The organism is Haloferax sulfurifontis, assembly GCF_014635105.1.
GTDB classification, from domain to species: Archaea; Halobacteriota; Halobacteria; order Halobacteriales; family Haloferacaceae; genus Haloferax; species Haloferax denitrificans.
Map to the genome: position 1 here is coordinate 272026 of NZ_BMCI01000001.1, position 218200 is coordinate 490225.

Sequence of the window (218200 nt, forward strand, 5' to 3'; positions counted from 1 at the left end):
CATCGCGTGGGCGGCGTCGCCCGGCCGCGAGACGAGCACGAGGATGCGCCGCCAGCGGTAGGTCTCGCCGGTCGAGCGGAACGCCACGGTGTCGTACGACCCGCCGAACAGCCCGCGGATGTAGTCCGAAAGCAGGCCGCGGTCCTCCTCGTAGGGCGTCACCACGAGGTCGGAGTTGGTGTTCGCCGCGGCCTCGGTGGTCGCCGTCAGCGGGTCGCCGCGCGCGACGGCGATTTCGACCGGGACGCCCAACTGGGTCCGAAGTTTGTGGGCGCAGGATTCGAGGCGCTCGACCGACGCGTCGGTCTCGGCGTCGAGGTCGGCGTCGGCCTCGCCCTCGGCGCCCGAGTTCGCGTCGCTCTCGTCGGCCGGCGTCGGCGGGAGCACGTCGAGGAGGACGACTTTCCCGGCGCTGTGGGCGGCGGCGAGTCGGGCGGCGAAAAAGGCCGTCTGGGTCGCCGTCTCGCCGCGCATCGGCACGAGGACGTGGTCGTCGCCGCGGACGGTTCCGTAGAGGTACTCCGCGCGGCGCTCGTAGAACTGCTCGCGCCAGACGGTGAAGGCGATAGCGATGACGAAGCTGGCGAAGAAGATGCTCACCACGTACTCCTCGGGGTTCACGTCGCCCGTCACGAGCGTCAACAGCGCCGTCGAAAACGCGGAGGGCGCCTCCACGTCCAGCGCCCACGTCGTGACCCCCGCGAGGAAGATGGCGAGCGCCGCCGCCGACGGATGGACGACGGCGGTCCCGGTCGGGCCGTAGGCCCACCCGGCGAAGCCGACCGCGACGAGGCCGCAGAGCGCGCCGACCGTGAGGGCGACGACGAACTTCACGGGCGAGGCGTACCGCCCTTCGGGGTCCGAAAACAGCGTGTACGACCCCGACGCGAGCGGCGGGAAAAGCAGGAACGACAGCGTGCTGACCGAGTTGGAGATGAGCGTCACCCCCGCGATGAGCACGGGGGTGATGAGCAGAATCGAGAGGTGAAGCAGGTTGTTCGTGTTCTCTATCCAGCGGCCGAACGCCACCTTCTCGCGCCGCTCTATCCGGCGGATTCGGGTGCGAAGCGCCCCGACGCGTGCGACCGCTCGGGCCGCGAGGTGGCGGACGTCCACGGTGCTCGTCTACGCGAGGTCGGCGACCGCGTCGAGCGTGATGGAGATGGCGCGCTCGACGTTGTTCTTCGCCTTCTCGGGGAGTTCCTCGTCGGAGTCGGCTCCCTTCTGGGTGCCGGCGACGAGGTTGCCGTCGACCGTGCAGATAGCGCCGGCGCGGAGGCCCCGGCGGCGGGCGAGCGAGAACACCGTCGCGGCCTCCATCTCGATGGCGAGCAGGCCGGCGGCGTTCCAGTCTTCGACGTACTCGTCGGACTCGTTGTAGAACGCGTCGTCGGAGACGATGGGGCCGACGTGGACGTCTTCGTCGTTCGCCTCGGCCGACTCGACGAGCGAGGTGAGCACGTCGTAGTCGGGGACCGCCGGGTAGACTTCGGACTCGTAGCGCTTCGAGGTGCCCTCCTCTTTGGCCGCGCCCGTGGCGACTATCATGTCGCCGATTTCGATGTCCGCTTGGAGCGCGCCGATGGTGCCGACGCGGATGAACGTCTCCACGCCGACGCGGGCGAGCTCCTCGATGGCGATGGCGGCGGAGGGACAGCCGATGCCGGTCGAGGAGATGGTGAGCGGGACGCCCTCGTACTCGGCGTTGACGACCTTGTACTCGCGGTTCTGCGCGACTTCCTCGACGTTGTCGCACTGCGTTGCGATGCGGTCGACCCGCCCGGGGTCGCCCGGGATGAGCGCGATGTCGTTCACGTCGCCTTCTTCGACGAGGAGGTGGGGCTGTTTCGCCATGTACCGACCCACTCGGGTCGCGGGCAAAAACGACGCGGTTCGACCGGGGGGCGGCGTCGACCCGGCCGACCATCGCCGCGCGCTCGCGCTCGTCACGCCCCGACGCCGACACCCTCGACTGCCAGACAGTCAGCCCCGACCGAACTCGCGATTATCGTTCTCGGGGTCGTATCGTGTGTATGGTCGAACACGTCCTCGTTCCCTTCGACGGGTCGCCGCTGTCCGAGAGCGCGCTCGAATTCGCCTGCGCGGAGTTCGGCTCGCGGACCATAACGGTGCTGTACGTCGTCGACAGCCACACAGACGACACCGCCGCAATCGGGTGGGGCGACCACCCAAGCGAGTGGGACGACTGGCTCGAAGACCGACGGGAGCACGCCGAGGAGCTCTTTTCGCGGGCGCAGGCGGGAATCGCCGACGAGTACGGCGTCTCGCTACAGACGGGGGTCGCGGTCGGCCGAGTCGCGGAGATGGTCCTGCGCGCGGCCGCCGAGTACGGCGCGGACCTCATCGTCGTCGGAACCCACGGCCGCCCGCACCTCGAGGAGTTCGTGCTCGGGAGCGTCGCGGAGTCGCTCGTCCGGCAGTCGGAGCTCCCGGTGGTGACGATTCGATAGCCGTCGGTCTCACGTGAGCCCGGTGAAGACCACCGGCGCGAGGACAAGAAGCGTCGCGCCGAAGACGAGCGAGGAGCGGAGCCACTGCCCGCGGACCGCCGTCGCGCGCTCCTCGTAGATGCGCCGGCCGGCGCGCGGGAGGACGAACCGGGCGAACGCGACGTAGATGAACGCCACGACGACCGCGGTCGCGACGAGGTGCGAGGGGAGGTCGACGCCGGCGACGCCGAGGTCCGGCGCGACGGCGTCGGTCGCGAGGTAGACGACCGCGTAGAGGACGCCCGCGAGCCCGCCGGCGGCGTGGTGGGCGACGTTCGCGTCGCCGAAGCTCACCTCGTCGGGCGTCGTCCGGCGGACGACCGCCGCGGCGACGTACGCCGGGGTGAAGCCGTCGTCTTGTCGCCACATCGGGATGGCCATCACGACCGCGGCCGCGACGCCGACGACCGCGCCGAGAAGCAGTCGCCCGGCGACCGCGCCGAGGCTCGACGCGGCGTCGAGGGCGGCGACGGTGGCCGGGAGGAGGTCCAACATCGTCCCGACGAATGGCTGGTGAGGATAAAACTGGTCGGGTCGTCGCCGAGCGGCGTGGCGGGCGGCGGCTCAGCCCTCGACGAGGTCGTCCAGCCGCCGCCAACTGAGTCGCGTCCGCGCTCCCGGTTCGGCCGCGGTGAGCGCGCCGCAGGCGTTGGCGACTGCCAACGCCCGCTCGTAGGTTGCCTCGTCGAGGCGGGCCGCGATGAACCCCGAGGCGAAGGCGTCGCCCGCGCCGGTCGTGTCCACCGCGTCGATGGGGTAGCCGGGGTGGACGTGTCGCTCGTCGCCGTCTCTGACCTCCGCGCCCCGCGGGCCGTGTTTGAGGACGAGCGTCGCCCGCGCGAGCGCCTCGGCCACGTCGGACACGGGTTCGGCGTCGGCGCTCCGGCCGCGTTCGACCGCCGCCTCGCCGAGCGCGGTGGCGGCCTCGCGGTCGTTGAGAAAGACGTAGTCCACCTCGCGGAGCGCGTCGGCGTAGCCCCGGTCGCCGACCCGCCGGCCGGGGTCGAAACTGACCGTCGTGTCGACCTCGTGGGCCCGTCTGGCGAGCGTCGCGGCCGTCTCGGGCGACTGGCTCGTCAGGTGGAGGTGGTCGGCCGACGCGAGCGGGTCGGTCGGGAGGTCGGTCGCCTCGAACGCCTCGTTGACGCCGGGCGAGCCGAGGACGAACACCTCGCCCGCGGCGTCGACGACGATGTACTTGACCGTGGTCGGGCCGCGGTCGACGCTGACGACGTGGCGGCAGTCGACGCCCTTCGAGGCGAGTTCGGCGACGGCGGCGTGGCCGTGTTCGTCGTCGCCGACGCTCCCGAGGAGCGCGGCGGGCACGTCGAGGCCGACGAGGCCGCTGGCGACGTTGGCGGCGCTCCCGCCGCCCGCGCCGACCCGCGACTCGACGGTCGCCTCGCCGTCCGGCTCCGGCAGGGCGTCCACGCGGAGGGTGACGTCCCAGTTCACGTGGCCGGCGCAGATGACACGGGACATGCGTCCGCGTAGGTCGGTTCGCCTGTGGGATAACTCCCTCGGGTCGGGCGACTACGGAGCGCGGGGAAAGAGCGTGAACGCGGAGGCGGGCGGCCCCCCAGCCGAATCCCGGCCTCAGCCGGCGATGGCGAACAACAGGAGGTTGTGGACGCCGGGGCCGAGGCCGACGGCGGCGACGAGGCCCAACAGGAGCGACCCCTCGGTCGGGTCCTCGCGGACGTAGTCGGCGAGGAGGGCGACCACGAAGCCGGCCACGGCGAGTTTCACGAGGACGAACAGCCAGCCGACGCCGAGGGCCTCGGCGGTCGGGAGCGCCGCGGCGGCGTCGAGGATGACGCGCGACAGCGGCGTCCGCTCGCCGAACCCGAGCACGTCGACGCCGACGGCGGTCGACAGCGCGTCGAGGGCGTGCCCGAAGATTGCGAGGAGGCCGAGCGACCCCGCGGCGGCCGCCTCGGGCGCGAGTCGCGTCACGACCCGCCACGTCAGCGGGCTGACGACGAGCGCCGCGACGAGCGCGACGCCGGGCCAGACGACCGAGAGCGTCCCGGCGGCGAGGCCGATGAACAGCGCGAAGCCGGCGAGCCCGGCGGCGACGAGCGCGCCGGGGGCCGCGAGCGCCGGCGGCGAGGCGAGGTCGGTCGCGTCGAGCGCGAGCCACGTCGCGCCGGCGACGACGGCCACGGAGAGATAGACCGCGGGCGTGCCGGCGAGCGGTTCGACCGCGGGCGGGAGCGCGTCGACGACGTAGAGCACGTGGAGCGCCGACCCCGCAACCATCCACGGGACGAGCGCGAGGACGTGCGCGGGCGTGACCGTCGGGCGCGTGCGAGTCAGTCCGACGCCGACGCCGACGAGCCCCGCGGCGAGGGCGACGAGGTAGGGAAGCGGCGGGAGCGCGAACCCCTCGGGGAGGATGGCCATGCAGGAGGCGCGGCGGGGCGGCGTGAAAGCCTTACGTTCTTTAGCCTCGGGTCGCCTCCACCGGGTATGAACCGAGCCGACCTCGCCCCCCGAATCGACCACACGGTCCTCGGACCCGAGACGACGATTGCCGACGTGGAGGCCGTCCTCGACGACGCCGACGAGTGGGGGCTGAACGCCTGCATCCCGCCGTGCTACGTCGCCGAGGCGAGCGAGTACGCCCCGGACGTGTTGCTGGCGACGGTCGTCGGCTTCCCCCACGGCCAACACACGACGACGGCCAAGCGCGAGGAGGCCGTCGACGCGTGGCAGGCCGGCGCGGACGAACTGGACATGGTCATCAACGTCGGTCGGCTCAAGGCCGGCGAGGACGACCTCGTGACCGAGGACATCTCCGAGGTCGTCGCGGCCGTCCCGATTCCGGTGAAAGTCATCATCGAGACGGCGCTTCTCACCGAAGAAGAGAAACGCCGCGCCTGCGAGGCGGCCGTCGAGGCCGACGCCGCCTTCGTCAAGACCTCCACCGGCTTCGCCGACGGCGGCGCGACGGTCGAGGACGTGGCGCTCATGGCCGAGTACCTGCCCGTCAAGGCCTCCGGCGGCGTCGGCTCCTACGACGAGGCGGTCGCCATGTTCGAGGCCGGCGCAGAGCGCATCGGCGCGTCGTCCGGCGTCGACATCGTCTCCGGCGCGCCCGAGAAGTAGGTCGGCAGTCAAGCGGTCTCGCAGTCTCGCGGTTTCGCGGTCATCGATATATCCCGAACGTCGCGGGCCCAACATTGATTGTTCGACTCCCGAGAACCCAGTACCATGCTCCGAGGCGAACAGGCCGTTCAAATCGTCGTGATTCTCGTGTCAGTGCTTGGGCTCTGGGTCGGCGCGCGGCTGTTGGTCGACGCCGCCGTCCGGTCGGCTCGGAGATTCGGGCTCTCGGAGCTCACTATCGGACTGACAATCGTCGCAATCGGAACCTCGACGCCGGAGCTCTCTGTCGCGGTCGACGCCGCGTACAAAGGGCTGGGCGATATCGCGGTCGCCAACGTTCTCGGCTCGAACATCTACAACCTGGCGTTCGTGCTGGGCGTCATCTCGCTGGTTCGGGTGATTCCGGTCGCGGAGTCGCTCGTCTCCCGCGACGGCGTCGCCCTGTTGGCGAGCACGCTCCTCGGCGGGGTGGTCCTGTTCGACCTCCGGGTCACGAGGCTCGAAGGAGTCCTCTTAGTCGGGGCGTTCGTCGCCTACACGGCGTACTTGCTTCGGAGTTCTCAGACGGAGACGAACGGAACTGACGACCAGTCGCTCGGCGACGACAGCGTGACCCGTTCGATAACCGAACGAATCGAGTTCCCCGGGCGGGACGCCGTGTTCCTCGCGGGCGGGTTGGCGCTGGTGTTGGTGAGCGGCGACTACATGGTGCTCGCCGCCTCGGAGTTGGCCCGCGGTGCCGGCGTCTCCGAGTGGGTCATCGGCGGCACAATCGTCGCGGCGGGGACGTCGACGCCGGAGTTCGCCGTCTCGCTGGTCGCGCTCCGACGGCGGAGTCTCGGGGTCTCCGTGGGCAACGTCGTCGGGAGCAACATCCTCAACATCACCGGCATCGTCGGCGTCGCGGCGGTCGCTCGCCCGCTCGCGGTGAGCGCCTCGGCGCTCGGGACGCTCTCGTGGCTGGTCGCGGTCACCCTCCTGATTGTCGCCGCGCTCTGGACCGGGAGAGTCCTCTCCCGTTTGGAAGGTGCCTTCTTTGCGACCTCCGAGGTCACGCGGTGGATACTGGGGCTCATCTGAGGGCCGCAGTCTCCCGAGACGGTCCTGTCGAGCGCCCCCTAAATCGCTCTCCTACTCGGCCCGCAACGCGACGAGCCGTCGCGGTCCGTCGTCGCCGCCGGATTCGACGACGAACAGCGCGTCACCCGCCGGCGTCGGGCCGGTCAGCGCGCGCCCCGCGAGGTCGTATCGCCAGCGCTCGGCTCCGACGCGAGTGTCACCGAGGCCGACGCCGCCCCCGGCGTCGTAGGCGACGACGCCGCCGTCGTCGCTCGTGTCCGAGACGAAGACGGTGTCGCCGGCACCGGCGGGCGGGGCGAAGAAATCGTCACCGCCCGCCCACGAGGGAGAGCCGGCACGCTTGTCGAAGGCGTCGATTCCCGTCCCGTCGGTCGAAAAGACGCGCCGGGGACCGACGACGAGCGAGCCGTGCGGCGAGGGCTCCTCGCGGTGCCAGTCCACGGCACCGGCGCGGAGGCCGCCTCTGAGGCGGGCGACGCCCGCGCCGAAGAAGCCCGCGAACACGTCGTTCGACTCGGCGATTGCGAGCGCCTGCACGCCCCCGGGGTGTTTAGTTCGCCACCGCCCGGTCGCGCCGCGTTCGACGCCCTCGTCGCGGAGCGCGACTACTTCGCCGCCCTCCGTGCCCGCGACGACGGTGTCGTACCGGGCCGCGAGAGACCGAACCGGACCGAACACCTCCTCGCGCCACTCGACGGCACCGTCGCTGGCGCGGACGCGATAGAGGTTCCCCGCGGTGTCGGAGGCGTAGAGGCGGTCGCGGTCCGGTTCGGGTCGGACGACGGGTGCCCAGACGCTCGACTCGGTCGGCGCGTGCCACGCCTCCTCGCCGTCGTGGGTGTACGCGAGCACGCCGGTTCTGGCCCCGACGTGGCCGACGTAGACGCGCTCCGAATCGACCGTCACCGACGAGCGGAACCCGCTCTGAGAGTCGCTTTCGACCGACCACTGCTCGGTGCCGTCGGCGACCGAGAACGCCCGGAGACGGTCGCTGGTGGCGAGGTACACCGTCTCGTCGAACACGACCGGGCGCGCCAGTTCGAGGCCGTTCACGTCGATGCCCCACGACTCGCTCGGCTTCGACGCCGGGCCGGTCGCGCGGGGGTTGTAGCCCGCCCCCTCCGGCGAGAAGTAGGGGTGTGGCCAGTCGGCGCGGCCGTCGCCCGTGGAACCTTCGTCGCCGCCGACACAGCCCGCGAGACCGGCGACTGCGCCGGCTCCGAGGGCTCCGAGGAACGCCCGCCTCGATGGCCCCGCGTCGGGTCGCGTCACGACTCCGACCCTCCAGCGTCCGCGGCTGTCCCCGCGGTCGCGGTCGTGCCCGCACTAGATGAATCGGCGGCGTCGCCGACGACAGTCAGGCTGAACAGGCCGTCGTCGCGGACGAGCGGGCAGAACACCCGGCGGTCGGTCGCGGCGAGCGAGTGGCCGACGTAGCGACCGAGCGGAATCGACCAGCGCTCGCGGTCGCCGAAGGGGCCGCCGCCGTCGGTTCGATTCAGGGCGACGAGTTCGCCGTGTCCCGTACCGACGTAGACCGTGTCGCCGACGATGCTCGCGGCGGAGACAGTCTCTCGCGGGTCGTATTTCCATCGCTCCTCACCGGTCGCGCTATCGAGCGCCCGGAGCGACCCACGGGCGGCGTAGAGGCGCTCGCCGTCGAACGCGAGTCGCTCGTGGACGCCGCCGGCGTCCTCCCAGACCACGTCGCCGTTCCGCCGTTCGAGCGCGGCGATGCGGTCCCAGCCCGCGATGTACACCCGCTCGTCGCCGACGACCGGCGCGACGGCTTCGACCGTCTTGGTCGGGACCTGCCAGCGGGCGCCGCCGTTCGTACCGAGACAGTAGAGCCGCTGGCCCTCGGTGACGACGAACACCGAGTGGAGGTTGACCGCGAGGGGACGCCGGACCGCGCCGAACAGCGACCGCGTCCACGTGACCTCGGCGGCGTCGATGTCGACCGCGCAGACGCGTTCGTCGTCGAGGCCGAGAAACAGCGTCTCGCGGTCGTTGGAGAACGCCGGCGGCGTCCGCGGGCGACCGGGGAGCTCGATAGTCCGGAACTCCCGGCCGGTGCGGGCGCGGTAGAGCGCGAGCCGGTTCGGGCCGTGGACCGTCACACCGAGCGAGTAGACGACGCCGTCGAGGACGACCGGCGCGGTCCACCCCTCGCCCTGTGCGGTCCACAACTCCTCGCCGGCGGCCGGGTCGATTGCTCGCATCGGGTCGCCGGGCGTGTAGCCCACCCCGTCGGCGGCGACGGGCTCGGTGGAGTCCATCCCGAAGTCGGGTTCGTACTCGATAGTCGGCTCAGCGATGGCGGTGCCTTCGCGGAGAAACGCGGTGTTGGCGTCGTCGTGGGCGTAAGTCGGCCAGCCGCGGTCGAAGCGGACCCCCTCGGGGAAGTCGTCGTCCGTCGGTTCGTCGCCGCCGACACAGCCCGCGAGACCGACGGCCGCACCCGCCCCGAGAAGGCGAAGTACGTCTCGGCGGGTGCTGGTGTCGGTGGCGGGCGGAAGTGAACTGCGGACGGCGGACGAAGCGGCGCTGTCGGTCGCGGCCGAGTCGCGGGCGGAGGGAGAATCGGGTTGTGTCCTGCGGGAGCGCATCTATCACAACTGTACAACACCGTGACAAGTAACTTTTCGCCGAGACGGGAGCGACGGAGCGTTCGTGACTCGAAAAAGGGATTCGCCGACTCCGTGGCTCAGGCCGCGGGTCTGGTGCGGCGGGCGGCCGAGCGGTCGTGGAGCATGCTTCCGAGTGCGCCGCCGATAGCGCCGGGGATGCCCGCGAGGGCGATGATGACGACGGCCGCGGCGAACACGGTCAGGCCGAAGAACACGCCCGCGAACAGGACGTTCATGATGACGAGACCGATGGCGACGATAATCCCGCCGAGCGTCGTGCCGACGAGCCCGTTGAGCGCACCGTCGGCCGCGCCGGTCGTGACGATGTAGCCGGCGACGAGGCCGCCGATGATGCCCGTGAGGACGTAGCCGACCGTGGGGAGCGTGACGTTCGTGAACGGAAGCGCGAAGCCGCTGAGGATGCCGACGACCACGGTCGCGATGAACCCGTAGGCGATGGCGCGCGTGTTGAACTTCATAGCGACTCTAAATACAACGTATGAGATAATGAATTATTTTCGTCGTTCGACGGATAATACGGCCGATGCGAGACTCGCGGGGGGCTGAGCGTCCGGCCGGCGCGATGCTCCGTGGGGCGTGCTCGTCGGTGTTCGTCGGACCGTTGCCGTCCGCGTCACGGGAGAGGCGCTCGCGGGGCGCTATCACGCCCCGCGGACGCCGGCAGTCTCGGGGGAGACCGCGGCGTTTTTGCCCGCTGACCCGGTACGTGGGGTAACCGAATGGCCCGATACCACATCGAGACATACGGCTGTACCTCGAACCGCGGCGAGAGCCGCGCCATCGAGAGCGCGCTCCGCGACGCCGGACACTACCGCGTCGACGGGCCCGAGGAGGCCGATGTCGCCATCATGAACACCTGTACGGTCGTGGAGAAGACGGAGCGGAACATGCTCCGTCGGGCCAAAGAGCTGGAGGCGGAGACGGCGGACCTCATCATCACGGGCTGTATGGCGCTCGCGCAGGGCAACGACTTCCGCGAGGAGGGCATCGACGCCCAGATTCTCCACTGGGACGACGTGCCGACCGCCGTCACCAACGGCGAGTGTCCGACCCCCGGCCCCGGCGTCGAGCCCGTCTTGGACGGCGTCGTCGGCATCCTGCCAATCGCCCGCGGCTGTATGTCGAACTGCTCGTACTGCATCACGAAGTTCGCCACCGGCCGGGTCGATTCGCCCTCGGTCGACGAGAACGTCGAGAAGGCGCGGGCGCTCGTCCACGCCGGCGCGAAGGAGCTCCGCATCACGGGACAGGACACCGGCGTCTACGGCTGGGACAAGGGCGACCGGAAGCTCCCCGAGCTACTGGACCGCATCTGCACCGAAATCGACGGCGAGTTCCGCGTCCGCGTCGGCATGGCCAACCCCGGCGGCGTCCACGGCATCCGCGAGGAACTCGCCGACGTGTTCGCCCGCCACGACAAGCTCTACAACTTCATCCACGCGCCCGTGCAGTCCGGCTCCGACGAGGTGCTCGAACACATGCGTCGCCAGCACCGCGTCGACAAGTTCCGCGACATCGTCGAGACGTTCGACCGGGAACTCGACTACTGGACGCTCTCGACGGACTTCATCGTCGGCTATCCGACCGAGACCGACGAGGACCACGAGCGGTCGATGGAACTGCTCCGCGAGATTCGCCCCGAGAAGGTCAACGTCACGCGCTTCTCGAAGCGCCCCGGCACCGACGCCGCCGACCTGAAGGGCCTCGGCGGGACGCTCAAGAAGGAGCGCTCGAAGGAGATGTCCGAGGCGAAGATGGACATCGTCGCCGCCGCCTACGACGAGATGGTCGGCACGGAGCGCGACGTGCTCGTCGTCGAGGAGGGCACCGGCGACTCCGTGAAGTGCCGCGACGAGGCCTACCGGCAGATTATCGTCCAGAACGCCACCGAACACGGCCTCGAACCCGGCGACTTCGCCCGCGTGACGGTGACCGCCCACCAGACCGTCTACGCCTTCGCCGAGCCGGTCGACGCACGGCCCGAACCGCGAGAGCCGACGGTCGCCTGAGCGGTCGGGGCCGCGCCGGTACGGTCGGTTCGTATCCCTGTTTTTCGCCGACGCCGGCAACAAGATTGATAGCGACGCGACGGCTGACAGCACCCGTGTCCGACGACAGCCCATCGGAGGCCCGAGCGTTCGCCAGAGACGCGCTGGAGACGGTCGCTCTCGTCGTCGCGGTCGGCGCGGTGCTGTTCGCGGTCAGCGGCGTGTGGCCGCCGATGGTCGCCGTCGAAAGCGGGAGCATGCAACCGACCCTCGAACGCGGCGACCTCGTCGTCGTGACTTCGGAGGGTCGCTACGTGGGCCCCGCGGCCGACGACCACGGCGTGGTCACGGCGAACGCGAGCGAGGGCTACGGGCGACTCGGCGGCCCCGGCGACGTCGTCGTCTACGCCCCGCCGTCGCGCGCCGGGTCGCCCATCATCCACCGCGCGGTCTTCCGGGTCGAGGACGGCGAGAACTGGTACGACCGGGCCGACGACTCGTACGTGGACGGCGCGGACTCCTGTGCCGAACTCCTGAACTGTCCCGCGCCGCACGCCGGCTACGTCACCCGCGGCGACGACAACGACTACTACGACCAGGCGCGGGGCATCGCCTCGCCCGTCCGGCCCGACTGGGTGCGGGCGAAAGGCCAGTTCCACGTGCCGTATCTCGGGGAACTGCGGTTAGAACTGCAGAAACTGCTGTGAAGCGTCGCCGACGCGTCAGCGACCGTCGCCGCCGTCGGGCGAGAACATGGTGTAACGCTCCGTCTCGTCGTCTTCCTTCCACTCGCCGAGCTCCCGCGGGTCGATGTGGACGAACACGTCGTCCACCTCGTCGATGTTCCGAATCGCCTGCACCACCCACGTCTCGATGTCGTGGGCCTCGGTAATCGTCATGTCGCCTTCGACCTCGATGTGGAGGCTCACGTCGATTTCGGGGCCGACGTAGTGGGCGACCACGTCGTGTGCGCCGTAGACGTCGGGGTGCGACAGCGCCGTCTGGACGATGAGCGCCCGGAGGTACTCCGGCGGGGCGGCCCCGACGAGGTAGTTCACGTTGTCGCGGACGATTTCGTAGCCGGTGTAGACGATGCCGATGGAGACGACCATCGCGGCCAGCGGGTCCAAGATGGGGTAGCCGAACTGGCCGCCGACCACGCCGACGAGCGCCGCGCCCGCGGTGAGGATGTCGTTTCGGTTGTCGACGCCGGCGGCGACGAGCGCGGGCGAGTTCTGCTCGCGGCCGACCGAGTAGCAGTAGCGGTAGAGGACGTACTTGAACACCGCCGCGACGACGAGGACGACGACGCCGAGCGTCCCCGCGGACCCGCCGTAGGTCCCCGCGAGAATACTGGACGTGCTCCGCCAGAGAATCGCTCCGCCGGCGGCGAAGATGCCGACCGCGACGAAAAGCGAGATGAACGGCTCGATGCGCTCGTGGCCGTGGGGGTGTTCCCAGTCCGGTGGCTTCGTCGTCAGATAAAGCCCGCCGAGGATGATGGTGCTGTAGACCGCGTCCGCGAGGCTGTTGACCGCCTCGGACCCGAGGGCCAGACTCCCGCTCGTCCACCACACGCCGCCCTTCCCGACGACGAGAAGCACGTTCGCCGCGAGGACGACGAATCCGACCCGCCGGATGGCCCGTCTGCGCTCCATTACCGTGGCTTTCGGGAGTGGGGTTCAAATGCGCTTCGGGGCGGAGCGGGCTATTAGACGCACTCGACGTGAGTTTTAGAGTCAGTCTAATTCGAAGCGAACCGCGTCGTCGTCGCCGTCGACGACCGCGCCGTCGAGGCCGGCGAACGCCTCGTGAAGCTGGTCGTAGGAGTCGTCGAGGGCCTGCACGAGCACCTTCGTGTCGGAGATGACCGGCATGAAGTTCGTGTCGCCGCTCCACCGCGGGACGACGTGGGTGTGGAGGTGGTCGTCGATGGAGCCGCCGGCGGCCGACCCGCCGAGGTTCTCCCCCGCGTTACAGCCGTCGGGGTCGAAGGCGGCGTCTAACGCGGCGAGCGTCTTCGATTTGAGCCGGGCGTGGTCGAGGAGTTCCGCGTCCGAGAGGTCGCCGAACTCGCCGGTGTGGCGGGACGGGATGACCATGACGTGGCCCGGCGCGTAGGGGTAGTTGTTCAGGAGGACGAACGAGTGCGGCGAGCGGGCGACGATTTTGGCCTCTCGGTCGTCGTCGCGCTCGGGGAGTGCACAGAAGGGACAGCGGTCGTCGTCCGGGTCGTCGGCGTCGGCGTCTTGGTCGTCGTCGCGGGCGACCCACTCGATGCGCCACGGGGCGAACAGTTGGTCCATGGCGGCTCAATGGAACCGGACGGGCAAGCCGTTTCGGTCTCGGGGCGACCGGTGCCGCCCGGCGTCACCCGACTACCGCGTGAGGTTCTCGTAGCCGTCTTCGGTGACGATGATGGTGTCTTCGGCCTGTCCGACCAGCGCGCCGTCTTCCTCTTTCAGGACGGGGTAGCCGCGGAGGATGCCCTGCTGTTCGAGCCGACGGATGGCCATCTCGGAGCGGCCGCCCTCGAACCAGCGGGCCGCGAAGGGGAGCAGTTTGTACTTCTCGCGCACCTCGTCGAGCAGTTTGCGCGACATGCGGTCGCGGACCGACCGGTCGTTGACGAGGCTGTAAATCTCGTTTTTCGAGCCCTCGGTGACCTTGCCGGTGCCGTCGGTGGCGAACGGCTCGATGGCGACCACGTCGCCGACTTCGAGTTCGACGCCGCGCTCTGCGCCGCGGTTCGGGATGGTCGGGTCGGTGTGGGCGTCCCACTGCTCGACGCCGTGGCCCGAGAGGTTGAGGACGGGCGTGTAGCCGTAACCGCGAATCACGTCCTCGATTTCCGCGCCGATTTTCCCGGTGTGCGCGCCCGCTTCGACCATGTCGAGGGCGGCGTCGAGCGCCTCCTCGGCGGACTCGACGAGTTCGTCGTTGCCCGAGAGGTCGACGGTCACGGCGGAGTCGGCGATGTAGCCGTCGACGTGGACGCCGACGTCGAGACACACCATGTCCTCGCCGAACACGGTGTCGTCGTCGCGGCCGGGGCTGGCGTGCGACGCCTCCTCGTTGATGCTGATGTTGACCGGAAAGGCACAGCCGTCGGCGAGTTCGCGGATGCGCGCTTCGGCGTGTTCGGCGACTTCGAGGTGGGTGACCCCGGGTTCGACCATCTCGGCCGACTCGTCCAACACCGTGCGGAGGACCTCCCCTGCCTCTCGATACTTCTCGACCGTCTCGTCGTCGAGGGGTCCGATGCTCATGGGCGCGACTTCGCGGCCGCGCCGGAAAGCGATTGCGGGATGGCCGGCGACCGGAATCGGACCATCGCCCCCGCCCGGCGAGGTATGCCTGATAGTCTCTGCCACGTCTATATAGCACAACATTCCGAAACTAGCAACCCTTTCTTAGCCTGGGACGTTCTGAAATAGGAGAGAACGTTTCCAATGAGTGTCCCATCCTTCCACCCCGACGTCGCCGAGCAACACCTTCGAGTCGACATCGACGACTGGGACGACGTGTACGTCGTCGGCGACGTACACGGGTGTCTGCCGGCGCTCGAACGCCTCGTCGACCGGCTCGACCCCTCCGAGGACGACCTCGTCGTCTTCGTCGGCGACCTCGTGCGGAAAGGTCCCGACAGCAAGGGCGTCGTGGACTACGTCCGCGAGCGCGACAACTTCCTGACCGTCCGCGGCAACAACGAGGAGAAGCTCATCCGCGGCACGAAGGAGCTAGACGCGCTGACCGACGACGACCTCGAGTGGATTTCGAACCTCCCGGTCGCTATCTCGTGGGACGGGACCATCGTCGTCCACGGCGGCGTCCACCCCGAAAAGCCGCTCGACGAACACGACGTGGACGAACTCGAAAACACCCGGGCGATGAACCCCGGCGACAGCTACGACGGTCCCTTCTGGTTCGAGTACTACGAGGGCCCCGAACGCGTCTTCTTCGGCCACACCGTGATGGCCCACCCCGCCGTCTTCGAGCACGCGATGGGCCTCGACACGGGCGCGGTCTACGGCGGCGCGCTGACGGCGTACGACCTCCACGCCGACGAACTCGTCGCCGTCGACTCCGAGGTCACCCACGAGTCCCGCAAGGACTCGAAGATTCTCGAACCCCGCCAGCCCGCGCTGGTCTGAGCCGCGCCGCGGCGACGGTGGGAGCGACGGCCGAGGCGGCGAACTAAAGGTCGCCGCCGAACCATCTCCTCTCAAGTACATGTCCGACGACGAGCCTCGCGGCGGCGACTCGCAGGGCCGACGCGCCGGTCAGGAGCAGACGACCGCGCCGGTCCGCGCCCGCGAGCGCGGCGAAGACGCGACGGAGCCGGCCGACGCCGACCTCGCAGACCCCGCGCTGTATCTCAACCGCGAACTCAGCGAACTCGCCTTCCACGAGCGCGTCCTCAACGAGGCGATAGACGACCGCAACCCGCTTTTCGAGCGTGTCAAGTTCCTCTCGATTCTCACCTCGAACCTCGACGAGTTCTTCATGAAGCGCGTCGGCGGCCTGAAACAGCAGATGGCCGCGGGCGTGAGCGAACTCTCGCCCGACGGGCGGACGCCGAGCGGGCAGTGGTCGCTCGTCCTCGACCGCGCCCGCGACCTGCTCGACCGGCAGTCCGCCTGCTTTCACGACCTCGTCCGGCCCGCGCTCGCCGACGCGGGCATCGAAATCGTCGGCTACGACGACCTCGCGCCCGACGAGCGGGCGGCCCTCCGCGACTACTTCGAGGCGTCGGTCCTGCCGACGCTCACGCCCCTGACGTTCGACCCGTCGAACCCCTTCCCGTTCATCTCGAACCTCTCGCTTTCGCTCGCGGTCCGCACGACCGAGGGCGCAGAGGAGCCGACGAAGTTCTCGCGGGTCAAAGTCCCCGGCAACCGCCCGCGACTCGTCAACGTGGACGAGCGCGTCGCCGACGCGGATGGGGCAAGCGACTCCGACACCGTTTCATCGGCCGCCGCCTCCGCGCCAGTCAGATTCGTCCCGCTCGTGGCCGTCATCGAGCGCAACATCGACCTGCTGTTCCCGAACGTCGAGATAATCGACACCTCGGCGTTCAGGGTGACGCGGAACGCCGAGGTCCGCCGGAACGAGGAGGTCGCCGAGGGCCTCATCGCCACGATAGAGGACGTGCTCCGCCAGCGTCGGTTCGCCACGGTCGTTCGGCTGGAAGTCCAGTCGGGCACGCCCGAGGCGGTCCGCGACCTGCTCGCGGAACAGCTCGACGTGGACGACCCCGAGGTGTTCGAGCGCGACCTACCGCTGGACTACGGGGCGCTCGCGTCGCTTTTCGACCTCGACCGCCCGGAACTCGAAATCGCGCCGTGGACGCCCCAGCCCCACCCGCGGTTCGCCGGCCGCTCCGCCGACGACCCCGAGTCGGTGTTCGCCGAAATCGCCCGGAAAGACGTGCTCGTCCACCATCCGTACCACTCGTTTACGGGCACCGTCGGCACGTTCCTCGCGGCCGCCGCGGCCGACCCCGACGTGCTGGCAATCAAGGCCACCATCTACCGCACCGCCCCCGACTCCGAGGTCATCGAGACGCTCATCGAGGCCGCCAACAACGGCAAACAGGTCGCGGTGATGGTCGAGCTCAAAGCGCGGTTCGACGAGGAGAACAACCTCCGGTGGGTCCGCCGGCTCGAAGAGGAGGGCATCCACGTCGCCTACGGCACCATCGGCCTCAAGACCCACTCGAAGACGGCGCTCGTCGTCCGCGAGGAGGGCAACGAGGTGCGGCTGTACTCCCACGTCGCCACCGGCAACTACCACTCCCAGACCGCGAAGCTCTACACCGACCTCGGGCTGTTCACCGCCGACCCGGACATCGGCCACGACCTCGTGCGCCTGTTCAACTTCTTCACCGGCCACTCGCGGGCCGAGACGTACCGGAAACTGCTGGTCGCGCCGACGAACCTCCGCGAGGAGATGACGCGATTCGTCCGCCGAGAGGCCGACCACGCCCGCGCCGGCCGCGAGGCCCGCATCGTCGCCAAGATGAACGCCCTCGAAGACCCCGCGATGGTCCGCGAACTGTACGAGGCGTCGATGGCCGGCGTCGACATCGACCTCGTGGTCCGCGGCATCTGTCGGCTCAGACCCGGTATCGAGGGGCTCTCGGAGAACGTCTCGGTGTCGAGCGTCGTCGGTCGGTTCCTCGAACACTCGCGTATCTTCTACTTCGAAAACGACGGCGACCCGGAGTACTACGTCGGCTCCGCCGACTGGATGACCCGCAACCTCGACCGCCGGGTCGAGGCCGTCGCGCCGGTCGAGGACCCCGAACACCGCGCCGAACTCGACGCCGTGCTCGACGCGCTCCTGTCGGACAACCGCCGGCGCTGGGTGATGGACGCCGACGGTCGGTACGAACAGCGTCGCCCCGGCGACGGCGAGCGGGTCCGAGAGGCTCACCGAGAGCTGATGGACCGGGCGCTCGGCGAGGCGTACCGGGCGGGCGACGACTGACGAAAAATCGAATCCGAGTCAGGCGCTCGGTTGCACCCGCGCGAGCACGTCGCCGCGAGCGAAGTCGTCGCCCTCGCCGACGCGTATCTCCGTGACCGTCCCCGCCGTCGGCGCGGCCACGTCGATGCTCACCTTCTCGACCTGTATCTCGCAGAGCGTCTCGCCCTCGTCGACCGCCGACCCCTCGCGGACGAACCAGTTGGCGAGGTAGCCCTCGTCTACGTCGTCCGCGTCGTCGGGCCACGAGTCCGCCGAGTTCACGTCGACGGCGTCCGTCATGCGCGACCCCCGTTCGGTTCCGACGCTCCCGTCATTCGTGGAGTTCGCGGACGGCCGCCGCGATGTCGTCGGTGTCGGGGTTGACTTCGTCTTCGAGCGAGCGGGCGTAGGGAATCGGCACGTCGGGGATGGCGAGGCGCTTGACCGCCGAGAGGTCGTCCAGCGCGCCCTCCGCCGCCCGCGCGACGATTTCACCCGTCACGCCGAACGACTGGTAGTCCTCGTCGACGACGAGGAGTTTCCCGGTCTTACGGACCGAGTCGAGCACCGTCTCGGTGTCGAGCGGCACGAGCGTCCGGAGGTCGATGACCTCGGCGTCGATGCCGTCTTCGTCGAGGTGTTCCGCGGCCTCCATCGCCCGGTGGACGTGCAGGCCGAGGGTGACGACGGTCACGTCGTCGCCGGGCCGTTTCACGTCGGCCTCGCCGAACGGAATCGTGTAGTCCTCTTTGGGGACGCCGGTCTTCGGGCCCGATGGCGACGGCATCCAGCCGAGACCCATGAGGCGCTTGTGGAACATGTAGACGACCGGGTCGTCGTCGCGGATGGCGCTGTGCATCAGGCCCTTGGCGTCGTAGGCCGTCGAGGGGACGACGACCTTCATCCCCGGCAGGTGGGCGAAGGTCCCGTAGAGCGTCTGGGAGTGCTGGCCGGCGTCGTTGTAAGTGCCGCCGACGGCCGTGGTCAGCACCATCGGCACCGAAACGGCCCCGCCGCTCATGTAGGTGTTCTTCGCCATGTTGTTGTAGATCTGGTCCATGGCGACGCCGAAGAAGTCGACGAACATCAGCTCGGCAATCGGGCGCATTCCGGCCTGTGCGGCCCCGACCGCCGCGCCGAGGTAGGCCGTCTCGCTGATGGGAACGTCCATCACGCGGTCGCGGCCGAACTCGTCCAAGAGGCCGGTCGTACTGGAGAAGATGCCGCCGTAGTCGGCGACGTCCTCGCCCATGTAGAACACCTCCTCGTTCTCGCGCATCTCCCACGCGATGGCCTCGACCATCGCCCGGCTCATGGTCAGTTCGCGGTCCGTCTCGGTCGCTTCGGTGTAGTCTCGTGATTCGGTCGCCATCAGTTGTCACCTCCCGTCTCGCCGGCGTCGCCCGGCGCGTCTGCCGCGGCCCCGCCGTCCGTCGCCGCCTGCGCCGGCGGGTTCGTGAACACGTTCTCGTACGCCTCCTCCGGGTCGGGCTCGGGCTGTTCTTTCGCCCACGAAATCGCCTCCTCAACCCGCTCGTGGGCGCGCTCTCGAATCTCGTCGATGTCGTCGTCGGTCACGCCGTGCGAGCGGAGGTCCTCGGCGAGTCGCTCGATGGAGTCGCGCTGTTCCGCGCGGTCGATGTCGGCCTCGGGGCGATACCCCTCCGCGTCGCCCATGAAGTGACCCATCCGGCGGTGGACCTGCACCTCGATGAGCGTCGGCCCGTTGCCGTCGCGGGCGCGCATCACGGCCTCGTCCGCGGCCTCGTAGACGGCCACCGCGTCGTCGGAGTCGATACGGACGCCCGGCATGTCGAAGCCGTCGGCGCGCTGTGCGCCGTTCTGTACGTCCGTCACGCGGTCTTTGGGCATGCTGATGGCCCAGTCGTTGTCCTCGACGACGAAGACGACCGGGAGGTCGTGGACCGCCGCGAGGTTCAGCGATTCGAGGAAGCCGCCCTGGTCGATAGCGCCCTCGCCGAGGAAGGCGACGGCGACGGCGTCGGTGTTCCGCTTTTTCGCGGCCATCGCCGCGCCGACCGCCGGCGGACAGCCCTGCGCGATGATGCCCGAACACGCGAAGTTCACGTCGGGGTCGAACAGGTGCATGTGGCCGCCCTTCCCGCGGCACAGCCCCGTCTTCCGCCCGAAAATCTCGGCCGTCATGCGCTTGAGGTCGACGCCCTTCGCGATGGCGATGTGGTGCGGTCGGTGCGGCGCGGTCACCGTGTCGTCGTCGCGGAGGTGGATGCAGACGCCCGCGCCGGACGCCTCGTGCCCCGCCGCGAGGTGCAGTTCGCCGGGAATCGGTCCCGCCGAGATGTCGAACGCCGGCTGTTTCCCCACGAGGTACTCGTCTACCAGCCGCTCCTCGTAGTGCCGAGCGGTCACCATCTGCTCGTACATCGTCCGTAGGTCGGTAACACTCACCATGGTTGGCGTTCGGGTGTACTCCCGATTGTATATTAACATTAATTGTGTAAGTCATGACCATCAGAACGAGCGGACTCCGCGTTCACGGGAGCCGACGGGTCGAGACAGGCCTAAGCCGCAGTCCGTCGTATCGTCTCGTATGAGCGACACGACGCCGAATCTCGTTTCGATACCCGTCGGCGACGCGGTGCTGGAGGGCGACCTTCGGATTCCGGCGGGCGCGGCGGGGCTCGTGGTGTTCGCCCACGGGAGCGGCAGCAGTCGGAAGAGCCCGCGGAACAACTTCGTCGCCGAGGTCATCCGCGACCGCGGGGTCGGGACGCTCCTTTTCGACCTGCTCACGGAGGCGGAAGACGAGGAGTACGGGACGCGGTTCGACATCCCGCTTCTGAGGGAGCGACTGCTCGGCGCGACGGAGTGGCTCCGCGGCCGCGACGACACCGCCGACCTCGATTACGGCTACTTCGGGTCGAGCACCGGCGCGGCGGCGGCGGTCCTCGCGGCGGCCGACCTCGGTGACGACGCCGGCGCGGTCGTCTCTCGGGGCGGCCGCGTCGACCTCGCGGAGTCGCGGCTCGGCGACGTGACGGCTCCGACGCTGTTCGTCGTCGGCGGTGCCGACGAACCGGTGTTGAGTCTGAACCGCGACGCGTTCGCGGAACTCGACTGCGAGAAGTCGCTGGAGGTCGTCGAGGGCGCAGGCCACCTGTTCGAGGGGCCGGGCGAGCTGGACGCGGTGGCCGACCTCGCCGCCGACTGGTTCGAGACGCACCTCGGCTGAGGGCGTCGCTCGCGGAGCCGACCGCGGGGCGACTGCGGGGCGACCGCGAGGCGACCGCGGAGTCAAGTGCGGGGCGACCGGGATGGGTCGGGACGCTCAGCGCGAGAACTTGAGGTCTTTCGCGGGGTCTTCGACGACGACCCACCAGCGAACGTCCTCCTTGGGGTGGCGGCGCTCGACGTGCTCGTCGAGTCGCTCGCCGCTGTCGAAATCGCGGCCGCAGAGGTTGCAACGGTGGTGTCTGTTGGCCATGTACATAGCTACGGCCGCTTACAAAATGAAGGTACCTCGCGCGGGCTTCGCCCGGCGAACGCGGGTTCAGACCCCGTCGACGAGGCGTTCGAGCTGTTCCGGCGGGACCGCGCCGCGGGCCGCGTAGCCGTCGTAGGCGAAGGTGGGCACGCCGGTCACGCCGTGGCGCTGGGCCTCGGCGAACTGCTCGCGCACCTCCGCGAACAGCGCGTCGTCCGACAGCGCAGAGCGGACTTCGTCGCCCTCGACGCCCGCGTCCTCGGCGAGTTCGACGAGAAGGTCCTCGTTGCCGATGTCCTCGCCCCCCTGCCAGAGCGCGTCGAAGATTGCCACGTCGAATTCGAGCCACGTGTCGTTGTCGTAGTGCTGTTTCACGTGAAACGAGGCGACCTGCGCCGGCAGGGAGTCGATGTCGGTCGCGATGTCGAGGTCCATCTCGACGCCGTACTTGTCCTGCAGGCGGCGGACGCCCTCCTTGGCCTGCTCGTAGTAGTCGTCGTCTTTCCCGTCGTCGACGGAGAAGTCGATGCTCCCGTCGGGGCGGCGCTTGTGGCTCCGGAGGTCGAAGGGGTGCCAGTCGATGTCGAGTTCCTCGTCGCGGGTCGCCTGATACTGCCGCAGGGACTCGCGGCCGAGGTAACAGAACGGACAGACGTAGTCCGAGTAGACGGTGATGTGCTCCGGGTCCGCGTCGGGTTCGCTCATACACACTCGTATCCCTCCCGATTACAAAAGCGGATTGCTCTGTCGTGTGCGGTCGACGCGACGACGCGGCGACGGCTCGGACCGGGACTCACACGCCGGGGGTCGATTCGAGCATCCGGCGGAGCGCGACTTCCATCTCCTCGAACTCCGAGAGTTCGAGTTCGTCGGTGGTGACGATGACGCCGCGGTCGCCGCCCACGACGCGGCCGACGAAGCCGTCCGAGAAGACGCGGAGGGTGAACTCGTACTCGCCGAAGTCGGGGGTCGCGCCGGTCGTGCCGGCGCTGTAGGTCTCTCGCGGGCCGAACCCGGTGCGCTCGTTCTCGACGAGTTCTGACTTGGCGGCGCGCGCCGCGGCCTCGTCGCCGTCGTAGAGGTCCCGTCGGACGTACAGCACGTCGAAGTCGTCGCGGGTGAAGTGGACGACGCTCCGTAGGGAGTCCCCGAGCGTCGTTCGGCAGGTGGAGACGATGGCGTCGGCGACGCTCTGAGTGATTGTCGGCGTTGATTCGGTCACGGGGGTAGATAGCACGCCGCAGTATTTGGCCGTCTCGCCTCCCGGCGCTCGTCCGAGACAGGTGGTGAATCAGGCCAGTCGGAACCGCGTGTCGGTGAGTTCCTCCGACACGTCCCAGAGCCGCGCGGCGGTCTCGGGGTCTCTGGCGCGGTCGCTCGGCTCCGCGATGCCGGGATGGCCGCGCATGCCGAACAGCCCCTGCGGGCCGACGTACTCCCCGCTTTCGACGGCCGGCGAGGTCACGGCGTACAGGAGGGGGAGCGCGCCCATCTCGGCGGACTGGGCGAATATCGCGTTGCCGAGCTTGCTCATCCAGTACCGGAGCGTCGACCCGGACGCCTCGGGGCCGCGGAACTGGAGGTTGGTGGCGGCGTAACCGGGGTGTGCGCCCACGCTCAGCACGTCGTCGATGCCCGCGGCGGTCAGCCGGCGGTCGAGTTCGAACGCGAAAAGCAGGTTCGAGAGCTTGCTCTGGGCGTAGGCGTCCCACTCGTCGTAGTCGCGTTCGCCCTGCAGGTCGTCGAAGTCCATCCGGCCGCGCTCGTGGAGGCCGCTCGACATCGTGACGAGCCGCGTCTCGCCGGGCGTGTCGCGGAGCGTCGGGAACAGGCGGGCGCTCAGGGCGAAATGGCCGAGGTGGTTCACGCCGAACTGCGTCTCGAAGCCCTGTGCGGTCTCGCGCCGGGGAATCGCCATCACGCCGGCGTTGTTGCAGAGGACGTGTAGCGACCCGTGTTCGGCGGCGAACTCGTCGGCGAACCGCCGGACCGAGTCGAGGTCGGCGAGGTCGAGTTCCGAGAGGGTCAACGAGGCCGCCGACACCGACTCGCGGATGTCGGCCATCGCGTCCGCGCCGCGGTCGAGGCTCCGGCAGGCCATGACGACGTGCGCGCCCTTCTCGGCGAACACGCGCGTCGCCTCGAAGCCGAGGCCGCTGTTCGCGCCGGTGACGACGACGGTCTTCCCGGAGAGGTCGGGAACGTCGGCCGCGGTCCAGTCGCTCATGGGGGATTCAACGGCCCGAACCGAGTAAACCGTGGCGGCGGGGCCGGCGCGACCGGAAGGCGGCCGCGACCGGCCACGAGGACCTCAGTTCGACGCGGTGCTGGTCTGCATCCCGTCGGAGTTGAACGCCGAGCCGAAGCCCTCGTCGTCGAGGAGGATGATGCCCGCCGACGACCCGGTGAGTTCGCCGAACTCCTCGATGGCGAGGTCGGCCGCGGTCTGGGCGTCACAGCCGCGTTCGAGGTGGCCGACGGCGCGGCGCGCGAGCGTCACGCGCGCGATGTCTTCGCCCGCCCCCGTGGTCGACGCGCCGCCGGCCGGGGAGGCGTAGAAGCCCGAGCCGACCTGCGGCACGTCGCCGACGCGGCCGGCGAGGGCGAACCAGCGGCCGCCGGTCGAAGTCGCGGAGGCGAACGTCTCGCCGTCGGTGGCGACCGCCCCGACCGTGTCGTGGCCGGGAAGGCGAACATCGTGAGCCGAGCGGCCACTGCTTGCCGAGGTCTCCTCGGAATTGTCGAGCGCCGGCAGGAAGCCGTCACCGGCCTCGGCCGTCGGGTCGCTCGTACTCCCGCCGAACCGGTCGGCGAGCCACGCGAGGTGTTCGCTGGGTGAGCCATCGGGAGCGTCCGCGTTCTCCCAGCGCTCGCGGGTCTCGTCGGTAAAGAGGTCGACGCCGGTCTCGACGCCCGCGTCGGCGGCGAACTCGACCGCCGGGTCGCCCGTCAGGAGGACGTGCGGCGTCTCTTCGAGGACCGCCCGCGCGACGGAGACGGCGTGTTCGACGCCCTCCATGCCGGCGGCCGCGCCGACTTGGCGGTCGCTGAGCATGACGCCCGCGTCGGTGCGGACGACGCCGTCGGACTGGACCGCGCCGCCGACGCCGGCGTTGAACCGGCGGTCGGATTCGAGGACGCGGACCGCGGTTTCGACCGCCGAAAGCGGGTCGGACTCGCTCGCGCCCGCGTCGGCCGCGTCGTCCATGACGGCCTGTCTGGGCGCCGGTTCGCCGGGGATGCCGCCGGCACCGCCGTGGAGGATAATTCGCATACGCGAGTGTCTCCCGACTGCGAGTGTAAACGTATCGACCCCGCACAGAGCGATACTTGCCCTTCGCCGTCGATAACGGCAGGACTTTTACACCGCACTAGAAAGCTCTGATTGTTCATGAGCTACGACCAGATTGAGGTTCCGGACGACGGCGAGAAAATCACGGTCGACGAGGAGACGGGAGAGCTCTCCGTCCCCGACAACCCGATTATTCCGATCATCCACGGCGACGGAATCGGAACGGACGTCGGCCCCGCCGCGCAGAAGGTCCTCGACGCCGCCGCCGAAGCGACCGGCCGCTCGGTCTCTTGGATGCGCGTCTACGCCGGTTCGTCCGCCCGCGACAAGTACGACGAGAACCTCCCGGAAGACACGGTAAGTGCCATCCGCGACCACCGCGTCGCCATCAAGGGCCCGCTCACGACGCCCGTCGGTGCGGGCTTCCGCTCGCTCAACGTCGCGCTCCGCAAGAAGCTCGACCTCTACGCGAACGTCCGCCCGACCTACCACCTCGACGGCGTCCCGTCGCCCGTCAAGAACCCCTCGGCGATGGACATGGTCACGTTCCGCGAGAACACCGAGGACGTGTACGCCGGCATCGAGTGGGAAGCCGGCACCGACGAGGTCCAGAAGGTCAAGGAGTTCGTCGAAGACGAGATGGGCGCCACGGGCGTCATCCACGACGGCCCTGTCGGCATCGGCATCAAGCCCATCACCGAGTTCGGGACGAAGCGCCTCGTCCGCGAGGCCATCGAGTACGCCCTCGAAAACGACCGCCCGTCGGTCACGCTCGTCCACAAGGGCAACATCATGAAGTTCACCGAGGGTGCCTTCCGTGACTGGGGCTACGAACTCGCAGAAGAGGAGTTCGGCGACGTCACCATCACCGAAGACGAACTGTGGGAAGAGTACGACGGCGAGCGTCCCGAGGACAAGGTCGTCGTCAAGGACCGCATCGCCGACAACATGCTCCAGCAGCTTCTCACCCGCACCGCCGACTACGACGTCATCGCCACGATGAACCTCAACGGCGACTACATGTCCGACGCCGCCGGCGCGCAGATCGGTGGTCTCGGCATCGCCCCCGGCGCGAACTTCGGCGAGGGTCTCTGCCTCGCAGAGCCCGTCCACGGCTCCGCGCCCAAGTACGCCGGCCAGGACAAGGTCAACCCGACCGCGATGATTCTCTCCGGCCGCCTCATGTTCGAGTACATGGGCTGGAAGGACGCCGGCAAGCTCATCCGCGACGCCGTCGAGAAGACCATCTCGGACGGCGACGTCACCTACGACCTCGAACGCCAGATCGAGGGCGGTAACAAGCTCGCCACGAGCGAGTACGCCGACAAGGTCGTCGAGAATATTCAGGAACTCGCGTAAGCGACCACACCACTTCTCTCTCGCGGCACGGACGCCGCATCTCTTTCGCGCCGACTACAGTCGATTCGGGTCTCGCCAGCGCCGAATCCGGTTCCACAGCGGTCTGACGACGCCGAAGACCACCGCGCCGGCGGTGTCGGCGACGATGTCGACGGCCGTGTCTTCCAAGTAGACCGAGCGGGGCCACCCGACCCAGAAGCCGGTGAAGAGTCGCTCGTACACCTCGAACCACGTGCCGATTGCGGCGACGGCCATCGGGAGGACGACGAGGAGCGCGAGCCGCGAGTGGAGCAGGCGGGGATTGAGGACGTAGAGAATCGCCGCGACGCCGAACCCGGAGGCGGCGTGGACGAAGATGTCCCACCACCAGATGCGCGTGTAGAGAAACAGCGCCATGCTCGTGAAGTGCGTCACGGTGACGACGCTCCCGAACACGGCGACGACGGCCATCTCTCGGGGGCGTTCTTCCCACCCGGCCAACACCGTCTCGTTCCAGGTTCGTCTCAGCATGCGCGGGTCGAACGGTGAACCGCGTCGGCTGGGGTGGCGGGGAGGTGTGTGCGGTTGCCTGCGAGCGGAAGCATAGACGAGAGATAGGCCATCATCGGTATGTAACTTTTCCCGACGAAACGACACGTCCGGGGTGAAATTAACCTCGTCGACGGCCGTGCCGACGCCGGAGTCAGCGGTTCGCCGGGCAGTCGTCGCCCGACTGCTCGCCGCCGTCCGAGCGGAGGTGGCCGATTCGGCGCGACGACTCGCCGGGAGTCGCGTCGGCCGGCGTCCGCGACCGGAGGATGCCTTCGACGAAGGCGAAAAATCCGAGGCCGCCGACCACGTCGACCACGAGGTCTATCGCGGTGTCCTCGGCGTAGTAGGCCATCGACCAGCCCCACCAGAAGTCCTTGAACAGGTACTCGTACACCTCGAACCCCGCGCCGATGGCGAGGAGGGCGGTCGCGACGACCACGGGGGCGCGAGCGCCGCGGAACGTCTGCGGGAACACGAGGAACAACACGCCCGCGACGCCGAAGCCCGAAAGCGAGTGGGTGAGCACGTCCCACCACCAGATGCGCGTGTAGACGTTGTACGCGAGCCCGCCGAAGTGGAGCGCGCTGACGACTGCCGCCCAGACGCCGACGAACGCCCACAGCCACGGCTCGCGCGCGAGCTTCGAGTGACTCATCGTCGGCCGTCGCTCGTCGCGGTGACCGGGGTGTTCGGCGCGCCGGGCGTTGTCCATGGAGGAAGTACGCGGGGGGAGGGCATAGTTAGGGACTACCGTCTATCGGATTGTGACACCGGGTTGATAAATGCTTTCTCCTCATATGTTTCGACTGAAACGTATCACGGCCTCGTTCGAGAGGGGCCCGCGGCGGCTCGCGCTCCCGAACGTTCAAATCCGCCGCCGCGGAACAACGGCGTATGTACGCGGTCGTGGGGTGTACGGACTGCGCGAACATGTGGTTGCTTTCGGACCCCGACGGGTCGAAGACGGCGACGTGTCCGCGGTGCGGCAGGCGACACCAGACGAAGAAGCTCCGGCGCTTCTTCGAGTCCGACGACAGGGACGCCGCGCGGCAGGCGCGGTCGGCGCTGTTGGCGAAGAAACACGGCGACAGCGAGGCGTTCGCGCAGGTCGAACACGTCTCGGAACTCGACCGGCGGGTCGAGGAGTCGGGCGTCGACGACCGCGAGTACCTCGAAGGCTCGGGACTCGACGCCGACGAGGTGTTCGAGGCGGGCGAGGCCGCCGCGCGGGGTCGGAACTCGTCGTCGGGGTCGCCCGACCGCCTGACGGTCGTCCGCGAGGCGGTTCGGGACGGCGACCGGCCGACCGAGGCGGAAATCGTCGCGGCGGCGGTCGAGCGGGGCGTCCCCGAGGACCGCGCCCGCGACCTGCTCGATAAGCTCCGGCGGCGCGGCGAGGTGTCGGAGTCGCGGGGCCGACACCGGCTGGTCTGAGCGCCGGGGTCGCCCTCGCGGACTCACCAGAGCGCGCCGAGCAACCTTCGCCACTCTCAGAGCGCGCCGAGCAACTTCGCCACGGTCAGCGCGGAGGCGACGACGCCGAGCGCCAACTTCACCAGCCTGAGCGCGAGCGCCACCCGCCGCGCGTCGTCGTACTCGTCGGTCGATTCGGGGTCGGTACCGCGTGTGGAGACGGGCATGGGAGGGGATGGGGTGTGGACACGCCCGCGGGTGCTCCCCGACGGACGCGTTTTCATCGTTTTCACGGGAACGGAATAAACGCGAGCCACGGGTGCGGAGTGAAAGTGAAAGTGGACGTCGAGGTTCGAATCAGGAGGGACAGGTCCGAAAAGCGCGAAGAAAAGCGGTTCAGTCGTTTCTGGAGCTAGTGAAACTGAAACGGCCCGGTTACCGGCCGAGTTCGGCGTGTGCGCTGGAGAGGTGCCGCGAGGCGAGCGCGGAGAGAAGCGAGAGTTCGCCCGCGAGGGAGCCGACGGCGATGCACTCGGCGAGGGCGTCGGCGTTGGAGCCGGCGGGGTCGCCGCCGCCGCTGACGCCGAGGACGTCGAGGCCCTCGGACTGCGTCGGGAGCTTCGTGCCGCCGCCGACGGTGCCGACTTCGAGGGAGGCGATGGAGACCGAGACGTAGAGGTCGCCGTCCTGCACCTCGGCGGTCGTGATGGCGTTCGCCCCCTCGACGACCTGCGCCTCGTCCTGCCCGGTGGCGAGGAACATCGCGGCGACGACGTTGGCGACGTGGGCGTTGAAGCCGAGGCTCGCGGCCTTCGCGGAGCCGACGAGGTTCTTGCGGGTGTTGAGTTCCGCGACCGCTTCGGGCGTGGTGTGCAGGCGCTCCTCGACGACTTCGCGCGGGATTCGAACGTCGGCGGCGACGCTCCGCCCGCGGCCCTCGACGGCGTTGATGGCGGCGGGCTTCTTGTCGGAACAGAGGTTGCCCGAGAGGGCGACGAGCGAGGCGGTCGTCTCGTCTTCGACGACGCCGCAGGCGGCCTCGGTGGCGATAGTGGCCATGTTCATCCCCATCGCGTCCTTGGTGTCGTAGCGGAACCGCAGGTACACGGAGTTACCGACGACGTACGGCGTCACGTCGAGGAGTTCGCCGTGGTTCGTCGTCTCTTCCGCGGCCTCCTTCAGCGCCGCGAAGTTGTCGCGGGTCCACGAGACGAGCGCCTCGGCCTCGGCCACGTCGGCGACGCGGAACACCGGCGCGCGGGTCATCCCGGACTTGAGGACGCGAGCGGTCGCGCCGCCGGCGCTGTTGATGACCGAACAGCCGCGGTTGACCGACGCGAGGAGCGCGCCCTCGGTGGTCGCGAGCGGGAGGTACTTCTCGCCGGCAACGGAGCCGCCGTCGACCGAGACGGGGCCGGCGACGCCCATCGGCACCTGAATCGCGCCGACCATGTTCTCGATGGCCGACTCGGCGGCCTCCGCGGGGAAGCCGTAGTTCCCGACCGCGTCGAGCGACGCGCCGGACTGCTCTTCGACGAGCGAGCGGCGCGCCTCGGCGGCGGTGTCGGCGTCGGCGTGCGCTTCGAGTTCGTGGAGGCGGAGTTCGCCCTCCCGAACGCGGTCTGCGAGGGACGCGGCGTCTGTCATGCCCCGACGTTTCCCGCGCCGGCCCTAACGCGTTCCGGTTCTTCCAACGCCCGCGGTCCGTCCCCGTTCAAGGCCGCCCCGTCGTCCGACCACCGCCCGACCGCTCCGCCGCCTCCCGAACCGTTTTGCCCTCCCGCGTCGGGGTCGAACGTATGACTGCGGCAGCGGACCTCGTACTGACGAACGCGGAGGTACACACTCTCGGGTCGCCCGACGAGACGCACGAAGCCGTCGCCGTCCGCGACGGCGAGGTCGTCCGGGTCGGCCGCACGTTCGACGTGGAACTGCTCGCCGGCGTCGAGACGCGGGTCGTCGACTGCGGCGGCCGCGTCGTCCTCCCCGGCTTCATCGACGCCCACACGCACCTCCCGATGGTCGGCCGGTCTATCGTCCACGCCGACCTCTCGGAGGCCGGCTCCGCGGCCGAGGCGGTCGAACTGCTCCGCGAGCGCGCCGCCGAGGTCGAACGCGAAACCGAGGGAGGCGATGGGGGGACTGGCGACGGAATCGGCGACGGCGGGACCGACTGGGTGCTCGGCTACGGCTACGACGAGAGCAGGTGGGACGAATCGAGATACCTCACCCGCGACGACCTCGACGCCGTCTCCGAGTCGCGTCCCGTGGTCGCCTTCCGCGAGGACCTCCACACCGCCGGCGTCAACTCGGTCGTCCTCGACCGCTACGCCGACGAACTGCCCGACGAGGGCGTGCGGACCGCCGGAGACGACGGTGACGGCGACGATGCCGGCGACCCGACGGGCGTCGTGGTCGAGGGCGCGGTCGACGTGCTCCGCGAGGCGACCGAGCCGGGCCGCGAGGAGATGACCGAACTCGTCCGCGCGGCGCAGTCGTACGCGACCGCCCGCGGCGTCACCGGCGTCCACGACATGGTCCGCGGCTCCCGCGCGCCCGAGGTCTACCGCGACCTCGCCGACGCCGGCGAACTGGCCCTCCGCGTCCGAATCAACTACTGGTCCGACCACCTCGACGCGCTCCGCGAGGTCGGCCTGCGGACGAACCACGGCGGCGGGAGTCGCGGCGACCTCGTCACCGTCGGCGCGATAAAGACGTTCACCGACGGGAGCTTCGGCGGGCGGACCGCGAAGCTCACAGAACCCTACGCCGACGCCGCGGCGGACCCCGACGCGGCCGACGACGAGACGGGCCAGTGGGTCGTCGCCCCCGAGGAACTCCGCGACCTCGTCGCCGACGCGGACGAGTCGGGCTACCAACTCACCGCCCACGCCATCGGCGACGCGGCCGTCGACGCGGTGCTCGACGCGTACGAGGAGACCGACGACCCCGGCGCGGCCCGCCACCGGGTCGAACACGTCGAACTCGCGTCCGACGAAGCTATCGAGCGCTTCGCCGACTCGGGCGTCGTCGCTTCGGTCCAGCCGAACTTCCTGAAGTGGGCCGACGAGGGCGGCCTCTACGACGCCCGGCTCGGCGAGCGACGCCTGCGGACCAACCGCTACCGCGACCTGCTCGATGCGGGCGTGGACCTCGCGTTCGGGAGCGACTGCATGCCGCTCGGACCGCTTCTCGGCGTCGACCTCGCCACCGACCACCCGAACCCCGACCAGTCGCTCACCGTCACCGAGGCGCTTCGGGCGTACACCTCCGGCGCGGCCTACGCCGGGTTCGACGAGGGCCGACTGGGAACCGTCGCGGTCGGCACCGCCGCCGACCTCGTCGTCCTCGACGAGTCGCCGTGGGAGACCGACTCGATTCGCGATGTCCCGGTCTCGATGACCGTCGTGGACGGTCGCGTCGTCTTCGAACGCGACTGAGCAGAGAACAACTATCGATGTCGTTACTCTTTTGAAGAAAATTATTCTTCGACCGAGTAGAGACTGTGCTCGACTTCGAACGACTAATCGAGTGCATGTACCACCGGCCAATCGTCTGTGTAGAGAATATTTACGGGTGAGCCACGAGTATTGAAGAAAAATATTTTTCAATAAGGGCCGATGATTGGACTTCCACCGTGGTGACCAATCGTGGTTGAATTACAGTCGGTCGGGTTCGAGTCGGAGCTCAGCCTGTTCAAATACGACACGCTCGAACAGCTTCCGGAGAGCCACCGCGACCTCGACGAGGCCGCCCGCTCCCGGCGAATCGCCGCCGCCCGCGAGGAGCTCGGCGACCGCGTCGTCGTCCTCGGGCACAACTACCAGCGCCGGGAAATCGTCGAGCACGCGGACTTCATCGGCGACTCCTACGAACTCTCGAAGCGCGCCGCCGAGTCGGACGCCGACTACGTCGTCTTCGCCGGCGTGACGTTCATGGCCGAGAGCGCGGACGTCATCACCGACGACGACCAGACGGTGATTCTCCCGTCGATGGAGGCGTCGTGTCCGATGGCCGGGATGGCCGAGGCCGTGCAGGTCGACTCCGCGTGGGAGACGCTCGTCGAAGAAAGCGGCGGCAAGGACATCGTCCCCGTGACGTACATGAACTCCTACGCCGACCTGAAGGCCTTTTGCGCCTCCCACGGCGGGCTCATCTGCACCTCCTCGAACGCCGCCGACGCCTTCGAGTGGGCCTTCGAGCGCGGCGACGCCGTGCTGTTCCTTCCCGACAAGCACCTCGGGCGCAACACGGCCGACGACCTCGGCATCGACGGCGTGGTCGAGTGGGACCCGTGGGCCGGCGACGTGGCCGAGTCGATGGGTGCCGCCGGCGAGGTGGAACCCGACATTCCGGACCTCGGCGACGCAGAAGTCATCCTCTGGGACGGCTACTGTCAGGTCCACGAGCGCTTCCGCGTCGACCACGTCGAGGCGGCGCAGGCCGACGGCGCGAAGGTCGTCGCCCATCCCGAGTGCCGCCCGAGCGTCGTCGCGGCCGCCGACGAGGTCGGCTCCACGAGCCACATCTGCGACGTCGTCGCGAACGCCGACCCCGGCGAGACGTGGGCCATCGGCACCGAGGTCCACCTCGCGCGACACCTCGCGCGCTGGCACCCCGAGGTCGACGTGCGCCCCCTCTGCGGCGACGCCTGCATGGACTGCAACGCCATGCGGCAGGTCGACCCCAACTACCTGACGTGGGTGCTCGAAGAACTCGCCGCGGGCCGCGAACCCAACGTCGTCGAGGTCGCGCCCGAGGAGAAGGAACTCGCCGCGGTCGCGCTCGACCGCATGCTCGAACTATGAAGGCCGACGTGCTCGTCGTCGGCTCCGGCATCGCCGGCTGTGCCGCGGCCCTCGCCGCCGCCCGCGAGGGGGCCGACGTGCTCGTCGTCACGAAGGCGACCGAACCCGAGGACGCCGCGTCAGACTGGGCGCAGGGCGGCATCGCCGTCACCCGGTCCGCGCCCGCGGAGTTCGCCGCCGACATCCGCCGGGCGAGCGACGACACCGCCGACCCCGAGGCCGTCGAGACGCTCGTCTCCGAGTCCCGCGCCGTCGTCGAGGACGTGCTGTTGGACACGCTCGGCGTCGAGTTCGACGCGGCGGGCGACGGCGACGCCGGCGACCCGGATTCTGGCGACGCCGCCGGCACCGACGCCGCCGACTTCGACCTCGCCCGCGAGGCGGGGCACTCCAGCCGCCGAATCCTCCACGTCGACGCCAGCACCGGCGCGCACGTCCTCCGGCCGTTCCTGAAGCACCTCTCGGCCCGCGACGGCGTGCGCATCGTCGAGGACGCGATGGCGCTCGACCTCCTGACCGAGGAGGGGACCGTCCGCGGCGCGACCGTCCTCGCGGACGGCGAGGTCGAACCCGTGTTCGCCGGGGCGACCGTCCTCGCCACCGGCGGCATCGGCGACTGTTACGCCCGGTCGACCAACCCCGCGGGCGCGGCCGGCGACGGCGTGGCGATGGCCGCGCTCGCCGGCGCGACCGTCTCTGACATGCAGTACGTCCAGTTCCATCCGACGGCGTACGACCCCCGGACTGACCCACGGGCCGACGACGACGCGCGACCGTTTCTCGTCAGCGAGGCCGTTCGCGGCGAGGGCGCGGTCCTGCGCGACGCCGACGGCCGCCGCTTCATGCCTGACGTGCACGAAGACGCCGAACTCGCCCCCCGAGACGTGGTCGCCCGCGCCGTCTCCCGCGCCCGCGACCGGACCGGCCGCGTCGTCCTCGACGTGGCCGACCTCGCCTTCCGCGGGGAGTTCCCCGACCTCGCGGCGCTCTGCGACGACCGCGGCGTCGACCTCGACGCCGGCATCCCGGTCGCCCCGAGCGAGCACTTCCTCTGCGGCGGCGTCGCCGTCGACGACCGCGGCAGGACTTCGCTGTCACGGCTGTTCGCCGTCGGCGAGTGCGCCCGCACCGGCGTCCACGGCGCGAACCGACTCGCCTCGACCAGCCTGCTCGAAGGCCTCGTCTGGGGCGTCCGCGCCGGCGAGACCGCGTCCGACCGGGGCCGCGGCGAGGCCGAGACCGTCGAGTACGCGCCGCCGCGCGACTCCGACCCGGCGCTCCCCGACGCCTTCGCCGACACGAAGTTCGACCGCCTCGGGCGGACGATGGACGAGTTCGTCGGCATCGAGCGCACGCCCGACGGCCTCGACACCGCGCGGGCGCGGCTCCGCCGCCTGAAAGGCGAGGTCGACGCCTACGCCCGCACCCGCGTCTCGCGGGCCGTCTACGAACTCCGGAACGCCTGCGTCGCGTCGCTCCTCGTCGCCCGCGCGGCCGCCGACGCGCCGTCGGCCGGTTGTCACTCGCTCGTCGACCCCGACGGGCGCGAGGGAAGCGAGGGAGGCGACGGAGGCGAGCGTGGCGACGACGCCGGACAGGGGGTGACCCCGAGTGCTGACGACTGAGACGGTCGAGCGCTGGCTGGCCGAGGACGTCGGCCACCGCGACGTGACGAACGACGTGCCCGGCGACACCACCGGCCGGCTCGTCGCCAAGGAACCGGCGGTCGCCGCCGGTCTCGACGCCGCCGTCGCCGTCTTCGGCTCCCTCGGCGTCGAGGCCGAGCGAGCGGTCGAAGTCGGCGACGCGGTCGAAGCGGGCGACGAAGTCCTCCGCGTCGAGGGCGACGCCCGGAACGTCCTCCGCGGCGAGCGCGTCGCCGCCAACGTCGTCGGCCACGCCTCCGGGGTCGCCACGACGACCCGCGAGGCGGTCGACGCCGCCCGCGAAGTCTCGGATTCGGTTCGGGTCGCCGCGACCCGCAAAACCACTCCCGGCCTCCGCGGCGTCGAAAAGCGCGCCGTCGTCGCCGGCGGCGGCGACACCCACCGCCTCACGCTCTCCGGGATGGTGATGGTCAAGGACAACCACGTCGCCGAACTCGGTCTGGAGGAGGCGGTCCGCCGCTTCGCCGAGCGCAAGTCGTTCGCGACCAAGCTCGAAGTCGAAGTCGAGACGCCCGCGATGGGCGAGCGCGCCGCGGCCGCCGGGGCCGACATCGTCCTGTTCGACAACCTCCCGCCCGAGGCGGTCCGCGAGGGCGTCTCCCGACTCCCCGAGGGCGTCCTCTCGGAGGCCAGCGGCGGCATCACCCCGGAGACGCTCCCCGACTACGCCGACACCGGCGTCGACGTGGTGTCGATGGGCTGGCTCACCCACAGCGCGCCGAGTTCGGACTTCTCCTTCCGGACCGGGTGAGGGGCCGGTCCACCCGGAGCGAAGGGAAAACCCCTTACTTTCGGTCGTCGCACTCGCGGGCAATGGGCTTCTTCGACGACCTCCGCGACCGCATCGAGGCGACAGACAGCGTCGTCTCGGTCGGCCTCGACGCCGATATCGACCGCATCCCCGAGCACCTGATCGACGAGGACCTCCCGCGCTGGGCGTTCAACCGCCGCATCATCGACGCGACCCACGAGCACGCCGCGGCGTTCAAGCCGAACGCGGCGTTCTACGAGGACGAAGACGGCTGGCGCGCCCTGCGGGAGACCATCGCCTACGCCCACGGCAAGGGCGTGCCGGTCCTCTTGGACGCCAAGCGCGCCGACATCGGCAACACGACCCGCAAGTACGCCGACCTGCTCGACGACGCCGACGCCATCACGGTCAACCCCTACATGGGCCGCGACTCCATCCAGCCGTTCCTCGCCCGCGAGGACAAGGGCGTGTTCGTCCTCTGCCGCACCTCGAATCCCGGCGGCTCCGACCTCCAGTCGCTCGAACTCGACTCGGGCGAACCCCTCTACGAGCGCGTCGCGGCGCTCTGCGCCCTCTGGAACGAACACGGGAACGTCGGCCTCGTCGTCGGCGCGACCGGCCCCGACGAACTGGAGCACCTCCGCGAGCAGGTGCCCGACCTGCCGTTTCTCGTCCCCGGCGTGGGCGCGCAGGGCGGCGACGCCGAGGCCGCCGTCGAGTTCGGCCTCGCGGACGGCGTCGGCCTCGTGAACTCCTCTCGCGGCATCATCTTCGCCGGCGAAGACCGCGGCGAGGACTTCGACAAGGCCGCCGGGCAGGCGGCCAAGCGCCTCAAAAAGCGACTGAATCAGTACCGCTGAGGCGACGCGTGGGCGGGTTTCTCGGCCGCCTCGTCCGGCGGTCGCGCCCCGGCGAGACGTTTACCACCGTGCGACCCTAACTGCGCCCGTGGACCGAGACCGACTCGTCATGGGGCTCGCGGCGGTGTTCGCGGGCATCACCATGCTCCTCGTCGTGTTGGCGTTCGCCTACCGACAGCTCCTGTTGCTGTTCGTCGCCCTCCCCTTCGGCGCGACGACCTACTTCATGTACGCCCACGTCAGCGGCCGCCTCCACGAGCGGTTCCGCCGGACGCGCGTCCGCGCCGACGCCGGACGCGGCGGGTTCGGCTTCCGGTCGGAGCGACGGCGGAGCGACCGCCGGGAGACCGGCGGGTTCGGCGCTGGGCCCCGCGGCGACCCACAAGAGGGACCGCGCGCCGGGCGGTTCGGTCCAGACGGCGGATTCGGCGGCGAACGCCGCCGCCGACAGCGAACTCGCGGCGACGGGCCGAACGTCCGCCCGCCGCGACGCGGTATGAGCCGACGGCAAGCCCTCGACACGCTCGACCTCGACGACGACGCCTCCGCGGACGAGGTGAAAGCCGCCTACCGGAGGCGCGTCAAGGAGACGCACCCGGACTCGAAGACCGGCGACGAGGAGGCGTTCAAGCGCGTCAACCGGGCATACGAGCGACTGAGCGACTGAGCGCGTCTCGTTTCCTCTCGCATTCGACCGCCACACGTCTCGTCGGGCGCGTTCGCGTCGCTTCCGTCTCGATTGTGTTACAGTCTCATGGCAATCGCTACCGCGGAAAGCGTTTTCACGGTCGGTTTCCTACCCGAGTCCATGAGCGCGGATCGGGCTCTCTTGGACGAGGCCCTTGAGCGCGGTGAGGAAGAAGGCGGGAACGTCGAGTTCAAAGAACGCCTCACCCGCGCCGTTCACCTGTCCGACGGCCGGATGGAGTCGCTCGCGGCGCAACTCAGACACCGAGTGCTCTCCGGCGACGGCGTGGCGACCTACGTGGTCGGCGTCACCGACGACGGCGGCATCGCCGGCATCCCGCCGGACGACTTCTCCGAGACCATGGACGTGCTGTCGCTTCTGGCCGAGGAGGCCGGGGCGCACATCGAGGACGTGGAGACGTGGGGCGTCGGCGACTCGGCCGAGCGCGGCCTCGTCGGCGTCGCGACCATCCGCGAGGGCGCGATGCTCGACGTGGACGACGACCACATCGTCGTCGGCACCGCGGGCCACGTCGACCACGGCAAATCGACGCTCGTCGGCTCGCTCGTGACCGGACAGGCCGACAACGGCAACGGCGGCACGCGGTCGTTCCTCGACGTGCAACCCCACGAGGTCGAACGCGGCCTGTCCGCGGACCTCTCGTACGCCGTCTACGGTTTTGCCGACGACGGCCCGGTCCACATGCGCAACCCCCACCGGAAGTCCGACCGAGCGCAGGTCGTCCAGGAGGCCGACCGACTGGTCTCGTTCGTCGACACCGTCGGCCACGAGCCGTGGCTCCGAACGACGATTCGCGGCCTCGTCGGCCAACGCCTCGACTACGGCCTGCTCGTCGTCGCCGCCGACGACGGCCCGACGCGGACGACCCGCGAACACCTCGGCATCCTGCTCGCCATGGAGCTTCCGACGGTCGTCGCCATCACGAAGGTCGACGCCGTCTCCGAGGAGCGCGCCGCCGAGGTCGAACGCGAGGTCGAGCGACTCCTCCGCGACGTGGGCCGGACGCCTCTGAGCGTCGAACGCCACGGCGTCGACGCCGCCGTCGAGGAGATAAGCGAGTCGGTCGTCCCGCTGTTCCTGACGAGCGCGGTCACGATGGACGGCCTCGACGACCTCGACCGGCTGTTCGAGGCGCTCCCGAAGCGGAGCGCCGCCGAGGGCGAGTTCAAGATGTACATCGACCGGACCTACTCGGTCACGGGCGTCGGCGCGGTCGCCTCGGGCACGGTCAACTCCGGGGCGGTCGAGGCCGGCGACACACTGCTCTTGGGACCGATGTCCGACGGCGAGTTCCGCGAGGTCGAGGTCCGCTCCATCGAGATGCACTACCACCGGGTCGACCGGGCCAACGCCGGCCGCATCGTCGGCATCGCCCTGAAGGGCGTCCGCGAGTCCGAAATCGAACGCGGTATGGTGCTCCTCCCCGCCGACTCGGAGCCAACCGCCGTCCGCGAGTTCGAAGCCGACGTGATGGTGCTCAACCACCCGACGCGGATTCAGGAGGGCTACGAGCCGGTCGTCCACCTCGAAACCATCTCCGAGGCGGCAATCTTCCACCCCGACGGCGGGCGGCTCCTGCCGGGCGACACCGGCACGACCCGCGTGGAGTTCAAGTTCCGCTCGTACTTCGTCGAGGTGGGCCAGCGGTTCGTCTTCCGCGAGGGGCGGTCCAAGGGCGTCGGCACCGTGACGAAGGTCGACTAGAATAGCACGGACGGCGACGCAGATTCGCCTCGCCGACGGTCAGGCCGCGTCTTCGACCGCGACGTAGCCGTCCGGTCGGTTTTCCGCCGCGTCGAACAGCACCGCCCAGTCGAGGAGCCGCGCGACTCTGTCGCGCCAGCGCGACTCCCACCCCTCGGGGTCGCGGTGGCGCTCCCAGTTCGGCACGGTCGGCTCGAACGCCTCGAACACCGCGTCCGCGGACGTCGGCTCGTCGCCGAGGGCGTCGAGCGCCTCGCGCGCGCCGAAGACGTTCTCTTCGAACGCGCTCCGCAGGTCGTCGGCGTCGGGGTCGTCGCGGACGCGCTCGAAGCCGCGGCTCACCTCGCGGGCGAGGCCGAGCGACTGGCAGAACACGAGCCAGTCGCGGCCCTCGTCGGGCGTCACGTCGAGTCGGGTCGCCACTCGGCCACAGCAGTCGTCTTCGGACCCCGGAATCAGGGGGACGGCGCGGTGGGCGTCCCACAGTCGGTCGAGGGAGTCAGGCGCGGGCGGGACCGGCTTGCGCCTCACAGTCCGAACGACTCGGCGAGCACGTCCTCGTCGGTCTCGCCGAGGGTGTACGTCGGCCCGTCGACCACGTCGACCGTGACCTGCGCGGGGCCGAACACGTCGGGGTCGACCTCGCCGAAGTCCCAGTCGGCGTCCTCGAACAGCTGTTCGAACGGAACGCCGTAGTCAGCCCCGGCCGTGGATATCGCGCGGTCGAAGTCGTCGAAGTCCTCGCTAACGGTGACGTGGACGCGCCCGCCGTAGGCGACGGCGTCGTTCGTCCGGCCCATGGCGACGCTCTCGTCGTAGCTGACGGGGGCGAGCGGGGCGGAGCCGTTGATAGAGAGGACGTTCGTCGGGTCGTACCCCGCCTCGAAGAGGTTGAAGACGGCGAGTTCGGCGGCGCGGGCCGCGCCCGTGACGCTCCCGACGAGCGAGCCGGTCGCGTAGGTCGGCAGGAAGACGGCGCTCGGTTCGAGGCCGGTCGTCTCCGCGACGTGTTCGGCCACCTCGTCGGTCGGAAGGTCGATGCTCTCGACGGCGAGGACCGTCAGGTCGAACTCGTCGTAGTAGCCGAGGTGGTGGAACTCCTCTTCCTCGCCGACCAGCGCGCGGGCCGGGCCGGAGCCGAGACCGTCGAAGCCGTCGAAGGTGAGCTCCCAACCGGCCTTCTGCGAGCAGAGGAGCGCGAGCGCCGGGCGGTCGGTGGAGAGTTCGACGTGCGGACGGGGCGTGCCGGCGACCTCGCCCATCCGCGTCTGTACCGTGGCGAGACCCGCGGTCTGAATCTCCGCGAGGAGCATCCCCGCTTCGACACCGCCGTCGGCGTCGACGCCGAAGTCGATGACCGTCGCGCCCGAGTCGAGTTCGTAGCCCTCGATGCCGAGCTCTCCGGCGAAGTCGAGCGCCTCGTCGACCAGTTCGATGGCCATCCGATTGATGCTGTCCATGCGAGGCGATTGCGCGCCTTCGGCTAAAGGGTTTGTCAGTCACCCACCGCTCCGGGTCGCGTGGACGTGTCTCGTGTCTCGTGTCTCGCACGGCGGACCCGCGTGGCGGGTCGCCGCGGCCCGCGAAGCTACTCGCGGTCGCGTCTCGCTTCCCGCCCGAGGTGGGCTTCGACGGCGTCGACCTTGTCGGCGGCCGTCTGGTCTTTCGTGCGCTTGTCGTCTATCTTCAGGAACGAGCTCACGCGGTCGCCGTCGACCGCCTTGTGAGCCGCGCCGACCGCCGCGAGCAGTTCGTCGATGTCGTCGGCCTCGATGACCGTTCCCATCGGGTTCGTCTCGTAGGCCACGTCGAAGTCGTCGAGGGCCGCGACGGCCTTTGCGACCTCGCCCGACATGCTCCCTTCGACGACCGGTGCGACGCTCAACATGGCGATGACTGTCATGGCCGTACCAACGCGGCACGCGGTAGTAAAACGGGGTGGGCCGAGCCAGCCGGGCCGGCGACCGAACCGACGAGGCTATGACCTCGAACAGCCACAGATTCCGATATGTTCCAGAGCCAACTCACTCGGCTGGCGCTCGTGTTGGGGGCGAACGTCGTCGGCGGGGTCACCCTCGGTTCGGCCATCGGCGGGGCCGTCGGCTACGCGGCGGAGTGGACCGTGACGGGTGCCGTCTTGGGACTGGCAGTCGCCGTCTTCGCCGTCCGTCGGTAGTCGCTCTCACCGAGAGCCGCCGCCGACCGGGCGCGCATCGCGCTTTTCTCGTCAGCCGACGTATCAGCGCCCATGAATCCGCGCGTCGAGAGAGCGCTCACGCTGGGCCGGGCCATCGCCTACGAGGTCCGGACCGAGCGGCTCACCTTCATGGCGGGCAGTATCGCCTACGGAGCGTTCGTCTCGCTGTTACCGCTGTTCCTGCTCGTCCTCGCGGCCGTCTCCGCCACCGGTAACAGCGGCCTCCGCGAGAGCGTCATCGCCGTCATCCAGTCCGTCTTGACCCCCGGCGCGGGCGACGTCATCGTCGCCGAACTGGAGTCGTCGACCCAACTGGCGAGCCTCTCCGTCGTCGGGGTGCTCGTGTTGGTGTGGGGGACGCTCCGCATCTTTCGCGGCCTCGACACCGCCTTCTCAGACATCTACGAGTCGGAAGCGGCCAACACCTTCGCCGACCAACTCTCCGACGGCATCGTCGTGCTCGTCACCGTCGCGGTCGCCGTCGTCGCCGGCGCGCTCATCGAGTCCGCGCTCCCGGCGCTCGACGGGGCGCTCGGGTGGGCCGTCTACCGCGGCCTCCTCGTCGGCGTCCTGTTCGTGACGTTCTACCCGATGTACTACATCTTCCCCGACGAGGACGTGACCTATCTGGAGGTCGTCCCCGGCACGCTCGTCGCCGCCGTCGGCCTGACGACCTTCGAGTCGCTGTTCCGGCTCTACGTCGAGTTCAGCAGTCGCGCCCCCGAATCGAGCGTCGTCGCCGGCATCCTCGTCCTCCTGACGTGGCTCTACTTCAGCGGGCTCGTCATCCTCCTCGGCGCGGCCGTCAACGCGGTGTTGTCGAACCGCTCGCGCGACGTGAACGTTCGCCCGCTGTTCGGCGGCGTCCCCCTCGACTCGCAGGTCGACACCGTGACTCGCGGGGAAGTGACCGCGGCCATCGAGCGACTCGACCGCCTCGTTGCGGCCGCGCCCGACGAGGACCTGACGCTTCGCGTCGGCGACGAGTCGGTCACACTTCCCCGGCCAGAGCGGGTCGTCACGGACACCGAAACCAGTCGGTTCCTGCCGGAGGGCCCCGTCAGACTGGAACTCAGATGGTCCTCGTGGCCTGACAGTCACGAGGAATGACGACGGGCGTTATGGGACTGGCGTGCGTATGCGACACTATGGCAATAAAGACACCAGCCCGCCCGACCCAGCCGGCGCGACCACTCGAAGAGGACCGAACGAAGTGGGAGGCCACCGAGACGACCGCCGAAACTGCCTCGCGAGCGGTCCGACCCCCGACCGTCGTCGAACACCGGCGACTGCCCGAGAAGAACTTCGGCGAGGCGCAACTCGTCTGGCGGTGTGACGACTGCGGCGAACTCGGCTCGCTGACCGCGTTCCCGTCGTCGTGTCCCGACTGCGGCGCGGGCCGCGAGGCGCTGTTCTACTTCACTGAGGACTGACCCCCTCGGTCGAGCGCGGTCCGCCACCGGCCGACCGCGACCGTTTTCCCGCCGGCCGACGATCCACGGATATGTACCTCTCTCACCCCGTCCGTCGCATGCGCGACGACCCTCTGGACGGCGAGGTCGTGGCGCTCCGCGTCGAACCAGCGGACGACGCCCGCGAGGCGCTCGAAACCCGCGTCGAGTCGCTCGGCGGAAGCCTCGAACGTGAACTCCGATTCGGCGGCGTCGTTGTCTCGCTCGCGGAGTCGGCCGTCTCCGACCTGTGCGAACTCGACGGCATCGAGCGAATCGAGACGGCCGACACGCTCGGCTACTGATTCTTCGCCCGCGCGTGCGAGAACGGGACGGTCCGCTCGGGCATTAGTGTCAACTACTTAGTAGACTCCCTGCGGACGTGGCGTATGGTCCGTCTGCCCTCCCGAATTGCGCGAGTGACCGGTGTCGTCGCCGCCGCACTCATCGCCCTCGTGACGTTCCCGACCGTATCATGAGCCCCCTCACCGACCTCGGGGGGCTCCCCCTGCTCGTCGCGTACCTGTTGCTCCTCGCGGGCACGGCCGTGCAGTATCGGCGCGAGAAGCTCTCCGGCACGCGGGCGGTTCTCCTCGTCGGGATGTGTCTCACGTGGCTCTCGTACGCCCTCTTGCAGGTGACGCAAGGCGGGGTCGTGCCGACGGGCACGCCGCTCAACTACGCCCTCGACGCGCTCGCCGTCGTCGTCCTCGTCGCCGGCGTGGCCGCGATGGCCTGGTGGTGGCGGACGCGGGACGAAACGTGAGAGTTTCCGGGGGCGCGTCGCTGACGGGGTTGCGTTCGGAGACGTGCGTCGGCCGGGTGTTCACCGAGCACCGTGAGATGAACGCAGGCGCACCGGCGAGACCGGCGGTCGAGTCGGTGAGACGGGGTTTGAGCCGAGCCGAGACGATTTCCTCGCGATGCTCGGAACTGCGTCTCGTCGGGTTCGAAATCCCAGCGTCCCGCATTCACAACTCACAGTCCGAGCGACACGCACAGCGGTCGCTCGGAAGGTAGATTCGTTGTAGAAGTGCGTCGGCTGGGATTTGAACCCAGGTTGTGACCATGGCAAGGTCACGTGATACCACTACACTACCGACGCATGTGGTGGAAGTGCGCTGGCTGGGATTTGAACCCAGGTTGTGACCATGGCAAGGTCACGTGATACCACTACACTACCAGCGCATTCCGCGTGTATCGTGGCGTGCTACTGCGTTACTCGATAGTGTCGGGTTGATAAATAAGGCTTGCGAAACGGGGGAGAAATCGGGCGACGGCGCGCCACCTGCTACCACGTGAGATTCGCCCTCGGCGACCTGTCGCCGACCGTGTAATTATGTACCACGCGACATTCGCCAATCTCCCGCAAACTGGGTCGTGGGACGCTCTATCACCCCAGAACGGATTCGCTACTCTTTTAGGTAGGCCCCCGGTACAAACGCCACAGTCTAGACGAGACGAGGATGAACCCGGCATGAAACTCAGCGTACTCGTGCCGTCCTCACTCGTCCGGGAAGCCGAAGACAAACGCGAGGCAACTCGCAAACTCGGCTACGTCGCCCGCGCGGCGGCGGTCTTCCGGGCGAACGAACTCGTCGTCTTCCCCGACGAAGACGGCGAGAACAAGTGGGGCGGCGAGTTCGTCGAAACCGTACTTCGGTACGCCGCGACGCCCCCCTACCTCCGCAAGGAGGTCTGGGGCAAGCGCGACGAACTCCGCTACGCTGGAATCTTGCCGCCCGTTCTCGTCGCGTCTACGACCGCGGACGACTCCGACGAGTCGCCCGCGTTGCGAGAAGGAATCGTGACCGAGGTCGGACCTGACGACCGCGTTCGGGTCAATTGCGGAATGCAACACCCGATCTCCCTGTTCGTCCCTCCCGGGATGGACCTCACAGAGGGAGAGCGCGTCGCTGTCAGGATCTCTTCGCGAGAACCGGTCCGTGCGCGGATCGTCGACGAGCCCCGTCCGGGCTTCGACGTATCCCGCATGGACCTCACGGAAGCACTCGGCAGGCCGGATGCGGGCGTGCGAATCGCCACGTCTCGCTATGGCGAACCGCTGTCGGTCCCCACATTGGGTGACTTGACGGCCCGCATCACCGATGCCGGCGGCATGACCGTCGTCTTCGGGTCGCCGGGCCGTGGGCTTCCGGACATGCTCGGGATGCCTCCCGAGGATGTTGCAGACGTCGAACCTTCCGTTGGTCCGGGGTTCGACCTCTGGCTCAATACGATTCCGCGACAGGGCAGTGAGGTCGTGCGAACAGAAGAAGCGATGTTCGCCTCCCTCGCCTCCCTGACACTCACGGAGTGAATCCATGCCACAACCAAGCAGACCACGAAAAGGCTCGATGGGCTTCAGCCCGCGCAAGCGAGCAGTCAAGGAGGTTCCACGCATCAAGTCGTGGCCGTCCGACGACGGCTCTCCCGCGCTGCAGGGCTTCGCCGGTTACAAGGCCGGTATGACCCACGTGATGATGGTCAACGACGAGGCAGACTCCCCCCGCGAAGGAATGGAGGAGTCCGTCCCGGTGACCGTCGTCGAGACGCCGCCGATGCGCGCCGTCGCCCTTCGCGCCTACGAGCAGACGCCGTACGGTATGAAGCCGCAGACCGAGGTCTGGGCGGGCGAGTTCCACGACGAACTCGACCGCGTCCTCGACCTGCCGGCAGAAGACACGTTCGACTCGGACGCCGACGCGCTTCGCGAGGCCGTCGAGGCCGGCGAAGTCGATGACCTCCGCGTCATCACGCACACGGTGCCCTCCGAGCTCGCGAACGTGCCCAAGAAGAAGCCCGACGTGATGGAGACTCGCGTCGGCGGCGGCTCCATGGTGGAGCGCGCCGACTTCGCCCTCGACCTCGTTGCCGAGGGCGGCGAACACGAGATGTCCGACGTGTTCCGCGCCGGCGAGTACCTCGACGCCGCGGGTGTCACGAAGGGTAAGGGTACGCAGGGTCCCGTCAAGCGATGGGGCGTCCAGAAGCGTAAGGGCAAGCACGCCCGCCAGGGCTGGAGACGCCGTATTGGCAACCTCGGCCCCTGGAACCCGTCCCGTGTCCGCTCTACGGTTCCGCAACTCGGTCAGACTGGCTACCACCAGCGCACCGAGCTCAACAAGCGCCTCATCGACCTCGGTGAGGGCGACGACGCCTCCGTCGACGGTGGCTTCGTCAACTACGGCGAGGTCGACGGCTCCTACGCGCTCATCAAGGGCTCGCTCCCGGGCCCCAACAAGCGCCTCCTGCGGTTCCGCCCGGCCATCCGGCCGAACGACCAGCCGCGCCTCGACCCCGAGGTGCGCTACGTCTCTACCGCATCGAACCAGGGTTAAACCATGCAGGCAACTATCCGAGACCTGAACGGCGACGACGCGGGCAGTATCGACCTGCCCGAGGTCTTCGAGACGGCTTACCGTCCGGACCTCATCAAGCGTGCCGTCATCGCCGCGCAGGCAAACCGAAAACAGCCGTACGGTGCCGACCCCTACGCCGGACTTCGAACCCCGGCAGAGTCCATGGGCAGTGGCCGTGGGATGTCCCACGACCCACGCCAGAACGGCGTCGCCCGACGCGTCCCGCACGCCGTCTCCGGCCGCCGCGCTCACCCGCCGAAGGCCGAAAAGGACCAGGGGAAGGAGATCAACACGAAGGAGCGTAAGCTCGCCGTCCGCTCGGCGCTCGCCGCCACGACGGACCCCGAGCTGGTCGCCGAGCGCGGTCACCGCTTCGACGACGACGTCGAGCTCCCCCTCGTCGTCTCCGACGACTTCGAGGACCTCGTCAAGACGAAGGAGGTCGTCGACCTCCTGCAGTCCCTCGGCGTCTACGACGACATCGAGCGCTCCGAGGAGAACAAGAAGGTCAAGGGCGGCCAGGGCAAGCTCCGCGGTCGCAAGTACACCCGTCCGAAGTCCGTCCTCTTCGTGACGGCCGACGAGCCCTCGAAGGCGGCTCGCAACCTCGCGGGCGTCGACGTCGCCACCGCGGCGAACGTCTCCGCCGAGGACCTCGCGCCCGGCACCCACGCCGGCCGCCTCACGCTGTTCACCGAGAGCGCGCTCGAGGAGGTCGCAGAACGATGAGCATCATCGAACACCCGCTGGTCACGGAGAAGGCGATGAACCAGATGGACTTCGACAACAAGCTCCAGTTCATCGTCCACATCGACTCGACGAAGTCCGACGTCAAGTCGGAAGTCGAGTCGCGCTACGACGTGACCGTCGAGAAGGTCAACACGCAGGTCACGATGAAAGGCAAAAAGAAAGCAACAGTTCGTCTCTCTGAAGACGACGACGCGCAGGAAGTCGCGTCGCGTATCGGGGTGTTCTAACCATGGGACGCCGAATTCAGGGCCAGCGTCGCGGTCGCGGTACGTCCACGTTCCGGGCGCCGTCGCACCGCTACAAGGCCGAGCTGTCGCACAAGAAGTCCGAAGACAAAGACACCATCTCGGGTACGGTCGTCGGCATCGAGCACGACCCCGCACGCAGTGCGCCCATCGCCCTCGTCGAGTTCGAGGACGAACAGCGCATGATTCTCGCACCCGAGGGTATCTCCGTCGGCGAAGAGCTTCAGATCGGCGTCTCCGCCGAGATCAAGCCCGGCAACACCCTGCCGCTCGCCGAGATTCCCGAAGGTGTCCCCGTCTGTAACGTCGAGCACCAGCCCGGCGACGGCGGGAAGTTCGCCCGCGCCTCCGGCGTGAGCGCGCAGCTTCTCTCGCACGACCGCAAGGTCGCTATCGTGAAGCTCCCGTCGGGCGAGGTCAAGCGCCTCAACCCCAACTGCCGAGCCACCATCGGCGTCGTCGCCGGTGGCGGCCGCACGGAGAAGCCGTTCGTCAAGGCAGGCAAGAAGTACCACAAGATGAAAGCGCGCGGTATCAAGTGGCCGCGCGTGCGTGGTGTTGCTATGAACGCCGTCGACCACCCGTTCGGTGGCGGCGGCCGGCAGCACCCCGGTCAGCCGAAGTCCGTCTCGCGGAACGCTCCGCCGGGCCGGAAGGTCGGTGACATCGCCTCCAAACGCACCGGTCGCGGTGGCAAGGGAGGTAAGTAACCATGAGTACGCAATACCGCACCGGCCGCGAAGGTGAGTTCACCTACCGCGGCTACACGCTCGACGAGCTGCAGGATATGGAGCTCGACGAGGTCGCGGAACTGCTCCCCGCTCGTCAGCGGCGAACCATCACCCGAGGCCTGTCGGCCGAGCACGAGAAACTGCTCGCGAAGGCTCAGGACAAGACGGAAGAGGAGACGGCTAACACGCCCATTCGAACGCACCTGCGCGACATGCCGATTCTCCCCGAATTCGTCGGTCTCACCTTCGCCGTCTACACCGGTCAGGAGTTCGAGCGCACCCAGATTCAGCCCGAGATGATCGGTCACTACCTGGGCGAGTTCCAGCTGACCCGTAGCTCGGTCGAGCACGGTCAGGCCGGTATCGGCGCGACCCGGTCTTCGAAGTTCGTGCCCCTCAAGTAAACCATGGGAATCAACTACAGCGTCGAGGCCGACCCGGACACCACGGCCAAGGGTATGCTCCGGGACCGGCCCATCAGCATCAAGCACAGCAAGGCCATCTCCCGCGCCATCAAGGGGATGCCCGTCGCCGACGCAGAGGAGTACCTCGAAGCCGTCATCGACGGCGAGCGGTCGGTTCCGTTCAAGCAGCACAACTCCGGCGTCGGTCACCGAAGCGACATCGACGGCTGGGACGCGGGACGGTACCCCGAGAAGGCGTCCAAGGCGTTCCTCGAACTCCTCGAAAACGTTCGCAACAACGCGACCGAACAGGGCTTCGACGGACCGGCCATGGAGATCAAGCACGTCGCCGCCCACAAGGTCGGCGAACGTCAGGGTCGCAAGCCCCGCGCCTTCGGTCGGGCGGACCCGTGGAACACCCCAATCTGTGACGTCGAACTCATCATCGAAGAGGTCGAGGAATAATGGCTGACGAACACCAATTCATCGAGAACGGACTGCAGCGGTCCCAGATCGACGAGTTCTTCGCAGAAGAGCTCGGTCGAGCGGGCTACGGCGGCATGGACGTCGCCAAGACGCCGATGGGCACCCAGATCGTGCTCAAGGCCGAAAAGCCCGGGATGGTCATCGGGAAAGGCGGGAAGAACATCCGTAAGGTCACCCGCGAACTCGAAGAGCGATTCAACCTCGACGACCCCCAGATCGACGTGCAGGAAGTCGACGAGCCGGACCTCAACGCCCGGATCGTCGCCGACCGCCTCGCCAACGCGCTCGAACGCGGCTGGTACTTCCGTAAGGCGGGTCACACGACCATCGACCGCATCATGGACGCCGGCGCCCTCGGTGCCGAGATCGTCCTCTCCGGAAAGGTCACGGGCGCTCGCTCCCGCGTGGAGAAGTTCAACCGCGGCTACATCAAGCACAACGGCGAGCCCGCACAGGAGATCGTCGACGAGGGCCAGGGCGTCGCAGTCATGAAGCTCGGCACCATCGGCGTGACGGTCAAGATCATCCCGCCGGGTGCGCGACTCCCCGACGACTTCGAAGTCGAGGAAGACGCCAACCCCGAGGCGGTCGAACAGATCGAAGAGACCGAAAGCGTCGAGGACCTCCTCGAAGAGGAGCCGGAGGAAGTTCCGGACGTCTCCGAGGAGGACGACGACGAGACGGACGCCATCGACGAAGACGTCGTCGAGGAAGCGGCCGTCGAAGCGGTCGAAGAGGAAGTCGTCGACGACGAAGCCGACGACGAGGACGAAGCGGTCGAGGAAGTCGTCGACGACGACGAGGAACTCGACGAAGACGTCGCCGAAGAGGCGGCCGACCTCGTCTCGGAGATGGAAGACGAAGACGACGAAACGGAGGAAGAATAAATGGCGATCCTCTACACCGAAGAGATTCGCGACATGACGCCCGCAGAGCGCACCGCCGAGCTCGAAGAGCTCGAGACGGAACTGCTCAACGCGAAGGCCGTTCAGGCCGCGGGCGGCGCGCCGGAGAACCCCGGCCGCGTCTCTGAACTGAAAAAGACCATCGCCCGAATCAAGACGATTCAGGGCGAAGAAGGCGACCTCGACGAAGAATAATGCCACTCACACCCGAGACTCTCACGCGACACGAACTCAACGGCCTCCACGTGGAGGTCGTCGACGCGGCGAACCCCGACCTCGTCGGGATAGCCGGTCGCATCGTCGTCGAGACGATGCACACGTTCATGCTCGACGACGGGTCTCGGGTGCGGCAGGTGCCGAAACGAGGGGCGACCTTCGAATTTGAGATTCCGCGTACAGATGAAGCCGCCGGCGCCGCGAAGGCGTCGGGGACCGCGTCCAAACTTCGGTCGGATACTACTGGCGGATTTGATGCCAGTCAGTCTGGCCGGCTCGCCGACTCATCATCGGCGGCTTCCCGTTCCGGGAATTGCGAGGGTGTGGCCTACGTTACGGTGGATGGCGCACAACTGCTCTCACGACCCGCCCTGCGCACCGAAACTACAGGTGACTCGAAATGGCGATAGGACTTGACGTTCCAATGCCTCCGGAACCTGACGATTCCGAGGCTTACGACTACGAAAAATGTCCGTTCTACGGCTCGCTCTCCGTCCGGGGTCAGACCCTGGAGGGGACGGTCGTCTCGACGGACATGGCAAAGACCGTCATCGTCGAGCGGGAGTACGACGTATTCGTTCCGAAGTACGACCGCTACATGAAGCGACGTTCCCGCATCCCGGCACACGTGCCGGGCGTGCTCGACGACGTCGCTGTCGGTGACGAAGTAACGATTGCGGAGACCCGACCTCTCTCGAAGACGAAATCCCACGTCGTCGTCGAGATTATCGGAGGTGACGAGTGATGGAAGCGCTCAAAGCGGACATCACCAAGGGTGTCGCCCGTGGCTCGCTGGTCACGTGCGCCGACAACACCGGCGCTCGTGAACTGAAGATTATCAGCGTCGCGGGTTACTCCGGTACGAAGAACCGCCACCCCAAGGCAGGCATCGGGGACAAGGTGACCGTTTCTGTCACCAAAGGTACCCCCGAGATGCGCCGCCAGGTGCTCGAAGCTGTCATCGTCCGCCAGCGGAAATCCATCCGCCGGCCCGATGGCACGCGTGTGAAGTTCGAGGACAACGCCGCCGTCATCATCGACGAGATGGAAGAGCCTCGCGGGACCGAAATCAAGGGTCCCGTCGCACGCGAAGTCGCCGAGCGCTTCGGGAGTATCGCATCGACGGCTACGATGATCGTATAGTATGACTCGACAACCGCGCAAACAGCGAACCCAGATTCGCGACGCGCCGCTCCACGAGCGGCAAAAGCAGGTCCGCGCACCGCTGTCGGCCGACCTCCGCGAGGAGTACGGCAACCGTAACGTCCGCGTCAACGCGGGCGACACGGTCGAGGTGCTCCGCGGCGACTTCGCCGGCGACGAAGGCGAAGTCACCGAGGTCGACCTCACGGACGCCGTCATCTACGTCGACGGCGTCACCGTTGAGAAAGCCGACGGCGAGGAGGCCCCACGCCCCCTTCAGGCCAGTAACGTCCGCGTGACGGAACTGGACCTCGAAGACGACGTGCGCGAGGCCCGACTCAAGGAGGATAACGAATGACTCGACACCAGAAGCGACTGTCCGTACCGAAGTCCTGGCCGGTCGAGCGCAAGACAGGCACGTTCACGGTCAAGGCCGGGGCGGGTCCGCACGGCGAGGCGGGGGTTCCCCTCATCATCGTCCTGCGCGACGTGCTCGGCTACGTTGACTCGAAGAAGGAGGCCCAGTACGCCCTCAACCACCAGAGTATTCTGGTCAACGGCGACGTGGCCTCCGACGTCCGCCGTCCCATCGGGATGTTCGACATCCTGGCGTTCGTCCAGCGAGAGGAGTACTACCGCGTCTTCCCCGACGAGGGAGGCCGCCTGGCGCTGACGCCCATCGACGCCGACTCGGCATCCAGCCGTCTCGGCAAGATCGTGAACAAGACGCAGGTCTCCGGTGGCGACTTCCAGCTGACGCTCCACGACGGGGCGACCCTCGTCGTCGAGGACGCCTCGGAGTACAGCGGCAAGGACTCCATCGTCGTCGACAACGAGACGAAGGACGTCGTCGCGCACTTCCCCTACGAGGAAGGCGCGCTCGTCACAGCTGTCAACGGGCAGCATGCTGGCGAAATCGGCGAGGTCACAGAGATAATCGTCACGCCCGGCAGCGGGAACAACTCCGTTGTCGTCGAGACCGAAGACGGCGAGTTCGAGACGGTCGAACAGTACGTCGTCGTCATCGACGAGAACTTCACGGGTGATGACGAATGAGCGAGGCTGACTTCCACGCGATGCGCGACCCGCGCATCGAGAAGGTCGTCGTCCACATGGGCGTCGGCGAAGGCGGTCGCGAACTCGCCAAGGCCGAGGACATCCTCGAGGAGATTACCGGTCAGGAGAGCGTTCGCACGATCTCCGGCCGAGCCTCGCAGGACTTCGGCGTTCGCCGCGGCGAACCCGTCGGCGCGAAGGTCACCCTCCGCGGTGACACCGCCGTCGAGTTCCTCGAAACCGCACTCCCCATCGCGGACCTCTCGGTCTCGTCGTTCGACGAGACTGGCAACTTCGGCTTCGGCGTCGAAGAGCACACGGAGTTCCCGAGCCAGGAGTACGACCCGCAGATCGGTATCTACGGGCTGGACGTGACGGTCAACCTCGTCCGCCCCGGCTACCGAGTGAAAAAGCGCGACAAGCGTTCCCGACAGATTCCGTCGTCCCACCGGATGACCGTCGAGGACGCCGTCGCGTTCATCGAGTCCACGTTCGACGTGGAGGTTGAAGAATGAGCGATAGCGAAACAGAACAGACGGGCGAGCACGCGTCCCGCCGCACCGGCCAGGAGAACGAGTGCCGGCGCTGCGGTCGAAAACAGGGACTTGTCAGCAAGTACGACATCAACCTGTGCCGCCAGTGCTTCCGAGAGATCGCCCGCGAGATGGGATTCAAGAAGTACCGATAAGAATGGCTGACAACGACCCACTCAGTAGCGCGCTTTCCGGTGTGGACAACGCCGAGAGCGTCGGACACCTGTCCCACGAGATCCAGCCCGCCTCCAACATCATCGGCTCCGTCCTCGAGGTCTTCTACGACCGCGGGTACATCGACGGCTTCGAGTTCGTCGACGACGGCAAGGCCGGTCTGTTCGAGGTTGAACTGAAAGGCGCAATCAACGATTGTGGCGTCGTCAAGCCCCGGTATTCCGCCGGAGCCGACGACTTCGAGAAATGGGAGAAGCGATTCCTCCCCGCCCGTGACTACGGCGCGCTCATCGTCACGACGAGCCACGGCGTCATGAGCCACTACGAGGCCCGCGAGAAGGGCATCGGTGGCCAGATCATCGCCTACGTCTACTAGAACAATGAGCCGAATAGAAATCGAAATCCCGGACGAGGTATCCGCCGAGGTCAAGAACCTCGAGCTCACCATCGAGGGCCCCAACGGAAGCGTCACAAAGCGCCTCTGGTACCCGAACGTCACGGTCTCCGCCGAAGACGCCGCTGTCGTCATCGAGAGCGACGTCGAGAACGCGAAGACCAACGCGACCATCGGTACCTTCGAGAGCCACGTGAACAACATGCTTCACGGCGCGACCGAAGGGTGGGAGTACAAGATGGAAGTCCACTACGCTCACTTCCCGATGCAGGTTAGTGTCGAAGGGAGCGACGTGGTCATCAAGAACTTCCTCGGCGAGAAGTCCCCGCGACGAGCGCAGATTCGCGGCGACACGGACGTACAGGTCGACGGCGAAGAACTCACCCTGACGGGCTCCAACAAGGAGGACGTCGGGCAGACCGCCGCCGACATCGAACAACTCACCCGCGTCAAGGACAAGGACACTCGCGTGTTCACCGACGGCGTGTACATCACCCAGAAACCGCAGACTGGTGATGCCTAATGTCGGAAGAAATCACCGAACTCGAAGACATCAGCGGCGTCGGCCCGTCGAAGGCCGACGCGCTCCGCGAAGCCGGCTTCGAGAGCGTCGACGACGTACAGGCCGCGAGCCAGTCCGAACTGGCCGAGGTCGACGGCATCGGGAACGCGCTCGCCGCGCGTATCAAAGCCGACGTCGGTGGCCTCGAGGTCTCCGACGAGTCCGAGGCCGAAGTCGAAGACGAGTCCGAAGCCGAGCCTGAGGAAGAGGAAGCCGAAGAAGTCGAGACGGAGCTTCAGCCCCGCGGTCACGCGGACAAGAAGCCCCAGCTCGACGGCGAAACCGCGGAAGCCCTGGCGCAGAAGCGCCGCGAGGGCAAGCCGCAGTTCAACCGGCAGGACCACCACAAGAAGAAGCGCACGCCCAAGTCGTGGCGTCGCCCCCGTGGCGGTCTCTCCAAACAGCGTATCGGCATCAAGGGCAAGGGCCCCAAGGTCGAGGCGGGCTACCGCACGCCGAAGGCCGCCCGCGGCCTTCACCCGTCGGGCTTCGAGGAGGTCCGCGTGTTCAACACGGACGATCTCGAAGGCATCGACGGTGATACGCAGGCAGTTCGCATCGCCTCCTCGGTCGGCGCGCGCAAGCGCGAGCGCATCGAGGAAGCGTGTGAGGACCGCGAGATTCGCGTCCTCAACCCCACCTACGTCGAAGTCGAGGTGGACAACTGATGACGGACCTCAAAGCGCAGAAGCGAATGGCGGCCGACGTCCTCGACGTCGGCAAGGGTCGAGTTTGGTTCGACCCCGAGGAACAGTCCGAAATCGCGGAGGCTATCACGCGCGAAGACATCCGTGAACTCGTCGACGAGGGCACGATTCGCGCCAAGGACGCCAAGGGCAACTCGAAGGGTCGCGCACGCGAGCGCGCCGCCAAGCGTTCCTACGGTCACCGCAAGGGTGCCGGCTCCCGCAAGGGCCGTTCCGGCGCTCGACAGAACAAGAAAGACGCATGGGTCAGCCGAATCCGCGCCCAGCGCCGTCGCCTGAAGGAGCTTCGCGAGGACGGAACGCTCGACCGTTCCCAGTACCGCTCGCTCTACAACAAGGCGTCCGGTGGCGAATTCGATAGCGTGGACCGGCTCGAAGCGTACATTCAGAACAACTACCAGGTGGAGATTCAATAATGGCGACCGGACCACGATACAAGGTTCCGATGCGGCGTCGCCGCGAAGTCCGGACCGATTACCATCAAAGGTTGCGCCTGCTGAAATCGGGCAAGCCCCGCCTCGTTGCTCGCGTGAGCAACAAGCACGTCAGGGCGCAGCTGGTCACTCCGGGCCCGCAGGGCGACGAGACCCACGCTGCAGCGACCTCTGCCGACCTCGACGAGTACGGCTGGGAAGCCCCCACGGGCAACCTCCCGAGCGCGTACCTCACGGGGTATCTGGCAGGTAAGCGGGCGCTGGCCGCCGGCGTCGAGGAAGCGGTCCTCGACATCGGCCTCAACACGGCCACGCCCGGGAACAAGGTCTTCGCGGTGCAGGAGGGTGCTATCGACGCTGGCCTCGAAATCCCCCACAACGACGCAGTGCTCGCTGACTGGGACCGCAACCGCGGTGTCCACATCGCCGAGTACGCAGAGCAGCTCGACGAGCCGCTCTACAGTGGAGACTTCGATGCCACGAACCTCCCCGACCACTTCGACGAAGTGCTCGGGAACCTTCAGGAGGACGAATGAGCAGAAATAACAACGGCTGGGAGCCGCGAACGCGGCTCGGCCGCATGGTGCAGAACGGCGACGTCACGTCGATGGACCAGGCGCTCGAGACGGGACTTCCGCTCAAGGAACCCCAGCTCGTCGACCAGCTCCTTCCCGGACTGGACGACGAGGTGCTCGACATCAACATGGTCCAGCGCATGACCGACTCCGGCCGCCGGGTGAAGTTCCGGTGTGTCGTCGCAGTCGGGAACCGTGACGGCTACCTCGGCTACGCTGAGGCCCGCGACGACCAGGTCGGCGGTGCCATCCAGAAAGCCATCGAGGTGGCGAAACTGAACATCATCAAGGTGGACCGCGGCTCGGGGTCGTGGGAAGACCGCGCAGGCGGCCTCAACTCCCTCTCGCGCAAGGCGGAGGGGAAGGCCGGCTCCGTGACGGTCCGCATCATCCCCGCTCCGCAGGGCCTCGGCCTCGCGGCCGCAGAGACCGTCCGCAACATCCTCGAACTCGCCGGCATCCAGGACGCCTGGACCAAGAGCGACGGGAACACCCGGACCACGGTCAACCTCGCGAAGGCGACCTACAACGCGCTCAAGAACGCGTCGCAGTCCCGCACGCCGCGGCGCGCTCGCGAAGTCCGTCAGGAGGTGCGCGAATAATGCAGGCTATCGTTCAGCTTCGCGGTGAGGTCAACATCGCACAGGACGTCCGCGACACGCTCACGATGCTCAACATCCACCGCGTGAACCACGCGACGTTCGTGCCGGAAACCGACGCCTACCGCGGAATGATCTCGAAGGTCAATGACTTCGTCGCGCACGGGGAACCGAGCGTCGACGTCGTCGAGACCCTCATCAGCACGCGCGCCGAGCCCGAGTCGGGCGACGGCGACATCACCGATGAGTGGGTCTCCGAGAACACCGACTACGACGATGTGGCCGCGCTCGCGCAGGCCATCGTCGACGAGGAGACGACCCTGCGAAAGCAAGGCGTCTCCCCCGTGCTCCGTCTGCACCCGCCGCGCGGCGGTCACCGCGGACAGAAGCACGTCACCAAGGAAGGTGGCCAGCTCGGTAAGCACAGCACCGAACAGATCGACGAACTCCTGGAGGACATGCGATGACGTCCAAGAAGCGACGCCAACGCGGCTCCCGCACGCACAGCGGCGGTACCCACAAGAACCGGCGTGGCGCCGGTCACCGTGGCGGCCGCGGCCGCGCCGGACGCGACAAACACGAGTTCCACAACTACGAGCCGCTCGGCAAGCACGGCTTCAAGCGACCCGACGTCCTACAGGACGACGTCGCCGAAGTCAAGATCCAGAAGCTCGACGAGGACGCGGCGCTCCTCGCGGCCGACGGAGTCGCCGAGAAAGACGGCGACACCTACGTCGTCGACGCTCGCGACGTGGCCGAAGACGGCTGGGAAGCCGACGTCGTGAAGGTGCTCGGTGGCGGGCAGGTCCGCAACGAACTGCACGTCGTCGCCGACGCCTTCACGGCCGGTGCCGTCGAACTCATCGAAGAGGCAGGCGGCGACGCCGAACTCTCCGAACGCGCTGAAGAAGCGGCCGAGGCCGAGGAATCGGCCGACGCCGACGAAGACGACGAGGAATAAATCATGGGATGGAAGGACGCCGCCGAACCAGTGCTTTCGCGGATGCCCGCAGTCGCCCGACCGGAGGGACACGTCCCGTTCCGCCGGAAGCTCGGGTGGACCGGCGGCATCCTCGTCTTGTACTTCTTCCTGACGAACGTGACGCTGTTCGGCCTCGACGCCGCGACCGCGAACGACCTGTTCGGTCAGTTCCGGTCTATCTTGGCCGGCCAGCAGGGCTCGGTGCTCCAACTGGGCATCGGTCCCATCGTTACGGCGAGCATCGTCCTGCAACTGCTCGGCGGTGCTGACCTGCTCGGACTCGACACGGACAACAACCCGCGCGATCAGGTCCTCTATCAGGGCCTCCAGAAACTGCTCGTCGGGGCTATGATCGTCCTGACGGGGGTGCCGATGGTGTTCGCAGGGAACTTCCTGCCGGCCGACCAGGCCGTCGCGACGTCGCTCGGCATCGGGACGTTCGGCGTTCGGAGTCTCATCTTCGCGCAGATCGCCGTCGGCGGCGTCCTCATCCTGTTCATGGACGAAATCGTCAGCAAGTGGGGCGTCGGCTCCGGCGTCGGCCTGTTCATCATCGCCGGCGTCAGCCAACAGCTCGTCGGCGGGCTGTTCAGCTGGCAGGGCCTCGGCGGCGCGTCCGGGTTCTTCCCGACGTGGATCGGCATCGTCACCGGTGCCATCGAACTGCCGGCCTCGCCGACCGACCTGCTGTCGACGATCTTCCTCGGTCAGGGCCAACTGCTCGCGCTCATCACGACGGTGCTCATCTTCGGCATCGTCGTCTACGCCGAGAGCGTCCGCGTCGAGATTCCCCTCTCGCACGCTCGCGTCAAGGGCGCTCGCGGTCGCTTCCCCGTGAAGCTCATCTACGCGAGCGTCCTGCCGATGATCCTCGTTCGCGCCCTGCAGGCGAACATCCAGTTCCTCGGGCGCATCCTCAACAGCCAGTGGGTCGGCATGCCAACGTGGCTCGGCCAGTACACGGGCGGACAGGTCACCGGTGGCCTGTTCTACTATCTCGCGCCAATCCAGTCGCGCTCCGACTGGATGTGGTTCCTCGGTCTCACGTCGGCCGACCCGCTCGACATCGCCATCCGCGTGCTCATCGACCTGATCTTCATGATCGTCGGTGGCGCGGTGTTCGCGATCTTCTGGGTCGAGACGACGGGCATGGGTCCGGAATCGACCGCGCGACAGATTCAGAACTCCGGGATGCAGATTCCCGGCTTCCGCCGCAACCCGCAGGTCATCGAGAAGGTCATGGAGCGGTACATCCCGCAGGTGACCGTCATCGGTGGCGCGCTCGTCGGCCTGCTCGCCGTCATGGCGAACATGCTCGGCACCATCGGTGCAGTCTCCGGGACGGGACTGCTCCTCACGGTCTCCATCACGTACAAGCTGTACGAGGAGATCGCGGAGGAACAGCTCATGGAGATGCACCCGATGATGCGCAACATGTTCGGCTCAGAGTAGCGAGCACCGACGCGCTCGACGGCCGCCGCGCGACGCGGCGAACGTCACTTCCACTTCACTTCATTTCTACCGCGCTCGACCGGATAGCGGCGCGGCCATCTCGACGGACGCCGCGCGCGCCGTCGGCAATCCGGCCACTTTTGACTCCCGGCAGGGGAAGACCGGAGTATGCACGAGGGGCGACTCGCGGTCGATATCGAGACGGCCAGCCCGAACGGCCCGCCGAGCGACTTCCGCAACACCGACGACTTCGAGTTGGTCGCGGTCGGTCTGGGCCACCGCGTCGGCGGCGCCACCGACGCCGACACCGAGGTCGAAGTCGAGGTGCTCCTCCGCGACGGCGACTGGTCGCTGGAACACACGTCCGACCTCCTTCGGCGGGTCGTCGAGTGGTGCGAGGCCCGCGGGGGGCGCGTCGTCACGTACAACGGCGAGTACTTCGACGAACACCACCTCCGCGCGTGGGCCGACCGCGTCGCCGACGCCGGCGTCTGGGCGGACGCGCCGCGCCGAGTCGACGCGCTGTTCGCCGACCACGTCGACCTCGGGGAGCTCGCCGCCGAGGCGTACCCGGAGGCGGTCCGTCCGAACCGCGACATCCCGGCGCTGTGGAAGGCGTGCAAGGAAGCCGGCGTCGACCAGCCGACCGTCTGGTACGACGACTACGACCTCCCGGCGGGCTATCTCGAACGCCTCGGCGTCGAGGACGCCCACGTCAAGGGGGCGCACGTCGGCGAGGCGCTGGGCGAGGCGTACGTCGAGGGCGTCGTCGCGGGGCTCGACCACACGCGGACGCACGCCGAGCTCACTCGACTCCTCGTCGACTACGCCGCCGGCGACATCGAGCCGCTGTTTTCGCTCCACGACGCGCTCCGCCGGGCCGGCGCGAGCGCGGACTGAGTCGTCTCACCCTCGCCGACCCGGGTCGAGGCCGTCGATTACCCACGGGGGCGTGTCCTGTCTCGCGGCAAACGTTTAGCCGCCGGCAGTCGTAGCCCGTGGTATGAACGACCTCGAACCGGCGGCCGCCGTCGAAGAGGCGCTCCGCGGTAACGGCATCAGCGTCGAGTCAGTCTCGCTCGACGACCCCGTCTCACTGACCTATCTCACGGCGTTCCCGGACGTCGAGCCCGACCACGGGGAGGTCGGCCGCGCGGTCACCGCCTTCCTCGACCTCTCCCGCGACGACGAGTTCGACCCGAGGACCGTCGAGGCGACGGTGCTCCGAAGCGAGGGCGACGTGCAGGCGACGTGGACGCTCGAAGCCGACTGGATTCGCGCGTACAACGACTACGCGCTGGACGACGAGGAACTGTCTCAACGCGTCCTCGACAGCCTCTACGAGGGGGGCGACGCGTGAGCGCGTGGCGGCACCGCGGTGAGCCGCCCGCCGCGCGCGGCCCGCGCCGGCCCTCGCACTTCGAGTACTCGCGCGTCTCGCTGACGTTCGACAGCGAGGGGACGAACTGCGCGGGCTGGCTCTACCGCCCCGACGGCGTCGAGTCGCCGCCGGTGGTCGTCATGGCCGGCGAGCTCGCGGCGGAGCGTCGCTTCGGCCTCCGCCCCTACGCCGAGCGGCTGGCCGAGGCGGGCTACGCGGCGTTCCTCTTCGACTACCGCAACACCGGCGACTCCGACGGCGAGCCTCGGAACCTCGTCGCGCCCGACGCGCAGGTGGCCGACTGGCACGCCGCGCTCTCCGGCCTCCGCGAGCGCGACGAGGTGGACTCGCGCTCGCTCGTGCTCTGGGGCGCGGGCCTCTCCGGCGGCTACGCGCTCCGCGCGGCGGCCGAGGACGGTCGCGTCGCCGCCGCCGTCGCCCAAAATCCGATGCTCGACGGGACGGCCGTCACGCGGGGCCGCGGCGTCAAAGGCACGCTCGCCGCACTCGCCGCCGGCGTCCGCGACAGACTCCAGTCGCGGTTCTTTGGCCCGTATCGCGTCCCCGTCATCGGCGACGGCTCGTCGATGGCCGTCTTCGAGGACCCCGGCGTGCGCGCCGCCTACCGCGAGCTCGTGCCGCCGGGGAGCGCGTGGCGCGACGAGACGCCCGCGCGGCTGTTCCTCTCGTTGCTCCGCTACCGGGCGCTTCCCGACCCGGAGGCGGTCACCTGCCCGACGCTCCTCGTTTCGGGGACGCGCGACGACCTCGCGCCCGCCGACGCGGTGGCTGACCTCGCCGACGAGCTTCCGGACGCGACGCTGGTCGAACTCCCCGCGGGTCACTTCGACCACTACGACCGGGCGTTCGAACAGACGTTCGGCCACCTCCTGTCGTTCCTCCGAACGGTTCGCTGACGGGAGTCGTCAACGCGTTGAATCCTCGCGCGAACCATTATGTCCTCACCCGGCGTATACTGCATAGAAATGTCCACATCCACCCGTCTCGTCTCGTTCTTACTCGTCGTCGCGCTCGTCGCGGGGACCGCGTCCGCGCCGGCGTTCGCACAGGAGTCGGAGACGCCGAGCGACGCTGACACACAACGGCTTCTCGAAGAGGGGGTCGCGCTGTACAACGACAACATCGAAGAGTTAGACGTCTCGTTCGCCCGGAGTCTCGTCGCGGGGCGAACGGTGAACGTCTACGTCGAAGACGGGGGCGAGACCCGGGTGTTCTCGGCGTCGGTGCGAGACGACATGCGAATCGAAGACCTGTCGACCGGCCCCGACAGCGAGGCGTCGACCCGCATCACGACTGACCGAGGGACGCTCGAAACCATCGCCGAGTCGCCGGAGCCGATGTCCGAGGTGCGAAGCGCCCTCTCCGACGACCGCATCCGCGTCAACGGCGAGCGCGGACACCCCGTCGACCAGATCGTCTGGACCGTCGCCAACACGTTCAAGGGCTTCTTCCTCTGAACCCGTCCCGAACGCCGTCCGAATCCGTCTTTTTTCCGGCCCTCGCGTCGTCGCGTCCGTAACCCACTTTGCCGCCTTCCCCGTCTCTCCGTCGATGACGTTCACGCGCACGGTCGAACTCGACGGCCATATCATCGACTCGGGGATGATGCAACAGGCCATGGGCATCGTGATGGACCTCGACGGCGACTTCGACGTCGAGCAGTTCGACGTCGGCCGGCAGAAAGACGAGCCCTCCTACTGCCGGATGTCGGTGACCGCGGACGACCGCGAGACGCTCCAGGAGATACTGCACGAACTCCACCAAATCGGCGCGAACCTCACGGACCCCGTCGACGCCCGCGTCGAGGCCTCGCCGGCCGACCGGGTCGTCCCCGTGGGCTTTTACTCGACGACGAACCACCCGACCGACGTTCGGTATCAAGGCGAGTGGCTCCCGGTCGAGGACATCGAGATGGACTGCGCGATAGTTATCGAGGAGACCGACGACGGCCCGCGGGCCTCCACGAAGGTCCTCAACGGCATCGAGGAGGGCGACCTCGTCGTCACCGACGAGGCGGGCATTCGCGTCAAGCCGCCGGAACGGCCCCGCGACGCCTCCGGCCCCTTCGGGTTCATGCAGGGCGGCGTCTCCTCGGAGCGCCCCTCGGAGTCGCTCATCGGCGAGGTGGCCGACGCGCTCCGCGAGACCAAAGCCGACGGCGGGAACGTCCTCGTCGTCGCGGGGCCGGCGCTCATCCACTCGGGCGGCGGCGACGCCCTCGCCGAACTCGTCCGCGAGGGCTACGTGGACATGATTTCGGCCGGAAACGGCTTCGCCACCCACGACATCGAACGCGGGCTGTACGGCACCTCCCTCGGGATGGACATGGAGACGATGGAACACCCCCGAAAGGGCCACAAACACCACATCTACACCATCAGCGAGGTCATCCGCGCCGGCGGCATCGCCGAGGCGGTCGAGGAGGGGCTCATCGAATCGGGCGTGATGTACGAGTGCGTGAAACACGACGTGCCGTACGTCCTCGCGGGGTCGATTCGGGACGACGGCCCGTTGCCGGACACCATCACCGACACCATCGAGGCGCAGAACGCCATCCGCGAGCAGGCCCACCGCGCCGACATGGTGCTGATGCTCTCGACGCTCCTGCACTCTGTCGCCGTCGGCAACTGCCTGCCGTCGACGGCCAAGACCGTCTGCGTGGACATCAACCCCGCGACCGTCACGCAACTGCTGGACCGCGGCTCCTCGCAGGCCATCGGCATGGTCACGGACATCGGGACGTTCGTGCCGACGCTGGCCGAGAAGGTGCTCGAAGCCGACGGCGAGAACTGACTGGGTCGCCCCTTGTTCCGCCGCGCCGCCGCGTCGCGCCGTCTGACGTGTCTATTATGACCCCGGGTGGTCTCCCGTGTTCTGTATGCAACCCAACGCAGTGCGAGTGCTCCTCGCCGCGGTCATGGTTCTCCTCGCCGGGTGCGGGGGCGGCGTCGGCGGCGACGCCACGACCGCGACCGAACCGGCGACGGACGCGACAGACGTGACGACGGCCGCCGGCGGCGATTCGGCCGACCAGAACGGCGACGCCGCCGCCGAGCGGACCACCGTTACGTTCAACGGAACGTGGGACCAGCGGTACCGAACCGGGCAGTACTACCGCTACGACATCGAGAGTCCGAGTATCGACGGCACCGCGACCTACGAGTGGGAAGTCGTCTCCGCGACCGACGACGAGGTGACGGTCCGAACGAAACTGGTCACGCCCAACGCGACGAGCGAACAGACCGTGACCGCGCCGCCGGACGAGGTGTACGGCGAACTCGCCGGAAGCCCGTCGGGGTCGGTGGCCACCCTCGGGTTCGATTCGCCGTACTACAGCGGGGTTGAAGGCGAGACCCTCAGCGTCGGCGACAGCTGGGAGTCCTCGGGCCCCAACGGGACCGTGAGCTTCGAAGTCGAGGCGCTCTCGACCTACGCCGGCCTCGAATGTGCGGAGTTCGTCGTCCGGACGAACGGGAGCGTCTTCTGGGAGAGCTGTGTCACCCCGGAGAGCCCGCTTCCGGGCTACGTGGCGTTCTACGAGGAGGAAGGCGACGAGACGCCGGCGTTCGAGATGGAACTCGTCGAGTATCGAAGCGGGAACTGAGTCGGTCGGGAGCGCCGTTTCGGGCGGTCAGACCGTTTCCAGCGGGACGACCGCCATCGGGATGTTCGAGTGCAACAGGACGTCCTGTGCCGTGCTCCCGAAGACGATTTTCGAGGTCGGATTGCGCTTTCGGACGCCGATGACGATTTCGTCGGCGTCCTGTTCGTCGGCACATCGGAGGATGTCGTCGGCGGGGTCGTTGCCGCGGATGTACTGGTGCGTTTCCACGTCCACGAGGTCGCCGAGTCGGGAGGTCACGACGTTCAGCGCGTCCTCGCCGTCGCGGACGTCCTCGCTGTCGGTCTCGTCGCCGCCGCGGTGGGAGTTGACGACGTGGAGCACGTCACCGGCGTCGATTCGCCGCGAGAGGTAGTCGCAGACTTCGGCGCTCGTGTGGACCGAGTTCGTCCCGATAACGTATGTTGCCATGCCACATATCGCTACGCCGTCCTATAAAAATCCACGCCCGACCACGCTCGTCAGGCCCGCTTCATCATCGCCAGCACGTCGTCTCTCGTCATCGCTTTCCCGTGTTCGTCGTGGGCGTGTTCCTGAATCACTTTCACCACCTCGTTTCTGTTCTCGGAGGTCACGCTGAACCCGCACGAACACGTCGCCTGTTGCATCGCCTTCGACATAACAAGAGAGATACGCGCTCCGAGGGCAAAGCGTGTGTTCACACTTACCATGACACTCCCGGTGGCGGGCGGGTCCCCCACTGCCGTGGCGTCTCGGTCGCGTCGGCCGCTCTCCGGACCCGTCGGGGACAAAACATATACCGGATCGTAAATGTCAGTCGGGTATGGAAAGAAACGCCCTCCTCACCGCCGGGGCGGTCGGCGTCGTCGTCGTGGCGCTCGTCGCCGCCGCCGTCGTTCCGGGGGTCGTCGCGGACCCGACCGACGACGGCCCCGTCCGTCCCGGCCCGGTGGACGTCGCCGGGGTCTCCATCGCCGCCGGGCAGGCGACCGGCGAGACGGTCACCCTCGAAATCGAGACGCGAATCGACCACCGAGGCAACCCGACGGAGAACGTGAGCGTCCTCGTCCGCGCCGTCGACGCCGAGTCGGGACTGCTGACGACGACGCAGGAACTCGACGTGGGAACGCTCTCCAAAGACGGTGAGACGGCGGCGACGACCAACCTCACGGTGCCCCGCGAGGGCGGCTACGACGTCGAGGTCGTCCTCTACAGCGACGACGAGCGGGTCGACGAGGCGCGAAAGAGCGTCCGCGGCGTCTCGGCCATCAAGCCGCCGTACCTCCGGTCGACCACCTCGTTCACCGACAGCGAGGCGCTCCCGCCCGTCTCCTTCGCCATCGCGGAGACCGGCGAGGACCGGACGACGCTCGACCTGACGGCGACGCTGACGAACGCCGGCGACGACCCGGCCGAGGAGCTCTCGGTGCTGTTCGTCCTCCGGCAGGCCGAGTCCAACATCGTCGCCTCCCGGACGACGGTCGACGCGGGGACCATCGAGGCCGGTCGGACCGAGACGGTGGACGCGTCGGCGAGCGTCCCGAACGACTACAACTACTACATCGACGCCGTGTTGCTCCGCGACGGGGTCGTCATCGACACCGCCCGCGGCGCGGCGAACCTGAACCCAACGAGGACGATTAGCGTGAACCAGACCAGAGAGGACGTGGAACTCCGCGTCGAAGACTTCGAGAACGGCGACGGCGGCGACGCGCCGCGAGAAACCGGCTACGAGCCGACCGAGACCTCCTCGGCGGCACCGGGCTTCGGCCCGCTCGTGGCGGTCGTGGGACTGCTCGCGGCCGTCTTCGTCGCCCGGAGGTGGTCGAAATGAGCGACGAGATGCGGACGGACGGAGACCGGTCTTCGACTGACGAGACGCGGGCGACGGACGACGAGGAAACCGAGAACCGCGAGTTCGCGGAGCGGATGCGCCGCTACCTCGACTACGCGGTGCTCGCGGGACTGCTGTTGCTCGCGCTCATCGCGGCGCTCCAGTTCTACCTCAACGCCAGCCAGACCATCACGACGTGGGTGAACCCCGAGTACCGCGCGCCGTTTCAGGCGGCGTTCAACCTCGTGTTGCTCCTCGGGGCGGCGCTCGGCGTCTCCGTTCAGCTTCGCCGGCTGACGAGCGACTGAGCGGTCCGCGCTACCTCTCACCACGCATACAGTTTTCAGGCCGCCGCCCGAGTCGTTGGCTATGAACTTCCTCTTCGTGTCGGCGGACGCCGCGCTCATCACCGACCTCGCGTGGCAGGTCCACAGGGAGGGCCACGACGTGCGGTACTACATCGAGGCCGAGCGGGACAGGGAAATCGGCGACGGCTTCGTCACGAAGACCGACGACTGGCGCGCGGAGGTCGACTGGGCCGACGTCATCGTCTTCGACGACATCTGGGTCGGCTCCGACATCGGAACCGGCGCGCTGGCACAGGAGCTCCGCGAGGAGGGACACGCCGTCGTCGGCGGGACGCCGAACACCGACCGCCTCGAAGAGGACCGCGGCTACGCCATGGACGTACTGGAGTCCCACGGCGTGGACACGGTCGAACAGCGCGTCTTCCGCGACTTCGACGAGGGAATCGAGTACGTCCGGCGGAACCGCGCCCCCTACGTCATCAAACCGCTGGGCGAGGTCCAGAACGTCAAGCGACTCCTCTACGTCGGCAACGAAGAGGACGGGAGCGACGTGGTCGAGGTGCTCCGCGCGTACAAGCAGGCGTGGGGCCACCGGATGAAGGGCTTTCAGCTCCAGCGGAAGGTCGAGGGCGTCGAAATCGCGGTCTGCGGCTTCTTCAACGGCGAGAAGTTCGTCGACTCGGTGAACTTCAACTTCGAGCACAAGAAGCTGTTTCCGGGCAACATCGGCCCCTCGACCGGCGAGATGGGAACGTCGATGTTCTGGGCCGGGCGGAACCGGCTGTTCGAGGAGACGCTGGGCCGGCTCGAACCGTGGCTCGCCGAGGAGGGCTACGTCGGGAGCATCGACATCAACTGCATCGTCAACGAACACGGCATCTACCCGCTGGAGTTCACCCCGCGGTTCGGCTACCCGACGATTACGCTCCAAGAGGAGTCCTTCGAGTCGTCGACCGCGCAGTTCTTCTACGACCTCGCCCACGGCAACGACCCCGACCTCTCGGTCCACGGCGGCTACCAAATCGCGGTCCGCATCGTCCTACCGCCGTTCCCCTTCAACGACGAGAAGACCTACGACGAGAACTCGCGGAACGCGGCGGTCGTCTTCGAGACCGACAGCCGCGAGGGCGTACACATCGAGGACGCGAAACTCGTCGACGGGCAGTGGCGCGCCGCCGGCGAGAGCGGCATCCCGCTCGTCGTCACCGGGAAGGGCGAGACGATGCAGGAGGCGAGAAGACAGGCGTACGACCGCGTCGACGACATCGTCATCCCGAACCTGTACTACCGCGACGACATCGGCGAGCGGTGGATAAGCGGCGACGGCGACCGACTGCTCGCGTGGGGCTACCTCGGCCCGGCGAGCGAATGAGAGACTAGTTGAGCGCCAGCCACGCGGCGAAGACGGCGAGGCCGCCGACGGCGGTGCTCAGCGCGGCGTGGAACCTGAGGCGGTCGAGAATCGCGTGAGCGTGGCCGTCTTCGACAGACAGCAGTTCGTGAATCTCGCTTCCGATTTCACAGCGCGGGAGGAAGTCCATGGCGACGTGGAGGAACACGCCGGAGGCGAAGCCGAAGACGAGGCCGCGGAAGGCGTCGGTAGCGGGGAGCGACACGGCGCTGGAGACGATGGCGGCGATGCCGAGGCCCGCCGCGGGAAGAAGCAGGGGAGCGACCGACTTGTCCTGTCCCGAGAGCCGGCGGGCGGCGGCGTAGCCGGCCGGCCCCTTGTGGGAGACGATGGCGAGGCCGAGGCCGACGCCCACGTCGATGTTCCCGTAGACGATACCGATAATCGCGCCCGCGGAGACGGCGTGCGCCGAGAGTTCGGTCACGGTGCGGTCCACGGGGAACTCCATGTGGGCGAAGCGGTGGCCGACGGTGTGGGCGGCGAAGCCCGCGAGGATGCCGAAGGCGATGCCGAAGCCGCCGAACTGGGTGTGGTGGCCGAGCGCCTGCGGGACCAGAAACACCGCGGCGCTCGTCACCATCGCGCCGCTGGCGAGGCCGTAGCCCCAGACGAGTCCCTCGGCGTGTTCGGTCCGGCTCCGCGCCCCGAGGGGCGCGGCGAGCGCCATCGCGCCGAAGGCGGCCCACGAGACGATAAGGAGGTTCCACGCCCCGGCGCTCGCGGCGTATCCGGAGAGCGCGACGAGCGCCACGACGCTCCCCACGCCGATGGCCGTCGAACGGTTCATATTATGAACGAACTGGTTCGGATTAATAAGGGGCGCGGTTCCGGCGGAACGCGGGGTCGAAACGCGACGGGACCTCAGCGCGTCGCCCGCTTCCACGCTTTGAGGTCCGCGACGTCGCCGTCGAACTCGGCGGGGTCGGCGTCGGTCGCCGCCCAGACGAACAGGCCGGCCACGTCGTCGGGGTCGCGGCCCTGTCCGCCGGTGAGGTCGGTGGCGACGAGGCCGGGGTCGACGACCGTCACGGTTCGGTCGCAGTCGGCGGCGAACTGCCGAACGAGCGCCTCGGCGGCCGCCTTCGAGACGGCGTACGCGCCCATCCCCGGCTTCGCCTCGCGGGCGACGGAGCCGGAGGGGACGAGGATTCGCCCGTCGTCGGCCATGTGCGGGAGCGCCTCTTTGACCGCCGCGAAGACGCCGCGGACGTTGGTTCGGAGGGTGTCGTCGAACGCCGCGTAGGACTCCTCGGGCGCGGGCATCTCGCCGGGCGTCCCGTGGGCGACGGCGGCGTTGGCGACGACCACGTCGATTCGCCCGCCGGCGCGGGCCGCCGTCTCCATCAGGCGCTCCATGTCGAGTTCGTCGCGCACGTCGGCGCGGACGGCGCTGGCGGTCCCGCCGTCGCTCTCGATGTCGTCGACGACCGACTGGAGGGCGTCGGCGTCGCGAGCGCAGGCGACGACCGTCGCGCCGGCGCGACCGAGGGCGCGCGCGACCGCCGCGCCGATTCCCGAACTCGCACCCGTGACCACCACGGTGGTGTCGTTCATGCGGGGCCGTAAGGAGGGACCGAGCCTAAAGCTACCCCCCGACGGCGGTCGATTCGGTCAGTCGATTTATGTCCTCTACGTCCTTACGAACGGACATGAATTCTGTCTCGGCTCTCGACTCTCTCGCCGGGGAGTCCGTCGTCGTCATCGGCGGCGGGTTCGGCGGCCTCTCGACGGCGTGCTATCTCGCCGACGCCGGCGCCGACGTGACGCTGTTGGAGAAGAACGAACAGCTCGGCGGCCGAGCCAGCACGCTCGAACGCGACGGCTTCCGGTTCGACATGGGGCCGTCGTGGTATCTCATGCCCGACGTGTTCGAGCGATTCTTCGCCTACTTCGGCAAGCGGCCCGAGGACTACTACGGGCTGACCCGACTCGACCCGCACTACCGCATCTTCTTCAAGGACGGCGACCGCGTCGATATGCTCCCCGACCTCGCGGCCAACAAGGCCACCTTCGAGTCGTACGAACCCGGCGCGGGCGACAGGCTCGACGACTACCTCCGGAAGGCCGAGCGGAACTACCGCATCGGGATGGAACACTTCGTCTACACCGACCGCCCGGACCTCACCGACTACATCGACCTCGACGTGTTCCGGTACTCGTGGGGGCTGTCGCTCGTCGGGTCGATGCAGGACCACGTCGAGAACTACTTCGACCACCCGAAGCTCCAGCAGATAATGCAGTACACGCTGGTGTTCCTCGGCGGCGCGCCGAACAACACCCCGGCGCTCTACAACCTCATGAGCCACGTGGACTTCAACATGGGCGTCTACTACCCCGACGGCGGCCTCGCGGGCGTCGTCGACGCCATCGTCGACCTCGCCGAGGAGTTGGGCGTCGAGTTCCACACCGACTCGCCCGTGGCCGAAATCGCCGGTCGCCGCGGCGGGTTCGCCGTCCGCACCGAGGACGGCCGGGAGTTCCTCTGCGACCAGGTCGTCTCCGACGCCGACTACGCCCACACCGAACAGGAGCTCCTCCCGGAGAAAAAGCGCCAGTACGACGCCGACTACTGGGACTCCCGGACGTACGCCCCCTCGGCGTTCCTGCTGTACCTCGGCGTCGAGGGCGACGTGGACGAACTCGCCCACCACACGCTCGTGTTACCCACCGACTGGGACGACCACTTCGAGACGATATTCGACGACCCCGCGTGGCCCGACGACCCCGCGTACTACCTCTGTGTCCCCTCGGAGACCGACGACTCGGTCGCGCCGGAGGGCCACAGCAACCTCTTCGCGCTCGTCCCCATCGCGGCCGGACTGGAGGACACGCCCGAACAGCGCGAGCGCTACCGTGACCTCGTCCTCGACGACATCGCCGAGAACACCGGCGTCGACCTGCGCGACAGAATCGTCGTCGAGGAGTCGTTCTGCGTGAACGACTTCAAGGAGCGATACAACAGCACGCAGGGCACCGCGCTCGGGCTCGCGCACACGCTGTTCCAGACGGCGCTCCTCCGCCCACCCCACGGCTCCGACGCGGTCGACGGCCTCTACTTCACCGGCTCGTTCACCACGCCGGGCATCGGCGTCCCGATGTGTCTCATCAGCGGCCAGCTCACCGCCGAGGAGATGGCCGACGACGCGAGGTGAGCGCCGACATGGCCGCACAGACCGAGGCCGGAGAGGGTGGAGACGGCGGTCTGCGTGACCGCCTCGTCTACCTCGCGGTCCTCTCACGCCCCCGATTCTGGCTCTACCTCGCCGGGCCCGTCGTCGTCGGCGTCGCGGCCGCCGCGAGCGCCCCGGCCGACCTGTTCGGCCTCGAACCCCTCGCCCTGTTCGCGTACTTCCTCGTCCCCGCGAACGTCTTTCTCTACGGCGTCAACGACGTGTTCGACGCCGACGTGGACGCGGCGAACCCGAAGAAAGACGACCGCGAGGCCCGGTGGCGCGGCGACCCGGTAAACACCGCCGTCGTCGCCGCGAGCGGCCTGCTCGGCGTCGGCCTGTTCGCCCTCGTCCCGCGGGTCGCGTGGCCGTGGCTCGCCGCGCACTTCTTCCTCGCCGTCGAGTACAGCGCCCCGCCGCTTCGGTTCAAGACGACGCCGCTTCTCGACTCTGTGTCGAACGGGCTGTACGTCCTGCCGGGCGTCGCCGCCTACGCGGCCGTCTCGGGGTCGAACCCGCCGATGCTCGCTGTCGTGGGCGCGTGGCTCTGGACGATGGGGATGCACACGTTCTCCGCGATTCCCGACATCGAACCCGACCGCGAGGCCGGCATTCGGACGACCGCGACGGCCCTCGGCGAGCGCCGGACCTACTGGTACTGCGCCGCGACGTGGGCGCTCGCCGCCGTCGCCTTCGCCGCGGTCGACCTCCGCCTCGGCGCGCTGTTGGCGGCCTATCCGGTCGTCGTCCTCGGCGTCGTCGCCGCCGGCGTCGACGTGGACCGGGCGTACTGGTGGTACCCCGTCATCAACACCGTCGTCGGCATGCTCATCACCCTCGGGGCGCTCTGGAGGCTCGTCTATGGGTGAACGCGAGTCCCCGGAGGTGCGCCCGTGAGCGTGAGCGACCTGCGAGCGCGCCTGCCGTCCACACGGGACGACGCCGAGGACGCGCTCGACCGACTCGTGCGCGACAACCGCTTTACCATCTCGGTGTTCTTCCCGCTGAACGGTGCGGTGCTCCTCGTCGCCAGCGCGATGGGGTGGCTCCCCGACCCGCTGGCGTTCAACGCGTTTCTCATCCTCCTCGGGACGCTCGTGATGCGCTCGCCGCTCATCGTGGGCGTCCTCCCGCTCGTGACCCGGCGGGCCGCCCTCGGCGTCGGCGCGCTCACCGCGTACGCCTACGCCATCGAGTACACCGGCGTCACCACGGGCTGGCCGTACGGCTGGTTCCACTACGGCGTCGACCTCGGACCGACGGTCGCCGGGGTTCCCGTCGGGCTACCGGTGTTTTTCATCCCGCTCGTGATGAACGCCTACCTGCTGTGTCTGCTCCTGTTGGGCGACCGCGCCCGCAACGGGGCCGTCCGCCTCGGCGTCGTCATCGCGGCCGTCCTCGCCATGGACGTGGTGCTCGACCCCGGCGCGGTCGCGCTCGGCTTCTGGGAGTACTACCGCCTCGCCGACGGAGCGCGCCTGTTCTACGGCGTCCCGCTTTCGAACTACGCCGGCTGGGTCGTCAGCGCGACCGTCGCCGTCGTCGCGCTCGACTGGTCGTTCGACCGCGAGGCGCTTCTCGCCCGCCTCGACCGCACGGAGTTCATGCTCGACGACCTCGTGAGCTTCGTCATCCTCTGGGGCGGCATCAACGCGTGGTTCGGCAACTGGATTCCCGTCGCGGTCGCGGCGCTGTTCGGCGTCGGACTGCTCAAGACGGACCGGTTCGACTCGCGGCTCCTGCGGCTTCCGCGGCGGTTGCCGTGGCGGTCCTGAGCGTCGGTGTGCTCCAGCGTCAGTTCTCAGTCCGACTCGACGCCGCGACGCCGGCCCCGGTAGGCCGCGCCGAGTCGCTCCCACTTGAGCAGACCGAAGCCGAGGAGGACGAGCCCGAAGCCGAGGAGCGTGGCCGCGGTCACGGGCTCCGCGAACAGGAGCCAACTGTACACCGCCCCGAAGCCGGCGATGGCGTAGGTGACGAGGTTGAGTTCGACCGAGCCGAGGCGCGGGAGAAGCGAGAAGTACAGCAGGTAACAGACCGCGCTCGCAAAGACGCCGAGGTAGACGAGGCCCGCGAGGCCCGCGAGCGACACGTCGACCACCGCCAGCGATTCGGTCGGGCTCGCGGCGCTGGCGAGGTGGGTCGCGGCGGCCCCGACGACCATCGCCCACGCGGTCTGGGCGGCGAACGGCATCTCGGCGTCGATTCGCTGAGTGAGCACGCCGCCGAGCGCGAAGGAGGCCGCGGCGAGCACCAGTATCGCCTGCCCCGCGGCGTTCGCACCGAGGAGGTTCGACGGCTCCGGGTCGGTGATGACGACCAACCCGAGGAAGCCGACGGCGACGCCGAGGAGTTCGACCGGGCCGAACCGCTCGTCGGGGAGAAGCGGCTTCGCGAAGCCGACGGTCAGTATCGGAATCAGCCCCGCGAGCACCGACGCGACCGCGCTCGGGACGGTCTGCTGGCCGACGTTCTGGAGGACGCTGTAGCCCGCGAGCGACAGGAGGCCGGCCAGGGCGACGACCGTCCAGTCGCGGCTCGTTCGGGGTCGCCAGTAGTCGGTTCGCCACCCCGCGTACAGCAACAGGAGCGCCGCCCCGATGTCGAGCCGGAGCGCGGCGTACAGAATCGGCGGGAACGACCCCAGACCGAGCGTCACCGCGGGGTAGGTCCCGCCCCACAGCGCGGCCAAGAGGACGAACAGGGCGGCGGTCCGATACCGACCGGCGAGGGACGACTCACCGACCATGGTGGAGCGTCAGCCCGCGAGAGGGAGGCGTGTCGTCGTCGATTGCGATAGTTCGGGGCGATGCCTCGGGTGCGAACCTCGTCCGGTCGCCGGTCGAACGCGATGCGTCGGCGCGTACGCTCATCACCGAAACCGACGCCTGCGACCTCGGAGAACCTGCGGGTTAGTATGCTAACGTTCGTCGCCGCCGCCCGCGTTCGGCCGGTCGGTGTCGAGGCCGGCGAGCGCCGAGACGGCGGCTCCGAGGAGCTTCCGCTCCGCGCGGCGGAGCGTCTTCGAGATGGCCACGTCGGAGACGCCGCACCGCTCGCCGAGGGAGGCGAGCGACTCGTTTCGCGGCGTCTCGTAGTAGCCGTGTTCGACCGCGGTCCGGAGCACCCGGGCCTCCGTTTCGGTGAGACGCTCACAGCCGTCGAGGAGCGTCGCCGCCTCGTGGAAGTGCCGGAAGACGTCGGGCGCGACCGAGTCGTCGAGCGGCGTCTGCTCGACGACGGTGAGTTCGTAGCGGCGGTCGAGCGAGTCGAGTGTCGCGGCCGCGGCGTGAGGGTCGGCGAACCCGAGGTGCCACCGCTCCCAGCCGTCTCTGTCGCGGAAGGGCGCGATGACCGCGCCGCCGTGGGCGAGGACCGTTTCGATGGCGACGGTCTCTTCGAGCACCACGTGAGCGGTCGCGTGCGAGCCGCGCTTCCGCTTCAGTTCGAAATAGCTGACGCCGTCGGCGTCTCTGAGCGCTCGAATGCCGGCTTCCAACTGCGAGCGCCCCGGCGACGAGGCCTCGACCCAGAGGTCGCACCGACCCGTCTCGGGCGAGAGATTCCAGTACGGCGTGGTAAGTGTCACGTCGTGCGCGGCGGTCACCCGTCCCAGCGGACAGTTTAACCGGGTGTCGAGGGTGACGCGATGCATGCGGTAGGCTCCGCCGGCCACTCAGTAAACGGTTTCGTGGAAAACCCCGTGTCGCTCAGTCCGACCCCCAGCGGCTCAGCGACCGGAGCCACCCGGAGACGCGTCCACTGCGCCGCGAGCGGCCGACCGGCGTCGAACCGGGGCCGAACTCCGCGTCGAGTTCCTCGTCGTCGGGGTAGGGAACGACGCTGACGGCCTTGAACACGGCCACGGGGTCGCGCCAGACGGCCCAGTACGCCGCGGTCTTCGCGAGGAGCGCGAGCTTCCGCCCGAGGCCGAGTTCGGGCGTCGCCGTGAGGGTGTCGTAGTCGAGCTTTCGAATCGACCGGTGGTGGTCGGCGTACAGCACCGCCGAGAGCAACACCGGGAACTGGCAGTCCGCCGGGAGATACTCGATGCCGGCGACGCCGTCGCGGTACAGCGACTCCGTTCGGCGGAGTTCGTCGCGCATCACGTCGGCGACGCGCTCGTCGAACTCGAGGGCGAGAATCTGTTCGGTGTCGACGCCGTGGCGGTCCAGCGTCGTCCGCGGGAGGTAGACCCGATCGCGCTCGACCACGTCTTCGCCCACGTCGCGGAGGAAGTTCGACATCTGAAACGCCTGCCCGAGCGCCGTCGCGTGCGGGAGCGCCGCCTCGGGGTCGTCGGGCCGCATGACGGCGGTCATCATTCGGCCGACCGCCGAGGCCGACCCGTCCATGTACGCCTCTAACTCCTCGTAGCTCTCGTAGCGGTCCTTCTCGATGTCCGACTCCATGGCGTCGATGAAGACGTGCACGTCGTCGGGGTCGATGCCGTAGCGCTCTCTGAGTTCGGCGAACGCCGACAGGACGGGGTCGTCGGTCTCCGCCTCGCCGAGCGCCTCGGCGCGGAGGCGCTCGAGGCGCTCGCGCTGTTTTGCCGGTGGCGCGGTCTGCTCGGCGTCGACGACCTCGTCGGCGACGCGGAAGAACGCGTACAGGACGTACGTGGCGTGTCTGACGCGCTCGGGAAGGAGCCGCGTCGCGAAGTAAAACGTCTTTCCCGTCCGCTGTTGGATGTCTTTTCCCGCCTCGACCTGTGATTCGTTGAGCATCGTTTCGTGTGCGTGGCCGCGTCCGTCTCGGGACCAACTGAGCTGACCGGTGAGGACGGCCGTTAGTTCGGTCGCCGCCGACATAACGCTTCGTGCCGCCGTGAAATCAACCCGCGAACCCGCCGACTTCGCGGCGGTCCCGTTTCGGGCGTCTTCTGTCAGGTTTCGTTACCAGAACGTGTCGCTACAGTCGTAGACGACCCCGTGTTCCGGGCAGACGTACTTGCAGTGGCGGTGGTCCATCGATGTGCCGCAGAAGGGGCAGGGTCTACCCTTCGGGGATTCGATGGCGCACGCGTTCCGTCCGGCGTCGTCGTCCATACGAGTTTTCGTAGGACGCGACCGACATATCCCTTACTGCCGTCGGCGGGGTCCTCAGTCGGCTCGCCTCGTTCGGCCCAGTGGCGAGGTGGACTCGGCACGTCCGAACTCGACCCGGATTTGGTACGGAACTGGAACAACGCTCATGTGCGGTCGTCGCCGAGTCGAACTCGTCGCGTCGAACGGCACCCGCGAGAATAATACCGCGCTCGACCAATCAGTCAAACGAACAGTCGATGGAGAAGGCGCTCTGGTATCTGCTCACGGCGACCCGCGGCGGCGAGAACCGCGTCCGCATCATCCGCGTCCTCTCGGAGCGCCCGCAGAACGCGAACCGCCTCGCCGACGAACTCGACGTGGGCTACAAGACCGTCAGACACCACCTCGACGCCCTCGAATCCCACGGGGTCGTCGAGGCCGGCGGCGACAAGTACGGGCGACTGTACTTCCTCACAGACCAGTTCGAACGGTACCGCGACACCTTCGAAGAAATCGCGACACACCTCGATTGATATGGCAATGGACACCCAAATCATGGCGGCGAGCGCCCTCTCGGGCGTGAATATCGTCTTCCTCGCGGCGCTAACCGCCGTGTGGATTCGCAACTACCGGACGTTCCGCACCTCACTCGTCCTCGGCCTGCTCGCGTTCGCCGTCGTCATGCTCGTCGAGAACGCCGTCGCGCTCTACTTCTTTGTCACGATGCAAAGCCTCTACTCCGGCGACCCCCACGTCCAGCAGGCCGTGTTGGTCCTCCGCGGCCTCCAACTCGTCGCGCTGGCGTTCCTGACCTACGTGACGGTCCGGTGAGCGTTCCGGCGGTGTCGCACGCGCCGGACCCGTCCCGCTCGCACCCCGCCCGAATTTGGTACTGACTCGACCCCGATTCGTCACGGAGTCGCCCCGAATCTCGAAAAATTGCCTTTAGCCCGCCTCGCGTCCTCGTTCTCGTGGCTCCGACCACACGTGAGACCAATGACTGAGACGACGACTGAGGCGACGACGAACCTGACGACACCGACGACGAGACGAACCGTCCTCGGACTGACCGGCGCGGGCGTGCTGACTGCCCTCGCCGGCTGTCTGGGGAGCGCGAGCCTTCCGGGCCAATCGGCCGGAAACGGGACCAACGGGAACGACCAGTCGGCGAGGACCTACCGCGTGACGGTGGCGAACCTGACGACCGGACAGCCGTTCACCCCGCCGGCGGTGGTCGCCCACCGCGCCGGCGTGGAACTGTTCGCCGTCGGCGACCCGGCGAGCGACGCCATCAGGGAACTCGCCGAGAACGGGAACCTCGGCCCGCTCGGCGAACTGGCCGAGGAGAGCGATGACGTTCGGGGCGTCACGGTCGCCGACGCGCCGCTCGTCCCCGAAGAGCTTCCGGCGAGCGAGACGTTCCCCGCGGCCGCGACGCTCGAACTGGAGACCGACGCCAGCGGCGCGTACCTCTCGTTCGTCAGCATGCTCATCGGCACGAACGACGGCTTCGCCGGCCTCGACACCGTCCCGCTCCCCGAGCGGGTCAACGAGTCGCGGTCGTACTTCGCGGCCAGCTACGACGCCGGAACCGAAGTCAACACCGAGGCGTACGCCGACATGGTCCCCCCTGCACAGGCCCTCTACGGCATCGACTCCGGCACCGAGGGGACCGGCGCGAGCGACCCGGACCTCGCCGAGGGAGGAGTCGTCACTCCCCACGCCGGCATCGTCGGCGACGGCGACCTCGACCCCGCGGTTTACGGCTGGGACGACCCCGTCGCGCTGGTTCAGGTCGAGCGACTCGACTGAGTCGGCCGAACCCCGCTTTTCGACCCGCGGCCACGTCGCTCACGGGTCACAAACGGCGTTAGAGAACGAAAGCCCGAGGCGTGGACGCCGTCGGAAGCGAACGACCGGGGGCGGTCGTCCGATGAAACCACGTAGCGTACCACGCGGCGAGTGCGGGGCCTCGACCGCGCGATGCTGTCGCAACTGCGTCTACCCGTTGTCGGAGCGTGTTGAACCGCTCTGGTGGTGTGGTGGTGGTGGGTGGGTGGGGGGCATTCGGTCGGTGAGAGACCGACGCGAACGGGAGGGTCTCTGACAACGGCGAATACCAGTTCGTTATCACCTGTCAAAGCTGTACCGGTGGTTCGGGAACTGCATCGCCGGAGACGAACCGAGCCGGATTCACCCGTGAGGCGGCGTGTCGCCGCTCGTGCAGTCGGTCACTCGTCGCCGTCCCCGAACTTCGCGTACGGGCTCCGGTGAGTGTTCCGAATCAGGTCCTCGTCGGAGACGCGGAGGCCCAACTCGTCTAACTCCTCGCCGATTCGGCTGAGGTCGTCGCCGTCGACGCCGATGGCCCGGACCATGACGTTCCGCTCGCCGGTCATCACCTCCTGTACTTCGACGACGCCGGGGACCGCGGCGGCGGCCTCGGCCAACTCCTCGCGCTCCGGAATCGGGGCCGTACAGACGATGAGCGTGTACAGCTGGTAGCCCGCGCGCTCGTAGTCCACGTCGGCGTGGTAGCCGCGGAGGACCCCGTCGGCCTCGAGCCGCTGGATGCGGTTCCGGACGGTGCTCGCCGAGGCGTCGAGTTCGTCGGCGATGTCGGTCGACGACGTGCGGCGCGCCTCCGCCTGTAACGTGTACAGTATCTGTCTGTCCAGCGCGTCGAGTTCTCGACTCGTCATTCGTCCGCCCGTCTGTCGCCCGCGACATTAACTTTCCCGGCGTTATTGTCAGAACCGCAGTTCAAACTGGATATTAATCGACTCCCGATAACTGACTACATACATCAGCGGACGGCCGATGCTTTCTAACGGGTCGAGCGCCAACGGGCGTACCACCGACACAGATGAACCCAACAGAGATTGGCATACGCCTCGTCGCGGGGGCGTTACTCATCCTCACGAACGGTTTCTTCGTCGCCATCGAGTTCGCGCTGACCCGCGCGCGGCAGTTCACCGAGTCCGAGTTCGTCGACGGCGACTCCCGACTCGAACGGGCCTGGGAGATGACCCAAGAGCTCGAACTGTATCTCACGACCTGTCAGGTCGGAATCACGGCGTCGAGCATCGCCGTCGGTATCGTCGCCGAACCCGCGCTGGCGGCGCTGTTCGAACCGCTACTCGAACCGATTTTCGCCGGGACGACGCTCGCGACCGTCGGGGCCGGCGCGCTCATCGCCTACCTGATTATCAACCTCCTGCACCTCACCCACGGCGAGCAGACGCCGACGTACCTCGGCGTCGAACGCTCCCGCATGGTCTGTCGCTACGGGGCGACGCCGCTCCACTGGTTCTACGTCGCCATCTCGCCCATCATCAAGTTCGGCGACTGGGTCGCCAAGTGGACGCTCAAGCTCTTCGGCATCGAGATGTCGGGCGCGTGGCTCGAAACCGAGACCGACGTCATCGAGTCCCGCGGCCAACTCCGCGAGCGCCTGCACTCCCTGCTCGAAGAGGGCGAACTCCCCGAGGAGCGCCGCGACGAGGTGCTCAACGCGCTCGACGTGGACGAACTCTCCATCAGCGAAATCATGATTCCCAGCGACGACATCGTCGCGCTCTCGACGGCGGCGACGCCCGGCGAGAACTTCGACCGGATTCGAAACACCCCCCACACCCGCTTCCCGCTCGTCGGCGACTCGTTCACCGACTTCCGCGGCGTCGTCTACGCGCCCTCCATCATCGACAACTTCGAGGCGCTCCGCGCCGGCGAGCGCTCGTTCGAAGAAATCGCCGCGCCGACGATGACGCTCGCCGCCGACACGAACGTCAGCGACGCGTTCGACCAGTTCCAAGCCGAAGACCAGGAACTCGCGCTCGTCTTACGAGACGGCGCGGTCGTCGGCCTCCTCACCGCGACCGACGCCCTCGAAGCGGTCATGGGCGAACTCGACGACCCGCTCGACTAACACGGCGGTCGCGGTTTCGGTCCCGTTTTTCCGGGGTTTTCCGGTCGCTAGTCGCGACTCACGACGACCGAAGTCGCCGAGTCGAGCGTGCTCGTGGTGACTCACGGGTGGCTTGGGGCGTGTCGAGTTGGTGCCTGACCGAGGAGTCGGTCTCAACAGACCCAGTACTGACTCGTTTCCGTCGACCCCCCGGGGGGTACGGGGGAATTGAGGGTCGACGGAAACGTTGATGTGAGTTCGCTATGTACAGCCGTCTACCCCCGTGAATTCGGACGGGTTTCAGACGAACCCTTGTGGGATTGAAGCTCCCGCAGTTGGGCGCTCCCCTGTTGCATGAGCGCGTTTCAGACGAACCCTTGTGGGATTGAAGCTCGCTGAAGGGGCGCAGGCCTTTCAGACTCGTCGGTTTCAGACGAACCCTTGTGGGATTGAAGCGAAGAACGATAGGTTTATGTAGATAGCCATACAATAGTTTCAGACGAACCCTTGTGGGATTGAAGCCGGCCCTCCTATCGTACCCCATGCCTGACGATAGCGGTTTCAGACGAACCCTTGTGGGATTGAAGCCTCTACTACCGCTGGGGGTGACGCGAATCGCGGAGGGTTTCAGACGAACCCTTGTGGGATTGAAGCTGTCCACAGTCGGGCGTCTCCCCGTCACTGAACAGGGTTTCAGACGAACCCTTGTGGGATTGAAGCTTGAAAAGATGGAATACGACACCCTGTCGGAGTAGAGAGTTTCAGACGAACCCTTGTGGGATTGAAGCAGTTCCGGGTGGCGACGAGGATGAGCGCGACAATCGCGTTTCAGACGAACCCTTGTGGGATTGAAGCTGGTAATCTATCTGGTCGCCAGCAGACCAGCGGGTTTCAGACGAACCCTTGTGGGATTGAAGCGAACACGAGGATTTAACCCACGATTGTATCCCGTGTCATAGTTTCAGACGAACCCTTGTGGGATTGAAGCGATTCGCGGGACGCTCTTGGCGTGTCCTTCGTGTCTCGTTTCAGACGAACCCTTGTGGGATTGAAGCACACTCCGCGACGAGATAGTGTTTTGGCATTGGGTGGTTTCAGACGAACCCTTGTGGGATTGAAGCGACCGTCGGCGTTCGGTCGGCGTAGTGCCCGGCGCGTTTCAGACGAACCCTTGTGGGATTGAAGCAAGATTAACCAGTACGGCACCGTCACGACCACGAATTGTTTCAGACGAACCCTTGTGGGATTGAAGCGGTGTACGAAGTGCCCGCCACGCGACCGCGTGTCGGTTTCAGACGAACCCTTGTGGGATTGAAGCCACGATAAAGCGGTCGAACGGAAAGAATCGCACGTCGCGTTTCAGACGAACCCTTGTGGGATTGAAGCAGATTCCCCGATTTCAGGTACAGGTCCACGTCTCCGGGTTTCAGACGAACCCTTGTGGGATTGAAGCCCAAGAGCGTCCCCAAGAGCGATAGTGACGAGACCGTTTCAGACGAACCCTTGTGGGATTGAAGCCCGGGGAGGACGCCGTTTGCGTCGGTCGCGTTGGGGTTTCAGACGAACCCTTGTGGGATTGAAGCACGGTCTGTCTCTTGGTCCCAATCCTGACGGGACTGGCGTTTCAGACGAACCCTTGTGGGATTGAAGCTTAACGTGGTTCTCTTTCCCGTGTGAGAGGTAAAATGTTTCAGACGAACCCTTGTGGGATTGAAGCCGTGGCGAGACGGCGACGTGTCGGGGGCGCAGTCCCTGTTTCAGACGAACCCTTGTGGGATTGAAGCTGGTTGAGGAGTTGGCTATGTCGGCGTCGGCCCCGGTTTCAGACGAACCCTTGTGGGATTGAAGCGCGTTGTCAAGCGAGACGTAGAGCGAGCGCGTCGAGTTTCAGACGAACCCTTGTGGGATTGAAGCCGCCCGGTGCCGTGCGTGTCTCGCCGACGCGACGCGTTTCAGACGAACCCTTGTGGGATTGAAGCATGCCGCCGATTTTGGAGCGAACTGTCCACAGTACGGTTTCAGACGAACCCTTGTGGGATTGAAGCTGGTTTCGCCCAGCCCCCGCGACGACGACGGCAACATGTTTCAGACGAACCCTTGTGGGATTGAAGCCCGAAGTTCACGGAAACGCTTGGCACGTCCACCCGGTTTCAGACGAACCCTTGTGGGATTGAAGCCTGTTTGACCTTGTCGTCGGACGCGCTCGCGGCGATGGTTTCAGACGAACCCTTGTGGGATTGAAGCCGGATTGCGTCGAACATTACACTTCGGTCGATGCCGTTTCAGACGAACCCTTGTGGGATTGAAGCTGGACAGACTACCCCCGGGGTTGACGCGGTCAAGACGGTTTCAGACGAACCCTTGTGGGATTGAAGCAACGTCAACCCCGGCAACGGCGTCCCCGACGAGCCAGTTTCAGACGAACCCTTGTGGGATTGAAGCGACCTCGTCGGATATCACACGCACCAACGTCGAGAGTTTCAGACGAACCCTTGTGGGATTGAAGCGACATCGACCCGTCGGAACTCGACTTCGACATCCGGTTTCAGACGAACCCTTGTGGGATTGAAGCGTCGACTGTGTCGCTTATCCCGGCCGAATCCGGCAAGGGTTTCAGACGAACCCTTGTGGGATTGAAGCTTGTCGTTGTCGTCGTTGTCGTCGTCGCTGCTACTGTTTCAGACGAACCCTTGTGGGATTGAAGCACCCTTGGGGTAGTCCGCCCGGAATCGCCTTCCAACCGTTTCAGACGAACCCTTGTGGGATTGAAGCCTCCCGAACCAGCGATTACTCCACCGTTTCACCACTCGTTTCAGACGAACCCTTGTGGGATTGAAGCGGCTCGGAGAGTGTGGTTGCGTAGTGCGCCCCACCGCGTTTCAGACGAACCCTTGTGGGATTGAAGCGCTGTCGATAATCGGCAGGTCGTCAGTATCTATCAGGTTTCAGACGAACCCTTGTGGGATTGAAGCGCGAAGAAATCGTAGACTGTCGCGTTTGCGCTTGTTTCAGACGAACCCTTGTGGGATTGAAGCTTGTAGGGAAGGGTCTACCATGTAGCCGTCCTCGGAGTTTCAGACGAACCCTTGTGGGATTGAAGCTATCCTGTACGACGCGGCCAGCGAGACGTTCGAAGCGTTTCAGACGAACCCTTGTGGGATTGAAGCCCGTTCGCATCGCTATCCCGCGGTACGAGCAAATCAGTTTCAGACGAACCCTTGTGGGATTGAAGCGTGCGCAGACCTCGGTCGGGCAACCAATCTGTCACGGTTTCAGACGAACCCTTGTGGGATTGAAGCTGATTGAGGACGGCGTCAGCAGCGAGTCCGGCGGTTTCAGACGAACCCTTGTGGGATTGAAGCCTCGAAGCGGTCTCGAATCTCCGCTGTCGAGAGATTGTTTCAGACGAACCCTTGTGGGATTGAAGCGCATCGCGGCTTCGACGCGGACCCGACGCTTCGTGTTTCAGACGAACCCTTGTGGGATTGAAGCAAGGACTACGCCGCCGAGCACGGCTACGACATCGCGTTTCAGACGAACCCTTGTGGGATTGAAGCCGTCGAGGGATTGCTGCTGGTCGTCGCTCATTGGGGTTTCAGACGAACCCGTGCGAGATTGAATCCCGTTCGGGAGTACAGCCATCGGTGACGCGACAGCAGAGAACACCACCGCTTCCAGTGAAAATCGAGAGACGACGTCGTGACTCGCGTTGCAGTTGTCCACGTGACGAAATCGAAGAATGCCCGGGGTGGGCTCCGAACCCACGATCTCCGCATGTCCCAGGTGCGAGGCCGGCATGACCTCGCGGGGGGCGGAGGCTTCCAAGGCGTTCCGCACCGATTGTGAAACCCTATGAGTGCGGCGCTATGTCCAGCTAAGCCACCCGGGCTCAACTTCCCGTTGTGTGCTGGTTGTATTTAAGCTTCTCATCTCCGACGACCGCGGGACGAGTCACCACGCCACTCGATTCGAGTCATCACCCGCGGATTTATGTCCCAACACCGGGTGGACACACGCATGAGCCAACCGGAGATCGTCCAGTCCGTCCTCGGAGAGGAAGACGTGGTGACCCGCGTCCACCTCGGGGGCGAGGACGAACTGTTTGTAACTCCGACGCGGACGCTCGTCTATCGGGCCGAAGGCCTCCTCTCGGACGAGTCCGTCGACGAATTCTCGCACGCCGCCGAACGACTGTCCGTCAAGGAGGGGCGACGGAAAGCGAAGATATCGCTCGACTACGGCCTCGACGGAAGCGAGACGTTCTCGCTGTCCGCGAAGCGACTCGACGACGCGCTCCAGCCAATCGTCGAGGGCGTCCTCGCGGCCGCCGGCGTGACCGACGAAGACGGCGAGCGCCTGGTTCAGGCGTTCCGATTCAGCGAGCTCACGTTCGTCATCACCGACGCGCGCGTCGTCCGGCACATCGGAAGTGCGGTCTGGGACGAAGACTACGAGTCGTACCGCTACGCCGACGTGACCGACCTCGAATTCGAGTCGGGGAGCGTCGCCACGACGGTCGTGCTCACCGTCGACGGTCGCCAAGAGCGGTTCAAGATTCCCAACGAGCAGGCGCGACTCGTCCGCGAGAAACTCGCGCGGGCGCTGTGTGACTACCACGGCGTCGGCAGTCTCGAAGAGTTCCGCGTCCAGATGGAGAAAGCGCAGGCGACCGCCGAGTCCGCCGACACGGAGCGCGACAACACCGACTTCGGCGCGGGGCCCGACCCCCTGAGCGCGAACCCCGGCGAACTCTCCGACGAGCCGGCGAACGCCACCCGCACCGAGGGCGACGCGCCCGCCGAACAGAGCCGGCGGGCCGCCCAGACGCAGTCCGTCGAGTCCGCGCCGGCGACCGGCGCGGTGGCGGAAGCGAAGGCGGCCGAGGCCGCGACGACTCAGTCGGCCACCGAATCGCCGGCCGCCGAGCCGTCGTCCGGCAACGTCGCCGACGCCGGCGACCTCGGGTTCGAGGGGTCCGGCTTCGAATCGGCCGCCGAGTCCGATTCGGCCGGGGCCACCGGTTCGGACGCCGACTACGCCGAACTCGCCGCCGAAATCGAGTCGCTCCGCGAGGTCGTCGAGGCCCAAAGCGAGCAGATTCGCCACCAGCAGGAGCTGGTCGAACAGCTCATCGAAGAACTCCGCCGCGGGCGGTAGCGCGGTCATACGCCGGCGAGAGCCAGCCAGCCTACTCCCGGCCGAGCACTTTTCTGACACACGACGAGCCGAACGGCCCGAGTTCGCCGGACTCGAACCGCACGAAGTGGCCCGTCGAGATGGACGCGCCACAGCGGCGGCAGTCGAAGTCGCCCTCGCGTTGGACGACCTGACTCTCGAACCGGACGAACGTGCCGCCGCGGTTGTGACGGATGCGGCCGCCGTCGCGCTCGATGATGCCGCGAAGCTCCGCCGCGTCGAGGATGTCGCGGGTGAGCGTCGGGTCGGTGGTGACCGTCTCGATGCGGTCGACGACCTCGGCGAGGGAGAGTTCGTCGGCTTCGAGGTGCGCGAGGAGGTCGAGCGCGAGTTCGACGCGCTCGTCGCGTGTGGGCTCGGTCACGGTTCGGGAGCCAATCGAACGGGGTCGGGCTAAAGCCCTCCGAAGCACAAAGCGTTTGGTCGCCGCGCGACGACGGACCGCAGAGCTTCCGTGCCCCGTCCGCGCCTCGCCGCCGGCCTCGCGCTCGCGGCCGTCGTCGCCGGTCTCCTGCTCGCGTCGCCAGACGCCGTCATCTCGCGCGCGGCGTGGGTCGCCGCGGACCCCGTGCGACTCGTCGTCGTCGTGAGCGCGCTCGCGGTCGTGCGCCCGCTTCTCGCGTGGCCGACGACGCTCCTCGCGCTCGTCGTCGGCTACGGTCTCGGACCGGCCGGCGTGCCGTTGGCGCTGGCGCTCATCGTTCTCACGAGCGTCCCGCCGTACCTCTTTGCGCGGCGCTACCGGGGCACCACCAGACTCGCCGCGGTCGGCGAACGGACGGTCGAACAGACGGGATCGGTGACGGGCGTGGCCGCGAGTCGTCTGTTTCCAATCCCCTCCGACGTGGTGTCGGTGGCGGCGGGCGTCGCCGACGTCCGACTCGGGGCGTTCGCGCTCGGGACCGCCGTGGGCGAACTCCCGTGGGCCGTCGCGGGCGTCATCGCCGGCGCGTCGGTCGAGACGCTCACGACGGAGTCACTGGCCGCGGCCGTCCGCCCGGAGTTCGTCGTCCTCGCCGCCGTCGCGGGCGTGTCGATGCTCGTCCCGACCGCGTACCGTCGCTATCGAGGCGAGTCCGGCGCGTAGACTGCTGAGTGCACCCAAACCGAGTGCGTGAGCGACGGCGACCTATTCTAACAGCGACTCGCCGGTCATCGCGGCCGGCTGGTCGACGTCGACGAGTTCGAGGATGGTCGGCGCGATGTCGCACAGCGAGCCGCCCTCGCGGACGGTCCGACCGCCCGAAAGCGGATGCTCGGGGTCGACTTCGGCGTGCTCGGCCTCGGCGTCGTTCTCCGCGGCGGCCTCGTCGTCGCGGTCGGCCGCGAGGTAGACGAACGGGACGGGGTTGAACGTGTGGGCCGTGTGCGGGTCGTCTTCGGTGCCCATGTCGTCGGCGTTGCCGTGGTCGGCGGTGATACAGACGTGGCCGCCGTGGGCGCGGACGCTCTCGACGAGCCGCCCGAGCTGTTCGTCGACGGCCTCGACCGCTTCGATGGCGGCCTCGTAGTCGCCGGTGTGGCCGACCATGTCGGGGTTGGCGTAGTTGAGCACCATCACGTTCGGGTCGTCGGACTCGATGATGTCGATGGCCGTGTCTGTGAGTTCCACCGCGGACATCTCGGGCTGGAGGTCGTAGGTCGGCACGTCGGGGCTCTCGACGATGTTCCGAATCTCGCCGTCGAACTCGACCTCGCGGCCGCCGTTGAGGAAGTAGGTGACGTGGGGGTACTTCTCCGATTCGGCCATGCGCAACTGCGTCATGTCCGCCTCGGCGAGCACCTCGCCGAGCGTGTCCTCGGGCTGTTCCGGCGGGTAGGCGACAGCGACGTCGAACGTCTTGTCGTACTGCGTCATCGTCGTCATGAGAATCTCCGGCGGCGTCGTCTCGAACTCCCAGACGGGCTCGATGTCGCAGAGCATCCGCACGAGCTGTCGAGCGCGGTCGGCGCGGAAGTTGAAGAAGACGACCGAGTCGCCGTCTTCGAGCGCGGGCGCGTCGTCGACGACGGTCGGCTCGACGAACTCGTCGGTGTCGCCGCGGTCGTACGACTCGGTGACGGCGTCGACGGCCGTCTCGGCGGTCCACTCCGCCTCGCGCTCGACGATGGCGTCGTAGGCGCGCTTGGTGCGCTCCCAGTTCTGGTCGCGGTCCATCGCGTAGTAGCGCCCGGAGACGGTGGCGACGCCGCCGGTCCCCTGTTCGTCGGCGACGGCTTCGAGCTCCGAGAGGTATTCCTCGCCGCCGGTGGGGCTGGTATCGCGGCCGTCGGTGAAGGCGTGGGTGACGGCCTCGACGCCGCGGTCGGCGGCGAGTTCGATGAGCGCGTGGAGGTGCTGTTGGTCGGAGTGGACGCCGCCGTCGGAGACGAGGCCCATGAGGTGGACGCGTCCGTCGTGTTCGTCGGCGTGGTCGTAGGCGGCCGTGATGGCGTCGTTCTCGAAGAACGAGCCGTCGTCGATGCTGTCACCGATGCGGGTGTACGCCTGCTTGACGACGCGGCCCGCCCCGATGTTGAGGTGACCGACCTCGCTGTTGCCCATCTGGCCGTCCGGGAGGCCGACGCGCCGGCCGTCGACGATGAGCGTCCCGAACGCGCCCGCGTCGCGGTAGCGGTCGAAGTTCGGCGTGTCCGCCGCCTTGATGGCGTCGCGGCGGTCGTGGTCGCCGAGTCCCCACCCGTCGAGGATGATGAGTGCTGCGTCCATACGTCGCCGTTCGGCGCGCCGGGGTAACTGTCCTTTGCTCCCGACATGGGGTGACAACGTGTCGCGCACGGAGATGAGAGGGCGGCGTTCGCCTCCCGACGGCGGGGATGCGCCGCCCCGCCCCGCCCCGCCCCGACGGCCTTTTCTTTCGGCGCGCCGTCCGACTCGGCGATGGGTCTGCGCGATTTCGACCTCGACGCGGCGGTCGACGACTGGGCGGAGTACTACCTCGGAAACGGGCCGAGCCTCGTCGTCTTCCTCGTCCTCAACGCCGCCGCGTTCCTCGTCGGGGTGAGCTTCTACGTCCACTCCGACCCCGCGCTTTCTGACCTGCCGACGTTCCTCTACCCGCTTTTCGGCGACTCGCCGACCGCCCTCGCGCTGATGACGCTGTCGGCCGCGACACTGCTTCCGAACCTCGGTCGCCGCGTCGCCGACGCGCCCGTCAACCGGCCGCTCGCGTACCTCCACACGCTCGCGTTCGTCTGGCTCGTCAAGTACGGCGTCTGGACGGTCGTCGCGCTCAACCTCCGACCCGACCTCTACGTCGGCTTCTCCGGGGCCGCGCTCTGGGACTACTGGGGCATCATGCTCACCCACGCGGGCTTTCTCGCGCTCGCGCTCCTCGTCCCGCGCTACGGGGCGACCACGAAGGGCGCGCTCGGATTCGCCCTCGTCCTCGCGCTCGTCAACGACGTGTTCGACTACGGCCTCGGCTACTACCCGCCGCTGAAGTACGAGGCGGGGGCGCTCCTCGCGGGCATCACCGTCGCGCTCTCGTTCCTCGCCGTGTTTCTCGCGTCGCGGGCGTTCGACCGCCTCTCGGACCCCCCGGAGACCGCCCCGTGAGCGCCCCGCGAGTCACAATCGCTAATCGCACGACGGCGCGGAGTATCACATGAGTCAGGCTTTTCCCCGCCCGCAGTCTATGACCTCGTAATGGACTCCGCGGTACTGCTCGACCTACTCGGGAACGAAAACCGCCGGCGCATCCTGCGGTTGCTCTCGCACAAACCGTGCTACGTCACCGAGATAAGCGAGTACCTCGGCGTCAGCCCCAAGGCCGTCATCGACCACCTCAGAAAGCTGGAGGACGCGGGGCTCATCGAGTCGCGCACCGACGACCAGCGGCGCAAGTACTTCCACATCTCGCGGAACCTCCGACTGGAGGTGAACGTCTCGCCGTACGGGTTCGGCGCGAAAAGCGCCTACCCGCCGAGTCCGAGCCTCGACATGGCCGGGCGCTGTCCGCACGTGACGCTCGAAGTCGAGAACGCCGGGAGCGACGACATCTCGGAGTTGGCACGCGAACTCGGGAAACTGGAGGAACTCGACAACGAACTCTCCTTGGCCCAGCGGTGGGTGCAGGGCCGAATCACCGACGTGCTCGACCGCCTCAACGACCGCCTCGGCGTCGACGCCGACAGCCGCTTTTACGCCGAGATTCTGGCCGCGCTCGCCAACGGGTCGAACACCGTCCGCGGCATCGCAAAGGACCTCAACGCGGACCCCGCGGTCGTCGACAGCGCGCTCCACCACCTCGCCGAGGGCGACCTCGTCGCCCACAACGGCGACCGCTGGCGAATCGACTGACGGCTACAGCTCCTGTGTCAGGCCCGCCCGGAGGTCGCGGCCGAAGTAGTGACCGACGAGCGCCGCGAGCCCGCCGCTCGCCGCGCCGACGCCCGCGATGGCGACGCCGTAGTCCGCGAGCAACTGCACCGCGAAGGGCGCGAACACGGCGAACAGCGTCGAGAGGACGAACGCGAGGCCGGCGGCGATTGCCCCCGCGAGCACGACCTCGGTGTAGTGTCGCTTCGACCCGACGAGGCCGAGGAGGAAGCCGGCGCCGGCGATGCCTGCGAACCGGCCGATGAAGCCGACGAGGGGAATCGCGCCGCCGACGAGGAGGCCGCCGATGGAGAGCAGGAGCGCCGCGAGGAACGCGCGCGGGGAGAACAGCCCACCGAGGCGACCGCCGCCTGACGAGTCCGGCGAACTGGTCCGCGTCGCGTCGTCGCGCTCGCGGGTCAATCCGGAGAGCACGTCGTCGACGGACTGCTCAGACTCCTTTTGGTCCGACCGTTGCATGTGTACAGGGTCGCGGGCGAGCCTGATGGCTCTTGTGCCGGTGAGTCAGCCGCGGAGACCGTTCGCGTCGGTTCGCGTCGCGTGACGGTTCGCCGCCCGGCTCGGAGCTACGCGTTGCGGCCGAGGATGAAGTACAGGACGAGTCCCAGAAGCGGCGCGAGGAAGACGACGACGGCCCAGAGGAACGCCGGGTGACTGCTGTTTCGCTTCGCGTCGCGGTACGTCCACACCACCATCCCGAGGAACAGGAGGAAAAACAGCAGGCCGATTACGAACGCGCCTGCGCCGCGCGACTGGAGGAGTATCGTGGGGAGCATACGCTGGCCGACGGTCGGCCGGATAAAATGTCTTGTGCCAGTTATGTCTGCGGAGCTAACATCCTCTGCATCACGCTCGCGAGCCGGGGATGAATCTGTGGTACTCGTGGCCAGCAATCGCACCGAACGGTGAGCGTAGCGAACCGTTCGGCATTTTTGGTCCAGATTTTTGCTCCGAGCGGGTCGCTACGCGACCCCGAGGACGAAAAAGGTGGAATGGTGGGTTTGAAGTCTGCCCCCGCGGTATCCCGCGATATGAACGCAGGGGACCGCGTCCGCGTCACCCGCGCGGACGTCACGAACGAAGGCGTGCTCATGCCGTCTTCCACCGAGGACCACCTCGTCGTCAAGCTCGACGGCGGGTACAACGTCGGCATCGCCCGCGAGGGGGCCGACGTGGACGTGCTCGAAACCGACGTGTACGACATCGAAGACGCGCAGTCCGAGGGCGACGGCACCTCAGAAATCGAGTTCGACGACGACCTCCCGACCGTCTCGCTCATCTCGACCGGCGGGACCATCGCCTCGACGGTCGACTACCGCACGGGCGCGGTGACCGCGCAGTTCGACGCCGAGGACGTGCTCCGGGCCGTCCCCGACCTCGCGGGGCGGGCGAACTACCGCGGCCGCGTCGTCGCCAACATCCTCTCGGAGAACATGACGACCGACGTGTGGGTCGACCTCGCCGAGGCCGTCGCCGAGGAAATCGAGGCCGGGGCCGACGGCGTCGTCGTCATGCACGGCACCGACACGATGCAGTTCTCCGCGTCGGCGATGTCGTTCATGCTCGACACGCCCGTACCAATCGTCTTCACGGGCAGTCAGCGCTCGGCGGACCGCCCCTCCTCTGACAACGTGATGAACGCCGTCTGCGCCGTCGAGGCCGCGAAGGCCGACGCCGCCGAGGTCATGATCTGCATGCACGCCTCGGAGTCCGACGACGCTTGTGCGCTCCACGAGGGGACGCGCGTCCGCAAGAACCACACCTCCCGGCGCGACGCGTTCGAGACCGTCGGCGCGAAGCCGCTCGGCGAGGTCGACTACGAGGCCGAGGAGGTCACGTTCCGCCGCGACTACGCCCCACGTGGGGAGGCCGACCTCGCGCTCCACGCCGACCTCGAATCCGAGGTGGAACTCGTGAAGTTCACGCCGGGGATGGACCCCGCGGCGCTCGACTACCTCGACGGGAAGGCCGGCGTCGTCATCGAGGGGACGGGCCTCGGCCACGTCCACACCGACCTCATCCCGCGGTTCGAGGAACTCGTCGAGGACGGCACGGTCGTCGCCATGACCTCGCAGTGTCTCGAAGGCCGCGTCTGCGACCGCGTCTACGACACCGGCCGCGACCTGCTCGACGCCGGCGTCGTCGAGGCGGGCGACACGCTCCCCGGCACGGCGAAGGTGAAGCTCATGTGGGCGCTCGCCAACGTCGCCGACCCGACGGGTGCGATGGGTCGGAACCTCGAAGGCGAACTGACTCAGCGCTCGGTCCCGTGGGAGTGACCTGATGGAGATTCGACCCGCGCGGCCCGAGGACTACGACGCGGTCGCCGCGTTCACCCGCGACACGTGGGCAGACCGCGGGGTGTCGGACTACCTCCCCGACATCTACCACGACTGGATTGCCCCCGGAGAGTCGGAGCAGGCGACGCTCATCGTCGATATGGGCGAGGAGACGCCCTCCGACGACGTGGCCGCCATCGCACAGGTCGTCATGCTGTCGGAATACGAGGGCTGGGCGCAGGGCATGCGCGTCGCGCCCGACTACCGCGAGCGGGGGCTCGCGACCAAACTGTCGCGCGCGCTTCTCGACTGGGCGCGCGAGCGCGGCGCGCGCCGCGTCCGCAACATGGTCCACTCGTGGAACGTCCCGAGCCTCGCCACCACCCGCACGGCCGGGTTCGACCCCGGCATCGAGTTCCGGTGGGCGATGCCCGACCCCGACTCGACCGCCGACCCGGAGGCGGCCGTCGGGGACGACGCCGACGCCGCGTGGGCCTACTGGACCGGCTGTGAGGCCCGAACCGCGCTGTCGGGGCTCGCGCTCGACCCCGCGGAGTCGTGGGCGCTCTCCGAGCTGACCCGCGAGCGCCTCCACGACGCCGCGGACGACGACCGACTGTTCGTCGTCGGCGACGACCGCGCGACCGGCTTCACCTATCGCAACCGGACCTTCTCCCGAGAATCCGACGACGAGGGCGAGGTGACGTGGGCCGAGTACGCGGTCGCCGCGTGGGACGACGCGTCGGCCTGCGGGTCGCTTTTGGACGCCGTCCGCCGCGACGCCGCTTCGGTCGGCGCGGACCGGACGCGCGTTCTGTTCCCCGAGCGCGTCGACTGGATTACCGACGCCGCACTCGCCCGAAGCGACCTCGCGGAAGAGCCGACGTTCGTCATGGAAGCCGACGTCTCCTGACGGGCGCGAAAATCGCTTTTCGACGACCGGCCGAACGCCGGTCAGTTCCAGTCGACACCGCGGACTTCGAAGCGTGCCCCGCCGAGTTCCGAGTCGCCCACGTCGAACTGCCAGCCGTGCAGGTCGGCGATTCGTCGCGCCGTCGGGAGATGCGGGGAGTCGTAGTCGACGCCGAGCAATTGGCTCACATCCGCGGTCGCCGCCGCGCGCTCTGCCGGGGACGGGTGGGGGCCGTCGTCGTCGATGTAGAACCCGCCGGCAGTCGTTCCAACGACGACGCTGAACGACGGACCGGCCGACGCGTTCCGCTCGAAGCAGGTCGTGAGCACCGCGACCAAGAACAGCCCGAACAGGTGGCCGGCGGCCGAGAGCGACCCGTCGCCGACGACCCGGAGCGAGGCGTCGCCAGCGTCGTCGAGCGAGGCGACCGCCCACGCCTCCGCGACGCGCTCGCGGAAGTCCACCGGCGCGAGGTCGATTGTGCTCGGGTGCTCGGCGATGCCGATGCCCCACTCGACGAGCGAGTCGATGCGCGAGAGGCTCTGGGAGAGCGCGACCGCGTCGTCGCCGTCGACCGCGGCGAGTCGCTCGGCGGACGCGGCGGCCGACGCGAGCTGTGCTTTGAGTTCCGAGGCGAGCACGCTGACGAGCGCCGCGAGGTGCTCGTTTTTCTCGTTGACCTGCAGTTCCGCGAGCCGCCTGTCGGTGATGTCGAAGTGGGAAACGAGCGCGAAGCTCCCGTGTCTCGGCGTGTCTACCGAGACGACGCGGAGCGCGAACCACCGATAGACCGCGGGCGAGTGACACGGGTACTCGGCGGTAAAGAGGTCGCGGTCGCCGCGGAGCACCGCGCGAATGCCGTCGGCGATGACGCCCGCGAGTTCGTCGGTCTCGCGGGCCGCGTCGCACACCGCGAGGTAGTTGATACCCGTCGAATCGGGGTCGCCCACGTAGTCGTTCGCGTCGGCGAACGCCCGCCACGCCCGGTTCGTGTAGACGATGTCGCCACGCCTGTCGAGGAGCGCAATCGTCGCCGGAAACTCCTCGAACCCCCGTTCGATGAGCGAGACGTCGTCCATCACAGCGTATACGCTGGGAATCGTTTTGACAGTTTCTACCACGCGGGTCTGAACTGCGCGTCGCGTCGCTCGCGGCGCGAAGTATCTAAAAATCGGCGTTCGACCGCCGGCGGTCGGGGTGCAATCAACCGGGCCGTCGAGAGTCGGAGGTCGGGTCGGTCGCGGTGGTCAGTCCGAGGGTGCGACTTGGGGCTTACGCTCGTTTCCCTCCGTACCCGCCATGGCGAGCACGTCGTCGAAGAAGCCGAGCGAGTCGTGGGGACCGGGGTGGGCTTCGGGGTGGTACTGACGCGTGATGACGCTCAGTTCCTCGCTGGCGAGGCCTTCCGCGGTGTCGTCGTTGACGTTGACCTGCGTCACGTCGAGTTGGTCGCCGGGGTCGGCGACGGTGTAGCCGTGGTTCTGGGTCGTCATGACGACTTTTCCGCTCCGGAGGTCGCGGACGGGCTGGTTGACGCCGCGGTGGCCGAAGGCCATCTTTTCTGTGGTGCCGCCGAGCGCGCTGGCGACGATCTGCTGGCCGAGGCAGATGCCCGCCAGCGGGACCTCGCCGGCGAACTCCTCGACGAGGTCGCGCGTCGCGGTGTAGTTCTCGGGGTCGCCGGGGCCGTTCGAGATGAAAAGCACGTCGGGGTCGAGCGCGGTCACGTCCTCGGCGTCCGCGTCGTAGGGGAGCACGTGGACCGTCGCGCCGCGCTCGACGAGGGAGTCCACGATGGAGCCCTTCGCGCCGCAGTCGACGAGCGCGACGGTGGTGTCGCCGTCGCCCTCGAACGTCGTCAGTTCGGTCGTGGTGACCTGCGCGCCGATGTCGACGTGCTCGCTCATGCCCTTGCACTGCGCGAGTTCCTCCTTTGCGTCCTCCGGAGTCACGTCCTCGCCGACGGCGATTCCGACCTTCATCGCGCCCTCCTCGCGGATGGACGTGACGAGGTCGCGCGTGTCGAGGTGGTCGACCGCCGGGACGCCCTCGTCTGCGAGCCACTCGACGACCTCTTCCGTGAACTCGCGTGCGACGGCCGCCCGAGGGTGGACCCGGTCGGACTCGAATCGCTCGGCTCGGACGCCGTAGTTCCCGATGAGGGGGTACGAGAAGGTGAGGACTTGCTCTTCGTACGAAGGGTCGGTCAGACTCTCTTCGTATCCCGTATATGCGGTTGTGAACACCAGTTCACCGCGTGTGCGCCCCGGAACACGGCCACGCGCTTCGACCACGCGTCCGTCTTCCAGCGCCAGATAGGCGTCCGACATTACGAGAAACGAACGGAACACGGGTGCATAAGTGTTGCTTTCGAAGGTGAGTTACGAAATTCGTAATCGGTAAGTCGCTGGGGTGGACACGTGGGGTATGGACGAGCTTGATCGGCGCATCCTCGATATCCTTCGACGGGACGCTCGGACCCCCAACACGGAGATTGCGGCCGAGGTCGGGACCTCCGAGGGGACAGTCAGGAACCGCGTCGAGCGGTTGGTCGAGGAGGGCGTCATCGAGCGCTTTACGATTTCGACCCGGACGGGGAACCTGAAGGCGATGATAGAGGTGACCGTCGCGGTCGACGTCGACACCAACGACGTCTCCGAGCTGATGGCCGACTGGAAGGACGTGGACTTCGTCTGGCAGGTCTCCGGCGAGGAGGACATCGTCCTCGTCGTCGACGCCGCCGACACCCGCGCCGTCAACGACCTCATCACTCGCGCCCGCGAGCACGACGACGTGAAGAGCACGAAAACCCGTCTGATTCTCGACGAGCGCCTCGGCTGACGGCCCGCCGCCGCGTGGTCCGCGGTTCGCATCGAAGCTTAGTTGACCCCCGACTCCGACGGAAGGCACATGAGCAACGCCGCGGCCGACGAGGCCACTGAAATCCACAAGAACGCATCCCAGGACGTCATCGCCGTCGACTCCGACGACAACGCGGAGGGGACGGTCAACCGACTCGACGCCCACACGGGCGACGGCATCCGCCACCGCGCCTTTACCTGCCTCGTGTTCAACGAGGAGGGCCAGATACTCCTCGCCCAGCGCGCGCCCAACAAGCGCCTGTGGGACACCTCGTGGGACGGCACCGTCGCCTCCCACCCCGTCGAGGGCCAGACCCAAGAGGAGGCCACCGAAGAGCGCCTCGAAGAGGAACTCGGCATTAGCCCCGACCAGTACTCCGACCTCCGCGTCACGGACAAGTTCGAGTACAAGCGCTACTACGAGAACGCCGGCCTCGAATGGGAGGTCTGTGCCGTCCTGAAGGTCACGCTCGAAGACACCTCGCTCGACCCCGACGAAGACGAGATTGCGGGCATGCTCTGGGCGGACTACGAGCACCTCCACGACAACCCCGAGTGGTACCGCCAACTGCGCCTCTGCCCGTGGTTCGAAATCGCCATGCGCCGTGACTTCGAGTAGGCTCACCCTCGCAGACGACGCGCGAGCTGTGATTCTCTCGCACGCCCGCGAGGGTGCCGCCCGCGACCCACCCGCGGAGGTCTGCGGCGTCCTCGCCGGCGACGGCGACGCGCGCACCGTCACCGCCGCCCACCCCGTTTCGAACGTCGCCGACGAGCCGCGGGTCGCCTACGAACTCGACCCCGAGGAGACGGTTTCGATTCTCGAAACCGTCGAGGCGGCCGGCGACGACGCGGTCGGCTTCTACCACTCGCATCCCGAGTCCGACCCCGTGCCGAGCGCGACCGACCGCGAACAGGCCTCGTGGCCGGGCTACGTCTATCTCATCTGCTCGCCCGACGGCCGGCTGACCGCCCACGAGTGGACCGGCGACGAGCTCCGCGAACTCGCCGTCGCGGTCGAGTGACTCGTCGGCCTCCCGGACCCTCGCCGGTACGCCGCGCCCGCCGGCGCGCTTCGGTGAGAATATCCTTTCCGAGTCCGCAGACGCATCCATGGAACCCGACCGCTACGACGACCTCGACGGACAGGTCGCGCTCGTCACCGGCGCGAACCGAGGCATCGGCCGCCAGATAGCCGAGAACCTCCGCGACCGCGGCGCGACGGTGTACGCGGGGTCCCGAAGCGTCACGAACGAGACGCCCGAGGGAACCGAGCGCGTCCTCCTCGACGTGACCCAAGAAGGCGACATCGAGGAGGTCGTCGACGGCGTCTTCGCCGACCAGAGCCGACTCGACATCCTCGTCAACAACGCCGGTATCGCCGAGGACGGCGAGGACATCGTCGCCGAACCGACCGAGCGAATCGACCGCACCCTCGGCGTCAACCTCCGCGGGCCGATGCTCATGTGCAAGCACGCCGTTCCCCTCCTGCTCCAGTCCGACGGCGGCCGCGTCGTCAACGTCTCCTCGGGGATGGGCGCACTCGGCGAAGAACAGTCCGGAGGGTCGCCGGCGTATCGAATCTCGAAGACCGGCCTCAACGGCCTCACGGTCTACCTCGACGGCCAGTACGGCGACGACGGTCTCATCGCCAACTCGGTGTGTCCCGGCTGGGTCCGCACCGACATGGGCGGCGAGGAGGCGAACCGGCCGGTCGAGAAGGGCGCGGAGACGCCGACGTGGCTCGCCACGTTCAAGCCCGGCGCGCCCGCGGGGAAGTTCTGGCGCGACAAGGAAGTCATCGACTGGTAAGCGACCGACTCCCCGCCGCCGCACCCTCACGTGACGCCGCCGCTCTGCTTCTCGAACGCCTCGTATTCGTCCCCGTCCAGAATCTCTCGGAAGTGCTCGACCGCCCGGTACACGTCCTCGAAGCCGACGTAGGCCGGCGCGGGAGCCATCCGGACGACGTTCGGTTGACGGAAGTCCACGACGACGCCCCGTTCCTTGAGCGCGAGGCTGACGCGGTAGGCCTCGGGGTGTTCGACCGCGACGTGGCCGCCGCGGGCCGCGGGGTCACGCGGGGTGCCGACCTCGCACTCCGGCAGTCGCTCGTCCACGAGGGCGATGAGGTAGTCCGTGAGCGCCAGCGACTTCTCGCGGAGGGCGGCCACGCCGCCGGCGTCCTCGACGACGTCGAGCGCGCCGTCGAGGGGGGCCGCGGACAGCACCGGGACCGTCCCCGACTGGAACGCGCCGGCCGACTGCGCCGGCTCGTAGGTCATCGCCATGTCGAACTGCGTCTCCTTGTCGTTGCCCCACCAGCCGGCCAGCGCGGGCGTGACGCCGAAGTGGCGCTCGTTGACGTAGAGGCCGGCGATGGAGCCGGGGCCCGCGTTGAGGTACTTGTAGTGACACCAGACGGCGAAGTCCACGCCGACCTCGGAGAGCCGGTGCGGGACCGCGCCGACCGAGTGCGCGAGGTCGAAGCCGGCCAGCGCGCCGGCCTCGTGAGCGGCTTCGGTGATGGCCTCGACGTCGAACAGTTGGCCGCTCCGGTAGAGGACCGACGGGAGAAACACCATCCCCACGTCGTCGTCGATGGCGGCGAGCACGTCCTCGGTCTCGATGGTCCGCCCGTCGCGACTCTCGACCACGCGGAGCGCCTCGTCGGGGTCGCGACCGGCCGCTCGGAGTTGCGCGCGAATCGCGTAGTGGTCCGTCGGGAAGTCGAGGTCGTCGACGACGATTTTCTCGCCGCGGGCGGGGTCGTAGAACGTCCCGACGAGCGCGTGGATGTTGACCGTCGTGGAGTTGGCGACGACGACCTCCTCGGGCTTCGCGCCGACGAGCGGCGCGAGTCGGTCGCCCAGTCGCTCGCCGTAGCTGAACCACTCGGGGTCGGCGTCGGTCCACCCGCGGATGGCGAGGTCGCGCCACTCGTCGACGACGCGGTCGAGCGCGGCTTCGGCGTCGACAGAGAGCGGGCCGAGCGAGTTGCCGTCCAGATACAGTTCGCCCTCGGGGACGAAAAAGCGGTCGCGGAGGTCCGAAAGCGGGTCCGTCGCGTCCATCTCGCGGGCGGTGTCGACGGTGAGCACGTCGGATTCGTCGGAGTCGCCGGGGTCGTCGGGTTCGGCCATACGCGCCTCGAAGCGCCCGCGCGACAAGTAGGTGCGCGGCCCGCGCTGGAACCCGAGTGGCGGGTCCGCTTATTCGGCGTCGGTCGCCGACGACTCGGCCTCGCGGGCGAGTCGCTCGTAGGCGGCCCACGAGGGGTCCACGTCGGGGTGTTCGATGCGCTCGCCGTCGACGACGACGCCCTCGCCCGCGACGACGGTGCCGGCGACGCCGACGGGGGTGCCGCGGGCGTCGAGCGCGGCGACCACGTCGTCCGTGACAGAGGGGTCCGTGGCGACGACGAGCGACCCGGCGGTGGTCGAGCGCCACGGGTCGATGCCGAGGTACTCGCAGGTCTCGCGGACGCCGGGGCGGAGCGGGACGCTCGACTCGTCGATTTCGAGTTGGACGCCCGCGCTCTCGGCGATTTCGTTGAGCGCGCCGTGGACGCCGCACTCGGTGGCGTCGTGCATGGCGTGGACGCCGCGGCCGCCGGCGGCCGAGACGGTCATCGCGTCGCGGACGGCGTCGGTCTCGTCGAGTCGGGCCTGCGCGGCGGCGAGGACGTCGGCGTCGAGGTCGGCGAAAGCGTCCGGGAACAGCGTCGTCAGGAGGCCGGTCGCCTCGACACCCGGTCCCTTCGTCACGAGCACGTCGTCGCCGGGTCGCGCGCCGTCCGGGCGGACCACGTCGTCGTGGTCGCCGACGGCGAGCGCGGTCGCGCCGCCGACCCACGGGTACGAACAGCCGGCGTAACGGGCGGTGTGTCCGGTGACGATGCTCACGCCGAGGTCGTCGGCCTCGTCGTGCATCGCTTCCCAGAGTTCGGCGAACTGGTCGTCGGTCATCTCGGGCGGGAGCGTAAAGGAGACGGCGAGATGCGAGGGGTCCAGCCCCGAGACGGCGATGTCCGAGAGGACGATGTCGATGGCGAACCGGCCCGCGCGCTCGAAGCCGAGCGCAGGGAGCACGGAGACGGGGTCGGTCGCGATGGCGACGGCGGTGCCGCCGATGTCGAGGAGGCCGAAGTCGACGCCGTGGGTCGGGCCGAGCGCCACGTCGTCGCGGGCCGCGCCCAACCGCGGGTAGATGTACTCGTCGAAGAACTCGCGGTCGACCTTTCCGAGGTCGGTCATACGCGACCTGCGGGGGCCGCGAGTAAGAACGTACTCATCCGCCGCCGGCGGGGCCGACTCGGTTGCGTTCGAGGCCCGTTCGTCGTCGCGGTCGCTCGCCGGTCGAAAGGCGGGACGGTCCCCCGTCCCTGCTCATGAAGAGACGCGGAGACGGTTCGAAGGGGCATGGAAAGTCCCACCACCGGACTGCCCGCGTCGCTTCAACCTGAACGCCGGACGTACAAGAACCTCGCTAAGTTCCCTCGATGGACCTATATAGCTCCACGAAGGCGGCGGAGAATACTGCCGCTTCGGGAAAACCGGCCGCCGACAGTCAGACCGGTCGGTGGCCCGCCTCGTCGGGGGTGTTGTTCGGCGTCCGCCACGCGTCGTCGAGGTGTTCGACGACCGCGCGGGCGACGGCGACCGGCTCCTCGTGGTGGACCCAGTGGGTCGCCTCGTCGAACGTCCTGAGGTGGCCGTCCTCGCAGAACGCGAGACTCTCGCGCGCCATCTTCGGCCGGAGGAACCTGTCTTTGCTCCCCCAGACGACGAGCGTCGGCGGTTCGACCGTCTCGGCGCGGGGACGCGGTCGCTCGCGGACGACCGCGCGGTACCAGTCCACCATCGAGCCGTAGGCCCCGGGCACCGACCACGCGGCGCGGTAGCAGTCGAGATCGGTCGCCGAGAACGTGCCGGGGAGCGCGGAGCCGGTCAGCGCCCGCTCTAGGACGGCCCAGTCGCGGACGGGGGCGACGAGTTCGGGGAGCTTCGGAAGCTGGAAGAACAGGACGTACCAGCTCCGGAGCTGTTGGGCCGGGTCGCGGCGGAGGTGGCGGGCGAACACCGCGGGATGCGGGAGGTTCATCGCGGTGACAGAGCGCACCCGGTCCGGGTGGTGGAGCGCGGTCCACCACGCCACCGCGCCGCCCCAGTCGTGGCCGACGACGTGGACCTTTTCGCGGCCGAGCGCGTCCGCGACGCCGACCACGTCGCCGGCGAGTTCGTCGATGCTGTACCACTCGACGCCCGCGGGGCGGTCGCTCAGGTTGTAGCCGCGCTGGTCGAGCGCGACGACCCGATAGCCCGCCTCGGAGAGCGGACGGAGGTAGTCCGCCCACGCGTACCAACACTCCGGGAAGCCGTGGAGGAGGACGACGAGTTCGCCGTCTTCCGGTCCGGCTTCGACCGCGTGGAGCGTGACCTCGCCCGCCTCGATGCGACGGCTCGTCGCCTCGACGGACAGCTCCACGTCGTCGCGCGACAGCCCCGATTGCTTCGCCATACCCCTCGCTACGGCGGCGAGGGACAAATGTGCCGCGGCGACGCGCGGCCGTCGTCTGCGAGAAACGAGTCGGTTCTGCGGGGCGGTAGAGCGGGGCGATGAGCGGCGGTGCGGAGCGAGGCGACTCGACGCGGACCGGACTACCCGAACAGGCGCTTTCTGATGCTCCGCGTGCGGCTCTGTTCGGCCATGAGCACCGAACACTCCACGTCGTCGACGACGTCCATGACGACGGTGCCGCTGACGAGCCGCGAGAGCAGGCCGCGCTCCGTCGCACCGACGACGAGGAGCGACGCGTCGGTCGCGTGGGACTCGATGGCCGTCTCGACGTCGCCGGTCTCGACGGTGAGCGTGGCGTCGCCGAGGCCGCGCTCGTCGGCCCACTCCCGGAGGAAGCGTTCTCCTTCGGCCGCGTCGTCGGCGACGTGGAGGAGTTCGACCTCGGCGTCGCAGAACTCCCGGAGGACCGAGGCGATGGACGCCGAGAGGTCGGAGTCCGGGCCGCCGGCGGTCGGGACGAGCACGTGCGAGGGGTCGAAGCCGCGGTCCTTCAGCACCAACACGTCGTAGGGGAGCGCGTGGGTTATCTCCTCGAACGCGCTCTCGGCGCGGCCGGGCGACCCGTGGCTGTCGGGGCCCCAGCCCATGACGACGAGGTCGGCGTTGTAGGTCTCCGCCGCGTCGAACACCTCCTCGAACGACCGGTGGGAGAGGACGGTGTGGGTCTCGATGTCCACGCCGAGTTCGTCGGCGTCGGCGCGGGCCTGTTCGAGCAGGCGGTCGGCCTCGTCGAAGTCGTACTCCTCGCGGGCCGATTCGAGGGCGGTCTGGTCCGGCACCTTCACGATGTGGACGCCGACGAGCGTCCCGTCGTTGGCCTTGGCGACCGACCCGGCCAGCGACACGAGGTCGCGCTCGCTTTCGGGGTTCGCAAGCGGGACCATGACGCGGTAGCCGCCGTCGGGTTGGACCGACGTGGCGGCCGAGACCGCGGCGTCGGGCATCTCGCTCGACCGAGAGAGCACGTACCGCGAGAGGATGCCCCGCTTGTCGGTGCGCTCGCGGGCGTAGAACAGGTACCAGACGATACCGAAGACGACGAACAGCACCGACAGCCCGATTTCGATGGGGTCGAGGAAGGCGATGAGTCCGAAGGAGAACACCGCACCGAGAATCGGCGTAATCGGGTAGAGCGGAACCGTGAACTCGGGGTCGTAGTCGGGCGCGTCTGACTCGCGCATCACGATGAGCGCGAGGTTGAGAAGCCCGTAGACGATGAGGTGGAGGGCACTCCCGGCCTTCGCCAGCACCTTGATGTCGTCGACGGCGACGAGCGAGAAGACGATGATGAAGCCCGTGACCGCGATGGAGCGGTACGGCGTCGCGAACCGCGGGTGAATCTCGTTGAGCCACGCCGTGACGAGTTTGTCGCGGCCCATGGCGAAGTTGATGCGCGACGACGCGAGGATAGAGGCGTTCGCGCTCGACGCGGTGGCGAGGAGGCCGCCGAAGATGATGAGCCCCGCCCCGAGCCCGCCGAGGCCGAGCGCGGACTCGAACGAGAGTTGCGCGACCTCGACGACGGGGTCGGCACCGGCGGCCGACAGCTCCTGCCACGGCTTGACCGACGCCATGACGATCATCAGGATGGCGTACATCGTCGTGACGATGACGACCGAGCCGACGACCGCGAGCGGGAGGTTGCGGCCGGGGTTCTTTATCTCCTCGGCGACGGTCGTGATTTTCGCGAAGCCGAGGAAGGAGACGAAGACGAGCGCCGTGCCGGGGAGCACCGCGCCGTAGCCGCCGAGTTCGCTCGGCGCGAACGGGCGGAGCGTCGTGAGGTCGGCTTCGAGGAAGCCGAGTATCGAGAAGGCGGTCAGGATGACGACGAGCGTGATGACGATGACGACCTGGAGCGCGCCGGTCTCCTTCGCGCCGACGTAGTTGACGCCGATGAACAGGAGGCCGGCGAGTATCGCGGCCACCTGCACCGCAGACAGGGAGACGACGCCGAGGCTCACCGCCGGTATCGACACGACGCTGACGAGGAAGTCACCGAAGCCGATGACGTAGAACGCCGAGGCGAACGCCAGCCCCATCCAGTTTCCCATGCCCGCGATGGAGCCGAAAAGCGGGCCGAGGGCGTGGTTGACGTAGTAGTAGCTCCCGCCGGCTTTCGGCATCGCGGTACCGAGTTCGGACGCCGACAGCGCCGTGAAAAGCGAGATGACGCCGCCGACGACGAACGAGAGCGCGACGGCCGGGCCGGCGATGCCGTACGCCTCGCGGGGGAGGACGAAGATACCCGCACCGATCATCGTTCCGACGCCGATGGTGAGCGCGGCGACGGGTCCGAGGTCTTTGGCGAGTTCCTCGTCGGTCATGTTTCACCCCCGGCATCGCCGTCGTCGTCCGCTCCGGCCGGCAAAACGACCACGGGCCGGTCGCTGTGCCGGACCAGTTGGTCGCGGACCGCGCCCGAAAACAGGTCCCACCACGAGCGACCGCCGCGCGGGGTGAAGACGATTGCCGTCGCGTCGGCGTCTTCGGCGGCGTCGAGGATGGCGTCGCCGACATCGGTCGCAAACCGGAGGTCGGTGTGGAGGTCGATACCGGCGTCGTCCGCGGCGCGGCGGGCGACCCCGAACAGTTCGTCCGCGACCTCCTCGCGCTGTTCGACGCCCGCTTTGTCCGGCGCGCCGCCCGCCTTCTCGATGACGTGGACGACGGAGGCCCGACCGCCGGCCGCGGCGATGCGCGGGAACGCGGCGGCGCAGGTGAGTTCGGCGTCGTCCGCGTTCGCGAGCGGGAGCAGGGGACGCGAGAACAGCGGCTCGACGTGGTCTGTCATCTGTCGAACCCGCGAAGTTGGGAGTGTCGGAGGCGATTCCACCCGGCGGAACGGGATTGTGCCGGGGTGCCGATGCCCGATTCACAACGTGACCGTCGGGAATTCATGTGCCGGGGTTGTGCGCCAATCGGTTTAGAAGTTCGCAAACCGGGGTACGGTGTCGAGCGATTCGGTCCCTGCGAGACGGAGCCCTCAGACGGCGGTGACCCACGCCCGGTACGCGTCGTCGCGGCCGTAGACCGCCTGAAACACGCGGTCCGCGAAGCCGGCGAGGCGGTTGGCGTCCGAGCGGGCGGTGATGCGGACGTTCGTCCCCTCGGCCTCCTCGGGGCTCTCCAACTGGTCGATGCGGAACTCGGGGAACTCCGAGAGGAGCGTCTTGAGGCGGTCGAGTTCCCCTTCGGTCACGTCCATGTTGAACGTCTGGTCGGCGAACTGAATCCACGGGCCGGGGCCCTCGCCGTCGATGTCGTCGAGGCGCTCGGCCTCGATGGTGAGAAAGGCACTGCCGCGGTCGCGGTGCGCCGACACGGCGTCGGCGAAGAGCTTCCGGCGCTCGCGGGGGGTGTCGGCCTCGAATCGAGTCATGTGGACGGATACAGCCGCGCGGTACAAAAGCGACCCGCGTCGATGCGGCGGGGGGCGGCCGCTGGACGACCGCCGGAGCGCGCCCGCACCTCAGAACAGCACGAGGACCGCGGCGAGCGCGAGCGCGCTGACGGTCAGCAGTTGCACGCCGAGGACGGCGAGCGGGGCCGTCCCCGTCCGCCGCATCGCGTCGAGTCGGACGTCGAGGCCGAGGCCGACGAACGCGAGCGCGAACAGGGCGTCGCTGGTGGTGCCGACGGTCGCGAGCGTCGCGTCCGAGAGCAGGCCGAGGTTGGCGACGGCGGCGACGGCGACGAAGCCGACGAGGAACCGCGGGACGCCGTCGAAGACGGCGCGCAGACCGGTCGCGGCCTCCTCGGCCCGACCGGCGTAGCGGACCGCGTAGGCGACGGCGACGAAGCCGAGCATGGAGTTGCGCGCGAGCTTGGTGACGGTCGCCCAGCGACCCGCCACGTCGGAGTGGGCGAAGCCGGCCGCGGTGACGGGGCCGGTGCTGAACATGCTCAGACCGGCCCAGATGCCGAACTGGCGGCCGGACAGCGGGAGCAGGTCGCCGGCGATGGGGAACACCGCGAGCGTGAGCGCGTCGAACAGGAGGACCGCGGCGACGACGTGGGCGAGCGACTCGCCGTCGGCGTCGATGGTGCCGGCGATGGCGGTGGCCGCGGAGACGCCGCAGACGCTCGCGCCCGCCGCGAGGAGCGACCCGGTCTTGTCGGCGAGGCCGAACACGCGCCCGGCGACGGCCTCGACGAGGAGGACGCCCGCGGCGACGGTGACGACGACGAGCGCGACGAGCACGGGGCCGGAGGCGACGAGTTCGTCGACGGCGATGCGAGCGCCGAGCAGGACGATACCCGTTTCGAGGAGGAGTTTCTGCGTGTCGACGCCGGGGCGCGCCCAGTCGGGGACGCCGACCGTGTTGGCGATGGCGGCCCCGAAGAAGACGCCGAGCAGGAGTGCGTTGACGCCGGGGACGACCCCGGCGACGAGGGTGGCCGCCGCCGCGAGAGCGACGAGGAGGCCGACGCCGGGGGCGAGTCGCGCGAGTCGACCGACGCCGGCGTCCGTGGCGTCCGTGTCTGCCCCGGCGCTCACGGCCCGAGCGCCGCGAGGACGGTCACGACGACGAGTCCGAGGGCGGTCGCGCGCCAGCCGCGTTCGAGCGTACACCACAATCCGTACGCGCGCTCGACGGCGGTCGCGCCGAGCGCGTCGCGCATGAGGGACGAATCGCGCATCTGTCAGTGCCACGCGGGCCGCCCCGTTGAACGTGTCGCTTCCGTCTGTGAAACCGGCAACAAAACCCTCGAATACCGCGGTGGGACGGCCGAACGAGCTGTAGGCCGACAAACAAGGAGCAACATTTTCTTGTTCCTCGGACCGTCGCCGTCGCAGAACTCAGTACGTATCTTCAACACTATATGCTCTCGCTGGATGGGGTCAGATATGGGAAAGCGCATCCTCCTGCTCGGAGCGCCGGGCGCAGGTAAGGGCACACAGTCGAAGCGACTCGCCGAGACCTACGGCGTCGAACACGTCACCACCGGCGACGCACTGCGCGCGAACAAGGACATGGAGACCGAGTACGGGACGCCCCGTTCGTTCATGGAGAAGGGCGAACTCGTCCCCGACGCGGTCGTCAACGAAATCGTCGAGGCCGCGCTGGCGGACGCCGACGGCTACGTCCTCGACGGCTACCCGCGGAACCTCTCGCAGGCGGAGTACCTCACCGAAATCACCGACCTCGACGCGGTCATCTACCTGAAAGTCGCCGAGTCCGAGCTCGTCGAACGGCTCACCGGCCGCCGCGTCTGCGACGACTGCGGCACGAACTTCCACGTGAAGTTCAACCAGCCAGAAGAGGAGGGCGTCTGCGACGACTGCGGCGGCGAACTCGTCCAGCGCGACGACGACACCGAAGAGACCGTCCGCGAGCGCCTGTCGGTGTTCGAGGAGAACACCGAACCGGTCATCGAGCACTACCGCGACGAGGGCGTCCTCGTCGAAGTCGACGGCGAACAGACCCCCGACGAGGTCTTCGAGGACATCCGGTCCGTCGTCGACGACGCGTAAGCGGGGGTTCGACGCGCGAACCGCCTCATCGACGCAGTTCGACGCGACGTTTTTCACCGACGGAACGGGAGCGCCAGCGTCGCCGCCGGCGCGCTCGCTGTCGTCCGCAGAGTAAAACCTTGATAACAGCCGGTTGCTAATGAGCCGGTAATGGCACGAATCGAATCTCGGGTGCGCGACCTCGTCGGCTCCGACGCCGACATGCGCGCCGCCGTCGAGACCGTCCTCGACCGGGCGGACGACGGAGAAGTCGAGTGGGCCGACGTTCGCGACGAGCTCACGAGCGGCCAGTGGGGTCGCCTCATCGAGAAGGGTATCCTCGTCGACGGCGACGAAGGGTTCCGGCTCGCCGACGTGGGTGAGACCCGCGCCGGCCTCGAAGACGACACGTCCGGCTCCGGCGGCTCGTCGTCCTCGTCGACCGACATCGACACCGGCGACTCCTCGTGGTCGAAGTACGACAAGGGCGCGGCCGTCGTCACGGTCGGCCTGTTCCTCGGCTACTCCGTCTCCGAGGTCCGCAACCTCATCGGCGGCGTGATGGACGTGGCGCTCGGCCCGCTCGCCGAGATGCTCCCGTTCTACGCCGTCGTGATGGTCCTCGCGCTCGCGACCGGCCTCTACTCCACGCTCCTGCAGGCGAACCTCATGGACATGGAGAAGATGGGCATGTATCAAGAGCGGATGAAGGACATCCAACAGCGGCAGAAGGACGCCAAGGAGCGCGGCGACGACGCGGAGCTCGAAAAGATTCAAGAAGAGCAGATGGAGGCGATGGGCGACCAGATGGGCATGTTCAAAGAGCAGTTCCGCCCGATGGTCTGGATTATGTTCCTCACCATCCCGGTGTTCCTCTGGATGTACTGGGCCATCGGCGTCGGCGGGAACGCCCAGCCGCACATCATCACCGGGAACATCGTGCTCCCGCTCGTCGGCACCGCCGAGTGGACGCAGGGCGTTCTCGGTCCCATGCAGGCGTGGATCGTCTGGTACTTCCTCTGCTCGATGGGCTTCACCCAGATCATCCGCAAGAGCCTGAACATCGACATGTCGCCGTCGGCGTCGTAAGCCGGTTCGGGCGACTCGAAACAACCCGATTTCTCTCTCCGTTTCCGACACTCACCAGCCGCGCGCCAACCGCGGGACGCCACCTCGTTGCGCCGCCGCGAGCTGTCCGCCCTGACCCCGTGCGAAGCCTCCGCAGGGGCCGTCGGCAACGATAACACCTTTTAGCCGACCGCACACAGCATGGATATGTTACTGACCGTCTCCGGACCACCGGGCAGCGGAAAGAGTACGACCGCCGCCGCGCTCGCCGAGGCGTTCGACCTCGAACACATAAGCGGCGGGGACATCTTCCGCGAGCTCGCCGCCGAGCGCGACATGACCGCCGTCGAGTTCAACAAACTCGCCGAGGAGGACGACCAAATCGACCGCGACCTCGACCGCCGCCTCCGCGATATCGCGCTCGACCGCGACGACGTGCTCCTCGAATCCCGACTCGCCGGCTGGCTCGCGGGCGACGCCGCCGACCTCCGCTTCTGGCTCGACGCCCCGGTGGACGTCCGCGCCGAGCGCATCGCCGACCGCGAGGACAAAGCGCCCGACATCGCCCGCGAGGAGACCACGACCCGCGAGGCGAGCGAGGCCAAGCGGTACGACGCGTACTACGACATCGACATCACGGACCTCTCTATCTACGATATCGCGCTCAACACCGCCCGCTGGGGCCCCGACGAGGTGACGGCCGTCTGCATCGCCGCGGTCGACTCCTACGACCCCGAGGCCGACGAGGGCAAATACCCGGTCGAAGGCGTCCGCTACGACTTCTGACCATGCTCCGAGACCCGCCCGAACACCGGAGCGTCGACGACCTGCTCTCGTTCGGCGTCGTCAACCTCGACAAGCCGCCGGGGCCGTCGGCCCACCAGGTCACCGGCTGGGTCCGCGACATGGCCGACGTCGACCGTGCCGCCCACTCGGGAACGCTCGACCCGAAGGTGACCGGCTGTCTGCCGACCCTCCTCGGCGACGCGACCCGCATGGCGCAGGTGTTCCTCGAAGGCTCCAAGGAGTACGTCTCCGTGCTCGAACTCCACGGGCCCGCCCCCGCCGACATCGACTCGACCGTCGCCGAGTTCGAATCGAAGCTCTACCAGAAGCCCCCGCGGAAGTCCGCCGTCTCGCGTCGCCTCCGCGTCCGCGAGGTCTACGACCTCGACCTCCTCGAAGTGAAAGACAGACAGGCGCTCCTGCGCATCCGCTGTGAGTCGGGGACGTACGTCCGAAAGCTGTGTCACGACCTCGGACTCGCGCTCGGCACCGGCGGCCACATGGGACACCTCCGCCGGACCGCGACCGACCCCTTCGACGACGCGGACCTCGTGACGCTCCACGACCTCACAGACGCCCTCGCGTTCGCCGCTGAGGGCGACGAGTCGTGGCTCCGCGACGTGGTCTCGCCCGCCGAACGGGCGCTGTCGCACCTCCCGTCGGTCACGATTGCCAACAGTGCCGCCCGCGAGGTCGCCAACGGCGCGCCCGTCTACGCCCCCGGCGTCTTCGACGTCGACGCCGACGCCGCCCGCGGCGATCTCGTCGCCTGTTTCACCGACGACGGCTCCGCGGTCTGTCTGGGCGAACTCGTCGGCGACGCCGACGCCGACTCGGGGACGGTCGTCTCGCTGGAAGCCGTGTTGGTCTGAAGCGCGACGCTACTTTCTCCGGCGCTTTCTGTCCGCGTCCGCGAGCGTCTCCGCCTGCTCGTTGACCGAGGCGACCTCCCGCTTCGCGTCCGATTTGTCGAGGTCGTAGACGTAGCGCCACGACGCCAACGGGTAGCCGTGCGACTCCTCGGGGTGGTCCGCGGCCGGTTCGGACTCGCCACCGCGGCGAATCGACCACCACCTGACGGCCGCGACGCCCACTGCGAGGAGGACGAGGAGCATCACGACGAACGGGAGCAGTCCGAGCGGGACGCTCTGGAGGGACGTGAACATGGGTTGTCATTACTTCCGAGGCGACAAAAGCGTATTCGCGGCGCAACGCCGAGGGGTCGAGAGCGTTCGAACCGCGGGACGACGGTGCGATACCGTGGCACGTCACCCCGTCGCGTCGCCGCGACGAAACGAAGGGCTTAACCGCGAGACACGCATCGCTTTGAATGCACCCCGGGACCGTGGGGTAGTGGTATCCTCTGCCGATGGGGTCGGTAGGACCTGAGTTCGACTCTCAGCGGTCCCACTCCACCTTTTTACTTCGTCGACTGTCGCTCTCCGAGCGACAGTCTCCTCGCAAAAATCTGGACCAAAAATGTCCCGTGAGGGCTCGCTTCGCTCGCCTCGCGGTGCAGTAACCAAACGGCGACGGACAAAAATCTCGTGGTGGCTCCGAGCTTGACACTATGTGACCTCCTGCTACACCCAGCAACAACTGCAAAAAATCGGCCGAGAACCGCTATTCAGGTCGAGACGGCATCGCAGGTCCAGCCGGGGTCGGTGCCCGTCCGCCGGATGAGGTCCGCGCGGCACGCCGGACAGTAGTCGGGGACCGTCGTTTCGCCCCGCGGGACATAGACGCCACCGCCGCATTCCACGCACGCATCGGCGACGACTGTGGTGCAGTCCGCACACAGGTTGAAGTCGTCAACCGTGAGGTCGCGCAGCACTTCGAGCTTTTTGTCCAGGATGTACTCGTCGATAACCGCCTGACAACTGTGGCACGGCTTCATAGCGATACAGCGTGTCAATTGAGACCGTGCCACATATACCTGTCGTCGGAGGAGTCTCTTGTCGCGGAATCTCAGTCGGAAGAGACCATCGTCGGAGACGGAAACTGTCACGTATACGCGAGAGAAGATCTAGCGCGCCCGATGCGAACGTGATTCACAGAATACGTAAGTGACTCGGCGACGAGTTAGTATTTGCTGCTGTCAGAGGCACATCGGGGGTGGCAAACGGAATCAGCCGCCCTCCACACCACCCATTCTCCTGCGTCTACTGGTCCGAGTAACGGCTCCGAAGGCCGACGTTTAGCTCCCTGCGCCCGCGTCGGCGGAGTCTCCGTACATCTCGGCGAGCATCGCGTCCGCCGCCCGGTGGACGCCCACGAGCACGGCCACGCTCGCCACGATAGTCGCGACCGACAGCGGCGTCGAGAGCAGGCCGAGCGAGACGATGAGCGTCGTCGCGCACGCCGGCGGGTGGACCGCGTCGAGTTCGACCATCGCCCACCCCGTCGCGGCGACCGAAACCGCCCCGCTCGTGACGAGTCGGAGCGTGTCCGGCGACGCGGCCGGAAGCGACGAACCGAGCGTCAGGCCGGGGGCGACGAGCGCGTAGGCCGCGAAGCCGACGACGGCACCGACGGCGTGGCCGCCGACGATGCGAGTCGAGCGGGCGCGCGCGCCGCGCCGCCGAAACGCCAGTACGAACGCCGTGGGGCCGAGGCTCGGAAAGACGAACGGCTCGCCGGTGGCCCACGCGATACCGCCGAGCGCGGCGACGAGCAGGCCGGCGGAGAGCCCCGTTTCGAGGCCGCGCCGAGACATGCGACACGCTCTGTCGGCGTCGCGTGAAAACGCTGTCTGATTCGAGTGAAGCGAGAGGAGACCGCGAGGTCGGCGGGAGGAGAGCCTAAATCCAGCCCTCTTGGGCGAGCAGTTCGCCGTTGAGGACGGAGGCGCCGGCCGCGCCGCGAATCGTGTTGTGCGCGAGGCAGTTGTACTTCACGCCGTGGTCGGTCGACTGGATGCCGCCGGCCGAAATCTGCATCCCGTCGCCGCGGTCGCGGTCGAGACGGGGCTGTGGGCGGAACTCGTCCTCGAAGACGTGGATGAGCTGTTCGGGCGCGCTCGGGAGGTCGACGCCGGGGTACTCGCGCATCGCGGCGGCGACGTCCTCGGGGGAGGCGTCGTCGGCGAGGTCGGCGAAGACGCTTTCGAGGTGGCCGTCGAGCGTCGGGATGCGGTTACACGAGGCGTTGACCTCCGCGCCGTGGAGTGCGACCTCCGCACCGTCGAACGAGCCCAGAAGCTTGCGGGACTCCGTCTCCATCTTCTCGTCTTCGCCGCCGATGTGCGGGATGGCGTTGTCGATAATCTCCATCGAGGTGACGCCGTCGTAGCCCGCGCCGGAGACGGCTTGGAGGGTCGTGACGTCGACGCGTTCGAGGCCGAACTGGTCGAGCGCGGCGAGCGTCGGGACCATCGTGATGGTCGAGCAGTTCGGGTTCTTCACGAGCGCGCCGTCCCAGCCGCGCTGGTCGCGCTGGACCTCGATGAGGTCGAGGTGCTCCGGATTGATCTCCGGAATCGTGAGCGGCACGTCGGAGGCCATGCGGTCGTTCGAGGAGTTCGACGAGACGACGTAGCCCGCCTCGAGGAACTCGGGTTCGACCTCGGCGGCGACCGACGACGGGAGCGACGAAAACAGGAGGTCGATGTCGTCGGGCACGTCCGCGGGGTCGGTGCTGCCGACTTCCATCGCGGCCACGTCGTCCGGGATGGGCGTGTTGACGCGCCACTTCGCGGCCTCGTCGTATCGCTTGCCCGCGCTCGACTCGCTCGCGGTCAGCGCCGCGAGTTCGAACGTCGGGTGGTCGTCGAGGAGTTGGATGAATCGCTGTCCGACTGCGCCGGTTGCACCGAGGATGCCGACTCGTACTGCCATTACCCGTGTCGTAGTGTGGCACACGCATAAGGCCGTTTGGATTTGAACCAGTATTCGCGGCGGATAGTGCCAGAGAAGTGTAATCTCGGCCGTTCCTTCACGGTCGAACACACAAATCGTCGTCTGTCGAAGCGGGCACCGACGTGCGTTGGTAAAACCGATAGAATAACGTGCGGTTCCCTGAAAGACTACCGCAAATGTTCAGCAAGGTTCTCGTCGCCAACCGAGGCGAGATCGCGGTGCGCGTCATGCGCGCCTGCGAGGAGTTAGGAGTCCGGACCGTCGCCGTCTACAGCGAGGCGGACAAACACGGCGGGCACGTGCGGTACGCCGACGAGGCGTACAACATCGGTCCCGCCCGCGCGGCCGATTCCTACCTCGACCACGAGTCGGTCATCGAGGCCGCGCGGAAGGCCGACGCCGACGCCATCCACCCCGGCTACGGCTTCCTCGCTGAGAACGCCGCGTTCGCCCGGAAGGTCGAGGCGTCCGAGTTCAAGTGGGTCGGCCCGTCGGCCGACGCCATGGAGCGCCTCGGGGAGAAGACGAAGGCCCGCGCGCTCATGCAGGACGCCGACGTGCCGGTCGTCCCCGGCACGACCGAGCCCGCCGACTCCGCCGACGACGTGAAGGCCGTCGCCGACGAGTTCGGCTACCCGGTCGCCATCAAGGCCGAAGGTGGCGGCGGCGGCCGCGGCCTGAAGGTCGTCCACTCCGAGGACGAGGTCGACGAGCAGTTCGAGACGGCCAAGCGCGAGGGCGAGGCGTACTTCGACAACGCCTCCGTCTACGTCGAGAAGTACCTCGAAGCGCCGCGCCACATCGAGGTGCAGATTCTCGCCGACGAGCACGGTAACGTCCGCCACCTCGGCGAGCGCGACTGCTCGCTCCAGCGCCGCCACCAGAAGGTCATCGAGGAGGCCCCGTCGCCGGCGCTGTCCGACGACCTCCGCGAGCGCATCGGCGAGGCCGCCCGTCGCGGCGTCCGGGCCGCCGACTACACCAACGCCGGCACCGTGGAGTTCCTCGTCGAGGACGGCGAGTTCTACTTCATGGAGGTCAACACGCGCATTCAGGTCGAACACACCGTCACCGAGGAAGTGACGGGCCTCGACGTGGTGAAGTGGCAACTGCGCGTCGCCGCCGGCGAGGAACTCGACTTCTCGCAAGAGGACGTGGACATCGAGGGCCACTCGATGGAGTTCCGCATCAACGCCGAAGCCCCCGAAAAGGAGTTCGCGCCCGCGACGGGCACGCTCGCGACGTACGACCCGCCGGGCGGCATCGGCGTCCGCATGGACGACGCCGTGCGTCAGGGCGACGAGATCGGCGGCGACTACGACTCGATGATTGCCAAGCTCATCGTCACCGCCTCGAACCGCGAGGAGGTCCTCGCCCGCGCCGAGCGCGCGCTCGCCGAGTTCGACATCGAGGGGCTTCGCACGGTCATCCCGTTCCATCGCCTCATGCTCACCGACGAGGCGTTCCGCGAGGGGAGCCACACGACGAAGTACCTCGACGAGGTGCTCGACCCCGACCGCATCCAGGCCGCCGTCGAGCGCTGGTCGCCCGAGGCCGTCGCCGACGATGACGACGACGACGAGGTCACGGAACGCACCTTCACCGTCGAGGTCAACGGCAAGCGCTTCGAGGTCAGCCTCGAAGAGCGCGGCGCGCCCGCCATCCCGGTCGGCGACGCCTCGGGGAAATCCAACTCCTCTGGGCCGCGAAAGCGCCGCGACGACGGCGACGACGACGACTCCCAGCAGATTATCGAGGGCGACGGCGAGTCCATCACCGCCGAGATGCAGGGGACCATCCTCTCGGTCGAAGTCGAGGAAGGCGACGAGGTCGAACCCGGCGACACCGTCTGCATCCTCGAAGCCATGAAGATGGAAAACGACGTGGTCGCCGAGCGCGGCGGCACCGTCTCGCAGGTCCTCGTCGCCGAGGGCGACAGCGTCGACATGGGCGACGTGTTGCTCGTCCTCGAATAGGCCCGAGGCCTCGGACCCGACGCTCGAACCGCGAACCTCTTTTCCCGTGCGCCGGTACCGACCTCCATGAGCGACACGCGACGCGCCCTCCTCGACGCACTCGCCGCGGGTCCCGTCTCCGGGCCCGAGCTCGCCGACCGACTGGGCGTCTCCCGCGCCGCGGTCTGGAAGCACGTCGAATCACTCCGCGACGAGGGGTTCGGCGTCGAGAGCGCCGACGACGGCTACGTCGTCACCGACGTGCCGGAGTACGGCGGCCCGGCAATCGAGTACGGCCTCGACGCCGACTACGACGTGGAGTTCCACGAGACGCTCGACTCCTCGAACGACCGCGCCCGCGAACTCGCCGCCGAGGGCGCGAGCGACGTGGTCGTCGTCGCCCGCGAGCAGACCGCCAGCCGGGGCCGGAAACGTCGGGAGTGGTCCGCGCCGGACGGCGGCGTCTGGCTGAGCCTGCTCGTCCGCCCGGACGAACCGCCGGCGTACGCCCCGCTGTACACGCTGGCGATGGCCGTCGCCGTCTGCGACGCGGCGCGCGAGGCCGGGGTTGACGCGAGCATCAAGTGGCCGAACGACGTTATCGTGAGCGAAGCGAACGATAACCCGTCGGGCGCGAAAGCGTCCGACGGTGTCTCCGCGAGCGAAGCGAGCGGAGATTCACCGGCTCACGCCGGTGGCGTTGCCACGAGCGAAGCGAGTGGCAGTTCGTCTGCGAACGCAGACGGTATTTCCGCGAGCGAAGCGAGCGGAGGTTCACCGGCTCACGCCGGTGACCGTTCGAACGACCCCGCCACGCCCGCCGACCGCGGCTACCGAAAGCTCTGCGGCGTCCTCACCGAGATGGAAGGCGAGGCCGACCGCGTCTCGTGGCTCGTCATCGGTCCCGGTGTCAACGTCAACCTCGACCCCGCGGACCTCCCCGAGGGCGCGACGAGCGTCGCCGCGGAAGCGGGCCCCGTCGAACGCCGCGTGTTCGTCCAGCGGGTGCTCGAACGCTTCGACGAACTGCGCGGCGACCTCGACGCGGTCCTCCCGGCGTGGCGCGAGCGGGCGGGCACGCTCGGAAGGCGGGTCCGCGTCCACACCGCGAGCGGCGTCATCGAGGGGGAAGCAGTCGATATCGAACACCCCGGCACGCTCGTCGTCCGGACCGACGAGGGAGAAAAACGAGTCCACGCCGGCGACTGCGAGCACCTGCGCCCGGCCGACGGCGGGCGCTAAATCCGCGACCGAACCCGCGCACCGCTGTTTCTGCCGTTCGCCGTTCCGCTACTCTCCGCCGTCGGCGGTCGCCGTCGAGTCGGCGGCGGCGTCAGCCTCCGCGGGAGAATCCGCGGGCGACTCCGGCGCGGCCTCGCCCGGCACCTCGACGGCGTGCTCGTCGGCGTCGTCGCCGCCGCCCTCGATGCGGACGGTCAGGACGGGGACTTTCGACGCGCGGACGACCTTTTCTGCGACCGACCCGAGGAGGAGCCGGTCGATGCCGCCGCGGCCGTGGGTCCCCATCACGATGAGGTCGCACTCGCCGCGCTCGGCGAACTCGACGATTTCGCGGCTCGGGGTCCCTTCGAGGACGTGCGTCTCGGCGGGGACCCCCTGCGCCTCGGCCGCGCGCTCGACTTGGTCGAGCGCCGACTCGGCGTCGGCGCGCAACATGTCGTCGAGCCCCTCCCACGACGATTCCATCGGGAGCCCCGCGAAGCTCCCCGCGTTCACCACGTACACCCCGTGGAGTTCCGCATCGTGGACGGCCGCTAACGCCGCCGCGTGGACCGCGACGCGCTCGGAGCCGGCGGAGCCGTCGATGGGAACGATGATTCGGTCGTACAACACCATGACACTTGATAACATATTCTCGGGGTCGGTAATAACCCTTTGCTACGGGAGGAGTACTGCGAGAATAGGTCTGCCCCGTACGCGCTCTGCGGCCCGTCGGGTGCAGATTCCGGAAGCGGGGGCTCGTCCGAACTCAGAGGTACACGTCTTTCACGTCCGCCTGTCCGGCCCGGCGGACGACGGCGCGGACCACGTCCTCGACGCCCGCGAGGTTGTCCGTGTCGCCGTCGAGGACCAGAAGCTTGGCGTCGCGGCCCTCCTCGACGAGGCCGTAGTTCAGCCCGGCGATTTCGGCCCCGTTGACGGTCGCCATGCGGAGGACTTCGGCGGCCGACACGTCCGCCAGCTTGGAGGTGAACTCCATCTCGCGGAACATCGAGGGGCTGTTGAGCATCACGTTGTCCGTGCCGAGCGCGACGGTGGTGCGGTCGACCAGTTCGCGAATCGGCGCGACGCCCGCGTCGGTGACGAGGTTCGACCGCGGGCAGATGACGACGGGTATCTCGCTGTCCTCGACGCGTTCGAGGTGGAGCGCCTCGGGGTGGACCATGTGGACGAGGAAGTCCGGTTCGAGGTCCAACGCGGCGTTGATGTCGTGGGCGTCGCGCTCGCCCGCGTGGATGCCGAACAGCTTTCCGGCGGCCGCCGTCGCGTTCCGGAGCGCGCCGAACTCGCCGTCCCGCGCGCCCGACGCGCCGAAGCCGTCGGCGATTTCCATCGCGTCCGCCGTCTCGCGGCCGAAGACGACCGCCTCGATGTCGCGGCCGTCGAGCGCCCGCCGGATGACGTCGACGCCCTCGACGCCTCCCTCGCGGAACTCCAGACACGCCGCCGTCCCGCCGGCCTCCATCATCCGGAGCGACCGGTGCATCGCGGCGGCTTTCTCCTCGGTGCTGGCCGCGCGGAGCAGTCGGTGTTTCAGCCCGTCCGGCGGCGCGACGAGGTCGTCGAGCGACAGCCCCTCGCCGGCCTCCTTGGCGATGGAGTCGCCGAGGTGGGTGTGGGCGTTGACGAACGCAGGCAGGATGATATCCGTCGAATCGGTCGCCGTCTCCTCGATTGCGGTTATCGTGCCCTCTTCGACGACGACCCGCCCCTCGACCGGGTCGAAGTCGCGGCCGCGGAGTATCGTACCCTCGAGTTGCATCGCTCTCGACTGCGTCTCGGCGGTGCTTGAACCTCCCGTCTCGGGACGGCGGCTACTCGAACTCGTCGAGCGTCGCGTTGAGACCGCTTCTGACCTCGGCGACGAGTGCGCCGTCCACGTCGAGGCCGAGCACGTCGGCGGCCGCGCGGCCGACCCGCTCTGTCTCCTCGCGCGGGGCGTAGACCCCGAGTCGCCACTGCTGTTCCTGTGCGGTCCGGAGCGCCTGCACGAGCGGCGACTCCCGCTCCAACTGCCGCATCTCGCCGTTGACCATCACCCGCGACGAGGACTCGGTCATCGACGGGCGCGAGGGCACGTCGAGGATGACCGACTCGGGCGACACGTCGGCGGCGTCGGCGATGTCCCGCTCGAACGCCGCGAGCGCGTCGTGTTCGGCGTCGATAATCGAGTCGGGGACGTTCGGCAACTCCGCCCAGACCGCGCGCTTGTAGAGGTCGCGGGTGGCCAGTCGCTCGGCGAACCCCCTCGTCGAGTCGGTGAGGCGGAGCGCGACGAGCAGGTCGGGGTCGTCCATCCGGCGGAGCTCCTCGGCGTCGATGTCGGGTTCGTCGAGCAGTCGCTCCGACGCGCGCCGGAGCATCGCCTTCGAGATGCGCGCGACGTGGTGCTGGTAGACGGTCGGGTTCATGAGCGCGCGGGCGAGAAGGAGCGATTCGGCGGTCTGGACGTTCCCCTCCGCGAGGACCAACTCGCCGTCGACGAACGTCAGTTCCCGAATCAGGCGCTCGTGGTCGATGGTGCCGTAGGGGACGCCGGTGTGGTGGGCGTCGCGGACGAGGTAGTCCATCCGGTCGACGTCCAACTCCCCGGAGACGAGTTGGCCGAACTCTCCGTCGCCTTCGACGAGGGCGGCGACGCGCTCGGAGTCCAACCCCTCGGCCTCCAGCGTCTCGCCGACGGTCCCGCGCGCGACGAGTTCCTCCACGTCGTCGTGGTACTTGCCGGTGTGGCGGTGGGTCACGTCCTCGATGTTGTGGCTGTAGGGACCGTGGCCGACGTCGTGGAGGAGCGCCGCGGCCTCGACGTGGGCGGCGGCGTCGCCCTCGATGCCGAGATGCGAGAGGGCGCGAGAGGCGAGGTGGTAGACGCCGAGGCTGTGCTCGAACCGCGTGTGGTTCGCCGAGGGGTAGACCAGCTGGACGGTTCCCAACTGCTTGATGTGCCGGAGGCGCTGCATCTCCGGCGTATCGAGGAGGGCTTCGGCCGCGCCCTCGACCTCGATGTGGTCGTGGACGCTGTCCTTGATGGTCGTCATGGTGGGTGAGTCGGCCGCCATCGGTGAAAAAGGGTCGGACGGCCGTGTCTCGCCGACTCTCCGCGCGCTTCAGACGGGGGTCGTCACGCGAACCGGGAGCCCGAGCACGTCCACGGCGGCCGCGGCCACCTCGTCGCGGACCGCCTCGGGCGCGTAGACGCCGAGTCGCCACTGCGTCCGCTCAGTCGACCGGAGCGCGCCCACGAGTTCGGAGGCGTCTTCGAGCCGTCGGACGACGCCGTTGACGACGACGCGCGACCGGGACTCCTTGATTCGCGGCCGCGACGGCGCGTCCACGATGACCGATTCGGGCGACACGTCGGCGGCGTCGGCGACCTCCCGCTCGGCCGTCCACGTCGCCTCGTAGTCGAGTTCGACCACGTCGGTCGGCACGGCGTCGATAGGGGCCCAGACGGCGCGCTTGTAGAGGTCGCGGCGCTCGATTCGGCGGCCGAGGTCGGGCACGCGCTCGCCGAGGGCGACGAGCAGGTCGTGGTCGGCCATCCGGACGAACTCCTCGATGGGCACGCCGTCGTCGACGAGGCGCTCGGAGGCGCGTTCGAGCATCGCGCCCGCGATGCGGGAGACGTGGTGGCGGTAGACGGTCGCGTTCATCAGCGCCCGGGCGAGAAGCAGTGATTCGGCGGTCTGGACGTTCCCCTCGGCCAACACGAGTTCGCCGTCTCGGTACCGGAGTTCGCGGACGAGGCGGCCGTGGTCGATGGTTCCGTAGGGGACGCCGGTGTGGTGGGCGTCGCGGACGAGGTAATCCATCCGGTCAACGTCCAACTCGCCCGAGACCAACTGCCCGAGGCCGCCCGCGCCGTCGACCATGTCGGCGACGCGGTCCGGGTCGAGACCGTGGTCGGTCAGGACCGCGCCGACCGCGGTCCCGTCGAGCAGGTGGTGAATCTCGTCGTGGTCGCGGCCGGTGCGCCGGCGGATGAGCTCTTCGGTCTGGTGGCCGTAGGGGCCGTGGCCGACGTCGTGGAGGAGCGCGGCGGCGCGGACGTGGGCGGCGCGGTCGCCGTCGACGCCGAGATGCGAGAGGGCTCGGGAGGCGAGGTGATAGACGCCGAGGCTGTGTTCGAACCGCGTGTGGCTCGCGGAGGGGTAGACGAGCCGGACCGTCGAGAGCTGTTTGATGTGTCGAAGCCGCTGGAACGCGGGCGTGTCGACCAGTTCGGCGGCCACGGGGTCGAGGGAGATGTAGTCGTGGACGCTGTCCTTGACGGCGGTCATGGCGGGTGTAACACGAGAGGAGTCAAATAGCCGAGCATTCGCGCCGTCGCAGGGGCGCGATAGGCGGGGTGACTCCTGTTCGGCCGCCCACAAACCGTTTCACTCGGGAGCAACGAGACGCCGACATGAGCCTCCGCTCGGCACTCGGAAACGCCATCGGCTACGCCCTCGTCGGCTTCGCGTGTCTCTCCGTGGTCTTCGCGGGGTACTGGGCCGCGATGAGCGCCCTGACCGGCGTGACCGCCGGGCGCGCGATGTTCGTCATGTCCGGCCTCGGTGCGGCCGTGACGACCGGCTTCTCGGGCTACTTCGTCAGGAAGGCGGTCGCCGGACAGGTGATGCCGTCGGAGTTCGACGTGTCGGTAGCCTATCGCGGCGGGCCCTGACGAGGGCGTCGTGGGGCTCCACGACTTATCGACATCCACCGACGACCGGCCGGCGTCTCCGGTGAAGGAACTTTCAAACGGACACTCGCCCTACGGCGCATCATGGTCACCTTCCTCGCCGGGGGTACGGGCACCCCCAAACTCCTCGACGGGGCCGCCGGGGTGTTCGACCCCGCCGAGACGACCGTCGTCGCCAACACCGGCGACGACGTGGAACTCGGCGGCCACCTCGTCTGTCCCGACGTGGACACCGTCCTCTTCGCCGGCGGCGGCGTCCTCGATACCGACCGCTGGTGGGGCATCGCCGACGACACCACCGCGACCGACGACGAACTCCACCGCCTCGCCGACGCGGCCGGGCTCGAACCCGGGCCGCGCTACCTCCCCGAGTCGGCCCAGACCGTCGGCCGCGACATCGCCCGCTGGCGGCGCTTCTCCGGCGTCGCGGAGTTCATGGAAATCGGCGACCGCGACCGCGCGGTCCACATCACCCGCACCTCGCTTCTCGACGAGGGGAACTCGCTCACCGAGGTCACACGGACGCTCGCCGACGCCTTCGACCTCGACGTGTCGCTCCTCCCGATGAGCGACGACCCCGTGGCGACGCTGATTCACACCGACGAAGGGACGATGCACTTTCAGGAGTACTGGGTCCACCGCCGCGCCGACCCCGCCGTCCGCGACGTGGAGTTCCGCGGGGCCGACGACGCCGCAGTCACCGACGAAGTCGCCGACGCCCTCGCAGAACCTGTCGTCGTCGGCCCCTCGAACCCCGTCACGAGCATCGGGCCGATGCTCGCCATCGACGGCTTCGCGGACGCCCTCGCCGACACGCCGGTCGTCGCCGTCTCGCCGTTCGTGGAGGACACCGTGTTCTCCGGCCCCGCCGCCGACCTCATGGAGGGCGTCGGCTACGACCCCTCGACCGCGGGCGTCGCCGAGGCCTACCCCTTCGCCGACGCGTTCGTCCTCGACGCGGACGACGGCACCGACCTCGACCGCCCGGTCGTTCGGACCGACACCCGAATCGACGGTCCCGACGACGCCGAGCGCGTCGCCCGCGCCGTTTCCGAGGCGCTCGCGGAGGTGTCGTGATGTTCGCCCCGCGAGTCGCCGTTTCGAGCCTCAGCGGCGAGTCCGACGCCGCGTGGGCCGAGGGCGCGGCCCCCCACGTCGGCGCGGCGTTCCTCGGCGGCGTCGCCCTCGACGAGCCCTCGCAGGCGGCGGCCCGCGACCTCGTCGCCCGCGGGCGCTCGGAGTTCCTCGCCGACGACCCGGTCGCCTTCGTGTCCGACCAACTCGATTCCCTCGCCGGGTTCGACGGCGAAGACCGCTTCGTCGCCGTCAACGTCAGAGCGACCTCGGCCGACCCGATTCGAGAGGTCGCCGCCGTCTGCGCCGACCGCGGCGCTGGCGTGGAGATAAACGCCCACTGCCGACAGGACGAACTCTGCGCCGTCGGCTGTGGCGAGACGCTCCTGCGCGATTCCGACCGACTGGCCGCGTACGTCGCCGCGGCCGCCGAGTCGGACGCGCCGGTCGGCGCGAAAGTCCGCGCCGAAATCGACGGCGTCGACCTCCCGAGCCTCGCGGTCACGCTCGCCGACGCGGGGGCCGACTGGCTCCACGTCGACGCGATGGACTCCGAAGCCGTGATTGCCGACGTGGCCGCCGCCGCGCCCGACCTCTTTCTCGTCGCCAACAACGGCGTCCGCGACCGCGAGACGGCGACCGAGTACCTCGACTGCGGGGCCGACGCGGTGAGCGTCGGGCGGCCGAGCGACAATCAGACGGTCCTCCGCCGGGTCCGAACCGCCGTGGACGACTGGTTCGCCGAACGCGGGAACGCCGCCGAGTCGGGCGACGACGGCGGGGTGTCGGCCTGATGGTCGCGCCCGTCTCGGACCGCGGGTTCGGCCCCGCGCGCCACGCCGAACTCGCGCTCCTGCTCGAAGTCGCGGGCACGCCCAAGCCGGGCAACGTCGACCGCCGGCGCGACCTCTCTGACCTGCACTTCGAACACTTCCTCACGGGCGCGGTCGGCTCCGCGGCCGGTCTCGAACTGGCCGAATCGGGCGCGTCGGTCGGCGAGGCGTTCGAGGCGGCGGTCGCCGGGATGAGCCGACAGGGCGGCGGCAACACCCAGTTCGGCTGTCTCCTGCTTCTCGTGCCGCTCGTCCGGGCCGCCGCGGACGACGACCGCGACCTCACTCCCGCGGGCGCGACCGACGTGGCCGAATCGACCACCGTCGCCGACGCGGTCGGGTTCTACCGCGCGTTCGAACACGTCGACGTGGCCGTCGGCGACGTGCCCGAGGACGCCCCGGACCTCGACGTTCGGCGCGGCGGCGACGCCGCCGAGGCGCTCCGAGAGCGCGGAGTCACGCTCTCCGACGTGATGGACCTGAGCGCCGACCGCGACGCCAACGCCCGCGAGTGGACCGGCGGCTTCGCCCGGACCTTCCGCGCGGCCGAGGCCATCCTCGCCGACGACGGCCCCGTCACCGACCGCGTCGCTCGCGCGTTTCTCGACCTGCTCGCGGAGGAACCGGACACGCTCGTGGCGACGAATCACGGCGAGGCCGTCGCCCGCGACGTGATGGCCCGCGCGGCCGACATCTCGGACCCCGACGAGGCCGAGGAACTGGCCGAGGCGTTCGTCGCCGAGGGCATCAACCCCGGGACGACCGCCGACATCGCCTGCGCGGCGACGTTCGTCGCGCTGGAGCGGGGGGTGCCGCTGTGAGCGACGAGCGCGAATCCGGCCCCGACAGCGCGGTTGACTGGCCCGTCGAACTCCGCGGCGTCACCGAGACGGTCGTCGCCACGCTCGGGCCGAACGACCGGTGGAACTTCGCGGCGCTCGGCGTCCACGCGCCGGAGGCCGGCGACGCTCCCGCCGGCGTGTCTTCCGGGTCGCCACCGCCGGCGACCGCGACGACGTGGGGCAACACCCGGACCCGTCGGAACTTCCATCGACAGGGCGGCGGTGTCGTCCAGTTCGTCTCCGACCCGCGGGCGTTCGTCGAGGCCGCGATGACCATCTACGAGCGGGAGTCGCCGGTCCTCGACTCGGCCGACGCGTGGGCCGAAGTCGAGGCAACCGCGGTCGATTCCGGCGAGGACGGCGGGACCGAGTGGGAGGAATGGGAACTCCGGCCCGTCGATGCCGCGGTCGAGCAACGCCGACCGTTCACCATCAACCGCGGCTTCGGCGCGGTCGTCGACGCGACGGTGGCGGCCTCGCGCCTCGACGTGCCGGCGTTCGACACCGACGACCTGCTGGACCGACTCGACTACTTCGCCGAGACGGTCGAGAAATGCGGCGGGAACAGAGAGCGCGAGGCGTTCGAACGAATCGACGAGTTGACGGGCTGGCGCGAGCGGGCGGCCGCGAGACGGAACGAATCGTTTTAGTGTTCGTCCGGGGAATCTTCCGACATGGCAATCAAGCCCAAGTACGTCAAGCAGCTTGGTAACATCCTGCTGGAGCGATACCCGCAGGCGTTCAACACGGACTTCGAGACGAACAAGGACAGCGTCGAGGAACTGACCACGGTCGAGTCGAAGGGCGTCCGCAACCGCATCGCCGGCTACATCACGCGCAAGAAGGGCGGCCAGGGCGCGTAAGTTCGAGTCAGTCGATTCTCTCTGCGAACACATCTTCTCCAGCCCGCGCGGAGCGGCCGCGCCGGTCCGCTCGCGTCCGGGAGCCGCGGGCGCGTGGCCCCGCACGCGTCGGTTCCCAGTACACTATACCCGAACGAACCCCTCCCGAGGGCTTTCGACCGGTCCGGAGGAAGCGTTTAGGCCGCCCTCCCGCGACGTACCGGCATGCGCGTCATCGGTCACCGCGGCTGTCCCGCCCTCGCCCCCGAGAACACGCTCGCCGCCTTCGAGGCGGCCGCAACGCGACTCGACTGGGTCGAACTCGACGTTCGGCGCTGTGGTTCCGGCGAACTCGTCGTCTTCCACGACGAGACGCTTGACCGCCTGACCGGCGCGCCCGGCCGCGTCGCCGACACGAGTCTCGCGGAGTTGCAGGCACTCACGGTCGGCGACTCCGAGGAGTCGGTTCCGACGCTCGCCGCGGTGTTCGACGTCCTCCCGGACCGCGTCGCGGTCAACGTCGAACTGAAAGAAAGCGGCCTCGCCGCCGACCTCGCGGCCGTCGTCGCCGACGCGGGAAACGAGATACTCGTCTCGTCGTTCGACGCCGAGGCGCTCCGCGAGGTGCGCGAGGCGAGCGCGCTCCCGGTCGCGTTCCTCTTCGCGGCCGACTGGGCGGAGTCGCTGGCGGTCGCCGCCGACCTCGACTGCGCGGCCGTCCACCCGCACTACGACCTGCTCTCGTCGGCGCGGGTCGAGGAGGCGCACGACCGCGGCTTCGAGGTCAACGCGTGGACGGTCCCCGACCGCGAAGTCGCGCGGCGACTCCGGGAGTACGGCGTGGATGGCGTCGTCGTCGACGACCCGGGAGTCGCGGGGTAAACGACGGGCCACCGACTGCCGGCTACTGACTGCCAACTACCGAGACCGAGCGCCCCCGCGAAACGCTTGAAACGCCGTCTGGTCCCGTTTCACACCGAGCGCGAGCGAGACGAGGGCGACGACGATGCAGACCCCGACGACGGCAGTCGAGAGCGCGCTATCGGGAATGTAGCCGTTTGCCATCCCGAGTTCGACGCAGGACCCGACGAAGACGGCGGCGAGCGCCGCGGAGACGAAGTCGGGTTCGCGCTCGTCGGCGTAGTGTACTGCGACCGCGACGGCGGCGAACCCGGCGAGGACGGCGTTGAGAAACAGCCAGACGAGCGCGGATTGGACCATATTGGACCGACTGACGCCGGGCGAGAATGTAAGCGTTCTGTCGTGAAACCGCAGACCTCCGATTTAGAACCGGTCGACGCGGCCAGAGGCGGCCCACGCGTCGGTCGGCGCGCCGGAGGGGACGCGGCGGCCACAGCCCGTGACCGATTCGAGGCGGCCGGCGTACCGCCAGCGCTTTTCGTTCCACGTCTCCTCGTCGTCGTCTGCGGCCGCGGCGGCCGCGGCGACCGACTGGTCGTGGAGGTGCGCGCCGACGGCGGCGGCGATGGCGGCGGCCTCCTCGGCGTCGGCGTCGTCCGGAATCGACAGCCCAGACAGCAGTTCGCCGCTCATAGCGGGATGTTGCCGTGTTTCTTATCGGGTTGGGACTTGCGCTTGGAGTTCAGCATCCGAAGGTCCGAGATGAGCCGCTCGCGGGTCTCGCCGGGTTCGATGACGTCGTCGATGAAGCCGCGGTCCGCGGCGGTGTAGGGGTTGGCGAACTCCTCGCGGTACTCCTCGATGAGTTCGTCGCGGCGGGCGTCGGGGTCGTCCGCGGCGTCGAGTTCGTCGCGGTAGAGGATGTTGACCGCGCCCTGCGGGCCCATCACGGCGATTTCGGCGGTCGGCCACGCGTAGTTCACGTCCGCGCCGAGGTGTTTCGAGGCCATCACGTCGTACGCGCCGCCGTAGGCCTTGCGCGTGATGACGGTCATGAGGGGGACCGTCGCCTCGGAGTAGGCATAGAGGAGCTTCGCGCCGTGGCGGATGATGCCGTTGTGTTCCTGGTCGGTGCCGGGCAGGAAGCCGGGCACGTCCACGAACGAGAGGATGGGGATGTTGAAGGAGTCGCAAAAGCGGATGAAGCGCGCGCCCTTCTCGGAGGCCTCGATGTTGAGGGTGCCGGCGTTCACGCGGGGCTGGTTTGCGACGATGCCGACCGAGCGGCCGTCGAGGCGACCGAAGCCGACGACGATGTTCTTCGCGAAGTCCTCTTGGACGCCGAAGAAGGAGCCCTCGTCGAGGACGCCGTCGAGCACGTCGTGGATGTCGTAGGGCTTGCGCGGCTGGTCGGGCACGACCTCGGCGAGGTCGTCGTCGACGCGCTCGGGGTCGTCCCACGGCTCAACGCGCGGCGGGTCCTCGACGTTGTTCTGCGGGAGGTACGAAAGCAGGTGGCGGATGTCGTCGAGCGCCTGTTCCTCGGTGTCGGTGGCGAAGTGGGCGACCCCGCTTGTCGAGGTGTGGGTCGTCGCGCCGCCGAGTTCGTCGAAGGTGACCTCCTCGCCGGTGACCGTCTTGATGACGTCCGGGCCGGTGATGAACATGTGGCTCGTGTCGCGGACCATGAAGGTGAAGTCCGTCAGCGCGGGGGAGTACACCGCGCCGCCCGCGCAGGGGCCCATGATGGCCGAAATCTGCGGGATGACGCCCGACGCCTCGGTGTTGCGGCGGAAGATTTCGCCGAAGCCGCCGAGCGACTGGACTCCCTCCTGAATCCGCGCGCCCGCGGAGTCGTTGAGGCCGACGACGGGCGCGCCGACCTCCATCGCCTTGTCCATCACCTTACAGACCTTCTCGGCGAACACCTCGCCGAGCGAGCCGCCGAAGACGGTGAAGTCGTGGGCGAAGACGAAGACGGTTCGGCCGTCGACCTCGCCGTAGCCGGTGATGACGCCGTCGCCGGGGAGCTTCGTCTCCTCCATGCCGAACTTGTGGTTTCGGTGGGTCCGGAACTGGTCGAACTCGCGGAAGGTGCCGTCGTCGAGGAAGTAGTCGATGCGCTCGCGGGCGGTCATCTTGCCCTTGTCGTGCTGGGAGGCGATTCGGTCCTCGCCGCCGCCCTTCAGGGCTTCCTCGCGCTTCTCGCGGAGTTCGTCGATCCGGTCTTCCATCGTCATGCCAGACCACCTTCGCTCATTGAAACATCGGTCCGCAGTCCTCGGTCAAAGGAGTTCCGCAATCCGGCAACCCTTACTTCGACAGTTGTCGAATAATAGATGGAACAATAATCACAGTTACGCCGCGGTGCGGGTCACTCCTCGCGGTCGCGTCAGTCGAAAACGGAGGAAACAGCGGAAACGGCGTCGAGTCACCGCCCGAACGCGGGGGGGTCGCCGCTCAGACGACCGAGTCGGGCTGTCGAAGCCCGAAGAAGGCGGCGGCGGACGCGACGACGGCGACGGCGACGGTCGGCCAGAAGCCGATGGTCGTGTCCACGCCGAAGTGCGTGAGGAGCGTGAACACGAGGAACAGCGGGAGGACGACGCCGACGGCGAAGAGCCACGGCGTGCCGAGGGACTTCCCGAAGTCGCCCGCGCCCGCGGCGAACTCTTCGAGCGCCTCGCGGCCCATGACCCAGCCGACGAACAGGAGGAACGCGGCGAGGCCGGCGGTCAGGAGGACGTTCACGAGCGGCCCGGCGACGAAGCCGAAGACGGCCGGGTTGAACGCGCAGACGGTCCCGGTGACGGCGACGAACGCGGTCATCCCGGACACGGCGCGTCCGCGGGAGACGCCGTACTCGTCGACGAGGAACGCGACGGGGATTTCGAGCATGCTGATGGAACTCGACAGCGCCGCGAGCGTCACGACGGCGAAGAACGCGGTGGCGATGAGCGTCCCCGCGGGGAGTTGCGAGAACGCTCCGGCGAGGCCGACGAACAGCGCGCCCGGCCCGGTGCCGGTCTCGGTCGGGTTGATGCCCTGCGAGAACAGAAGCGGGAAGACGACGAGGCCGGTGATGACGCCGACCGCCGTGTTGAGGATGGCGATGGCGCTCCCGTCGAAGGGAAGCGAGCGGTCCTCGCCGAGGTACGAGGAGTACGTTATCATCGTGCCCGCGCCGAGCGAGAGGGTGAAAAGCGCCTGTCCGGCGGCGGGACCGAGGATGGCGAAGAAGTTCTCGGAGATGACCGAGGGGTCGAACCGGAGGAAGAAGGCGTAGCCCGCGGCCGCGTTGGGCTGGGTCGCGGCCCAGCCGGCGAGCCCGACGAGGAGCACGAGCACGGCGGGCATCATGACCTTCGTGCCGAGTTCGATGCCCTTGCGGACGCCCGCGAAGACGATGAGCGCGGTCAGGCCGAGAAACAGGAGATGGTAGAGCGCCGCGTCGACGCCGGCGGAGACGCCCCCGAAGTACTGGCCCGGATTCGTGAAGTACGCGGGACTCCCGCCGACGACCGCGGCCCCGCTTTCGAGGAGATAGCGGAGAATCCACCCGCCGACGACGCTGTAAAACGAGAGCAACGAGATGCCGGTGACGACCGAGAACGCGCCGACGATACCCCACTTGTTCGACCCCGAGAGGTCCCGGAGCGCGCCGACCGGCGACTTCTTCGCGCGGCGGCCGATGACGAACTCGCCGAGCAGTCCGGGGACGCCGACGAGGAGGACGATGCCGAGGTACACGACGAGGAACGCGCTACCGCCGTTTTCTGCGGTCTGCCACGGGAACCGCCAGATGTTCCCGAGGCCGACCGCGCTACCGACGGCCGCGAGGATGAACCCGAGCCGTGTTGCCCATGTTTCTCGTGTCATTGCCACCCATTGCCAGTCCACCGGTAAAAGGGCTTTCGGACCGACGATACGTCATCGGAGAAATTTAACGGTTTTGAGTGGTCTACGCGTGAAAATTGCCGTTGAATAGTCGGAGAATACGCGTCGCTACCGATGATTCCTAACCGCTCGAAAAGCGGGACCGTCAGCCGCCTCAGAGGGGCGGGATGATAGCCGGGCTCTCGCCGAGGAACAGCGTCTGGAGGCCGAGGGCGAGCGTCGCCACGACGGCGACGATAACGAGCGTGCGGGCGAGCCAGAGCCACGTCAGGCCGACGCCCTCGCCGAGTCCGCTCCCCTTCATCAGTTCGTCGATGGCGGGCGCGCCGTAGACCCACGCCGCGAAGACGAGGATGCCGAGGACCGAAAGCGGGAGGAGAAGTTGGTAGGCGAGCGTGTCGAACCAGCCGAGCCACGCGGTGTCGATGGCCGAGGGGACGCCGAGCAGGAAGATGACGCCGCCGAGGCCGACGGCCATCTGCGGGCGGGACACGTCGTAGTTGTCGATGGCCCACGAGACGACGACTTCGAGCAGGCTAATCGCCGACGAGAGCGCCGCGATGAGCACGACCGCGAAGAAGACGAGGCCGACTATCTGGCCGCCGGGGATGTCGCCGAACGCGCCGGCGACGCTGATGAACACCGCGCCCGCCCCGCTCGTGTTGGGGTCGATGCCCTGCGCGAACAGGAGCGGGAGGACGACGAGCCCGGCGAGGATGCCGACGAAGCTGTTCAGGAAGACGATGGTGATACCGTCGCCGAACAGGCTCTGGTCGCCGTCGATGTAGGAGGCGTAGGTAATCATCGCGCCCATGCCGAGCGACAGCGAGAAGAACGCCTGGCCGACGGCGAAGGGGACGATTTCGGCGAAGTTCTCCGACAGCGCGTTGAAGTCGGGCGAGAGGAAGTACGCGTAGCCCGCCGACGCGCCGGGGAGCGTGAAGGCGAAGACGGCGAGCGCGCCGAGGATGACGACGATGCTCGGCACCATCAGCTTCGTCGCCTTCTCGATGCCGTCTTCGATGCCCGCGGCGACGATGCCGACGACGAGCGCCATGAAGACGGCGTGGAGCGCGAGCGCGTCCATCCCGGCGGACACCTGACCGAAGTACTCCGCGGGGGCGGCGAAGTACGCGCCCGTCAGGCTCCCGCCGATGTACCGGAGGACCCAGCCGCCGACGACGCTGTAGTACGACAGAATCCAGAAGCCGGTGAACAGGCCGACGGCACCGACGACGCGCCACTCCTTGTAGCCGAGTTTCTCGAAGGCGCTGATGGTGTTCAGGTTGGCTTTGCGTCCGATGACGAACTCGGCGAGGATGGCCGGGAGGCCGATGCCGAGCGCCGCGACGAGGTAGACGATCAGGAAGGAGGCGCCGCCGAACTCGGCGGTCTTGAACGGGAACTGCCAGATGTTCCCGAGGCCGACCGCACTGCCGACGGCCGCGAGGATGAACCCTGCCCTGGTTGCCCACGTTTCACGTTCGGTCATGTCTATCACCCTGTTGCCGATGTGGGCCTGATAAATGACGCGGTATGCCGTCGCATATCGGAGCGAAAATCAACATAATTCTCCAATCACCCGTAGTCTGTGTCGCGTTCGTCCGAATTTAGCCCCTAAGTATCCTCATTTTTCTAACGAGTGTCGTGTTCGTGAATCCCTTGCGCACCGTGTAAAAATTCGTGCGCACCGAAACGAATGTCATACCTTCTCGTGGCGAATGTTGCCACGAGTCAGGCGGCTCAGGCCTCGCCGTACACCGGGACGGCCGCGCCGCTCGTCACGGGAGTCGCGTCCGAACAGAGCGCGAGAACGGTTCGGGCGATTTCCTCGGGTTTCACCCACGCGTCGAAGTCGGCGTCGGCCATCATCTCGCGGTTCATCGGCGTGTCGATGACGCTCGGCATGACCGCGTTCGCGCGCACGACCCCGCGGTTCTCCTCGGCGATGGTTTCGGTGAGCAGGCGCACGCCGGCTTTCGACGCCCGGTAGACGCCGTCGCCCTCACCGCCCTCCAGCGACGAGCGGGCCGAGACGCTCACGACGGAGCCCTCGGTCTCGCGGAGATGCGGAACCGCGTGTTTCGACGCGAGGAACATCGTCTTGAGGTTCACGTCGAACAGGAAGTCGAAGGTGTCCGCGTCCGTCTCGTCGATGGGCGTCCCGCCGCGCCACGTCCCGGCGATGTTGGCGAGGTGGTCGAGGCGGCCGAAGTCGGAGACGACCGCATCGACGATACGCGCCACGTCGTCCTCGTCGGTGAAGTCGCCCTCGTAGAACCGAACCTCCTCGGACTCGAAGAAGCCGTCCTCGTCGTCGGGTTCGACCACGTCCGCGGCCGCGACCGACGCGCCCGCTTCGTAGAACGCGCGGGCGACCGCGCCGCCGAGCGCGCCGCTCGCACCGGTCACGAGGGCTACGGTTCCGTCGAAGTCGAATACCACGTCCATGTCCGTGCGGTACGTGCGCACGGAACATAATTCGGTCGCGGCTGTGCGCCCGCCGGCGACCGGCCGCCACCGACCGCAGTAGTGCGGGGAGACGGCCCGTCAGGGCGTGATGACCAACTTGCCGAGGAAGCTGTCTTCCATGACGGCGCGGTGGGCCTCGGCGGCCTCGTCGAGGTCGTAGGTCCGCGCCACGTCGATTTCGAACTCGCCCGCGCCCATCTGGCCGGCGAGTTCGCGGAGGGGCGCGGAGAGGTCGGGCGTGTTGAACATGCTCATCATCGTCAGCGAGAGGTCCTTCCCCCGGGCCGACGACGACAGGTCGAAGCCGACTTCGGGGTCGTTCTCGCCGATGCCGACGATGCGACCGCCGTGGGCGGCCACATCGGCGTCGAACTGGAGGTAGTCGTCCAGCCGGTGGTCGAGCGTCAGGTCCACGCCGTCACCTGTCGCGGCCTCCAAGACGGCGTCGGCGAGGTCGTCGCGGTCGTAGTCGAGGACCACGTCCGCGCCGAGTTCGGCCACCCGGTCGTGGTAGTCGGGCGCGGCGGTGGCGATGACGCGGGCCCCGGACGCCGCGGCGAGTTGGACCGCGGCGTGGCCGACGCCGCCGGAGCCGCCGTGAATCAGCACCGTGTCGCCCAGTTGCATCCGGCCGTGGTCGACGAGGGCGCGCCACGCGGTGACGCCGGCGACGCCCGCGCCGCCGGCCGCGACGAGGTCCACGTCGTCCGAGAGGACGGCCAGCCGGTCGGTCGGGACGGCCGCGAACTCGGCGTAGCCGCCGTAGTGGTCCTTGCCGATGCCGGTGCCGACGACGTGGTCGCCCTCCCCGAATCCCGTCACGTCGGCCCCGACCGCCGCGACCGTTCCGGCCACGTCGACGCCGGGAATCATCGGCATCGCAAACGGCTGGTACGAGCCCTCGCGGAAGTACGTGTCCACCGGGTTGACGCCCGCGGCCGCGACTTCGACGAGGACCTCGCCCGCCGCTGGTTCGGGCGTGTCGATGTCGTCTACTTGGAGCACGTCGCGTCCGCCGTGGTCGTGGAATCTGACAGCGCGCATAGTTACACAGAAGTTCTTATCCTATTACGTATTTTCCCTACACCATGGACCGAAACCTCGCGCCGTGGCAGAAACGAGGCGGTCCGATGTACCTCTCTGAGAAACAACTCTTGAGCCGGCTAGTAGAGCGTGGGGTTTCCACGCCCGAGGACCTCGCGGAGGACCGGTTTCGAGAGAACGTAATTCGGCTTCAATGCCGCTTGCTCGCCCGTGTAGGGGCAGTCGTGGAAGTCGCTGAAGATACATTCGAAGCGACCGCATCTGGCGAGGCCGTCTTCGCCGAGGAGGGTTGTTCTCCCTGGTTCTCTGGGGAGGATCTCGTCATCGATGAGGGACTCTGTGTCTCCGACTGGCGTCTCACCGACTTTTCGAAGTTAGACCCGACAGACATCAAGCAGATTAACCTCCAGTTCTTCAGAGATCCGGAGAACGACTATCGAATCCTCAACGAGTCGCCAACATACACCCAACAAAAGATTCTCGGAGCTACCGATTGGAAACTAAACCGCTTGCTCCGCGAGTTCCCACGGACAGAATCACTCTCACAGCAGTGCGCGCATTGGATGCGTGCGTTCGCTGGGATTCACACGTTTCCGGATGCGAACCACCGAACAGGCATGGCCTCTTTGTACGGTTTACTGAAGCAGAACGATGTCGATTTCCCCGACGAGGAGTGGCCCGGAGATCACATCGAGCGTGCCGTACTCCATTCAAAAATAATCCGCGGCCTCCACTCAGATGTGAAATACAATTCCCTGTGGCTGAAAGACGAACTATACGTTAGCTGGCATCGCTACTTCCGAAATTTCCTCTTGGACTGCGAGAACCGCCTGCCGATGAAGCCGACGCTCGAACAGTTACGAAGCGTAATCAATCACGGCCGGGAAAACGGATTTTAGCTTAGACTCGGTCCTCGGCGACCTCGCCGGGGGAACCCATCGCCACGTACTTATCGTGGTTCTTCTCGATGTTCTTGCTGATTAGATCCAGCGTATCTGGGTTCATCTCTGTGTACCATAGAGGGTTGCATATATCCAAAAGTGTTTTCCTATCCAGAGCTTCGGGTTCATTTGACCCTACGCGTACCGTTCAGCCCTCATAGAACGCATATATGCAAAACGAGTTATCTATTAGGAGAATCTGACACCGTCGACCCTGAACGTAGATGAATGGGATTTAAGCGCGTGCCTTCCCCTCCCACGCATGGTAATGAAGCTTCACGAATACCAGGCGAAGGACATCTTCGCAGAGGCTGGGATTCCGGTGCCAGAGTCCCGTCTCGCGTCGTCGGTAGAGGAGGTCATGGAGGCGGTCGAGGAGATCGGATACCCCGCCGCCATCAAGGCGCAGGTACACGTCGGTGGGCGTGGCAAGGCCGGTGGCATCAAAATCGCCACGAACGAAGACGAGGCTCGACAGGCCGCAGAGGACATCCTCGGGATGGACCTCAAGGGCTACACGGTCGACCGAGTGCTCGTCGAGGCCGGCGTCGACTTCGAGAACGAACTGTACGTCGGCGTCACGATGGACCGAAGCGAGGGCAAGCCCGTCGCGATGGTCTCGACGGAGGGTGGCGTCAACATCGAGGAAGTCGCAGAAGAGAACCCGGACGCAATCGCCCGCGAGCACATCGACCCCGCGTTCGGCCTGCACCCCTATCAGGCCCGGAAGGTCGTCTTCGAGGCGGGTATCCCCCGCGACGTCGCCTTCGACGTCGCCTCGTTCCTCACGACGCTGTACGACCTCTACGAGTCGAACGACGCGTCGGACATCGAAATCAACCCCGTCATGATAACGTCCGACCGCGACATCGTCGCCGCGGACGCCGTCATGAACATCGACGACGACGCCCTGTTCCGTCACGACGACCTCGCGGCGATGGAAGAAGACGCCTACGAGAACGACCTCGAAGCCAAGGCCGGCGAGTACGGCTTCGACTACGTCCGCCTGTCGGGTAACGTCGGCATCATCGGCAACGGCGCCGGGCTCGTCATGACGACGCTCGACCTCGTGGACTACTTCGGCGGCGAACCCGCTAACTTCCTCGACATCGGCGGCGGCGCGAAGGCCGAGCGCGTGGCGAACGCGCTGGACATGGTGTTCTCCGACGAGAACGTCGACTCCGTCGTGTTCAACATCTTCGGCGGCATCACCCGCGGCGACGAGGTCGCCAAGGGTATCAACGAGGCGCTGGAGAGCTTCGACGAGATTCCCAAGCCGGTCGTCGTCCGCCTCGCGGGCACGAACGCCGAGGAGGGCATGGAGATTCTGAACACGGACCTCGTACAGGTCGAGGGGACGCTGGAGGACGCCGTCCAGCGTGCCGTCAAGAACGCACAGGAGGTGTCCCAATGAGCATTTTCGTCGACGACGACACGCGAGTGGTTGTACAGGGTATCACGGGTGGCGAAGGCAAGTTCCACACCCGCCAGATGGTCGAATACGGCACGAACGTCGTCGCCGGGACCTCCCCCGGAAAGGGCGGTCAGGACGTCGACGGCATCCCCGTCTACGACACCGTCGAAGAGGCGGTCGACGAGGAAGACGCCAACGCCTCGGTCGTGTTCGTCCCGCCGGCGTTCGCCGGTGACGCCATCTTCGAGGCGCTCGACACGGACCTCGACCTCGTCGTCGCCATCACCGAGGGCGTCCCGACGCAGGACATGGCCAAGGTGAACAAGCGCCTGTCGGAGACCGACACGCGCCTCATCGGCCCCAACTGCCCGGGCATCATCACGCCCGGCGAGTCCAAGCTCGGCATCCTCCCCGGCAACATCTTCGAGGAGGGGAACGTCGGCCTCGTCTCCCGCTCCGGCACCCTCACCTACCAGGTCGTCTCGAACCTGACCGAGCGCGGCATCGGCCAGACCACCGCCATCGGCATCGGCGGCGACCCCATCATCGGCACCTCGTTCGTCGACGCCCTCGAAGCGTTCGAGAACGACCCCGACACGCACGCGGTCGTCATGTGCGGCGAAATCGGCGGCGAGGACGAAGAGCAGGCCGCGAAGTTCATCGCGGAGAACATGGACACGCCCGTCGCCGGCTTCATCGCCGGCCGCACGGCACCGCCGGGCAAGCGCATGGGTCACGCCGGCGCTATCGTCTCCGGGTCGGGCACGGGCACCGCGGAGTCCAAGATTTCCGCCCTCAACGACGCGGGCGTCCCCGTCGGCGACACCCCCAACGAGGTCGCCGACCACATCGAAGACTTCCTCTAAGCCCGCCCGAAGCGGCTTTCCGTTTTCTTCGATTCTTTTTTGCGCCCTATCGCAACGCCGCCCCGCACAGCCCACAGCGCCCGCCGTCGGTCGCGTTCGGCGCGCCGCACTCCCGGCAGACCGCCGTCCGCCGACGCGACTTCTCCCGTGCGGACCGCAGGAACGTCGTCGGGTCGAGCGCCGTGCCGGTCGGCCCGTCTTTCTCGTCGACCCTGTCGAGGACGCGCTCGACGAGGTCGTCCTCGCGCATGGCGTCGAGCAGTCTGACGAACCCGACGAACAACAGCGACGGCGCGACGATGCAGAAGCCCGCCACGAGCAGGCGGAACTCGGTTTCCATGTGAACCGCTAGCTTCCAACAGACGTATGATTGACGCTCGGGTCGGTACGGTCCGGTCCGGCCCACCCGGCGCGTATTCCGTGCCCGGCGGTGTCTGTTCGGCCGTCGCCGCGGCGACTTATTATCTCGTTTGATACTCGAAGGCACGGATTTATGCACCGCATTCGGGTCGGTACGGTAATGGCCGAGAATCTCGTTTTGGAGGCCGAATCACGGCTTCCTGATGCGATTACGGAGAGCTACATGCGGCGGCTCGTCGCCGCGATGCTACTCGTCTCAGTCCTCGTCGCCGGCGTCGGAGCCGTCCAGTATCAACAGACGGCATCCACGATAGACGAGAACGCCCGCGCCGACCTCCTCACCGAGGCCGAACGCGAGGCCCTGCAGGTGGACACGTGGTTCGACGAGCGCGAACGCCTCGCCACCATCGTCGCGGACGACCCCGCCGCCGGGAGCACGCTCGACGGCCGTTCTTCGGCGACCCTGACGGCCGCGAAAGCGGACATGCCCGCGGACGTGGCGGCGCTCCACTTCGTCGACACCGAGACGACGACCGTCGTCGGCTCCTCCGAGGAGGGCGCGGTCGGGACGACGCTGTTCGAAAGCGGGTCGCTTCCGCTCCCCGCGAGCGCCGACCTCTCGGACGACGGCGTCGAGCGGACCACGGTCTACGTCGAAGACGGCGTCGCCTACATGGGCTTTGTCGCGCCGCTTCCGTCCATCGAACCCCGCGCAATCGTCCTCGTCGCCGAGGCGTCCTCGCTCGGGGCCGCGCTCGACGGCAACCGCATCGACGGCGGCTTCACCCAGCTCGTGACGACCGACGGGAACGTCCTCTACGACGGCGGCGGCGGCCGGTCGAACGTCGCCTATCCCGCGGCCGAGGCGTCCGAACTCGACGCCGCCTTCGCCGGCGAGACGGGCGTCGCCCGCCTCGCCCCGGTCGAGGGCTTCGTCTCCTCGCCGCACGTCGTCGCGCACGTCCCCGTCTCCGGCGGCGTGCTCCTCCTGCACGCCCCCGCGAGCCACGTCTTCGCCCTCTCCCGCAGCGTCGGCCTCCAGATTGCGACGCTGCTGGCGCTCTCGATACTCGGCTTCGTCGCCTTCGCGCTCATCGTCCGCGGCAACACCGCGCTCCCGCTCGTCGACCTCGCGTCGACCGTCGCCGCGCTCCGCGACGGCGACCTCGACGTCGACCTCGAAACCGACCGGAGAGACGAGTTCGGACAGGTCGTCCGCGGTATCGGCAACCTCCGGGACGACCTCCGCGACCAGCGGACCGACGCCCGGACCTACAGCGAGGCGATGACCCGCGCGGCCGACGGCGACCTCCGCGTGCGCCTCCCGACCGACTCCGAGAGCCGCGACATGGCGACCGTCGCCGCCGCGTACAACGAGATGATGGACGACATCGAACAGACCGTCGGCACGGTCAAGACCTTCGGCGAGGACGTGGCGACGCTCGCCGACCGCGTGGCCGACCGCGCCGACGACGTGTCCGCCGCGAGCGAGGAGGTGTCGGCGTCGGTCCAGCAGATTTCTGAGGGCGCGAGCGAGCAGACCGACAGCCTCGTCGCCGCCGCCGACGAGATTAACGACCTCTCGGCGTCCATCCAGCAGATCGCCTCGTCGGCCGACGAACTCGTCCGGCTCACCGAGGAGGCAGAGGCGCGCTCGCTGGACGGCCAGACCGCCGCCACCGACGCCCTCGACGACATCGGCGCCGTGCGCGCCGAGACGGAGGCGACCGTGGGGGAGGTCCGCGAACTCGACGACCGCCTCGCCCAAATCGAGGAAATCGTCGAGGTCATCACCGACATCGCCGAACAGACCGATATCCTCGCGCTCAACGCGAACATCGAAGCCGCCCGCGCGGGCGAGGCCGGCGAGGGGTTCGCCGTCGTCTCCAACGAGGTCAAACAGCTCGCACAGGAGACGAAGTCCTCGGCGGGCGACATCGAGTCGCTCGTCGCCGAAATCGAGAGCCAGCGCGACGCCGTCGTCTCCCGCATCGAGCGCATGCAGGCGCAGGTCGAAGAGAGCGCCACCTCGGTCGACGAGGCGCTTTCCTCCTTCGACGGCATCGTCGAGCGCGTCGAGGAGACGACCGCGAGCGTCCACGAGATTTCGGACGCCACGGGCAGTCAGGCCGACTCCTCCCAAGAGGTGCTCTCGATGACCGACGAAATCGCGGGTATCTCCGAGGAGACCGCCGCCGAGGCCGAGAACGTCTCCGCGACCGCCGAAGAACAGAGCGCCGCGCTCGTGGACGTCAACGGTGACGTGCGCGAGCTCTCGTCGCACGTGAGCCACCTCGACGACCTCCTCGACGCGTTCGAGGTCGACGGCGGCGACGTGGCCGCGACCGTCGACGACGTGCTCGGCGAGGATGCGACGACAGGAACCGACCCGGACCGGACCCGCGCCGCATCCGAGTCGCGACCCGAGCGAGAGCCCTCGCCCGCGGACGACTGAGATGCGCGTCGACGACATCATGACCGAGGAGGTTGCGACCGTCGAACTGGGGTCGAGCGTCGCCGACTGCGCGCGAACCATGCTCCGCGGGGGCGCGGGGAGCGTCGTCGTGATGGCCGACGGCGGTCCCGCGGGCATCGTCACCGAGTCGGACGCGCTCCGCGCCGGCGTGGCGAGCGGGAAGCCGCTGTCCGCGGTCCCGACCCGCGCGGTCATGTCGAGTCCCATCAAGTGGGTCCGACCGGACTCCACGACGCGCGTGGCCGCCGAGAAGATGCGCGACCGAGGGGTGAAAAAGCTCGTCGTCGTCGACGGCTCGGAGATGGTCGGCATCGTGACCGCCACGGACATCGCCTTCCATCTCTCGGACGTGGCCCGCGGCGTCGGCCAGATGATAGAACTCAAGGACAAATGGGAGTCGGACCGCCGGTTCCGCTGACCGCCGCCCGCCGGTCGCCGGGCGTTCCACGCCGATTGCTATCACGAACCAAATCGGCGAAGCGTTGATAACGACGTCTCGCTTCTAGTCGCGACGAGTGTACGACCGTCTCGCGTCGATTCGTCCCCGCGTCAGGTCCGGCCTCGAACGAGCGTTCGCGGCGGACCACACACCTCACGAGGTGGCCGCCAGCTTCGCGTTCGGCGTCTTCTTCGTGGCCATGCCGACCGCAGGGACCGCCCTCGCGCTGTTCGCCCTCATCGGCTACTTCGTCGAGCGGGCGAGCCGACTCGCGCTCGTCGCCACGCTCGTGGTGTTCAACCCGCCCGTCAAGTGGGCGGTCTACGGCGCGAGCTTCTGGCTCGGCTCGCACCTGCTCGGCCCGGTTCCGGGGGCCTCGGTCGCAGACGTGTCGCTCAGCGCCGGTCTCGATATCCTGTTTCGACAGCTCGTCGGCAACACGATTCTCGCCGTCGCCCTCGCCGTCGTCGGCTACGCGGTGACGCTCCAACTGGCGCGTCTGCACCACCGGCGACAGCGGTCGGCGTCGCCGGCGGGGGCCGCCGAGAGTCGAAGCGACGACGCCCGACCCGACGTGCCGTCGTGACTACCGCTGTGACTGCTCTTCTCTGCCCTCCTCGAACGCCCGGAGCGACTGGATGAGCTTGTAGCCCAGATAGACGACCGCGAGCGGGATGAGGAGCAACAGCGCCAGAATAACGAGTTCCGGACCACCGGGAATCTGCAGGAGGGTCATGGGCGGAGTTCGCGGGGGGAAAACATAGTGGTTGGGTGGGACACATCCCGTGAACCGTCACAGCATCAGGACCATTCAGGTCACAATGTATGTGTCCGTCAAGAGAGGATACCTGACGACATCATCACAGAACACAGTTGCACTACGAATCCAGAGATTATGAATAGTATACCGTATACGCCATCAACTGTGTCATTTAGTGTTTCAGTACGAAAGTACCTGTCTGGGTTCCCAAACCCAACAACAATAAACAAACCATACGTCCAATAGATGCCATGGATAAGACCCCGTGCAAGGATAACTGACCCAACAACAGAAAATGTGATTCCAATTGGTTGCAAGGCGGAAAATAGTAGACAGAAATTAACACCGATTAATACCAGAAATGCGACCAATACCTTGTTATATTTTCGACCTCTCCTATCGAAAGACTCGATAATTTGGCTTTTGACCTTTGTAATCTCTCCTTGAATCTTTCTTTCCTGTTTTTTAGCTCCGCTTCCTCTGCTGTTCCATTTTTGACATTCGTACGTAGGTCGTCAGTAAGGTAAGTGACAATCTCTGATTCCAGTTCCTCGTCCGAGATGTATTCGAGGATATATGTGACTATTCTCAAGTATGTCATCGTTGTGTAGTGAATGATGGGCCTGCATAAATGTCAGCTAATGAATAGAGAATCCATTGCGAATCACTATACCAAGATTCACAGAGATATTGCAGGAAACATCTCTGCAGTATACTATCTGTGAAGGTCTCATTAAAGTGAACTTCCATTCACACGAGGCTTCGCCTCGGTGTTCGGGGAGTTCTCGAAGAAGCGAAATGGGTTGGGGCGGATTCGAACCGCCGGCCTGCTCCGTGTGAAGGAGCCGTCATAACCTGGCTAGACCACCAACCCGGCTACGACTCTGATTTCCCGCGCCGCCAATTAAGACTTACGTTGTGCCCCGATTCGGGGGGCGCGAACACGCCTACTCGGGTCGCCGCACGCGACGGCGAACCCGCCCGGCGGCCCGGCGACTCCGCGTCGCCGCCCGGCGCGCGCCGTACTCGACGCGCTCCCGTCGCGTCTGCGGCGTCGGCTCCGGTTCGTCCTCGACCTCGCGCCCGAGCGCCGCCATGAGGCGGCGACGGAGCGGTGCCGTCTCCTCGTCGAGTCCCGCGTACAGGTGCTCGAACCCCCGTCGGAAGTAGTACCGCGCGTCGGTGAAATGTCGGTTCATACCTCCGGATAGTCCCGCGGACGAGAAAACGGTTATGTCGCGCGGTACCGATTGTCACATGTCTGAGAAAGAGCGATACACTTTAGTAATTCTTAGGCATACCTAAAACTGGGAACGCAGGCCACACTTGGTGGTCGGTCCCAGCGTCTGGCCCCATCCGGGACGGCGATACCGTGGGCACGATTCGTCCGTCCTGGTCCCACTATCCTCGCGAGCGACCGCGTCGACCCCGGCGGGCGCTCGGAGTCAGTACGTCGGCGACTCCTCGGGCACGCCGTCGCGTTTGTTGACCAGTCGCGCGAAGACGAAAAGCGCGTCCGAGAGGCGGTTGAGATACGCGACGACCTCCTCGTTGACGGGTTCTTCGGCCGCCAGCGAGACCACGCGGCGCTCGGCCCGCCGGGACACCGCGCGGGCGTGGTGGAGTTTGGCCCCCGTCTCGCTCCCGCCGGGGAGGATAAACGACGTCAGCGGGTCGAGTTCCTCGTCGGCCTCGTCAATCCACGCTTCGAGTTCGTCCACGTGGTCGGCGGCTATCTGGGGGTCGTCCTCGTCGGGGCCGGGGTTGGCGAGGTCGGCCTGCACGATGTGGAGATGGTTCTGGACGGCTTCGAGCACGTCGTCCACGTCGTCGTGGCCTGTCGGGCGCACGGTGCCGACCAGCGCGTTCACCTCGTCGACCGTTCCGTAGGCCTCGATGCGGTGGCTCGTCTTCGACACGCGGGTCATGTCCCGCAGGTCGGTCATCCCCTCGTCGCCGCGGCCGGTGTATATCTTCATGCCAGCGTCTGGTCGACGTACCGGAGGATGTTCTCGCTCTCGGCCATCGTCACGCCGCGGTCGCCGTCGACGAGGACCGGAACGCCGCGCTGGCCGCTCACGCGCTTGACCTCGTTTCGGTCCGAGTGGAGCGCGTCGACCCACTGCGTCTCGTAGTCGACACCCGCCTCCGAGAGCGCGTCGTGGACCTTCTCGCAGTACGGACAACCGTCGAGCGCGTAGAGTTCGATTCCCATGTCGGGCCGTTGGGCGCGCCGGCCCAAAGAGATTTGCACGCCGGTGGGTCCGAGCGCCGCGCACTCCTGTTCAGCGGCATCGTCGTCGGTGCCCCGTGAGCCGTTGCGGCTCGCCACTTGTTTTAGACTCGTCTAATTTAAACCTTAGAGTAACACATCTATATAATGCGTTGTCTCTATCTAGCATAGTAATGAACGCGAATCCAGATTCGGCCGGTACCAAACTCTCTCGGCGGTCGGTCGTCGCGGCCGGTTCCGGTCTGTTGACGGCCGGGCTCGCCGGTTGTCTCGGCGGTGGCGGCGGAGCGGGAGGCGGAACCGACGGCTCGAACACCGGCTCGAACGACGCCTCCGGCGGGTCCGAGTCGGAAGGCGGCCCCGTCGTGGTCGCCTCGTTCTTCAGTTTCTACGACTTCGCGCGGGAGGTCGCGGCCGACACCCCGGTGACCCTGAAGAACCTCATCCCGACCGGGCTTCACGGTCACGGCTGGGAACCCGATGCGAGCGTCACGCGGGACATCATCGAGGCCGACGCGTTCGTCCACGTCGGCGAGGACTTCCAGCCGTGGGCCGACCGCGCCATCCAGACGCTGAAGGACGACGGCGTGGACACCCAACTCATCAACGTCCGCGAGGGCGTCGAACTCGTGGAACTCGCCGCGAGCCTCGACCGCGACGAGGAGGGCGTCGGCGAGGGCCGCGGGAAGGACCCCCACTTCTGGCTCGACCCGCGGCGCGCCAAGACCGCCGTGGACAACATCACGGAGGGGCTGGTCGAACTCGCCCCCGAGCACGAGGAGACGTTCCGCGACAACGCCGACGCGTACAAAACCGACGTGCTCGACCGCATCGACCGGGACTATCAGGACATCTTCGACCGGGCGTCGCGCAAGGTCGTCCAGTTGGCGGCCCACAACGCCTTCCAGTACATCGGCGTCCGCTACGGCGTCGAGATGCGCCCGCTCGTCGTCAACCTCGCCGCCAGCGGCGACGTGAAGCCCTCGGACATCACCGAGGCCAAGCGCGTCATCGAGGACAACGACATCAGGTACATCGGCGCGGGCGTCTTCGAGACGCGCCGCCCCGCGAAACAGCTCATCGCCGAGACGCCCGTCGAGGCGTACTTCCCCGTCACCCCGTACGCGGGCGTCCGCGAGGACTGGGTGGAAAACGACTGGGGCTACGAGGAAATCGCCGACAACATCAACATGCCGACGTTCGAGGTCGTCCTCGGCAACAAGTCACCCGAGGAAGTCGGCCCCGACGGCTGGGCCGACGAATGGAGGAACTTCGAATGAGCGCCCTCCGCAACGGCGAGTCCGCGGAAACCGCTGAGTCCGCCGACACCGGCGTCGCCGACGCCGCCGCCGATGACGGCCGCGGCTCGTCCGACCCCCTCGTCGAACTCGCGGACGTCGAGTTCGGCTACACCGCGACGCCCGTCGTGGAGGACATCTCGCTCCGCATCGACCCCGGCGAGTACGTCGCCATCGTCGGGCCGAACGGCTCCGGCAAGTCGACGCTGATGAAGCTCATCCTCGGCCTGCTCCGTCCCGACGAGGGGTCTGCACGGCTGTTCGGCGAGCCCTCCCACGCCTTCGACGACGGGGCGCGCATCGGATACGTCGCCCAGCACGCCAGCGCCTCCAAGGAGATGCCCATCACCGTCCGCGAGGTCGTGAAGATGGGTCGGTTTCCCCACGTCGGCTTCGGCCGACTCTCCGCCGAGGACCACCGCATCGTCGACGAGGCGCTCGCCACGGTCGGGATGTCCGAGTTCGCCGACCGCCGGGTGACGAAGCTCTCGGGCGGCCAGCGCCAGCGCGCCTTCATCGCCCGCGCGCTCGCCGGCGAGGCCGACCTGCTCGTCTTGGACGAGCCGACCGTCGGCGTCGACGCCGAGTCGGTCGACGCCTTCTACGACCTGCTCGAAGCGCTCAACGACGAGGGCATCACGGTTCTCCTCATCGAACACGACCTCGGCGCGGTCACCGACCACGCCCGGCGCGTCGTCTGTCTCAACCGCGAGGTCTACTTCGACGGCCCGACCGACGAGTTCGTCGAGAGCGACGCGCTCGCGCGGGCGTTCGGCACGGCGGCCTCCTTCGCGGGCGGTTCGGGCGGTGGTCGCGCGTGATTCCCCTCGAACTGTTGGTCGCGCTCCAAGCGGGGCCGTTAGACGCCGTCCTCGCGCCGGTCTACTGGGTCCTCGCGCTGTGGTCCGACCTGCTTTTCGCCGTCGGCGACGCGACCGGACTCGGTTTCCTCGACTACGCGTTCATGCACCGCGCCATCCTCGTCGGCCTCTGCATCGGCGTGATGGCCCCGCTCATCGGGACGTTCCTCGTCCACCGCCAGCTCGCGCTCATCGGCGACGCGCTCGCCCACACCGCCTTCGCCGGGGTCGCCGTCGGCCTCTTTCTCAACGGCGTGTTCAGCCTCGGCGTCTCGCCGTATCTGACCGCCGTCGTCGTCGCCGTCATCGCGGCGCTCCTCATCGAACTCATCTCCGAGGCGACCGACGCCTACAACGACGTGTCGATGGCAATCGTGCTCTCGACCGGGTTCGCGCTGGGGACCGTCCTCATCAGCCTCAACGCGGGCGGCCTCGCGGTCGGAATCAACCAGTACCTCTTCGGCAACCTCTCGACCGTCTCGGCGGAGAACGCCGCCATCCTGCTCGTGCTGTTCGCCGTCATCGTCGGCACCGTCGCGCTCACGCGCAACCAACTGCTCTACGTGACGTTCGACGAGACGGCCGCCGCCGTCTCGGGCATCTCGGTCACGTGGTACAACCGCGTGATGGTCATGCTGACCGCGCTGGTCGTCGTCGGCGCGATGCAGATCATGGGCGTCATCCTCGTCGCCGCCATGCTCGTCGTCCCCGTCGCGGGCGCGGCGCAGGTCTCCCGAAGCTTCTCGGAGTCGCTTTTGGTCTCCGTCGTGCTCGCCGAACTCGCCGTCCTCCTCGGCATCGGCGCGTCCTACTACGGCGAGGCGACCGCCGGCGGCGTCATCGTTCTCGTCGCGGTCGGCATCTACGTGGTCTCCGTCGCTATCGGGAAAGTGCAGGCGCGCGCCGGAGAGGACGCGGCCGCAGAACTGGGGAGCATCGAGTCTTCCGACCCGTAACGTCCCTCGCGCGTTTCGCCCCGTGTGTCTTCCCGGCGGTCCCGATGCGTTTCACGGCTCGTATCGGCCGATTCGACCGAGTGCGTCTCGGAACGCGCACCAGCCCACGCCGAGTCCGAGGAGTGCCGTCGCGGCGACGGCGACCGTCACGGCCGTCGAGCGCGATATCGAGCCGGTTTCGACGGCGGCGGTCGCGGCAATAGCCGGCATTCCGACGAGCGCGACGACCACGGAGAACGCGGAGAGCGCGCCGAGCGGTGGGAGCGCGACGCCGCGCGAGCGAGTCGTCGAGTCCGTCGGCGAGAGCCGAAGACCGGCCGCGAGCGACACGACGGGCGCTGTCGCACCCAGAATAGACCCCACGAGCGCGACACCGACACAGACCACCGGGGAAGCGCCGACCCAGAGCGCGGCTCCCAGCCCGGCTCCCGCCGAAATCGCAGTCCCCGGAATGGCCGCCGACAGCACGTAGCCCGTCGCGATTCGCTCGCGCCCGTGGGGTGCCGTGAGCGTGAGCGGGAGCGCGGTTCCTTCGGTTCCGAGCGGGTCGAGCGTCACTCCCGCACCTGTCGCCACCGCGACGTAGGTCGCGACGACGGCCGGGAGCGCGGTCGGGAACGTCTCGACGACCACGAGTCCCACCCCCGCGGTGGCACCGACGACGATGCCGCTGAACAGGAGTGCGCGGGGCTCGCGCCACAGTCGGAGCCACACGACGCGAGCGACGGCGGCCGTCGGCCGCGAGGTGATGCGGGCGACGAGGCGGCCACCGGCGACCCGCAGTCGGGTTACGATTGCCGGTTCGTCCCGCGTCGACCCCGCTTTGCGACCGTCTGCCCGTTGGTATTCGGTTATCCGGCGGGCCGTCGCGATACCGAGCCACCACGCGACCGGCGTCCCGAGGAGAGCGGCGACCGCGCGACGCTCGGAGACACCGACGCCCGCGCCGACGAGCGCGAGGTCGGCGTACCAACCGACAGGGAGCCGACCCAGGAGCGCGAAGGACGACCGGGTTCGAACGAACGTAACGCCCACGAGCGTGACCACCACCGCGCCGAAGAGGAGCCGGTGTCGTCGCACTCGCGGATAGTGACGAAACACCGCTTGGACCCCCAGCGCGACCGGGAACGTCACTGCACCGACCGTCGTGACCAGCGCGACGACGGCGAGGAACGCACTCCCGGCCGTCGTCGGTGACGCCGCACCGATGGCGAACGCGACGCCGCCGGCGGCACCCACGACCCCGACGAATCGGCCGGCGAACGCGAACTGGTCGAGTAGTTCCGCGGTGAAAAACGCCGTCGGGGAGAGCGCGAGACGACGGTGGTCCGTCAGCTCGTCGTCTGTTCGCCGAGCCGTTCGCACGAGCACGCCGTAGCAGGTCGCGACTGCCAAGAGTCCGGACAGCCCCCGCGCGGTGCCGACCACGCCGGAACCGCCTCCGTCCGCAACGGCGACGCCGGCGGCGTACGCGCCCGGGTCGCTCCAGACCGCCTCGTAGCCGGGGACCGGGAGCCGGCCGACGACCGCGAGGAGCGCGAACGAGACGGCGGCGAGAGAGAGCACAGACACCATCGGTCGGTCGCGTGCTCGCCGGACCCCGCGGACCGCGCGGACGCGAACGACGTGTCCGACCTGTCGAGCTATCGCCACCACCAATCACTCGCTCCGGTCGTTCGTCATCTCTAAGAACGCGGATTCGAGCCCCCCTGACTCGCCGCCGCGCTGTGCTTCGCGTTTCACCGCGTCTAGCGGTCCCTCGGTGACGAGCCGTCCGTCCTGAACGACGCCGACTCGGTCCGCGAGCGCCTCGACGACGGTGAGCAGGTGCGACGAGAGGAACACGGTGGTCTCGTCGTCGGCCAGGTCTTCGATGACGCGGCGCATCGTCCGCGCGGACCGCGGGTCCAGCCCGGACGTCGGCTCGTCGAGAAACACGACGTCGGGGTCGTGCAACAGTATCTGAACGAGGCCGACGCGCTTTCGCATCCCGCGAGAGTACTCCCCGAGGCGGCGGTCGGCGTCGTCGGTCAGGTCGAACCGGTCCAGAAGCGCCGAAGCCCGCTCGCGTGTCGTCTCGGCCGGGAGGTCCCGGATGCCGCCCGCGTACTGCAACTGCTCGCGCGCGGTGAGCTCGTCGTACAGCGGCGGCACGTCCGGCAGAAACCCGATTCGACTCGTCACCGACGCCCTGTCTTCGATGGACGCCCCGGCGACGCGCGCGCGACCGCTCGTCGGCGCCGTCAGCGTCGTGAGCATGCGCATCGTCGTCGTCTTCCCCGCGCCGTTCGGACCGAGGAACCCGTAGACGCTCCCGGACTCCACTCGGAGCGAGAGCCCCGCGACTGCGACGGTGTCGCCGTACTCCTTCCGGAGCGACTCGGTCTCGATTGCTAGCGGCACATCATGTTCACCAAGTGTCACGATATTCAACCTGTCTCCTCGCCCGCGCTCAGTCCGACTGGCTCCCTTGGACGTTCCCGGTCGGGTCCCACAGGAGGTCGACCGCTCCCCCGACGCCGAGAAGAACCAACAGCACCGGGAGGTCCGTCGGCGCGCCGACCGCGTAGGCGGTGACGCCGACGACGCCGAGCGGGACCACAACGAGACGCTCGACGTTCGGAATCCGGTGGAACAACAGCACCGTCAGCGCGGCCCCCGTCAACGAGGCGAGGAGCAGCACTTGTACGGGGTCGTGACCGCGGACGGCGGCCCGGACGGTTAGCCCACCCCAGACGAGGGTGAGGAGGGAAAACACCAGTACGCGGGGGCGCTCGGTGATGCGGGAGGACACGGTCGATGACTGTGTCCGAAACTGTATAATACTTTGACAGACGGCCCGGCGACTCCGGTCCGTCGCGGCCTCGGAGTTCGACGGGGCGGACACGGCCTCCTGAGCGGACAGACGAGCGGGGTGCCGACGAAAAACCGAATTTCATATCGCGATATTTGATTTATTGAACCCGTCACAGCGCCCGCGAACCAATATCTTCAACAACGACTACCACGGATTCGACCCCATGAGCGACCTCGAAATCGAACGCGAGTGCCCGGCCTGCGGCAACGACACGTTCTACCTCGCCGCCAGCATGGAGATTCACCTCGGCAAGAAGACGAAGTGGCACTGCACGGAGTGCGACTACGGCTACATCCACATCACGGACGACATCGAGACGTACGCGAAGGCCGAAGCGTAACCGCGAAAAAGGATTTCTCTCGTTATTCGTCGTCGCCGAGCGCCCGCCACGAGAGCCGCGGGTTCCGCGCGGCGGACACCTGGTCGATGCGGCGGGCGCTGGTCTTCGAGGGCGCGGTTTCGAGCGCCTCGTCGGAGTCGGCGTACGCCGCGTTGAAGGCGTGCGCGAGGTCGTCGAGCGACGCCTTGTCCTCGACTTCCGTCGGTTCCGTGAGCATCGCCTGCGAGACGAGTTCGGGCCACTTCGTCGTCGGCGGGTGGACGCCGTAGTCGAGCATCCGCTTTGCCACGTCGGCGGCGTCGCGGTCGCCCGAGGTCGCCGCGAACTCGTGGTGGAACGGCCCGTAGGGGACTTCGAGGTCTATCTGCGAGGCGAGGTAGTTGGCGTTGAGGACGGCCTTCGCGCTGGCGTCCGCGAGGCCCGCGTCGCCGAGGCGGGCGATGTAGGCGTACGCCTTCACGAGGACGAGCCAGTTGCCGGCGAAGCCGTGGACCTTGCCGATAGAGGACTCGGGTTCGTACTGCTCGTAGCCGGCGGCCGTCTCGCGGACCATCGGACTCGGGAGAAACTCGGCGAGCTCGTCGACCACGCCGACCGGGCCGGCACCGGGGCCGCCGCCGCCGTGGGGCGTGGCGAACGTCTTGTGGACGTTGTAGTGCATGATGTCGAAGCCCATGTCGCCGGGGCGGGCGCGGCCGAGCAACGCGTTGAGGTTCGCGCCGTCGTAGTACAGCAGACCGCCCGCGTCGTGGACCAACTCGGCGATATCGACGATGTCGCGTTCGAACAGCCCGAGCGTGTTGGGGTTCGTGAGCATGAGCGCGGCCGTCTCCTCGGAGACGGCGGCGTCCAGCGCCTCCATGTCGACGCGGCCGTCGTCGTCCGAGGGGAGTTCGACCACGTCGTAACCGGCCATCGCGGCCGACGCGAAGTTCGTCCCGTGGGCCGACGAGGGGATGATAATCTCCGAGCGGTCGTCGCCGCGGGACTCGTGGTAGGCCTTGGCGACGAGGATGCCCGTGAACTCGCCCGCGGCGCCCGCCGGGGGCTGGAGCGTCACGGCGTCCATGCCGCCGATGTCGGCGAGGTACTCCTGTAAGCCGTGCAGGAGGCCGAGCGTCCCCTGAATCGTCCGGTCGGAGCGGTCGGGGTGGACTCCCGCGTTGGGGTCCGCGGCCACGTCCTCCGTGAACGAGGGGTTGTACTTCATCGTACACGACCCGAGCGGGTACGGCCCGAGTTCGACGCTGTAGTTCATCTGCGACAGCCGCGTGTAGTGGCGCGCCAGTTGCGGCTCCGACAGCGCCGGGAGCGTCAGTTCGTCGCGGGTCAGGTCGTCGGGGAGGACGCCCTCGGAATCGACTTCGACGGTCGTGCTGTCCTTTTCGGATAAGAGCGGTTCGTACTCGTCGTCGCGGCTGAATCGGGCTTGGTCGAAGTTCATCAGATGACCTCCTCGAAGGCCGCGACCAGTCCGTCCGCGGCGTCGGCGTTCGCGTCGGTGATACAGACCTGCAGGTGGTGGTCGGTGAGGGCGTGGACCGCGAAGCCGCGGCCCGCGAGGTCGTTCGTGATGGCGGGCGCGGGCTGGTCCGTCCGGACGACGAACTCGCGGAAGTGGTGGCGGTCGTACAGCGGCGCTTTGACGCCCGAAAGCTCGTCCAGCCGGGCGGCGAGGTCGCGGGCGTCGGTGACGGCCCGCTCGGCGAGGTCGACGAGGCGGTCGGGGCCGAGCCACGCCATGTGCATGGCCGTTCGGAGCGCGACCCACGCCTGATTCGTACAGATGTTCGAGGTCGCGCGCTCCTTGCGGATGTGCTGTTCGCGGGTCTGGAGCGTCAGCGTGAACGCCCGCATGTCCGCGCTGTCCTCGGAGACGCCGACGAGGCGGCCGGGGACCTGCCGGAGGTACTCCTCGCGGGTGGCGAAGATGCCGAGTCCCATGCCGTAGGCCGTTCCGAGGCCGAGCGCGCCGGCCTCGCCGACGACCACGTCGGCACCGACGCTCGCGGGCTCTTCGAGGAGCGCGAGCGCGACGAGGTCGCTTCCGAGACAGAACAGCGCGTCGTTGTCGTGGGCGAGGTCGCCGATGTCGGCGAGTCGCTCTTCGATGACGCCGCGGACCGTCGGAGTCTCGGCGTACACCATCGCGGTCTCGTCGTCGACGAGGTCGGCGAGGGCCTTGACGTCGACCGCGCCGTCGGCCATCGGGTACTCGCCGATTTCCATCTCCGCGCCGTCGAGGTAGTTTTCGAGGACGCCGAGGCGACCCTCGTGGAGGTGTTCGGGGACGAGCACGCGGTGGCCGCTCGCGCCGCGACGGAGGCGGTTCGCGAGGAGCGCGGCCTCGGCGAGCGCCGTCGCGGCGTCGTACATCGAGCAGTTGGCGACCGGGAGCCCGGTCAGTTCGACCAGCATCGACTGGTACTCGAACAGCACCTGCAGGAAGCCCTGCGCGATTTCGGGCTGGTACTGCGTGTACGAGGTGAGGAACTCCGAGCGCCGCGAGAGGTCGTCGACCAAAGCCGGCACGTAGTGGGCGTGGTGGCCGCGGCCGAGGAACTCCGTCAGCTCCTCGTTTCGCGAAAACAGGTCGGCCATGGCGTTCCTGAGTTCCTGTTCGTCGGCGCTGTCGACGCCGAACTCGCCGTCGAAGCGGACCTCGTCGGGGATGTCGAAGAGGTCTTCCGCGCTGTCGACGCCGACGGCGTCCAGCATCGCTTCCTCGTCGGCGTCGGTGTGTGGGGCGTACGGGCTTCCGACCCGCCGTCCGTTTCCAGCCGTCATCTCACTCCGTCTGCTCGCGGTACTCCTCGGGGGAGAGGAGGTCGTCGAACTCGCTCGCGTCGGCCGGCTCGACTTCGAGCATCCAGCCGTCGCCGTAGGGGTCGTCGTTGAGGAGTTCCGGGGCGTCGAACAGCTCCTCGTTGACGGCCGTGACCGTGCCCGAGACGGGGGCGTACAGGTCCGAGACGGCCTTGATGCTCTCGACCACGCCGAACTCCTCGCCGGCGGCGAGTTCGTCGCCCTCGGCGGGGAGTTCGACGAAGACGACGTCGCCCAGTTCGTCCTGTGCGAAGTCGGAGATGCCGATGCGGACGGCGTCGCCCTCGGTGGTGGTCCATTCGTGCGATTCCAGGTACTTCCGGTCGTCGGGGATTTCGAACATTGTCAGTTGATGAAGGGGGGTGTCACGATTACTGCGCGCTTCTCGCGGCCGCGGACGAGCACCGAAATCTCGGTCTCGTCGTCGGCGTACTCGACGGGGACGTAGCCGAGGCCGATGGGCTCCGACAGGGTCGGGCTCATCGTCCCGCTCGTCACGACGCCGATGACCTCGCCGTCCGCGTCGGCGATGTCGTAGCCGTGTCGCGGGACGCCGCGGTCGAGGAGCGTGAAGCCGACGAACGTCTCCTCGACGCCGGCCTCGCGCTGTCGTTCGAGGGCGTCGCGGCCCACGAACTCGGTGTCGAGGTCGACGACGAAGCCGATGCCGGCCTCGTAGGGGGTCCGGGGCTCCGTCTCGGGGTCGAAGTCCTGTCCCGAGAGCAGATAGCCCATCTCCATGCGGAGCGTGTCGCGGGAGCCGAGTCCGCAGGGGGTCGCGTCGAGCGCCGCCCAGACGGTCTCGGCGTCGTCCCACGGGCAGAGGACCTCGAAGCCGTCCTCGCCGGTGTAGCCCGTCCGAGCCACCCAGCACCCGACGCCCGCCACGTCGGCGAACGTCGCCTGGAACTTCGAGAGGTCGCCGAGGGCCGCGTCGGGCGCGGCGTCGGTGACCGAACCGAGGGCGTCGGGGCCTTGTACCGCGAACATCGCCCACTCCTCGGTCACGTCCTCGACGGTGGCGTCGAGGTCCCACTCGTCGCGGAACGAGGTCCACCGGTCGTACATCTCCTCGTCGTGGCCCGCGTTCGGGATGAAGAGATAGACCCGCTCGTCGCGGTCGGGGAGTCGGTAGACGACGGTGTCGTCGACGATGACGCCCTCGTCGTTCACGATGGCCGAGTACTGCGAGTCACCCGGTTCGAGGGCCGTCACGTCGTTCGTCGTCAGGCGTTGCATCAGCGCGGTCGCGTCCGGGCCGGACACCTCGAGTTCGCTCATGTGCGAAACGTCGAAGATGCCGGCCGACTCGCGGACGGCCGCGTGTTCGGCCTTGATGGAGTCGTACTCCACAGGCATGTCCCATCCGCCGAACTCGGTGAACGTCGCCCCGGCGTCCGCGTGGACGTCGTACAACGGCGGCTTGCGAAGGCCCATACACGCCCCTGCGAACTGCGATAAGTAATGCTTTGGTATCTGTTCGCTCGGTGTGGCCACAATCTTGCATTAATTTGGGTTCTGTCACGGGGTAAAACACCACGAACCCGCAACCTGTTGGCGAAATATGCCGTCTGAGTGTGGCACCGACCGGGGCGGCGGCGAGAGTGATAAACCGATTATTGCGATACCGAATTCGAATCTCTGCGCGTGCGTCGGGACACGGCTCGCTACCGCGTCTCGTCCAGCAGATGGGCTCGCGCGTCCGAGACGGTCAGCGGAACGTCGTCAGCGTCGAGTATCCCCTCGAACAACTGCACCGTCGCCGGCGGCCGGAGACCGTTCTCCCTCAGCAGGGTGGTGTCCGTCAGCACGTCTCGAACAGAACCGTCCGCGGCTATCGACCCCTCCTGCCCGACGACGAGTACTCGGTCGGCAATCTCGGGCACGACGTCCACAGACGGCGTGAACAGCACCACAGTCCCCTCGTGGCCGGTTACCAGACCCAGAATGCGTTCCCGGTAGCCGGCGTCGACAGCGCCGAACGGCTCGTCGAGGAGGAGCACCTCCGGCTCGAACGCGAGGACGCTCGCGACCGCCGCCCGCTGTTTCTCGCCCCCAGACAGACGGAACGGCGGGCGGTCCAGCAGGGACTCTAACCCGAGTTCGGCCGCGAGGTGCGCGACCCGCTGTGTCGCCGTCCGCCGTGACATCCCGAGCTGGGCCGGCCCGTATTCGATGTCCTCGCGGACGGTCGTATTGAACAGGTAGTCGTCGGGGTCCTGCAGGAGCACGCCGAGGCGGTCCCTGACGGCTTCGGCGTCCGCCGTCTCGCCGAAGTACTCGACCGCGCCGGCCGTCGGCTCGACGAGTCCGCCGAGCACGAGTTGTAGCGTGCTCTTGCCCGACCCGTTCGCACCGACGACGGCGACTCGCTCGCCCGCCTCGATTGTGACCGTCGCGTCCCGGAGCGCCGTCGTTCCGTCCGGGTACTCGTGTGTCAGGCCCCGCGCTTCGATCACAGGCCCCATCGAATCACCCCCGAGCCGACGACTGCGACGACCGCGAGCGCGACCAGCGCGTAGTCGCCCCCGTCGACGGCCCGCGACCGGCTGTACGGTGACGGCGGTCGGGAGCCGCCGCGGGCCCGCATCCCGCGGCCGACCCGTTCGCCGCGGTCGAGGGTCCGCAACAGGAACGTCCCGACGAGCCGTTTCGCGTCGCGCCACCCGTCGCGAAGACTCGACTGGCCGGTCGTGCGACTGTTCCGCGCGAGAACGAGTCGCTGTAACTCGTCGAAAAACAGGAACAGGTACCGGTAGGTGACGGCGACGACCCACACGAGCGCGACCGGGACGCGCAGTTCCCGCATGGCCGCGACCACCGACGAGAACGGCGTCGTCATCACGATGAGCGACAGAAGCGCGACGCCGACGCCGACGCGGAGCGTGAACAGCACGACGTACGCGACGCCGCCGTCAGTGACGGCGAACCCGAACGCCCGCACGAGCGCGTCCCCGGGGAGCAGTACGGCTTGCGGAACGACGATAACGGCGGAGACGAGCGGCACGACCGCCGAGCGTGCGAGCAACTGTCGGAGCGGAACGGCCGACAGCCTCGCCAGGAGGACGGTCACGACACCGAAACAGAGGGCGACCGCGACGGTTCGCGTGAGCATCACCGCCAGCGCGAGGCCAGCGACCGAACACAGGGAGACGCGAGGGTCCCGTCGCTGGAGAAAGCCGTCGGACGAGGCCACCTGTTCGGCCGTGAAGACGGCCCGAAGCGCCCCCGTGATAGATCCGACCGAGCGGCCGACGACGCCGGTCACTGTTCGAGGAGGCGACCGACCCCGACTGCGACCGCCAGCGTGGCCCCCGTCCCGACGACCGCCGAGACGAGCGTTCCGAGCGGCGAACTGAGCCCCGGCACGGAGTAGTCCGGGAGCAGTCCGGGGGAGATGGGTTCGGCCGCGTCGGCCGCCCCGGTCTCTTCGGCGGCGTTTTCGAGCGGTTCTGCGTACCCGACGACGCCGGACGCCCAGCCGAACACGGGAGCCAAGACGACGAGCACGAGCAGTCCGAAGAGCGCCCGCCGGCCCCACGAATCAGACACGAGCGCGTTCACAGCCCAACCTCCGGGGAAAGCGAGTCGTCGTCGAATCGCCCGAGGACGAGGTCCGGCCGAGCGTCCGCGACGTAGCCGTAGACCGCGGCCGTAATCGCGCCCTCGACGAGACCCAAAAGCGCGTGGCCGACGACCATGATTACCACGGTCGCGTTCAGTTCGTAGGCGAACGCCGACGAGAGGCCGACGCCGACGCCGACGACCAGCGCCGAGACGGTAATCGCCCCCCACCCGGCGACGAACGAACCGCCGGTTTCGTGAACCCCTCGGAGCGCTCGGAAGAGGGCGTAGCCGACGAGGACGTCGACGACGGCCATCGCAAAGAGGTTCGCACCGAGCGCGATGATGCCGCCGTCGCCGAACACGAGCGCCTGTATCGTCACGACGGCGGTCATTGCGAGGACGCCGAGATACGGTCCGAGGAGGATACCGGCGAACGCCCCGCCGACGAAATGAGCGCTCGTCCCGCCCGGAATCGGCCAGTTCAGCATCTGCGCGGCGAAGATGCCCGCCGCGACGACGCCGAGAAGCGGCGTTCGCTCGTCGCCGAGTTCGCCGCGGGCGCGTCTGACCGCGATACCGATTACGATGCCGGAGCCGAGCCAGAAGAGACCCGCCACCCAGGGGTCGAGAAAGCCGTCCGGAATGTGCATTCGTATCACACGTGTGATTCGGTCGAGCAATAATACTTTTCTTCCAAATCGTAATACTGGTCGGTGTGATGTCGATTCGGAACCGTCACTGCCAACGACTAAACGCTTGGTGCGAAAAGGCGAGAGTATGAGCCAGGACGTCGACCGGATGAGCGTCACGCTCCCGCCGAGTCTGCTTTCCGAACTCGACGACGTGGTCGCCGACGGCGAGTACGACAGCCGCTCGGAGGCGACCAGAGACGCGCTTCGCGCGTTCGTCACGGAGTTCAATCAACAGACGGGGCTCTCCGGGAGCCTCAGCGGAACCGTCGTCGTCCTCTACGAGCACGACCACAGCGGCGTGAGCGAGGAGATGACCGAACTGCAACACGACTTCACCGAGACCATCATCGCGGTCCATCACGTCCACCTCGGCGACCACCTCTGTCTGGAGTCTATCGCCGTCGACGGGACGGGCGAGCGAATCGAGGAGTTGCTCTCTCGGATTCGACCGCTGAAGGGCGTCCATCAGGTCAAACTCACCGTCGTCGAAGCGGACCGGTAGCGGACGAGCCGAGCGATTTTGGCGACCTTCCGGGGAGCTTCGGGTGACGCGCTCACCAGCGCCCGACCGAGAGCGCGTTCGGGACGAGTGCGGAGCGCTTAGTCGTCCGCGGTGGCGGGCGCGGGCGGCGTCTCCGGTTCCGGGCGCGCTTCGACTTGCTCGGCCGCCGGCGACCACGTCAGTGCTTCCTCGTAGTGGAACGCGCGGTGGTCCTGCGTCGGGTCGACGACCGTCAGCGAGAGCCAGTCGTTGTCGAGCAGTTCGGTCAGATCCTCGTGGTCGGCCAGCACGTCGGTGACGCGGTCGACCGGCGCGTGGATAATCGTCGAGAGGCGGAGCGGCTGGTGGTACGGCCTGTCGTCGGCGGCCATCAGCGACTGGAGGGGGAGGCCGGTCATCAGGTCGCCGCCGTTGCCCTGATAGACGCCGACGTTGCCGACGGGGTTCTGGGTCACCTTCGACCCGCTCCCGTAGACGGCGTTGTCGACCGTCGAGAAGTAGTACTGCATGTTAATCCACTGGGTGACGACCATCGGGCCCGTGAGAATCGCTTCGAGGGCGTCGCCGTCGGGGTCCGTCGAGTGGTCGTAGGAGTGGAGGAACGCGCGCCCGTCGAGGTCGAGGTCGCTCGTCAGTTCGCGCGGGCCGATGACGAAACCGGCGTTGCCGGCCAGCCCCCACTCGGGGCGCGTCTCGGCCCAGTCGGCGGCGCGGCGCTCCGCCTCGCCGACGGCCGCGGAGCCGTCTGCGCCCGTCCGTTCTGCGGCCGCGTGCTCGCGGGCGACCGCGAGGTCCGCGCGCAACTGGTCGAGGTCGTCGGCGTGGCTCTCGGGCACGTCGCCGTCGTACAGTTCGATTTCGTCGGTCGTCGTGTTGTGCTGGCCGGCGACGAACACCGTGTCCTCGGGGATGTCGAACCCGCGGTCGCGGAGTTCGGCTTTGACCGTCTCGTCGTTGCAGATAGCCGCGAGGACGCGAGCGTTCGGGCCGCCGGGGTTACCGGCGCAGGCCCCGCAGTCCAGACTCGAATCGTAGGGGTTGTTCGCCGTCTCGCTGGCGTGGCCGGCGAACACGACGAGCCGGCCGAACTCCTCCCAGCCCATCAGCCCGAAGGCGTTCGCGGCGTACTCGACTTTCTCCTCGTCGGTCAGCCCCACCGGGAGGTCGCCGGCGTAGGAGTGCTGGTGGTGGACGACTTGGTCGCAGAACTCGTGGTTGTCGGGGACCGCGTCGTCGGCGCTCCCGAGCAGGTCGGCGACGCGGCCGGGGACGAGCGTGCGGGCCGCGAGGGCCACCCCGTAGCCGCTCCCCGCGCTCTCGACGAAGCCGAAAGCGGTCGCGGGGTTGGTCTTCAGCGCCTCGATGGCCTCGCCCGCCGCCTCGCGGAAGCGCGACCAGCGGTCGTGGGTCGCCTCCGCCTCGCCGCCGGTCGGCACCTCGGAGACGCGGTGTTGCGGGTCGACAATCGGGGGACAGGCGTCGACCGCCACCTCGGCGTCGTACCCGCGGTACTCCATCGGGACGCCGAAGAAGCCGGCGTAGCCGTGGGTCTCGTAGTCGCCGGTGTCCTCGATGTGCCGGCGGATGACCTCCGAGCGCGTGTCGATACAGAAGACCAGTTGCGCGTCCGGGCGACCCGCGGTGTCTCCGTTTTCGAGCGCCTCGCTCTCGGCGGCGACGCGGTCGACGACCTCGTCGCGGTAGCTCGCCTCCCACGCGGTCAGGAACGCCTCGGCGAGTTCGTCGGTCGCCTCGGCCTCGTCGCTCTTCGACGCGGTCGACGGCGCGACGTCGACGCCGAACGCGTCGAGGAGCGCGAGGCGGGCCGCGAGGTAGCCGACGAGCGAAATCGGGTACGCGGACTGCCATTCGCCGCCGTCGGCGGCGCGTTGCTTGATGAAGCCGGTCCAGCCGGGGAGCGCGGCGAGTTGCTCTTCGAATATCGGCACCCACTGGCTCTCGGGGTACGGCGCTACCGCGGACTCGATGGCCTCGACCGGCGACTCGGGCAGGTCGGCGACGAGACCGTCGTCGGGAATCCGGCCGTCGTGAGGGGCCATCGACCGGAAGGCGCTGTAGAAGCCGTCCTCGCGGTCCGGCATCGGCCAATGTGCCTGCCCCTCGTCGAGGAACGCCGACAGCCACTTCGTCAGCACGCGGTCGACCCGCGCGGCATCGGCGTCGGTCCCGGCGTCTGGGTGGCCCGACTCGTCGGCGGCGGCCATGCGCTCCAGCAGGACCTCGGGTTCGCCCTCGTAGCCGCGCTCGGCCAGTTCCGCGTCGAGAACCGCGGGGTCGATTTGGCCCCCTTCGAGGGCGGCTTCGAACGTCTCGGGGGTCGGATAGCCGCGGCCGCCGATGAGGTCTGCGGCCTGCGTGACCGCCTCGCTGAACGGCATGTCCTCGAAGCCCGAAAGCGGGTTGGCCGTCACGAACGAGTGGACCGGCCAGACCGAGCCGACGGTGGTCGCGGCTTTGTCGATGCTGTCTTCGATGCTGTGTTCAGTACTCATTGTGGTCCTCCGTGGCGGTCAGCATGGTGCTGGACGCGGGTTGGCTCGCGTTCAACAGCGCGACGTAGAGGCGGCGACTCCGCTCGTGGACGCCGAGTTCTATCGCGACGTAGACGACGAGGAAGACGCCGGCGACGAGCGCGTGGAGCGCGCTCAGTTCGGCGGGTGCCTCGACGACCGGCAGTCCGGACAGCACGCTCGAAATTCCCCGATAGACGAGGGCGTACACGGTGATGGCAGGAAGGAAGACCAGCGGGACCGCGCCGTAGCGGACCGTCGAGGGGAGCGCGGCGCGCGCGACGACGTTGCGGGCCGCGTGTAGCGTGGTGAGCACGACGAACGCCACGAGCAGGAGCCCGCTGTCGAGGTGCGTCCCCTTCCCGGTGAGCGCCGCGAACAGCGCGCCGCCGGCCAGTCCGGTCGCCACGATGACCGCGGAACCAACGGCCCCGGTCCCGTGGTCCTCGTGGTCGCTCGGGGCCGTCCGCTCGACCGCGCCGCCCGCGCTGAGGAAGTGGTACGCCTTGTAGAAGCCGTGCAGGATGAGGTGGGTAATCGCGGCCCCGAAGAAGCCGAGGCCAGCCTGCATAATCATAAAGCCCATCTGCCCGATGGTCGAACAGCCGAGCTCGCTCTTGACGTCCGACTGGACGTTCTTGAGCAGTTTTCCGACGAGGGCGCTCGTCGCGCCGACCGCCACGATACCGAGCATGAGCGTGGCGTCGAGGGTCACGACCGGGGCGAACCGGAGCAGGAGGATGCCGCCGGCGTTGACGAACCCGGCGTGCATCAGCGCCGAGGCGGGCGTCGGCGCGGTCATCGACGAGAGGAGCCAGCCGTGGAACGGGACGAGCGCGGACTGAATCATCGCCGCGAGCACGAGCGCGACGACGGCGACGAGCCACGCCGGGCCGCCGAGTCCGTCGGCGTTCGCGGCGATTCCCGAGACCGTCGTCGCGCCGGTCGCCCACCACAGCGCCGCGAGCGCGACGCCGAGGAACGCGCTACTGGCGAGGAAGTACCTGCGGGCGACGCTCGCGGCGGCCTGCGCCTGCGGCCAGCCGTCGACGACGCCGATGAGGTTCGCCATCGCGAGTCCCATCGCGAGCCAGAATAGCCAGAACAGCGCGAGGTGGTCGGCCGCGACGAGACCCATCACGGCCACCGTGAAGCCGAACACGGTCGCGAAGAACTCCGTCTCGTGGGCGGAACCGGCCATGTAGCGGCGCGAGTAGCTGTGGACGATGCCGCTGAAGAACGTCACGACAACCCACAGAAGCACGGTCAGGCCGTCGACGGCGACGACGCCGGGGACCTCCCACGCGCCCCCGAGTCGGACTCGGGCGAAGAGCACGGCGACGCTCGCGGCGAACAGCGTCCACACGAGCCGCGTTAGTGCAACGGGCGCGAGCGGCGAGTCCGCCGCCGCGTCCGGGAGTGCTCCGACCGTCGGGTTCGAGCTGTGTCCTGACATCGTTCGATTCGTCGTTGACCAGTTCGGTCACCGGGACGGCATCCCGGTCGGATACTGGTCGCCCTTACGCCTATCCGAGAACAGATTGTCTATTAAATCTATCTACATTCACAAACCGTTCGCAAATTAGCCATTATAGAACATTATAGTTTCGCGGCGTCGACTCTCGACTCTCAGAGTCGATTCCGCGTAGAACAGTTCGCTCGAGGCCTGATACCCGGTGAAGCGGCGCGAGCGAACGAATCGAGTGCGCCGGCCCGACGGCTGTCGCCCCGCCGCGGCGACCGGCGACTGCGGTCGCTCGCCTGTCTCGGTGACCGATTCGTGAACGGCTCGTTCGTCGGTGGATGCCGCGCGCGCCCGGTCAGGAGTCGTTCTCGGCGTGCCGCTCGGAGTCGAACTCGCCGAACGGCGTCGTCTCGTGCGTGCGGACGAGGACTTCGTCGGCGACGGTGACGCCCATGTCGAGAAGCTCCTGCGCGATGGACGTGATGTCGTCGTCCGTCTCGCAGACGGCGGTCACGAGGAGGTTCTGCTCGCCGGTGACCAGTTCCTGGACCGCCACGACGCCGTCCATCTCCAGAATCTCGGGGACGAGTTCGCCCCGCTTGGGAATCGAGGCGGTGCAGTACAGCAACATCCGGAGCGGATAGCCCGACTTCTGATAGTCGACGCTCGCGCTGTAGCCTTTGACCACGCCTTCGGATTCGAGCCGCTGGATGCGCTTGCGGACGGTGCTGTCCGAGGTCCCCGTTCGCTTTGCGATGTCCCCAGACGACATGTTCCGGGCGTCCTCCTGGAGTGCGTATAGAATCGCCCTGTCCACGTCGTCGATGTCCTCGCGGGCCATACCACTACCTCCGCGAGGAGCACACTTTAGCCTTTGATATCGCGCGGACGCCCTCTCGCGTCTCGACCTCGGCGGTAGATTTATTACCCAAACGATAGAATTAGTTACTATGATTGTTGTAAAGGACAACGCCGATACGTCTCACGCTCACGAGCAGTCCGTTCGCCGCACGGCCACCTTCGCCGACATGGCCGCCGCGATGCGTCAGTTCTGAGCCGTCGGCTTCCGCTTCGATTCCCCGCTCGGCTCTCGCTCGGTTCGCCCGACGGCGTCGCAACGTGACGGCGTTCCTGAGTTTTCGCGTTTCCTGATAACCCGTTTCCGCGACCCGTCTGAGCCGGCGCGAGACGCGCTTCGCCCCGGGAAAACGGATTTACCTTTGGGTGTCATATTTTACCAAACTGGGCGACACCGCCCTGATACCCATGGCAGACAAACCACACCAGAACCTGGCCATCATCGGACACGTCGACCACGGGAAGTCCACCCTCGTCGGCCGGCTTCTGTTCGAGACAGGTAGCGTCCCGGAACACATCATCGAACAGCACCGCGAGGAGGCGGCGTCCAAGGGGAAGTCGGGCTTCGAGTTCGCCTACGTCATGGACAACCTCGCCGAGGAGCGCGAGCGCGGCGTCACCATCGACATCGCCCACCAGCGCTTCGACACGGACAAGTACTACTTCACCATCGTCGACACGCCCGGTCACCGCGACTTCGTCAAGAACATGATTACGGGCGCGTCGCAGGCCGACCACGCGATTCTCGTCGTCGCCGCCGACGACGGCGTCGCGCCGCAGACCCGCGAGCACGTCTTCCTCGCCCGAACCCTCGGCATCGAGGAGCTCATCATCGCGGTCAACAAGATGGACGTCGTCGACTACAGCGAGGACTCCTACAAGCAGGTCAAAGAGGAGGTCCAACAGCTCCTGAACCAGGTGCGGTTCAACTCCGACGACGCCGGCTTCATTCCCATCTCGGCGTTCGAGGGCGACAACATCGCCGAGCCCTCGGAGAACATGCCGTGGTTCGACGGGCCGACCGTCCTAGAAGCCCTGAACAACCTCCCCGAGCCGTCGCCGCCGACCGACGCCCCGCTTCGCGTCCCGATTCAGGACGTGTACACCATCTCCGGCATCGGGACGGTCCCGGTCGGCCGCGTCGAGACGGGCATCCTCAAGACCGGCGACAACGTCCGGTTCATGCCCTCCGACGCCGGCGGCGAGGTGAAGACCATCGAGATGCACCACGAGGAGGTCCCGGAGGCCGGCCCCGGCGACAACGTCGGCTTCAACGTCCGCGGCGTCGGCAAAGACGACATCCGCCGCGGCGACGTCTGCGGCCCGGCCGACGACCCGCCGTCGGTCGCCAAGACGTTCAAGGCGCAGATCGTCGTGATGCAACACCCCTCGGTCATCACCGCCGGCTACACGCCGGTCATCCACGCGCACACGGCGCAGGTGGCCTGCACGTTCGAGTCCATAGACCAGAAGCTCGACCCCGCGTCGGGCGAGGTCGCAGAGGAGAACCCGGACTTCATCAAGGCCGGCGACGCCGCCGTCGTCACGCTCCGGCCGCAGAAGCCGCTCAGCATCGAACCGTCGTCAGAAATCGCCGAACTCGGGAGCTTCGCCATCCGCGACATGGGACAGACCATCGCGGCCGGCAAAGTGCTCGAAGTCAACGAGTAGCGCCCGGTCCCGACCTCGGATTTTTTCGCGTCACCGCCGCGACAGCGACAGCGTCGTCTCCGCTCTCACCCGGTTACGGGCGGCGCAGGAGCGGCGCGCGAGCGTTCGTCGCGTCCGGCGTCACTCGTCAGCGCCGGGGTAGAGCGCCGACACCTGCCAGACGTTCGCGCGGACGCCGGCCCTGACGATGTCCATCCGCACGCGGTCGCCGGCGTGGTGGTTCGCGAGGTAGTCGCGGAAGTTGCTGTTCTCGTAGGAGGTGACGTGGTACGTCGAGCCGTTGTCGCCGCGGAGCGTCGCCGCACCGTGGTCGTTAACCTCGTTTACGATTGTAAATGTATTCGGACTATTTCTGGACGCTGTCTCGGACATACACGACTATACGTTAATTAGGCACATAAAACCCGCCACTGCGTTTAGTAAATCATTATAAACTACTCCGTGATTGTCTCTCGGGCGGGACTGTCCGCTCGCCGTCTGTCGGTTCTCCGAGAATGGCCCGCGTCCGGTGGTCGATTCGGCGGGCCGTGCGCCGGCTGTTGGGTCGTGACCGACGTGGGACGTGACGCGACACGGCCGCGCTGTCGAGCGCGGGTGGGTCGTCGAAACGAACTGTGTCGCGTAAGTACGGCTTCTCGAATCGGGGACGGGGCGCAGTCAACCTAGGGAGTAGAGCTAGTTAACCGAATGGCTTGATATATCCGGTCTCATTAGTCACCCGCGTCGCCGCGGACCCCGCGACGAACGTCGACGTAGTAGTCGCGGAGCACGTTCCGACCGATTCGAAGCGGCGTCTCCGGTCCCATCTCCTCGTCGAGCACCGCGGTCACGGTCCGCCGCTCGCCCGCGAGTTCGACCACGATGTCCACCCGCGGGGGCGCGCCGTCTTCGACCGCGGCCGACGGTTCGGTGCCGAGGTCCGCCGCCAAGTCGGGAGCGATTCGAGTCATCGACGCCGCGGTGTCGATGCGGGCGAGCACCTCTTTCGACCCGCTGATTCCGGTGACGGTCACGCGCTCGGCGTGGCCGACGACCGGAACCCGCTCGTCGCGGACCCGCGAGGGAGCGTCCGCGGGCGGCGTTCCGTCGAGGTCGCGACCGAGGCGCTCGACGAGCGCCGAGTCGACGCGCCCGCCGGCCCGCTCGATTGCGAGGCCGGCGATGGCCGCCGCGGGCGACCGCCCGGTGGCGCGGAACAGCCCGCGGAACCCCGCGGTCGGGTTGACTTCGAGGACGAGCCAGCCGCCGTCGCTCTCGATGAGGTCGACGCCGGCGTAATCGAGACCGAGCGTTCGCGTCGCTCGGAGCGCCGCCCCCGCGGCCCCCTGCGGGAGGTCCTCGGTCGCGTCCTCCACGTCGCCGCCGAGCGCGACGTTCGTCCGCCAGTCGCCCGCCGGGGCGTAGCGGTACATCGCGCCGACGACCTCGTCGTCGACGACGTAGATTCGGAGGTCGCGGTGGCGCTCGCTCGCGTCGACGTACTGCTGGACGAACGCCCGGCGGCCGTCGACGGTCGCCGAGACGGCCCGGTCGTGGTCGACCAGCCACGTCCCCCCGCCGTTGGTCCCGATTGCGGTCTTGTAGACGACCGGCGTCCCGAACCCGTCGCGCGCGGCGTTCAACTTGGCGTCCGCCGTCGCCATGTACGTGTGTGGCACCGGGATGCCCGCGGCGGCCAGCCTGCTCGACGTCGCGTGTTTGTGGACGGCGACGAGGACGCTCCGCGGGTCGTTGAGCACGGGCCGAACCGCGGCGTAGCAACTGGCGATAGAGAGGTCTTCGAGCGGGCTCGTCGATTTCGACAGCAGGAGTCGGTTGACCACCACGTCGACGTCGGGGTCCAGCGCGACGCCCGCCCGCGACACGTCGATGCCGACCGCCTCCTCGTGGAGCCAGACGGCCTCGTGACCGAGCGCCGTGACCGCGTTGCTGATGGCTTTCGTCTCCCTGCTGTCGTGGAACCCCAGAATCCCTACGGTGACCGTCTGTGCATCCCCACCCATGGGTGAGCTACGCGTCCCGGTCGTATCAGCGCATCGCGAGGTCTCGGGAAACGAGACTGTGCGGCCGCGCGACGCGTCGCGGGCGAGGGGACCCCGGTGAGACTCCCTCGAAATTTATAAACCCGAAACCGGGCGAGGAGATGTATGGACCTCCTGCGGCGGTTGGTCGGCCCCGACGGGCTTCCCTCGGGCCGAGTGGCGCTCTTCGTGGACGGGCCGAACGTCCTCCGCGACGAGTTCGACGTGGACTTAGACGACATCCGGGCGGCGGCGCGCTCCCTCGGCGACCAGTTGAGCGCGGCGCGGCTCTACCTCGACGAGCACGCCACGCCGGGGCTGATTCAGGCCGCGGAGGCGCGCGGGTTCGAGGTCGTCGTCACGAGCGGCGACGTGGACGTGAAGCTCGCGGTCGACCTCACGCGCTACGCCGTCGAGGGCCGCGCCGACGTCATCGCGGTCGCCTCGCGGGACACCGACTTCAAGCCCGCCTTGGAGACGGCCAACGCCTACGGCCTGCGGACGGTCGCCATCGCGCCGGGGAGCTACGGCCGCTCGGACGCGCTCCAGAACGCGGCGACCCACGCGATGACGCTCGACGACCTCGACGACGGCGACGACTGAGCCGACACCGACGTCGAACCGCCCCGCCTCGCACCGCGCCGACCGCGAACGGTTCGCTTTTTCCTCCCCCGACCGACCACTCGCCCATGCAGGAGTTCGACACGCCGGTCGTGGACAACCACCTCCACCTCGACCCGGACCACGGGCGCGGACTGGAGGCGGTGAAGGATTTCGCCCGGAGCGGCGGCACGCACCTCCTCGTCGTCAACAAGCCCTCGTGGCTCCTCGGCCACGAGGTCGAAACCGGCGAGGACTTCCGCCCGGTCTTCGAGACGACCGTCGAGGTCGTCCGCGAGGCCTCCGAGATTCTTCCCGGGCGCGCGTGGCCGGTGCTCGGCGTCCACCCCGGCCTCGTCTCGAAGCTCGTCGACGACCGCGGCTACGACCCCGAGGCCGCCCGCGACCTGATGTGCGCGGGTCTCGACACCGCCGCCGAGTTCGTCCGCGAGGGCGACGCGCTCGCGCTCAAGTCCGGCCGCCCGCACTACGAGGTCACCGACGCGGTCTGGGAGGCCTCGAACGCCGTCCTCAGACACGGCCTCGACCTCGTCGCGGACTGCGACTGCGCGCTCCAACTCCACACGGAGTCGACGACCGACCTCTCGGACGTGGCCGAGTGGGCCGACGAACGCGGCGTCCCGGGCGAGCGCGTGATCAAACACTACGCGCAGGGCCACCTGACCGGCGGCACGCCGAGCGTCATGAGCGACAAGGACCGCCTCGAAGACGCCGCCGAGCGGGGCGAGCCCTTCCTCATGGAGACCGACTTCATCGACGACCCCGACCGCCCCGGCGCGGTGATGGGGCCGAAGACCGTCCCCCGGCGCGTCGACTGGCTCCTCGACGAGGGCCGCGACGCCGCCGTCCGAAACGCGCACGTCGAGACGCCCGCGTCGGTCTACGGCGTCGACACCGAGGCGACGCTCGACCGATAGCCGGCGACGCGACGCGGCCCCAGAGACCGGCGCACGAGCCGAATCGCGCCGTCTCCTCCCACGTCGTCGTCTCACACGGTCACAAGCAGGATAAGAAAGGCATTTGAGTCCGGCACGGGAGGTTGTAGGTATGACCGAGGCCGAGGAACGATACTACTCGCCGGAACGCTGGCAGAACTGGTTGACGCGCGTCGAAGAAGAGGACTTAGACCTCGAAAGCGAGGAGACCGGCCGTCTCCTGATGAACATCCAGAACGACGCGGCCATCGCCATCGCCAAGATTCTGACCGCCTACGACGACGACACGCTGGGCGAAGAGGAGGCGCTCGACGAGCTCTCGACCGTCCACGACATCGTCATGGCCGAACCCGAGTTCGAGACGGAGAACGAGGAGGCCGAAATCCTCGTCGGGAGCGTCCAGACGAGCCTCTCGTGTGCCTTCTTCGCCGCCGAGGAGTTCATCGTCGCCGGCCCCGCCGAACTCGAAGACGACATGGACGCCTACATCCGCGCCGCCGCCGACGCCGAGGCCGCAGACGACCTCGACAGCGCGCTCGGCTACATCGTCCAGGTCGGCACCCGCGTCATCGACGGCGAGGACCTCGACATCGAAGTTCTCGACGAACTCGAATTCGGACTCGTCACCGAGTGGGTCAACGGCCTCGACAGCCTCCAGAGCGGCCTCTCTGAGCCCGAGGTCGTCGAAGAAGAAGACTGAATCCGGCCTCTCGCGGTTTGACTGCTGTAGGAGTCTTTTTCCCGTTCGGATATCTTCACGTCATATGGACTTTCGGGGGGACGAGAGAGCGGTCACTGTCCAAATCGGCGCAGTCCTGCTGTTCGGTATCATCATCATCTCGATGTCGATGTACCAAGCGACCGTCGTCCCCAACCAGAACGAACAGGTCGAGTTTCTCCACAACCAAGAGGTTCACGACCAGTTCGAATCGCTTCGCGGTGCCATCATCGAAAGCTCGTCGGAGACGACCGCCCGTCCGTCGACGGTGTCGCTGGGGACTCGGTATCCGAGCCGGACGCTGTTCGTCAATCCCGGCCCCGTCTCGGGGACGTTGCAGACGCGGGAACTCGGAAGTCTCACCCTCACGAACGTCGAGACGGGGGAAGCCGAGACGAGCGACTACGTGAACGGCGGTCTCACGTACGAGACAAAGTCGCTCGAATACCGGCCGAACTACAACGTTCTGCAGTCGCCCCCGACGACGGTGTACGAAAACACCGTCGCGTACAACCGGTTCGAGACCGGCTACTCCGGGACGCTCAACGACAAGCAATCACTCATCAGCGGCCGGACGATTTCGCTCGTCGTCCTCCAAGGGAACTACTCGGAAAACGGCGTCGGCTCCGCGACTGTCGACGCGCAGGCGATTAGCCCCGCCACGCGGACCGTCTCGGTGACCGGGAACGCGTCGGGGAACGTGACCATCAGCGTGCCGACGGAACTATCCGTGGACGAGTGGCGTGACCTTCTCGCAGAGGGGAACGACGACTACGTCCACAGCGTGGACCGTTCCGGCGACAGCGTCGTAATCGAGATGCAAGGGGAGGAAGGTGGCGAGCCCGTGACGTACGACCTCCGCGTCGGAGCGGTCGGCGTCGGTTCGGGCGTCGACGACCCGCCGGCGCATTACCTGACGGTCGTCGACGGAGCCTCGCCTCGAAGCATCGGGTCGGGAGACACCGAGACACTCACTTTCGAAGTCCGGGACCAATACAACAACCCCGTCTCCGGAGTCTCAGTGAACTTCTCTGCGAGCGGGAGTTCGGCCTCAATCGACCCGGAGAGGCCGACGACCGACTCGGAGGGGCGAATTCGAGTGACAGTGACGGGCGACTCGGCGGGGACCGCCGAGGTGCTCGGCAGTTTCGACGACGCGACGTTCAATCCGAGTACGCGGCAGGACGCGGGCGTCGAAATCACCGTTTCGAGCGGGGAGGCCACCGAGAGTGGCGTCGCCGGACTCCTCTATGAGAACGACGCAGTCGCCCGCGACGGCGACGACGACGACTTCTTCTCGACGCCCGGTGGCGTCGAGTTCTCGCTTCGGAACGTCGGCTCCGACTCCGTCGAACTCCTGAACGTCGTGATCAACCCGCACGACGACAGCATCGATGGACTCTCAGACCGGGTCGACGGCGGGAACGACGACCCCGGCGAGACAGAGCTGTACGTCGAGTCGCCGAGCGGCGACGCCCTCGTCGACTACCAGATTACCCGGAACGAGTACGTCGACGTGCCCGAAGACGGGCTCGCAATCGATATCGACGAGAGCGGTGACATCGGCGGATCGAACCCCGTCGTCGGCAGCGGCGAGTCCGCGCGGTTCTACGTGTACGAGTTCTACGACGGCGACACGAACGTCGACATGACCGGCGAGTGGCTCTCTGTTCGCGTGACCTACCGCCTCCCGTCGGGCCTCGTCGACGCCAAGACGTTCTCGTTCGAAGCTAACGCCCAGCCGGAAGGCGGTGTGAACGCTCCGCCGACTCCCCGGACGACGGGTCCGTACAGCGTCCCCGAAGGCGAGTCGATACAGCTCGATGGCTCGGGGAGTTCGGACAGCGACGGGTCGATTACCAGCTACAGTTGGTCCATCACTGACGACCCGACGGGACAGGCGAGTCTGTCGAATCCCAGTTCCGCACAACCGACGTTCAACGCGCCCGACAGCGTTTCGGGGGACACCGACGTGACCGTCGAGTTGACGGTCACCGACGACGACGGGGAGACGAGCACGAGAACGACGACTGTGACTGTCACGGATAGCACGCCGTCCCCGCAGCCGTCCATCTCGATGCGGGTCGACGACCTTACCGACATCCGCACGAACAACCCTGACTTCGTCGTCTCCTACGATATCGGAGAGACGAACGCCTCGTTCGAGCGGGTCGAAGTCGAGATGGATTCGACGCAGGGTTCCGCGTTCGATTCCGAACAGCAGACGGCGGCACGAGGGAGCGTTCGGCTGCAGCCCGGATACGGAGCGGAACAGACGTTCGAAGTCACGGTTGACGTGATTTACGATGGACCGAACGGCGAGTACGTCGAGAGCTCCCAGACCGTGACCGACGTGGCCGACGCGCGGAACCGGAACGAAAACGCCGACCTGTCGCTCGGAAGTAGCGCATCCATCAACTCTCTCAACATCGAAGATCAGACAAACACTGGACAAAACGAAGTCAGGTACCGCGCAGACTACGCTGTCTCGACCGGCGACTTTAGTCGGGTCGAACTGGTGGCGCTCAACCTCAACGGCAACGGGGCGACGGACACGACCCAACGGACCGACCGGAACCGTAATAACGTGGAGATTATCAGGTCCGACGGCGCGCAGACTGACTACCGAGTCGGAATACTGGTGTACGACAACACGGGTGCCGTCGTCGACATCCAGACGGTCGACGACGTCGCGGACGGCACTGACCCCTAGTTCGACAACCGACGTAACTCCCCATCGACAAAACCTTATCCCTCGGTTCTGTAGCATCGACCATGACTTCCGTCGGCATCGACGCCATGGAGATTTGGACGGGCAAACTCGTGTTAGACCTCCCCAACACCTTCGCGCCGGTGAAGGGCGAAGACCCGGAGAAGTACACGAAGGGTCTGGGTCTCCACACGTCGTCGTTCCCGGACGTGTACGAGGACATCGTCACGATGGGGGCGAACGCCGCCAAGAAACTGATGGACCGAAAGGGTCTCACGCCCGCGGACATCGGCCGTATCGACGTGGCGACCGAGTCCGCGTTCGACAACTCCAAGCCGGTGTCGACGTACATCGCCGGCTGTCTCGAACAGGTGTACGACGGCGACTTCCGCCACGCCAACAAGGGCGAGCGCAAGTTCGCCTGCATCGCCGGCACCCAGAGCCTCGACGACGCCTACAACTGGATTAAGGCGGGTCGGAATCGCGGGCGCGCGGCGCTCGTCATCGCCACCGACACCGCCCTCTACGAGCGCGGCGACCCCGGCGAGGCGACGCAGGGCGCGGGCGCGGTCGCGATGCTCATCGACGAGGACCCGGACCTCGTCGAACTCTCGACCGAGCAGGGCTACGGCAGTATGGACGAGACGGACTTCCTCAAGCCGAACCAGCAGTTCCCCTCCGTGGACGGCAAGCGCTCCATGCAGGTGTATCTCGCTCGGATGCGCGAGGCGCTCGAAGACTACGAGAGCGTCGCGGGTCGCACCCACCCCGACCTGTTCGAGTACATCCCGTTCCACACGCCGTTCCCCGGCATGGTCCGGAAGGCGGCGCTTCTGGGCTTCCGTCACATGACCCGCGACACCGACATCGAAGACGACCTCGAAGCCGAGATCGGTCGCCAGCCCCGCGAGGCGGACTTCGAGACGTGGGACGACTACGAGGAGGCCATCCGCGGCTACATGGACGAGCTGAAGACGACCGAGCAGTACCGCGACTGGTACGGCCGCGTCATCGAGCCGACGCTCGACATCTCCAGCCGCGTCGGCAACTGGTACACCGGCTCGGTCCACATCGCCCGACTGTCGGCGCTCATCGCCGCCGCGGACGAAGGAAAGGAGATGACCGGCAAGCAACTGCTCGTCGGCTCCTACGGCTCCGGCGCGCAGGCGGAAATCCACGCCGAGACGGTCCAAGAGACGTGGCTCGACGAAATCGAGGCCGTGGACGTCGACGACCAGCTCGCGGCCCGCACCGAGATTTCCTTCGACGACTACGAGCTCATCCACGACGTGCACAACCACGAAAAGGAAATCGAGGTCGAGGAGTTCACCCAACCCGAAGCCGAGTTCGTCTTCACGGGCTGGGGTCGGATGAACGAGCGCCGCTACGAATACGTCGAATAACAGACCGACGGCACGGCCGGGCGACGTGTGAGCGCCCGCGTTCGCGCCGGGTCGTCAGAACGAGCGGGCTTGGTCCGGCAGTATCGACCACGAATCCGCCGGGTCCGCCCCTCGGTCGTCGTAGAACTTTCTGCCGATATAGTCGTCGCTCACGCTCCCGAGTATCGTGTTGTACAGGTCGGTGGCCGACTCGTAGGTCTCGGATCCGAGCGGGGCGAGGATGGTCTCGACGGTTTCGGCGTCGTCGACGCTCGGCGCGGCCACCTCGATGTCGCCGGCGCGTTCCAGCACGCGCTCGGTCGTGACCGGGTACTCGAACGCCGTTTCGAGGTGCGAGTGCAGGGCGCGAATGTCCATGGACGGACATCGTCGCGGCCGCCCTTCGGCTTTTTTCTCCTTCTGTCGGACACTCTGGACATTCGAACCGAACGAGCGGACCTGTCCGAATCGAGGGGTCCGAAAAAGCGGGAGACGGCGGCGAGCTCAGGGAAGCTTCCGCAGGTCTTCGAGCATCTCGTCTAAGTCGCGGTCGGTCACGGCGAGAGCGAAGCCGTCGATGGTGGCGAGCGCGGGCGCGTGCTCCCAGAGGTCGTCCTCCGTGAGACCGTGGAGGACGACGGCGTTCGGCGTCGGCGTGACGACGCGCATGGCGACGAGCGGCGACTCGCCGCGGGTGACGCCGGTGAAGACGAGCGCTCGACTGGTCGACTGGCCGTAGAGTCGGTAGAACTCCTCCGAAGAGAGCCGCGTGATGGCCTGAATGCTGTTGATCACGGTGTGGCCGCTGATGCGGTCTTGGTCGCCGTCGACGATGGGGGTCGCGCCGATGGCGTCGTAGAAGCTGTCCAGCGGAATCGACGTGGGGTACTCCCGGAGGTCCTGGACGATGTCGCTCTCGAAGCCGGCCGAGAGGACGCGGGCGTACTGCCGGATGCGACTGCCGCCGCGGGCCTCGTCGATGTCGAGGAGCGCTTCGACCATCCGGCGGATGACGCCGATACCGGGGCTCTCGCGGCGGCCGCTCTCGTAGTCGGAGACGACCGACGACGACACGTCCAACTGCTCGGCGAGCGCCGTCTGGGAGATGTCGAAGTCGGTCCGCCACTTGCGGAGCGTCGCGCCGGGGTCGTCCGAGAGGGTAATCTCGCCCGCGATGCGGCGGGCGAGGTCGTCGCGCGGTGCCGCGGTCATCGCGAACACCTCGGTCCGGCGGACGAGTGAGTCATGGGACAACCTGCGTGAGTATCCCGCAAAAGGATGTCGAAAGTGGTAGTCGTCGCGTGACGAACCCCGTGGGAACCCTGAAGGTCGTCGGCCGACCACTACGCGGTATGCCATCGACCCTCGTCCACGTCGCGGTCGGCGGACTCGTCGGTGCCGCCCTCCTCGGTCGCTGGTTCGACGCCCGGTCGGTCGGCGTCGCGCTCGTCGCCGCCGCGGTCCCCGACCTCGATTCGTTCACCAGCACGCTCCTGCCGGGGAGCCACCGCGCGCTCCTCCACACGCTGTTGCTCCCGCTCGCGCTCGCCGCGCTCGTGGTCTACGACACGCGGATTCGGGACCCCGAGCGCTCCGCGATTCGCGGTCGCTGGGGGGACCGTGGGGTCGCAGTCGCGTGGGTGGGCATCGCGGCGCTCCTCTGCGGCGGCGTCTTCCCCGACCTGTTCACCAACGGCGTCAACGCTTTCTACCCGCTTCACGACGCGTTCTACTCGATTAGCGGGCGCGCCGAGTGGTCGAGCACGCGCGGGTTCGTCCAGACGTTCGTCGAGCTACGGCCCGCGTCGCCGCCGCCGACGACGGAGACGCTCCACTACAGCACTGTAGTCGACCCGTCGCCGGGCGCGGAACCCGAGAACGTCGAGCGAATCGCCCCGCTCGCCTCGTCCGGACTGGAACTGATGCTCGTCGTCCTCGGGGCGGGTGTGGTCGGCGGGCGACTCCTGTCGGAGCGGCTTCGCGGCTCCTCGGAGTGAGCCGGGAACGCGGCCGCGACTCCGAGCGTTCATAACCGATGGCAACGCACTCGCGTGCATGAGCGAGACACCGGACGGCGTCGAGGTGCGGCCGTACGAACCGGGCGACGCGGCCGCGTTCTGGGAACTGAAACGCGGGTTCGAACTCGGCATCGGCGAGGGGACCGGCGGCGACGACAAGCTGTCGACGTACGAGGCGAAACTCACCGACGACTACCGCGAGCGATACCTCTCGTGGGTCGAGCGCTGTGCGACCGACGACCCCGGGTGCGTCGTCGTCGCGGAGGCGTCGTCGGACGGTGGCGAGGGCGGCGAGGGCGGCGAGGGCGGCGACGACGGCACCAGCGACGGTCGCGACGGCGCGGACACGACGCTCGTCGGCTACGCCTTCGCGCTCCCCGAGGAGATGACGTTCATCTGGGACGCCGCCGTGCTCAACGAGCTATTCCTCGACGCCGACTACCGCGGCACGGGCGTCGCAGACGAACTCATGGCGGCCGTGTTGGACCACGCGCGCTCGCAGGACCTCCCTCTGGACCGAATCGTCCTCGACGTGGACGAGGCGAACGGTCGGGCGCGGGCGTTCTACGAGCGCTACGGCTTCGACCACTGGGGCGAACTCGTCGCGCGCGACCTCTGAGGTCGGGAAACCGAGGAACCGGAGAACCGAGCGAGCGGACGCCAGTGACTACCGGAGCGCCGTGGCCGCGACGCCGCCGACGGTACCGAGAACGGCGGGGTAGGCGACGCCCGCGAGGAGCGCGGACGTGACCGGGTCGGGACTGATAGCCGCGTCGCCGACGCTGACGGTGAACAGTGCGATACCCGCGAGCGCGAAGACGAGGTAGCCGACGGTGGTTCCCACGCCGGCCAGCGCGCCTTCCCGCGGCGAGGACGCGCCGCTGACGACGGCCGCGAGCGCGCCCGCGGCGAGGAGCGCGACCACGGGCACGACGTAGAGCACCGGCGAGAACGCCTCGACGTTCTCGATGAGGTTCGCGCTGGAGGTCGTTCCGAACAGGCCGGGGAACCGCGTCGTCACGCCGTGGGCGCTCATGAACACCCAGCCGACGACCTTCCACGTCGAGATGTCGGAGCCGAGGGCTTCGAGCACCTGACTGGCCGTCGAGTTCTCGATGGTCGAGGAGGACAGCAGGTACGTCACGAGGTAGCCGAACAGGGCCGCTCCGAGACCGGCGACGCCGCCGCCGCCGACCGACCGAAGCGTCGATGGTGTGGAACCGGGCGTCGATTCAGGTGTCGTTGACATCGTGTCGGAAGCGATTGTCGCTCTCCCCTAAATGTCTCGTGGCCGCCGTGCGTGGGTGTCTCGCGGTACGATGTGGCAGATGAGGGGTCCACATCGCGACCCACGTCCACGGCGGTCTGAAGGGCGGCCGCGTCGTCGCCGGCGCGGTTCCCGGTGCGGTCCCGGGTGGCGAATACGGACGGCTCAGCGAACGTCGTCGGGGTCGGCGTCCCAACGGAACTCGGCGTCGTAGTCGCCGCCGGTCGTCGCCAGCCAGTCCTCGCGGGAGACGCTGTAGCGGAGTTCATCGGTCGGGTCGCCGTCGATGACGATGCTGTTTGGCTCGCGGCCGTCGAGGCCGCCGCCGAGCGCCGCCATGTACTTCTCTATCGCTCGCTTGGATTTCTCGTTCGACACGACGTGCGACACCGAGACGACTTCGAGGTCCAGCGCGTCGAACGCGAGCGCCGCCAGCGCCGCGGCGCGCTCACCCGAGTACCCGCGGCCCCAGTAGCGCGGGCGGAGCCACAGCCCGAGTTCTCCGACGCGTCGGTCCCACTCGGTGTGGAGGCCACCGAACCCGGCAATCTCGCCTGCGCCCGCTTCGCCGTCGCGCGGGATAATCGCGTAGTCGGCGCTCTCGGCGTCGGTCCAACTCGACTCCCCGCGGTCGAGGAACTCCTTCGTCACTTTCGGCGTCTCGTGGCGCGACCACGGCATGTACCGGGTCACGTCGTCCATCTCGGGGGCCGAACACAGGTCGTACGCCTCGTGGACGCCGACGTGCTTCGGGCGGCGGGCGACCAAGCGGAGCCGCGGCGTCTCGACGGCCGCGGGGTAGAGGTCGCTCACTCGCGGCCCTCCCAGCGGAACTCGGCGTCGTAGTCGCCGCCGGTGGCGTCTTCCCACTGTTCGCGGGTCACGGACCAACCGCGAACGTCGCGCGGCGTCCCGTCGGCGTCGACGGTCTCGTTGGGAAACAGACCGTCTTCCCGCCCGCCGAAGCGGTCGGTGTACTTCTCGATGGCGCGACACGACGCCTCGTTTTCGGGCATGGCGTACGCGAGCGCGACGTCGAGGTCGAGCACATCGAAGACGGCGGCGAAGAAGGCGGCCGCCCGCTCGCCGGAGTAGCCGCGGCCCCAGAACTCCGCGCGGAGCCATATGCCGAAGACGGCCCGGCGCTTGTCCCACTCGGGGTTGAAGCCGGCGGTGCCCGCGAACTCGCCCGCGCCGTCCTCGCCGTCACGGGGGAAGACGGCGTAAATGGCGTTTTCGGCCGATTCGTGGCCCTTTTCGGCCTGTTCGATGAACTCCAGCGTCTCCTTGGGCGTCTCGTGGGGGTTCCACGTGACGAACTCGGTCTCCTCCTCGATGGTGTCCGACCGCGAGGCGGCGAAGTGGTCGTAGGCGTCCAACGGGTCGACGACCGCCCGCGACAGGGCCCGGAGCCTGAGCCGCGGGGTCACGATTTCGTCGGGGAACATGGGACGGAGTCCACTCGGAGGGCGCTAATAAGTTTTCTGACTATTGACATATGTCAACGTGATGCACGACCTGACTGGCCACGGCTCTCGGATCGGTCGGATTCGAACACGTTCCGGGCGCACACACCTTCTCCCGCGCGAGAACCCGGAGATGCGTATTTGTGTCGGGAGCGCGTCTAGCGGGGACGGAACGGAGTGCAACGAGATGGACTGGGAGCGAACGGTGGGCGGCTACGCGCTCGTCATGGGAGCCGTGACGCTCGTCATCTGGGCGTTGACCGTCGACGGCGGCCCGGTGATGGAGCCGCGGACCGACCCGTTTTCGCTGTTCGCGTCGCTCGTGTTGGGCGGGCTGACCGGCGTGTCGCTTCTGGTGGCGGGTGCGGGACTCGTCCGACGGCAGTTGTGGGCGCGCCCGCTCAGTCTCGTGGCCTTCGGCCTGCTTTTCGCCGGCGTCATCGACAGCGCCGGCTACTACGCCGCAGTCGGACGAGTCGGCGTCGTCGTGGCGCTGTTCGTTGTCTGTCTCGCCACGCTCGCGGCGCTCGGGTGGTCCCTCGTCGACGCCCGGAACCGGGCGCGGCGGGCGGCGTGGTGAGTCGGCGTCTGCGTCGGTGAGTCGCCCCGGTAGTTCGGGCGCTTCCGGCGGAGCGTCCGGCCGGCGCGCGGCGCTCCGCAACCACTAAACGCGCCTCGGTCCTCCTTCCGGTAATGGTAGACTGGACGGAGAAGTACCGCCCATCGACGCTCTCCGAGGTCCGCGGCAACAACAAGGCCCGCGACGCCCTCGCGGAGTGGGCCGAGACGTGGGACGACCACCGGGAGGCGGTCGTCGTCCACGGGAGCCCAGGCATCGGAAAGACCTCCGCGGCCCACGCGCTCGCCGCCGACATGGGCTGGGAGACGGTCGAGTTGAACGCGTCGGACCAGCGGACCGGCGACGTCATCGAGCGCTTCGCCGGCCGCGCCGCGAAGAACGCGACGCTCGCCGGCTCGTCGACGGGCACGTCCACCCGGCAGTTGGTCATCCTCGACGAGGCCGACAACATCCACGGCAACTACGACCGCGGCGGGGCCAGCGCCGTCACCCGCCTCGTCAAGTCGTCGAGCCAGCCCATCGTCCTCATCGCCAACGAGTTCTACGACATGAGCCGCGGGCTCCGGAACGCCTGTCAGGAAATCGAGTTCCGCGACGTGTCCGCCCGCTCTATCGTCCCCGTCCTCCGCGACATCTGCCGCAAGGAGGGACTGGAGTTCGAGTCCGACGCGCTCGACCGCATCGCCGAGATGAACAGCGGCGACCTTCGCTCGGCCGTCAACGACCTGCAGGCCATCGCCGAGGGCCGCGAGGAAATCACCGAGGAGGACGTCGTCATGGGCGACCGCGACCGCTCTGTCGGCCTGTTCGAGTTCCTCGACGCCGTCCTCAAAGAGGAGTCCGCACAGGACGCGCTGTACACCGCCTACGACGTGGACGAGACGCCCGACGACCTCACGAAGTGGGTCGAGGACAAGGTGTCGCTCGTCTACGAACCCGACGAACTCGCCCGCGCCTACGACTTCCTCGCCAACGCCGACCGCTGGCTCGGCCGCGTGCGCGCCACGCAGAACTACTCCTACTGGCGCTACGCGACCGACAACCTCGCCGCCGGCGTCGCGGCCTCCCGCGACCGGACCCGCGGCGGGTGGACCCGCTACGGCGGCGCGCCCTACCGCTCGACCCGCGACAAGACCCGCGACACCGTCGTCCGGAAAATCGCGCAGAATGGCGGCTTCAGCATGGCGACCGCCCGCCGCGAGGTCCTCCCGTACCTCTCGGCTATCACCCACCACTGCAAGCCCCGCGAACTGACCGTCGCCATGGCCGCCTACTACGAGTTCGACGAGTCCCACGTCTCTTTCGTCACCGGGAGCGGCGAGACGACGAACAAGGTCCAGTCCATCGTCGAGGACGCCGGCGAACTCCGCGAGGAACTGGTCGAGGAACACGCCGGCGGCGCGTTCGCCGGGATGGAAGACGTGTCCGTCGAGGGCGACGCGGCGGCCGCCGACGGCGACGAGGGCTCCGACGACGTGCTCGACCGCGACGCCGACGCCGACGACGCGGCCGAGAGCGACGAGGACGACGCCTCGACCGACGACGGGCAGTCCGGGCTCGACGACTTCTTCTGAGCGGGACCGTCCGCCGCGTTCCAGCCGCGTTCCCGCCGCGTTTCTGTCGCGCCGCCGCCCGAGAGTAACGCCACGCGGGGCTTTTTGGGGCCGCCCGACGAACCGCGCGTATGAGAGCCGCAGTCCTCCGCGAACACGGTGAACCGCTCGACGTGACCGAAGTCCCCGACCCGACGTGCGACCCCGACGGCGTCGTCGTCGAAGTCGAGGCCTGCGGCATCTGCCGGAGCGACTGGCACTCGTGGATGGGTCACGGCGAGTGGGCCGACGACGCGGTCCCCGCCGGCCAGATTCTCGGCCACGAGCCCGCCGGCCGCGTCGTCGAGGTCGGCGACCGCGTCGAGACGATTCGGGAGGGCGACCGCGTCGCCCTGCCGTTCAACCTCGCCTGCGGCTCGTGCGGCTACTGCCAGACCGGCCACGGCAACGTCTGCACGGGCGACCACCCGCACGCCCTCGGCTTCGAACCGTCCGCGCAGGGCGCGTTCGCGGAGTTGGTCCATCTCCCGTCCGCCGATTACAACGCGATTCAGCTCCCCGAGGATGTTTCCCCGACCGACGTGGCCGCGCTCGGCTGTCGGTTCATGACGGCCTACAACGCCCTCGACGCCCGCGCCGGCCTCCGCGCGGGCCAGTGGGTCGCCGTCCACGGCTGTGGCGGTGTCGGCCTGTCGGCGATTCAGGTGGCGAACGTCCTCGGCGCGCGCGTCGTCGCGGTCGACGTGCGCGAGTCCGCGCTCGACGCCGCGGCCGACCTCGGCGCTGACGCCGTCGTCGACGGCTCCGCGGAGGACCCGGTGGACGCCATCCGGGGGCTGACCGACGGCGGGGCGCACGTCTCGCTCGACGCGCTTGGCGTCGCCGAGACCTGCCGGAACTCGGTTCGGTCGGTCCGGCCTCGGGGCGCACACGTCCAGGTCGGCCTGACGACCGAGGCCGAACAGGGGAACGTGTCGCTTCCGACCGACTGGATGACGAGACACGAGGTGTCGTTCCTCGGCGCGCGCGGGATGCCGCCGACGAACGCGGACGACCTGCTCTCGCTGCTCGCGTCGGACGCGGTCGACCCCGGCTCGCTCGTGACGAAGACCGTCTCGCTCGACGAGGTACCCGAGCGACTAGCCGCGATGACCGACTACGACACCGTCGGCGTCGAAGTGATGGTTCCGTAAAAGCGGAGTCGGCGGTTCGGACGCTCGTTGGCTCGTTGCCGGCTCAGGGCGTCGGCGTCGGCGTTCGACGCTCCTCGGACGGCTCGTCGTCCGCGAGGCCGCGCCAGACGACCTCGCCGCAGTCGGGACAGTCGAGTCGGACCGTCCGGCCGTCGCGCGTCCGCTCGGGCCACGCGTCGATGCCGGCGGCGCGGCCGCAGGTCTGACAGAAGAGGACGGCCTTGGTGCGTTCGCTATCGGGCGGTTCGTGACTGAATTCACGGGGAGCGTAGTTCATGCCGCAGGAAGCGGCGTTTCGGGGGATAAGCTTGTTGGAAGATTCCGGGTGTGTGCCCGGCTACCCCGTCTCAGAGGAGCTTCGAGAGGAACTGCTTGCCGCGGTCGGTCTTCGGGTTCTCGAAGAACACCTCGGGCGGCGAGTCCTCGACGACGCGGCCGTCGGCCATGAGGACGATTCGGTCGCCGACCTCGCGGGCGAACCCCATCTCGTGGGTGACGACGAGCATCGTCATGCCCTCGTCGGCGAGGTCGTGCATCACGTCGAGCACCTCCCCGACGAGTTCGGGGTCGAGCGCGCTCGTGACCTCGTCGAACAGCATCACGTGGGGGTCCATGGCGAGCGCGCGGGCGATGGCGACGCGCTGTTGCTGGCCGCCAGACAGTTGGTTCGGATAGGAGTTCGACTGCGCGCCGAGGCCGACCCGGTCGAGCAGTTCGTCGGCGCGCCGCGTGGCGTCTCCCTCTTTGAGGCCCTTGACCTTCGTCGGCGCGAGCGTCACGTTCTCCCGCGCCGTCTTGTGCGGAAAGAGGTTAAAGCTCTGGAACACCATGCCGATGCGCTGTCGCAGGCGATTGATGTCCGCGTCCTCCGCAGAGATGGACTGGCCTTCGAGTCGAATCTCGCCGTCTTGAATCTCTTCGAGGCGGTTCGCACAGCGGAGGAGCGTCGATTTCCCGGACCCCGAGGGGCCGATGACGACGCACACTTCGCCCTCTTCGACGTCGAGGTCGACGTCCTTCAGGACGTGCGTCTCGCCGAAGTACTTGTCCACCTCGTCGAATTCGAGGAGGCTCATCGGCGGTCACCTCCCCAGTCGGAGCGGGCTTCGAGGTAACTGACGATTTTACCGAGCGGAATCGTAATCATGAGGTAGGCGATGGCGACGAGGAGGATGGGCGTCCACGGGTCGAACGTGGTCGAGTTGACGTTGCGGAACGCGCTGATGAGCTCCGGGATGGCGATGACCGTCAGGAGCGAGGTGTCCTTCACGAGGATGACCTGGTCGTTGCCGATTGCGGCGAGCGCGTTGCGCCACGCCTGCGGGAGGACGACCTCGCGCATGCCCTGCACGTAAGACATCCCGAGCGAGCGGGCGGCCTCCATCTGGCCCTCCGGGACGGCGTCGATACCGCCGCGGACGGCCTCGCCGACGTAGGCGGCGTGGTTGAGCGTCAGTCCGATAATCGCGGTCGGAATCGCCCAGTTGGAGATGGGGAACTGCCCCGGCGGCCAGAACGCCGGAATCCCGACGTAGATGACGAGCAACTGGAACAGAAGCGGCGTCCCGCGGAAGAACTCGACGTAGGCGGTCGCGACGGTGTTCGTGAACCTCGTGTTCGACACCCGACCGAGTCCGACGAAGACGCCCGCGGTGACGGAAAACAGACTCCCGACGAGGACGATACCGAGCACTCGCAGGAACGCGTTGACGAACTGCGGGTGGATAATCTCGACGAGGAGTTCGAAATCGACCTGGGTGAAGATAATCGCCGCGATGAACCCGCCGACTCCGAGCGTGAATAGTCCCGCGATGGCCGCGCCCAGTCGCCTGAGCGTTTTGTCGTTCAAGAACTGCTCTTGGTACTCACCGTCACCGGTTCGTCCCTCGGAGTAGGATTCAGCCATTGGTAGTGTTTCTCACAGTGGTGGGATAAAAAACGCGTCCTGGTTCGGCTTATCCCGAGAAGTACTCCGAGTAAATCTCGTCGTACGTGCCGTTGTCGCGGATGGTCTGGAGCGCGCCGTTGACCTCCTCGCGCAGGTCGTCGTCGTCCTGCCGGAAGCCGATGCCGTACTCCTCGACGGTGAGGGTGAGGTACGGCGGGGCGTTCTCCTTGCCCTGTTCCTCGGCGGCACCGGGACCTTCGAGGAACCGGACGTTGTCGCTCTGGTCGACGAAGGCGGCGTTGACGGTGTTGTCGTTGACGACCGCGCTGACCTGGTTGTTCCGGAGCGCGTCGAACGCGCCGGTCACCTGGTCGTAGCTCTGAATCGTCAGGTCGCCGTCGAACTCCTCTTTGAGGCTGGTCGCGGCGCTCTCGCCGGTCGTCCCCTTCTGGACGCCCACCGTGACACCCTGGAGGTCCTCCTTCGAGGAGATATCACTGCTGTTGAGGACGATGACCGTCTGGTAGGCGGTGAAGTACGGGTCCGAGAAGTCGATCTGCTCCGCGCGGTCCTCGGTGATGGTCATCGCGGACATGATGACGCGGAAGTTCCCGTTGTTGAGCGAGGGGATGATGCTGTCGAAGCTCGTCTTCTGGAACTCGTGTTCGTAGCCGAGTTCGCCGAAGACCGCCTCGGCGATGTCGACGTCGAAGCCGACGAGTTCGCCCTCGGTCGTCTCGTACTCGAACGGCCGGTACGGGATGTCCGAGCCGATGGTAATCGTCTCGCTACTACTGCCGCCGCCGCCGAGACAGCCGGCCAGCGTGAACGCGGCCGCGGCCCCGGCGGAGCCTTTCAGAAAGGTGCGACGTTCCATAACAGCCATCAGGTAGCACAGCCCCGTATAACACTTCTTCGGTCCGTTCGTCAATTCGTTCCGATATTGACGAAAAATATCCGGGAATTGTGTGGATGGGTGAGATATATCTCTAACCGTGAAACGGATTCGCCATATCGTCGTTTTATCGGAGTAGTATGCAACTCGAATCGCGAAAGTTGTTGATATTGCCGATAGTTATCTCATTTCTTGTATTTTAGTTGTTAAACGGAGTTCCTCCCCAACCCGAGGTCACGCTCCGCCGTCAGTCGGCGTCGTTCGTCGCGCCGGCCTGCGGTATCGGGAGGCCGTCGCGGACGAGGACCGCCGCGCCGACGACGAGGACGAGCGCGAGGACCGTCCCGCCGAGGTGGGCGAGTTCGAGCGCCGGCCCGTACACCTGTCGACCGGCGATGAGGAGCGCGACGACCACGACGCTCGCGGGCGCGGTGACGAATCTGAGCCGGTCGTAGGCGTCCGCCCGCGGGCCGTGAGCGGCGTTCGCCCAGAGAGTGACCGCGACGAGCGCGGCGTAGGTCGTGAGGCCGACGACGTAGTAGACGGCCTGCGTCGTCGGGCCGAAGGAGACGAACGCGTGGGGCGCGAGGACGAGCATGACGGGCGCGCCGACGAGCGCCAGTCTGACCGCGTCGGCGATGCGGGGGATGCCGCGGTCGGCGAGCCCCCACGCGGCGGCGGCGACGACGGCGGTGAAGATGGAGGTCGCGACCACGTAGTGGGCGGTGAGGATGACCCACTCGTACTCGGTGACGGTGAGCGCCCCGAGGACGATTTGGAACGGGAGGATGACCGTGGCGACGACGAGCGCGTAGCGGACCCCTTTCGCGACGCCCTCGCGCCACGCCTGCACGGTCGTTCCGAGGATGAGGAAGCCGGTGAGCATGGCGACGAGGCGGTGGAACCATTCGAGGAAACTGCCCCAGTTGGCCGGGAACAGCCCGAGGAAGCCGTCGCAGAACGGCCAGCGGCCGGCGCAGGTGAGCCCAGCGCCCGCGGCGGCGGTGTACACGCCGAGGACCATCAGGACGCCGGTCATCGCGGCGGCCCCCGCGAGGAGGCGGCGAAGCCGAGGTGTCATACGCGTGGGTCAGAACCGCGCGAACTTATACATGGCGAGGAGAATACCCGTGCCTAAAGGCGCGGGATGAATCCGTCAACCCCTCCACTAACCACGTTCGATAGCACGCCCGGATATTCCACGCCCGCTCGTTACTTTTAATATACTAATCCTCATAAGTATTTATGAACATAGTCAGATGCTGGAGACAACCCGCACCTATCGAGCGACAATCGTCAATCACTCGCAAGTGAGTGACGACCTTGATGACTGCGGACACTCCGCGTCGAAACTGTGGAACGTCGCCCGCTACCACATCCAGCAAGAATGGAACGATACCGGCGAGATTCCGTCTGAAGCCGACCTCAAGCGCGAATTAAAAGACCACGAACGATATAGTGACCTCCATTCTCAGTCAAGTCAGCGCGTTCTCGAAGAACTCGCTGAGTCGTTCACCGGTTGGTTCAAAAAGCGCAAGAACGGCGACACAGATGCGAATCCGCCCGGCTACCGAAAGCGAGGTGACAACCACCCACGCTCCACCGTGACGTGGAAGCAGCACGGCATCAAACACGACACCTCGAAGAATAGGCTCCGTCTCAGCAAGGGGTTCAACCTCAAAAGCCACCGTTCGGACTTCATCCTCTGCGAGTACGAGACGCGTCCAGACGTGACCGTAGAGAACATCCAGCAAGTGCGAGCCGTGTGGAACGGCGACAGATGGGAACTGCACCTCGTCTGCAAGGTCGAAATCCCCGTCGAGGACGCTCCCGGCGATAACACCGCCGGTATCGATCTCGGCATCAAGAACTACCTCGCCATCGCTTACGACGACGGTGAGGCGGAGTTGTATTCGGGGAACGTGCTGAAACAGGACAAACACTACTTCACCCGTGACGAGTACGATACTGAAGGCGAGAACGGGCCGTCACGTCGTGCGCTTCGCGCTCGCCAGAAGCTCTCGCGTCGGAAAGACCACTTCCTGCACGCACTCTCCAAGCACATCGTCGAGCAGTGTATCGACCACGAGGTCGGTCGTATCGCCGTCGGTGACTTGAGCGATATTCGAGAGGACGAAAATGGTGACTCTCGGAATTGGGGTACACGTAGAAATAAGAAACTCCACGGCTGGGAGTTCGACCGGTTCACTCGTCTGCTCGAATACAAGGCCGAAGAACACGGGATTCTCGTAGACCGCAAGAGTGAGCGAGATACGTCAAAGACGTGTTCGTGCTGTGGGCGGAAGCGTGAGGCGAACCGCGTGGAGCGTGGGTTGTACGTCTGTGAGTCGTGCGGTGTGACGATGAACGCGGACGTGAACGGTGCGGTGAACATTCGCAGAAAGATAACTCAGAATCCTCCGACGGAGGATATGAGTAACGGTCGTTTGGCACGGCCAGTAGCCTACCTGTTCACTCAAACCTCGGGGCGTTTTGCACCGAGCGAGCAGGCGGGTTGCAAACCCTAATATCCCAACTGCGGTCGGGATTCCCGCGTCTTTAGGCACGGGAGGATGTCAAATCTCGTCGGTATGGTCCTCGAAGGCGTCGTCGTGAGGGTGGTCGCTCGCGCGGGTAACATGCCCCATCCGAGCCGTCCCATTCAAGTCGATTCGGCTGGACGCGCGAACATGGACGAGCGACTCGACTCCCGAGCGGACCGACTCGATGGCTACCTCGACGACAACGGCCTCGAAGCGGTCTGGTTCGCCCGACCGAACTCCTTCGCGTGGCTCCTCGGCGGCGACAACGTCGTCGACCGCGACTCGTCGCTTGGCGTCGCCGCCGCCGGCTACGACGGCGACGAGTTCCACGTCGTGACGGACAACATCGAAGCGACCCGCCTGCTCCACGAAGAAGTCCCCCACGAGGACGTTCGCGTCCACCGCTTCCAGTGGTACGAGGGCTCGCTGGCGTCCGGCGTCGAGTCGGTCTCACCGACTCCCGCCGCCGCCGACTTCGACGTGCCCGGCTTCGCGGACGTGGACGCCGCGGCCGTCCGCCAGCCGCTCTCCGACGCCGACATCGAGGCCTACCGCGAACTCGGCCGCGACGCGGCGAGCGCGGTCGAGCGGGTCTGCCGCGAACTCGCGCCGGGCGACACCGAACACGAGGTCGCCTCCGGCCTGAAGGTCACGCTCAGCGCGATGGGCATCGAAGCGCCGGTGGTACTCGTCGGCGGCGGGCGGCGCGCCCAGAAGTACCGCCACTACACGCCCAAGCAGGAGGAACTCGGCGATTACGCCCTCGTCTCGGTGACGGCCCAGCGCGGCGGCCTCTACGCGAGTTGCACGCGGACCGTCGCGTTCGACGCGCCCGAGTGGCTCGAAACCCGTCACGAGGGCGCGATGCGGGTCGAGACCGAGGCGCTGGCGGCGACCCGGAAGGCGGCCGCAGAGGGCGGCACCGCCGGCGACGTGTTCGACGCCATCCGCGACGCCTACGACGCGGTCGGCGAGTCCGAGGAGTGGCTGAACCACCATCAGGGCGGCGCGGCCGGGTTCGCCGGCCGGGAGTGGTTCGCCGCGCCCGACGCCGACGACGAGGTCCGCGCGCCGATGGGCTACGCCTACAACCCGACCATTCAGGGCGCAAAGAGCGAGGACACCGCGCTCGTCACCGACGAGGGCGTCGAGCCGCTGACCGCGACCGGCCGCTGGCCGACCCGGACCGTGACCGACGCCGACGAGACGGTCGAACTCGAACGGCCGGAAATTCTTCACATCGAAACGGAGTAATTTTTCGAGCGGAGCGGCGTCGGTTCGCCGTTCCGACCTCGCCGCCGTCCGCCGAAGGTTCGACCATTGTCGAAGTCAAAATTCGACGTTGTTGAATAGCTTTTTGCCCCCTGCGCGAGGAGGTGTGGTTCATGGGACTGGACGACGACTCACGGGAATATCACAGACAGGATCCGCCCGGAAAAATCGAAATCGCGACGACGAAGCCGACGAACACCCAACGCGACCTGAGTCTGGCGTACTCGCCGGGCGTGGCCGCGCCGTGTCTCGACATCGCCGACGACGAAGACGCCGCCTACGAGTACACGGCGAAAGGTAACCTCGTCGGCGTCGTCTCCAACGGCTCGGCGGTGCTCGGTCTCGGCGACATCGGCGCGCAGGCGTCGAAGCCGGTGATGGAGGGCAAGGGCGTGCTGTTCAAGCGCTTCGCCGACATCGACGTGTTCGACATCGAACTCGACATCACGAACGTGGACGACTTCGTGGCGGCGACGAAGGCGATGGAGCCGACGTTCGGCGGCATCAACTTGGAGGACATCAAGGCCCCAGAGTGCTTCGAAATCGAACGACAGCTCCGCGAACAGATGGACATCCCCGTGTTCCACGACGACCAGCACGGCACGGCCATCATCTCCGGCGCGGCGCTTCTGAACGCCGCCGACGTCACCGATAAAGACCTCGACGACCTCGATATCGTCTTCTCCGGGGCGGGCGCGTCCGCGCTCGCGACGGCGCGGTTCTACGTCTCTCTCGGCGCGAAAAAGGAGAACATCACGATGTGCGACTCCTCGGGCATCATCACCGAGTCGCGCGTCGAGGCAGGCGACGTCAACAAGTACAAAGCCGAGTTCGCACAGCCGGTCGACGAGGGGTCGCTGTCGGACGCGATGGAGGGCGCGGACGTGTTCGCCGGCCTCTCGGTCGGCGGCATCGTCAGTCAGGAGATGGTGCGGTCGATGGCCGACGACCCAATCATCTTCGCCATGGCGAACCCCGACCCCGAAATCGCCTACGAGGACGCGAAAGCGGCCCGCGAGGACACGGTCATCATGGCCACGGGGCGCTCGGACTACCCGAATCAGGTGAACAACGTCCTCGGCTTTCCGTTCATCTTCCGCGGCGCGCTCGACGTGCGCGCGACCGAAATCAACGAGGCGATGAAGCGCGCGGCCGCCGAGGCGCTCGCCGAACTCGCCCGGCAGGACGTGCCCGACGCGGTCGTCAAGGCCTACGGCGACCACCCGCTTCAGTTCGGCCCCGACTACGTCATCCCCAAGCCGCTGGACCCCCGCGTGCTGTTCGAGGTCGCCCCCGCGGTCGCGCAGGCGGCGATGACCTCCGGCGCGGCCCGCGAGCGCCTCGACATGAACGCCTACCGCGAGCGCCTCGAAGCCCGCCTCGGGAAGTCCCGCGAGATGATGCGTGTCGTCCTCAACAAGGCGAAGTCGAACCCCAAGCGGGTCGCCCTCGCGGAGGGCGAAGACGAGAAGATGATTCGCGCCGCCTACCAGATGCAGGAGGAGGGCATCGCCGAGCCCATCCTCGTCGGGAAGACGACGACGATACTGCGGAAGGCCGAGGAGTTGGGCCTCGACTTCGACCCGACCATCGCCAACCCCCGCGACGGCGAGTGGGACCACTACGTCGACCGCCTCTACGAACTTCGACAGCGCAAGGGCGTCACGAAGTCCGAGGCCGAGGAACTCGTCCGCCGCGACTCGAACTACTTCGCCAGCGTGATGGTCGAAGTCGGCGACGCCGACGCGATGCTGACGGGGCTGACCCACCACTACCCGTCGGCGCTCCGCCCGCCGCTCCAGATTATCGGCACCGCCGCCGACGCCAACTACGCGGCCGGCGTCTACATGATGACGTTCAAGAACCGCGTCGTCTTCTGCGCCGACACCACGGTCAACCTCGACCCCGACGAGGAGATTCTCGCGGAGATTACGAAGCACACCGCGGACCTCGCCCGCCAGTTCAACGTCGAACCCCGCGCGGCGTTGCTCTCGTACTCCAACTTCGGGAGCGTCACGAACGAGGGGACGCGCAAGCCCCGCGACGCCGCGGCGCTCCTGCAGGACGACCCCGACGTGGACTTCCCGGTCGACGGCGAGATGCAGGCCGACACCGCCCTCGTCGAGGACATCCTCGAAGGCACCTACGACTTCGCTGAACTCGACGAGCCGGCGAACCTGCTCGTGTTCCCGAACCTCGAAGCGGGCAACATCGGCTACAAGCTCCTCCAGCGCCTCGGCGGCGCGGAGGCCATCGGCCCGATGCTCGTCGGCATGGACAAACCGGTTCACGTCCTCCAGCGCGGCGACGAGGTCAAAGACATCGTGAATCTGGCGGCGACGGCGGTCGTGGACGCACAGGAAGAGTAACGCCCCCGAGCGAAGCGAGGGCTTTTTGGTCCAGCTTTTTCCGGAGAGGGTGAGCGGAGCGAACCCGAACGGAAAAAAGGTGGTCGTTGGAGCTGGCGGCGACGGCGGTCGTGGACGCACAGGAAGAGTAACGGACCCGAGCGAAGCGAGGGATTTTTGGTCCAGCTTTTTCCGGAGAGGGTGAGCGGAGCGAACCCGAACGGAAAAAAGGTGGTCGTTGGAGCTGGCGGCGACGGCGGTCGTGGACGCGCAGGAAGAAGAGTAACTCACAGTCCGTCTCGGTTTTTCTTCGAGTCCTCTACCCGAACTCGACCCACGCGACGGCGACGCCCAGCCCGACCGCCGGCGGGGCCGCGTAGAGCGCGAGCGTCGTCGAATCCGGCGGCGAGAAGCACGCGGCGAAGGCGACGAGACAGAGGAGCGACAGCCCTCTCGTCCGCCCGGCGAGGCGCCGCGAGAGCGCGCCGGCGCGGCGTAATCCGAGCAGGAGCGGGGCGACGGCCGCGCCGCCGCCGACCGCGACCGGGAAGAACAGTTCGAGTTCGAGCGCCGACTGGCGGGAGTCGGCCGCGACGCGGCCCCATTCGACCAGCAGGTCGGCGAGGCCCGGCGCGAACTGCCGCGCGGCGACCGTTCCGACGAGGAAGCCCGCGGCGGCGAGCGCGAGCCACCCCGAGGCGGCGCGGAGGTCGACCGCGGGGTCGCGGTCGGCGAGGGAGAGGAGCGAGACGCCGGCGGCGAGAGCGCCGCCGAGCGCGCCCAGTTCGAGCCGGACGATGAAAGTCGGGTCGCCGACTCCGACGACAGCTGTCGAAACACCGGAGGTCGGAGAGACGCCGGCAGTCGGCGGGAGTCCGTCGGTCGGTGAGAGGAGTCCTGGGTCGCGGACGGCGGCGAAGACGAAGACGGCCGTCAAGAGGGCGGTGACGACGAGTCGGCGCGTATGGCGGCGCGCGGTCGCACCGAGCGGCGAGAGTCCGCGTCGCCGCGGGTCGAACGCGTCGGCGGTCTCCGTGGGGTCCATACGTCCGGCGTCGCCGCTCCGCGTTGTCAACTTTTTGACGGTGGAGTGACCGGCCGGAGACGGGACGGCCGCCCGATGGTTGCGGCCCGGGAACGACGCCTCGGTGGGACTGCTCGCGCTCGGCGGCCCGCGCGATGGGCGGGGCAAACGGGTACGGGTCTCAGACGCCTCGCGCTCAGTCGCTCGCGCGCCCTTCGAACCGCGAGGGCGGGAGGTAGCTCACGTCCGTGCCGGAGTCGGCTTCGAACTCCGGGGGGTCGGGGAGCACACAGCGGTCGGCGCGCCGGTTGACGTGTTCGTACTCGCTCGGCGCGTTCGCCAGCGGGTGCGCGGGGTTCTCGCGGCTGTCGATTCGCGCGGCGCGAAGCTCTCCGAACCCGGCGATTCGGGCCTGAATCCCCCGCCAGTGGTGTTCGCTTCCGGCGGGAACGACGATTCGCTTCGGCGACTTCCAGTCGGGGTGGTCGCCGGCGAGAACGGCGTTGTTGACGTTCGCGGCGAGGTCGTCGTGGTCGACGAGGACGCCAACGCGAGCGCCCGGCGGCGCGCGATGGGCGAGCACGTCCAGTCCGAGATGCAGTGCGCGATACTCCGAGACGTTGTTGTCCGGCGGGACGTCAGGGAGTGCGATACGGGCGACTCGCTCGCCGTCGCGGGTCTCTATCACTGCACCGAGTCCACCGCCGTTCGGGCGGTACGACCCGTCCGTCGCGACGTAGAAGTGCCGTTGGTGCGTGCGCGGCGGGTGTGCGATGTGAGGCGTCGGCGACTCGTCGAACAAGTCCCGAAGTGTGGGACGGCCGGTCACGGCCATACGAACGTCTCGGAGATGGGACGTAATAAACGTACCCCGTATTCGGGGGGCGGGTCGGGAACCTGCGCCCGGGCCGTAGCGAAACGTTCACGCCCCCACCGGGCGCACCATCGCTGTGACACGGTACCGAAACGTCGGTCTGTTCGTCGTCCTCGCCGCCGTCTGGGGGTCCGCGTTTATGGCCATCAAAGCCGGGCTGGAGTTCTTCCCGCCGGTGCTGTTCGCGGCGCTCCGGTACGACGTGGCGGGGGTCGTAATGCTCGCCTACGCGCTGTACGCCACCGACTCGCCGCTCCCGCGCGGCAGGGCCGAGTGGACCGAAGTCGCCATCGGCGCGGTGTTCCTCATCGCCGCGTACCACGCGCTTCTGTTTATCGGTGAGACCGACCCCGCCGTGACGAGCGCCGCCGCGGCCGTCATCGTGAGCCTCAGCCCGGTGCTCACCACCGGATTCGCGCGACTCCTGCTCCCGAGCGAGCGGCTGACCGCGCTCGGCGTGGTCGGTCTCCTCCTCGGCCTCGTCGGCGTCGCGGTCCTCTCGGAGCTCGACCCGGGCAACCTCCTCGCCGGCGGCACGGTCGCGAAACTCCTCATCTTCGGTGCGGCCGCCGCGTTCGCCCTCGGCTCCGTCCTGACCCGTCGGGTCGACTCCGAGATGCCCATCGAGACGATGGAGGCGTGGTCGATGCTCCTCGGCGCGGGGCTGATGCACGTCGCGTCCGTCGGGCTCGGCGAGCGCGTCGGCTCGGTCGTTCTCAACGCCCAGTCCGTCGCCGCGCTCGCGTATCTCTCACTCGCGGCGAGCGCGCTCGGCTTCCTCATCTACTTCGACCTGCTCGCGCGGGTCGGTCCCATCGAAATCAACCTCGTCTCGTACGTCGCACCCGTCTTCGCGGCGCTCGCCGGCTGGGCGTTCCTGAGCGAGGTCCCCACCTCGTCCACGGTCGGCGGGTTCGCGCTCATCTTCCTCGGGTTCGTCCTCCTGAAGCGTGGGGCGATTCGGCGCGAACTCCGCTATCGGTTCGGCGACGGAACCGGCGCGACCGACTGACGCACGCGGCCATACGCGGCTACGCGTCTGTCGTGTCCGTCGCGTCCGTCGCGTCCGCCCGCTCGACCGACTCCACTTCTCCGACCATCGTCCAGCCGTCCTCGCCGGGGCGCTGTCGACCGACGACGACGGCGTCGTTGTTCTCCGTCGTCGCGAACCGATAGACCGCGCCGTCGCCGTTGAGTCGGCCTTCGGCCTGAAAATCGGTCTGGAAGAACTCCGCGCTGTCCAGCGTGAACGTGCCGTCTATCTCCTCGCCGACGACGAGGCGCATGGCGTTCGGGTGGATGTTGTACATGCGCTTTGCGACGCGATTGAGGTCGGGCATACCCCGACAGTTGCGCTCGCGGGCTAAATCCCTGCGGGAGCGACGGCGACCGAATCACTCGCCAGACCGCGGACGACGTGTCGAGTTACCGACTGTATCGAGCGCCACGTTCGCATCGGAGAAAACCCGCGGAAATTCAGGGTTCGACGACCGTTCAAGAACGCGTGACTATCCCGTGAATAAAAGAGTTAGATGCGATTATGAAGTATTAGATGGGCGTTCGTCTAGCGATGAAACTTCACATTTACCTGATAGTCGCAGGTAAACGAGTATGAAACGAGTCGAATTCTCGCACCTAATTATGACCCCTCCGCTCCATGTCGTAGTCGTAGGTGCCCCCCAACCAATGTCGAACTCCCCATCTACGGTCCCCCGTGAACGCCTCTCCCAACTCCGCGAGCTCCTAACGGAAGAACAGTCGCTTCGCTTCGGCTTCGAACTCGTCGCCGCACCGCTTCGGTTCGTCGGCTTCTGGGCCGCAGTCGCCCTCCCGTTCCTGTATCTTCCCCTGCTGTTCGGCGGCCTCGAAGCGAGCGAGTTCACCGTCTTCGGCGCGCTTCTCGCGCTCAACGCGCTCGCGCTCGTAGTCGGCCACAACTACGCTCGGTCGTAGACGACGCGGTCGTGTAGTCGCGCGCCCACGGCTCACACCGGCGCGACCTGCGTTTTCCTCCACTCCCGCGCCCGACGTCCTCTCGTTCTCCCGTCTTTCTTCCCTCCCCCTCAGCTTCCGGCGCACCTCCATCGCGCCTCAACCGCACCTCCCGCGATTTTCACACGTCTCTCGGACTCTGTGCGTTCGCCCGCCCACCCACGCACGTCCCTCATTTTCGACCGTCGGGAATCGAGTCGCTTTAGCGCGGTCCGGTCTTCGGAGTCGGTATGTCGCTCGCGATGGTTCCACTCGGACGGACGGGAACGACGGTCTCCGAACTCGCGTTCGGGACGTGGCGGTTCGGTCGGCAGAACGACGACGGCGAGGTCGAAGTCGGCCGCGACCGCGCCCACGACCTGCTCGACGCGTACGCCGCCGCCGGCGGGAACTTCATCGACACCGCCGACATGTACGGCGACGGCGCGAGCGAGCGGTACATCGGCGAATGGCTCGGTGAACGCGACCGCGAGGACTTCGTCGTCGCGTCGAAAATCTTCTGGCCCACGCGCGAGGACGCCAACGGCCGCGGGCTGAACCGGAAACATCTCCGCCGCCAGATGGACCGCATCCTCGACCGCCTCGGCACCGACTACGTCGACCTGCTGTACATCCATCGGTGGGACGACGAGACGCCGGTCGAGGAGTTCATGCGGACGCTCGACGGCTTCGTCCGCGACGGCAAGGTGAACTACCTCGGCACCTCGACGCTCGAACCCAACGCCTGGAAGGTCGTCAAGGCGAACGAACTCGCCGACAAGCGCGGTTACGAGCCGTTCAAAGTCGCCCAGCCGCGGTACAACGCCGTCAACCGCGAAATCGAGGGCAACTACCTCGACATGTGCGCCGACTACGACATCGGCGTCGTCCCGTGGTCGCCGCTTGCCGGCGGCTTTCTCACGGGCAAGTACGCCCGCGACGAGCGCCCGCCCGCGGACTCCCGCGCGGCGAACGACCAGCGGTTCGCCGACTCGTATCTCACGCCGTCGAACTTCGACGCGCTCGAACGGGTCGAGGAGGTCGCCGAGGCGGTCGGCGCGTCGCCCGCGCAGGTCAGCCTCGCGTGGCTCATGCATCACCCGCAGGTCACCGCGCCGATTGTCGGCGCGCGCACGGTCGACCAACTCGGCGAGAACGTCGCGGCCGCGGACATCGACCTCACACCCGACCAGTTCGAACGAATCTCGGTCGCCAAGCGTCACGTGTCCGCCTAACGCGTTCGTCGCCGCGGCCCCGAACCGTCAGGTGTAGGTGTCGCCGGCGGGTATCGGCGCGTATGACCGACGACGCGTTCGACGCCGACGCCTACGTCTCCGAACTCCGGGCGAAACGCGAGGAGAAAGACGACTTCTTCGGGTCGCACCCGCAGTCGCCGATTCCGCCGGAGAAGCGCGACGACTTCGACGGCCTCGACTACTTCGACCCCGACCCCGACTACCGCGTGACCGCGTCGGTCGAGACGCACGCCGACCCCGAGCCGGTGACGATGGGCACCTCGACGGACGGCGAGGTCCGGTATCTCCGCGTCGCCACGTTCCACTTCGAACTCCGCGACACCGACCTCTCCCTCGGCGCGTACCGCCAGGAACACGACGACTCGCCGACGCTTTTCGTCCCCTTCCGCGACAAGACGACGGGCCAGCAGACCTACAACGGCGGTCGGTACATGGAACTCACGCCCGACGCGCCCCTCGACGAGTTAGACGAGGTCGTCGTCGACTTCAACCTCGCGTACAACCCGTTTTGCGCGTTCACCGAGGCCTTCGAATGCCCGCTTCCGCCGGAGGAGAACTGGCTCGACGTGGTCGTCCCCGCCGGCGAACGGGACTACGAGTAACCCCGAGCAAAAGCGCAAGTTCCATATCGGACGCTTCCGGAGAGACCGACATGGGACTGCTCAGTTCGAAGAAAGCCGTCATCGGGATGGCGCTGATGATCGTCGGGACGCTCGCGATGCTGCCGGGAACGCTACCGAACTCCGCACAGGTGATGTCCTACGCGGTCGTTGTCGGTGCCGGTGCGCTCACCCTCGGAACGTGGCTGGTCGGCACGTCCGAGGACGGCCGCCCGGTCTGAGACCGGCGCATCCCCCGTTGTAACGGCGAAGAACCGTCTGTTCTCGGCGACGGCGTAGTTCGTCTGTCTGAGCGCGCGTCAGCGACGCGGCCGGACACGTCCGCGGAAGCGAAGTACCCGCGGCTCGCGGAGTCGGTCGGTCAGAAGAAAACGATACCGCGAAGGCTGTGTTGTGTTTAGGCGTCGGGACCGGACCAGCTCTGGAGGGTGGCGGAGTTACTGCCACTCTCGGAGGTCCAGATGACTCGAACAGTCGCGGTCGAGAGGTCGTCGGTGGTCTGCTCGACGACCGTCACTTGGCTCCCGGCGGTGATATCCGTCTCCGAATCCGAAGAGATGGACTCCCACGTGCCGGTCGTCCCGCTCGCCCCGGCGAGTTCGGTTCCCGTGGAGTCGTTAAGGGCGACCGACGAGGTGATGTTGACCTGCGCGGCGTCGATGGAAGACCCGCTCTCGTGGGTGACCGTGAGGGCGGTGCCGTTGTAGTCGAACCCGAAGCTCGCCTGCGGGGCGGTGTCGCCGACCTGGTCACCGAGACCGAGGACGAACGTCCCGATAACGGCCGCGAGAATCACCGTGATGGCGACCATGAGGATGACGCCGATGACCGGCGATACCGCGTCGTCCTCGGCGAGGAGTTGTTTGAAATTCATCTATCCGTTGTAGGTCCACTGCTGGAGCGTGGAGGACGTGCTTCCGCTCTGCGAGTTCCAGACGACGCGAACCGTGTCGCCGTCAGCGAATCCGCCGGAGTTGTTTACAACGGCGGACCCACCTGCGGAGATCGGGTCGGAGCCACCGTAACTGGTCCAGTTATTACCGTCATTGGAGAAGTTGCCGGTTACAGTGACCTGGTTCGCGGCAATCTGCTCGCCGCTCTCGTGGGTGATAGTCAGGTTGTCGGTGCCGTCGTAATCGAAGCTAAAGCTCGCCTGCGGGGCGGTCTCGCTGACTTGGTCGCCGAGTCCGAGGACGAACGTCCCGATGACGGCCGCGAGGATGACTGTGATCGCCACCATCAGGATAACCCCGATGACGGGACTGACTGCACGGTCTTCCGTGAAGAGATGTTTGAGTTGCATGCGTTATGTCCGACACCCGGACGGTATCAGCTCGCCGAAGACACCGGTGGCGCGTCGCTGTCGCGCGACCAGCATCCCTGCCCGGCACCCGTCGCGGTGTGTCCACCCGACCGGTATCTCCGGGATAACTTAAATCTACGTGCCAGATTAATGTGTTATTTCACCCCGTGATTTAGGCATTAATATAGTGTTTATATTGTGTTTAAGTCTCTAACTACCCTCTGCGAGAGACGATTTTTGAAAAATATTTGATGTGTCTCGGCGCTCCCCTCGATTCCGACGGGCTCATGCGACGGTTTCGAACGTGTCGTGAGACGGATAGTACGGACTTCCGGAGAGGACAAAAGAACAGAGCGGAAGAGAGACGGGACCGCGACTGCGGGGAGTTACCGCCCCGCGTTCAGCACTCGGACCAGCCGCAGTTCTGACAGGTCTTACAGCCCTCGGAGTAGTAGAGGTCCATCTCGCCGCACTCGGGACACTCGGGACTCTCGCCCGCCGCGAGCAGGTCCGCGACGGCGTCGTTGTCGGAGCCGTCGTCGACGGCGACGCCGCCGTCGGTGTCGGCGTCCTCGGCCGCGGCGGCTTCGGCTTCGACCTCGGTCAGGTTCTGCTGTTGCGGGTATCCCTTGTCGATGTCGCCGTCGAGGTACCGCCGCATGGCGGTCCCGATGGCGTCCGGGATGGAGTTGATCTGCTCGCCTTTGTCCCAGGCGACCTTCGGGCTCCGGATGCCCTTCAGTTCGTTCGCAATCTCCTCGGGGTCGACGCCCGAGCGGAGCGACGTCGAGACGGTCTTGGCGAGCGCCTCGGTGAAGGAGGCGGTGAAGCCGCCGGAGTTGCCGATGTTGGCGAACAGCTCGAACGGCTCGCCGTGTTCGTCCTCGTTGATGTTGACGTAGAGCTTCCCGTAGCCGGTGTCGATGCGCTGGGTGACGCCGTACAGCACGTCCGGGCGGGGGCGCTTTTTGCCCACGTCGCTCGGGGAGTCGGCGAAGGCGAGTTCGAGTTCGCTCCCGATGAGGTCCGAGACCTCTTCGGATTCGAGGAACGCCTCCACGTCGCCGAACACGTCGCGAATCTGCGAGACGATGGCCTCGGCGGCCTCTTCGTCGTCGGAGAACTCGGTGTTCTTCGCGCGCGTGGTGAGCACCTGCTTCGAGCGGGTGCCGTCGCGGTAGACGGTGACGCCCTTGCCGCCGTGGTCGTAGATGTAGCGGTAGACCTCGTCCATGTCCTCCTTCGAGGCGCTGTTCGGGAAGTTACAGGTCTTCGAGATGGCGGAGTCGACGCCACTCTGGAGAGCGCACTGGACGCCCGCGTGCTCGATGCCCGCGAGGTCGGAGGTCACGACGAACAGCTCGGAGATGGCGTCCGGAACCGTCGACAGCGAGGCGAGTCCGTCGAACTGGTTGCTCGCCATCTGCTCCTGTGCCTCCTCCTTCACGGCCTCGACGTCGATGTCGTTGGCCTCCAGCACGCGGAGGAAGTAGTCGTCGAACTCGACGAGCATCTCGTCGCCCTGCACGTCGTCGGAGACGTTCTTGTAGTAGGCGACGTTGTAGATGGGCTCACAGCCGCCGGTGGTGTTCGACACCATCGACGTGGTACCCGTCGGGGCGATGGTCGTCGTGTTGTGGTTGCGGATGGGGTAGCCGTCTTCCCAGTCGTCGGCGTCCTCGCCGGTGTGGTGTTCGAACCACTCGCGGTACTCGGTCGGGTTCGCGTACTTGGAGTCTTCCCACGCCTCGAACGGGCCGCGCTCTGCGGCGAGTTCGTGGGAGGCCCGCTTGGACCCGTGGTTGATGTGGGTCATGAGCTGCTGGGCGATTTCGTTGCCCTCGTCGGAGCCGTAGCGGACGCCGAGCTGGATGTACAGCTGGGCGAGACCCATGATGCCGAGACCGATCTTGCGGAGTTCGCGGACCTTCTCCTCGATTTTCTCGACCGGGAAGTCCGACATCGTGACGACGTTTTCGAGGAAGCGCGTGCCGCTTTCGATGCGGTGGTCGAACTCCTCCCAGTCGACGGCGTCTTCGAGGAACGCCTCGGTCGCGGCCTCCAGCGAGTCGTACTCGTCGCCGTGGGCGTCGTACCAGACGCGCCAGTCGGGCGAATCCTCGGCGACGAGCGTCGAGAGGTTGATGTGGCCGAGGTTACACGCCTCGTACTCCTCCAGCGGCTGTTCGCCGCAGGGGTTGGTCGCGAGAATCTGGTGGTCGGGGTGCTTTTCGACGTCGAAGGAGTGCTGTTTGTTCGCGCGTTCGAGATAGACGACGCCGGGTTCGCCGTTCTCCCACGCGCCCTCGATAATCTGGTCCCAGAGTTCCTTCGCGGGGACCGAAAGCACCTCGCCGACCTCGACGTGCTCGCCGAGACCGAACATGTCGTAGATTTCCTTCGTCTGGGGCGTGGCGACGTGCGGTTCCTCGGTTCGGGGGTTCGTGAAGACGAACTCCTCGTCGTTGTACAGCGCCTCCATGAAGCCGTCGGTGATGCCGACGGAGATGTTGAAGTTCGAGAGGTGGCCCTCGACGGCGTTGCGGAGGTGTTTGGGGACGCGGCCGTCCTCGTCGATGAGTTCGCGCGCCTCGTCGAGCGCGTCGACGAACTTGGTGTGGGTGAAGTCGTCGGGGTCGTTCAGGCGGAGCGTGTGCGCGAGCGATACGTCCTTGTTCTTCGCGTGGAGGAACTGGATGACGTCGGGGTGGCTGACGCGCATGACGCCCATCTGCGCGCCGCGGCGCGCGCCGCCCTGCGCGATGGTCTCGCACATCTGGTCGAACGTCCGCATGAACGTGATGGGGCCGGAGGCGATGCCGCCGGTCGAGCCGACCGCGTCGCCGTAGGGGCGGAGCTTCCAGAAGGCGTAGCCCATGCCGCCGCCGGACTGGAACACCTCGGCGGCCTCCTTGGCCGTCTGATGGATGTCGGTGATGTCGTCGCCGGGGGAGTCGACGAAACAGGCCGAAAGCTGTTGGAGTTCGTCGCCGGCGTTCATGAGCGTCGGCGAGTTCGGCATGAAGGAGAGCTGTTCCATCAGCTCCTCGAACGTCTCGCGCTTCTCGACGACGACGTCGCGTACCTCCTCGGGGAGTTCGGGGACGAGGGTGTCGTAGGCGAACTTGTTGACGTTGTACACCGAAAGCGTCGCCTCGGCCTCGTCGTCGTCGGCCGTGACGCCCGTGCCGAAGACCTCCGCGGCGAGTTCGTCGCGGCGCGGGTGGTCCGGCTTGATGAGGTCGGGGGTGACCGTGAGTTCGATGTCGCGCTTTTCGGCCTCGAAGACGGCCTCGGCGAGCGCGATGTTCTTCGCAACGCGGGGGAACAGGTCCTCCTGCGTCTCGACGAGGTCGCCGTCGGCGTCCTTGCGGAGGTAGCGGGCGGGGAGAATGTTGTTGTAGGCGTTGCCCGTCATCCGCGCTTCGAGGGTCTCGCCTTCGGTCCGCTTGACCGGAAGCACGAGTTCGTCCGTCGAGAGGTTCGCGTCGCTCATCTTACTGTCCCTCCCGCCCGAGCCGCGTTCGGGCGAGGTCGCGTCGATAGTGTCCGGAAATTCCGCTCATTGGTGACGATATTGGTGTGTGTTGCGTGGTTGGTTAAGGGCTTCGAACTCGGAGGTCCGACCGCCGAACGTATCAGTTTTAGTGCAATTACGCCGACGGCCGGCGACCGGGTCCGAACTGCACGGATTCATAGGACGGGCGGAAACCACATAACCGTAGGTAGAGCGGAGCGGAAGTGAAATAGCGACGCGGGAAATCGCAAGACATAGCGGTGATATCCAGTAGAACGTGAGGGGGGAGACGGAACGTCTGAAACCGTCACATGGTGAACTGTCCCGCATCACCGGAGAGGATATAAAGGAACCCCGGACAGTCGACAGCCACATAACTATCAGAATTCGTATGTACGGATTTCGCAGTCGATCAGGGGTGCCGAAATCGGTCGTTTCGGCGGGAGAACCGGGCCGGAACCGCGCGACGAGACCGCCCACAAGCTTATCCGCTCTACGGGTGTCATATCGGGGTATGGTACTGACTCCCCTCGCGCTCACCCCGTTACAGCTCGGCGGCCTGCTCTCCGGGCCGCTCGGTCAGATGCTCGTGGTGCTCGCGGCCGTCGCCGTCGTCATCCTCGTCGGCCGGCTGTTCCTCAAAGTCGCGTGGCGACTGGTCACCATCGCCGCCATCGTCGTGGGCGCGCTGTTGTTGCTCTCGTTTTTCGGCATCAACGTCCTGTAACCGCGGGAGAACAGGCTCCGGACCGCGACCACGCGAAGGCCGCGGAGAAGCCGCGGTCGCGGTCGAACCGACGTGCCGACGTACTGACGTGGCTGACGCGCCCTCGATTCAGGCCACGTCGAAGCCGGCGACCGACGCGAGGAAGTTTCTGACGACGCCGTGTCCGGACCCCGTGAGCACGCTCTCGGGGTGGAACTGGACGCATTCGATGGGGTACTCGCGGTGGCGGACGCCCATCACGAGCGCCTCGCCGTCGTGGTCGGTCGTCGCCGAGACGTCGAAGCAGTCGGGGACCTCCGTGGCGACGAGCGAGTGGTAGCGCCCGGCCGGGAAGCCGTCTTCGAGGCCGGCGAAGACGCCCTCACCGTCGTGGTCGACCGGGAACGCCTTGCCGTGAATCGGCTCCGGCGCGTGGCCGATGGTGCCGCCGTAGGCGTACACGGCGGCTTCGAGGCCGAGGCAGACGCCGAGAGTCGGAATCTCGGGCGACAGCTCCGTGAGCACGTCGTTGGTCACGCCCACGTCGCGGTCGTTCTTCGGGTGGCCCGGTCCCGGCGAGACGACGATTGCGTCGGGGTCGAGGTCGCGTATCTCGTCGAGCGAGGCGGTGTTCTTCCGCACTTCGATGTCGAGCGGTTCGCCCTCGACGGTCTGTTCTGAGAAGTACTCCACGAGGTTGTACGTGAACGAATCGAAGTTGTCGACGACGACGAGTCGAATCATTGCGACGCCTCCTCGGTCCCGTACTCGATGCGGCGGACGGCGTCGAGCACCCCGCCCATCTTCTGTTCTGTCTCCTCGTACTCCGCGGTCGGGTCGGAGTCGGCGACGATGCCGGCCCCCGCACGGACGGTGATGACGTCTTCCGAGCCGCCGGAGTCGACTGTCGCGGTCCGGATGACGATTGCCATGTCGGCGTCGCCGGTCCACGAGTAGTAGCCGACGCCGCCGCCGTAGACGCCGCGGGGCTCGTCTTCGAGGTCGTCGATAATCTCCATCGCGCGGACCTTCGGCGCGCCCGTGAGCGTCCCCGCGGGGAACGTCGCGCGGGTGGCGTCGAAGGCGTCCGAGTCGGGGTCGAGCGTCCCCGAGACGGTCGATTCGATGTGCTGGACGTGGCTGTATTTGATGATGCTCATGAAGTCCTCGACGCGGACGCTCCCGGGGGTCGAGACCCGGCGCACGTCGTTGCGGCCGAGGTCGACGAGCATCGTGTGCTCGGCGCGCTCTTTCGCGTCCGCGAGGAGTTCGCCGGCGAGGCGGCGGTCTTCGACCGGGCCGGAGCCGCGCTGGCACGTCCCCGCGATGGGGTTGACGACGACGCGGTCGCCCCGAACGGAGACGAGTGTCTCGGGGCTCGCGCCGACGACGCGCCGGTCGCCGTGCCGGAGTAAGTACATGTACGGCGAGGGGTTCACCTCGCGCAGGGAGGCGTACAGACCGACCGGGTCCACCTGTCCGCGGAGTTTTCGGGTGCGCGAGATGACGCCCTGATAGATGTCGCCGTCGCGGACGTGTTCTTTCGTCTTCCTGACCGCGGCCTCGTAGTCCTCGCGGGAGCCGGCGTCCTCGCCGGTCCGCTCGAAGCCGCCGGGCGAGGGGTCGGCCGCCGCCCGGAGCTTCTCGACGACGCGCTCGGCCTCGGCGACGACGCCGTCGTACACCTCGCCGGGGTCGTCGTCGGGCGAGACGACGGGGGTACAGACGAGGCGGACGGCGTCCTCGCGGTGGTCGAACGAGAGGGTGCGCGTCGTGAGGACGAACTCGGCGTCCGGGTCGTCGGTGTCGGGGCGGTCGCGGCCGACCTCGTCGAGCCAGAGGTCGTAGACGGCCTCGTAGGCGAGGAAGCCGACCAGCCCGCCGGTGAGCGTCTGCCGGTCCGTCTCGGGGAAGTTGACGCGCGGGAGATCCGGGAGCGCGCCGCGCAGGGAGTCGAGCACGTCGCCGTCGCCCGCGCCGACGAACGCCGCGGCGGGGCCGCCGAGGTCGGTCACGTCGACGCCGTCGGGGCCGACCGTCACGACCGCTTCCGGGTCGTAGCCGACGAACGAAAAGCGCGCGTGGGAGTCCGCGGCCGTCGCGGGCGCGGAGAACGCGCCCTGCGGGTTGCTGGAGGAGACCTTCTCGGCGCTCTCCAAGAGGAAGCCGTAGTCGCTCCGGTCGGCGAGCGTCGTGTACGCGGCCAGCGGGTCCACGGACACGTCGAGGTCGGAAACGAGGTGCGTCACGACCTGTTCGTCCGCGTCGCCGACGAGGTCGACGAACGCCTCGCGGTCGGTGTCGGGGGCCGTCACGCGACGACCTCCTCGTGGTCGCCGGACGCTCCGCGGGCCGCTTTCGCCGCGGCGACGAAGGCGCGGACCGCGTCGTGGTCCTTGACGCCGCCGGACGACTCGACGCCGCTCGCGACGTCGACGCCGTAGGGTTCGACCGTGCGAACCGCCTCGGCGACGTTGTCGGGCGTCAGCCCTCCCGCGAGCACCACGGGGACATCGACCGCGTCGACGAGTTCGCGCGAGGCGTCCCAGTCGTGGGTCTCGCCGGTGCCGCCCGCGCCCGAGGCGGAGGGCGTGTCGACGAGGACGGCGTCGACGACGGGCGCGACAGCGCGTGCGCGGTCGAGGTCGGTCGCGTCGACGACGGGGACGACGCGGACGCCGGTCGCGCGGAGCGAGTCGAGGTCGTCGGCCGCGAAGTCGCCGTGGAGTTGGAGCACGTCGGGGCCGACTTCGCGCGCGAGGTCGCGGGCGTGGTCGATGGAGTCGGGCATGGTCACGAGGACGGTCGTGAGGAACGGCGGCGCGGCGGCGAACAGTTCGCGGGCGCGCTCGCGAGGAATCTCGCGGGGCGTGTCCACGGGCACGTCGCAGATGGCGCCGACCGCGTCGGCACCGGCCGCCTCGACGGCGGCGAGGTCGGCCTCGTTGGTGACGCCGCACACTTTGACGCGGGTCATCTCACGCCTCCCGGAGCGCGTCGAGTTTGGCTTTCGCGGCGCCGGACTCGATGGCGTCGCGGGCGACTTCGACGCCCTCCTCCAGCGAGTCCGCGAGGTCGGCGACGTAGACGGCCGCGCCGGCGTTGGCGAGGATGAGGTCGCGCTTCGGCCCGGTCACGTCGCCGGTGAGGATGCCTTCGAGGTCGTCGGCGTTCTCCTGCGGCGTGCCGCCGGCGACCGCCTCGATAGGGGCCTGTTCGAGGTCGAGGTCGGCGGGCGTGAGGGTGTACTCGGTGATTTCGTCGCCGTCGATTTCGGCCACCGTCGTCGCGTCGTGGAGCGCGATTTCGTCCATGCCGGAGCCGTGGACGACGAGGGCGCGCTCGACGGGCATGTGCGACAGCGACTCGGCGATGAGCGGGACGAGGTCGGCGTCGTAGACGCCGAGAACCTGCGCGTCGGCCCCGGCGGGGTTCGTCAGCGGCCCGAGGACGTTGAAGATGGTCCGCATGCCGAGTTCCTTCCGCGGGCCGATGACGGCCTTCATCGCGGGGTGGAACACGGGCGCGAGCATGAAGCCGACGCCGTTGTCCTCGATACAGGCTTCGACGGACTCGGGGTCGGCCTCGACGTTCACGCCGGCGACCTCCAGCACGTCGGCGCTCCCAGAAGACGAAGAGACGGAGTAGTTGCCGTGCTTGGCCACCGCCGCGCCCGCGCCGGCCGCGACGAGCGCGCTCGTGGTCGAGACGTTGATGGTGTTGTAGTCGTCGCCGCCGGTGCCGCAGGTGTCGACGAGCGGGCCGCGGTCGGGTTCGATGGTCAGGGCGGCGTCGCGCATCCCCTGCGCGAACCCCGCGATTTCGGCCTCGGTCTCGCCTTTCGACCGGAGCGCGGCGAGGAGCGCGCCGATTTGCGCCTCGGTCGCGTCCTCGAAGACCGCCCGCGCGGCGTCGCGCGCCTCCTCGATAGTCAGGTCCGCACCGCCGGTCACACGTTCGATATAATCCTGCATTGGTAATCACCGATGTACTTCTTCGGGTTATGATGTACAAATTCGTACATCGGCTTAAGCGTGTCGGGCTGGCGAAAATCGCCGCCATCGGGCGGTCGCCGCTCGGGGCGAATCGACCGCGACGGACGGCGGGACCGCGCTGTGGCCCGAATCGCCGCACGTAGTCCGATTCGAAAGCTTAAATTGTAACCCCGGACAACGGAGAGATGCGTCCGAACGGGCGCGGGAAGCTCCGTAACCGGGTTGGTGGTCTAGTCTGGTTATGACACCTCCTTGACATGGAGGAGGCCGGCAGTTCAAATCTGCCCCAACCCACTCCTCTTCCCGCGTTTCGGCGTTCGGCGATGTTCGCAACACACCGGGTTGGTGGTCTAGTCTGGTTATGACACCTCCTTGACATGGAGGAGGCCGGCAGTTCAAATCTGCCCCAACCCATTTTCTGATTCCTCGCAACGACGAGCGACAGCGGGGAGTCCGTGGAATCGAAAGTGGTGACGGCGGATTCGAACCGCGGTCGCTCACGCCGTTCGCTCCCTGCTTCGAATCCGCCGTAAGCCATCCACTCAATTCCTTCGTGGAGAGTAGTTAACCACTAGACGGCATCGTGTTGTTCCCCCTTCTACGAGTCGTAAGGTTGGGGTCAGTCCTATCCAAACCACGGACGTGACCGACTTCATTTCGGAGTAATAGGACAAATAACTAGCGTCTTTTTCCATATTCTCTAGCTGATTCTGAATTCTGCGGACGACGGCTGTAGAGACAATATAGTGTAACTGCTTGATTCTGTACCGACCTTACTGAAGTATCCGTTCAGTGAGGTTGCCGAATACCGATAAGGTGAACAAGAATACTACTACAAGATAGATCAATAGTGATACAAATCCGATTATAAGGTGCGTTATCTCCGCTTTCCCAAACGAATTAACCAATAGCGCAGTAGATGTGCCACCAATCACAAGTATACCTCCAGTTGCCGGTATATTCCACCCATCAGAATTCGCTACCGGCCATCCAACTGCGAATACTATTGATACCCAGTACAATAGTGTCGGTATCCAAGACATATAGCTGTTAAAAATATTATTTCCCGATAAATCGATCACCCAAATTTTGCGTCTGCTTCTCCCCCAGTCGTTGAGGGTGCAAGAGATAGACCCACGGCACCGCCAGCGATTAGCCCTATTATAGCCAATATTATGGGTATTAAATCGATTGAGATTCCAATTAAAAGTAAGACTAACGCCCCTGCGATTGCCCCACCCGCTGTCCAGATGAGGTTATCTTGCCTCATTGTATGAATTGCATCATGTTCTGGTACACGGTCTTCGTATCTTCAGCTCCTCCTTTGAGGTCTATAGCTCTGTTATTTGACATTTCTAATCGGAGAACCCCCTTTTTCCTAACAGTTCCCCGTTCTTCGAAGTCCGTTTTTTCGATGTTCTCAAGATTCCAGCTCTGAACGTCGTCTTTGCTTCTAACCAGACCACGTTCCATGTATAATATAAACCGGTCATTGGTGACGTAGACGTGGTACTCGTCACCGCCGTATTTGAACGTCTCATCAGTACTGAACTGTACTTCCTCGCTCGGCATGATATGGTCTGACAAGGCCATACATGACAGAAATTCATCCAGTCCCACTTATAAGTTAGGGTGGTTGCAGACAGATCAGTAGTGATGGAACCCGTCTGTATTCGAGAATTTGTCTGTGGGAGAGTTGTCCAAAAGGTTTTGCAGATGCATCAATCTCCCCTGCATCCTGCTCAAGACCCTCAACCTCTTGTTCTATCGCGTCTGTCGGTGCGCTCATCAACCACAAACCAGAGGTGGATCAGAGAGAGGTTAGCATCGACTGACAGATCAAATCCTGAATCTCATGGTGATAATCGAACAAACCACGAAAAACAGAATTCGACCCTCTACGCGATATCGTCCAGCGAGACGGCGCTCCCGCGGTCGACCGTAATCCACGAGGTGGTCAACTCCTCCGACTTCGGGGAGAAGACCGTCAGTTCGGTCGGGTTATCCGGGTCGTCGTAGATGCATTCGAGGTCGAACACGGGTGCGTCCGCCAGTTCGCCGGAACTGTGGGGTGCGGCCGTACTCATCAGATGGAGACGTCCGTCTTGCAACTCGCACACAGCGCGTCGCCGACCGCCTCCGTCGGGACCGTGGTCCCGCATCGAGGGCACCGAGAACGGGTGCGCGAGTACTCCGTGTACGGTGCAATCCGCGAATTCTCGTTGGATTCGCTCATACACGACCAAATACGACACGGGTACAAGAAGTTTTGGATATTGTGAGTGTGATTCCTCATATTCGGGCCCGAATGTCACGCCAATACCGATTGTGATTCGCACTACTCAACGTCAGGAGCTAATCGATACCCGAGTGGGAAGTCTGGAATGGGGGTTCGGGGCGGTTCCCGAGACCGTCGCCGACGGGACACCGTCCCGGTTTCGAAACGCTCAGTCGCTCCCGTCACTCAAACTGTCAAGACGTTCGAATAAACGAGAGACTACCCCGTTAGCTTCGGCGACTTACTCGCTTTTCTGACAGTTAAGGAATAGCGTCTCGCGTGAAATGTCGTGTGTCGTGAACTGTTGCGAGAAAATCGGTCAAGAGGCCACCAGTATCGGAATCAGAGACAGAATAACCGTCTACACCGTCAGGTAAACTGACAGCCCGCGCGCGAAACTATTGAAACTATCTCGTCACCTTTTGCCGGCGGCGTCGGTAGATTGTCATTGCAGACACATGAGTACACGAACACGTATCGCCGGCGTCCTCGTCGTCGTCGCTCTCGTCGCGGCGGCGGCGACGGGGACCGGACTGGCGGCGGTCGACACACAGCAGGCACAGGTAGAACAACCGACCCAGACACAGACACAAACGCAGACGCAGACACAGACGCAGTACTGTACGTATCCGAGCAACGGGACCTACGAATCGTTCGGGGTGAGCAACCTCTCCGCGCCGTCCGACGTCGAACCCGGCGAGGAGGTGACGGTGTCGGCGGACATCACCAACCCGAACGACGTGCCGATGATTCAGTGCGTCGAGTTCCGACTCGAAGGCGACGTGGTCGTCCGAACCGGCTGGGCGCTGAACCCGAACGAGACGGAGACCATCGCGTTCGACGTCAACACGACGGGTCTCGAAGACGGGACGTACATCCACGGTATCGAGACGCGCGACTTCGGCGAGCTGACGACGCTCACCGTGGGCGAACAGCCCGAACCCGAGGAGCCGAACGCGACGCTCCAGTTCGACGACCAGGAGTCCGACGGCAGTAACGTGACCGTCGCGAGCGCGAACCTCTCCGAAGGTGGCTACATCGCCATCCTCGACGAGAACGGCTCGGTCATCGGCGCGACCGACTACCTCGAACCCGGTGACCAGGAGAACGTCACCGTGCCGCTCCTCGAACCGCTGAACGAGAGCGCCAACCTGACCGCGCAGGCGCATCTCGACACCAACGACAACCAGACGCTCGACTTCCTCACGTCTAACGGAACCGAAGACGGTCCGTACACGATGAACGGCACGCCCGTCACCGACGACGCGGTCGTGACAGTCGCCGAGGAGCCGACGAACGGAACCGACGAGCCGAACGCGACGCTCCAGTTCGACGACCAGGAGTCCGACGGGAGTAACGTGACTGTCGCGAGCGCGAACCTCTCCGAGGGCGGCTACATCGCCATCCTCGACGAGAACGGTTCAGTCGTCGGCGCGACCGACTACCTCGAATCCGGTCCGCAGGAGAACGTCACCGTGCCGCTTCTCGAACCGCTGAACGAGAACGAGAGCGTGAACCTCACGGCGCAGGCGCACCTCGACACCAACGACAACCAGACGCTCGACTTCCTCACCTCCAACGGGACTGAGGACGGTCCGTACACGGTGAACGGGACGCCCGTCACCGACGACGCAGTCGTGACTGTCGGTGAGGAACCGACGACGGAGGAACCGACTACTGACGAACCGGAGACAACGACGACCGACGAGCCAGAGACCACGACTACTGACGAACCAGAGACCACGACCGACGAACCGGAGACCACGACTACTGACGAACCAGAGACCACGACCGACGAACCGGAGACCACGACTACTGACGAACCAGAGACCACGACCGACGAACCGGAGACCACGACTACTGACGAACCGGAGACCACGACCGACGAACCGGAGACAACGACCACTGACGACGAGACAACGACCACTGACGACGAAACGACTACTGACGAACCGATGAGTGAGACTCCGCCACCGACGGAGACGCCCATCCACAACGAAACGGAGAACTGAACCGCCGACTACCGGCCGACTCGGACCCACCACCGGGTCGGCTCGGAGCTATTTTTGACGGCGAGCGCCGGCCCGACCGGCCGACCGAACTCAGCGACCGAGCGCCGCGAGCAGGCCGTCGGGAACGCTGAGGAAGCCGAACCATATCAAAAGCACCACGAGCGCGGTGTACCCGATGGAGATGGCGAAGTCCTTGGCGAATCGCCGGCGGGTGTACGGGTGTGATTCGGCCGATACCGCGTCGACCGCGCCCTTGTGGAGCAACACGAACCCGACCACGTTCGTCAGCCAGTAGCCCGCGACGACCCCCGGGAGAAACCAGCTTCGGGAGATGAGGCTCACCGCGACGCCGAACGCGTAGGCCAGCGGGAGGTTGACCACGAGGTCGTTCCACCACGAAAGCGGAGACAGAATGAACCCGATGGCGGCCAGAATCCCGCCTTTCACGCGCCGCCGTTCCATCCCACTAGATGGACGGCCAGTAACATCAGTATTGTGAGCAGATAACATACCGCGTGCTGGGAATCATGCCGGGGCGCGTCAGTCCGTCGTCTCGCGTCCGTCGCCGACGAGCGTGTCAACGAGCGTCGTGAGGTCGGGGACGGTGAGGTCGGGTTCCGGCCCGAACGGTTCCCACGGCGAGTCCTTGCGGTCGACCCAGACGCCCTGCATTCCGGCGTGTTGCGCCCCCATCACGTCGAACCAGCCGGCGGTCGAGTGGGCGATTTCGTCGATGGGCGTCCCGGTTCGGGCGGCCGCGTGGCGGTAGAGCTCCGCGTCGGGTTTGAACACCCCGACCTCGTCGGCGCTGACGACGCCGTCGAGGAGGTCGCGGATGTCGGCGTGGTCGACCATCGAATCGAGCATCTCGGGGTTCCCGTTGGAGACGACGTAGCAGTCGTAGCCGGCGTCGCGGAGGCGGCCGACCGCGTCGCGCACGTCGTCGAACACGTCGAGTTCGTGATAGACCGAGAGGATCTCGTCGCGCTCGCTCGCCGGGACCGACACGTCGTGGGCGTCCAGCGCGTACTGGAGCGCCGCGCGGTTGACCTCGTAGAAGGGCTCGTACTCGTCGATTTGGTTGCCGACGAACGTGTATTCGAGCGACCGCGACCGCCACAGCTTCGAGACGGGTTCGGGGTCGGCGACGCGCTCGGCGAGCGCCTTCTCGGCGGCGTCGACGTCGACGAGGGTGCTGTACGAGTCGAACGTGACCGTCGAGACGCGGTCGGGGTCGAACGACATACGCGGCCCTACGGCGGCGCGGGTGTTAACGATACGGCGGTCGCGCGGACGCGACGGGAAAAAGACCGAAAGAATGGGTCGGCGCTCCTGACGAGCGCGGCGGCGGGTCGGCGTCCTCAGCGCTCACCCCCGTCTTCCCAGAGGGTCACGAGGATGACCACGTCCTGCATGTCGAAGGCCGGACTGTCCGTGTCGGTCGTTCCGAGTTCGAACAGGAAGATGGCCTGGTTGTCGGCGAGGTCCATGGTGCGCCCGTCGTCGCTGATGTAGGGGGCGACGAACTCGGCGGCGTCGTCCTGTCCGTTGTAGCCCCGTATCCTCGGGACCCGGTCGCCGTCGCGGAGGACTGCGACCTGTCGGTGGTCGACCGACGAGTCGGCCGTGACGTAGCCGTCGGTGGCGGCGACGATGGAGAGCGTGTCACCGGAGTCGCCAGTCACGCTGAACGAGTGGGACCGGCGGTCGTTCACGTTGTCCCAGTCCGCGGAGTGGTGCGACTCGCCGTCGACGACGAAGGTGACGGAGACGGGGACATCGTGCCACCCGTCCGAGATGGCGCTCCCGAGCAGTTTGAACTCCCCCGTGAAGTCGTCCGACGGGACGACCTCGCCGTCGTCGATGCTGAAGTCGTCTTCGGGCTCCGGCGTCGACGGGGTGGTGTTTCTGACCTCGTAGGTCTCGCCCGTCCCGCGGACTTCCAGCGGGAGGGTGACCGTCGCGCCGGGGCCGGACGCCCCGTCGAGGGTGACGGTGACCGAGTCGTGTTCGATATCGGTCACGTCGTCGGGCGCGGTGTACGTGAAGCTCGCGCGGCCGGACTCGTCGGTGACGGCGGTCGCCCCGGCGGTCGGGGCGACGGTGCCGCCGAGCGGGGTCGACGGGCTGACGGTCAGCGTCGCGCCCGCGGCGGGCGCGCCGTAGCGGTCGAACGCGCGGACAGTGAGCGTCTCGCGGCCGCCCGAGGGGACCGCGGCGTCCTCGCCTTCGACCGCGATGGCGTAGGCGGCGGGGTCGGGTTCGACGGCCTCGCCGACGCCGAGGCGGGCGACGCGGAAGTCGTAGCGGACGCCCGCGTCGAGTTCGATAGTGACGACCGCGTGGTCGCCGCTGGCGACGTGGGAGACGACCCGCGCGTGGGGTTCCTCGGCCATGAGGTCGACCCACGCGTCCTCCGAGAGGTAGGTCGGCACCGAGATGCGAACCGGGTCGGTGGCGTTGTACACCGGGAGCGACTCCGAGCGCACGGAGATGGGCGCGAGCGCCACGGTGTCGCCGGCGGTCGTGTGGCCGTCGAGGTCGCCCTCGAAGAACACGAGCGTGACGGTCGTGCCGCGGACGAGCGACTGGCGGTGGACGACGGGGTTCCCGTCGGTTTCGAGGTACGAGACGCCGCTTTCGAGAACCATCCGCGCCTGGTCGCGCTCGGCGTAGTTGGCCTCGTAGACGATGGCACCGGTCTCGTAGGTGCGGGTCGTGCCGTCCCAGAACACCGCTTCGGGACCGACCGCGGAGACGCCCGTGACCGTCACGGCGTCCGCGCCGTCGACCCGGAAGGTCCCGGCGCTGTCGGGCGGCGAGACCACGAGGTACCGCTCGGGGTACGACACGTCCGAGTCGACCGCGACGCGACTGCCGGACTCGGCGCCGGAGGCGCGGAAGACCTGCGAGTCGAGCGACGCGAGGTCGGTCGAGACGCTGGCGCTGTGGTCGGCCTCGTCGCCGGCGGTCCAGACGGGCGTGCCCGCGAGTTGGACCACCGCGATGACCGACACGACCAGCCCGAACGCGAAGACCAACCCGAGGATTTCCGAGACGCCGCGGGAGTCGAGAGAGAGGCGAGACACGGCTCAGACCTCCTTCTCGGGCGCGTTCAGTTCGGGCGTGTCCTCGTTTTCGATAGAGGAGTCGGGCAGGTAGATGCGGACCGCCGCGGTGATGGTCACGTCGTCCTCGGCGGAGATGGCGGCCTCGCGGCCGCTGACCATCCCGCCGTCGGAGGTTATCACCACGTCCGTCTTGGTCGAGGCGATGTTCGCGCCGACGACGAAGACGTTGCCCTCGGCGTCGACGACGATATCGCCGTCGCCGAGCATGACCACGCCGTTGAGGTTGACCCCGCCGCGCGCGGAGACGACGTCGAGCGCGCCGTTGTCCTTGACCCCCGAGAGGCCGGCTCCGGCGAGGTCGACGCCGTCCGTGCCGTCGATGCGGATGTCGCCCTTCCCGCTGATGTCGGCGCTCCGGGCGCTGACGAAGCCGTCCGTCGAGACGATGCGGAGGCTGTTGCTGTCCTGTGCGACCGTCACCCCGGCGTTGTCGAGGTCGACGTCGCCGCCGGCCTCGATGGAGAGGCCGGCTTTGCTTCCCTGCGTGACCGACGCGCCCGAGAGGTCGATTTCGTCGCCCGCGGTCACGGTGATGTCCTTCCCCGACACCGAGGTGACGCTGACGCCGATCGCGGCCAGCGAGCCGCTTCCGGCGTCGACGTCGACCCGGCTGTTCGAGCCGGTGGCGACGACGTCGACGTGGAGCGAGACCCCGTCGCCCGCGAGGGTGATGTCGCGGTCGGAGACGATGGTCCCGGTGCTCGGCGGGACGACGAGCCGGTCGGTACCGGCGTCGTATTTCACGTCGCCGCCCGTGCCGGTGTCGTTGACGCGGTAGTCCGCGCCGTCGAACTCGCCGTTGCCGTCCACGTCGGCGTAGACGAAGCCGGGGTCGTCGACGGCGGCCACGAGCCCGCGGAGCGGGTCGGTGACGCCGCCCTCGCGGAGCTGTACGTCGAAGGTCACGCGGTCGACGGTCGCGCCCGCGGCGTCCTCGACGACCACGTCGAACTCGTCGTTGACGACGCCGTCGATGCTCCCGGTCGCGGTGTAGACGAACGTCGCGCGGCCGTCCGAATCGGTGACGGTCGAGACGGTGTCGGTGTCGCGCGCGACGACCCGCCCGCTTTCGGCGGTCAGGCCGGGACTGGCCTTGACGACCGCGTTGGGGACGGGGTTGTTCTGCGCGTCGCGGACCTCGACGACGGCGCGGTGGGTCGCGCCCGGCGGGACGACGGCGTTGTCGCCCTCGACGTCGACGATGTAGGCGGGCGCTTGGAGCGCGCCGGGGGTGTCGATGCCGACCCGCGAGAGACGCAGGTCGTAGGTCTTGCCGGGCGCGAGTTCGACCGTCAGCGTGTTGTAGTCGGTGCCGGTCGCGTAGGCGATAGAGCGGACGTTGGGTTCGTCGGCCAGCAGGTCGCGCCACGTGTCTTCGGAGAGCCGAGTGGGGACCGAGATGGTGATGGGCGTGCCCGCGTCGGTGACCGTGATGTAGTCGGTGCCGGCGCTCAGGGGGACGACGCCGAAGGTGGTCGCCTCGCTCGTCGCGGTGTCGATGTCGCCTTCGAGGAAGACGAGAGAGACCTTGGTGCCGTCGACGAGCGACTGGGTCGCGCCGACCTCGCTCCCCGCGTAGGCGGTGTACTGCGCGGTCCCCTCGTGGACGAGCGAGGGCTCGCTCTGGAGGTACCGGTAGTCGGGGCGGTAGACGAACTGCTGGGTGTCGAACGCGTGTTCGGAGCCGTCCCAGTAGGTGCCAGTCTCGCCGGTCGCGACCGCCCCGGAGATGCGGGCCGTCGCGGGGTCGGTCGTCCGGAGGCTTCCGGAGCCGGCGGCGGGCGAGACGAACAGCGCGCGGGTCGGGTAGTCGACGCCGGCGTCGAGGGTCGCGCGGGTCTGCCGGCCGTCGACGGCCTTCGCGACGCTCTCGTCGAACGCGGCGAAGTCGGTCTCGGCGGCCGTGAGGTGTTCGAACTCGGTCTGTTGGTTCCACGCGGGGACCGCCGAGACCTGCACCATCGCGACGAGCGAGACGACGAGCGCGAACGCGAGCATCGTGCCGAGGATGGCCGAGGCCCCGCGGCGGTCACCGCGGAGGTGCGAGCCGCGGCGGGCCGCGCCCGCGACGAGCCCGCGCAGTACGTGCCTGAGGGGCGAGTGTGTGTATTGGGTGTTGTTGGGAGTGTTGTGAGTCATGGCCTTACACCAGTGCGAAGGCGACGAGCGCCAGCGCGGACAGTCCGAGGGCGTACTTCAGCCCGCTGAGGGCGCTGTTGTCGGCGAGTTTGCCGGCGAGGAGCCCGCTTCCGACCGCCTGAATCAGCGCGGAGTGGAAGAACACCACGTGGAAGTTCGCCAGCGGGACGGAGCCGATACCGATGGGGAGCGCCTGCCCGTTCGACGCCGTCGTGGGCGCGGTCATCTCGGCGAGCGGGGCGAGGTAGCTCGCGCCGAGCATCAGGATGACGAACAGGTAGACGAAGTACCCGATGACGACGATGGCGATGTACGAGCCCATCGCGCGACGGCGGGACTTCTCCAGTTTGTAGCGGTTGCGGGTGTCTTCGGCGGCGACGCTGAGGACGCGCGAGAGGTCGCCGCTGGTGCGGCCGCCGCTGGCGATGAGCCGGATGACCCGCGAGAGTTGCGGGACGTTGAGCCGGGTGGCGAACGCCATGAGCGCCGCGTGGGCGTCGTGGTTCCAGCGGATGTCGTTGCGGAGCGCGCGGAGTTCGTCCGCGAGCGCGCCGTTCGACCAGCGGGAGACGAGCGCGAGCGACTCGACCAGCGAGATGCCCATCTGGTTGGCGCTCGACAGCAGGTTCAGCGTGTCGGGGAAGCGCCGTTCGAGGGTGCGCTCGCGGCGGGTCCGAAGCTCGTGGAACACCGTCAGCGGGACCGCCACGATGGCGAACGGGAGGACCACGAACCAGACCGTCGTGTTGTACGGGTCGGCGAGCATGGCGTCGAGGCTCGGCGTCGCGAGGCCGAGCGCGTAGACGGCGACGACCGACAGGAGCGCGACGGGCACCGTGAAGGCCGCCGAGAGGTACGGCTGGCGGCGCATGATGTCGAGCGGGTCGCCGATGAGCGTCCGAAGCTCGTACACCGCGTTTTCGAGGCGGTAGTCGTCGAGTCGCTCGTCGACGAAGCCGCCGTCGGAGGCGATTCCGTCGCTTCCCCAGCGGGCCTCGCGGGCGCGCTGGACCTCGCGGCGCATCGCGCCGAGGAAGTCGACCGCGACCGTCCGAATCTCTTCGAGGACGGTCACGTCGTGTTTCGTCCGGACCGTGTCCTGGGTGTACGGCGAGGAGAGCACGTCCACGAGGAGTAAGAACAGCCCCATCCCGAGCGGGAAGATGAGGTAGTTCAGCGCGTACAGCTGGACGAGCGTGTCGCCGCCGAGGAAGCTGATGACCATCAGGGTGACGATGAGCAAGAGCGGCGCGGCGACGAACGCGGCGACGAACACCTCCGAGAGCATCGACAGCGTCTCGATGAAGTCCTCCTGTTCGTCGCGGGCCTCTTCGAGGTAGGTCGCGGACTCGCGGTCGAGGAAGGCGGTCACGTCGCCGCCGGAGTCGAGGACCGACAGCAAGTCGTCGAGGAACTGCTCGAAGTTGATCGAGGGCGTCAGGTTCCGGGAGTTGCGGAGCGCCGTGAACAGGTCGTTACCGAACAGGTCCATGTCGCGGGCGATCATCTCGAACTCGCGGGACACCTCGCCGTAGTCGGGCGCGTCGGCGACCGAGCGGATGACTTCGAGGAAGCTCATCCCGCCGTGGCTGAGCGCGTACATGTAGACGATGGCGTGCGGGAGCAGGATGTCGATGCTCCGGCCGCGCATCTCGGCGCGGCTCTTGGGGAGGTAGTACCGGGCGTAGTAGGTCCCGGCGGCCGCTAACCCGCCGACGAGGCCGACGAGGGCCACGCCGAGGATGGGCACCTTGTAGGGGGAAAGCGGGGCGACGTATCGCGCCGCGATGCCGAGGCTAACGGGGCTCGACGCGTTGGCCAGCACGCCCGTGCGGGCGAGGACGAACGTGAGCGCGAGCCCGACGAGCGAGCCGAACGCCGCGGTGACGGCCGCCAGCTTAATCGACTGGGTGAGATACAGGTCGTAGGTCGTGCCCACGCGGGTCTGGTTCAGCCAGCGCTGGAGGTCGCGGTGGCCCGCCGGGTGGCGCTTGAAGTACGTGCGGACGTAGCCGTAGCGCTGGCGGAGTCGCTCGACCTCCTCGGGCGACTCGTCGAAGTGTTCGCGCGGGAAGTACTGCTCGACCTCGTAGTCGGGCAGGGGAACCGACGCCGACGAGTCAGCGGGCATCGTCGGCCTCCCGGTCGTCGTCGTCGGTCACGGATTCGGAGTCGTCGGTTTCGTCGGCGTCCGAGGCGTCCGAGGCGTCATCGGCCGGCGCGGGGCCGGCCTCCGCGACATCGTCGAACTCGACGGCGTCTGCGACGACAGCGGAATCGGCTTCCGCGTCGTCTGCGCCGGCATCAGCGTCGTCGCTTTCGGCGGCGGGCGCGGGTTCGGGGGCGGCCTCCGCCTTGGCGGCGTCGGGCGTTTCGTCGCCGTCAGCGTCGTCGTCTAACTCGATGTCGAACAGGTCAGCGAGGAGCCGCTCGGTCTCGGGCGAGACCTCGATTTCGTCGTCGTCGAGGTCGTCGGCCGGGGCGTCAGCCTCGTCGGCCGCGTCGTCGTCGTGTTCGTCGGCCTCGTCGTCGACGGAGACCAGCGAGGTCTCGGCGTAGACGTGCGCGAGGAGGCCCTCGCGGTCGCGCTCGAAGCGGCGAATCATCGCGGAGACCGTCAGGTAGTCGTCGACGCCCGAGGCGGCGATGTACCGGAGCACGTCGGCGCGGATGTCGAGTTCGTACTTGAGGTCGGCCTTCGTCCAGCCGCGCTCGGCGGCGATTTCGTCGAGGACGACGGAGTCGCCGACGCGCTCGTGGGCGTCGTTTTCGGGGTTGCGCTTGAACACGTCGCGGAGTTCGACCTCGCCGTCGTCGTCGACGCCGGCGATTTCGGTGACGGCGATGTTCCGGCGGGTCCGGTCGCCGTCGAGGTGAATCTGCTTTTGGACCGAGATGATGTCGAGGTCCGAGAGCATCTGGGCGGGCACGCCGAGGGGCTCGTTGCGCATGCGGTGGACCACGCCCTCCGAGGAGTCTGCGTGGAACGTCGTGTACGCGGTGTGGCCCGTGGCGATGGAGTGGAAGAACGTCAGGGCGACGCGCTCTTCTGTGCGAATCTCGCCGACCAGCAGGTACTCGGGGCGCTGTCGGAGCGCGGCCTGCAGGAGCGCGTACATCGACACCTCGCCGCGGCCGTCGGCAGTGAACGTGTCGCGGGTGACCGACTGAATCCAGTTGTCGTGCGGGAGGGTGATTTCGCGGGTGTCCTCGATGGAGACGACCTTCGCGTGGCCGGGGACGAAGAAGGACACCGCGTTCATCGAGGTGGTCTTCCCGGAGCCCGTGCCGCCCGCGAAGATGAGAGAGCGGTTGTTCTCGATGGCGAGCCAGAAGTACGCCATCTGCTCGACGCTGAAGGTGTTCCAGCGCACGAGGTCGACCGGCGACAGCGGCACGTCCGAGAACTTCCGGATGGTGAAGTTCGACCCGCGGGTGGCGATGTCAGAGCCGAGGGTCAACTGGACGCGAGAGCCGTCCGGGAGGCTCGCGTCCACGAGCGGGTCGGAGACGGTGACCTGCTTGCCCGCGCGTTGCGCGAGGCGGATGGTGAACGACGAGAGGTCGCCGTCGTCGAAGACGACGTTCGTCGGCACGTCCCGGTAGACGCTGTGGAAGACGTAGACGGGCACGTCGTCGCCGTCACAGGAGATGTCTTCGATGCCGGGGTCGCGCATCACGGGGTCGATGCGGCCGAAGTGGATGAAGTCCCGAAGCAGGAAGTAAAACAGCTTCCAGAGCGACCCCTCTTCGACCGTCGCGGCGTGTTCGGAGATTATCTCGCGGGCCTCCTCGTCGAAGACGTCCTCGCGGTCGCCGTCGGCGTCGAGGTCGCGGTACAGCAGGCTGTTGCGCAGAATCTTCGTCAGGTCCTCGCGCACGAAGTCCTCGAAGGGGTCGAGGCGCGGCTCGCTCACGTGGTACCGGTGTTCGCGCTTCTCGTGGTCGTACAGGATGGAGACGAACGCGAAGGGCTTGTTCACCCAGTAGTGTTCGACGGCCTCGACGCCGTCGAGGAACGCGAAGTCGAAGAACTTGTCTTCGATGAACGCCTCGGAGGGCGCGGGCGCGAACGCCGTCTCGTCGTCGATGGCGGCGAAGAACGCCTTCACCTCGCGGAGGACGGCCTCCCGGAGCGTCTCCGGGCGGTCTTCGTCCGTCTCGTCTTCGACGAGGTCGTCGGCGGGGCCGTACTCGATGCGGTCCGACGCGGGGACCGGAAGCTCACTCGCGCGGGCGGCCATCGCCTGCGGACCGGTCGTGGGGACCAGTTCGGCGGTGCCACCGTCTGCTCGGAACGATTCTTCGCCATCGCGGCGGTCAGTCTGGGAGTTCTTGTCAGGAGACGCCATTCTCTGGAAATACTGAACGGTAGGAACGGCTGTAAGTATGGAGCGACTAGATGTTCGAAATCGGCAGGTTAGGCCGGGACTACCGCCGAATACAGGGATATAACTGGGTCGCGTTCGGCGGGGGAGTTAGACCGGAACGCTCCCGAGATGACCCGGCGAGGGCTGACAACCGACTGAGAGTACTGCCCCTCGCGGCCGGCGTCCCCGGCCGACGCGTCGGCGAGAAACGGCGACATTCAGCGGAATTGGAGTGTTAACAATAGACATAGGCCGTCTGCCGGCGGAATTCGCCCCTTCAGCCCCGTCGTGGCCTTGCGATTTCGGTCCTTCCTAGCGGGTGGAAACGGGACGAACCTTCAAGAGACGAGGCGTTGTATGTAAGGATGTATTATGGATATTGCTGATATCGCCACTCCTGATTTCATCGAGGTCGACGTTGACGAGCGATTAGGCAAAGTCCGCTCCATCTTCGAGCGGGAAAACCCTAAGGGCATCATCGTTCAGGACGACGGCGAGTACGCGGGCGTCATCGGTGAGAAACAGCTCATCAACTCGCACGTCGAAGACAACACCAAAGCGGCCGCGCTGACGAAGGCCGTCCCCAAGATAGACCGTCACGAGAACGTGCGCGAGGTCGCGCGCATGCTCGTCGAGGGCGACACGAAGGTCGCGCCGGTCTACGAGGGCGAAAAACAGTACGGCATCATCACGCAGGACGCCATCCTCGAAGCCGTCCTCGACAACCTCGACGCGCTGACCGTCGAGCAGATTTACACCGACGACGTGGTCACCGTCGGCGAGCGCGACCACCTCGGGCAGGCCATCAACCGCCTCCGCGAACACGGCGTCTCGCGGTTGCCGGTCGTCAACGACGAGGGCCGCCTCGAAGGTATCCTGACCACCTACGACCTCGTCGAGTTCATGGTGCGCGACGAGGGTCGGCAGGGCAAACAGGACCGCCGCGGCGACACCGACCGGATGCTCGACCTCCCGGTCTACGACCTGATGACCAGCCCGGCGCGCACGGCGACGCCCGAAGAGAGCGTGCGCGACGCGGTCGCGCGCATGCTGGAACACAACATCGCCGGGCTGGTCGTCACGCCCGCCGACGACGACGGCGAGGTCCTCGGCGTGGTGACCAAGACCGACGTGCTCCGCGCGCTCACCTACACCGAAGAAGAGCAGATGGACGTGCAGGTCACGAACATCGGCCTCCTCGAAACGCTGAGCCGCGCCGACATCAACTCGGCTATCACCGAGGTCGCGGACAAGTACCAGCGGATGAGCGTGCTTCACGCTCACGTCCGCTTCCACGAGCACAAGGAGAAACTCCGCGGCACGCCGCTCATCCAGTGCCAGATTCGGCTCCGCACGAGCCACGGCCAACTGGCCGGAAGCGGCGAGGGCTACGGCGCCGAACACGCGTTCCACGTCGCCCTCGACAAGCTCGAACGCAACGTGCTCGAAGTCAAGGGCTTCGAGGCCGACGAGCGCTACCGCGGCCAGCTCCTCCGGAAGCTCAACGACCTGTAACGCAGTCGCCCGGGGCTCACCGGCGCGCCCGAGAGGAAACACGAACTGAAGACAGGAGCGGGATTCGACCGGGCCGTCAGCCCGGCCGCGTCGACCTTTTTCTACACGTCCGCCGCGGAGAGCCCGCGGTCCGTTATCTTGAACGTCGCCGTCTCCCCGGCGGGTTTCGCGCGGTGTTTCTCCAGCGTCGCCCGGCGGTTGCCGCCGCGGAAGCGGTCGAGGCGGACGACGGTGCCGGTCCAGTGTTCGAGGGTGTGGCCGCCGAGCGCGCGCGTCCGGTCGGTGTCGGGGTCGGCGTACACCTGGTTCGTCAGGACGACCGCGAGGTCGTGTTTGCGCGCGAGCGACAGCAGGTGCGTGACCTGCCGTGCCACCCGGCGAAGCGCCTCGCCGCCGTCGCCCTCGGCGGTCCGTTCCAGCCGGTAGAAGCCGGTCGCCGAATCGAGGACGATGAGGTCGGCGCTGGCGGCGAACTCCTCGGCGTCGCGGACGGCCTGTTCTTGGTCCTCGAAGTCGTACGCCTCGCTTATCATCAGCCGCGAGGTCACAGACTCCACGTCCTCGGGGGCGACCGCCTCCGCGAGTTGCTGGAAGCGGTCGACCGACAGGCCCTCGGTGTCGATGTAGACGACGGTGCCGCCCGCGGCGGCGACCCGGACCGCCGCCGAGAGCGCGACGTTCGTCTTGCCGGCCGCGGAGGGACCGTACACCTGCGTGACGGTGCCGCGTTCGAACCCGCCGTCGAGGAGGTCGTCGAGCGCGTCACAGCCGGTGGAGACTGACTCTGTCACGTCAGGTGGTGGGCGCCACCGGCCGAAAAAGACCCCGGTCGCCGCGGACGGCCTCGGACGCACTCGCGGTCGCGCGACCGCCCGCCGCCTCGACGCCGACCCGCGGCCGCCACGGCGACTCGCGCACGACGCTTTATTCGTCGCCGCCGCCAAGGGACCCCCGTGATAGTCGTCGCCACCGCCGATTTCGACCTCTACCACGAGGCCGTGTCCGAACTGCGGAGCCGAGGAGTCGCCTTTACGACCGTCGAGCCGGGCGACCCCCTGCCCGAACGGGCGGAGGTCCTCCTCACCGGCCCCGACGACGACCTCGGCGGCACGGGCTCCGACGGGAACGTGACCCGCGTGACCGCGACGGGCGACGACGTGCGCCGCGCCGTCGACGAGGCGCTCGCGAGCCTCCGCGGCGACGGCGGACAGACCGTCGTCGGCGTCGACCCCGGAACCAGACCGGGCGTCGCGGTCCTCTCCGGCGAGACGGTCGTCGCCGCGTTCCACGTCCCGCTTTCGGACGCCGTCGAGGTCATCCGAGAGGAGACCGACGACGCGGTCGACCCCGTGGTCCGCATCGGCGACGGCGCGCGCTTACAGGGCGCGAAGCTCATCAACGAACTCGACGGCGTCGCGGTCGAACTCGTCGACGAAACCGGGACGACGCCCTACCTCGGCACCGGAGCGCGCGGGATGGGCGACGTGCTCGCCGCGGTGAACATCGCTCGTCGGGACGGCGAGCGCATCGAGTCCCGCGAGATAGAACCGACCGAGGGCGAGCTCACGCGCATCAAGGCGCGCTCGCGGGAGGCGTCCGAGGACAACCGCACCATCGACGAGGCGCTCGCCCGGCGCGTCGCCGACGGCGAGCTGAGCATCGACGAGGCGCTGGACGAACACCGCTCGCGCGAGGAGTGAGTGTCGG

The 218200-nt window shown here is 67.5% G+C and carries 235 protein-coding genes, 7 tRNA genes and 1 CRISPR repeat array (1 of these 243 cut by a window edge); of the genes, 123 read left to right on the top strand and 119 right to left on the bottom strand.

Annotation, left to right across the window (positions count from 1 at the left end):
- Positions 1-1116, bottom strand: the 5' portion of a protein-coding gene (locus IEV64_RS01460) for a universal stress protein (RefSeq protein ID WP_188422957.1). 315 nt of this gene lie to the left of the window's left edge; the window shows 1116 of its 1431 coding nt (coding positions 1-1116); it begins with the start codon at positions 1114-1116; the stop codon falls past the left edge of the window.
- 9 nt (positions 1117-1125) lie between these two features.
- On the bottom strand, positions 1126-1854 hold the full coding sequence (locus tag IEV64_RS01465) for a guanosine phosphorylase (protein WP_188422958.1): 729 nt from the start codon (positions 1852-1854) through the stop codon (positions 1126-1128).
- A 179-nt stretch (positions 1855-2033) separates the two neighbouring features.
- On the opposite strand from IEV64_RS01465, the gene IEV64_RS01470 reads away from it, so the two are divergent.
- Complete coding sequence (locus tag IEV64_RS01470; RefSeq protein ID WP_007275291.1) at positions 2034-2471, top strand: universal stress protein; 438 nt, start codon at positions 2034-2036, stop codon at positions 2469-2471.
- Positions 2472-2480: 9 nt separating this feature from the next.
- Here IEV64_RS01470 and IEV64_RS01475 read toward each other — a convergent pair whose 3' ends face one another.
- The 3 genes from IEV64_RS01475 to IEV64_RS01485 form a co-directional block, all read right to left on the bottom strand.
- The gene (locus IEV64_RS01475; RefSeq protein ID WP_007275292.1) at positions 2481-3005 is read right to left on the bottom strand and encodes a hypothetical protein; all 525 of its coding nucleotides are present in this window, start codon (positions 3003-3005) and stop codon (positions 2481-2483) included.
- Between the two features lie 69 nt (positions 3006-3074).
- On the bottom strand, positions 3075-3992 hold the full coding sequence (locus IEV64_RS01480) for an ATP-dependent ribose-1-phosphate kinase (RefSeq protein ID WP_007275293.1): 918 nt from the start codon (positions 3990-3992) through the stop codon (positions 3075-3077).
- A gap of 114 nt (positions 3993-4106) precedes the next feature.
- Positions 4107-4916 (bottom strand): DUF63 family protein, encoded by an 810-nt coding sequence (locus tag IEV64_RS01485; protein WP_188422959.1) that lies wholly within the window; start codon positions 4914-4916, stop codon positions 4107-4109.
- A gap of 66 nt (positions 4917-4982) precedes the next feature.
- On the opposite strand from IEV64_RS01485, the gene deoC reads away from it, so the two are divergent.
- Positions 4983-5621: a deoxyribose-phosphate aldolase gene (gene deoC / locus IEV64_RS01490; protein WP_007275295.1), complete on the top strand. Its 639-nt coding sequence runs from the start codon at positions 4983-4985 to the stop codon at positions 5619-5621.
- Between the two features lie 105 nt (positions 5622-5726).
- Positions 5727-6701 carry a calcium/sodium antiporter gene (locus IEV64_RS01495; RefSeq protein ID WP_188422960.1) on the top strand — a complete coding sequence of 325 codons (975 nt, stop codon included), beginning with the start codon at positions 5727-5729 and terminating at the stop codon, positions 6699-6701.
- A 51-nt stretch (positions 6702-6752) separates the two neighbouring features.
- Here IEV64_RS01495 and IEV64_RS01500 read toward each other — a convergent pair whose 3' ends face one another.
- The 3 genes from IEV64_RS01500 to IEV64_RS01510 all read right to left on the bottom strand — a co-directional run bounded on the left by IEV64_RS01500 (position 6753) and on the right by IEV64_RS01510 (position 9810).
- Entirely contained in the window at positions 6753-7973 is a 1221-nt protein-coding gene (locus tag IEV64_RS01500; RefSeq protein WP_188422961.1) for an outer membrane protein assembly factor BamB family protein, read from the bottom strand.
- Positions 7970-9310 carry a PQQ-binding-like beta-propeller repeat protein gene (locus tag IEV64_RS01505; RefSeq protein WP_188422962.1) on the bottom strand — a complete coding sequence of 447 codons (1341 nt, stop codon included), beginning with the start codon at positions 9308-9310 and terminating at the stop codon, positions 7970-7972. The genes IEV64_RS01500 and IEV64_RS01505 overlap by 4 nt, the downstream gene beginning before the upstream one ends.
- Positions 9311-9408: 98 nt before the next feature.
- On the bottom strand, positions 9409-9810 hold the full coding sequence (locus tag IEV64_RS01510) for a DUF5518 domain-containing protein (RefSeq protein WP_188422963.1): 402 nt from the start codon (positions 9808-9810) through the stop codon (positions 9409-9411).
- 261 nt (positions 9811-10071) lie between these two features.
- Between IEV64_RS01510 and IEV64_RS01515 the strand changes: the two genes are divergently transcribed.
- Complete coding sequence (locus IEV64_RS01515) at positions 10072-11361, top strand: tRNA (N(6)-L-threonylcarbamoyladenosine(37)-C(2))-methylthiotransferase (RefSeq protein ID WP_007275300.1); 1290 nt, start codon at positions 10072-10074, stop codon at positions 11359-11361.
- A 95-nt stretch (positions 11362-11456) separates the two neighbouring features.
- Entirely contained in the window at positions 11457-12047 is a 591-nt protein-coding gene (locus tag IEV64_RS01520; protein ID WP_188422964.1) for a S26 family signal peptidase, read from the top strand.
- Between the two features lie 15 nt (positions 12048-12062).
- Here the strand turns inward: IEV64_RS01520 and IEV64_RS01525 are convergent, their stop codons facing one another.
- The 3 genes from IEV64_RS01525 to map all read right to left on the bottom strand — a co-directional run bounded on the left by IEV64_RS01525 (position 12063) and on the right by map (position 14609).
- Entirely contained in the window at positions 12063-12998 is a 936-nt protein-coding gene (locus IEV64_RS01525) for a cation diffusion facilitator family transporter (protein ID WP_007275302.1), read from the bottom strand.
- Between the two features lie 81 nt (positions 12999-13079).
- Positions 13080-13646, bottom strand: coding sequence for an HIT family protein (locus IEV64_RS01530; protein ID WP_188422965.1), 567 nt, complete (start codon positions 13644-13646; stop codon positions 13080-13082).
- A gap of 72 nt (positions 13647-13718) precedes the next feature.
- A complete protein-coding gene (map, locus tag IEV64_RS01535) occupies positions 13719-14609 on the bottom strand; it encodes a type II methionyl aminopeptidase (protein WP_007275304.1) in 891 nt (296 codons plus the stop codon).
- 183 nt (positions 14610-14792) lie between these two features.
- Between map and IEV64_RS01540 the strand changes: the two genes are divergently transcribed.
- Positions 14793-15494 carry a metallophosphoesterase family protein gene (locus IEV64_RS01540; RefSeq protein WP_188422966.1) on the top strand — a complete coding sequence of 234 codons (702 nt, stop codon included), beginning with the start codon at positions 14793-14795 and terminating at the stop codon, positions 15492-15494.
- A gap of 79 nt (positions 15495-15573) precedes the next feature.
- Positions 15574-17832 (top strand): polyphosphate kinase 1, encoded by a 2259-nt coding sequence (gene ppk1 / locus IEV64_RS01545; RefSeq protein WP_188422967.1) that lies wholly within the window; start codon positions 15574-15576, stop codon positions 17830-17832.
- An 18-nt stretch (positions 17833-17850) separates the two neighbouring features.
- On the opposite strand, the gene IEV64_RS01550 is transcribed toward ppk1, so the two are convergent.
- Genes IEV64_RS01550 through IEV64_RS01560 form a run of 3 tightly spaced genes read right to left on the bottom strand, consistent with a single transcriptional unit; the run spans position 17851 to position 20217 of the window.
- Positions 17851-18111: a lipoyl domain-containing protein gene (locus IEV64_RS01550; RefSeq protein ID WP_007275307.1), complete on the bottom strand. Its 261-nt coding sequence runs from the start codon at positions 18109-18111 to the stop codon at positions 17851-17853.
- Between the two features lie 31 nt (positions 18112-18142).
- Positions 18143-19183 (bottom strand): alpha-ketoacid dehydrogenase subunit beta, encoded by a 1041-nt coding sequence (locus tag IEV64_RS01555; protein ID WP_188422968.1) that lies wholly within the window; start codon positions 19181-19183, stop codon positions 18143-18145.
- Positions 19183-20217, bottom strand: coding sequence for a thiamine pyrophosphate-dependent dehydrogenase E1 component subunit alpha (locus IEV64_RS01560; RefSeq protein WP_007275309.1), 1035 nt, complete (start codon positions 20215-20217; stop codon positions 19183-19185). The genes IEV64_RS01555 and IEV64_RS01560 overlap by 1 nt, the downstream gene beginning before the upstream one ends.
- A gap of 166 nt (positions 20218-20383) precedes the next feature.
- Between IEV64_RS01560 and IEV64_RS01565 the strand changes: the two genes are divergently transcribed.
- The gene (locus IEV64_RS01565) at positions 20384-21025 is read left to right on the top strand and encodes a dienelactone hydrolase family protein (protein ID WP_188422969.1); all 642 of its coding nucleotides are present in this window, start codon (positions 20384-20386) and stop codon (positions 21023-21025) included.
- Between the two features lie 96 nt (positions 21026-21121).
- On the opposite strand, the gene IEV64_RS01570 is transcribed toward IEV64_RS01565, so the two are convergent.
- From IEV64_RS01570 to IEV64_RS01590, 5 genes are all read right to left on the bottom strand, one after another.
- Complete coding sequence (locus IEV64_RS01570) at positions 21122-21277, bottom strand: hypothetical protein (RefSeq protein WP_004969554.1); 156 nt, start codon at positions 21275-21277, stop codon at positions 21122-21124.
- Between the two features lie 66 nt (positions 21278-21343).
- Positions 21344-21982: a DsbA family oxidoreductase gene (locus IEV64_RS01575; RefSeq protein WP_089777323.1), complete on the bottom strand. Its 639-nt coding sequence runs from the start codon at positions 21980-21982 to the stop codon at positions 21344-21346.
- A gap of 88 nt (positions 21983-22070) precedes the next feature.
- A complete protein-coding gene (locus IEV64_RS01580; RefSeq protein ID WP_004969556.1) occupies positions 22071-22499 on the bottom strand; it encodes a DUF7522 family protein in 429 nt (142 codons plus the stop codon).
- Positions 22500-22568: 69 nt separating this feature from the next.
- Positions 22569-23504 carry an oxidoreductase gene (locus IEV64_RS01585; protein WP_188422970.1) on the bottom strand — a complete coding sequence of 312 codons (936 nt, stop codon included), beginning with the start codon at positions 23502-23504 and terminating at the stop codon, positions 22569-22571.
- 84 nt (positions 23505-23588) lie between these two features.
- On the bottom strand, positions 23589-24551 hold the full coding sequence (locus IEV64_RS01590) for an isoaspartyl peptidase/L-asparaginase (protein ID WP_188422971.1): 963 nt from the start codon (positions 24549-24551) through the stop codon (positions 23589-23591).
- Between the two features lie 117 nt (positions 24552-24668).
- Between IEV64_RS01590 and icd the strand changes: the two genes are divergently transcribed.
- Positions 24669-25928, top strand: coding sequence for an isocitrate dehydrogenase (NADP(+)) (gene icd / locus IEV64_RS01595; protein ID WP_188422972.1), 1260 nt, complete (start codon positions 24669-24671; stop codon positions 25926-25928).
- Between the two features lie 54 nt (positions 25929-25982).
- Here the strand turns inward: icd and IEV64_RS01600 are convergent, their stop codons facing one another.
- A complete protein-coding gene (locus tag IEV64_RS01600) occupies positions 25983-26438 on the bottom strand; it encodes a DUF2238 domain-containing protein (protein WP_188422973.1) in 456 nt (151 codons plus the stop codon).
- A 172-nt stretch (positions 26439-26610) separates the two neighbouring features.
- Entirely contained in the window at positions 26611-27114 is a 504-nt protein-coding gene (locus IEV64_RS01605; RefSeq protein ID WP_083874920.1) for a DUF2238 domain-containing protein, read from the bottom strand.
- 239 nt (positions 27115-27353) lie between these two features.
- Between IEV64_RS01605 and IEV64_RS01610 the strand changes: the two genes are divergently transcribed.
- The gene (locus IEV64_RS01610) at positions 27354-27893 is read left to right on the top strand and encodes a DUF5817 domain-containing protein (RefSeq protein WP_188422974.1); all 540 of its coding nucleotides are present in this window, start codon (positions 27354-27356) and stop codon (positions 27891-27893) included.
- A 56-nt stretch (positions 27894-27949) separates the two neighbouring features.
- On the opposite strand, the gene IEV64_RS01615 is transcribed toward IEV64_RS01610, so the two are convergent.
- Complete coding sequence (locus IEV64_RS01615) at positions 27950-28099, bottom strand: hypothetical protein (protein ID WP_188422975.1); 150 nt, start codon at positions 28097-28099, stop codon at positions 27950-27952.
- Between the two features lie 208 nt (positions 28100-28307).
- Positions 28308-29519, bottom strand: coding sequence for a hydroxymethylglutaryl-CoA reductase (NADPH) (gene hmgA, locus IEV64_RS01620; RefSeq protein WP_188422976.1), 1212 nt, complete (start codon positions 29517-29519; stop codon positions 28308-28310).
- A gap of 152 nt (positions 29520-29671) precedes the next feature.
- Between hmgA and IEV64_RS01625 the strand changes: the two genes are divergently transcribed.
- The 7 genes from IEV64_RS01625 to IEV64_RS01655 all read left to right on the top strand — a co-directional run bounded on the left by IEV64_RS01625 (position 29672) and on the right by IEV64_RS01655 (position 38371).
- Positions 29672-31312 (top strand): amidohydrolase, encoded by a 1641-nt coding sequence (locus IEV64_RS01625; protein WP_188422977.1) that lies wholly within the window; start codon positions 29672-29674, stop codon positions 31310-31312.
- A 210-nt stretch (positions 31313-31522) separates the two neighbouring features.
- Positions 31523-32680 (top strand): quinolinate synthase NadA, encoded by a 1158-nt coding sequence (gene nadA / locus IEV64_RS01630; protein ID WP_188422978.1) that lies wholly within the window; start codon positions 31523-31525, stop codon positions 32678-32680.
- Positions 32677-34305, top strand: coding sequence for an L-aspartate oxidase (locus IEV64_RS01635; RefSeq protein WP_188422979.1), 1629 nt, complete (start codon positions 32677-32679; stop codon positions 34303-34305). The genes nadA and IEV64_RS01635 overlap by 4 nt, the downstream gene beginning before the upstream one ends.
- Positions 34292-35098: a carboxylating nicotinate-nucleotide diphosphorylase gene (nadC, locus tag IEV64_RS01640; protein ID WP_007275323.1), complete on the top strand. Its 807-nt coding sequence runs from the start codon at positions 34292-34294 to the stop codon at positions 35096-35098. The genes IEV64_RS01635 and nadC overlap by 14 nt, the downstream gene beginning before the upstream one ends.
- Positions 35099-35160: 62 nt before the next feature.
- Positions 35161-35958 carry an orotidine-5'-phosphate decarboxylase gene (gene pyrF / locus IEV64_RS01645; RefSeq protein ID WP_188422980.1) on the top strand — a complete coding sequence of 266 codons (798 nt, stop codon included), beginning with the start codon at positions 35161-35163 and terminating at the stop codon, positions 35956-35958.
- An 88-nt stretch (positions 35959-36046) separates the two neighbouring features.
- Complete coding sequence (locus IEV64_RS01650; protein WP_007275325.1) at positions 36047-36625, top strand: DnaJ domain-containing protein; 579 nt, start codon at positions 36047-36049, stop codon at positions 36623-36625.
- Positions 36626-36766: 141 nt separating this feature from the next.
- On the top strand, positions 36767-38371 hold the full coding sequence (locus tag IEV64_RS01655) for a GTPBP1 family GTP-binding protein (protein ID WP_188422981.1): 1605 nt from the start codon (positions 36767-36769) through the stop codon (positions 38369-38371).
- Between the two features lie 39 nt (positions 38372-38410).
- On the opposite strand, the gene IEV64_RS01660 is transcribed toward IEV64_RS01655, so the two are convergent.
- The 3 genes from IEV64_RS01660 to IEV64_RS01670 all read right to left on the bottom strand — a co-directional run bounded on the left by IEV64_RS01660 (position 38411) and on the right by IEV64_RS01670 (position 40274).
- A complete protein-coding gene (locus tag IEV64_RS01660) occupies positions 38411-38902 on the bottom strand; it encodes a double winged helix-containing putative transcriptional regulator (RefSeq protein ID WP_049920562.1) in 492 nt (163 codons plus the stop codon).
- A complete protein-coding gene (gene mch / locus IEV64_RS01665) occupies positions 38899-39831 on the bottom strand; it encodes a methenyltetrahydromethanopterin cyclohydrolase (RefSeq protein WP_007275328.1) in 933 nt (310 codons plus the stop codon). The genes IEV64_RS01660 and mch overlap by 4 nt, the downstream gene beginning before the upstream one ends.
- Positions 39832-39959: 128 nt before the next feature.
- The gene (locus IEV64_RS01670; protein WP_007275329.1) at positions 39960-40274 is read right to left on the bottom strand and encodes an MTH1187 family thiamine-binding protein; all 315 of its coding nucleotides are present in this window, start codon (positions 40272-40274) and stop codon (positions 39960-39962) included.
- Positions 40275-40379: 105 nt separating this feature from the next.
- On the opposite strand from IEV64_RS01670, the gene IEV64_RS01675 reads away from it, so the two are divergent.
- From IEV64_RS01675 to IEV64_RS01695, 5 genes are all read left to right on the top strand, one after another.
- Positions 40380-40547, top strand: a complete 168-nt coding sequence (locus IEV64_RS01675; RefSeq protein ID WP_167321012.1) for a hypothetical protein — start codon at positions 40380-40382, stop codon at positions 40545-40547.
- Positions 40548-40619: 72 nt separating this feature from the next.
- A complete protein-coding gene (locus IEV64_RS01680; protein WP_007275330.1) occupies positions 40620-41678 on the top strand; it encodes a YihY/virulence factor BrkB family protein in 1059 nt (352 codons plus the stop codon).
- A 38-nt stretch (positions 41679-41716) separates the two neighbouring features.
- On the top strand, positions 41717-42001 hold the full coding sequence (locus IEV64_RS01685) for a DUF7130 family rubredoxin-like protein (RefSeq protein ID WP_007275331.1): 285 nt from the start codon (positions 41717-41719) through the stop codon (positions 41999-42001).
- Positions 42002-42072: 71 nt separating this feature from the next.
- The gene (locus IEV64_RS01690) at positions 42073-42324 is read left to right on the top strand and encodes a hypothetical protein (RefSeq protein ID WP_007275332.1); all 252 of its coding nucleotides are present in this window, start codon (positions 42073-42075) and stop codon (positions 42322-42324) included.
- 170 nt (positions 42325-42494) lie between these two features.
- On the top strand, positions 42495-42785 hold the full coding sequence (locus tag IEV64_RS01695) for a hypothetical protein (protein ID WP_007275333.1): 291 nt from the start codon (positions 42495-42497) through the stop codon (positions 42783-42785).
- Positions 42786-43053: 268 nt separating this feature from the next.
- Here the strand turns inward: IEV64_RS01695 and IEV64_RS01700 are convergent.
- A tRNA-Gly gene (locus IEV64_RS01700) sits at positions 43054-43124 on the bottom strand.
- A gap of 12 nt (positions 43125-43136) precedes the next feature.
- Positions 43137-43207 (bottom strand) — tRNA-Gly (locus IEV64_RS01705).
- A gap of 289 nt (positions 43208-43496) precedes the next feature.
- Here IEV64_RS01705 and IEV64_RS01710 point away from each other — a divergent pair.
- The 31 genes from IEV64_RS01710 (at position 43497) to IEV64_RS01860 (ending at position 62735) form a co-directional block, all read left to right on the top strand.
- Positions 43497-44339: a putative RNA uridine N3 methyltransferase gene (locus IEV64_RS01710; RefSeq protein WP_007275334.1), complete on the top strand. Its 843-nt coding sequence runs from the start codon at positions 43497-43499 to the stop codon at positions 44337-44339.
- Between the two features lie 4 nt (positions 44340-44343).
- Positions 44344-45360 carry a 50S ribosomal protein L3 gene (locus tag IEV64_RS01715; RefSeq protein ID WP_004969581.1) on the top strand — a complete coding sequence of 339 codons (1017 nt, stop codon included), beginning with the start codon at positions 44344-44346 and terminating at the stop codon, positions 45358-45360.
- A gap of 3 nt (positions 45361-45363) precedes the next feature.
- Positions 45364-46110 (top strand): 50S ribosomal protein L4, encoded by a 747-nt coding sequence (gene rpl4p / locus IEV64_RS01720; RefSeq protein WP_188422982.1) that lies wholly within the window; start codon positions 45364-45366, stop codon positions 46108-46110.
- Positions 46107-46358 (top strand): 50S ribosomal protein L23, encoded by a 252-nt coding sequence (locus IEV64_RS01725; protein WP_004042614.1) that lies wholly within the window; start codon positions 46107-46109, stop codon positions 46356-46358. The genes rpl4p and IEV64_RS01725 overlap by 4 nt, the downstream gene beginning before the upstream one ends.
- Before the next feature lie 2 nt (positions 46359-46360).
- A complete protein-coding gene (locus IEV64_RS01730; protein WP_004042612.1) occupies positions 46361-47086 on the top strand; it encodes a 50S ribosomal protein L2 in 726 nt (241 codons plus the stop codon).
- Between the two features lie 2 nt (positions 47087-47088).
- The gene (locus IEV64_RS01735) at positions 47089-47511 is read left to right on the top strand and encodes a 30S ribosomal protein S19 (protein ID WP_004974913.1); all 423 of its coding nucleotides are present in this window, start codon (positions 47089-47091) and stop codon (positions 47509-47511) included.
- A gap of 3 nt (positions 47512-47514) precedes the next feature.
- Positions 47515-47976 carry a 50S ribosomal protein L22 gene (locus IEV64_RS01740; RefSeq protein ID WP_004042608.1) on the top strand — a complete coding sequence of 154 codons (462 nt, stop codon included), beginning with the start codon at positions 47515-47517 and terminating at the stop codon, positions 47974-47976.
- Positions 47976-48884 carry a 30S ribosomal protein S3 gene (locus IEV64_RS01745; protein WP_007275335.1) on the top strand — a complete coding sequence of 303 codons (909 nt, stop codon included), beginning with the start codon at positions 47976-47978 and terminating at the stop codon, positions 48882-48884. Before IEV64_RS01740 ends, IEV64_RS01745 begins: the two co-directional genes overlap by 1 nt.
- On the top strand, positions 48885-49097 hold the full coding sequence (gene rpmC / locus IEV64_RS01750) for a 50S ribosomal protein L29 (RefSeq protein WP_004062417.1): 213 nt from the start codon (positions 48885-48887) through the stop codon (positions 49095-49097). It abuts the gene before it with no gap.
- A complete protein-coding gene (locus IEV64_RS01755; RefSeq protein ID WP_007275336.1) occupies positions 49097-49528 on the top strand; it encodes a ribonuclease P protein component 1 in 432 nt (143 codons plus the stop codon). The genes rpmC and IEV64_RS01755 overlap by 1 nt, the downstream gene beginning before the upstream one ends.
- Positions 49519-49863, top strand: a complete 345-nt coding sequence (locus tag IEV64_RS01760) for a 30S ribosomal protein S17 (RefSeq protein ID WP_042663561.1) — start codon at positions 49519-49521, stop codon at positions 49861-49863. The genes IEV64_RS01755 and IEV64_RS01760 overlap by 10 nt, the downstream gene beginning before the upstream one ends.
- Positions 49863-50261 (top strand): 50S ribosomal protein L14, encoded by a 399-nt coding sequence (locus tag IEV64_RS01765; protein ID WP_004042597.1) that lies wholly within the window; start codon positions 49863-49865, stop codon positions 50259-50261. Before IEV64_RS01760 ends, IEV64_RS01765 begins: the two co-directional genes overlap by 1 nt.
- 1 nt (position 50262) lies before the next feature.
- Complete coding sequence (gene rplX / locus IEV64_RS01770; protein WP_004969587.1) at positions 50263-50619, top strand: 50S ribosomal protein L24; 357 nt, start codon at positions 50263-50265, stop codon at positions 50617-50619.
- Positions 50616-51317: a 30S ribosomal protein S4e gene (locus IEV64_RS01775; protein WP_007275337.1), complete on the top strand. Its 702-nt coding sequence runs from the start codon at positions 50616-50618 to the stop codon at positions 51315-51317. The genes rplX and IEV64_RS01775 overlap by 4 nt, the downstream gene beginning before the upstream one ends.
- Positions 51314-51832 (top strand): 50S ribosomal protein L5, encoded by a 519-nt coding sequence (locus IEV64_RS01780; protein ID WP_004969589.1) that lies wholly within the window; start codon positions 51314-51316, stop codon positions 51830-51832. Before IEV64_RS01775 ends, IEV64_RS01780 begins: the two co-directional genes overlap by 4 nt.
- The gene (locus IEV64_RS01785; RefSeq protein WP_004042587.1) at positions 51829-52005 is read left to right on the top strand and encodes a 30S ribosomal protein S14; all 177 of its coding nucleotides are present in this window, start codon (positions 51829-51831) and stop codon (positions 52003-52005) included. Before IEV64_RS01780 ends, IEV64_RS01785 begins: the two co-directional genes overlap by 4 nt.
- Positions 52006-52007: 2 nt before the next feature.
- The gene (locus IEV64_RS01790) at positions 52008-52400 is read left to right on the top strand and encodes a 30S ribosomal protein S8 (protein ID WP_004042581.1); all 393 of its coding nucleotides are present in this window, start codon (positions 52008-52010) and stop codon (positions 52398-52400) included.
- Positions 52401-52404: 4 nt separating this feature from the next.
- Positions 52405-52941 (top strand): 50S ribosomal protein L6, encoded by a 537-nt coding sequence (locus IEV64_RS01795; RefSeq protein WP_007275338.1) that lies wholly within the window; start codon positions 52405-52407, stop codon positions 52939-52941.
- Complete coding sequence (locus IEV64_RS01800) at positions 52941-53648, top strand: 50S ribosomal protein L32e (protein ID WP_188422983.1); 708 nt, start codon at positions 52941-52943, stop codon at positions 53646-53648. The genes IEV64_RS01795 and IEV64_RS01800 overlap by 1 nt, the downstream gene beginning before the upstream one ends.
- Positions 53648-54103, top strand: coding sequence for a 50S ribosomal protein L19e (locus IEV64_RS01805; protein WP_004969594.1), 456 nt, complete (start codon positions 53648-53650; stop codon positions 54101-54103). The genes IEV64_RS01800 and IEV64_RS01805 overlap by 1 nt, the downstream gene beginning before the upstream one ends.
- The gene (locus IEV64_RS01810) at positions 54103-54657 is read left to right on the top strand and encodes a 50S ribosomal protein L18 (protein ID WP_004969595.1); all 555 of its coding nucleotides are present in this window, start codon (positions 54103-54105) and stop codon (positions 54655-54657) included. The genes IEV64_RS01805 and IEV64_RS01810 overlap by 1 nt, the downstream gene beginning before the upstream one ends.
- Complete coding sequence (locus IEV64_RS01815) at positions 54654-55298, top strand: 30S ribosomal protein S5 (RefSeq protein ID WP_049920563.1); 645 nt, start codon at positions 54654-54656, stop codon at positions 55296-55298. The genes IEV64_RS01810 and IEV64_RS01815 overlap by 4 nt, the downstream gene beginning before the upstream one ends.
- The gene (locus tag IEV64_RS01820; RefSeq protein WP_007275340.1) at positions 55298-55762 is read left to right on the top strand and encodes a 50S ribosomal protein L30; all 465 of its coding nucleotides are present in this window, start codon (positions 55298-55300) and stop codon (positions 55760-55762) included. Before IEV64_RS01815 ends, IEV64_RS01820 begins: the two co-directional genes overlap by 1 nt.
- Entirely contained in the window at positions 55759-56256 is a 498-nt protein-coding gene (locus tag IEV64_RS01825) for an uL15m family ribosomal protein (RefSeq protein WP_004969598.1), read from the top strand. Before IEV64_RS01820 ends, IEV64_RS01825 begins: the two co-directional genes overlap by 4 nt.
- Before the next feature lie 3 nt (positions 56257-56259).
- The gene (gene secY, locus IEV64_RS01830; RefSeq protein ID WP_004969599.1) at positions 56260-57729 is read left to right on the top strand and encodes a preprotein translocase subunit SecY; all 1470 of its coding nucleotides are present in this window, start codon (positions 56260-56262) and stop codon (positions 57727-57729) included.
- Between the two features lie 168 nt (positions 57730-57897).
- Complete coding sequence (locus IEV64_RS01835) at positions 57898-58629, top strand: hypothetical protein (protein WP_188422984.1); 732 nt, start codon at positions 57898-57900, stop codon at positions 58627-58629.
- Positions 58630-58732: 103 nt separating this feature from the next.
- Positions 58733-59089, top strand: a complete 357-nt coding sequence (locus tag IEV64_RS01840; RefSeq protein WP_004969601.1) for a DUF8159 domain-containing protein — start codon at positions 58733-58735, stop codon at positions 59087-59089.
- The gene (locus IEV64_RS01845; RefSeq protein ID WP_188422985.1) at positions 59086-60027 is read left to right on the top strand and encodes an alpha/beta hydrolase; all 942 of its coding nucleotides are present in this window, start codon (positions 59086-59088) and stop codon (positions 60025-60027) included. Before IEV64_RS01840 ends, IEV64_RS01845 begins: the two co-directional genes overlap by 4 nt.
- A 69-nt stretch (positions 60028-60096) precedes the next feature.
- Positions 60097-60588: a hypothetical protein gene (locus IEV64_RS01850; protein WP_188422986.1), complete on the top strand. Its 492-nt coding sequence runs from the start codon at positions 60097-60099 to the stop codon at positions 60586-60588.
- A 94-nt stretch (positions 60589-60682) separates the two neighbouring features.
- On the top strand, positions 60683-61924 hold the full coding sequence (locus tag IEV64_RS01855; RefSeq protein WP_188422987.1) for an ornithine cyclodeaminase, nickel-pincer nucleotide-dependent: 1242 nt from the start codon (positions 60683-60685) through the stop codon (positions 61922-61924).
- A gap of 106 nt (positions 61925-62030) precedes the next feature.
- A complete protein-coding gene (locus tag IEV64_RS01860; RefSeq protein ID WP_188423256.1) occupies positions 62031-62735 on the top strand; it encodes a hypothetical protein in 705 nt (234 codons plus the stop codon).
- A gap of 27 nt (positions 62736-62762) precedes the next feature.
- On the opposite strand, the gene IEV64_RS01865 is transcribed toward IEV64_RS01860, so the two are convergent.
- Together IEV64_RS01865 and IEV64_RS01870 are read right to left on the bottom strand one after the other, a co-directional pair.
- The gene (locus IEV64_RS01865) at positions 62763-63164 is read right to left on the bottom strand and encodes a universal stress protein (RefSeq protein WP_007275363.1); all 402 of its coding nucleotides are present in this window, start codon (positions 63162-63164) and stop codon (positions 62763-62765) included.
- A gap of 50 nt (positions 63165-63214) precedes the next feature.
- Positions 63215-63373 (bottom strand): DUF1059 domain-containing protein, encoded by a 159-nt coding sequence (locus IEV64_RS01870; RefSeq protein WP_161618822.1) that lies wholly within the window; start codon positions 63371-63373, stop codon positions 63215-63217.
- A 164-nt stretch (positions 63374-63537) separates the two neighbouring features.
- Between IEV64_RS01870 and IEV64_RS01875 the strand changes: the two genes are divergently transcribed.
- The 3 genes from IEV64_RS01875 to IEV64_RS01885 all read left to right on the top strand — a co-directional run bounded on the left by IEV64_RS01875 (position 63538) and on the right by IEV64_RS01885 (position 66228).
- Positions 63538-64548: a DUF7490 domain-containing protein gene (locus tag IEV64_RS01875; RefSeq protein WP_007275364.1), complete on the top strand. Its 1011-nt coding sequence runs from the start codon at positions 63538-63540 to the stop codon at positions 64546-64548.
- Positions 64545-64856 carry a DUF8060 family membrane protein gene (locus tag IEV64_RS01880; protein ID WP_049920569.1) on the top strand — a complete coding sequence of 104 codons (312 nt, stop codon included), beginning with the start codon at positions 64545-64547 and terminating at the stop codon, positions 64854-64856. Before IEV64_RS01875 ends, IEV64_RS01880 begins: the two co-directional genes overlap by 4 nt.
- Positions 64857-64917: 61 nt before the next feature.
- On the top strand, positions 64918-66228 hold the full coding sequence (locus tag IEV64_RS01885) for a phosphoribosylamine--glycine ligase (protein WP_007275366.1): 1311 nt from the start codon (positions 64918-64920) through the stop codon (positions 66226-66228).
- 4 nt (positions 66229-66232) lie between these two features.
- Here the strand turns inward: IEV64_RS01885 and IEV64_RS01890 are convergent, their stop codons facing one another.
- Together IEV64_RS01890 and IEV64_RS01895 are read right to left on the bottom strand one after the other, a co-directional pair.
- Complete coding sequence (locus tag IEV64_RS01890; RefSeq protein WP_188422988.1) at positions 66233-67054, bottom strand: ZIP family metal transporter; 822 nt, start codon at positions 67052-67054, stop codon at positions 66233-66235.
- Between the two features lie 74 nt (positions 67055-67128).
- Positions 67129-67821, bottom strand: coding sequence for an SDR family NAD(P)-dependent oxidoreductase (locus tag IEV64_RS01895; protein ID WP_007275368.1), 693 nt, complete (start codon positions 67819-67821; stop codon positions 67129-67131).
- 95 nt (positions 67822-67916) lie between these two features.
- On the opposite strand from IEV64_RS01895, the gene IEV64_RS01900 reads away from it, so the two are divergent.
- From IEV64_RS01900 to cruF, 3 genes are read left to right on the top strand one after another with little or no spacing between them, the layout of a single operon-like run.
- The gene (locus IEV64_RS01900) at positions 67917-69419 is read left to right on the top strand and encodes a phytoene desaturase family protein (protein ID WP_007275369.1); all 1503 of its coding nucleotides are present in this window, start codon (positions 67917-67919) and stop codon (positions 69417-69419) included.
- On the top strand, positions 69416-70306 hold the full coding sequence (locus tag IEV64_RS01905; protein ID WP_188422989.1) for a prenyltransferase: 891 nt from the start codon (positions 69416-69418) through the stop codon (positions 70304-70306). Before IEV64_RS01900 ends, IEV64_RS01905 begins: the two co-directional genes overlap by 4 nt.
- Positions 70307-70330: 24 nt before the next feature.
- Positions 70331-71212 (top strand): bisanhydrobacterioruberin hydratase, encoded by an 882-nt coding sequence (gene cruF, locus IEV64_RS01910; protein WP_188422990.1) that lies wholly within the window; start codon positions 70331-70333, stop codon positions 71210-71212.
- Between the two features lie 26 nt (positions 71213-71238).
- Here the strand turns inward: cruF and IEV64_RS01915 are convergent, their stop codons facing one another.
- From IEV64_RS01915 to IEV64_RS01930, 4 genes are all read right to left on the bottom strand, one after another.
- Positions 71239-72186, bottom strand: a complete 948-nt coding sequence (locus IEV64_RS01915; protein ID WP_007275372.1) for a DMT family transporter — start codon at positions 72184-72186, stop codon at positions 71239-71241.
- A 171-nt stretch (positions 72187-72357) separates the two neighbouring features.
- On the bottom strand, positions 72358-73092 hold the full coding sequence (locus tag IEV64_RS01920) for a helix-turn-helix domain-containing protein (protein ID WP_049920570.1): 735 nt from the start codon (positions 73090-73092) through the stop codon (positions 72358-72360).
- Positions 73093-73147: 55 nt separating this feature from the next.
- On the bottom strand, positions 73148-74167 hold the full coding sequence (locus tag IEV64_RS01925) for a phytoene/squalene synthase family protein (protein WP_049920578.1): 1020 nt from the start codon (positions 74165-74167) through the stop codon (positions 73148-73150).
- Between the two features lie 168 nt (positions 74168-74335).
- Positions 74336-74488 (bottom strand): HVO_2523 family zinc finger protein, encoded by a 153-nt coding sequence (locus tag IEV64_RS01930; protein ID WP_004042510.1) that lies wholly within the window; start codon positions 74486-74488, stop codon positions 74336-74338.
- Between the two features lie 236 nt (positions 74489-74724).
- Here IEV64_RS01930 and IEV64_RS01935 point away from each other — a divergent pair, with 236 nt between their 5' ends.
- The 3 genes from IEV64_RS01935 (at position 74725) to IEV64_RS01945 (ending at position 76279) form a co-directional block, all read left to right on the top strand.
- A complete protein-coding gene (locus tag IEV64_RS01935) occupies positions 74725-75000 on the top strand; it encodes an ArsR/SmtB family transcription factor (RefSeq protein WP_007275375.1) in 276 nt (91 codons plus the stop codon).
- Between the two features lies 1 nt (position 75001).
- Positions 75002-75298 carry a DUF8036 family membrane protein gene (locus IEV64_RS01940; RefSeq protein WP_049917988.1) on the top strand — a complete coding sequence of 99 codons (297 nt, stop codon included), beginning with the start codon at positions 75002-75004 and terminating at the stop codon, positions 75296-75298.
- Positions 75299-75463: 165 nt separating this feature from the next.
- Positions 75464-76279, top strand: coding sequence for a spondin domain-containing protein (locus tag IEV64_RS01945; protein ID WP_007275376.1), 816 nt, complete (start codon positions 75464-75466; stop codon positions 76277-76279).
- Positions 76280-76698: 419 nt separating this feature from the next.
- Here IEV64_RS01945 and IEV64_RS01950 read toward each other — a convergent pair whose 3' ends face one another.
- Positions 76699-77169 carry an Lrp/AsnC family transcriptional regulator gene (locus IEV64_RS01950; RefSeq protein ID WP_188422991.1) on the bottom strand — a complete coding sequence of 157 codons (471 nt, stop codon included), beginning with the start codon at positions 77167-77169 and terminating at the stop codon, positions 76699-76701.
- 164 nt (positions 77170-77333) lie between these two features.
- On the opposite strand from IEV64_RS01950, the gene IEV64_RS01955 reads away from it, so the two are divergent.
- Positions 77334-78395 (top strand): CNNM domain-containing protein, encoded by a 1062-nt coding sequence (locus IEV64_RS01955; protein ID WP_007275378.1) that lies wholly within the window; start codon positions 77334-77336, stop codon positions 78393-78395.
- A gap of 276 nt (positions 78396-78671) precedes the next feature.
- A CRISPR array of direct repeats spans positions 78672-81996; the repeat unit is 30 nt; unit sequence GTTTCAGACGAACCCTTGTGGGATTGAAGC.
- 118 nt (positions 81997-82114) lie between these two features.
- Here the strand turns inward: IEV64_RS01955 and IEV64_RS01960 are convergent.
- Positions 82115-82263, bottom strand: a tRNA-Met gene (locus IEV64_RS01960).
- A gap of 128 nt (positions 82264-82391) precedes the next feature.
- On the opposite strand from IEV64_RS01960, the gene IEV64_RS01965 reads away from it, so the two are divergent.
- Positions 82392-83531 carry a DUF7115 domain-containing protein gene (locus IEV64_RS01965; RefSeq protein ID WP_188422992.1) on the top strand — a complete coding sequence of 380 codons (1140 nt, stop codon included), beginning with the start codon at positions 82392-82394 and terminating at the stop codon, positions 83529-83531.
- 31 nt (positions 83532-83562) lie between these two features.
- Here the strand turns inward: IEV64_RS01965 and IEV64_RS01970 are convergent, their stop codons facing one another.
- A complete protein-coding gene (locus IEV64_RS01970) occupies positions 83563-83934 on the bottom strand; it encodes a DUF5830 family protein (RefSeq protein WP_089781372.1) in 372 nt (123 codons plus the stop codon).
- A 90-nt stretch (positions 83935-84024) separates the two neighbouring features.
- Between IEV64_RS01970 and IEV64_RS01975 the strand changes: the two genes are divergently transcribed.
- The gene (locus tag IEV64_RS01975; protein ID WP_007274648.1) at positions 84025-84657 is read left to right on the top strand and encodes a TVP38/TMEM64 family protein; all 633 of its coding nucleotides are present in this window, start codon (positions 84025-84027) and stop codon (positions 84655-84657) included.
- 42 nt (positions 84658-84699) lie between these two features.
- Here IEV64_RS01975 and gpmI read toward each other — a convergent pair whose 3' ends face one another.
- The gene (gpmI, locus tag IEV64_RS01980) at positions 84700-86280 is read right to left on the bottom strand and encodes a 2,3-bisphosphoglycerate-independent phosphoglycerate mutase (protein WP_188422993.1); all 1581 of its coding nucleotides are present in this window, start codon (positions 86278-86280) and stop codon (positions 84700-84702) included.
- A 171-nt stretch (positions 86281-86451) separates the two neighbouring features.
- Between gpmI and IEV64_RS01985 the strand changes: the two genes are divergently transcribed.
- Positions 86452-87129: a DUF1405 domain-containing protein gene (locus tag IEV64_RS01985; RefSeq protein ID WP_188422994.1), complete on the top strand. Its 678-nt coding sequence runs from the start codon at positions 86452-86454 to the stop codon at positions 87127-87129.
- A 90-nt stretch (positions 87130-87219) separates the two neighbouring features.
- Positions 87220-87873, top strand: a complete 654-nt coding sequence (locus IEV64_RS01990; protein ID WP_004969883.1) for an ArsR/SmtB family transcription factor — start codon at positions 87220-87222, stop codon at positions 87871-87873.
- A gap of 3 nt (positions 87874-87876) precedes the next feature.
- Here the strand turns inward: IEV64_RS01990 and IEV64_RS01995 are convergent, their stop codons facing one another.
- Positions 87877-88371 carry a hypothetical protein gene (locus IEV64_RS01995; RefSeq protein ID WP_188422995.1) on the bottom strand — a complete coding sequence of 165 codons (495 nt, stop codon included), beginning with the start codon at positions 88369-88371 and terminating at the stop codon, positions 87877-87879.
- A gap of 107 nt (positions 88372-88478) precedes the next feature.
- Positions 88479-88688, bottom strand: a complete 210-nt coding sequence (locus IEV64_RS02000; RefSeq protein WP_004969881.1) for a PLDc N-terminal domain-containing protein — start codon at positions 88686-88688, stop codon at positions 88479-88481.
- A 255-nt stretch (positions 88689-88943) separates the two neighbouring features.
- Here IEV64_RS02000 and gatD point away from each other — a divergent pair, with 255 nt between their 5' ends.
- Both gatD and IEV64_RS02010 read left to right on the top strand, forming a co-directional pair.
- Positions 88944-90191: a Glu-tRNA(Gln) amidotransferase subunit GatD gene (gatD, locus tag IEV64_RS02005; RefSeq protein ID WP_188422996.1), complete on the top strand. Its 1248-nt coding sequence runs from the start codon at positions 88944-88946 to the stop codon at positions 90189-90191.
- A 4-nt stretch (positions 90192-90195) separates the two neighbouring features.
- Positions 90196-91104 carry a GNAT family N-acetyltransferase gene (locus IEV64_RS02010; protein WP_007274643.1) on the top strand — a complete coding sequence of 303 codons (909 nt, stop codon included), beginning with the start codon at positions 90196-90198 and terminating at the stop codon, positions 91102-91104.
- A 41-nt stretch (positions 91105-91145) separates the two neighbouring features.
- Here the strand turns inward: IEV64_RS02010 and IEV64_RS02015 are convergent, their stop codons facing one another.
- Together IEV64_RS02015 and carA are read right to left on the bottom strand one after the other, a co-directional pair.
- Positions 91146-92183: an ATP-binding protein gene (locus tag IEV64_RS02015; protein ID WP_007274642.1), complete on the bottom strand. Its 1038-nt coding sequence runs from the start codon at positions 92181-92183 to the stop codon at positions 91146-91148.
- A 168-nt stretch (positions 92184-92351) separates the two neighbouring features.
- Positions 92352-93434: a glutamine-hydrolyzing carbamoyl-phosphate synthase small subunit gene (gene carA / locus IEV64_RS02020; protein ID WP_188422997.1), complete on the bottom strand. Its 1083-nt coding sequence runs from the start codon at positions 93432-93434 to the stop codon at positions 92352-92354.
- 97 nt (positions 93435-93531) lie between these two features.
- On the opposite strand from carA, the gene IEV64_RS02025 reads away from it, so the two are divergent.
- The 4 genes from IEV64_RS02025 to IEV64_RS02040 all read left to right on the top strand — a co-directional run bounded on the left by IEV64_RS02025 (position 93532) and on the right by IEV64_RS02040 (position 95777).
- On the top strand, positions 93532-93945 hold the full coding sequence (locus IEV64_RS02025; RefSeq protein WP_004042482.1) for an Lrp/AsnC family transcriptional regulator: 414 nt from the start codon (positions 93532-93534) through the stop codon (positions 93943-93945).
- 69 nt (positions 93946-94014) lie between these two features.
- Positions 94015-94584, top strand: a complete 570-nt coding sequence (locus tag IEV64_RS02030) for an NUDIX hydrolase (RefSeq protein WP_188422998.1) — start codon at positions 94015-94017, stop codon at positions 94582-94584.
- A complete protein-coding gene (locus IEV64_RS02035; protein WP_089781396.1) occupies positions 94571-94990 on the top strand; it encodes a desampylase in 420 nt (139 codons plus the stop codon). Before IEV64_RS02030 ends, IEV64_RS02035 begins: the two co-directional genes overlap by 14 nt.
- 88 nt (positions 94991-95078) lie before the next feature.
- Complete coding sequence (locus IEV64_RS02040; RefSeq protein WP_007274638.1) at positions 95079-95777, top strand: SDR family NAD(P)-dependent oxidoreductase; 699 nt, start codon at positions 95079-95081, stop codon at positions 95775-95777.
- A gap of 26 nt (positions 95778-95803) precedes the next feature.
- On the opposite strand, the gene kynU is transcribed toward IEV64_RS02040, so the two are convergent.
- The 8 genes from kynU to IEV64_RS02080 all read right to left on the bottom strand — a co-directional run bounded on the left by kynU (position 95804) and on the right by IEV64_RS02080 (position 104189).
- A complete protein-coding gene (kynU, locus tag IEV64_RS02045; RefSeq protein ID WP_188422999.1) occupies positions 95804-97108 on the bottom strand; it encodes a kynureninase in 1305 nt (434 codons plus the stop codon).
- A gap of 69 nt (positions 97109-97177) precedes the next feature.
- Positions 97178-98221, bottom strand: a complete 1044-nt coding sequence (locus tag IEV64_RS02050) for a HypE family hydrogenase expression/formation protein (RefSeq protein WP_007274636.1) — start codon at positions 98219-98221, stop codon at positions 97178-97180.
- Positions 98222-98534: 313 nt separating this feature from the next.
- On the bottom strand, positions 98535-99485 hold the full coding sequence (locus IEV64_RS02055; protein ID WP_188423000.1) for an alpha/beta fold hydrolase: 951 nt from the start codon (positions 99483-99485) through the stop codon (positions 98535-98537).
- 140 nt (positions 99486-99625) lie between these two features.
- Positions 99626-101872: an amino acid permease gene (locus IEV64_RS02060; RefSeq protein WP_188423001.1), complete on the bottom strand. Its 2247-nt coding sequence runs from the start codon at positions 101870-101872 to the stop codon at positions 99626-99628.
- Positions 101869-102339, bottom strand: coding sequence for a universal stress protein (locus IEV64_RS02065; protein ID WP_188423002.1), 471 nt, complete (start codon positions 102337-102339; stop codon positions 101869-101871). The genes IEV64_RS02060 and IEV64_RS02065 overlap by 4 nt, the downstream gene beginning before the upstream one ends.
- A gap of 192 nt (positions 102340-102531) precedes the next feature.
- Complete coding sequence (locus tag IEV64_RS02070) at positions 102532-102927, bottom strand: DUF7975 family protein (RefSeq protein ID WP_007274632.1); 396 nt, start codon at positions 102925-102927, stop codon at positions 102532-102534.
- Positions 102928-103017: 90 nt separating this feature from the next.
- Positions 103018-104046 (bottom strand): YeiH family protein, encoded by a 1029-nt coding sequence (locus tag IEV64_RS02075; protein WP_188423003.1) that lies wholly within the window; start codon positions 104044-104046, stop codon positions 103018-103020.
- On the bottom strand, positions 104043-104189 hold the full coding sequence (locus IEV64_RS02080) for a hypothetical protein (protein ID WP_160166870.1): 147 nt from the start codon (positions 104187-104189) through the stop codon (positions 104043-104045). The genes IEV64_RS02075 and IEV64_RS02080 overlap by 4 nt, the downstream gene beginning before the upstream one ends.
- 208 nt (positions 104190-104397) lie before the next feature.
- Here IEV64_RS02080 and IEV64_RS02085 point away from each other — a divergent pair, with 208 nt between their 5' ends.
- From IEV64_RS02085 to IEV64_RS02100, 4 genes are all read left to right on the top strand, one after another.
- Positions 104398-105024: an adenylate kinase gene (locus tag IEV64_RS02085; RefSeq protein WP_007274630.1), complete on the top strand. Its 627-nt coding sequence runs from the start codon at positions 104398-104400 to the stop codon at positions 105022-105024.
- Between the two features lie 150 nt (positions 105025-105174).
- Complete coding sequence (locus IEV64_RS02090; RefSeq protein ID WP_007274629.1) at positions 105175-106092, top strand: DUF106 domain-containing protein; 918 nt, start codon at positions 105175-105177, stop codon at positions 106090-106092.
- Positions 106093-106278: 186 nt separating this feature from the next.
- The gene (gene cmk, locus IEV64_RS02095) at positions 106279-106857 is read left to right on the top strand and encodes a (d)CMP kinase (protein ID WP_004969859.1); all 579 of its coding nucleotides are present in this window, start codon (positions 106279-106281) and stop codon (positions 106855-106857) included.
- A 2-nt stretch (positions 106858-106859) separates the two neighbouring features.
- Positions 106860-107729 carry an RNA-guided pseudouridylation complex pseudouridine synthase subunit Cbf5 gene (locus IEV64_RS02100; protein WP_188423004.1) on the top strand — a complete coding sequence of 290 codons (870 nt, stop codon included), beginning with the start codon at positions 106860-106862 and terminating at the stop codon, positions 107727-107729.
- 9 nt (positions 107730-107738) lie between these two features.
- On the opposite strand, the gene IEV64_RS02105 is transcribed toward IEV64_RS02100, so the two are convergent.
- A complete protein-coding gene (locus tag IEV64_RS02105; protein ID WP_188423005.1) occupies positions 107739-108023 on the bottom strand; it encodes a hypothetical protein in 285 nt (94 codons plus the stop codon).
- Positions 108024-108196: 173 nt separating this feature from the next.
- Here IEV64_RS02105 and IEV64_RS02110 point away from each other — a divergent pair.
- Positions 108197-108267, top strand: a tRNA-Pro gene (locus tag IEV64_RS02110).
- 217 nt (positions 108268-108484) lie between these two features.
- On the opposite strand, the gene IEV64_RS02115 is transcribed toward IEV64_RS02110, so the two are convergent.
- The 3 genes from IEV64_RS02115 to asd all read right to left on the bottom strand — a co-directional run bounded on the left by IEV64_RS02115 (position 108485) and on the right by asd (position 110693).
- A complete protein-coding gene (locus IEV64_RS02115) occupies positions 108485-108754 on the bottom strand; it encodes a DUF7571 family protein (RefSeq protein ID WP_007274626.1) in 270 nt (89 codons plus the stop codon).
- Between the two features lie 300 nt (positions 108755-109054).
- Positions 109055-109573, bottom strand: coding sequence for an HPP family protein (locus tag IEV64_RS02120; RefSeq protein ID WP_188423006.1), 519 nt, complete (start codon positions 109571-109573; stop codon positions 109055-109057).
- 85 nt (positions 109574-109658) lie between these two features.
- On the bottom strand, positions 109659-110693 hold the full coding sequence (asd, locus tag IEV64_RS02125; protein ID WP_188423007.1) for an aspartate-semialdehyde dehydrogenase: 1035 nt from the start codon (positions 110691-110693) through the stop codon (positions 109659-109661).
- Positions 110694-110890: 197 nt separating this feature from the next.
- On the opposite strand from asd, the gene pccA reads away from it, so the two are divergent.
- Together pccA and IEV64_RS02135 are read left to right on the top strand one after the other, a co-directional pair.
- A complete protein-coding gene (gene pccA / locus IEV64_RS02130; RefSeq protein WP_188423008.1) occupies positions 110891-112690 on the top strand; it encodes a propionyl-CoA carboxylase biotin carboxylase/biotin-carboxyl carrier subunit in 1800 nt (599 codons plus the stop codon).
- Between the two features lie 66 nt (positions 112691-112756).
- Positions 112757-113911, top strand: a complete 1155-nt coding sequence (locus IEV64_RS02135; RefSeq protein ID WP_188423009.1) for a biotin--[acetyl-CoA-carboxylase] ligase — start codon at positions 112757-112759, stop codon at positions 113909-113911.
- Between the two features lie 48 nt (positions 113912-113959).
- Here IEV64_RS02135 and IEV64_RS02140 read toward each other — a convergent pair whose 3' ends face one another.
- From IEV64_RS02140 to IEV64_RS02155, 4 genes are all read right to left on the bottom strand, one after another.
- Positions 113960-114526 carry a universal stress protein gene (locus tag IEV64_RS02140; protein WP_188423010.1) on the bottom strand — a complete coding sequence of 189 codons (567 nt, stop codon included), beginning with the start codon at positions 114524-114526 and terminating at the stop codon, positions 113960-113962.
- A gap of 133 nt (positions 114527-114659) precedes the next feature.
- A complete protein-coding gene (locus IEV64_RS02145; protein WP_007274620.1) occupies positions 114660-115673 on the bottom strand; it encodes an amidohydrolase family protein in 1014 nt (337 codons plus the stop codon).
- 52 nt (positions 115674-115725) lie between these two features.
- Positions 115726-116949, bottom strand: coding sequence for an HD domain-containing protein (locus tag IEV64_RS02150; protein WP_188423011.1), 1224 nt, complete (start codon positions 116947-116949; stop codon positions 115726-115728).
- A gap of 69 nt (positions 116950-117018) precedes the next feature.
- Positions 117019-118191 (bottom strand): HD domain-containing protein, encoded by a 1173-nt coding sequence (locus IEV64_RS02155; protein WP_188423012.1) that lies wholly within the window; start codon positions 118189-118191, stop codon positions 117019-117021.
- A 125-nt stretch (positions 118192-118316) separates the two neighbouring features.
- On the opposite strand from IEV64_RS02155, the gene IEV64_RS02160 reads away from it, so the two are divergent.
- The 7 genes from IEV64_RS02160 (at position 118317) to IEV64_RS02190 (ending at position 123068) form a co-directional block, all read left to right on the top strand.
- Entirely contained in the window at positions 118317-118577 is a 261-nt protein-coding gene (locus tag IEV64_RS02160) for a hypothetical protein (RefSeq protein ID WP_188423013.1), read from the top strand.
- Positions 118578-118679: 102 nt separating this feature from the next.
- Entirely contained in the window at positions 118680-119672 is a 993-nt protein-coding gene (gene cofD, locus IEV64_RS02165) for a 2-phospho-L-lactate transferase (RefSeq protein WP_188423014.1), read from the top strand.
- A complete protein-coding gene (locus tag IEV64_RS02170; protein ID WP_188423015.1) occupies positions 119672-120463 on the top strand; it encodes a tRNA-dihydrouridine synthase in 792 nt (263 codons plus the stop codon). Before cofD ends, IEV64_RS02170 begins: the two co-directional genes overlap by 1 nt.
- Positions 120463-121323 (top strand): triphosphoribosyl-dephospho-CoA synthase, encoded by an 861-nt coding sequence (locus tag IEV64_RS02175; RefSeq protein WP_188423016.1) that lies wholly within the window; start codon positions 120463-120465, stop codon positions 121321-121323. The genes IEV64_RS02170 and IEV64_RS02175 overlap by 1 nt, the downstream gene beginning before the upstream one ends.
- Positions 121320-121994: a DUF447 domain-containing protein gene (locus tag IEV64_RS02180; RefSeq protein ID WP_188423017.1), complete on the top strand. Its 675-nt coding sequence runs from the start codon at positions 121320-121322 to the stop codon at positions 121992-121994. The genes IEV64_RS02175 and IEV64_RS02180 overlap by 4 nt, the downstream gene beginning before the upstream one ends.
- Before the next feature lie 24 nt (positions 121995-122018).
- Complete coding sequence (locus IEV64_RS02185) at positions 122019-122207, top strand: 30S ribosomal protein S17e (RefSeq protein WP_004042417.1); 189 nt, start codon at positions 122019-122021, stop codon at positions 122205-122207.
- Between the two features lie 204 nt (positions 122208-122411).
- Entirely contained in the window at positions 122412-123068 is a 657-nt protein-coding gene (locus IEV64_RS02190) for a glycerophosphodiester phosphodiesterase (protein ID WP_188423018.1), read from the top strand.
- Positions 123069-123104: 36 nt separating this feature from the next.
- Here IEV64_RS02190 and IEV64_RS02195 read toward each other — a convergent pair whose 3' ends face one another.
- The 7 genes from IEV64_RS02195 to IEV64_RS02225 all read right to left on the bottom strand — a co-directional run bounded on the left by IEV64_RS02195 (position 123105) and on the right by IEV64_RS02225 (position 130460).
- The gene (locus IEV64_RS02195; RefSeq protein ID WP_188423019.1) at positions 123105-123407 is read right to left on the bottom strand and encodes a hypothetical protein; all 303 of its coding nucleotides are present in this window, start codon (positions 123405-123407) and stop codon (positions 123105-123107) included.
- A gap of 63 nt (positions 123408-123470) precedes the next feature.
- The gene (locus tag IEV64_RS02200) at positions 123471-123740 is read right to left on the bottom strand and encodes a DUF8022 family protein (protein ID WP_007274610.1); all 270 of its coding nucleotides are present in this window, start codon (positions 123738-123740) and stop codon (positions 123471-123473) included.
- Positions 123737-125281, bottom strand: coding sequence for an acyl-CoA carboxylase subunit beta (locus IEV64_RS02205; RefSeq protein ID WP_007274609.1), 1545 nt, complete (start codon positions 125279-125281; stop codon positions 123737-123739). The genes IEV64_RS02200 and IEV64_RS02205 overlap by 4 nt, the downstream gene beginning before the upstream one ends.
- 226 nt (positions 125282-125507) lie before the next feature.
- Positions 125508-126926: a sodium-dependent transporter gene (locus tag IEV64_RS02210; protein ID WP_007274608.1), complete on the bottom strand. Its 1419-nt coding sequence runs from the start codon at positions 126924-126926 to the stop codon at positions 125508-125510.
- A gap of 172 nt (positions 126927-127098) precedes the next feature.
- Positions 127099-128436 (bottom strand): sodium-dependent transporter, encoded by a 1338-nt coding sequence (locus IEV64_RS02215; RefSeq protein WP_188423020.1) that lies wholly within the window; start codon positions 128434-128436, stop codon positions 127099-127101.
- Between the two features lie 251 nt (positions 128437-128687).
- Positions 128688-129395 carry an SDR family oxidoreductase gene (locus IEV64_RS02220; RefSeq protein ID WP_007274606.1) on the bottom strand — a complete coding sequence of 236 codons (708 nt, stop codon included), beginning with the start codon at positions 129393-129395 and terminating at the stop codon, positions 128688-128690.
- A 99-nt stretch (positions 129396-129494) separates the two neighbouring features.
- Positions 129495-130460, bottom strand: a complete 966-nt coding sequence (locus IEV64_RS02225; protein WP_188423021.1) for an NADPH:quinone reductase — start codon at positions 130458-130460, stop codon at positions 129495-129497.
- A gap of 44 nt (positions 130461-130504) precedes the next feature.
- Here IEV64_RS02225 and IEV64_RS02230 point away from each other — a divergent pair, with 44 nt between their 5' ends.
- The 3 genes from IEV64_RS02230 to sucD all read left to right on the top strand — a co-directional run bounded on the left by IEV64_RS02230 (position 130505) and on the right by sucD (position 133681).
- On the top strand, positions 130505-131359 hold the full coding sequence (locus IEV64_RS02230; RefSeq protein WP_229722447.1) for a hypothetical protein: 855 nt from the start codon (positions 130505-130507) through the stop codon (positions 131357-131359).
- Between the two features lie 310 nt (positions 131360-131669).
- On the top strand, positions 131670-132815 hold the full coding sequence (gene sucC, locus IEV64_RS02235) for an ADP-forming succinate--CoA ligase subunit beta (RefSeq protein WP_004969832.1): 1146 nt from the start codon (positions 131670-131672) through the stop codon (positions 132813-132815).
- The gene (sucD, locus tag IEV64_RS02240) at positions 132812-133681 is read left to right on the top strand and encodes a succinate--CoA ligase subunit alpha (RefSeq protein ID WP_007274603.1); all 870 of its coding nucleotides are present in this window, start codon (positions 132812-132814) and stop codon (positions 133679-133681) included. The genes sucC and sucD overlap by 4 nt, the downstream gene beginning before the upstream one ends.
- Before the next feature lie 46 nt (positions 133682-133727).
- On the opposite strand, the gene IEV64_RS02245 is transcribed toward sucD, so the two are convergent.
- Positions 133728-134021, bottom strand: coding sequence for a hypothetical protein (locus tag IEV64_RS02245; protein WP_007274602.1), 294 nt, complete (start codon positions 134019-134021; stop codon positions 133728-133730).
- A gap of 180 nt (positions 134022-134201) precedes the next feature.
- Between IEV64_RS02245 and IEV64_RS02250 the strand changes: the two genes are divergently transcribed.
- The 3 genes from IEV64_RS02250 to IEV64_RS02260 all read left to right on the top strand — a co-directional run bounded on the left by IEV64_RS02250 (position 134202) and on the right by IEV64_RS02260 (position 137542).
- A complete protein-coding gene (locus IEV64_RS02250) occupies positions 134202-136496 on the top strand; it encodes a methyl-accepting chemotaxis protein (RefSeq protein ID WP_188423022.1) in 2295 nt (764 codons plus the stop codon).
- Between the two features lies 1 nt (position 136497).
- Positions 136498-136935, top strand: a complete 438-nt coding sequence (locus IEV64_RS02255) for a CBS domain-containing protein (protein WP_004969828.1) — start codon at positions 136498-136500, stop codon at positions 136933-136935.
- A 97-nt stretch (positions 136936-137032) separates the two neighbouring features.
- Entirely contained in the window at positions 137033-137542 is a 510-nt protein-coding gene (locus IEV64_RS02260; protein WP_188423023.1) for a DUF2062 domain-containing protein, read from the top strand.
- On the opposite strand, the gene IEV64_RS02265 is transcribed toward IEV64_RS02260, so the two are convergent.
- From IEV64_RS02265 to IEV64_RS02285, 5 genes are all read right to left on the bottom strand, one after another.
- Entirely contained in the window at positions 137543-137692 is a 150-nt protein-coding gene (locus IEV64_RS02265; protein WP_007274598.1) for a hypothetical protein, read from the bottom strand.
- Between the two features lie 823 nt (positions 137693-138515).
- Positions 138516-138590: transfer RNA gene (locus IEV64_RS02270), tRNA-Val, on the bottom strand.
- Positions 138591-138663: 73 nt separating this feature from the next.
- The gene (locus tag IEV64_RS02275; RefSeq protein WP_004969719.1) at positions 138664-138915 is read right to left on the bottom strand and encodes a hypothetical protein; all 252 of its coding nucleotides are present in this window, start codon (positions 138913-138915) and stop codon (positions 138664-138666) included.
- A 246-nt stretch (positions 138916-139161) separates the two neighbouring features.
- Positions 139162-139695 carry a cob(I)yrinic acid a,c-diamide adenosyltransferase gene (locus IEV64_RS02280; RefSeq protein ID WP_188423024.1) on the bottom strand — a complete coding sequence of 178 codons (534 nt, stop codon included), beginning with the start codon at positions 139693-139695 and terminating at the stop codon, positions 139162-139164.
- Positions 139692-139931: a glutaredoxin family protein gene (locus IEV64_RS02285; RefSeq protein ID WP_007274544.1), complete on the bottom strand. Its 240-nt coding sequence runs from the start codon at positions 139929-139931 to the stop codon at positions 139692-139694. Before IEV64_RS02285 ends, IEV64_RS02280 begins: the two co-directional genes overlap by 4 nt.
- A 191-nt stretch (positions 139932-140122) precedes the next feature.
- Here IEV64_RS02285 and IEV64_RS02290 point away from each other — a divergent pair, with 191 nt between their 5' ends.
- The 3 genes from IEV64_RS02290 to IEV64_RS02300 are packed head-to-tail and all read left to right on the top strand — an operon-like array spanning position 140123 to position 143063.
- On the top strand, positions 140123-141229 hold the full coding sequence (locus tag IEV64_RS02290; protein ID WP_188423025.1) for a metal ABC transporter substrate-binding protein: 1107 nt from the start codon (positions 140123-140125) through the stop codon (positions 141227-141229).
- Positions 141226-142068 (top strand): metal ABC transporter ATP-binding protein, encoded by an 843-nt coding sequence (locus tag IEV64_RS02295; RefSeq protein ID WP_188423026.1) that lies wholly within the window; start codon positions 141226-141228, stop codon positions 142066-142068. The genes IEV64_RS02290 and IEV64_RS02295 overlap by 4 nt, the downstream gene beginning before the upstream one ends.
- Positions 142065-143063, top strand: coding sequence for a metal ABC transporter permease (locus IEV64_RS02300; protein ID WP_188423027.1), 999 nt, complete (start codon positions 142065-142067; stop codon positions 143061-143063). Before IEV64_RS02295 ends, IEV64_RS02300 begins: the two co-directional genes overlap by 4 nt.
- A gap of 51 nt (positions 143064-143114) precedes the next feature.
- Here the strand turns inward: IEV64_RS02300 and IEV64_RS02305 are convergent, their stop codons facing one another.
- The 3 genes from IEV64_RS02305 to IEV64_RS02315 all read right to left on the bottom strand — a co-directional run bounded on the left by IEV64_RS02305 (position 143115) and on the right by IEV64_RS02315 (position 145857).
- Positions 143115-144638: a hypothetical protein gene (locus tag IEV64_RS02305; protein WP_229722484.1), complete on the bottom strand. Its 1524-nt coding sequence runs from the start codon at positions 144636-144638 to the stop codon at positions 143115-143117.
- A gap of 84 nt (positions 144639-144722) precedes the next feature.
- Positions 144723-145466 (bottom strand): ABC transporter ATP-binding protein, encoded by a 744-nt coding sequence (locus IEV64_RS02310; RefSeq protein ID WP_188423029.1) that lies wholly within the window; start codon positions 145464-145466, stop codon positions 144723-144725.
- Between the two features lie 49 nt (positions 145467-145515).
- On the bottom strand, positions 145516-145857 hold the full coding sequence (locus IEV64_RS02315; RefSeq protein WP_049920499.1) for a hypothetical protein: 342 nt from the start codon (positions 145855-145857) through the stop codon (positions 145516-145518).
- Between the two features lie 226 nt (positions 145858-146083).
- Here IEV64_RS02315 and IEV64_RS02320 point away from each other — a divergent pair, with 226 nt between their 5' ends.
- On the top strand, positions 146084-146260 hold the full coding sequence (locus IEV64_RS02320) for a DUF7838 family putative zinc beta-ribbon protein (protein WP_007274552.1): 177 nt from the start codon (positions 146084-146086) through the stop codon (positions 146258-146260).
- 22 nt (positions 146261-146282) lie between these two features.
- Here the strand turns inward: IEV64_RS02320 and gcvPB are convergent, their stop codons facing one another.
- The 8 genes from gcvPB to IEV64_RS02360 all read right to left on the bottom strand — a co-directional run bounded on the left by gcvPB (position 146283) and on the right by IEV64_RS02360 (position 153303).
- Positions 146283-147704, bottom strand: a complete 1422-nt coding sequence (gene gcvPB / locus IEV64_RS02325) for an aminomethyl-transferring glycine dehydrogenase subunit GcvPB (protein ID WP_188423030.1) — start codon at positions 147702-147704, stop codon at positions 146283-146285.
- Positions 147704-149047 carry an aminomethyl-transferring glycine dehydrogenase subunit GcvPA gene (gene gcvPA, locus IEV64_RS02330; RefSeq protein ID WP_188423031.1) on the bottom strand — a complete coding sequence of 448 codons (1344 nt, stop codon included), beginning with the start codon at positions 149045-149047 and terminating at the stop codon, positions 147704-147706. Before gcvPA ends, gcvPB begins: the two co-directional genes overlap by 1 nt.
- Before the next feature lies 1 nt (position 149048).
- A complete protein-coding gene (gene gcvH, locus IEV64_RS02335) occupies positions 149049-149429 on the bottom strand; it encodes a glycine cleavage system protein GcvH (protein WP_007274554.1) in 381 nt (126 codons plus the stop codon).
- Positions 149430-149431: 2 nt separating this feature from the next.
- Complete coding sequence (gene gcvT / locus IEV64_RS02340; protein ID WP_188423032.1) at positions 149432-150523, bottom strand: glycine cleavage system aminomethyltransferase GcvT; 1092 nt, start codon at positions 150521-150523, stop codon at positions 149432-149434.
- A 230-nt stretch (positions 150524-150753) separates the two neighbouring features.
- The gene (locus tag IEV64_RS02345; protein ID WP_188423033.1) at positions 150754-151554 is read right to left on the bottom strand and encodes an energy-coupling factor ABC transporter ATP-binding protein; all 801 of its coding nucleotides are present in this window, start codon (positions 151552-151554) and stop codon (positions 150754-150756) included.
- Positions 151542-152354, bottom strand: a complete 813-nt coding sequence (gene cbiQ / locus IEV64_RS02350) for a cobalt ECF transporter T component CbiQ (protein WP_188423035.1) — start codon at positions 152352-152354, stop codon at positions 151542-151544. Before cbiQ ends, IEV64_RS02345 begins: the two co-directional genes overlap by 13 nt.
- On the bottom strand, positions 152351-152650 hold the full coding sequence (locus tag IEV64_RS02355; protein ID WP_188423036.1) for a PDGLE domain-containing protein: 300 nt from the start codon (positions 152648-152650) through the stop codon (positions 152351-152353). Before IEV64_RS02355 ends, cbiQ begins: the two co-directional genes overlap by 4 nt.
- Positions 152647-153303 carry an energy-coupling factor ABC transporter permease gene (locus tag IEV64_RS02360; RefSeq protein WP_007274559.1) on the bottom strand — a complete coding sequence of 219 codons (657 nt, stop codon included), beginning with the start codon at positions 153301-153303 and terminating at the stop codon, positions 152647-152649. The genes IEV64_RS02355 and IEV64_RS02360 overlap by 4 nt, the downstream gene beginning before the upstream one ends.
- 127 nt (positions 153304-153430) lie before the next feature.
- Here IEV64_RS02360 and IEV64_RS02365 point away from each other — a divergent pair, with 127 nt between their 5' ends.
- On the top strand, positions 153431-153847 hold the full coding sequence (locus tag IEV64_RS02365) for a CopG family ribbon-helix-helix protein (protein ID WP_188423037.1): 417 nt from the start codon (positions 153431-153433) through the stop codon (positions 153845-153847).
- 98 nt (positions 153848-153945) lie between these two features.
- Here the strand turns inward: IEV64_RS02365 and IEV64_RS02370 are convergent, their stop codons facing one another.
- The 3 genes from IEV64_RS02370 to IEV64_RS02380 all read right to left on the bottom strand — a co-directional run bounded on the left by IEV64_RS02370 (position 153946) and on the right by IEV64_RS02380 (position 158684).
- On the bottom strand, positions 153946-156360 hold the full coding sequence (locus IEV64_RS02370) for a DUF2309 domain-containing protein (protein ID WP_188423038.1): 2415 nt from the start codon (positions 156358-156360) through the stop codon (positions 153946-153948).
- Positions 156350-157834, bottom strand: a complete 1485-nt coding sequence (locus tag IEV64_RS02375; protein ID WP_188423039.1) for a proton-conducting transporter transmembrane domain-containing protein — start codon at positions 157832-157834, stop codon at positions 156350-156352. The genes IEV64_RS02370 and IEV64_RS02375 overlap by 11 nt, the downstream gene beginning before the upstream one ends.
- Positions 157835-158198: 364 nt before the next feature.
- Positions 158199-158684, bottom strand: coding sequence for an Lrp/AsnC family transcriptional regulator (locus IEV64_RS02380; RefSeq protein ID WP_007274563.1), 486 nt, complete (start codon positions 158682-158684; stop codon positions 158199-158201).
- Positions 158685-159109: 425 nt separating this feature from the next.
- Here IEV64_RS02380 and tuf point away from each other — a divergent pair, with 425 nt between their 5' ends.
- Entirely contained in the window at positions 159110-160372 is a 1263-nt protein-coding gene (gene tuf, locus IEV64_RS02385) for a translation elongation factor EF-1 subunit alpha (protein ID WP_004969741.1), read from the top strand.
- Positions 160373-160492: 120 nt separating this feature from the next.
- Here the strand turns inward: tuf and IEV64_RS02390 are convergent, their stop codons facing one another.
- On the bottom strand, positions 160493-160744 hold the full coding sequence (locus IEV64_RS02390) for a DUF7999 family protein (RefSeq protein WP_004969743.1): 252 nt from the start codon (positions 160742-160744) through the stop codon (positions 160493-160495).
- Positions 160745-161082: 338 nt separating this feature from the next.
- Complete coding sequence (locus IEV64_RS02395; RefSeq protein WP_007274565.1) at positions 161083-162375, bottom strand: ATP-grasp domain-containing protein; 1293 nt, start codon at positions 162373-162375, stop codon at positions 161083-161085.
- A 144-nt stretch (positions 162376-162519) separates the two neighbouring features.
- On the opposite strand from IEV64_RS02395, the gene IEV64_RS02400 reads away from it, so the two are divergent.
- The 5 genes from IEV64_RS02400 to hmgB all read left to right on the top strand — a co-directional run bounded on the left by IEV64_RS02400 (position 162520) and on the right by hmgB (position 168780).
- Positions 162520-162996: an NYN domain-containing protein gene (locus IEV64_RS02400; RefSeq protein WP_188423040.1), complete on the top strand. Its 477-nt coding sequence runs from the start codon at positions 162520-162522 to the stop codon at positions 162994-162996.
- Positions 162997-163082: 86 nt separating this feature from the next.
- Positions 163083-163931, top strand: coding sequence for a TatD family hydrolase (locus IEV64_RS02405; RefSeq protein ID WP_007274566.1), 849 nt, complete (start codon positions 163083-163085; stop codon positions 163929-163931).
- Positions 163932-164061: 130 nt separating this feature from the next.
- Positions 164062-164649: a DUF2150 family protein gene (locus IEV64_RS02410; protein WP_004042306.1), complete on the top strand. Its 588-nt coding sequence runs from the start codon at positions 164062-164064 to the stop codon at positions 164647-164649.
- Between the two features lie 64 nt (positions 164650-164713).
- Positions 164714-167380 carry an Ig-like domain-containing protein gene (locus IEV64_RS02415; RefSeq protein WP_188423041.1) on the top strand — a complete coding sequence of 889 codons (2667 nt, stop codon included), beginning with the start codon at positions 164714-164716 and terminating at the stop codon, positions 167378-167380.
- Positions 167381-167442: 62 nt separating this feature from the next.
- The gene (hmgB, locus tag IEV64_RS02420) at positions 167443-168780 is read left to right on the top strand and encodes a hydroxymethylglutaryl-CoA synthase (RefSeq protein WP_007274570.1); all 1338 of its coding nucleotides are present in this window, start codon (positions 167443-167445) and stop codon (positions 168778-168780) included.
- Between the two features lie 54 nt (positions 168781-168834).
- On the opposite strand, the gene IEV64_RS02425 is transcribed toward hmgB, so the two are convergent.
- Complete coding sequence (locus IEV64_RS02425; protein WP_007274571.1) at positions 168835-169137, bottom strand: DUF5789 family protein; 303 nt, start codon at positions 169135-169137, stop codon at positions 168835-168837.
- A gap of 126 nt (positions 169138-169263) precedes the next feature.
- A complete protein-coding gene (locus IEV64_RS02430; protein WP_004969763.1) occupies positions 169264-169971 on the bottom strand; it encodes a helix-turn-helix domain-containing protein in 708 nt (235 codons plus the stop codon).
- 140 nt (positions 169972-170111) lie between these two features.
- On the opposite strand from IEV64_RS02430, the gene IEV64_RS02435 reads away from it, so the two are divergent.
- Both IEV64_RS02435 and IEV64_RS02440 read left to right on the top strand, forming a co-directional pair.
- Positions 170112-170756, top strand: coding sequence for a metal-dependent hydrolase (locus IEV64_RS02435; protein ID WP_007274572.1), 645 nt, complete (start codon positions 170112-170114; stop codon positions 170754-170756).
- Between the two features lie 58 nt (positions 170757-170814).
- Positions 170815-171396: a GNAT family N-acetyltransferase gene (locus tag IEV64_RS02440; protein WP_188423043.1), complete on the top strand. Its 582-nt coding sequence runs from the start codon at positions 170815-170817 to the stop codon at positions 171394-171396.
- A gap of 48 nt (positions 171397-171444) precedes the next feature.
- On the opposite strand, the gene IEV64_RS02445 is transcribed toward IEV64_RS02440, so the two are convergent.
- From IEV64_RS02445 to IEV64_RS02455, 3 genes are all read right to left on the bottom strand, one after another.
- Positions 171445-172026 carry a DUF7978 family protein gene (locus tag IEV64_RS02445; RefSeq protein WP_188423044.1) on the bottom strand — a complete coding sequence of 194 codons (582 nt, stop codon included), beginning with the start codon at positions 172024-172026 and terminating at the stop codon, positions 171445-171447.
- A 183-nt stretch (positions 172027-172209) separates the two neighbouring features.
- Positions 172210-172857: a GNAT family N-acetyltransferase gene (locus IEV64_RS02450; RefSeq protein ID WP_188423045.1), complete on the bottom strand. Its 648-nt coding sequence runs from the start codon at positions 172855-172857 to the stop codon at positions 172210-172212.
- Positions 172854-173492, bottom strand: coding sequence for a GNAT family N-acetyltransferase (locus IEV64_RS02455; protein WP_188423047.1), 639 nt, complete (start codon positions 173490-173492; stop codon positions 172854-172856). Before IEV64_RS02455 ends, IEV64_RS02450 begins: the two co-directional genes overlap by 4 nt.
- 205 nt (positions 173493-173697) lie before the next feature.
- Between IEV64_RS02455 and IEV64_RS02460 the strand changes: the two genes are divergently transcribed.
- The 3 genes from IEV64_RS02460 (at position 173698) to IEV64_RS02470 (ending at position 176836) form a co-directional block, all read left to right on the top strand.
- Positions 173698-174090: a DUF8058 family membrane protein gene (locus IEV64_RS02460; RefSeq protein ID WP_007274577.1), complete on the top strand. Its 393-nt coding sequence runs from the start codon at positions 173698-173700 to the stop codon at positions 174088-174090.
- 113 nt (positions 174091-174203) lie between these two features.
- Positions 174204-175664, top strand: a complete 1461-nt coding sequence (locus tag IEV64_RS02465; RefSeq protein WP_188423048.1) for a replication factor C large subunit — start codon at positions 174204-174206, stop codon at positions 175662-175664.
- Positions 175665-175774: 110 nt separating this feature from the next.
- Positions 175775-176836, top strand: a complete 1062-nt coding sequence (locus IEV64_RS02470; protein WP_188423050.1) for a zinc-binding dehydrogenase — start codon at positions 175775-175777, stop codon at positions 176834-176836.
- 43 nt (positions 176837-176879) lie between these two features.
- Here the strand turns inward: IEV64_RS02470 and IEV64_RS02475 are convergent, their stop codons facing one another.
- From IEV64_RS02475 to IEV64_RS02495, 5 genes are all read right to left on the bottom strand, one after another.
- Complete coding sequence (locus IEV64_RS02475) at positions 176880-177113, bottom strand: DUF8106 domain-containing protein (protein WP_188423051.1); 234 nt, start codon at positions 177111-177113, stop codon at positions 176880-176882.
- 70 nt (positions 177114-177183) lie between these two features.
- Positions 177184-177912, bottom strand: a complete 729-nt coding sequence (locus tag IEV64_RS02480) for an amino acid ABC transporter ATP-binding protein (protein WP_007274581.1) — start codon at positions 177910-177912, stop codon at positions 177184-177186.
- Entirely contained in the window at positions 177909-178742 is an 834-nt protein-coding gene (locus tag IEV64_RS02485; protein ID WP_004969786.1) for an amino acid ABC transporter permease, read from the bottom strand. Before IEV64_RS02485 ends, IEV64_RS02480 begins: the two co-directional genes overlap by 4 nt.
- A 49-nt stretch (positions 178743-178791) precedes the next feature.
- On the bottom strand, positions 178792-179601 hold the full coding sequence (locus IEV64_RS02490) for a basic amino acid ABC transporter substrate-binding protein (RefSeq protein ID WP_007274582.1): 810 nt from the start codon (positions 179599-179601) through the stop codon (positions 178792-178794).
- 265 nt (positions 179602-179866) lie between these two features.
- On the bottom strand, positions 179867-180700 hold the full coding sequence (locus tag IEV64_RS02495; protein ID WP_483867019.1) for a COX15/CtaA family protein: 834 nt from the start codon (positions 180698-180700) through the stop codon (positions 179867-179869).
- A gap of 178 nt (positions 180701-180878) precedes the next feature.
- Between IEV64_RS02495 and IEV64_RS02500 the strand changes: the two genes are divergently transcribed.
- The 3 genes from IEV64_RS02500 (at position 180879) to IEV64_RS02510 (ending at position 185803) form a co-directional block, all read left to right on the top strand.
- A complete protein-coding gene (locus IEV64_RS02500) occupies positions 180879-182147 on the top strand; it encodes an RNA-guided endonuclease InsQ/TnpB family protein (RefSeq protein WP_188423053.1) in 1269 nt (422 codons plus the stop codon).
- A gap of 162 nt (positions 182148-182309) precedes the next feature.
- Positions 182310-183416 carry a M24 family metallopeptidase gene (locus IEV64_RS02505; protein WP_188423054.1) on the top strand — a complete coding sequence of 369 codons (1107 nt, stop codon included), beginning with the start codon at positions 182310-182312 and terminating at the stop codon, positions 183414-183416.
- 131 nt (positions 183417-183547) lie between these two features.
- Complete coding sequence (locus IEV64_RS02510; protein ID WP_188423055.1) at positions 183548-185803, top strand: NADP-dependent malic enzyme; 2256 nt, start codon at positions 183548-183550, stop codon at positions 185801-185803.
- A gap of 298 nt (positions 185804-186101) precedes the next feature.
- Here IEV64_RS02510 and IEV64_RS02515 read toward each other — a convergent pair whose 3' ends face one another.
- Together IEV64_RS02515 and IEV64_RS02520 are read right to left on the bottom strand one after the other, a co-directional pair.
- Positions 186102-186827 carry a hypothetical protein gene (locus tag IEV64_RS02515; RefSeq protein ID WP_188423056.1) on the bottom strand — a complete coding sequence of 242 codons (726 nt, stop codon included), beginning with the start codon at positions 186825-186827 and terminating at the stop codon, positions 186102-186104.
- A gap of 175 nt (positions 186828-187002) precedes the next feature.
- On the bottom strand, positions 187003-187641 hold the full coding sequence (locus IEV64_RS02520; protein WP_004969798.1) for a ribonuclease H family protein: 639 nt from the start codon (positions 187639-187641) through the stop codon (positions 187003-187005).
- Positions 187642-187756: 115 nt separating this feature from the next.
- Between IEV64_RS02520 and IEV64_RS02525 the strand changes: the two genes are divergently transcribed.
- Positions 187757-188692 (top strand): DMT family transporter, encoded by a 936-nt coding sequence (locus IEV64_RS02525; RefSeq protein WP_007274586.1) that lies wholly within the window; start codon positions 187757-187759, stop codon positions 188690-188692.
- A 19-nt stretch (positions 188693-188711) separates the two neighbouring features.
- Here the strand turns inward: IEV64_RS02525 and IEV64_RS02530 are convergent, their stop codons facing one another.
- Complete coding sequence (locus IEV64_RS02530; protein WP_188423057.1) at positions 188712-189020, bottom strand: DUF8072 family protein; 309 nt, start codon at positions 189018-189020, stop codon at positions 188712-188714.
- 346 nt (positions 189021-189366) lie between these two features.
- On the opposite strand from IEV64_RS02530, the gene IEV64_RS02535 reads away from it, so the two are divergent.
- The 4 genes from IEV64_RS02535 to IEV64_RS02550 all read left to right on the top strand — a co-directional run bounded on the left by IEV64_RS02535 (position 189367) and on the right by IEV64_RS02550 (position 191748).
- Positions 189367-189633: a DUF8028 family protein gene (locus IEV64_RS02535; RefSeq protein ID WP_004969806.1), complete on the top strand. Its 267-nt coding sequence runs from the start codon at positions 189367-189369 to the stop codon at positions 189631-189633.
- 269 nt (positions 189634-189902) lie between these two features.
- Positions 189903-190886 (top strand): aldo/keto reductase, encoded by a 984-nt coding sequence (locus tag IEV64_RS02540; protein ID WP_188423058.1) that lies wholly within the window; start codon positions 189903-189905, stop codon positions 190884-190886.
- Between the two features lie 62 nt (positions 190887-190948).
- Positions 190949-191509: a DUF1684 domain-containing protein gene (locus IEV64_RS02545; RefSeq protein WP_188423059.1), complete on the top strand. Its 561-nt coding sequence runs from the start codon at positions 190949-190951 to the stop codon at positions 191507-191509.
- A 50-nt stretch (positions 191510-191559) separates the two neighbouring features.
- Entirely contained in the window at positions 191560-191748 is a 189-nt protein-coding gene (locus tag IEV64_RS02550) for a DUF8178 family membrane protein (protein ID WP_007274590.1), read from the top strand.
- A gap of 176 nt (positions 191749-191924) precedes the next feature.
- Here the strand turns inward: IEV64_RS02550 and IEV64_RS02555 are convergent, their stop codons facing one another.
- The 3 genes from IEV64_RS02555 to IEV64_RS02565 form a co-directional block, all read right to left on the bottom strand.
- Positions 191925-192401 carry a type IV pilin domain-containing protein gene (locus IEV64_RS02555; protein ID WP_188423060.1) on the bottom strand — a complete coding sequence of 159 codons (477 nt, stop codon included), beginning with the start codon at positions 192399-192401 and terminating at the stop codon, positions 191925-191927.
- Complete coding sequence (locus tag IEV64_RS02560; RefSeq protein WP_007274592.1) at positions 192402-192830, bottom strand: type IV pilin domain-containing protein; 429 nt, start codon at positions 192828-192830, stop codon at positions 192402-192404.
- Between the two features lie 400 nt (positions 192831-193230).
- Positions 193231-196326 carry an adenosylcobalamin-dependent ribonucleoside-diphosphate reductase gene (locus IEV64_RS02565; protein ID WP_007274593.1) on the bottom strand — a complete coding sequence of 1032 codons (3096 nt, stop codon included), beginning with the start codon at positions 196324-196326 and terminating at the stop codon, positions 193231-193233.
- A gap of 535 nt (positions 196327-196861) precedes the next feature.
- Here IEV64_RS02565 and IEV64_RS02570 point away from each other — a divergent pair.
- Positions 196862-197074: a DUF8029 family protein gene (locus IEV64_RS02570; protein ID WP_004969819.1), complete on the top strand. Its 213-nt coding sequence runs from the start codon at positions 196862-196864 to the stop codon at positions 197072-197074.
- 108 nt (positions 197075-197182) lie between these two features.
- Here the strand turns inward: IEV64_RS02570 and trpG are convergent, their stop codons facing one another.
- The 4 genes from trpG to trpD are packed head-to-tail and all read right to left on the bottom strand — an operon-like array spanning position 197183 to position 201027.
- Positions 197183-197797 carry an anthranilate synthase component II gene (gene trpG, locus IEV64_RS02575; protein WP_007274594.1) on the bottom strand — a complete coding sequence of 205 codons (615 nt, stop codon included), beginning with the start codon at positions 197795-197797 and terminating at the stop codon, positions 197183-197185.
- Complete coding sequence (trpE, locus tag IEV64_RS02580) at positions 197794-199368, bottom strand: anthranilate synthase component I (protein ID WP_188423061.1); 1575 nt, start codon at positions 199366-199368, stop codon at positions 197794-197796. The genes trpG and trpE overlap by 4 nt, the downstream gene beginning before the upstream one ends.
- A complete protein-coding gene (trpF, locus tag IEV64_RS02585) occupies positions 199365-200030 on the bottom strand; it encodes a phosphoribosylanthranilate isomerase (RefSeq protein ID WP_188423062.1) in 666 nt (221 codons plus the stop codon). The genes trpE and trpF overlap by 4 nt, the downstream gene beginning before the upstream one ends.
- A 1-nt stretch (position 200031) precedes the next feature.
- Positions 200032-201027, bottom strand: coding sequence for an anthranilate phosphoribosyltransferase (trpD, locus tag IEV64_RS02590; RefSeq protein WP_188423063.1), 996 nt, complete (start codon positions 201025-201027; stop codon positions 200032-200034).
- Positions 201028-201267: 240 nt separating this feature from the next.
- Between trpD and IEV64_RS02595 the strand changes: the two genes are divergently transcribed.
- Together IEV64_RS02595 and IEV64_RS02600 are read left to right on the top strand one after the other, a co-directional pair.
- A tRNA-Val gene (locus tag IEV64_RS02595) sits at positions 201268-201342 on the top strand.
- 45 nt (positions 201343-201387) lie between these two features.
- A tRNA-Val gene (locus IEV64_RS02600) sits at positions 201388-201462 on the top strand.
- 852 nt (positions 201463-202314) lie between these two features.
- On the opposite strand, the gene IEV64_RS02605 is transcribed toward IEV64_RS02600, so the two are convergent.
- From IEV64_RS02605 to IEV64_RS02615, 3 genes are all read right to left on the bottom strand, one after another.
- Positions 202315-202641 (bottom strand): hypothetical protein, encoded by a 327-nt coding sequence (locus IEV64_RS02605; RefSeq protein ID WP_188423064.1) that lies wholly within the window; start codon positions 202639-202641, stop codon positions 202315-202317.
- Positions 202642-202946: 305 nt separating this feature from the next.
- Entirely contained in the window at positions 202947-203135 is a 189-nt protein-coding gene (locus tag IEV64_RS02610; RefSeq protein WP_188423065.1) for a DUF7511 domain-containing protein, read from the bottom strand.
- The gene (locus tag IEV64_RS02615; protein WP_188423066.1) at positions 203135-203284 is read right to left on the bottom strand and encodes a zinc finger domain-containing protein; all 150 of its coding nucleotides are present in this window, start codon (positions 203282-203284) and stop codon (positions 203135-203137) included. Before IEV64_RS02615 ends, IEV64_RS02610 begins: the two co-directional genes overlap by 1 nt.
- Before the next feature lie 500 nt (positions 203285-203784).
- Between IEV64_RS02615 and IEV64_RS02620 the strand changes: the two genes are divergently transcribed.
- Entirely contained in the window at positions 203785-205338 is a 1554-nt protein-coding gene (locus IEV64_RS02620; protein WP_188423067.1) for a DUF7282 domain-containing protein, read from the top strand.
- A gap of 90 nt (positions 205339-205428) precedes the next feature.
- On the opposite strand, the gene IEV64_RS02625 is transcribed toward IEV64_RS02620, so the two are convergent.
- From IEV64_RS02625 to IEV64_RS02650, 6 genes are all read right to left on the bottom strand, one after another.
- Positions 205429-205800, bottom strand: a complete 372-nt coding sequence (locus IEV64_RS02625; RefSeq protein ID WP_004969715.1) for a DUF7980 family protein — start codon at positions 205798-205800, stop codon at positions 205429-205431.
- Between the two features lie 78 nt (positions 205801-205878).
- Entirely contained in the window at positions 205879-206583 is a 705-nt protein-coding gene (locus tag IEV64_RS02630) for a haloacid dehalogenase type II (RefSeq protein WP_188423068.1), read from the bottom strand.
- Between the two features lie 116 nt (positions 206584-206699).
- Positions 206700-208427, bottom strand: a complete 1728-nt coding sequence (locus IEV64_RS02635; protein ID WP_188423069.1) for an Ig-like domain-containing protein — start codon at positions 208425-208427, stop codon at positions 206700-206702.
- Between the two features lie 3 nt (positions 208428-208430).
- On the bottom strand, positions 208431-210608 hold the full coding sequence (locus IEV64_RS02640) for a hypothetical protein (protein WP_188423070.1): 2178 nt from the start codon (positions 210606-210608) through the stop codon (positions 208431-208433).
- Positions 210609-210612: 4 nt separating this feature from the next.
- A complete protein-coding gene (locus IEV64_RS02645) occupies positions 210613-212739 on the bottom strand; it encodes a type II secretion system F family protein (protein WP_188423071.1) in 2127 nt (708 codons plus the stop codon).
- Positions 212729-214960, bottom strand: a complete 2232-nt coding sequence (locus tag IEV64_RS02650; RefSeq protein WP_188423072.1) for a type II/IV secretion system ATPase subunit — start codon at positions 214958-214960, stop codon at positions 212729-212731. Before IEV64_RS02650 ends, IEV64_RS02645 begins: the two co-directional genes overlap by 11 nt.
- Before the next feature lie 390 nt (positions 214961-215350).
- Between IEV64_RS02650 and IEV64_RS02655 the strand changes: the two genes are divergently transcribed.
- Positions 215351-216493: a CBS domain-containing protein gene (locus IEV64_RS02655; RefSeq protein ID WP_007274535.1), complete on the top strand. Its 1143-nt coding sequence runs from the start codon at positions 215351-215353 to the stop codon at positions 216491-216493.
- 101 nt (positions 216494-216594) lie between these two features.
- On the opposite strand, the gene radB is transcribed toward IEV64_RS02655, so the two are convergent.
- On the bottom strand, positions 216595-217284 hold the full coding sequence (gene radB, locus IEV64_RS02660; protein ID WP_007274534.1) for a DNA repair and recombination protein RadB: 690 nt from the start codon (positions 217282-217284) through the stop codon (positions 216595-216597).
- Between the two features lie 162 nt (positions 217285-217446).
- Here radB and IEV64_RS02665 point away from each other — a divergent pair, with 162 nt between their 5' ends.
- Positions 217447-218193 (top strand): hypothetical protein, encoded by a 747-nt coding sequence (locus tag IEV64_RS02665; RefSeq protein WP_007274533.1) that lies wholly within the window; start codon positions 217447-217449, stop codon positions 218191-218193.
- Positions 218194-218200: the final 7 nt, after the last annotated feature.

Coding starts and splice junctions, on each gene's coding strand:
- IEV64_RS01465 (WP_188422958.1), bottom strand. CDS start 1,854: ATGGCGAAACAGCCCCACCTCCTCGTCGAAGAAGGCGACGTGAACGAC.
- IEV64_RS01470 (WP_007275291.1), top strand. CDS start 2,034: ATGGTCGAACACGTCCTCGTTCCCTTCGACGGGTCGCCGCTGTCCGAG.
- IEV64_RS01475 (WP_007275292.1), bottom strand. CDS start 3,005: ATGTTGGACCTCCTCCCGGCCACCGTCGCCGCCCTCGACGCCGCGTCG.
- IEV64_RS01480 (WP_007275293.1), bottom strand. CDS start 3,992: ATGTCCCGTGTCATCTGCGCCGGCCACGTGAACTGGGACGTCACCCTC.
- IEV64_RS01485 (WP_188422959.1), bottom strand. CDS start 4,916: ATGGCCATCCTCCCCGAGGGGTTCGCGCTCCCGCCGCTTCCCTACCTC.
- deoC (WP_007275295.1), top strand. CDS start 4,983: ATGAACCGAGCCGACCTCGCCCCCCGAATCGACCACACGGTCCTCGGA.
- IEV64_RS01495 (WP_188422960.1), top strand. CDS start 5,727: ATGCTCCGAGGCGAACAGGCCGTTCAAATCGTCGTGATTCTCGTGTCA.
- IEV64_RS01505 (WP_188422962.1), bottom strand. CDS start 9,310: ATGCGCTCCCGCAGGACACAACCCGATTCTCCCTCCGCCCGCGACTCG.
- IEV64_RS01510 (WP_188422963.1), bottom strand. CDS start 9,810: ATGAAGTTCAACACGCGCGCCATCGCCTACGGGTTCATCGCGACCGTG.
- IEV64_RS01515 (WP_007275300.1), top strand. CDS start 10,072: ATGGCCCGATACCACATCGAGACATACGGCTGTACCTCGAACCGCGGC.
- IEV64_RS01525 (WP_007275302.1), bottom strand. CDS start 12,998: ATGGAGCGCAGACGGGCCATCCGGCGGGTCGGATTCGTCGTCCTCGCG.
- IEV64_RS01530 (WP_188422965.1), bottom strand. CDS start 13,646: ATGGACCAACTGTTCGCCCCGTGGCGCATCGAGTGGGTCGCCCGCGAC.
- map (WP_007275304.1), bottom strand. CDS start 14,609: ATGAGCATCGGACCCCTCGACGACGAGACGGTCGAGAAGTATCGAGAG.
- IEV64_RS01540 (WP_188422966.1), top strand. CDS start 14,793: ATGAGTGTCCCATCCTTCCACCCCGACGTCGCCGAGCAACACCTTCGA.
- ppk1 (WP_188422967.1), top strand. CDS start 15,574: ATGTCCGACGACGAGCCTCGCGGCGGCGACTCGCAGGGCCGACGCGCC.
- IEV64_RS01550 (WP_007275307.1), bottom strand. CDS start 18,111: ATGACGGACGCCGTCGACGTGAACTCGGCGGACTCGTGGCCCGACGAC.
- IEV64_RS01555 (WP_188422968.1), bottom strand. CDS start 19,183: ATGGCGACCGAATCACGAGACTACACCGAAGCGACCGAGACGGACCGC.
- IEV64_RS01560 (WP_007275309.1), bottom strand. CDS start 20,217: ATGTACGAGCAGATGGTGACCGCTCGGCACTACGAGGAGCGGCTGGTA.
- IEV64_RS01565 (WP_188422969.1), top strand. CDS start 20,384: ATGAGCGACACGACGCCGAATCTCGTTTCGATACCCGTCGGCGACGCG.
- IEV64_RS01570 (WP_004969554.1), bottom strand. CDS start 21,277: ATGGCCAACAGACACCACCGTTGCAACCTCTGCGGCCGCGATTTCGAC.
- IEV64_RS01575 (WP_089777323.1), bottom strand. CDS start 21,982: ATGAGCGAACCCGACGCGGACCCGGAGCACATCACCGTCTACTCGGAC.
- IEV64_RS01585 (WP_188422970.1), bottom strand. CDS start 23,504: ATGAGCGACTGGACCGCGGCCGACGTTCCCGACCTCTCCGGGAAGACC.
- IEV64_RS01590 (WP_188422971.1), bottom strand. CDS start 24,551: ATGCGAATTATCCTCCACGGCGGTGCCGGCGGCATCCCCGGCGAACCG.
- icd (WP_188422972.1), top strand. CDS start 24,669: ATGAGCTACGACCAGATTGAGGTTCCGGACGACGGCGAGAAAATCACG.
- IEV64_RS01600 (WP_188422973.1), bottom strand. CDS start 26,438: ATGCTGAGACGAACCTGGAACGAGACGGTGTTGGCCGGGTGGGAAGAA.
- IEV64_RS01605 (WP_083874920.1), bottom strand. CDS start 27,114: ATGAGTCACTCGAAGCTCGCGCGCGAGCCGTGGCTGTGGGCGTTCGTC.
- IEV64_RS01610 (WP_188422974.1), top strand. CDS start 27,354: ATGTACGCGGTCGTGGGGTGTACGGACTGCGCGAACATGTGGTTGCTT.
- IEV64_RS01615 (WP_188422975.1), bottom strand. CDS start 28,099: ATGCCCGTCTCCACACGCGGTACCGACCCCGAATCGACCGACGAGTAC.
- hmgA (WP_188422976.1), bottom strand. CDS start 29,519: ATGACAGACGCCGCGTCCCTCGCAGACCGCGTTCGGGAGGGCGAACTC.
- IEV64_RS01625 (WP_188422977.1), top strand. CDS start 29,672: ATGACTGCGGCAGCGGACCTCGTACTGACGAACGCGGAGGTACACACT.
- IEV64_RS01635 (WP_188422979.1), top strand. CDS start 32,677: ATGAAGGCCGACGTGCTCGTCGTCGGCTCCGGCATCGCCGGCTGTGCC.
- pyrF (WP_188422980.1), top strand. CDS start 35,161: ATGGGCTTCTTCGACGACCTCCGCGACCGCATCGAGGCGACAGACAGC.
- IEV64_RS01655 (WP_188422981.1), top strand. CDS start 36,767: ATGAGCGCGGATCGGGCTCTCTTGGACGAGGCCCTTGAGCGCGGTGAG.
- mch (WP_007275328.1), bottom strand. CDS start 39,831: ATGGACAGCATCAATCGGATGGCCATCGAACTGGTCGACGAGGCGCTC.
- IEV64_RS01670 (WP_007275329.1), bottom strand. CDS start 40,274: ATGACAGTCATCGCCATGTTGAGCGTCGCACCGGTCGTCGAAGGGAGC.
- IEV64_RS01675 (WP_167321012.1), top strand. CDS start 40,380: ATGTTCCAGAGCCAACTCACTCGGCTGGCGCTCGTGTTGGGGGCGAAC.
- IEV64_RS01680 (WP_007275330.1), top strand. CDS start 40,620: ATGAATCCGCGCGTCGAGAGAGCGCTCACGCTGGGCCGGGCCATCGCC.
- IEV64_RS01685 (WP_007275331.1), top strand. CDS start 41,717: ATGGCAATAAAGACACCAGCCCGCCCGACCCAGCCGGCGCGACCACTC.
- IEV64_RS01690 (WP_007275332.1), top strand. CDS start 42,073: ATGTACCTCTCTCACCCCGTCCGTCGCATGCGCGACGACCCTCTGGAC.
- IEV64_RS01695 (WP_007275333.1), top strand. CDS start 42,495: ATGAGCCCCCTCACCGACCTCGGGGGGCTCCCCCTGCTCGTCGCGTAC.
- IEV64_RS01710 (WP_007275334.1), top strand. CDS start 43,497: ATGAAACTCAGCGTACTCGTGCCGTCCTCACTCGTCCGGGAAGCCGAA.
- IEV64_RS01715 (WP_004969581.1), top strand. CDS start 44,344: ATGCCACAACCAAGCAGACCACGAAAAGGCTCGATGGGCTTCAGCCCG.
- rpl4p (WP_188422982.1), top strand. CDS start 45,364: ATGCAGGCAACTATCCGAGACCTGAACGGCGACGACGCGGGCAGTATC.
- IEV64_RS01725 (WP_004042614.1), top strand. CDS start 46,107: ATGAGCATCATCGAACACCCGCTGGTCACGGAGAAGGCGATGAACCAG.
- IEV64_RS01730 (WP_004042612.1), top strand. CDS start 46,361: ATGGGACGCCGAATTCAGGGCCAGCGTCGCGGTCGCGGTACGTCCACG.
- IEV64_RS01735 (WP_004974913.1), top strand. CDS start 47,089: ATGAGTACGCAATACCGCACCGGCCGCGAAGGTGAGTTCACCTACCGC.
- IEV64_RS01740 (WP_004042608.1), top strand. CDS start 47,515: ATGGGAATCAACTACAGCGTCGAGGCCGACCCGGACACCACGGCCAAG.
- IEV64_RS01745 (WP_007275335.1), top strand. CDS start 47,976: ATGGCTGACGAACACCAATTCATCGAGAACGGACTGCAGCGGTCCCAG.
- rpmC (WP_004062417.1), top strand. CDS start 48,885: ATGGCGATCCTCTACACCGAAGAGATTCGCGACATGACGCCCGCAGAG.
- IEV64_RS01755 (WP_007275336.1), top strand. CDS start 49,097: ATGCCACTCACACCCGAGACTCTCACGCGACACGAACTCAACGGCCTC.
- IEV64_RS01760 (WP_042663561.1), top strand. CDS start 49,519: ATGGCGATAGGACTTGACGTTCCAATGCCTCCGGAACCTGACGATTCC.
- IEV64_RS01765 (WP_004042597.1), top strand. CDS start 49,863: ATGGAAGCGCTCAAAGCGGACATCACCAAGGGTGTCGCCCGTGGCTCG.
- rplX (WP_004969587.1), top strand. CDS start 50,263: ATGACTCGACAACCGCGCAAACAGCGAACCCAGATTCGCGACGCGCCG.
- IEV64_RS01775 (WP_007275337.1), top strand. CDS start 50,616: ATGACTCGACACCAGAAGCGACTGTCCGTACCGAAGTCCTGGCCGGTC.
- IEV64_RS01780 (WP_004969589.1), top strand. CDS start 51,314: ATGAGCGAGGCTGACTTCCACGCGATGCGCGACCCGCGCATCGAGAAG.
- IEV64_RS01785 (WP_004042587.1), top strand. CDS start 51,829: ATGAGCGATAGCGAAACAGAACAGACGGGCGAGCACGCGTCCCGCCGC.
- IEV64_RS01790 (WP_004042581.1), top strand. CDS start 52,008: ATGGCTGACAACGACCCACTCAGTAGCGCGCTTTCCGGTGTGGACAAC.
- IEV64_RS01795 (WP_007275338.1), top strand. CDS start 52,405: ATGAGCCGAATAGAAATCGAAATCCCGGACGAGGTATCCGCCGAGGTC.
- IEV64_RS01800 (WP_188422983.1), top strand. CDS start 52,941: ATGTCGGAAGAAATCACCGAACTCGAAGACATCAGCGGCGTCGGCCCG.
- IEV64_RS01805 (WP_004969594.1), top strand. CDS start 53,648: ATGACGGACCTCAAAGCGCAGAAGCGAATGGCGGCCGACGTCCTCGAC.
- IEV64_RS01810 (WP_004969595.1), top strand. CDS start 54,103: ATGGCGACCGGACCACGATACAAGGTTCCGATGCGGCGTCGCCGCGAA.
- IEV64_RS01815 (WP_049920563.1), top strand. CDS start 54,654: ATGAGCAGAAATAACAACGGCTGGGAGCCGCGAACGCGGCTCGGCCGC.
- IEV64_RS01820 (WP_007275340.1), top strand. CDS start 55,298: ATGCAGGCTATCGTTCAGCTTCGCGGTGAGGTCAACATCGCACAGGAC.
- IEV64_RS01825 (WP_004969598.1), top strand. CDS start 55,759: ATGACGTCCAAGAAGCGACGCCAACGCGGCTCCCGCACGCACAGCGGC.
- secY (WP_004969599.1), top strand. CDS start 56,260: ATGGGATGGAAGGACGCCGCCGAACCAGTGCTTTCGCGGATGCCCGCA.
- IEV64_RS01835 (WP_188422984.1), top strand. CDS start 57,898: ATGCACGAGGGGCGACTCGCGGTCGATATCGAGACGGCCAGCCCGAAC.
- IEV64_RS01840 (WP_004969601.1), top strand. CDS start 58,733: ATGAACGACCTCGAACCGGCGGCCGCCGTCGAAGAGGCGCTCCGCGGT.
- IEV64_RS01850 (WP_188422986.1), top strand. CDS start 60,097: ATGTCCACATCCACCCGTCTCGTCTCGTTCTTACTCGTCGTCGCGCTC.
- IEV64_RS01855 (WP_188422987.1), top strand. CDS start 60,683: ATGACGTTCACGCGCACGGTCGAACTCGACGGCCATATCATCGACTCG.
- IEV64_RS01865 (WP_007275363.1), bottom strand. CDS start 63,164: ATGGCAACATACGTTATCGGGACGAACTCGGTCCACACGAGCGCCGAA.
- IEV64_RS01870 (WP_161618822.1), bottom strand. CDS start 63,373: ATGTCGAAGGCGATGCAACAGGCGACGTGTTCGTGCGGGTTCAGCGTG.
- IEV64_RS01875 (WP_007275364.1), top strand. CDS start 63,538: ATGGAAAGAAACGCCCTCCTCACCGCCGGGGCGGTCGGCGTCGTCGTC.
- IEV64_RS01880 (WP_049920569.1), top strand. CDS start 64,545: ATGAGCGACGAGATGCGGACGGACGGAGACCGGTCTTCGACTGACGAG.
- IEV64_RS01885 (WP_007275366.1), top strand. CDS start 64,918: ATGAACTTCCTCTTCGTGTCGGCGGACGCCGCGCTCATCACCGACCTC.
- IEV64_RS01890 (WP_188422988.1), bottom strand. CDS start 67,054: ATGAACCGTTCGACGGCCATCGGCGTGGGGAGCGTCGTGGCGCTCGTC.
- IEV64_RS01895 (WP_007275368.1), bottom strand. CDS start 67,821: ATGAACGACACCACCGTGGTGGTCACGGGTGCGAGTTCGGGAATCGGC.
- IEV64_RS01900 (WP_007275369.1), top strand. CDS start 67,917: ATGAATTCTGTCTCGGCTCTCGACTCTCTCGCCGGGGAGTCCGTCGTC.
- IEV64_RS01915 (WP_007275372.1), bottom strand. CDS start 72,186: ATGGTCGGTGAGTCGTCCCTCGCCGGTCGGTATCGGACCGCCGCCCTG.
- IEV64_RS01920 (WP_049920570.1), bottom strand. CDS start 73,092: ATGCATCGCGTCACCCTCGACACCCGGTTAAACTGTCCGCTGGGACGG.
- IEV64_RS01925 (WP_049920578.1), bottom strand. CDS start 74,167: ATGCTCAACGAATCACAGGTCGAGGCGGGAAAAGACATCCAACAGCGG.
- IEV64_RS01930 (WP_004042510.1), bottom strand. CDS start 74,488: ATGGACGACGACGCCGGACGGAACGCGTGCGCCATCGAATCCCCGAAG.
- IEV64_RS01935 (WP_007275375.1), top strand. CDS start 74,725: ATGGAGAAGGCGCTCTGGTATCTGCTCACGGCGACCCGCGGCGGCGAG.
- IEV64_RS01940 (WP_049917988.1), top strand. CDS start 75,002: ATGGCAATGGACACCCAAATCATGGCGGCGAGCGCCCTCTCGGGCGTG.
- IEV64_RS01945 (WP_007275376.1), top strand. CDS start 75,464: ATGACTGAGACGACGACTGAGGCGACGACGAACCTGACGACACCGACG.
- IEV64_RS01950 (WP_188422991.1), bottom strand. CDS start 77,169: ATGACGAGTCGAGAACTCGACGCGCTGGACAGACAGATACTGTACACG.
- IEV64_RS01955 (WP_007275378.1), top strand. CDS start 77,334: ATGAACCCAACAGAGATTGGCATACGCCTCGTCGCGGGGGCGTTACTC.
- IEV64_RS01965 (WP_188422992.1), top strand. CDS start 82,392: ATGAGCCAACCGGAGATCGTCCAGTCCGTCCTCGGAGAGGAAGACGTG.
- gpmI (WP_188422993.1), bottom strand. CDS start 86,280: ATGGACGCAGCACTCATCATCCTCGACGGGTGGGGACTCGGCGACCAC.
- IEV64_RS01985 (WP_188422994.1), top strand. CDS start 86,452: ATGGGTCTGCGCGATTTCGACCTCGACGCGGCGGTCGACGACTGGGCG.
- IEV64_RS01990 (WP_004969883.1), top strand. CDS start 87,220: ATGGACTCCGCGGTACTGCTCGACCTACTCGGGAACGAAAACCGCCGG.
- IEV64_RS01995 (WP_188422995.1), bottom strand. CDS start 88,371: ATGCAACGGTCGGACCAAAAGGAGTCTGAGCAGTCCGTCGACGACGTG.
- IEV64_RS02000 (WP_004969881.1), bottom strand. CDS start 88,688: ATGCTCCCCACGATACTCCTCCAGTCGCGCGGCGCAGGCGCGTTCGTA.
- gatD (WP_188422996.1), top strand. CDS start 88,944: ATGAACGCAGGGGACCGCGTCCGCGTCACCCGCGCGGACGTCACGAAC.
- IEV64_RS02010 (WP_007274643.1), top strand. CDS start 90,196: ATGGAGATTCGACCCGCGCGGCCCGAGGACTACGACGCGGTCGCCGCG.
- IEV64_RS02015 (WP_007274642.1), bottom strand. CDS start 92,183: ATGGACGACGTCTCGCTCATCGAACGGGGGTTCGAGGAGTTTCCGGCG.
- carA (WP_188422997.1), bottom strand. CDS start 93,434: ATGTCGGACGCCTATCTGGCGCTGGAAGACGGACGCGTGGTCGAAGCG.
- IEV64_RS02025 (WP_004042482.1), top strand. CDS start 93,532: ATGGACGAGCTTGATCGGCGCATCCTCGATATCCTTCGACGGGACGCT.
- IEV64_RS02030 (WP_188422998.1), top strand. CDS start 94,015: ATGAGCAACGCCGCGGCCGACGAGGCCACTGAAATCCACAAGAACGCA.
- IEV64_RS02040 (WP_007274638.1), top strand. CDS start 95,079: ATGGAACCCGACCGCTACGACGACCTCGACGGACAGGTCGCGCTCGTC.
- kynU (WP_188422999.1), bottom strand. CDS start 97,108: ATGGCCGAACCCGACGACCCCGGCGACTCCGACGAATCCGACGTGCTC.
- IEV64_RS02050 (WP_007274636.1), bottom strand. CDS start 98,221: ATGACCGACCTCGGAAAGGTCGACCGCGAGTTCTTCGACGAGTACATC.
- IEV64_RS02055 (WP_188423000.1), bottom strand. CDS start 99,485: ATGGCGAAGCAATCGGGGCTGTCGCGCGACGACGTGGAGCTGTCCGTC.
- IEV64_RS02060 (WP_188423001.1), bottom strand. CDS start 101,872: ATGACCGACGAGGAACTCGCCAAAGACCTCGGACCCGTCGCCGCGCTC.
- IEV64_RS02065 (WP_188423002.1), bottom strand. CDS start 102,339: ATGACAGACCACGTCGAGCCGCTGTTCTCGCGTCCCCTGCTCCCGCTC.
- IEV64_RS02070 (WP_007274632.1), bottom strand. CDS start 102,927: ATGACTCGATTCGAGGCCGACACCCCCCGCGAGCGCCGGAAGCTCTTC.
- IEV64_RS02080 (WP_160166870.1), bottom strand. CDS start 104,189: ATGCGCGATTCGTCCCTCATGCGCGACGCGCTCGGCGCGACCGCCGTC.
- IEV64_RS02085 (WP_007274630.1), top strand. CDS start 104,398: ATGGGAAAGCGCATCCTCCTGCTCGGAGCGCCGGGCGCAGGTAAGGGC.
- IEV64_RS02090 (WP_007274629.1), top strand. CDS start 105,175: ATGGCACGAATCGAATCTCGGGTGCGCGACCTCGTCGGCTCCGACGCC.
- cmk (WP_004969859.1), top strand. CDS start 106,279: ATGTTACTGACCGTCTCCGGACCACCGGGCAGCGGAAAGAGTACGACC.
- IEV64_RS02100 (WP_188423004.1), top strand. CDS start 106,860: ATGCTCCGAGACCCGCCCGAACACCGGAGCGTCGACGACCTGCTCTCG.
- IEV64_RS02105 (WP_188423005.1), bottom strand. CDS start 108,023: ATGTTCACGTCCCTCCAGAGCGTCCCGCTCGGACTGCTCCCGTTCGTC.
- IEV64_RS02115 (WP_007274626.1), bottom strand. CDS start 108,754: ATGAAGCCGTGCCACAGTTGTCAGGCGGTTATCGACGAGTACATCCTG.
- IEV64_RS02120 (WP_188423006.1), bottom strand. CDS start 109,573: ATGTCTCGGCGCGGCCTCGAAACGGGGCTCTCCGCCGGCCTGCTCGTC.
- asd (WP_188423007.1), bottom strand. CDS start 110,693: ATGGCAGTACGAGTCGGCATCCTCGGTGCAACCGGCGCAGTCGGACAG.
- pccA (WP_188423008.1), top strand. CDS start 110,891: ATGTTCAGCAAGGTTCTCGTCGCCAACCGAGGCGAGATCGCGGTGCGC.
- IEV64_RS02135 (WP_188423009.1), top strand. CDS start 112,757: ATGAGCGACACGCGACGCGCCCTCCTCGACGCACTCGCCGCGGGTCCC.
- IEV64_RS02140 (WP_188423010.1), bottom strand. CDS start 114,526: ATGGTGTTGTACGACCGAATCATCGTTCCCATCGACGGCTCCGCCGGC.
- IEV64_RS02145 (WP_007274620.1), bottom strand. CDS start 115,673: ATGCAACTCGAGGGTACGATACTCCGCGGCCGCGACTTCGACCCGGTC.
- IEV64_RS02150 (WP_188423011.1), bottom strand. CDS start 116,949: ATGACGACCATCAAGGACAGCGTCCACGACCACATCGAGGTCGAGGGC.
- IEV64_RS02155 (WP_188423012.1), bottom strand. CDS start 118,191: ATGACCGCCGTCAAGGACAGCGTCCACGACTACATCTCCCTCGACCCC.
- IEV64_RS02160 (WP_188423013.1), top strand. CDS start 118,317: ATGAGCCTCCGCTCGGCACTCGGAAACGCCATCGGCTACGCCCTCGTC.
- cofD (WP_188423014.1), top strand. CDS start 118,680: ATGGTCACCTTCCTCGCCGGGGGTACGGGCACCCCCAAACTCCTCGAC.
- IEV64_RS02170 (WP_188423015.1), top strand. CDS start 119,672: ATGTTCGCCCCGCGAGTCGCCGTTTCGAGCCTCAGCGGCGAGTCCGAC.
- IEV64_RS02175 (WP_188423016.1), top strand. CDS start 120,463: ATGGTCGCGCCCGTCTCGGACCGCGGGTTCGGCCCCGCGCGCCACGCC.
- IEV64_RS02185 (WP_004042417.1), top strand. CDS start 122,019: ATGGCAATCAAGCCCAAGTACGTCAAGCAGCTTGGTAACATCCTGCTG.
- IEV64_RS02190 (WP_188423018.1), top strand. CDS start 122,412: ATGCGCGTCATCGGTCACCGCGGCTGTCCCGCCCTCGCCCCCGAGAAC.
- IEV64_RS02195 (WP_188423019.1), bottom strand. CDS start 123,407: ATGGTCCAATCCGCGCTCGTCTGGCTGTTTCTCAACGCCGTCCTCGCC.
- IEV64_RS02200 (WP_007274610.1), bottom strand. CDS start 123,740: ATGAGCGGCGAACTGCTGTCTGGGCTGTCGATTCCGGACGACGCCGAC.
- IEV64_RS02205 (WP_007274609.1), bottom strand. CDS start 125,281: ATGGAAGACCGGATCGACGAACTCCGCGAGAAGCGCGAGGAAGCCCTG.
- IEV64_RS02210 (WP_007274608.1), bottom strand. CDS start 126,926: ATGACACGAGAAACATGGGCAACACGGCTCGGGTTCATCCTCGCGGCC.
- IEV64_RS02215 (WP_188423020.1), bottom strand. CDS start 128,436: ATGACCGAACGTGAAACGTGGGCAACCAGGGCAGGGTTCATCCTCGCG.
- IEV64_RS02220 (WP_007274606.1), bottom strand. CDS start 129,395: ATGGACGTGGTATTCGACTTCGACGGAACCGTAGCCCTCGTGACCGGT.
- IEV64_RS02225 (WP_188423021.1), bottom strand. CDS start 130,460: ATGCGCGCTGTCAGATTCCACGACCACGGCGGACGCGACGTGCTCCAA.
- IEV64_RS02230 (WP_229722447.1), top strand. CDS start 130,505: ATGGACCGAAACCTCGCGCCGTGGCAGAAACGAGGCGGTCCGATGTAC.
- sucC (WP_004969832.1), top strand. CDS start 131,670: ATGAAGCTTCACGAATACCAGGCGAAGGACATCTTCGCAGAGGCTGGG.
- sucD (WP_007274603.1), top strand. CDS start 132,812: ATGAGCATTTTCGTCGACGACGACACGCGAGTGGTTGTACAGGGTATC.
- IEV64_RS02245 (WP_007274602.1), bottom strand. CDS start 134,021: ATGGAAACCGAGTTCCGCCTGCTCGTGGCGGGCTTCTGCATCGTCGCG.
- IEV64_RS02250 (WP_188423022.1), top strand. CDS start 134,202: ATGGCCGAGAATCTCGTTTTGGAGGCCGAATCACGGCTTCCTGATGCG.
- IEV64_RS02255 (WP_004969828.1), top strand. CDS start 136,498: ATGCGCGTCGACGACATCATGACCGAGGAGGTTGCGACCGTCGAACTG.
- IEV64_RS02265 (WP_007274598.1), bottom strand. CDS start 137,692: ATGACCCTCCTGCAGATTCCCGGTGGTCCGGAACTCGTTATTCTGGCG.
- IEV64_RS02275 (WP_004969719.1), bottom strand. CDS start 138,915: ATGAACCGACATTTCACCGACGCGCGGTACTACTTCCGACGGGGGTTC.
- IEV64_RS02280 (WP_188423024.1), bottom strand. CDS start 139,695: ATGAAGATATACACCGGCCGCGGCGACGAGGGGATGACCGACCTGCGG.
- IEV64_RS02285 (WP_007274544.1), bottom strand. CDS start 139,931: ATGGGAATCGAACTCTACGCGCTCGACGGTTGTCCGTACTGCGAGAAG.
- IEV64_RS02290 (WP_188423025.1), top strand. CDS start 140,123: ATGAACGCGAATCCAGATTCGGCCGGTACCAAACTCTCTCGGCGGTCG.
- IEV64_RS02295 (WP_188423026.1), top strand. CDS start 141,226: ATGAGCGCCCTCCGCAACGGCGAGTCCGCGGAAACCGCTGAGTCCGCC.
- IEV64_RS02305 (WP_229722484.1), bottom strand. CDS start 144,638: ATGGTGTCTGTGCTCTCTCTCGCCGCCGTCTCGTTCGCGCTCCTCGCG.
- IEV64_RS02320 (WP_007274552.1), top strand. CDS start 146,084: ATGAGCGACCTCGAAATCGAACGCGAGTGCCCGGCCTGCGGCAACGAC.
- gcvPB (WP_188423030.1), bottom strand. CDS start 147,704: ATGAACTTCGACCAAGCCCGATTCAGCCGCGACGACGAGTACGAACCG.
- gcvPA (WP_188423031.1), bottom strand. CDS start 149,047: ATGACGGCTGGAAACGGACGGCGGGTCGGAAGCCCGTACGCCCCACAC.
- gcvH (WP_007274554.1), bottom strand. CDS start 149,429: ATGTTCGAAATCCCCGACGACCGGAAGTACCTGGAATCGCACGAATGG.
- gcvT (WP_188423032.1), bottom strand. CDS start 150,523: ATGGGCCTTCGCAAGCCGCCGTTGTACGACGTCCACGCGGACGCCGGG.
- IEV64_RS02345 (WP_188423033.1), bottom strand. CDS start 151,554: ATGGGGCCTGTGATCGAAGCGCGGGGCCTGACACACGAGTACCCGGAC.
- IEV64_RS02360 (WP_007274559.1), bottom strand. CDS start 153,303: ATGCACATTCCGGACGGCTTTCTCGACCCCTGGGTGGCGGGTCTCTTC.
- IEV64_RS02365 (WP_188423037.1), top strand. CDS start 153,431: ATGAGCCAGGACGTCGACCGGATGAGCGTCACGCTCCCGCCGAGTCTG.
- IEV64_RS02370 (WP_188423038.1), bottom strand. CDS start 156,360: ATGAGTACTGAACACAGCATCGAAGACAGCATCGACAAAGCCGCGACC.
- IEV64_RS02375 (WP_188423039.1), bottom strand. CDS start 157,834: ATGTCAGGACACAGCTCGAACCCGACGGTCGGAGCACTCCCGGACGCG.
- IEV64_RS02380 (WP_007274563.1), bottom strand. CDS start 158,684: ATGGCCCGCGAGGACATCGACGACGTGGACAGGGCGATTCTATACGCA.
- tuf (WP_004969741.1), top strand. CDS start 159,110: ATGGCAGACAAACCACACCAGAACCTGGCCATCATCGGACACGTCGAC.
- IEV64_RS02390 (WP_004969743.1), bottom strand. CDS start 160,744: ATGTCCGAGACAGCGTCCAGAAATAGTCCGAATACATTTACAATCGTA.
- IEV64_RS02395 (WP_007274565.1), bottom strand. CDS start 162,375: ATGGGTGGGGATGCACAGACGGTCACCGTAGGGATTCTGGGGTTCCAC.
- IEV64_RS02400 (WP_188423040.1), top strand. CDS start 162,520: ATGGACCTCCTGCGGCGGTTGGTCGGCCCCGACGGGCTTCCCTCGGGC.
- IEV64_RS02405 (WP_007274566.1), top strand. CDS start 163,083: ATGCAGGAGTTCGACACGCCGGTCGTGGACAACCACCTCCACCTCGAC.
- IEV64_RS02410 (WP_004042306.1), top strand. CDS start 164,062: ATGACCGAGGCCGAGGAACGATACTACTCGCCGGAACGCTGGCAGAAC.
- IEV64_RS02415 (WP_188423041.1), top strand. CDS start 164,714: ATGGACTTTCGGGGGGACGAGAGAGCGGTCACTGTCCAAATCGGCGCA.
- hmgB (WP_007274570.1), top strand. CDS start 167,443: ATGACTTCCGTCGGCATCGACGCCATGGAGATTTGGACGGGCAAACTC.
- IEV64_RS02425 (WP_007274571.1), bottom strand. CDS start 169,137: ATGGACATTCGCGCCCTGCACTCGCACCTCGAAACGGCGTTCGAGTAC.
- IEV64_RS02430 (WP_004969763.1), bottom strand. CDS start 169,971: ATGACCGCGGCACCGCGCGACGACCTCGCCCGCCGCATCGCGGGCGAG.
- IEV64_RS02435 (WP_007274572.1), top strand. CDS start 170,112: ATGCCATCGACCCTCGTCCACGTCGCGGTCGGCGGACTCGTCGGTGCC.
- IEV64_RS02440 (WP_188423043.1), top strand. CDS start 170,815: ATGAGCGAGACACCGGACGGCGTCGAGGTGCGGCCGTACGAACCGGGC.
- IEV64_RS02445 (WP_188423044.1), bottom strand. CDS start 172,026: ATGTCAACGACACCTGAATCGACGCCCGGTTCCACACCATCGACGCTT.
- IEV64_RS02455 (WP_188423047.1), bottom strand. CDS start 173,492: ATGTTCCCCGACGAAATCGTGACCCCGCGGCTCAGGCTCCGGGCCCTG.
- IEV64_RS02460 (WP_007274577.1), top strand. CDS start 173,698: ATGGACTGGGAGCGAACGGTGGGCGGCTACGCGCTCGTCATGGGAGCC.
- IEV64_RS02465 (WP_188423048.1), top strand. CDS start 174,204: ATGGTAGACTGGACGGAGAAGTACCGCCCATCGACGCTCTCCGAGGTC.
- IEV64_RS02470 (WP_188423050.1), top strand. CDS start 175,775: ATGAGAGCCGCAGTCCTCCGCGAACACGGTGAACCGCTCGACGTGACC.
- IEV64_RS02475 (WP_188423051.1), bottom strand. CDS start 177,113: ATGAACTACGCTCCCCGTGAATTCAGTCACGAACCGCCCGATAGCGAA.
- IEV64_RS02480 (WP_007274581.1), bottom strand. CDS start 177,912: ATGAGCCTCCTCGAATTCGACGAGGTGGACAAGTACTTCGGCGAGACG.
- IEV64_RS02485 (WP_004969786.1), bottom strand. CDS start 178,742: ATGGCTGAATCCTACTCCGAGGGACGAACCGGTGACGGTGAGTACCAA.
- IEV64_RS02490 (WP_007274582.1), bottom strand. CDS start 179,601: ATGGAACGTCGCACCTTTCTGAAAGGCTCCGCCGGGGCCGCGGCCGCG.
- IEV64_RS02495 (WP_483867019.1), bottom strand. CDS start 180,700: ATGACACCTCGGCTTCGCCGCCTCCTCGCGGGGGCCGCCGCGATGACC.
- IEV64_RS02500 (WP_188423053.1), top strand. CDS start 180,879: ATGCTGGAGACAACCCGCACCTATCGAGCGACAATCGTCAATCACTCG.
- IEV64_RS02505 (WP_188423054.1), top strand. CDS start 182,310: ATGGACGAGCGACTCGACTCCCGAGCGGACCGACTCGATGGCTACCTC.
- IEV64_RS02510 (WP_188423055.1), top strand. CDS start 183,548: ATGGGACTGGACGACGACTCACGGGAATATCACAGACAGGATCCGCCC.
- IEV64_RS02515 (WP_188423056.1), bottom strand. CDS start 186,827: ATGGACCCCACGGAGACCGCCGACGCGTTCGACCCGCGGCGACGCGGA.
- IEV64_RS02520 (WP_004969798.1), bottom strand. CDS start 187,641: ATGGCCGTGACCGGCCGTCCCACACTTCGGGACTTGTTCGACGAGTCG.
- IEV64_RS02530 (WP_188423057.1), bottom strand. CDS start 189,020: ATGCCCGACCTCAATCGCGTCGCAAAGCGCATGTACAACATCCACCCG.
- IEV64_RS02535 (WP_004969806.1), top strand. CDS start 189,367: ATGTCGAACTCCCCATCTACGGTCCCCCGTGAACGCCTCTCCCAACTC.
- IEV64_RS02540 (WP_188423058.1), top strand. CDS start 189,903: ATGTCGCTCGCGATGGTTCCACTCGGACGGACGGGAACGACGGTCTCC.
- IEV64_RS02545 (WP_188423059.1), top strand. CDS start 190,949: ATGACCGACGACGCGTTCGACGCCGACGCCTACGTCTCCGAACTCCGG.
- IEV64_RS02550 (WP_007274590.1), top strand. CDS start 191,560: ATGGGACTGCTCAGTTCGAAGAAAGCCGTCATCGGGATGGCGCTGATG.
- IEV64_RS02555 (WP_188423060.1), bottom strand. CDS start 192,401: ATGAATTTCAAACAACTCCTCGCCGAGGACGACGCGGTATCGCCGGTC.
- IEV64_RS02560 (WP_007274592.1), bottom strand. CDS start 192,830: ATGCAACTCAAACATCTCTTCACGGAAGACCGTGCAGTCAGTCCCGTC.
- IEV64_RS02565 (WP_007274593.1), bottom strand. CDS start 196,326: ATGAGCGACGCGAACCTCTCGACGGACGAACTCGTGCTTCCGGTCAAG.
- IEV64_RS02570 (WP_004969819.1), top strand. CDS start 196,862: ATGGTACTGACTCCCCTCGCGCTCACCCCGTTACAGCTCGGCGGCCTG.
- trpG (WP_007274594.1), bottom strand. CDS start 197,797: ATGATTCGACTCGTCGTCGTCGACAACTTCGATTCGTTCACGTACAAC.
- trpF (WP_188423062.1), bottom strand. CDS start 200,030: ATGACCCGCGTCAAAGTGTGCGGCGTCACCAACGAGGCCGACCTCGCC.
- trpD (WP_188423063.1), bottom strand. CDS start 201,027: ATGCAGGATTATATCGAACGTGTGACCGGCGGTGCGGACCTGACTATC.
- IEV64_RS02605 (WP_188423064.1), bottom strand. CDS start 202,641: ATGGCCTTGTCAGACCATATCATGCCGAGCGAGGAAGTACAGTTCAGT.
- IEV64_RS02610 (WP_188423065.1), bottom strand. CDS start 203,135: ATGAGTACGGCCGCACCCCACAGTTCCGGCGAACTGGCGGACGCACCC.
- IEV64_RS02615 (WP_188423066.1), bottom strand. CDS start 203,284: ATGAGCGAATCCAACGAGAATTCGCGGATTGCACCGTACACGGAGTAC.
- IEV64_RS02620 (WP_188423067.1), top strand. CDS start 203,785: ATGAGTACACGAACACGTATCGCCGGCGTCCTCGTCGTCGTCGCTCTC.
- IEV64_RS02625 (WP_004969715.1), bottom strand. CDS start 205,800: ATGGAACGGCGGCGCGTGAAAGGCGGGATTCTGGCCGCCATCGGGTTC.
- IEV64_RS02630 (WP_188423068.1), bottom strand. CDS start 206,583: ATGTCGTTCGACCCCGACCGCGTCTCGACGGTCACGTTCGACTCGTAC.
- IEV64_RS02640 (WP_188423070.1), bottom strand. CDS start 210,608: ATGACTCACAACACTCCCAACAACACCCAATACACACACTCGCCCCTC.
- IEV64_RS02645 (WP_188423071.1), bottom strand. CDS start 212,739: ATGCCCGCTGACTCGTCGGCGTCGGTTCCCCTGCCCGACTACGAGGTC.
- IEV64_RS02650 (WP_188423072.1), bottom strand. CDS start 214,960: ATGGCGTCTCCTGACAAGAACTCCCAGACTGACCGCCGCGATGGCGAA.
- IEV64_RS02655 (WP_007274535.1), top strand. CDS start 215,351: ATGGATATTGCTGATATCGCCACTCCTGATTTCATCGAGGTCGACGTT.